We start from the raw sequence: 230,686 nt of genomic DNA, 5'->3' as shown, positions 1-230,686 counted from the left end.
AATACGTAAAACATCATGATGTGAACTTAACTTCTCAATTGCTAATTCTAGTCGCTGAATATCTAGTAAATCTGTTTTTATCATGAATGCCTGATTCCAATGCTCTGAATAGTCAAAGTTCTGATCAAAAAACCACTCTTGAATTGGTAATAAATCAAATTCACCTGATAAAATACCTTGCTCAGTAAGGTATTCTTGATGGAAGCTGTTCTGTTCCAAAAAGCTAGCAAGAGACTCAATTGTTCTATATTTAAAAATATCTCTAACACTACAATTATAGCCTATCTTCCTTAACTTTGATGAAACCTGAATGCTTAGGATAGAATCCCCACCTACTCTAAAGAAATCATCTTTAATACTAAAATGCTTAATTCCTAGTATTTCTTTCCATACATTATACATCTTATGTTCTAATTGAGTTGATGGAGCTATAATCGAAGAATTATTGTTAACATCATAAAGTGGAATTTTTTCAAGTCGCGATTTATTCAATTTACCATTCTTTGTTGTTGGTAAACTTTCAAGAAAAATAAAAAATTTAGGAATCATATACTCAGGAATATGTAAGGATAGTTTTTCTGAAATCTCGAGATTTGTATACTCAATATTAGAAACATAATATGCTACTAAAATATTCTGATCTCTCGTTTCCTGATTTTTTCTATCTATAAGTAATACAACAACTTGTAAAACTCCTGGGATTTTTAATATATTTTTTTCTATATCTTGAATTTCTACTCTATAGCCTCTAATTTTAATTTGCTTATCTCTTCTTCCTATATACTCTAAATTACCATCAAGATTCCAACGAACTAAGTCACCAGTTTGATATAAACGATTGCAAACTATATGTTTATCTTTTATGCTTAAAGTTATATTTTTATGGAAAGTTTTCATAGTTAAGGAAGTATTATTTATATATCCTCTCGCTAATCCTAATCCTCCTATATACAGTTCACCAATAATATTAATACCTACTGGTTTTAAATTTTTATCTAAGACATAAACTTGTCGATTATCAATAGGTTTACCTATAGGGACCGTACTGCACAGTTTATTATCACAATTATAAAATGTTGTAAATGTTGTTGACTCAGTTGGTCCGTAACCATTTATGACTTTCATAGGACGGTCATTGATAGAAATAATTTTTTCTATTAAAAGCTTGTTTAAAGCTTCTCCTCCAATTATTAAATATTCCAATCTTTTAAATACTGAGTTATTTTGAACAAATAAATTGTCAAAAATCATTTTTGTTAACCATAATACATTAATCTTATTTTTTTCAATGTACTTTTCTAACAGTACAGCATCACTTAATAATTCTTGTTTATTTTCTGGTATTATAAGTGTTGCCCCATTTAACAAACTACACCAAATTTCAAAAATAGCAGCATCAAATGTTACATCTGCAAATTGACCAATAACATGAGCAGATTGAATATTAATCTCTGTTTGGTTATTAGCTAATGCTATAATATTTTGGTGTTCTACCATAACTCCTTTAGGAGATCCTGTAGTACCAGATGTATAAATAATATATGCTAAACTATCTGCGCTAAAATTATTCTGATATTGATAATTACTCTTATTATCAATATTTTGATCATCTATATTTAATATATCAAAAGAAGTTATATTTTTATTTGTTTGAATAATTTCATTAGATGAAACAATTAAACATGCCTTAGAATCATTTAAAATATATTCTACTCTATCTTTTGGATCATTTATAGATAATGTTACATAAGCTGATCCTGTCATTAATATAGCTAGTTTAGCAATAATTAACTCAGCACTTGGTTTTAAAAATATAGCAATAACAGTATCCTTTTGTATAGATCGATTATATATTTTAAAATATGTATCATGTATTAAGTTAGCTAAATCTTCTGCTTGTTTTTTTAACGAAATATAACTTATTTGTTGATTTCCATATATCAAAGCTATTTTTTGATTTTGGATTTTAACTTGATCATTAAAAGTACTAATTACATCAGTCGATATACTTACTAAGTTCTGATTATCTTTTATACATAAAGTATCTTGATCAATATAGAAATTTAGCTCCGAAATAGGTTTATCAATATTTAAGACAATATTTTCTAGAAGTGATTCGAATCGTTGAAGTAGGATTTCAATACTTTGATATTTGAAAAGGCTAGTCGCATAGTTAACATTAAAGGCTATATCTTCTTGACTATCATCGATAAATATACTCAAATCAAACTTCGCTACTTTAAAGTATTTATATATATCTTGTTGCTCAAAGAGATTATTAGGCTTTTTAAGTTCCTCAGCATTTTGTAATCCAAAAGCAATTTGAAATATCGGATGTTGGCTAAAATTTTGAGGTGTATTTAAATCATTAACTAACTTTTCAAAAGGATAATCTTGATGTTTTTGTATTTCAAGTAATTTATTATATACACTTACTAAAAATGTTTTAAATGAAACATCTGGATCTAAAATATTTCTAATAGCTAGAGTATTTACAAAAAATCCTACAATATCTTCAACTCCATGATAATGTCTATTAGCTATAGGACTACCTAAAACTATATCTTGCTGATCAGTTTGCTTATATAGTAAAACATTAAAGGCACTTAGCATTAATGTATAAAATGTTACAGCTTGATTCTTAGCAAGATCACGAAGTTTATTTGATAATAATCTATTAATGGTAAAAGTAAAGTCTTTACCTTTATAATCAAAATTTTTAGGTCTAGTATAATCTAATAAAAGATTTGTTTGTTGATATCCTTTAAGCTCATCTATCCAAAAGTTTTTCTGATTTTTAAGCCTTTCTTTATTCCAGTACTGGTTTTGCCATGTTGCAAAATCAGTAAATTGAAGTTTAGAATTTTCTATAGCCGATCCTTTGCGCTCATTATAATAAAACTTAACTAAATCATCAAATATAATTTTTATTGACCATCCATCTATTGCTATATGATGTATATTTAAAATAATAAGAATATCATTAGATAGTTTTTGATTAATAACCCAAACTTTAAAAGGAGGCTCTTGTTCTAAGTTAAAGTTATAATTTACTATATCACAAATTAATTCGTCTAACTCATTATTATTAACATTATCTAATTCAACAATTGGTACGCCAACATTTTGGATTTCTTGATAATATTTACAATTATCTGACTGCTTTATTATCATTTGAAAAATTTGATGATAATTAAAAACTGATTCTATTGCTTTCTTAAATTTATTAACATTTGTTTTTTCATTCAGCTTAAGTAAGAATGGATGATTGTAAACAAATTTTTGATCTTCATACTGCTGAATAAACCATAATCTTTCTTGAGAGAATGATAAAGGCGCTGTTTTACGATTTAAAATAGGAATATTTATTTCATTATTACCAATAATATTATCAATAATATTTTGTATTGTTCTAAACAGAAAAATATCATTTAAACTAACTCGTTTACCCAATATTTCACTCATTTTATGTGATGCTTGAATCGCTAATATAGAATTTCCGCCACTTCTAAAGAAATCATTATTGATACTAATACTATTTAATTTAAGTAGTTGACACCAAATCTGACAAAGACCTGTTTCAAGCTCATTCCTTGGTTCAACATAGCTGATGTTATAGCTTGTATCTATCTCAGGTAAAGCTTTATAATTAACTTTTCCATTTGTTGTTAGAGGAATAGTCTCAACATGGATATACTTACTAGGAATCATATATTCAGGAAGTATATTTGATAAGTAAGATGCAATTTCATCACAAGGAATATATTCTTTGGCTATATAATATGCAACAATATAAGATGTGGTTCCTAGTTCTGAGGAATGTTTTTTTACTGTTACGACTACTTGATCTATATTTGTAATTTGTAATAGTTGATATTCAATTTCGCTTAATTCAATCCTATGACCATTTACTTTAACTTGAAAATCATTTCTTCCCAAATATTCGATTTCACCATTTTCTAACAATCGCACCATATCACCAGTTTTATACATTTTGGAAAAACCATTTTCAATATCTTTCTTATCAGCAAAAGGATTAGGTATAAATTTCTCAGATGTCAGCTGAGTATTACCAATATACCCCCTTGCAAGACAAGGACCACTAATAAATAGTTCTCCTGCTATTCCTTGAATACAAGGTTCTAAATTTCTATCTAATATAAATAGGCTCACATTAGGTAATGCCTTACCAATTGTAATTTTTTTTACTTTTTCTAAGTTCGCATATGTAGCCCAGATAGTTGCTTCTGTAGGACCATACATATTTAATATTCTTGCTGATGTCGTTCTATTGATTTGCTGCATCAAATGTATTGTCATAGGCTCTCCACCAACTAAAATTTTTTCTAAAGTCTTTATATTATTCTCTTCTTGAGAATTAAAAATTAGCTGTGCCAATGAGGGTGTACACTGTAAGTGTGTTACATTATGCTTTTTGATAAGTTCTAATGGTGTTATATCAGTATTCTCATTAGCAAATGCTAATTTACGTAGCGTATTTAAATACTTGAGATTATCTATTACAATATCTTCATCTATACCAAAATCAATAAGACAAGCAACCTCTGTAACACCTATACCTTTAAGCTTATCAATAAATTCAATCTTAGACTCTGGTGTTCCAAATAAACCATTTTCATAATAATATCTTTGAAAAGCAATTTCCAAAAGTTCATTTTTTTCTTCTTCATTAATATTATCTGAATCCTCATTTTTGATTTGTTTTAATAAATTAATTGAACTAGAAAGATACTGCTTAAATGGCTCCTTTACCTTTGATAATGAATACTCTTCATCATCTGAAATAAACGTATGTAACATAAGAGCAATTTTGAAATCTTTTTTATCATATCCTGAATATTCTAGTCCTTGGTAGTATAATTCTATTCTTTCACTTAATTGCTCTAAAGATTGTCCAAGTAGATGTGTTAATATGTGCGCACCTTGTTCTCCTGCTCTACGAAAAGACTCAGGGTTAAAAGCAACTGTTAACCATACTGGCAAATCTTTTTGTATTGGTCGAGGCAAGGTAGATATAAATAAAGATTCTCCATCAACTCCAGGAAACTCAACACTTTCTCCTCTCCATAATTTTTTAACAATCTCTATTTTATCTTCTAACACCTCCTTTCTATTATCAAAATTTTCTGGAGCTAATACAAAGTCATTTTTATTCCATCCTGTTGCAAATGATAATTCAACACGACCTTGAGATATATTATCAATTATAGCCCAATCTTCTGCTACTCTAATTGGATCATGTAAGGGAAGTACACAGCTTCCAGTACGTATCTTAATATTAGAAGTTATTGATGCCACAGCAGCACTAGTAATTGCTGGATTTGGATAAAGCCCTCCAAAGGTGCCAAAATGTCTTTCAGGAGTCCAAATGGCAGAAAAACTATTGTCATCGGCATATTTAGCTCCCGCTAGTAATAGTCTATACTTATTTATATCTTGATTATCACTATCAGCATTATGATTTCCAAAATAGAATAGACTAAAATCTATTCCCTTATTTTCATTTATAAGTTTATTATTTTTTCTACCATTTCTACCTATTAATGGAGCAATTATTAATTTAAACCCATTCACTAATGCACCAAAAATCTCTAGGATAGATATATCAAATGTTATATTAGTTACAGATAGCAATGTGCCTTTATTACCTAGTATATTTTCTATTCCAAATAAAAAATTAACTAGACTAGCATGTTCAATCATTACTCCTTTAGGTAAGCCTGTAGTACCAGATGTATAAATGATATAAGCAAGCTGATCACCAGAAATTTTAATATTTAAGTTTCGTGAATCCTGATAACTATAATGATGAAAATCAATATTTAAATAATCTTTTTTTTCTAAAAAGAAACTACTATTAACCGTATTGTCAATAACTACTAAGTCTATCTGGGCATCTTTTAGTATATGGTTTATTCTATCTTGAGGAAATGATGGATCCATTGGCACATATGCAGCACCAATTTTTAAGGTAGCTAGCATACTTATAACCATATCTATTCCTCGGTCTAAGCAAATACCAATTATTGGTTTACTATTACCTTTATAGTTATAAGTTTTATTTTCACAAAGTTTATCTAAAATAACTCTCGCAAGTTGATTTGATTTATAATTTAAGTCATAGTAAGTCAAGCTTTCTTCTTGATATACTATTGCTATTTTTTCAGAAGAATTTATAACTTGTTCTTCAAACATATCTACGATAGTTTTAGAAATAGGTTTATTTAGTAATGATGGGTTTAATAGTTTTATTGATTTCTTCTGACACTGACTTACTGATAAAAGTATATCTTTTAATGAACTGTATTCTTTTGAAACTACTTTCTGAAGAATATAATTAAAGTTTTCAAAAAAATCTTGTATCATACTTTCTGTATAAAAACGCTCACTAAATTCTATATGTGCAAATAGTTTTTTGCTAATTTGTGTAACTGTTATTGAAAGAGGATACTTAACTTTTAATGTTTTAAATTTATTTGTAATTGGTAGCTCATCATCGATACTGTTGGGAAGATTGTGCATTGTAAAGGCAAAATCTTGTAAAATAGTACGCTTATCTTCATCAACATGAGCTAAAACATCATCAAATGAAATAGATGATAACACTAAAATATCATTAAGATTTCTTTGGCTTAAAGAAAGAAAATTAGCAACGCTCATTTCTCTAATATTAGACTCAAATGAGAGCGGTAACGCATTTATAAAAGGCCCTACAGATTCCATTAGTTGAGGCACTCTTGTTGAGAGTGTGGTTGAAATAAAAATTCTATTTTTAGCGTATATTTTAGATAAAGTTAAAGCATAAGTAGAAATTAACAAGTTAAATTCAGTGATATTAAAATCTTTGCTAAACTCTTTAATACCTCTAATTAATTTATCATCAAACTCAAAAACCACCGATTTTCCAGATACTACATTTGCATTATTATCTAATTCTATTTTTATACTATCTTCTTCAAAAGCTAATGCTTGTCGAATTCTAGAATAATATTCAGATGGCTCACAATAAGACTTTTTAACTTGTTCATATAATACATAGTCGTAATAGTGTATATTATTATTTGATTGATCTTCTACCTCTGAAATATCTTCCTCTGATGTATATTCTTTTACTTTTTGCTTAATGATGCTTAAAGATAATACATCCTCAATAATATGATGATGCATAAAGCTAACATAAGTTTCATCTAATTTTTCACAATATCCTACTTTAAAGGAAATAAGTTGATTATTTAATAAATCTAACTTTTCTGTCTCGCATTTTTGCTTCCAGACCTCAATATCGTTAAACTGAATTTCTGAATAATCAATATTAAAACTCTTTATGGGGAAAAAAGATAACTCCATTGCATCGTTAATACAACTGCGAAGTATAGGAAAACTGGCTACAATATATTTAATAAAATGCTGTAATTGATGTAACTGCATTTTACCTTTAAAGGTAAACCATAATGGAACGTTATATGTTGAACTATCTTGAAGTTTTATTACATGAACAAAAATAGATCTCTGAAGGTCTGATAACTGATATTCAGATTCAGATAAGCATGTAAATAATTTTAATATTTCACTTTTATTCGACTCATTCAAACTCAACAAATGTTTAATTGTATCGCTACTTTGTTTAACCTCTTCGAGGAAGTTTTTTGACGCATCTCCTTTTAGACCTAAGCGATTATCTTTTAAAAAAATTTGTCCGCCAGATAACCTAATCTGATAAATTATTTTTGCTGCTTTTATTATATCCATAAAATATCCTCATCTTCACCTTCATCTATCATGCTGACTTCTTTAAAACTAAAATTCTCTACTATTTCAGCAATCGTAGGGTATTTAAATAGATCTGAAACTTGTATATTGACGTTATAGTTAGACTTCATTTCATTTATCAATTTAATGCTTGTAAAAGAATTACCCCCCAGTTTAAGAAAACTATCATGTATCCCAATCTGATCAAGTTCTAAAATATTACTCCATAATATACATAATTTTTCTTCGACATCATTACGAGGCTTAACATAAGAAGCATCTAAATTGATTGTTAAAGAAGGTAAAAGCTTGTAATCTACTTTTCCATTAGCAGTTAAAGGAATATGATCTAGCACAATATAATCATATGGTAACATATAATTAGGAAGAGAGTTTGATAGCTCTTTATTAACCAAATCTTTTAAACAAAGTTGACTAACTTTTGTTTCAGGAAGAATTTTTTGCCTTTCATCAATTTTACCAAAAGCTACTGTATAAATACCATTATCAATAGTTGTTCCAAGCATGCAACTACCGATATTATCTTCATACAAGCTTTCGCTAAGACACTGTGCAAAAATACATGATTCAACAAGAAGAGACATATTAGAGCTATTATCTTTTTTATCAGATGGTGCATCTATACTTAATAAAAGATTAGCAGATTCCATAACGTGAGTTTGATAGAAATCTCCACTTCGTGTGAAAATACTTTCTTCTTTTAGCTTAATAAGAGGAATACTATTTTCATCAACGTATGCATTTCTTGTTTTGTCGTGATCTAGTATCCTAAAATTAAACTTTGTTATTGATTGTGGAGTTTCTTCAACTGGAAATAATACTAATGAGCCTAAAAATATATTATCCTGTCTTTCATCTATGAATGAGTTTAACTCAACTTTATATGAAATCCCTAGTTTATTTAAATTTGGAATTAGTAACCCCAACATGTGTCCCATTTCAATATAAGTTAATTTAAGAGAAAAGTCGTTATATAAAGGCCTAATTGCAGGCATATGCGCCACAAAATGAAAAGCATTTTTATCTAAAAATTTATTTATTAATGATTTGTTTTCAACTCCGCATAAAGCTTTTTCTATAGGGTTATAATAATATTGTCCCGCTATAATATCTGCTATATTGCTCTCAATATTTATATAAGTTCTAACACTATAGGATGAGCCTCCAGATGGATATCTATATTTTGGAATTACTTTATCTTCTAACTTTAAGCCAGAAATTTTTGAAAGTAATTCTAATAGCTCTTGTTTGTTAATAGTATTTTTAGATCGAGAACATTGGTGACTAATATTTTTTTGCACTTCATCAATTTTATTTTCTATTTGATATTTATAAATTTTAGTATCTATAAAATTTCTGTAACTTTTGCGTAATCTAAAATCAGATTCAAGCAAATCAATATCCATAGAGTAAGTTATACCTAATTTATTATCTATACCAGATTGATTAATTCTATACTGAATTATCTGATTTTCATCGTGACTAATTTCTGATAAATGTTCTTTATTATCATTCTCTGATACTAAGTAACCAATTAAGTATGACTTATTGTTTGTTTCTTGAATTTTTACTAAAGCATTTTCAACTCCTGGTAACTTAGCTAACTTTGATGATATCTCATCCAACTCAACTCTATAACCATTTAATTTTACTTGACTATCCTTTCTTCCTTCAAAAACTATATAGCCATCTCTATGCCATTTACCAAGATCTCCCGTCTTATATAACCTTCCTAATTCTGGATGATTTATAAAGCTAGCAGCTGTTTTCTCCTGATCTTGCCAATAACCTACTGCTACCCCCTGACCTCCTATATAAATCTCCCCTATCACCCCTATAGGATTATGTTGACCTTGCTCATTAAGCACGTACATCCTCTGATTTGGCATAGCTTGTCCATATGGAATAAAATTCCAATTTGGATCTATATCGTTAACTTCATACCATATACTCCAGATACTTCCCTCTGTTGCTCCTCCTAAACTCATTACAGTTATATTAGGGCATACTTCTTTAATTTGTTTAGGAAGATTCAATGGTATCCAATCACCACTCATTAAAGTAACTTTCAATGAAGGTAATTGTTTATTACTATCTCTTACATAATCAACTAATAAACTCATTAATTGTGGTACTGTATCCCAGATAGTTACAGTATATTGTTCTATTAAATCATACCAATGACTTGGCTCCTTAGTTCTTTTCTGATCTGGAAATACTATTGTCCCTCCAGCTGCCAATAAACCAAAAATATCATATACCGATAAATCAAAGCTTAACTCTGATAACGCTAATACTTTATCTTGCTTATTAATATTAAATCTCTCATTAACTGCCAATATCGTATTTACAGCTCCTTTATGAGATATGGTTACTCCTTTAGGTTTACCTGTACTTCCTGAAGTAAATATTACATAGGCTATATCATCTAAGTCTAGTTTAGATAAGCTCTCTAGCTTAGTATCAGATTTATAGTTGATAATATCTTCAATAATTAACCAATTATATTTATCCTCTATATCACTACCCTTTATACAGCCATTAAACTCAGAGCTAGATAGTAGTACTGTATCTACATTACCCTCTGATAATACTTCATCACATCTACCCCTTGGCCAATCTACATGTAATGGTAAATATCCTGAACCGCTCTGCATTATCCCTAGTGTTACCACTACTTGTCTATGACTTTTCTCACTTAATACTCCTATTAATCTACCTACTTTACATAAACCATGATCATGTAAGTATAGACTAATAGAGTTTGCATAATCAGAAATAGTCTTATAACTATATTTACCCTCATAATCAATTACTGCTATAGAAGATAAATTACTTTCTAAACTGCTTGTAAATAACTCAACTAATGTAGCTTTTACTTCTGAACGAATATAACCATTCGCCGCTTCTATTATAGATCTATCTAATTCAGGTAAAATTAACTCTGGAAGTTTCTCTTCCCAATCTGATTCCGCTAAATATTCTATTAAATCACAGTAGGCTTTATGCATCGATGAAATTACCTCTGAATCAAATAGTTGCTCAACATAATACCAGTCAATAGAGATACCCTGTTTAGTTTCTCTAGCAATATTATCAATAATACATTGAGAAGTTTGTGCTGATTCAAAGCTTATTCCTTCAAATTTATTACCAAGGAAATTCTCTGGAAATAAATTATGTCCTATTGCACTTGTAAATACATAAGGAGCAATTAAGTCATTTGGAGATAATTTATTGTACTTTCTAATATCTCTTATTACTTCAACACCACTATAACTTTTATAATCAAGATCTTTCCATAGATCATTATGTATGTTTAATAAAGTATTTTTTAATTTATTCTTATCAGATAAAGAGAATCCAAAAAGTTCTAATGTTGTAAAATCACCAACAACTTTGTCTATATCTTTATGAAAATACTCTCGATTAAACAGAGTTAAATTTATTAAACAATCATTTTGACCAGAAAATCTAGATAAAATAAAACCGTAACAAAATAATAAGACACTTGTAGCGCTTATATTTAATTTTGTAGCTTTATCAGTCAATTTGGAAAAAATGTCTTTTGAAATTTCCCTATTAAGATTACTAAAACTAATTTTTTTAATATTATTAGGGTGATTTAATAATGGTAATTGAGGATATTTCGGTAAATTAGGTATTTTTCTAGCCCAATATTCTCTAGCATCACTGTAATACTTTGTTTGTTTAAACTCAAAATTAAAATTTATATAATCACTAAATGAAACTTCTATTTTAAGAAGTTCATGGTCATTGTAAAAACTATTTAAATCATTAAATATAATTGACAAACTATAAACATCGGTAATAATAGCATCAAAACTACAATGTAGAATATATTTATTAGAGCCATCTATACTATATTTAAAATCAAACAGAGGATATTTACCAATATCAAAAACTTGATGAGACATATTTTGTCTTATAACTTGTGTATTTTCTTTATTAAGATGAAAAACTGGCACATCAGCTATAACTGATTGAGTATTTTCATTAATATTTATTATTGTCCTTAATTGTTCATGCCTTCTAATAAGCTTATTTATTGCTAATTCAAGCTTCTGCACATTTATATCATCAAAACATAGTTCTATATAGACATGGGTTGATATATTACCTAAAGTTAGACCTTCCATTCTTCCAAATAAATATGCGTTTTGTACATCTGTAAGACTAAAAGATTTAACATCTATGTTTTTTTGTAGTTTAAAGTTGAAGGCTTTATTACTAAATTTTAGATTTTCTCTTACATGTTGAGATAATTCACCTAAGGTTCTATATTTAAATAAATCACTAGCTTTTAAAAATATTCCAAATTCATTATTTATAGAAGAGACTATTTTTGTCACTAATAATGAATTACCTCCAAGATTTAAAAAACTACTATGGCTATTTAAAGTTTCAGGCTTTATTGGTAAAGTTTTTAACCATAGATTTCCAATATATTTTTCAATATTATCATATGGGTTAAATTGAGTATAATTACTAAAGTTAGTAGTTGTATTTGATAATTTCTTTCTATCTAACTTACCATTTATTGTAAGAGGAAAACTCTCCAGTTCAACTAGTATACTCGGTACCATATACTCAGGTAATACATTTGATAATTCTTCTAGCAAACTCTCTTGTTTAAATTTACCTAATTCTTGCGGCACATAATAACCTACTAAATATTTAGATTTAGTTTCCTCATTCTCTTTTGCTAATACCGCTACTTGATTAATACCTTCTATCTTTAGTAATTGATTCTCTATCTCTCCTAACTCTATCCTATACCCACGAATCTTAACCTGAAAATCATTCCTACCTATATATTCTAAGTTACCATCAGGTAACCACCTTACTAAATCTCCCGTCTTATATAATCTCGTATAATCATTAGCTATATCTAACTCTGTCGCAAACGGATTAGATACAAATCTCTCCGCCGTCAAATCATCTCGGTTAAGATAACCTCTCGCTAACCCAGCACCTCCTATATATAATTCTCCTACCACTCCTAGCGGTACTGGATATCTATACTCATCTAATACATAAACTTTTCTATTATTAATCGGTTGCCCTATAGGACAACTTTCTATCTCTATTTCTTTTGTGATCTCATAAAATGTAGTAAATGTAGTAGACTCAGTCGGTCCATAACCATTGATAATTTTTTTAGGTTTGTTTCTTTGACTAACTAAACTATTAATTAAATTAACATCTAATGCTTCCCCTCCTATAATTAAATATCTTAGCTCAGCAAAAAGATCTTTATTTTGTATGTAAATAGAGTCAAATAACGTCTTTGTTAACCATAAAATAGAGACTTTATTTTGTCTCAAAAAATATCCTAATTCTTTACTGGATGATATTAAATGTCTTATATCTTTAGGAATTATCAATTTCGAACCCAATAGTAATGAACAGAAAATTTCAAATACTGAAGCATCAAATACTGGTGATGATAAAAAAGCAAAAACATCACTTTCACTTATATCTATATTTTTATTAAATACCAAACTATTAATACTAGAGTGCTCAATCATCACTCCCTTAGGCAACCCTGTAGTCCCTGACGTATATATCACATATGCCAAATCTGTAGCTTGGCTATATTGAGAAAGGTTTGTAGCTTTCTTACCTTGGTATACAGTTTGACTATTTTGCTCATTAATTGATATAAGTAGTATATCTGTTACTTCTTTAAATCTGTATTCTATGTGGTTTTGAGTAATGACTAGCTTAGCATTAGTATTAGATAATATATGTTTCAAACGATCTGCTGGATAATCAGGATCCATCGGTACATATACACCTCCTGATTTCATCACTCCAAGGATTCCTATCACCATATCTATCCCTCTTTCTAAACATAAAGGAATTAATGTATCTGGCTTAAGTTCTTGATTTGTAGCTCGTCTATATTGCTTTCTTATATATCTTGCTAACTGATTACTTCTTTCATTTAACTCTTTATAAGTAACTTCTTGATCTTCAAAAACTATAGCTATAGCATCAGGATTCTTAAGTACTTGCTCTTCAAACAATTCATAAACCGTCCTGTCTCTTGGATAGTCATTGTCTGTCTGATTCCAATTGTAAAATATTTGATTATATTCATCCTCTGAAAAGTTGACTTTAAACTCATCAACTAAATTTACCAAAGGATATGAATTCAATTCTAAACTTTCCTTAGACAATAATATTAAGATATCTAAGATTTTATCAATATTACTATCATCTGATAACTTAAAAACACTTTTAGATAAATTAATATAAATACCTTTGTCTAATACTAATAAAGAGCTTCCTACAGTATTAGATGAATTAGTTATCATATCTAGAAAATCTTTATATTCAAAATATATTGCGACATCTATCTTTTGATCATTTATAGATTCAAAAATTTTATGACCGAAATCTATAATCTCATTCTTTAACTCTTCATGATTTTGATAATTCTGACTAATAAATATATGTAACTCTTTCATAGTTTTTTTTAAATCCAATCTCTTTGTTGAAATCCTTTTAACGAATACTCATCTAATACTCTAGTCTTTTCTAATATGTTTAAAATATTTTTTAACATAGGATGTTCTTTAGTTAATTTAAATTCTCCATAAGTATCATCAATAGCCTCTTTTATTTCTTCTATTGATAGTCCTATTGATTTCAAAATCTGTTCATCAAAAGCAATTTGTACTTCTAAATCAAGATATAGTTCTATAAACTCTGCTAACACATTACCTATATGCTTTTTATATTCATTATTCAAATTCATCCACACATAAGAAAGTAATTTATAAAAAACTCCAGAATGACGGGTTTCATCTGTTAAATGATCTTTTATTATTTTTTGAAAATATGGATGTGTTTCTTCTTTATCAGTCATTGTTACTATTTCTTTAGTTAATGTATTTTCTGCTAAACAAACACATATAAATTCAAACACATTATGATACTTAGTATTTAACTTACTTTTTATATTACTAATCGCCTTTTCTATTTCTATTGTTTTCGGTAGTTCCAGAGGGGAAACTCCTGTTTCTTCCTTAATTTGTAATATGGCATCAAAGGCTACATATGCATGATATGCTTCATCTACCATTATCGTATATAAATTAATTTTTTGTTCATCATCAAAAGTAATACCATCTATTTTATCTGAGATAGCCTTCAGAATTACTTCATTAACAACTCTTGTTTCTATAGAAGCGATATCATTTGAGTATTTATATAATGATTGAATTAACAGAAACTCTCTTGCTTTTTCACCTTTTAATGAAATATACGGATGTATAGCCAAAGGTGCTCTTGATATTGGGTAATAGTACCCTGTTGCGGCTTTATCATATACTATTCTTGAACGGCTTCTAACTGTCGCTCTTCTTTCCCATTTTTCTTGCAACAAATTTATCATATTAAACCTCATAATCTATTTTTTATTTTTCTAATAATTGTATTAATTCTAATAAGTCTATGTTTTCTAAAATATTTCCATGATGTGCATCAACACTTATAACTTTAAGCTTTTGGGCATATAGCCCCACATTATTATCATCTAAAGATTTCATATAATTATAAAACTTGTCTTTTCCTTTATAATCAAATCAAGAATCCTCATTTAAAGCTTTGAATAAAGTTATATTCGAGTGTATCAATTTACCAGATATTTGTTGTTTTGATAACTCATTTTCTATTTCACTAACTTTAAGAAGTGTTTTTATATGAGAGTCAGTATACTTTAAACTTTTATAATATGTTAAAAGACTACACATAATATCATCATAATTTTCATTTCGGATTCTTAATAATTTATCATCATTAATTCTTGTATCAAAAAGATAAGCTCTTTACTTTGTCTAACATACTACTATTTGTAAGCAAATAGTCAACAAACAGATCAAGCTGAGAAGCAACAAAAATTAAATAATTAATTTTATACTTATAAACTTTATTAGATATTTCATAAAAGTCTATTAATTCCTTTTTTGAGAAAAGAACTAGTTTAGCCCCTGTTATTAAACCAATAAATAATTCTCTTAAAAAAGGATCAAAAATATAGTTAATCCTTGATCCTAAAACATTCTCTGGTTTTATATTAAATGTCTCAACTATACTTTGTAATTTTATTATCACCTGATAATTTGATATTAAAGCTCCCTTAGGCAATCCAGTTGCACCTGACGTATATATCACATATGCCAAATCTGTAGCTTGGCTATATTGAGAAAGGTTTGTAGCTTTCTTACCTTGGTATACAGTTTGACTATTTTGCTCATTAATTGATATAAGTAGTATATCTGTTACTTCTTTAAATCTGTATTCTATGTGGTTTTGAGTAATGACTAGCTTAGCATTAGTATTAGATAATATATGTTTCAAACGATCTGCTGGATAATCAGGATCCATCGGTACATATACACCTCCTGATTTCATCACTCCAAGGATTCCTATCACCATATCTATCCCTCTTTCTAAACATAAAGGAATTAATGTATCTGGCTTAAGTTCTTGATTTGTAGCTCGTCTATATTGCTTTCTTATATATCTTGCTAACTGATTACTTCTTTCATTTAACTCTTTATAAGTAACTTCTTGATCTTCAAAAACTATAGCTATAGCATCAGGATTCTTAAGTACTTGCTCTTCAAACAATTCATAAACCGTCCTGTCTCTTAGATAGTCATTATCCGTCTTATTCCAATCGTAAACTATTCTTTGATAATCCTCTTCTATTAATTTTTTATTCATAACTATTTATTTTTTATAAAAATTTTAAACTTGTTTTATAGTCAAATTTAATTTCATCAAAAATATTCAACACTAATGTTTCTTGAGATTTATGTGATTTTATCAAATCTAATGTACAAATATTTTTGATATCCATATATAAGCCAACACCAATGCTTTTAACTATAGATTCTTTTATATTAAATACTTCTAAAAAAAAATTTAATTTATCAATATCTGTTTCAAGCTGATCATAATAAATTATTTCTTTATCATGCATAATAACTTCTTTAAGTTCATTATGACTAATATTTTCATCTATATACTCAATATCAACACCAACTTTACATTTATCACTTACTGCTATTAATATATATTCTTTTGAGTAAGAAATACTAAAATCAATTCTTGTATTTTTTTTTAAAAATGGTTTGCCATATCTATTGATCTGTATAGTATAGTCATCAATATAATATTTACTCTTTAAATATGAATATAAAAAAGCTCTTGCTAAAAATCGCTTATTTCTATCAAAATCATTCTTATACTTTAGAATCTCTGAAATTTGTATTTCCGGTATATAAAACATGTTCTCTAAATCGAGATTATCATTAATGTTCAATAACAAAGCATCAGCATATTTAAAACTTTTCAGTTTAAAAATAAATTTAGAAAGCCTCATACAAATCATTCTTACTAATTTTCATCAAAAAAATAATTAGGTATATTATAAATAATATTCAAAGTATATATTATATTTCTTTTTCATAGTACAAAATTTCTAAATTTAATAATCCACTTCAAAAAAACAATGTTTTGATTATAAGCTGTGAAAATGCTATATGATTTCAATTTCATAGCTAATTTAAAAATAGGATCAGAAATACATAATATCTGATTTAATTCTGCTAAATCAGGTGAAGTACTAGTTTCTATGATTTCTTCATACAAGTCATTATAATAAATAGTATTCCACAAGATTTTTCTAGATTGGACTAGCAATGTAAATAAATCATCTTGATTATCTTTACAAAAAGCTAATCTATCAAGCAATTCAGATCTAGCATACTCTTTAACACTAGCAAAATCGTCTATTGCTAAATCTTTAACACTAGAATCCTGCTCTTCTATTTCATTTTCAATAGATTGTGTCTTGGCTAAATCTCTGTCTTCTTACTCTTGTCTCTGTTGCAATGCCAAAGCTTCTTGTTCTTGCTTTAGCCTTTTTTGCTCTTTTTGAGCTAATACTGTTTTCTGCTCTTGAACTCTTTTTTCATTCTCTAAAGTTTTCTTTGCATTAAGAAACCAATCATAAATTTGTAATAATGCTAAATTGTCATCATCTGTATGGTACTCATTAAACCAACTAATCAGATCTTGTTTAGCTTGATCTATTCGATCTAAATCTTTTAATTATAAATCTTGAGGATTTCTATCTCGATAATCTGCTATGAATTTCACCATCCATGTTATCAAGTTTATTCGAGATCTCTTCCTTTTCCCATACGGCATAATAGCATCTTTTTCTTGAGTCAGAATATTAGAAAATATGTATAGACCGGCAAGTAGTCCACCTACTTTATATTTCTGATATAGTGCTAATATTACATAAGTGATAATTTTAAGATGTTTACCTTGAGTAGTTAAAACACCTTACCATTTTCAATAATTAATTGCCAGTCAGGTGTTTCAGATACTACATTTTGTAACTTCTGTATTTCATTTTCAATAGCTTCAAATTCTTGACTATATTGAACTTCAGATATATCTAAAGACTCAATACTATTTGTAACATCGATTATATAATTTTCTAAAAAACCTAACATTTCTCTCTCTTAAAACTTACATTGTAAATTTTCTAAGCTTCCTAAGCTATTTATACTACCTTTACCTTTTGTAGAAATTTGATATGTCGCAAAACTCTTATTAAATTTAATAGTATAAGTATCATCTTTTTGATTGTATTCAAAATGCGATAAAAAGTTTATTAAACTCCAAGGTCCAGTATAAACATTTTTAACATCTTCTTTATTCTTATAATGCCATATTATCTGTACTGTACCATTAGTATCGTTATTTGTTGCTGGCCAGTAGAAATCTTGTTGATATTGAGGGCCATTGAAATAACCATGCTTCTTATTGTCATACATAATATCTATTCCAGATAAATCATTTGAAAGAAGTACAGGTGTTAAACCTACTGTCATATTCAATTTATCTTCAGCTGAATTATTATTATTTTTTGTTAATGCATTCAATTGAGAAATAACATTGATTTGCTTGAATAAATGTTTATCAAAAGGAAACTTCACACCATTAATTTCTTTGATGGTCAATAAACCGGATTTATCTTTTATAACAAATGGTAAAACATTATTATTTATATAATTCATCAAGTCACTAGATTTAGACATAAGCTCTTTATATTCACTTAGTCCTAGCTCATCTTTTGAGTTCGCAAAAGGATAATTTGATGCCAAATTACTTGAACAAAACTGTGAAAGCTTATTATTCCATAAATCTGTATCATAAATAGCGCCTGCATCAAACATACTATAAGTAAAACTACTTAAATAACTATCAACTAAAAATGTCATTGATGTAGGCAACTCTTTAACCATTTCTTTTAGTCCTATTAAAGAGTCCTGTTTATTTGTAGCTATCAATTCAGATACCACAAAAGCTTGCTCTTGATTTGTATTTGAATTACCACTCATTATCATGACTAATTTTTCGAGCAAACTAATCTTCTCATTCAACTGATCGACTCTATATCTATTGTTAACGAAGTTCACTAAAGATGCTATCATTTTCTTATCATTGCCATTTGTTGAAGAAACTACATCCAAAGTTAAATTAGTTTTTAACTGAGTGAATATTTGATCAAAAACAGATATATAGCTATTATTTCTACTATCATTATATTTTTGTTGAAATTTTGTCTTTCTAAATTTAATATTCTTTAACGCATGAACCTATACGGTTCATAATCATTCCAGTAAAGATCAAATATTTTTGATTTAGCTTTAGTTGCATCAAATTTAGTTTTATGATCTATTGAATCAAAAACCCACTAGTCTTTCTCAGCTATTTCTAATTCTTTTACTAAACTCTCTTTTGAATAATTTTGCCATCCATCTATAGTATAAATGTAATTAATACTTATAGATTTTTCAAATAAATTCACATACTGTAGACCACCTATTATTACTAGTCTATAATTTGCTTTTTGTTCTATATTTTTTTGTTTAAACTGCTCATATGCTCTATAAACATAAATATCGCCACCCAATACATTCTTCGCTTTCTCTATTAAAGAGTTATCTAATTTACTATGTAAAGAATCTGTTGGCAATAAAAGTAGATCATCTAAATAAACCTCTAAGGAATTTAGTGTCTCACTATCATTGCTGTATATTCTTTCAATAGCTATCTAAATTATCTTTTATAAATTTAGTATCCATGTGTTGTGTTTTATCAAACATTACATACATCATTGGCCAGGCATATAAAGTCTACATTTTCTGAGCTTTGTCAACTGTTTCATTGTCACCAATATTCGCAATATTACTTATTAAAGATTGGATATTGCTTTTAATTTCTTGCAACACATATGGTCTAAATACTTCTTTCAATTCAATATTATATTGCTCATTTAAAACTTTATCTATTGATGTAGGAAAACTAAAACCAAAATGGTGCCAGCTTGCAAATTTTGTATTTTTTAATTTCGCTAAATATGCTAACTTCTGATACGCTCCCAATAACTTGGACTATATAAAGGAGCTCCTATTATAGGTTGTAGAGTATTATTTGTATGTTTGACTTCCGCTAAATAATATGATGCTTGAGTATATCCTGTTATCCAAGACAAAACTAAACCAACAACTGTAACACCAGAGGCAGAATAAACATAATTTTTATGTTTTGATAAAAAATGAACCGTATTATCGATAAATGTCGCTTTTCTACCCTCTTTCAATATAACATCTTTCATTATATTTTTTTAAAAATAGACATCAGATCTAGCTTTATCAAAATGATGTATTTTATTTGTACTAATGGCAGTAAAATAAACACCTCTAAAATATAAACTCTTAGTGTAGTTATTTTCATAAATAGCATCAGCTAATACAGAATTTAATTTTTCGCATAGATAAGAAAAATATCTAACAAAATAAAAGGCTCTATTATTATCTATATTTGAATTCTTTTTCCTAATACTAGAGAAAACCTTTTCATTGATATTATTGATTATATTATTAAATTGATCATCCAACCAATCAAGTGGTTCTGAAACATTTGAGGATGGTAATGTTACTCCTAAGATATTATTAGTAACATCAAAACTCTTTGGATCAAAATATTCTACAAACCCAGGTAATTTATCCATATTAGTTAAAAAAACATATATAGGAATATTTCTAATACCACTGTTATATATCTTTTTTAAAATATTTTTATACTTGTTAAAGTCTCTTTCTAACTCATTTGGAGTTTCGGTAATAAGACGCTCAGCATTTATATTTAGAATTAATCCATCTAAAGGCTTAAGACGGCGATTCCTTTTTAATCAGATCTATAACATTATCAAATAAGCTTGCTTCTTCGACTCTATTCACTTCTGTTAACTTAAAGTTGATGTCTATGAAGGTTATATCTGGCGAACTATACCAATCAAAAGTAGGTTTATTTGATTTTGCACTAGTTTCACTATATTTTGAATTAAAATGAATATTACAATTTTTAACTATTGTGGTTTTTCCACTACCGGATAGTCCAAGTGTTAGAAACCATGGTGATCTATATAATCCTCGTCCCCTAAAAAATCTGATGTTCTTTGTCCGCAAATAAATAAGTTCTCTTAAAGCTTCTGAAAACTTAGACAGATAACCATTATATTCTTGATCTGCACTATTAAAATTAATCTTATAATCTTTATGCGCTTTAATTACATAAAAGGTAATAAAATACATACAAGTCAAAAATAATTTAACTACCTCGCTAGCAAAAAGATCATAGCTAGATAATTTAAAAAAAGGTAATAATATCCATATAATAATTAAAGTACTAATATGGCTTATTATCGTTTTTGAAACTAAATTTCGCTTCATTTATTTACCTCACGAGAGTTATCAATGTTATCAAACACATGTAGCTTTTTAAAAGTATCAAAACTAAACTTATCATCCAAACTACTGGTTTTTAATATGTATTCCGCTAAAATATTTTTGTCATTATATATTTTAAATATATTAACGCCCTTCTAATCATTGTAGCTAATACTTCCTTTTTCCAAAAATTTAAATAGTCTCCATTCTCCATCAAAATTTATCATATTTGTCTCATTCTCTTTTGATGTATAGCTTATAGTTACAGGAGATTTATTAATATTAGTAGTTGGCCACTCAATAATAAAACCTTCCTGAGGTCCATTAGCATAACTATATGATTTATTCGCATAATTTATAGTTAGTACCGATAAGTCTTTAGCTAAAAATTCTGGCGTCAAAAATAATTTAAAGCCTATCCCATCATTAGAAAAGAACCTATTTTCTATCATATTAAACGAATTAATCATTTCTAAAAAGTTCTTATCATATGCAAATGGCTCACCATAATACTTTTTCCAAACATACCCACTAGAATTAGAACTCTTCTCAATAAGTGATGACATATTTTCTCTTATGAATTTTTGCATAACACCATCTTTTTTAAAAAATTCAATGAAAGATTTTGTTGAACTTTCTTTGCGTGACTCTAGTCTTATTGGATATCTATCTTTTAAATAGCTATCATAATAACTTAATGGCCATTTCTGCCAACGCATATTTATTTCTTTCATTGCCATATCATTGAGAACTCAAGTCGTAATATTTACGAGTTAGGATGTCCATTTTTTTACAGGTTGTGGAGCATTATTTCACATCTCCCATAAACTTGACAGGTTTTTGAATATAGCTGAGTCCTTTTTATTTTGTACTAATAAAAATGCATCTAAATCAGGTTAGCTAGATAACGATATAACCACAAGAAAATTTTCGAATATCGCCCAATTTACTTGCTATCATAGATATAGTTCCAGAGCCTTTAGATGAATCGCCTTCACTAGCTTAAGACTTTTTATATTCTGCAAGTGACTTAATGAGTCCTCTATAACTTGAGGTTACTATATTTCTATTATTACTACTTAGTCCAACTTTACTAGATATATCTTCTACACTTATAAAATTAGTATTTTGTGTAATCTTTTTAAGCACTAATATGATCGAATTATTTTCTACAGTTAAACTATTTAGGATCTTTATAAGTGTACTAATACTCGTAGTTCTTTGGATATTAATATCATCTAATGCTTTATTCCATACTTCTAAATAATCATTCCAATACAAAATATCCATATTAGATTTTAAAGAAACTAGAGATAATTTATCAAGACTATCTTCTTCTGATAAAACCCACATACTTTTCGCAGCTTGTTTTAAGTATTCAACCTGATTTTTGAGATAAATATTATAGTAGCCTTTTTTGGTGTAAAGAGCTGGCAATTTGACCACTTTATTATCAAATACTAAGCTTGCATTTAAGTCTCCAGAATCTCCTAACAAAATATACTCTTCACTATCTATTAATGCTTTATCTTTTAACATTTGATATGCTAAAACATAGGTTGAGCTTGATCTTAAGATATTTCTAGCCTCAAATAATAAAGACTTATTTAATTTAATAGTATCTGGAAAGCTAGAAATAATAATAGCTTTTATAATTCTTCCTTATCAGAAAGATCCTGAGCCGATATTTTCTGTTTTTTCCACATAGCATGAATATTTCTAGTAAAAAAAGCTTCATTAAAATGCTCTTTATTTACTAATATTAAATATGTAGCTAACCACATATTTAAATGCTCAATTTGTTTTGAATTAGCAGTATTATCTTTAGGTATCTCTTTGATTGCTTGTCTAAGTTGCTTCTCTATATCACTCTGTAAATCTGGTAAAAACTTAATTTGTACAAGTCTTTGATATATTTTAAATATATCCGTAATAAGAGCCTTATTGTAATATAGTCCATATAATGAAAGATCATGTTCATAATTTATTTGTTTAGCAAATTCAATTGCGGCATTATTAGCACCTATATTAGAATGTAAAGCTTTGTTATATTTAGAATCTAGACTATTAAATAAATTTATGTAAGATAAAGAACTTTTAATCCAAACAAACGACAATATAAAACCGCATGATAGTAAAGCTGCAGATTTACTATAGTCTCTATACTTTAACTTTTTAATATAAGTAGTATTTTCACCAAAATTATAGACTTCTTTTAAGATAATTTTTTAAAATAGATTATCTAAGAAATATACTCTTTGATCCATTGATTTTTTTGCTTTATTTAGGCTTTGCATTCGCATAAAATCAAAGCATATATCAGAGTTTTTATAACTAACAAAATAAAAACCTCTGACTAATATTTGCTCTTGTATCTTATTATCAAAAAATCTATCTAGACTAGATTCTATAGTATCTAAGCAAAAAAGTACTTGTTTAGAGAAAGTGATAATATTAATTACTTTCTCCGTAGATTGTGTATTATCACATTTAACAATAATATTTTCATTCAGACTATCAAAAAATTCTTGGAATTTTTCTCTTATTCGTCTAAAGCTAATTGATTCACTCTCAGCTAGAGTAATTTCGAATGGATCATATTTGAACTTATCTGAAGCTACAGAAAAATAATCTTCAAATCCATATATAACTTCCATACCTGTAAAAGCAACATATACAGGTATTTAAATATAGAATTTTTTATTTATTTTTTCTAAATATTTTCTTAGCTCAAAAATTTCTGTTTGGATTTTCTTTTGATATGAGGATATAGCATCTTTTGATTCAAAAATCTTATCTAAACTAATAGCATAAATAATACAATTAATAGGATAGTGCTTATCCATTGCATAAATATGTTGAAATAGTCCATAAAAGTTTTTGAGATTAAACAACGCTATTAGTGCTTTATCTACAGATATATTCCACGATAACTCTGAACTATTAAATTTATCTACAACTGATATAGAGTCATTTGTAATACTACTCTTAGAAGTATGCCTCATAAGAGCTTCTATACATTCCTTATTATCTCCAAGAATAGTATATACCGGAGTATTAATCTTACTTATTTTTTTCTTTTCTTTAGTAATAAAGATAGTTTTTTTTAACTCTTCTCTTACCCTATAACTTGTTAAATTAAGAGCTTTAGTTTTTTTATTCTTTCTTTTTCAAGAAATACAACGAAAGATGAAAAGCTTAATAGATTTTTCTTATGTAATACATATATTAATATAACTACTATAAGAAGTAGTGTTGTGAACAGCTTAGCATTTGTGGATTTTAAAATGGAAAATCCGAATAATGAAACACCAGGTATAAATAGCCAAATCAATAATAAAATAACACAAAACACAACAAGAAATAAGAACTATCGAGTTCTTATAAACTTACTCAAAGCTAAAGGAATTTTTCTAAAAAGATTAGTCATATAGATCTATCTCCAAATACCTTGTTATTCGTTGACTATATCTTTAGAAACAGTCGCGACAAGTGGTGATGATTCATATGATGATATAAGCTGATTTTTAGTATTATCAATATCTTTCAAAACAGGTTGTTCTGCTTGATTTATAAAAAATGAAAGACCTATATATAACTAAAAGTATAGCTAAAATAACTCCAAAAAATATAGAAAAAGTATGCTTATATTTTATAGGGGCTTTAGGCTCATAATCTGTCTGCCAGTGTTTTGCGATAGAGGCATCATCATGTAAATCTCTATATTGACATATAACATCATATGATTCTCTTTTAAGCCTATCTAACATAAGCTTTCCATTTGTTTTACTAGAAAACTGTCCTTTAAATCCAAGACATAAACATATATAAATAAGCTCAAACACTTCTATATATTCAGAAATATTATCTAAGCAAAATAGTCTAATTTTAAAGAATGTTTCTCCACCCCATGACTCATTAAAATTACTACCTAACATAGATTGCTGAGACCAATGTATATTTTGCCCATATTCTGTAGCTAAAATTGCCTCATCAATAAATGCACATAAAATATACTTAGCACTTTTAAGAAGATTATCACCTATACCATCTTGCTGACACCTAATAGTAAACTTAGTCAACCCATCTGATAAAATCATTTTTAATTTATCAACACTAAAGTCTATAGAATGATTAATCACTTGATAATGTGTAGCAAAGATCTCACTAGCATGTCTCATAAGGTTATTTGAACCAAACATGTACTCCTGTTTCGAGACCTTTTGAAATAAACTCTCACTAGTTATTTCTCTAACTTGCTCTTGTTTTACTTCTCCAAAATTACGCTGCGTTACTTCATCATCATTATTGGTATACATAATAATACTTACCTCTTAGTTGCCCATAGTTGTATATCAATTTGCGAAAATTTTCTTGTTAGATATATAGACATAATCTTTGATTCATATATAGATTTCCAAAAATCTGAATTTTTGTCTAGCTCAAAATAAACATAGTCAGACATAAATGGTATTTGTTTTGGTGAAGAAGCCATTGATACTACTTTAATACCCGATAACTGTTTTGATACAACATTTGATATCTGACTTTTTGATGCTATTTTAATAATTTTCGGGAATGTAAGAGCAAGCTAATCTTTTGGCATTTCAGTTTTACATGCTATAACAAAACTCCACTCTGAAATATTTGTTAAATCAATACTCTCCACATTTGCAATATACAACGCATATTTCTCAAAATAACTAAGAGGAATTCTAATAGATCTCTCCTCAAAAACACATGCAACTGCTTTTTTTAAGTCTTCAGATAATGTAGAGAAAATTTCTGTAAGATTTTCATGTTTATATTTAATATATTCATTATATCCTTTATCTTCATGAGTAAAGGTTCGTAACTCTGAACTAAATTGTAGTAAAACTTTAAAAAGTTCTTCTGGATGCACCCTACTGCTATTATAAATATGCTCTACAATAGGAATATATCTATTTAATAGTTGTACAAACAACATTTCAATAAGACCTGCTGTCCCATATTCATCGACATTCTTAAAACGTTGCATAATCTGTTTTTTCTTTGCTGTGCTAACATAAAAACATTTTTTAAAATACTTTATAAGTCTATTACTGGCAAAAATATTTAGTAATGGTGGAATATAAGCCTTATCCAGCAATACCGTTTTATTAGAACTAACTGAACTTATTTAGCTACTGGTAATAAAATGAATTTTTGAAAATTAGAAGTATCTATAATTAAATACATATTTAATTTTAGTACAGATAACTCTATTGATTTTTCAGCGCCCATCATTGCATCACTTACAGTCTGCTTTGACATATAGTATCGCTCTGTAGTCGCACTTAGTTTAGTTTCAGAAAATAGACGTGCATTTTTGGGAATAGGTGATATTGCTAAATATACGGTTTTATTAATACAAGTTTCATCAAGTTGTAATGAGATTTCATCACCATCAACATCTGGTATATTTATTATTGTACCATCAGGTAAAATAGCCTCACATTTCGTAATTGAAATAATTCCTTGTTCTAGTTTAGCTTCATCTACTTCAATATTTTTAAGACCGTAACAGTGTCTACCACCTCTAACCAACTCTTGCTGAGCCGATTCAAAAAGAGTATCTTGTAATTGAAAGTGCTGCTGAGAAACGGTCAGTCCAGAGAACCATTCTACTCTTTTCATATATAAAACTATCCTAACTTTATTCTTTTAGTTTAACCCCATAGCTTGTTAACTTAAGCTTATAATTTTTTGGTAACCAATGACATTCTACTAGTACTTTCTAAATAGCTTTTCATTTTCTCATCTGATGATTGCTCATAAGTATCTAATAAGGATTCATAACATCCTCTACGACTTAGCTTTTGTTTTGTGTCTTTAGCAACTATTTTTCATCTAACTCAAATTGAGCCCTAGCTAATTGATAATAATAAAACTTCTCTAATGTGTAATGCTCATCCACACTAGCTTCAAATATCAAAACATCTCCAGTTGGATACTCCAAATCATGATTATGTATAGACAATAGATACTCGAATCAGCATATACTAACCATTTATCATCTTTATAATCTATCTGATAGGGTTTTGCTAATGTCTGCTTCTTGATATCACTTATTTTAAGTCTACCTAATCTCAACTTATCTATCTTTTTATCATGCTTTATACTAACTGTCCTACTCCACAATAATAACCCTTCTTTTATTTGATTATCTTTATCTGTAGGGTATTTATTATGATTATCTCCCTCTAAGACATATTTATTATTTTTGATAACTACTTTCGCTGTCTGTGATAATAGTATCTCACTATCTACATATTCCTCTATAGTAACCAAATCAAACACTCCATAATCTTCATCTATTTCATGCTAATATGATTTATATGCTATAGCTATCTCATTATCATAGTCAATATCTGTTATCACATCTGGTTTATACGGTAGTCTTGCTTGTTTCTCTGATATCTGTTTGAAATTATATCTACCTGCCATTAGTAAACCCATATAGAGCAAACTAGCTTGATATGTCTTGCCTATATCCAACCATCTATTTATATTGCTCTCTGATAAGCTCTATAAATACTTAACTCCATTATCTACTGCATCTTGATTTGCAAACTTATAGCCTGCCTTATATCCCAAGCCTTTTACTTTAGAGTCCAAATCCGAGTTTATAGCTCCCCAATTTATTAATGATGTATTACTATCTAATTTAGCCTTACTAAAATCTAGTGCTACTATATTTGGATTACTAACTACTGATTGATCTAACATACACATACTAGCTCTTACAAAGCTTATATGGATATAATCTCTACTTGATAATAATACTTGTTCTAAATCTGGACTTGTATCAAATCTATTTGCTACTTGGCGTTTACCATAGTTATATTTATATACTGAGTTTGTCTTTGATTTATTCAAATACTTTTGTTGTGAGTTAAATACTTCTCTAACCAAATTTGTAGGTACAAAATATAGCTTTGATAACTTAGGGCTATATATAACCTCACATATATAATAAACATCATCTGCAACATCATCTAGATGTTTGTATTCCGCTTGTTTGGTTTGATAATTCTGTAGCTTAAATGATGACTTACTGATATCAGCATTCATCATTAGCTTCTCACTTACATTATATTTAACATCTTCTGCTTTGACATGCTTAAATGGTGCTTTCTCTGTATGCTTTTTTGCATTCATGCCAAAACTAGCGCCTTTAACATCTAACTTCTCTGCTGAGATCTTGGCTTGATTTGATATTAATATTCTTAGTAGCTATGATAGTATGTTTACCAGAGCTAGTCTCTGTAAGTTTATTAGTACTAATAGTCGTACTATCTGCTATTATATTTTCTGTTTTATTAGCTGTCTTTGTTACTATTTTTTCTTTTTTGATTTCACTTTTAAAATCTTTTGAATGATAAGATTCTTTGGCTGTCTTTGACTGTTAGGTTAGCTTAGTATCATCTTCATAGGTTGTTGTAATATTACCCTTACTAGTCTCTCGAACTTCGTTTGATGATAGTAGTTTCTTCTTTTGAGATCCTGCATAGTCCTCTTGAACTATACTATTATCATTAACTACATTCTTTTGGACTTTGTCACTTTTATACTCTGATACACTACTTTAGCTCTTCGCTCCTGATTCATCCTTATCATCCCAATCAGCTGGGCGATTATCATATATTTTGGCCATAACTAAGTTTACATTTTTTAAAAGAATCTAACAAAAATGATAACTAAAAATAACATCAAGAGCTAGTGTTATTTTTTCAACTTTAATTCAAAATTAACTATGGTTATCAAATACACATAATCGATATCAAATTTGAAAAATCAAAACCTAATAAATTTTTCACTTCATCACTTTTTAGCAATGCTACTAAGCCTGCTTTAGTATTATCATATTTGAATATTTTTTCTATCGTAGCGTCATTTTCAGTCAGCTGAACTTTCAAAAAATCTTTTTCTAAAAAAATTTTGCACCCTTCTTTTAAACTCAGGTGATGTGCTAGACCATATTCTTATGCTTTTAATTGATTATCATTTAATGTCATATTTACAAACTCTCATCTTCTTTGATCCAACTTTGCATAGCTGTAATAAGCTCAGCAAAAATATCTGCCATTAGCAATAAATCAACTTCATGACCAACATTATCTTCTTTATTTAGATCTTTTATACCATCTAAGAATTTGATACTTTTGAACTGTAGCTTAGTATTTGCTGTCATAGCAAGCTGCTCTTTCCAAGTTATAGCTAGCTCTGTAATGTACCCTCCACTATCAATAAATGATTTGATATTATCATTCAACATCGAACTACCTTGACATGAGATATTTGCCATACTATCTCCTATAGCACTTGTTAGCTTACATTTTTCTGCTATTTCAATATCTACTGGATAAGTATCTTCGACAAGCCATTCTGTTAGAATATCTGTCTCTTCTTTGATGACAGGCTCAAACCTTGCTTCACATCTATGTAATAGATCTAAAACTTCTGTAATCTGCTTTTCTAAAACACTATCAATTATTAGATAATTATTAGTCAGATCCAAATAGCCATGAACCTTTCTAAACTTACTAAATGCTAGAGGTAGTAGCTTTTGCTCCATATCTTCTTTTATTTGTGTTTTTTCTTTTTTACTTACATATCTAGCAAGCTCTAACTCTTGAATATATTCTTGTGCTTGTTGGTTGATAACTTGAGCAGGAAGAATCTTTTCTTCAGTAAGTAAACAAAATACAGCTAAATGATTAAACTTAAAAAGGCATTGTTCATCTTTTATAAATGGATTTGTAAAACCTCTCGAAGACTTCTGAGAATTACTACAAGGAATAAATGCGAGCTTATTCATCGAATCTTCAAAAATATCTATATTAATATCAGTAATTTTGAATGCAGTAAGATTTTTAAAAAACATAAAAAACGATTAAATATAATAAAATAGTCTCAAAATAATAAAACATCTAATCATAAAGTAAAACTATTAAACTACAAATTTAAGAGTTTATATGATTTAACTATCTCAAAACTCATGACTGTTGTTGTAGTATCTGCTGGGAGATATTTGATTATGGCTATTTTGTCAAAGATGATTTTTTTAGAAAATTGATATTCCAAAAGCTTGTCATGATTAGTAGCACCATACACTAAGCTAACATGAGGATCTAAATTATACTCACTTTCTATATCTAATTTTCTTACTCTAGCAAAAAGATTATCTAGCTGTATAGTTTTTGATAACTTGAGATAATAATTCATAAAATAAGAATCTCTACCTATAGCTATACTATCAATATCTAATGAGATATTCTCATAATCAAGCTGGCTTGCCCAATACCCAAAATCTTCAACAATATTTTTAGCAAAGCTAAATAATGTTAAATGAGGTATAAATGATGGTTGCCTAGCAATATAAGAATTATAGTTGATACATCTAGCTAGAACTAAGAGATATTTCTGTGCTGGTATTAGCCAAATACTATATTTATGAGATGACACAATTATTAACTCATTCTAACAAAAATTGTAATATTTGTTATAATAGCAAATCTTTAATTATATTAATTATGAATTTCTAGGAATAAATATGTCACAAATAGTTGTTTGCGCAATGTACAAATTTGTAACACTTGAAGATTATGAAGCTATGCGCCAGCCTCTGCTTGATACTATGATAAAAAATAATGTCAAAGGTACACTACTTCTCGCTAATGAAGGTATTAATGGTACAGTAGCAGGATCTCGTGAAGGTGTAGATACTTTATTAGCATATCTAAAATCTGACTCTAGACTAGCTGATATTGACTACAAAGAGTCTTATCATCAAGAAATGCCTTTCTATCGTTCAAAAGTAAAACTTAAAAAAGAGATTGTAACTCTTGGTGTCGAAGAGATTGATCCAAATAAAGTCTGTGGAAAGTATGTAGAGCCTAAAGATTGGAATGCTCTCATATCAGATCCAGAAACTATACTTGTAGATACTCGTAATGATTATGAGATCGAAATAGGTACATTCAAAAATGCTATCAATCCAAGTACAGAGACTTTTAGAGAGTTTCCGGAATATGTCGACAAAAACTTAGACCCTAAAAAGCACAAAAAAGTAGCCATGTTTTGTACTGGCGGTATTAGATGTGAAAAATCTACATCTTTAATGAAAGCTAAAGGTTTTGATGAGGTTTATCACCTAAAAGGTGGTATCTTAAAATATCTAGAAGAAGTACCAAAAGAAGAATCCATGTGGGAAGGTGAATGTTTTGTATTTGACTCAAGAGTAGCTGTAAATCATGATCTTGAGAAAGGTAGCTATGATCAATGCTTTGCTTGTCGTATGCCTATCACCGAAGAGGACAAAAAACGCCTAGAGTATGTCAAAGGTATAAGCTGTCATCATTGTTATGATAAAGTTACAGAAGAGCAAAAAGCACGCTTTGCAGAACGTGAAAAACAATCTCAACTAGCTGCTGAAAGAGGATTTTCACATGTTGGTGATGATGCCAAAAAACTAGCAAATTTAAATAAACAACGAAAACAACAAGCAAAAGAAATAGCTCGTAAAAAAGCAAAAAGTAAAATTTGACTTCTTATACTAAACAATCAAAATTCAAATCATTTTTTTACAAGCAATTTTATACTCCTACTGTTAAAATAACATATACTTAAATATTTCTTTTAAGATATAAATTCTCAACATAAAAGGCTATAACTTCTTATGCAAGAAAAAATCACACAATTTGAGAACTTTTTAACTCAACTACAACAAAAAATCACATCTACTCTTGAGCAATCTGAGACTAGCTCGGCTAAATTCATTAGTGATAAATGGCAAAAGCCAGATACTCCTGAACAAAAACTCAAAGGCTATGGTAATTCTATGATTATAGAGGGTGGTGAAATCTTTGAAAAAGGCGTCGTTGCATTCTCTAGAGTTCACGGAGATGCTTTACCACCATCAGCTACAGTAATGAAACAAGAACTTGCTGGTAAATCATTTATTGCGACGGGTGTTTCACTAGTTATTCATCCTCGCAATCCTTTTGTGCCAACATCTCATGCTAACTTTAGAATCTTTGTTGCTGGTGCAGATACAGATAATCATATATGGTGGTTTGGTGGTGGTTTTGATTTGACTCCATATTACCCTTTTGAGGAAGATGCTATTCATTGGCACCAAACTGCAAAAAATATTTGCGATAAACATGATGCTAGCTACTATCCTAGTTTCAAAAAATGGTGTGATGAATACTTTTATCTCAAACATCGTGATGAATGTAGAGGCGTTGGAGGGTTATTTTTTGATGATTTAAATGACAAATCTTTTGATGAATGTTTCAAATTTGTGACTGATTGTGCAAATTCATACTTAGATGCTTATATACCAATAGTAGAAAAAAGAAAAAATATCGAATATTCACAAAAGCATAAAGATTTTCAACTTTACCGTCGTGGTAGATATGTCGAATTTAATCTAGTCTTCGATAGAGGTACTATATTTGGCCTTCAAAGTGGTGGACGCACAGAATCAATACTATCATCAATGCCACCTATGGCTACTTGGAAGTATAATTGGCAACCTGAGCCTGGTTCTGAAGAAGAAAAAGTATATGAATATATAAAGCCGAGAGATTGGATTAAATAGTGTTTACAACTAAAAACATATCATTTATGTAAAAATAATTATGTTACAATAAGCTCAAATTATTAGAGGTTTGTTTAGATTATGAAAATTAATTTTTGTGCGGGCCCTGCTGTTGTGCCTACATCTATAATAAAACAGTTACAACAAATGATGGTTGATTATAAAAATACAGGCGTATCTTTATTATCTATTTCACATCGTGATAAAGTTTTTGATGAAGTACATGCCTCTATTCAAAAAAATCTGAGAAGTTTACTTAACATTCCGGATAACTACCCTGTGCTTCTAATGCAAGCCGGTGCTACGGCACAATTTGCTGCTATACCTATGAATTTAGCGGATAAGTATGATAGAGCATTATATGTATGTAGTGGGCAATGGTCAGAAAAAGCTGCTCAAGAAGCTGCTAAATTTACGTCTGTAGATGCTGTGAAATATGATGATAATATTGCTCAAAGTTTCCAAGCTTACACATACGACTATATATATTACACAGATAATGAGACAGTAGATGGTTTTCAGATTAACAAACTTGCCAAATCTTGCAACACTGAGATAGTCTGCGATATGTCCTCAAGCTTTCTATCAAAGCCTATCAATATTAGTGATTACGGTTTGATATATGCTGGTGCGCAGAAAAATGCTGGTATACCTGGTTTGACTATAGTTATAGTCAAAGATTCTTTAATCAACGCCAAGGATAATATTCCAGTGGTATTTGACTATCTAGTTACCAAAAAATCAAATTCCGTTTACAACACTCCTTCTGTTATCTCATGGGTTACTTTCGAGTTGACACTAGAATATTTAATTAACAAATTTGAAAATTTGAAAAATGTAGAAACTTTTAGTAACCAAAAAGCAAATCTACTCTACTCAGCTATTGATAATTCAAAAATTTTCAAAAATGATATCAAGCTAGAATATCGTTCTAACATGAATGTCATATTCCATTTATCAAATGAGGAACTAACTGATAAATTTCTAAGTGAAGCTAGTAAAGCTGGTTTTTATGGCTTAAAAGGACATCGAAGTGTCGGTGGCTGTAGAGCTAGTCTTTATAATGCTGTTAGTCTAGAAGATGTTGAAAAATTAGTACAATTTATGCAAGGCTTTGAGAATGAACAACTCTAAGATAATAACTGTAGATGGACTAAGTGGTGTCGGTAAAGGAACATTATCAAAAAAATTAGCAAAGTACTTTGACTATAAGCTTTTGGATAGTGGCGCAATATATAGAATAGCGGCATTACACTGCTATAATGCTGGTGCTAATCTAGATAGTGAAAATGATGTTTGTAGTAAGCTTGAATCACTAGACATATCGTTTAAAGTCAAAAATGATTCTATAATAGTCCTTCTAAATAATGCTAATGTGACTAAAGCTATCCGTACCGAACAAACTGGTATGCTAGCATCAAAAACTTCTGCATATCCAAAAGTACGCCAAATGTTACATGATAAAATGCTCTCTTTTGCAACTGACGCTGGACTTGTAGCAGATGGTAGAGATATGGGTACAGTTGTTTTCCCTGATGCTAAATACAAATTCTTCTTAGATGCTAGCTCAGAAGTTAGAGCCCAAAGAAGATATGATGAGTTACTAACAAAAGGTGAAAACCCTGATTTTGCTAAAATCAAAAATGATATCGAGCAAAGAGATTTACAAGACAGAAATAGAAAAGTAGCTCCTTTGAAGCCTGCTGCTGATGCTATTTTAGTTGATACCAGCAACCTATCTATCGAAGAAGTTTTCCAAAAAGTTTTAAATCATATTAACAATCTTTAATTTCGCCACACCAACAACATAAAATATCACAACCATTAGCTCCTGAAACAACGGAGTGTTGTGAGTTAATAGGATTGATAAAAAAATCACCCTTGCTGAACTCTCCACTTTCATCACACATAGAACCCTCTATAACATATACCCATTCAACATCTGGATGACTATGTTGGCTTAATTTTGCATTTGGCTCTAATCTAATAAAATCTATTTGAAAGTTTCTTGAATCATCTTTAGCTAATAACTTTTTAGAAATTCCTGGCTTAAATACTTCAAGGTTGATATCTTTTAAATTTATTTTCATTTTTCTAACTCCACTCAAGCTACACTGCTAATAATTCTACTTTATCATAGATAAAAATAACTTTATATACTTTATCATAGATAAAAATAACTTTATATACTTTATCATAGATAAAAATAACTTTATAATTACACGATTAAAAAAGATTTTAACTAATTAAATCAATGTCTGAAATTAACTCTCTAAATAAAAAGTTAAATAAAATAATTATTGAAACAAATGGTTTATCAATATTTAACTCTCTTGAATTACTAAGTTATGGGAATCTAGATGAACATGAATCGCAATGCCTTCAAGATTTCATAAAAAAACTCAAATTATTTAATAATGATGAGCTAGATATAGAAGACTTACTAAATCACCCAATTGGTATAGCATTTTATGGCTTTTTAAAGAGTTTCCCACTTAAATATCATGAAGAACATATTCACCTAACAGGCTCTCTCTCAGCAGAGTTTATTTACCCACGCCTCAAGAAACTTTTAGATGGTAAAAATGGTAATATCTATAGCCAAAAAATAGTAAATATCTATGGCGAAAATGCACTACCAATAAACTCTGTAGAAGATGTTGAAAAACTTATAGTTTTAAAAGATGGTGAAAAATTCTCAAGATATCTAGATCTTTTATATCTTGCAAAAATTATTCTCAATACAAAACAAGATCATATAGATGCTGCTTATCACATGGCTAGTGAACTATATCATAAATATAATGTTGGAAGTATTAGGCTTAAATTCACACTATCACGCTCTACAAGTGATGAAAAAGAAGCAATTTTAAATGAGGATTTAGCAACAGAAGAGGATGTAGTTCTTGGACTTTATGAAGGCTTTGAAAAATTCAAAAAAGAATATCCAGATTTTGGTTATGTGCTTTCTCCATCATTTAGAAAAGAAGCTAATTTTTTTGATGCTACAAAGTTTAAAATAAAAAAAGAAAGTTTTGAATACCAAGTAAACTGTCTAATCGATATATTAGAAAAGTATCCATTTCTACAGAATGTAATGAAAGATATAGATACTGTTGGTGATGAAAAAAATATCTACAAAAAAGCCCATTTTGAAACATTAAAACAAGGAATTAGAAAACTGCAATATTATGGTTTTAAAATTCGCTCGCACCACGGAGAGACTTTCTATACACTAAAAAAAGGCGTTCAAGCAGTTGATAATGCTCTAAATATTTGGAATATTGATACGCTAGAGCATGGCCTATCAATAGGTATCAATCCAAACTATTACTTTCAAAGATTACTACAAAAGGTTTTAAAACTTAATCAAAACTCTCAGCCCCTTGATAACAAATCTATGGAATATCGAGAGATACAAGAAATTCATTGGAATGAAAATAACTCCTCAATTAGAGATAAAATTATAAATGGAGTAAAACTAAATTCTGATGAAATTTTAGAATTTACAAAAATAAAATTCCATACAGCTATTGAAATAGAAAGATATCAACATGATGTTCTAAATAGAATTATCAGTAAAAATATTGGCGTTGTTGGTCTTCCTTCTTCTAATCTCAAATTAACTACAGCTATTCCAGACTACAAAGACCACCCTTTCAGCTGGTGGGAGAAAAAAGGTATCAAACTAGGTATCGGTACGGATAACTACATTACTTTAGATACTAACTATATTAGAGAAATGCTGATTATTTTATTTTCTGATGCACATAGTCTAAAAATTACTAAATTGCTAATGGTGGCTTGTAAAGAAAATAGACGAGCTTACATTAGTAGCCTACTATGGAAAATGAATAAGAAATAATTTAAATAAGATACTGTATTATTAGTAATAATCTACTAAATTTTATCGTTTGTAATTAATTTATAGCTAGTGCTATTCCAAGAACTATATTATTAGAGTAATTAATATTACACTCTAAGAAATGGCTTCCTACACTATATTTTCTACTTATTGTTTGTTCTACAGAGAGCTTAGCTAACTTGAGTACTTTACGATATGCCTCTAATTTTAGGTCGTAATTTTCTAAATCATGATTATGGGCAATAGATTTTTCTAATACTTCTAGCTCTTTATAAACATTTATTAACTCGTTTTGCTTTCTGACTAATCCAACACTATCCCACATTAACCGACGTATATAAGTTATTTGTTTTGTATAATCATAATTAGATTCAACTAATTTTAACTGTTGATTGTCTTCTAGATAAGTATCTTTTATATTTATTGAAATATGTTTACTCGCTGCAAGTGCATACACAATACACTCTAATAGTGAATTGCTCGCAAGCCTATTTGCTCCGTGAAGACCAGTACAAGAAACCTCACCAACCGCATAAAGTCCATCGATATTTGTTTGAGAATATTTATCTACACCAATCCCCCCACAACTATAGTGTGCTGCTGGAGATATTGGGATTCTATCATTTGTAGGATCAATATTATTATCTAATAACTTCTGATATATGTACGGAAAATTTTCTTGCCATTGACTAGAACTCAAGTGGGTAGCATTTAGATAAATATCTCTTCCAGCTTGCATATTTATGTATATTTGTCGTGCAACAATATCTCTAGGGGCTAGATCTTGTCTTTCATGGACTGACTTCATTATTCGTAAGCCCTTCTCAGTTTCTAGTACTGCTCCACTACCACGAATAGCCTCTGATATTAATACAGGATCTCCATTTCGAGCAAAAAAACACGTTGGATGAAATTGTGTAAATTCTAAATTCTCAAGCTCACAACCAATATCATAAGCCATTATCATAGAGCTTCCAGTGCCGGCAGTTGCGTTAGTTACATATTTATATAGTCCTGAAGCACCTCCCGATGCTAATATTACTTTCTTTGAAATAAACTTAGTCACATTATGATTTACGTTATGAGTATATAAACCTATACATTTATTATCTTTTTTTATTAATTCAATAACATTATGTTCGGCATATATAGTGATATTTTTTAATCTATCAAGATTTTCGTACAACTTAGTAATAACAGCTCGACCAGTATAGTCTTTGATATGCAAAATTCTTGCTAAAGAGTGTCCTCCCTCTAAATGTAAACTATATTCACCATCTGATTTTCTATCAAACTCTACGCCATGCTCTTCTAACCACGAAATTGCAGAATTAGATTCTGTCACTACTTTTGTAATACTATCAAGATTTGCAATCTTACCACTAGCTATATATGTATCGTTTACATGTGATTGTATAGTATCTTCTTGAGAAACTATTGCTGCGATTCCACCTTGAGCATACGAGCTTGCGCTATGGCTTAATTTTTGATCAAAAATCAAAGCCACATTTAATCCATGCTCAGCTAACTCAATAGTAGCTACTATACCAGCTAATCCTCCGCCAACTACAACTACATTATGCTTTTTAGTAATCATTGTTATAATTGAACCTGCATAGATAAATCTATCGCTGTAATATGTTTAGTAATTGCTCCTACAGATATAAAATCCACACCCGTTTTAGCTATTTCGACTATAGAGTTACTATCTATATTACCTGATACTTCAAGCGCTACCTTATCTTTAGCAATTTTGACTGCTTTATTTATATCCTCAATTGAGAAATTATCTAGCATAATGATATTAGCACAAGCTTGAATCGCTTGATTTAGCTCTTCAAGATTAGTCACCTCAACTTCTATGGTTTTTGTAGGTTGTAAACGAGCAGCTTTTGAAACAGCTTTTGCAATGCCGCCAGCTGAACGGATGTGATTCTCTTTTATCAAATATGCATCAAATAAACCTATGCGATGATTAAATCCTCCGCCACATTTAACAGCATATTTTTGAGCCATACGAAAGCATGGAATAGTTTTACGCGTATCAAGAAGCTTTGTCTTATAATCAGCAATCAATTTAACTAAATTATTCGTTGCCGTAGCTGTAGCGGAGAGCATCTGAATAAAATTAAGTATTGCTCTCTCTACCGTTAAAATACTCCTAGCATTACCTCTAAGCTCAAAAATCTTCGCATCAGCAGATATTTTGTCTGCATCATCATAAAACCATATTATCTGGATATTTTTATCTACTTGATTTATGACTTCATTAGCAAACTCTTTACCACATAAGACCATATCTTCACGTGTAATACAAAATGCTGTCGTATCTACATCTTCGGCAAGCTGAGCAGTAATATCACCATCTGCAATATCTTCGACTAAAGATGCTGCTACTAATTTTTTAATAACATTCTCTGGAACACTAGTAATCTGATTAGTATTTAACATTATTTCAGACATAACACTTCCTTAGAAATTTATCATTCTTTTTAGAGGAATAAGAGCTTTTTGGCGCACTGTTTCTTCTACAAATATCTCATTATCTTGATTAATCAAACAATCTTTTAGATTCTTAAGTTGATTTAACTTCATCCATGGACATTTTGCACAGGATTGACATGTTGCACCACGACCTGCTGTAGGTGCTGGAATAAATTGTTTATGTGGTGATAACTGTTTCATCTTATAAAACACACCTGTATCAGTTGCTATGATAAACTTATAATTATCCATCTCTTTACTTGCAGCTATTAATTGAGAAGTTGATCCTACTGTATCGGCTCTTTTTATTATCTCAGCAGGTGACTCAGGATGTACCAAAACCGCAGCATCAGGATACTCAAGCATAAGATCATCAAGCGCTTGTGCTTTAAACTCCTCATGTACTATACAGCTACCATCATATAGTAGCATATCAGCATCAGTTTGTTTTATGATCCAATCTCCTAAAAATCTATCAGGCCCCCAAAGTAGTTTTTTACCTTGTTTATGCAGATGTGAACATATTTCCAAAGCATTTGATGATGTCACCGTCCAATCAGCTAGAGCTTTAATCTCTGCAGATGTATTAACATATACAACAACTTCTCTATCAGGATTAGCTTCTATAAACTTTTTAAACTCATCATTACTACAGCTTAAATCTAGCGAGCACTCCGCCTCTAAAGTTGGCATAAGAATTTTTTTCTTAGGACTTAGGATCTTAGCAGAATCTCCCATAAATCTAACACCCGCAACCACGAGAGTATCGCATTCACTTTCAAGCCCAAACTTTGCCATAGCAAGCGAATCTCCGACAAAACCATCAGTTTTTTCTGCTAATTCTTGTATTTCTGAATCAACATAATAATGTGCTACTAAGCAAGCATTATGCTGTTTCAATAACTCTTGTATTTCATGCATATATTGTTGCTTTTCAGTATCTTTTATTTTCAAACTAGATAATTCTTGTCTAGCTTGTGATATTTTGTCTTTTATAAGTTTTTGATTTAACATCCAAATGTCTCCTTAGTTATTAGCTTTGGATATTTATCTTCGAAATATTTACATAGTTGCTCTAATGATTGACTAAAATCATCATTTACGAGTTGATAATCATATTCATCTGCATGAGAGATTTCAGACTCAGCCTGACTCATTCGATAGTCTATAATCTCTTTAGAATCTGTATTTCTAGCTTCTAAACGCTTTCTCAACTCATCCATAGATGGAGGTAAAATAAATATACTCTTTGCCTTGCCTTGATATATAGATCTTGTTTGTTGGGCACCTTGCCAATCAATCTCAAGAATTATATTTTTGCCTTGCGCAAGTAATTTATCTATTTCAGATTTAGATGTACCATAGTAATTTTTGAAAACTTTTGCATATTCGATAAAACCATTAGCATCTAACATCTTTTCAAACTCTATAATTGAAACAAAATGATACTCTTTACCATTAGTTTCTCCTACTCGAGGATCTCTAGTTGTATGTGATGTTACAACAGCAAAATTTTCTTTGCCAATTTCAGTTTCTAAAAAAGCTTTTAATAGGGAGCTTTTACCGGCACCAGAAGGCGCAGAAACTATAAAAATATAGTTACTCATTTATAGAGAAAATTATTGTATAGATAGTTCGATGAATTATACAACTTTAGAGAGGTAAATAGAATAATACACAAGAAATTATTTATTTGAGAATATAAGAAGTTAATATTATTGAGCTGTAAGATTTAATTTTTTGCCCGCAACCCAAACATTTCTCAGATGACTTATAACCTTTGGAGATAAGTTAGCTGGTAAATCTACTAATGTATGATCTTTTTGGATAGATATATTACAGATATGCTTACTATCAATATTTCCTTCATTAGCTATAGCACCGACTATATTTCTTGGCTGAACATCGTTATCACGACCAACTTCAAGCTTATATGTAGTCAAATCAATATTTACAGCTCTACGAGGTTTTCTATCAGACCTATCTGATCTCTCAAATTTATCAGATCTATCAGAACGACTATTTCTATCATTACGATCGCCTCTATGCTCAAATCTATCATTTCTGCGTCCATCTCTAGAGTTGCCTCTTAAATTTCTATCTCTTTGAGGTCTATCATCTCTAGCTTGTATTTCTCTCGGGAAGAATGATTTCTTACCTTGAGCTAATAATGTAAGTACAGCTAAAAGTTCTTCTGAGTCTGAGTCTAACTCTAGCTCATCACGTATACTTGTAATAATCTCTTTATAATTATCTAGAGATTTATTTTTATCTAATGCCGAAGCTACTCGAGTTTTGAAATGATCTATTCTGCTTTGTGCTAAATCTTTTGCACTTGGCATAAATACTTCTTGCATTGGAGAGCCTGTAAATCTCTCTAAAATACGCAGAAATCTCATTTCTTTCAAAGGAACTAGAGAAATTGAAGTACCCTCACGTCCAGCCCTACCTGTACGACCGATTCTATGTACATACGTATCAGAATCATTAGGCATATCATAGTTAATTACATGACTAATACGCTCAAGATCTATACCTCTAGCAACAACATCTGTAGCTACTAAAACATCAGATTTAGCGCTTCTAAATTGGTCAACTATATATTCACGTTGAGATTGTTGCATATCTCCATTAATAGCCGCTACTCTATAACCAAGGGCTTTTAGATTATCAGCTACTTCAATAGTGCTTGTCTTAGTTTTAACAAAGATAATAACACCATCAGTTTCTTCAACTTCAAGCAATCTATCTAACGCATCTATCTTTCTAAAACCTTTAATCACTATGAACTTTTGTGTCACAGTATTTGCAGTTTTTGTTTTTGCTTTTACTTGTATCTTACAAGGATTTCTTAGATATTCTTGAATAATATCTGCTATATCAGTAGGAATAGTCGCTGAGAAAAGTAATCTTTGACACTCATCTGATACATGACTTAGAACATATCTAACGTCATCAATAAAGCCCATTCTCAGCATCTCATCAGCTTCATCTAATACTAATGCTCTTAGATTATCCAGCTGTAATGTACCTTTTTCGATATGATCCATTACACGACCAGTCGTACCAACTACAACTTTTATACCTTGCTTAAGTGCTCTTATTTGAGAACCATATTCTTGACCACCATAGATACATACAACATTTAGGTTCGGTATATTTTTAGCAAAAGCTTCAAATTGCTCTGCTACTTGTATAGCTAACTCTCTTGTCGGAGCTAGTACCAGAACTTGTGGAGCTCTATCTCTAGATTCTAAATCCATATTGTTTATTAAAGGTAATGCGAAAGCCGCTGTTTTACCTGTACCCGTTTGCGCTTGACCAAGCACATCTCTACCCGATAAGATATATGGAATAGCATACTGTTGAATTGGTGTTGGATTTTCATATCCTAATTTTATAACAGTATCTATAATATCTTGGTTCAGCCCAAGCTGACTAAAATCTTTTTTAGTTTCAGAATTCATTTTTATCCGTAAATTTTTATATGAGAAATTTATTTAATAATTTGAAAATTATGAGAAATTTAAAATTATCCGCGAGATGTAATTTCTAATAAATGATAACCAAATTGAGTTTGAACAGGACCATGAACTTTGTGAAGTTCATCGTTGAATACAACTTTATCGAACTCAGGAACCATCTGACCTTGTGAGAAAGTACCTAAATCACCGCCTCTAGCTCCAGATGGACATAGAGAATGTTTTTTAGCTGCTTCTTCAAAAGTTATTTTACCTTCAGATATATCTTTTTTAATTTGTTGACACTCAGACTCTGATTGTACTAATAAATGTCTAGCTGAAGCTTTCATAATTATAGTTCCTTATCTTTTTGATTTAACTATCAGTAATTACAAAGCTAAGAATACATTATTTGATAAAAATATACAACTTTATTAAAAAGCACTAGTGTCCTAAATCACGTAGTTTTTTACCTGAAGTAAGATTATCTTCAATCTTCTCTAAGCTAGTACCTTTTGTTTCAGGGACAAACATTTTTAAGAAGAATATAGAAGCTAAACAGAAGGCAGCATAAACCAAGAAAATAATAACATCACCAAATGCTACTTTAGTCATAATAACATTTGAATTAGCAATCACAACTCCTGCAAACGTCCAGTTAACAACAGTTGTAACAGTCATGCCTATTTCTCTAGTTTTAATAGGGAAAATCTCAGAACAAAGAGTCCATGAAACAGGCCCCCATGAGCAGGCAAAACCAAAAATATATACCAAACAAGATATAAGTAATACATACTTAATAAAATCAGCTGGATCTTGAGTATGTTTAATGAAATAGAAACAAACTGCAGAAACTATTAGTGATGACATCATTACAACAGCACCAACAGTTAAAAGTTTTTTTCTACCCCATTTTTCAACCCATTTGATAGCCGGGAATGTAGATAAGAAATTAACTAAATATACTGCTAATGCCGCTACTAATATATTAAGTCCAACATCTGATAGAAAATGTGGTGCATAATAAATCATCATATTAATACCAACTAACTGCTGGAACATTTGAATGATTACACCAACAATCAGTATTTTCCAAAAGTATTTCTTAGCTAAACTTTCTACTACAGAGCCATAATCTGTATTAAGAACTTTTTTAGTTTCTGCTATTTCAGCATCAATCTCATGAGCAGCTCTTAGTTTAGTCAGAACTTTATGAGCTTCTTGGTCTCTACTTTTGGATAATAGCCATCTTGGACTTTTTGGTAAAAAGAAACATCCAACAAACATCAAAAATGCAAAAACAGTAATAACACTAAACATCATAGATAATGAAATTTTTTCATGACCTAACCACATTACGATAATTATGTTAGTCAGAGAAATCAATAATATACCAAAAGTAATCATTAACTGGAATAATGTTGAGATCGAACCTCTTATCTTTGTAGGGGCAGTTTCAGCAAGATATAATGGCGTTGCAAAAGATGCTAAACCAACACCAAAACCAAGTAGAAATCTACAAAATGTTAGTATGTTTATTGGAGGCAAAAATGATGAAACCAAAGCGCCAACAAGAAAAGCAAATCCTGCAATCATTAGCGTGTTTTTTCTACCAAAAAATTTAGTAAAAAAACCACTACAAATAGTACCTAATATGCCTCCAGTTGCTAATATAGCATTAAAGCTACCAGCAGCCTTTGCATCCAAACCATAAAGTCTGTTAAGAGTATCACCCGCATTACCGATAAAACCCTGGTCTAAACCAAATAGCAAACCTCCCAATGCAGCTATTGTTGCTATTAGATAGACTATCTTTTTATATTCCTGATGAGCATCCATATTTCAACCTCTCTAGTTACTCAATAATTTATAAAATTAACTACCAATCTTAGCTAGACGCTTGCCAACTCTTAGATTATTTTCAATTTCTTCCAATGAAACATCTTTTGTCTCTGGTACAAAAAACTTCACAAATAGTAAGCAAACTATACAAGATATAGCAAATCCAAAAATAAACAATAAACAAAAAATTAAAGCAGTCCATTGTAGTGTTTGAGATAAAACCATTGGTTGACCATATGCAAAGTGCGCTTTAAATATAAACCCTACTACTAGGCATGATGTAATAAGTAGACTTAAACCAAAGTATAAAATAGGCTTACGTCCAAACTTATCGACATACTTAATCGCTAAGAACGTAGTCAACATATTAAGCAAACCAATTACTATTGTAGATGTTGAAGGGTTAGTAAATCCTGCTAACTTAAAAATATCAGTTGAGTAATACATAAAAGCATTCATCCCTGTAAATTGTTGAAATGCTTGTAGAGCAATACCTAGCAATACTACTTTTATAAAAAACTTTTGCTTTAGTAGAGAAAAAATACTAATACCTGTATCAGTTGTTTGTCTAATTTCTTCATGCTCTTCTAGAGCTCTAGCTTCACTTGATCTTATCTTCTTCAGAACTAATGCAGCTTCTTCATTATTACCTTTTAATACTAACCATCTAGGGCTTCTTGGTAACGTCAAGCACCCAAAAAAAATTATCACAGATGGAACTGCTAATACCGTTAATATTATTCTCCATGAACCAGTACTTTCTAATGCAGAGTTTGTCAAGAAAACCAAAAATAAACCAATAGTAATCATTAACAGATACAAAGCTATAAGTGCTCTCCTAAACTCTTTAGGTACTATCTCAGATAGATATAATGGAGCTATAAATGAAGCTATACCTACTGCTATACCTAAAATAAATCTTGATGAAATAAATACTTCATAATTAGGTGCTAAAATACACACTATTGTAAATATAGAAAATATAGCTGCTGTAATTAACAAAACTTTTCTACGACCATAATACTTTGATAAAAAGCCACTACACAACGCTCCACATGCAGCACCCAATAATAACACACTAGATACATGTCCACTTTCAGTCACACTTAAATCAAATGTTTGGGATATGAAATGTAATGAACCATTTACATAGCCAATATCCATACCAAAAAGTAAACCAGCAAGTGCTGCTATTATAGCCACACGAATGACTACAAAATTTATTTTTTTCATTCTGCATACAAACTTCCTACATTAATTTTTACTAAATATTCCAATTACTCATGATATACTATACTCAAAATACAAAACAACATTTTTTTAATTATAAATGAAGATTTCAGCTACAATCTCACAACTAAAATCCTCCCATCGTCGTAAAAGTATTTTGACTAACGAATGGGTATTAGTATCACCTCACAGATTAAATAGACCTTGGCAAGGTCAATCAGAAGAAACACAAAAAAATACATTACCTGAGTATGATGATAAGTGCTATCTTTGTCCAACTAATACTCGAGCAAATGGAGAAATAAATCCTGACTTCAAAGAAACTTTTGTATTTGAAAATGATTTCTCAGCACTTTCTAAAGAAAAAATAGACCCTAAACTTGAGATAAATGATGATTTATTCCAATTAAGTGGTGCTACAGGTATTGCTAAGGTTGTTTGTTTTTCTGCTAAACATAATCTGACAATGGCGTCAATGCAAGAAGAAGATATAACTAAAGTTGTAGATTTATGGGCAACTGAAGTCAATGAACTCAGCAAAAAATATCAGTGGGTACAAGTTTTTGAAAATAAAGGTTCAATTATGGGTTGCTCAAATCCTCATCCTCATGGACAAATTTGGGCTTGTGATTTCTTACCTACAGAAGCTCAAAAAGAGTATAAGCCGCAACAACAATATTTTGAGAAAAACAAATCTAGTATGCTAATAGATTATGCAAATAGAGAAATAAAGGAAAAAGATCGAATTGCTTATCAAAATGATGACTGGTTAATTGTTGTACCATTTTGGGCAACATGGCCATATGAGACATTGTTGTTGCCAAAATTCAAATGTGCTCATATTAATCATCTGGATAATTTGCAAAGAAAATCACTTGCTAATGCTCTAAAAGTACTATTAGTAAAATATGACAAGCTGTTTGATACTTCCTTCCCATATTCGATGGGTTGCATGGTTCAATAAATGCTACAGAGTCTGATTACTGGCAGCTTCATGCACATTTCTATCCGCCATTATTGCGTTCAGCAACAGTTAAAAAATTTATGGTTGGCTTTGAAATGCTTGGAGAATCACAAAGGGATATCGCTCCAGAGCTAGCAGCACAAGTTTTAAGAGAGCTATAATTATGATGGACTGTATCAAAGATAATTTAATCAATCATTTCGTTAAACTTTATGGTAAAAACCCTCAAGTTTTTTTCTCTCCTGCCAAAGTAAATTTAATTGGAGAACATACTGATTACAATAATGGTTATGTAATGCCATTTGCTATCAACAAAGGTACTTTTATATCTATCTCAACAAGAAGTGATGATACTGTAAACGTCTATAGTGAAAATCTTGATGAATCAACTTCTTTTAATATCAGTGAAGTACAGCAAGAAGTATCAAATACATGGCAAAATTATATAAAAGGCGTTATAAATATAATTAAACTAGATTTTTATAATGATATAAAAGGAGCAGATATTTATATTTTTAGTGATTTACCTTTTGGGGCAGGTCTTTCATCATCTGCTTCGTTAAATACTGCGTTAGCTTATGCTTATAATGAGATTTATGAACTAAACATTTCTAAACTTGAGCTTGCAAAAATTACTCAAAAAGTTGAGCATGAATATATTGGTACAAAGTGTGGAATTATGGATCAGATGGCTTGTTTATTTTCAAAACAAAATGCTGCAACAATGATTGATTGTAATGATAATCATTGTGACAACATACCTTTTGAGCTTGATAACCTATCGGTGCTAATTTGTGATACAAATATTAAACATAATCTAGCAGACTCTGCTTATAATAACCGCCGTCAAGTTTGTGAAGATATCGCTAAATTTAATAATATAAAATCCCTGCGTGAGCTAAATATAGAAAAATTAGAGCATACTAAAGCTAATTTTAACAACAAAGACTATAAACTGGCATTACATGTTTACACAGAAAATCAAAGAGTAGTAAATGCTACTAATGCAATGATAAGTAAAGATTGGGCTAATTTAGGTAAACTAATGTATCAATCTCACAACTCTTTAAAAAATGATTATAAAGTTAGTTGTAATGAACTTGATTACTTAGTCGAGCTATCTCAAAGTTTTGCTGGAGTTTATGGAGCTAGAATGACGGGTGGCGGTTTTGGAGGCTCAACCATACACCTCCTGCCGACTAACCTTTTGAAGGATTACATAGAATACTTAGAAAAAAACTATTCTAAAAAGTTTAATATAAAGCCAACTTTTTATATTTCAAAAGCTTGTAAAGGTACACATACAATTTCTTAATAAAGATCTCTAACATTATTTAGAACCTATAAATAATTATACTAAGATGCTATTCTTTTAAAGAGAAAATACATCTTACCATACTATAAATAATGCTACAAAAACTCTGGCTACTAACAATTTGTATCCTTTTAGCTTTGATTATGCTAGTGCTATTATTTGATTCAGAATCTCTTAAAGATGAAGATATATTAAATCAAAAAGAAATACTACAATGTCTTTAATTTTGATGATATAAATAGTAAAGATTTCAAACCAGCACCATTTATTGGAGTTAGCGGTGGCTGGGGACATGCCACTTCAGGTCCTTCAGCTGGAATTATATTTACAGCTGTTGGTTATAGATTTACTGAATCTTTTGGAGCTGATTTTGCCTATGCTGGAGCTATTTCAAATCTATATTCTGCTACTCAAGTTAATAGCAATTACATGGGTATTTTAAAATATTTTTATAGAATAAATAATTATTTAACTTTTAGCCCAGGAGTTGGTGCCGGACTAAGTTATAACAGTATATTAAATATAAAAAATGCCAATAACGCCCCCGAAGAATACCTTCAAAGTAATAATGATAAGACAGGTTTTGTAATTTTCCCATTTAGTCTAGGAGTTCCTATAAAATCTATTGATAATCTTAGTATGGATATTAACTATATTTATGTTAGAAACTTTAATAAAACATCTGTAAATATTGTAACAACTGACTTAATATACTCATTTTTATAAATTATAATTAAATATGATAATTTTATGTTTTAGCTAACTTCTCAACCTCTTGATAATACTTTGAATCTTTAACAAGTATATAACCTGTATCACTATTAGAGTCTGTAAGATAAACGTGTTCAAATATGTTTGATTTTGTAAGTGGCTCATTTTTTGCATTAGCAATCCCTAAGTAATAATTATAGATAACTCCCCTAGGATGTTCTTTCGATATATAAACTTTAGTTTTTGATCCACCTTTATCTTTCATCTTTTGAGAACTTAAAGAAGTTACATGAATATACATTCCTTCTATATTGTCACTATTTGTCAAATAACGTAGATAAGAATCTAGGTTGTAACTAAATTCTATAGCTTTTATTATACTTTTAGGATTTTCAGGCTGATTGTAAATATCTATAACAATATTTTCAATCTTAATCTGACCTTTATATTTATCAAACAACTCTTTTGCACTTAGGTTCCAATTATTATTCTGATTAAATATTTTATAAGCATGCTCATTCTTGTATGATAATCTCTCAACATCATGACCTTCTGACGAGTTATAACTTATACTTATACGAAAGCTTATAGTATCTAAATCGTAGTAGTTTTTTATAAAGTTATTCTCTATGAACTTATTAATCTTAGGCTTCAATATATTCTCGCCACAATTATCACTATTCACGTTGTACTTCCCATCTATACTAGGTACAGTTGGATTAGCATTTATCAGATTATTATCAAGTTGATTAGCCACAAACACAGTACATTCATTTACTTTTTTATTGGATAGCCAACCAGTACCAACATACTCTCCTAGAACTACTGATAACCCTCGATCATATGTTCTTTCAACTTTATATTGTCTATAGTATTTTTTCTCAGCATAGTTTTGAGCCATATCTTTAATTTGCCCACCAGTAGTTAGAGCAAAACTATAGCAAAAATGTATCGGAAGAAATAAAATTGAAACTGTTATTAATATCTTGTTTAATTTCATAGAAATTCAAGCTCATTTAAAATAAAATTTGTTTGATAATCATTATAACTAATTAATAGTTTAAATGTTAATTAGAATAGATAATATATATGGTGATTAGTAAAGATCAATTTATTTAGAATATACTTTTAACTTTTTCTAATAACTTGTTTTTTTCTTGTTCAGTATATGATTTAGACTGAATATTACCCCACACAGGAGCTGGCCATACAGGATCATTTTCGAAACGTCCTACTACATGAATATGCATTTGCTTAACCACATTACCTATAGTAGCTACATTTAACTTATCTACTTTATATTCGTTAACTATAAAGTTAGATATTTTATTAATAATCTTATTGATATTATATTGCTGTGAATCATCAAGCTGATACCACTCTGTTCTATCTGTAAATGGTACAACTATAAACCAAGGCACCATAGAATTATTCATTAGCAAAATTTTACAATCTAAGTGTTCACAAATTTCAAAAGTATCTGCCTCTAAACGAGAATCTAGTTTAAACATTAAATAGTTTCCTTACTTTTTCTAAATCTTGAAGCGTATCAACACCTACAGGAGTTGGTTTAGCTGATTGTTCAACAGCAATTTTATAACCATTATATAACACTCTTAGTTGTTCAAGAGCTTCATATTTTTCAATTGGTGATATTGCAAGCTCTGCATAGTGCTTCAAAAAGCCAACTCTATAGGTATATATACCTATATGCCTAAAAAATTCAGATATACTAACTTGATGATTCTCTGAGAAACCTCTTTCAAAAGGGATTGAGGCTCTACTAAAATATAAAGCATAGTTATTTTTATCAAAAACAACTTTGACATTATTTGGGTTATATATGTCTTCAGCTTCAGTAATTCTCTCACACAATGTTGAAACAACTGCTTCTGGCTTTTCAATTAATAATTGTGCTGCTTGCTCAATATTCTCAATAGGAATCAAAGGTTCATCACCTTGTACATTAACAACAATATCCTCATCAGCAAAACCCAACTTAGTAACTGCCTCAGCTATCCTATCTGTACCTGATTCATGATCCTCTCTTGTTAAGATTACTTTTGCACCAAAATTTTCTGCAACTTCTTTTATTTCTTCTAAGTCTGTAGCTATGATTATGCTTTTAAATTTTGATTTAGCTACCTGCTCATACACTCTTTGAATCATTGGCTTACCTGCAATATCTGCAAGCATCTTGCCAGGTAGGCGTGTTGATTTAAGCCTAGCAGGGATTACAACATGAATATTAGCCATATTTTTTTACCTCTTCTAGCGTTAGTTTTTTAGCTTCCTCAACTAACATTACTGGAATATTCTCACGAATTGGATAAGCTAATTTGTCAGCCTTACAAATTAAAAGCTGATTTTCTTTGTCATAATATAAACTCGAGTTACAAACTGGACAAACCAACACATTTAAAACTGAATGATCCACTATTTCACCTCTATTATAAATTCATATTTATCTACTACTTGTTCTGCTTTGACAAGTATATAATCATTTACTTTACACCATGCTGGAATATCATGCATAGTCCCAGGATCTGTACAAACTACTTTTAGTTGCTCCCCTGACTGCATAGCTTTCAAAGCATTTTGTGTTTTGATAACTGGCATTGGGCAAAGAAGTCTTTCTAAATTTAATTGTTGCATTATATATACCACTCTTTTTTAATCTCATCAGCAGGCATTGGCTTAACTACAACTTCCTTACTAGTACCATCAAGATAGTTAAACACCATTGTTACGCTTTCAGCATTTTTACCCTGTGTAAATCTACCTAAAATTTGTGCTGTAAAATCTTCATCAGCTTTTTCAAAATCACCATCAATAAGGATTAAAGGGCCTTGATGAGATGAGCCGTACACATGAGTAAACTGATTTTTATAGCCATTTAAATAATTATTCTCACCTTCTTCACGACCTATTATAAGTTTATATTCAGGTTTATAACGAATATGTCTACCTACTTTAAGAAGCATAATATCATCAAATTCATACTCTTTTGAATTACGCGCTTGCCATAAATCAACTAGTTTATCAGAGTATTGTTTATCAGTAAGAAAGCAACATCCTCCAGCAGGTGAAGCATAATCTTCTATCCCCCATTCACGCGCTATTCTCATTTGATCTTTTCTGCCTCTACCTGTTATTCCCATTAGCTTAGATCTATCAACCCAGCCTTCTCTTTCTGGTTTTGTTTCTGGTAAGTTTTTAGCACTCAAAGGTCTAAGTAATAAATCATCTACTCCTGATTGTTTTTGAACAACTGGCATTGTACTTTTACGCTGTGACATTGGTCTTTGACCTATTACTTCACCTGTAATTATAAAATCAAAGCCATTTTCCTTTGCCCATTCTTTTGCTTTACGAACCATAAAAATCTTACAATCAAGACATGGATTCATATTAGCTCCATAGCCATATTTAGGGTTCAGTAAGACATCTTTGTACTCTTCAATCACATCGATAATATGTAACTTAATTCCTAACTGCTCAGCAACATATAGTGAATTATTACGTTTTTGTTTTTCTTTATCTTGCTTACGAATTGCATGAGTATGTCCCTCAACACAAAAACCAGTAAAAAAATTTATACCTTCTACATGTATACCCTGCTCTAACATCATCTTGGTTGCAAGCATTGAATCAAGACCACCAGAGATTAGTGATACTGCTTTAATTCGTTTCTTTTCCATTATTATTTTGTCTAATTAAATCAAATATTAAATATTTGTAATAATTCTAACATATCGACATTTTATAACTATAGTTTTGTAAGATTTGTATTTTTATTTAGACTGTTTAAATTTCTGATTATAAGACTGGGCTGCATAATACCCAACTATTGATCCAAGCATTGATCCAGCAATTAAATCACTAGCAAAGTGAAAGTATTGTAGCAATTGTGTAATCACAACTAAAAATGCCAACAATGCCCAAAGCCATCTATACTTTGGAAATAAAATCCACATACTTACACTAAATGAAAATATAAATGTAGCGTGACCAGATGGAAAAGAATTATTTATATTATCAAATGTAAACCAATTGAATCCATATAAATCATTTCTAATCAAAGAAGGATTGTTCTTAAAAGTTTCCGTCCAATATCTACCAAAAATCCCCTTTAGAATATTTTTGATAAATTGTCCAATTATAATTGCATTAGCTACTAGCAAAAATTTTGTGTCAGTATCTACTACTTTTTTGAGTATAAGCTTAATTAAATAGTATATATAAAATACAAATACTAAGACTGTTATAAGTAAAATAATATCATCTGAGAAAAACTTCATAATCGTATATTGTCGAGAGTTATGTTCATATAAAAACCAAACAATTTGTCTATCAACAAAGAAGTAACAGAAGAATATTGAAAATATTCCTAAAATAACTAGTAGCAAACTTTTTTTATTCATTTTTTTTTAATTTGATAGTTTTTAAAATGCGAATATTTTACGTCATTATGTTGCTGATGTTTAGTATTTTTTTAATGAAAACATTCCCAAATCTCTTGAGCTAATTTTTTACTGATTCCTTTAACCTTTGCAATCTCATCAACAGAAGCTCTAGATAGTTCTTGCCAGCCGCCAAAATACATTATCAAAGCTTTACGGCGTTTTGGTCCAACTCCTTCTATTTCTTCAATAATTGATGATTGTCTATTGACACTTACTTTTTTACGCTGACCTTTAATCGCATGATCATGAGCAGAGTCCCTAACTTGTCGTAATAATAAAAATCCTGGATTGTGCTCATCTAATGTATATTCGGTATCATCAAAACCTTTGTAGATTTTTTCTTTACCACTTATGCGCTCAACACCTTTACCTAAACTTACAAGTTGGACTTTATCTTGAATCCCATATTTTCTAAAAACGGCTTCTGCTTGATGAATCTGTCCTTTACCACCATCTATTATCATAACATCAGGGAGGTTATTAGCTTCTAGTCCTGAACTAACTCGACGCGATACTGCTTGATGAATTGCTGCATAATCATCACTCGCTTTGATATCTTTGATATTGTATCTGCGATGAGATTTGCGATCCTCACCCTCATCTGTATATACAACACACGATGCTATAGTTGCCTCACCTTGGAAATGTGAAATATCAAAACACTCAATACGCTTAATATCTTTTTCTAACTCAAGAAATTCTTTGAGTGATTCTAAGCGTTTTTGATACTGAGATTTTGAGCTTGTATAGATATTTAATTTTTGTCGTGCATTTACCTCCGCTAATTTCAACCACTTGAGATTATCAGCAGCCGGTACAACTATCCAATTTATTGATTGACCAATTTTTTGAGAGATACTATTCATAAGATCAGTAATATCAGCAAACTCAACTTTTGATAGGATTATATTTTTTGGCCAAATATTTAGAATCTCATCACCTAAATAAAAATGAGATAAAAAAGCATGCATAATTGAGGTTTTATCCTGCCCTTTAGCATGAATACTCCAATGTCTATCTGCGATAACATCACCATTTTGAATTTGTAATAAAGCTATGCTTACATAGCTATCTTGCATATATATACCAATTACATCAAATGTTTTATCTTCTTGAATATCAACTATTTGCTGCTGTTGTAGCTTGCGTAATATCACTAATTGATCGAGATAAACTTGTGCTTTCTCATATTCCATATCCTCAGAAGCTTGATACATCTTTGCTGAGATTTCTTCTAAAACAGTGCTAAATTTACCCGCTAAGAATTTCTTTAGAATTGCTAATTGTTCATCGTATTGCTGTTGAGAAACCAAACCCACACAAGGTGCAAAACAACGCTTAATTTGATATTGCAAGCATGGTCTAACTCTAGACTTATAGTACGAGTTTTCACATTGACGGATCGGAAAGATTTTTTGTATAATGTTTAATGTATTTTTAACTGATGATATCGACACATAAGGTCCAAAGCATTGCCCTTTTTTATATGCTGATTTGCCACGATAAAAAGATACCCTAGGGAATTTATCACGAGAAATTATTAGATATGGGTAACTTTTATCATCTTTAAATAAAATATTATATTTAGGACGGTGTTGCTTAATGAGATTATTCTCTAGTAGATATGCTTCATAGTCGCTAGGGGTAATAGTTATCTCTATTCGAGCAATCTGCTCTACCATCATCAGAGTTTTACTATCTTTCGCACCCTTTGAAAAATAACTATTTACACGATTTTTGAGATTTTTTGCTTTACCAACATAGATTATTTCTCCATGCTTATCAAGCATACGATAAACACCGGAATGTGTAGTTAAGTTTGCCAAGAAACTTTTTAAATCAAAATCTTTAGAATTATCTGCAATCATCTAATTTTATTAAACAATAAATCTGTGAAAATGATAACATATACCTAGTTTAATCTACTACTTATTAATAAATACAAACTAATGTATGAAATATGTCCTTTTATAACTGATAGAATATGGGTTATTGAATATCCAGTTAAGTATTCAGGGATAAAATTTAGTTCTATAACTACACTAATAAAGCTAAATGATAATTCCATACTGATACATTCTCCATGCAAGATTGATAATAGCTTAAAAGATAAGATTTTAAAGATTGGTAACGTTAGCTGTATAATAGCTCCTGGAAACTTCCATCACTTGCATGTAAATCAGCACAAGGTGCTTTTCCTAAAGCTAGAACTTATATCTGTCAAGGTGTAAATAAAAAAACAGCCTAATCTAAAATATGATGAGATACTTACAGATAAGTCTATCTTAGAAGAATTACTACAGCAACCCATTCTGGGTAATAAAATTATGAACGAGATTGCTTTTCTTCATAAAGACACCAAAACTCTAATATTAGTTGATATTATTGAAAACATAGGTAGTAATACAAAAATATAGTCTGGGGTATAAAGATATGGGGCTAATTCTTAGAATGTGGAACAAAGCTAAACCAGCTCCAGAATACCAAATCGGCTGGAATGATAAAGAACTTGCTGCTCAATCTTTACAAAAAATTATAGATTGGGGTTTTGATAAAATTATCCTAGCTCATGGAAACTTAATCACTCAAAATGCTAAACAAATAGCTACCCAAGCATGGCGTAAACCTCTTAACAAATTAAAAAATGATAATAGATACAGATAAAAAATTAGAGAATATTGTACAAACTCTCAAAAATACTAAAGAAATAGCTGTAGATACAGAATTTTACTGGATGCGAACTATAAAAAGATTTTTTAATTGTGAAGTAAATAATATTTTTGATACTCAGCTGACCGCTTCATTTTTAGGTACTCAATCACAGATATCTCTCAAGGCTCTACTCAAAGATATACTAGATATCGAAATGGAGAAAGAGTCACAGTTCTCAGATTGGCGTAAAAGGCCGCTTTCTCAAAAGCAGTTTGACTATGCCCTAAAAGATGTTGAGCATCTTATTGAAGTCAAACATCATCTTGAAGAAAAACTTAATCAAACTGATTATAAACGGTACTTCTATGAAGAACTATTAGAAATACAAAAAACAGAATTTAACACTGTTGAGAACATTGATAATAAAATTGGTAATATTCAAAAGTTTAATGAAAAAACACAAAAAAATGCCATATTAGTAGCTCAATAGCGCGAATCTATCGCTCAACAAAAAAATATTCTAGTTAGATTTATTTTTGATAATAAAATTCTTTATGCTATAGCCCATAAAAATCCTAAGTCTTTAAACTCATTTGATTCTGAAGATCTAAAAAAAACTTAAACCTTGGATAAAAAAAAGTGTCATAACAGCTCTTAACTCTAAACATAACCTAGAGCATATAAACTTAGAGCAAAAATCTGGTGCTAAAATATCCACCGAGATAAATGACAAAATAACTAATTTTTTTGATATTGAAACAAGAAGCTTAAAATTTGATGCTTCCTTAATAGCATCAAGAAAAGATATTCGCTCAGTAGCATATAATCTTAGTATCGACCCTAACTACTCGAGTAATAAGCTATTGGTTGGAGATATGAAATAGTTGGTAAAAAATTAAAAGAGTATATACTTGATACCATAAAAAATATATAACATATTCTCTGCTATCTATTTATGAAAAATATAACTCGAGATTCTAAATTATTTCCTATAGTATTAGCGTTGTTTGCAGCCCTTACGCCACTAGCTGTCAACACTTACGCTCCTGCTATTCCACTGATAGCTAGCGACTTTGGTGTTAGCGATAGTACAGTTCTTACAACATTTGCAACATATTTTATTGGTTTTTCATTTGGTATGCTTTTTTGGGGGGCTATCTCTGATAAATATGGACGCAAAAAAGTTATTATCATCGGTAGTGTAATTTATATCATAAGTACGGTACTATGTTCATATAGTTACAACTTCAAAATGCTTGAAATAATGCGCTTAATACAAGGTCTATCTGACTCAGTAGGAGCTGTAATAGCCTTCTCAATTGCTCGTGACTGCTACAAAGGAGCCAAACTTACGAATCTTGTGACATCAATAATTATAATATTGTTAATAGCTCCCATAGTAGCTCCAATAATAGGTACTATTCTTACAAATTTAACTCACACTTGGCAAAGTACCTTTCACTTCTTAACCATATATGGTGTAGTTATGCTTCTATGTGCTTTTTTAATCGAAGAAACTCTAGAGCATAAAGATAGAAAATCTAGCCTAATAAAATTAATCCCTAGCTATTTTCAACATCTAAGCAATTCTCGCTTTATGCTTGCTACAATTGCAAGCAGCACTATTTTTGCTGCTCTTTTCATCTATATTTCATCATCAGCTTTAATATATTTAGGTAATTATGCAACAGGATCTTTATGGTACTGTATATATTATGGTTTATGCTGTATTGCCGCTATATTTGCAAACTATTTGATAAAAAGACACTCGAGTAAAGTTCAGCAACTCAAATTTTTATATTACAGTGTCGCCCTTATAACTATTAGCTGTATTGTTTCGATCATCTTTAATAGTCTAAATCTTGATAATGCCTTTTTTTATACATTAATAATGTTTGTTTTATGCGGTAATGTGGCCTTTAGCTCAACTCTTATTTATTCATTTGCAATTGACCAAATTGATCATAGTTTTGGCACAGCCAATTCGATTGTAAACTTTATCAAAAATATGATTGCTGCAAGTGGTAGTTATTTTATAAGTTTTTATCATGGCAGAGACTTAGTGATAGCATCACCAATTGCACAATTTATCTTCACATTAGCTACAGTTATACTGCTTTTTGGGATATACAAACTAAACAAAAAAGTAATCAATAGCTAGCTAAATCTCTACAGAGTAAGCCTTTTCTAGCAAGTACTCTTTCTTGACTACTTATAAGGCTTTCTCATTAGTTGACTCAAGCACTACTTCTGGAGCTACTCCATTTTGATATGCTTCTAGCCACCTCAACGCACATAGGCACCATTTATCTCCAGCTTTAAGCCCAGGAAAATCAAATAAAAGATTAGGCGTAGATAAGTCATTGCCTCTTGATGCTATATATTCCAAAAATTCTTGGGTCATAATGGCACAGACAACATGTAAGCCATGATCATGATTATCAGTGCGACAAAAACCATCTCTATAAACCCCTGTCTTAGGCTCTAAACAACATGGTTTCAATATGCCACCTAAGACATTTTTCTGTCCTGACATAAGTTCCCTAAAAAAGATTAATTATCTAAACATAATAAAACAGAAAAATAATGAAATAAATATTTTAAGATTAAAGTTTTGAAATATCAGCAACACCAATAAACATTTTATGAATAGTTACAAGTAATGCAATTCGATTATCTCTGACACTGACATCATCATCCATAACCATCACATTTTCAAAAAACTCTGCGATAACCTTATCTAAACAAGTCAAAAGTTCTAAAGCATAGTCATATTCTCTATTACCTAGATATTTATCTAGATCAGCGCTTATTTCTTCTATACTATAAGCAAGTGCTAATTCATACTCATTGCCTACTGTCTTAGCTATCTCAATATTATAAGAGTACTTTATATCTTCAGATGCGTTCTTACTAAGAATATTAGCAACACGCTTATTTGATGCTATAAGACTCTGTGCCTTATCTGAAGATATAAAACTAGTTACCGCTATTATTCTAGCAGCAAAATCTTTGATTGAATCATATTTAGTATTAATTACTGATTCAAAGATATTGACAGCAACACCTTCATCTTTGTATAGATTTTTTAGTCTGTCTAGACAGAATGATACAACTTCTGCTTTTATATCAGAGCTAAACTCTATGCTATTCACTTCTTTATAGCTATCTAATGCAATTTCAATAACCTTTTCTAAAGCTATATCAATATTTGTATCTCTTAGAATACGCAGAATACCGATTGCAGATCTTCTTAGAGCAAATGGATCTTTATTTCCTGTTGGTTTTTGACCAATTCCAAATATCCCAACTAAAGTATCTAACTTTTCTGTTAGTGCAACACAAGCTGCGATATCAGTCCTTGGTAACTCTGCACCAGAGTATTTTGGCCAATACTGCTGTTCTATAGCATCAGCAACGATATCTGTTTCACCATGCGCTTTTGCATAATACTTACCTATTATCCCTTGTAAATCAGTAAACTCAAATACCATATCAGATATCAAATCAGCCTTAGCTAATAAACCAGCTCTATAAGCTTGTTGACTATCTACATTATTTAAATCCGCTACTTTGTGTGCTGTATTAGCAATTCTTTGAGCTTTTTGATACATATTTCCAAGTTTATTTTGGAATGTAACATTCTCTAATCTAGGTAATAACTGTTCTAAAGATTTCTTCAGATCTGTATCATAGAAAAATGCCGCATCAGCTAATCTTGCGTTCATAACTTTTTGATTACCAGATGTTACAAGCTCAGGCTTCTTACTCTCAATATTTGAGATTGTAATGAAATTTGCAACCAAATTATTATCACAATCTAATAAGGCAAAACACTTTTGATGCTCTTCCATTGAAGATATCAAAGCCTCTTGTTGAACTCTTAAGAAGTCTTTATTAAAGCTACATAGCATAGCATTTGGATATTCTACAATAGCGCAAACCTCTTCTACAAGATCGTCATCTAAAACTACTTTATAGTTATTTTCTTTAGCTATTTTTTTGGCTTGTTCAATTAGCATTTGCTTACGCTGCTCCCAATCGACAAGAACTCTAGCTTCAGCTAATAACTTCTCATATCCAGAAATCTCATTGATAGATATTGCATCAGGATGATGAAATCTATGCCCATAAGTAATATTAGAAGCTTTATGTCCTAAAATCTCAATATCAACAATCTCATTACCATATAATGCTAATACCCAATGCGCAGGTCTTACAAATTCAACAACTGAATCACCCCAACGCATCATTTTTGGAATTGGGAGTTGCTTAAGTGCTTTTGTAATAATTTCTTGCAACAAGGAAGTTGTTGGTTGTCCAGATTGTGTAGTTTTATAAAAAAGTTTGTCGCCTTTTGAAGTTTCGATTCTATCTAATTGATCAAGCTCAACACCACAAGAGTTTGCGAAACCTATAGCTACCTTTGTTGGCTCACCATCTTTATAAGCAATACTAATTAGTGGACCCTGCTTCTCAACTACTATATCTTCTTGAGACTCTACTAAGTCTTTAATTATAAAAGATAATCTTCTTGGTGAAGCAAACCACTTAGCACCACCAAAACTAACCTTTGCATCTTTTAATTGAGTCTCTACACTATTTAACAAAGACTCTGCTAAGCTGCGCAACGCTTTTGGAGGTAGCTCTTCTGTACCTAATTCAAATAAAAAATCTTTTGTAACTTTGTTCATTTACAAACCTTATAGATAAATGCTTATTTTATTAATACTCTCAAAGATGCTGAAAAGTATAATTGTTATGTATATTGCGCTATATTATAACTTAATAAGTAAAAGAATTTAACTAAACATCTATGTTTATCGATACACATTGTCACTTAGATTTTGCTATTTTTGATAAAACACGAGATACAATATTACAAAATAGTGATGAGTTAGGTATCACTCACTTTATAAACCCTGCTACTCAAAGAAATAATTGGGATAATCTGGTTCAACTTAATCAACAATATAATAACGTTGCTTTTTGTTTTGGTTTACATCCAGTATTTATAGACAATCATAGTCCGTCTGATTTGGATAATTTAGAAATATATACTCAGAAGTATTCAGCCAAAATTATTGGAGAGATTGGTCTAGATAAAAGATTTAATAATTTTAATAAACAGATAGAGTTTTTCTCAGCGCAAATAGCTATTGCTAAAAATCTCAATAAACAAGTAATTATTCATGTTGTAAAATCTCATAATGAGGTATTACGAATCATTAAAGATTTAAAATTTATTAATGGTGGAATTATTCATGCTTTTAATGCAAGCGATACTATCGCACAACAGTATATAGATCTTGGCTTTAGATTAGGCATTGGAGGAATTATCTCTCACCCACAGTCAAAACTTAAACAAACTCTACAAAAAATCAACCCGAAAAATATTGTTTTAGAAACAGACTCACCTGACATGAGACTTTATGATAGTTCTAAAGATATTAATACCCCGGAGAATATACCTACAATTTTTGAATTGCTTAACGATATTTATCAACTAAATCCTGATATACTAAAACAACAAATTTATAATACTAGCTTAGAATTTATCTAAAAAATGTATATAGCCAACTTACGCTTACAAAACTTTAGAAATATTCCTTTTAAGAGTTTTGATTTTAAAAATAGTATAAATTTTATAGTTGGTAAAAATGGTTCTGGCAAAACATCTATTCTTGAATCAATATATTTTCTGTCGCATAGTAGATCATTTCGCAGCTCACAGCTTAATCGTATAATTAACCATGATAGTGATGAATTTATAGTCTATACAAAAGCTTATAACCCTGATGAAATAGTCATCTCACTATCACGTAAAAAAAATAGTAATAATATTTCAAAATTAAATAGCGAAATTCAAAAAAATCATACTGAAATAGCGCGAGTTTTGCCTATCCAATTAATGAATCCTGAAAGTTTCAATATCATAAACTCTGGTGCTCAACAAAGATGTAAAGTACTTGATTGGGGCGCTTTTTATTTTGATAAAACCTTCTTAAAAATATGGCAACAAACTAAATTTCTTATCAAACAAAGAAACTCCGCTCTTAAGCAAATCTACCCAAAAGCTTATATCAACGGGATAGATAAAAAATTATGCGAGTTTGCTGATATTCTAGATTACAAAAGACATGCTTATTTTACAAAATTAAAACCTAAAATATATGAAGTTCTGTCACAATTTAATCCAGATTTAAAACTTGATATAGATTACTTCCGTGGTTGGAACTCACACAAAAGTCTAGCGCGGGTTTTAGAAGAATCATTTGAGTCTGATAATAGATACAATGTCACTAATCATGGTCCTCATAAAGCCGATATAGTTCTGACTATAAATCATAAACCAATACAAGATATCTTCTCACGTGGACAACAGAAGCTACTGATTTGTGCAATCAAATTAGCGCAAGGAGAGATTCATAACTTAGAAAATGAAAATAAATGTATTTATCTAATAGATGATATAACATCTGAACTTGATAATACTCATACAAAAACTCTTTTTAGCTATCTTAAAAATCTAAAATCACAAGTTTTTATTACGACAACAGAAAAAAATAAAATTAACGACTTTCTTGATTTAGATAGTCATATCATCGAAATATAGGATATAAGATAATGCTTAGAATAATACTCTCACTATTTTACCCATATTAGTTTTTGCCAATAATCCAATATGTGATGGCAATACCTATGAAATTAATCAATGCCTCAAGACACAAATACAAATGTATGATAAAAAAACTAGACTCCCTCAAAGGCTCTAAATATCAAAGATTTTAAAAAATACCGTGATAATATCTGCTCAAAGATTAGCTCTACATATAGTGGAGGAACTTATGAGTCTATTAAATACGGAACTGTATAATCTCTCTTGATAGATGGTTTTTAGAAGAAGTAAAGATGTAAAATTTCCTGAAACTTTATGGAGCAGTACATAACTTATTCCAAAAACCGGCAGTGTCTTCATCCTTAGCATAATTATCACACATTGCAGAACCTTGGCCTACGCCTGCAATGAAGTCACCTTTTTCACTAACAAAACTTTCAAGAATAGATACAACCTTAGGATTAGTTTGATTTCCTAATCTCTCCGACCCATTTCTCTGAATATATACATAATCACTATCAGGCTCATTTATTATGTCATATTTATTACCATCACTAAGTGTAGTCTTTAAAGTGACTCTTTGATTATCTCCTCGGAAAGCTACTAGAAGATTACTATTATCTCCCGTTAAGCACCCTTTTTCACCATTCGGAAGAACTGAGCCTGTTGCAGCTCTTGGACTTGAATATGAAATACCCCAAACACCTCCTGTCGTTGTAGTTTCTGTCATAGGTGGATTAGATGGGGCTGAGTCATTTGAAGATGGCGTATCTTCATTATTATTTGTGGATATATCTCCATTATTAGAAACACCAGGAACCATACTACTAGGGAGATTCCCAGATGTTTTATTTATCTCAAAAGTTACAGCATCTAATAATGAAATGCCCAAAAAAGCTCTTGCTAAAATAATTGCTATTTTTTTTAAAATCACTATTTTTTTCTCCTAATTAAAAATTCATGTACTCTACTATAGATAGATCATATTGATAATACGGATCTGTAATATCAGGTATTAAAGTTGGTTCAACATAAACTTTGATATTTGCATTCTGGTCATCTATTCTTTCTCAATTTTAACAATATTGTCTTTGTTTAGTATAACAGGATCCCAAAGCTTGGAGTCCTCATCAGGAAATTTTCCAGCTTCATATATATAATGAGTAATCTCATTAATATAACTTCGAGCAGCAACATCTGCACCAGAAAGTTTTGCTCTAACTTGATAGTTTGAATACATTGGTATTGCTACTGCAGCTATAATAGCAATTATCGCAATAACAATTATTAACTCTATTAGAGAAAAACTTCTATTATTCATATGCTCCCATATAGATAAATAAAAACTCACTAAGAATAACTATTATCAATTTAGAAATATATAGAAAAAAATAATGGCACCCATTAAAAGTTAATTAGTGAAATCATACTTATACAAATAATATACTCTAGAAATCTTTATTCATTAGTCTAATCTGATAATATATATCATTAGTCTTATTATTAATTGATACAGTAATTTACAACTATGCTTAAGAAAATTATGGGCTTAATGATTCTAGCTCTTATACTTGTAGGTTGTAAAGATACCTATAAAAATAATCAATGGAACAAATTTCATAGAGATTCATCAACCAGTTCTGATATTCACTCAAAACTTGTTGAAGTTCATAATCGTGAGAGCATAGGATTCACATATTCACCTTATGGAGCAGATTTCAGAAATAGACTTAATTAGAAGATGATCTTGTTTGACAATATTGATTGGTTTGATTTTCAGAACAATAATTATTAATTTGTTCACGTACGGTTTCTTTTGAACAAAACCAACTGCTTCCACAAGGCTTATTTGTTATATCACTATCTTCTGAATCTTGCGTCTCCAAAAAAGCTGCTATTGATTTCTCAAACTCATCAATGACATTAAAGTTGGGAGGATCATAAGGTGAAAAGTCAGTATTAGTATATCTATCAATAATATCTCCTACATTACTAGAGTACCCTGCACTATTTTCTGGAAGACTAGTATAAGTCCCTAATCGACTACTAGAATCAATAAATATTCCAAAAACATTTGGATCTTCATAATAACCAGCGTTAGCATCTCCTTCACCCGAAACAATATACGTAACACCGTTTCTAGATCCCACATAGACGTCATTTGAATACTTTCTACAAATAGGGAGAAAATCACCACTCTCTCCACACTTGTAAAACCCTAGCATACTAGTTATATTTCCAAAAGTAGGTGTATCATAAAAATAATCTAAATTAGTATCTTGTTCAGATGATGATTCATTAGAATCAACTCCAGTGACTAAATTACTAGGTATATTACCAGCAGCCTTATTTATATAAAGAATCGCTGCATTTGACAAAGATATATTCAAAAAAAAATTCCAATAGTAACTTATTAGTGTTTTAGTAAACATGTCACTTCTCCTAATATTACTAAGGTTAAATTATATTGATAGTAAGGCTGCTCTATATTAGGTAATATATCTTGATCAATATATACCTTCATAACAGCATTTTGTGAATCTATTCGTTCTATACATACCTTAATAACATTATCTCTATTAAGTTCTCTACAACCCCATAATTCAGAAGCTTCATCAAGAAATATCTTTTTCCCAAAGGTATAATCTGTGACTTGATTAAGATAGATGTTTGCTATTGCATCTGTTACCGAAATTTTAGCTCTAGTCTTATAATTTGAATATATAGGTATAGCTATAGCAGCTACAATAGCAACAACGGCTATCATAACCATTAACTCCAATAACGAAAATCCAGCTTTTGTGCGCATCCAAATGATATATAGAACTATTTCGAAACTGATAATAGCAATTTTTTAATTTGAAACATGGGAATAATTGACAGTCCTTGTTAAATTTTAATTGATCTAAACTAGACTAAGTGTTGGAATTAAATATATTATGTCAATTTAAGCGTTAATAAAATATGCTAAAGTCTATGCTCGTTTACTAACCGCTACATTTGTCATATACACACCTAAGAATACTACTCCACCCAAAAGCAATGATAAGATAGAAATTGTTTCTCCATATAATACAAAACCAATCAAAATAACTAAAAATGGCATAGTATTTTGAAAAACAGCTGTCTTATAAACTCCTATTTCCTCAAGTGCTCTTAGATACCACAGATAAGCTAATACGGTTGCAAATGCCGCTATATATAGCATACTAATCCAAAACTTAATATCTGTATGAGCAAGTTCTGAAAAGTCTGATTTAAACAAACTCACTACAGCAAACATTATCATTCCAACTATAGCTCCATAAGTGTTAATCGTAATCATATTAACACCAGCTCTTACACAACATTTGCCAAATATCGCATAAGCCGAGAAACATAGGACAGCTAAGATACTTAATATTTCTCCTAGATTCATATTAATGCCCGTTGAACATTCCATAAAAGAATTACTAGAAAACATGACAACACCAATAGTACCTAGCAATGCAACCAATATACCAATCTTTGCTTGCTGATTGACTTTCATCTGAAACATATAACTAGATAAAATAGTTATCAAACATGGACTAAATGAAAATATAATAACAACAATATTTCCAGATATCAGTTTCTCTGCCCATAAGAATGCTATGTTATATAGAAATACCCCAAAGAATCCAACAGCTATAACATAAAGCCATTGCCTAAGATTTAAGCGTGGAAATAACGTTTTGGTAAAAAAATAATGAACAACAAGAAAAATAAGAGATGCCATAGCATAACGAATTAAGCCAACTAAATATATATCTACATACTCTAATGGAAGCGGAGCTATATGATACAAACTAGCCCAAAATACTAAGGCTAAGAATATTTTTACATACCCTTGCAGTAAAGAAGAATTCATGAGTTTTAGACTATCTGTTTTTTTATCAGATATTCTACTATACTCGGATCTGAAAGTGTAGATGTGTCACCTAAATTATCAAAATCATTTGCAGCTATTTTTCTCAATATTCTTCTCATAATTTTACCAGAACGAGTTTTTGGTAAATCTGGAGTAAACTGAATCACATCTGGACTCGCGACTGGACCAATTTCTTGTCTAATATAAGATACTAATGTTTTTCTGATACTATCAAGATATTCATCTCCAGCACCTTTGCCATCATGACCATCTTTTAGTATGCAATAAACATAAATCGCTTCACCTTTGATATCATGAGGCATACCAACTACAGCTGATTCTACAACACTAGAATGAGTATTCAATACAGATTCTATTTCAGCAGTTGCTATTCTATGGCCTGATACATTAATAACATCATCCATACGACCTTCTATCCAGATATAACCATCTTCATCTCTTCTAGCTGCATCACCTGAGAAATAGAAACCTTTGAAACTACTAAAATATGTTTGAATATATCTATCATGGTCACCATAAATAGTTCTAGCCATACCAGGAGTCGCAGTTCTAATACATAGAGCTCCTTTACCAACTCCTTCAATCTCTTTACCATCCGTATCTAATAAAGCTACATCAACTCCAAAGAAAGGTTTAGATGCCGATCCTGGTTTTAGTTTATGAGCACCTGGTAATGGCAGAATCATATGTCCACCAGTCTCTGTTTGCCACCAAGTATCAACAAGAGGTGCTTGATTATTTGCACCCTTCTCTACAAACCAGTTCCATACTTCTGGATTAATAGGTTCTCCAACAGATCCTAATACTATTAATGAAGTTCTATCTGAATCTTTAAGGTATTGATCGCCGGCTTTAATTAATAATCTAATCAAAGTTGGTGCTGTATATAGAGATTTCACATTATGTCTATCAACTTCTTTCCACATTCTAGAAGCATCTGGATATGTTGGAACACCTTCAAAGATTAAGGAGGTACAACCATTAGCAAGCGGACCATAAACAGCATAACTATGCCCAGTAATCCAGCCAATATCAGCTGTACACCAATATACATCATCATCTTTTAGATCAAAAGCTAATTTATGAGTCATACTTGCGTAAACAAGATAACCTCCTGAAGTATGAACAAGGCCTTTTGGAGTACCAGTTGAGCCTGAAGTATATAACATAAATAATGGAGTTTCTACATCAAAAAATTCTATCTTATGTTCATCAGAGACCTTAGCACACTCTTTCTCATAACAAAGATCTATATCGTTCCAAACCATATCCTTTGTTTTAGTTCTGCTCACAACTAATACATTCCTAACAAAGTCTAAACCAGAGATTGCTCTATCCACACTCTTTTTAAGAGGTATTCTCTTACCTGATCTGATACTCTCATCTGCTGTAATTACAAATTTACTATTTGCATTTATAATTCTCTGCTTAAGTGCCTCTGCAGAAAAGCCTCCAAATACAACTGAGTGCATAGCTCCTATACGTGCACAAGCAAGCATCGCATATATTGCTTCTGGTATCATTGGCATATATATAGTTACAACATCACCTCTTTTGACACTATTTGCCTCAAGTATATTAGCCATTTCACATACTCTGTGATAGAGATCTCTATACGTAATATTCTTAGTGTGATATGGATCATCAGCTTGCCATACAAAAGCGACCTTGTTTGCCTTGTCTATTAAATGCCTGTCAACACAGTTATAACAAACATTTAGCTCACCACCTTTGAACCATTGAATATCTACAGGATCAAAGCTACTTGCGAAAGCCTTATCAAAAGGTTTATGCCAGCTAATATAATTAGCCTGCTTCGACCAAAATGCCTCTGGATTTTCTATTGATTCTTTATACATGGCTTCATATTGCTCAGCATTAACATTAGCTTGAGCTATAAACTCTTCTGAAACTTGAAAATTTGAATATGACATATCTATTGATTTTAAAACGCAATTAAAATCATACTAGCATATTTACTAGAATTTTTGACTATGTTTATACTATCAATATTTAACAATATTTATCAAATATTGATAAATGATTATCGACTTTGAAGATATTCTTTGAATTTACTACCTAACTCTTTGTGCTGTAGAGCTATTTCATAGTTAGCGATTAAAAAGCCTAATTTACTACCACAGTCATAACGAGTACCTTTAAATTCATAAGACAGAATTTTCTCTTCTTGATCGAGTAGTTTAGCGATTGCATCAGTTAATTGAATCTCTCCACCTGCACCTTCTGAAGTTGACTCTAAACATCTGAAAATTTTGTTAGGCAATAGATATCTACCCACAACTGCATTAGTCGATGAGGCTTTTTCTGGAGCTGGTTTCTCAACTATAGCTTTGATGAGATTCTCACCATCTTTGGCTACGATACCATAAGAACTAGTTTCATCTTTTTTGACTTGCTGAGTAGCTATACATCCTCTGATATCAGTACCTTCTACAGCTTTCACCATTTGCTTAAGGGTACCAGTACCACAATCATGATTATAGATTAAATCATCCGGCAATATCACTGCAAAATCCTCGATTCCAACAAGAGGTTTTGCACATAGCACAGCATGTCCTAGCCCTAAAGCTTCTGGCTGACGAACAAAGAAAAAGCTTACATCTTTCGGAATTATGTTTTTAACTAAATCTAATAGTTCATACTTTTGCTTTTTCTCTAACGAATACTCTAATTCAAAATTTCTATCAAAATGATCTTCCAGAGATTTTTTGTTAGAACTTGTAACAAAAATAATTTCTTTACAGCCGGCTTCAATAGCTTCCTCAACAGCATATTGAATCAATGGTTTGTCTACAACAGTTAACATCTCTTTAGGACATGATTTGGTTGCTGGCAAAAATCTAGTTCCCCAACCAGCAACTGGAAAAACTACTTTTTTGATTTTCATTTAATCTCCTTGGTATCAGCTATCAGCTAAATGACAATATAAGCTTACATTAGTATTATAACCATTTACAGAGAGGTTGCTCAACATTTTAGACAATCTTTTTAGATCATTTGATCTTTTGACATATAGATCTACCAAGATTTCATTTTCAAAATAATATATAGACATTTTTTTATCTAAAATATTACTTTCGGCAATATTATTTTGAGCAAATATCGCTTTTATCTCAGATAATATCTCTATGCGAGAAGGTTCAAAATTTTCAAGCTTAATAACGCCGTTTTCATAATTTGTAACATCTACATGCACTGTAATATCCTTGATATTTTCGATATTATGATAAATATTACTTATAACAATCTCAGCGATATAATGTCCCTCAGAAGCTGTACTATACTTATCAACTAAAATATGAACATCTAGTACAATTTTACCAGCCATTTTTCTAGTTCTCAAAAAATGAAAATCTTGCACTCCTTCCGAATTAGTAATTATTTCTTTGATACTTTTACGTGTTTCAGCATCAACACCTTCATCGATAAGCTCAGCAACAGCAGAGTAACCCCACTTGACACCCATCTTAACGATCATATAGCAGACTACTAAGGCAGCGATAGCATCCATCCATGGGAAACCTAAAAAAGCGCCAATTAGACCAACTAATACAACTACTGAAGACCACATATCTGAACGACTATGCCAAGCATTCGCTCTTAGCATATCAGAATCAATTTTATTTGCAGCTCTCATAGTGTACTGATAAATAAACTCATTACCTAATATAGAGAAAATTGCTGCATATACAGTAAATCTATCTGGCGTTTCATACTCACCTACAATTAATGTAGCTAATGAGTGATAAACAATCATAAAACCTATAGATATAAGCAGACCAGAAAGCACTAATGTTGCTAATGTTTCCATTCTCTCATGTCCATAAGGATGATTATGATCCTCACCCTTATTAGCATACTTAGCAGCAAATAAAACCATAGCATCACTCAAAAGATCTGAAAATGAGTGAATTCCATCAGCAAATAACGCTGGCGATCGTCCTATGATTCCAATAAATGTCTTTGAAATAGCAAGTAATATATTTATAAACATACCTACTAGAGTAACTTTTTTGGTGATTTGATATCTAGTATCTGACATTTTCAAGCCTCTTTTATTAGATTAACTAAACAAATTTTAAGCAAGATAATAATGTGATGTATCAAGAATGTCTATTATAAATATAAAAATTATGACTAATCTTTAGTCATTACAAGTTTAAATAACAATATATGTGCAAAGATAGAAAAAATTATTGTTCCTATCCACCATGCTATAGGATAGTCCAAACTATGTACTGTTACATAATAAGCTGCAAATATAGATATTACAAACTGTAAGCTAGCCATTACTAATCCAGAATTCTAGCTCTTGCGTTTAATACCTTCTGAAATATGTGTTAAACAATTTATAATACTAAAAATTATAATCAATAATCCAAAACCAAGATTAATAAAGCTCAAAGTACCAAAAACTGCAAATGCTAACTACACCATAAGTATATTTATCCAAAATATCTTAATATCTGTAAGCTTCTCCTAACCTCGTGGCAGTCCCATAACAGTACGATTCATAAAATCTTTAAAACCGCCTGGTACATAGTGCTCTTCTGTCTGATGAAACAAATACATTGGAATGTTAATTAATCCCCAAAAATGTGGATCATATACAGAAAAATTAGCAAATAATAATACCGTAAAAAATATATCTGCCCATGGAGCTACTTTTGCCCAATTTTGATTTTTTGCTAAAAAACATATCGTCATCTAACCTTTAAATATAAGCTATACTATCGATAATATATTATCTTTTGTAAAAGTTACCATATAAATCTTCAAATATCTTAGCATTTTTGTCAAAAATAACCTTGCAATGCAAACAAATAATTGTATAATATACTCCATCAGTTCGGAGAAATGGCTGAGTGGTCGAAAGCGGCGGTCTTGAAAACCGTTGACTGTAACAGGTCCGGGGGTTCGAATCCCTCTTTCTCCGCCATATTAAAAGCTCACAGCAATGTGGGATTTTTTTATGTCCAAAGATCTTTATACTCATTATTTTTGTTTTGTATTGATCTAAGAATAAAAAAAACAGCTATTTGATTATCAACTTCAAAGGTTGTGATGGCTTTATAACTTGAACTAATAAGAATAAGATCTTCTTGCTTCTTTCTTAGCTCTACTTATAGCTGCTTTTTTAGCCATTTTTCTCTTCTGTGTTGGTTTTACGTAATGCTGTCTATCTCTAAGCTCTTGTTTGATACCCGCTTTTTCACAAGCTCTTTTGAAATTTCTTAGACTAATATCAAAAGGTTTTTTAGGGTCAACTATTATTCTGGGCATATTATCCTCTCTTAATTTTAGAATATTAAGAACTATTAGAGTTCTTTTAAGGTTAAAAATTATTATTAGCAAAATAGAAATGAAGTATCTAAAGAAGATTTAGAGGCTTTATTTTATTTATTCCCTACTAATAGTAATACAAAGCATCTACTAAAGATACATATTATAGAGACATATCTTAAATATAACTAAGATTATGCTCTTATTTCAGAGTATAATGATCATCTATTTAATAATATTGACTTAGAATGATTGATCCCAAAAGTACATTTATTAGTTTTGAAAATAATAAAATGTTAGAAATTATTTTTAATGATATAACTAATTTAGTTAAGAAAATAAGAAAATCAAAAAAAATAAGCATCGCTCAAGCTGCAGAGATGAGTATATTAAATACTGAAATTATGGAGCAGTTTATTAATTTGATAAACCATATGACAGATAGAGATTTTGATGACAATAAAGAATCATCGATGATAGAAAGTTGTTTAGATTTTCAAGATCTATGCCTATATCTAAAAGATATCGACAAATATGAAGAAGATTTTGATTTAACTAAAATACCGAGTTTTCACTAAAAAACTTTCAATTAGTGATTTGTTACTATATCATTAACAACAGTTATTTATATTGTAACTTTAATTTGACTACTACGAAACTAATAATCAGAAGTTTATTTCCAATATTCTATCCTTTATAAGTAAATCGTTAAAGTTTAAAACTAAGCCCAATGTGATTTAACTTATATAAAACAATAAAACAAAAGGAAATAAAACAATGAGACAAGGAACAGTTAAATTTTTTAATACATCTAAAGGATTTGGATTCATAGAGCCTCAAGATGGTGGTAAAGATGTATTCGTTCATATTAGTGCAGTTGAAAATGCTGGTTTAAGCTCTTTACGTGAAGGCGAAAAAGTAAGCTTTGAACTTGAAGAAAACAGAGGAAAAATGGCTGCTATTAATATCAAATCTATCTAATACCATTATCCTTATGATTTATAATTATAAGGATATTCTTTTTCTCTCTTTTGGAATGAGATTATCTTTTTATTCCTAACTAAGCCCTCTTTTATATCTGTGGCTTCTGATAATATTTTGCTCTTTGCTTTATTCTCTTTAACCAAAGTAATAGTCGATAAATAATCATTTATTACTTTGGATATAGATCGAGTAGCACTATCCCAAAGATAGTTTGATGCCTGATTGACTCCATAATAATCTATAGTCCCTACTTTAAACATAGGATTATTAAACGCAGTTACTTTAGCAAAAAAGAATCCCATACTTTCATTACAACTAAGATCTATAACCAAACATTTAGGACTTATCTTCTCAAGATCTTTTTCTTTTATAAACATAGTTGGTTTTATTAGATCTTGAGAGATTCCATTGACTATAATATCTGATTTATTAAGTAGTTCGACAAACTTCTTGCTATCAGATATATTTTTGGGTGATGTAATATATTTACATCCCTTGATTACATTCGGTAATGTTGCGATACTATAGCGTGTACATACGGTTATATCTTTATACTCTCTAGATAATAAAGCATGTATAGCTCCTCGACTTACTGATCCAAAGCCTATTACTAATATTTTCTTTTGATTACCATATCTACCATCAATACCTTTTAAACCAAGAGCATGTAACACAGCACCATAGCCTGCTAACTCATTTACCTCATGAAATACATTTTTCTTTATTTTTTCCTCATTATCACAGGAAATCATAGATTCAAAAGAAATAAGTGTTAACTTTTTATCAATAGCTAATTGTGCTATCTCCTTATCTCTAACACAATTTGTCCAGCCCCAGATTGTACCACCCTCTTTAATTTGAGCTAGATCTTTTGATGATGGAGCTAGCAATATTATATTGCCAATATTTTCCAATATTTCTTGGCGAGAAACTACTCCAGCTGTTAAGCTAGCAATTTTTTCATCAGAAATACCAAAAAATTCTCCATAACCAGCTTCAAACACGAGACTATTTCTAATATCTCTAGGTATTTTTAATAGCAGTTCTGGATTTATTGGTAGTCTTTGTTCATTTTGATCGCTTGAAGTCGCTATAACTCCATATAGTTGCTTACTCATATATAGTACCTTTTATATTTATCAACACTATAAGACCTGTAGAAATATTTCTTCGTATCAGTGTTAAAAGTTCGACAGATCAAAAAAAGCTGATAATTAAAGGTCTAGCTAATAATGAATTTTATAGAATTATTACCTAACATAATTCCACATACATACAGTTATATACTATAAAATCGCTATATAGATAAAAATAGGATGGTCAGTTTTGTTATAAGTATATAGATTCGAACTTATTATAACTTACAAATAAGGATAAAAATTTATCTAAAAATCTAAAGACAAGAATAATCGATTTATTTGTTTTTATAAGATTTTAAAACATTAACACTTCTTTTAATTAACTATGAAAAGATAGCCATTTCTTCGATGGATATCCTGGAATTTCTTTGGTCAATATAGGTACCATAAATCCTGATGAAATTTCTGAAAGCTTTTTCATAATATCTTTAGCAGTATCAACATTATAGTGTTTAGTCCCTGAGACAGTATCTAGTAAGTGTATATAGTACGGAATCACTTTAGCATTTATAAGCTTTGTACTCAAAGCATATAATACATTAGCATCATCATTTATATCTTTAAGTAATGTACTTTGATTTAGGATAATTATGCCATGCTTGTGTATTTCTTTTAAAATTTCACTAATACTATCATCTAACTCATTAGGATGATTCACATGTATCACTAATACAGTATCAAGCCTATGCTCTGAAAGAATTTTCAAAAGTTTAGTAGTCATTCGCTCTGGTAATACTATAGGTATTCTTGAATGAATCCTAAGCCTTTTAATATGAGATATTTGCTGGATATTTTCTACAAAAAATTCTAATATCTCATTGTTATTTAAAAGAGGATCTCCTCCACTTAATATAACTTCCTCGATACTTTGATCATTTGCTATATATTCAAATGCTTTTAACCAATCTTTTCTACCGGGAATATTTTCTCTATAATCAAACTCTTTGCGAAAACAATAGCGACAATGCACAGCACAGCTTGTTTGTGATATCAGCAAAACTCTACCATGATATTTGTGTAATAGTCCTGGCACTTTATTATAATTTTTTTCATCAAGTGGATCACTACTATAGGCTTGATCTATTACCTCTTCATCTACAGTTGGAAAAACTTGTTTAAGCAATGGATCATTAATATTACCTTTTTGCATCCTATCAGCAAATGATCTAGGTACTATCATTTTAAATTTCTTGGTTATATTTAATGAAACCTTGGCTTCTTCGCTATCTATTTCCAAAAACTCTAATAATTCTAAAGGTGAGTAGAAAGATTCTTTAAGGGCTTTTTTCCAGTCATTAGTAGACATCTATTTATATTTAAACTAAGATTTTTTGATCTTCGAATTCTCTCATATAACTATAGATTGTCAATTTGTTTATACTAGAAGATCTGTTCGATCAGTCTATTCAGAATGTTTTACACCTATATCTGCCAAAATTTTAGATTTAACTTTCAAAAGCTCTTTGATATAAAAATCTTTGTTTTCTGCATAACGATATTGAGGTATAAGAATAGAAATACCAAGACTACCTAAAAATGTATTTACAGCTACTGCCGTACTGACTATACCCTCTATTGTTTTACCATAATCATATTCAACACCATCTTCTCTAATCTTAGCAAGCTTATCAAATAGTTCCTTATTATTAGCAACCTCTTCACCAAAGATATCAATGATTTCTTCATCTGAATATAGTGCTAATAAAGCCCTGCCAGAGGCTGTATAATAAATTGGTTTTTCAAGTACACCTATTCTTGGAATTACTTGTAGCTCTCTATTTGCTATGAAACGGTGCATTATAATAAGATCTGTATTATTAGATTGTGTCAGGACAACTGTTTCGCGTATTTTTTCACTAAGCTTTCTTAATGAATTTTGTGTCAAAGAAACAATATCTGCATAAGATGATGAAGCTAACTTAAAAATACCAGATCCAAGTAAAATCTTACCAACACCTTCACTTCTTGTAAATCCTTCAGCTTCAAGGGCAGCAACTATCCTTTGGACTGTAGATCGTGGCAAATCAACTTTCTTTGCTATATTCCCCAAGCTCATCCCACCAGGCTCATCACTAATACTTTGTAGTACATTGATAGCTCTACTAATCACTTGGATTTTTTTTTCATTACTCATAAAAAGTTAATAATTTCAAAGGTTTAACAATATTTTGACTAATAATAACTTTTTTATATGAAATTACCAAAACATTATTGTGTCATTTAACGATACAGTGTATCATATAATTGTTTTCAGAAAAGTTACATAAATATTTATCCCCACAAACAACATTTAAAAAAAGTCTCATCCAGATAAGGAGCTTTATATGCCTGTAATTACTTTTGATGGTTTACTAATCTCTCCAATAATATTATTTTTGGCTATTGCAGCAATATTGACTATCACTACAAATCTAGCAATACCAAAAATCATACACGACTATATAGATCTTAAATTGTCTTGGTTTAACCTTGCATTATTTATTTGTTATTTAGGCTTAAGCATGCTGCTAATAGGAAACTAAAATGCCAAATAAAAAAACCAAAACCACTATAAGTGTTATTATAATTTGCGTGGCATTATTTTCTCTATATTCAATCTGGAGATATTATTTATATTCACCGTGGACAAGAGATGGTCGAATTAGAGCCAACATTATCACTATTGCACCAGATGTTTCTGGGTTTGTAACCAAAATATATGTATCTGATAACCAAAGAGTAAAAAAAGGACAATTAATCTTCACTATAGATAGAGATAGATATGCAGCAACTCTAGATGAAAAAGAAGCTGAGCTTAAGCATGCTATAATGCTATGGGAGCTAGCTGATCGCCAATATCAACGTAGAGAACAACTTGGCAAAGATGGTTCAATAAGCCTTGATACACTTGATGAATATCATATGCAAGTGAAACTAAAAAAAGCCGATCTTGAAAAAGCAAAAGCTGAAGCTAGACTTGCAAAGATTAATCTAGACAGAACAAGTGTCTATGCCCCAGCTGACGGCACTATAAACAATATTGAGCTACGACAAGGAAACTATGTTGTAGCAGCAAAACCAGTAATGTCTTTAGTTGAAGCTAATTCTTTCTATGTAACTGGATATTTTGAAGAAACCAAACGACCTAACATTAAAATTGGCGATAAAGCAAGTATTGAATTAATGAGTGGTGGAGAGCTACTACATGGACATGTAATAAGTATCGGTAAAGCAGTAGCTGATAACAATACAGATGTAAACAGTCAACTATTACCTAAAGTACAGCAGACCTACGATTGGGTGAGATTATCTAAGCGAATACCTGTTGATATAGCTCTAGATGTGATACCTAAAAGTGTCAACTTAATATCCGGTATTAACGCAACGGTAACAATACAATGATACAAAAGATATTAGATGAGCTACCAACAATTATAAATAAAGAAAATGCCATCTATACAATTAAGGCCTGTATATCTTTGACTATGGCTCTCTATATCTCTATGAGTCTAAACTTAGATAAGCCAATGTGGGCTATGATTTCTACACTATTTTTACAAACTCGTCCAGAAACTGGTTTTATTATTGAAAAAGCTCTTTTATTAATAGTTGTATCTTTTATTGGAGTGTTTGTTGGCTTTTTGATAGTTACATTTTTTTTGCCTTTTCCTATATTAGCGCTGATAGCTCTATGTACACTTATATCTATATCGATATTCTTCTCTGCCAATATGTCTCACCCAAACTTTATCTATGCTTTAGCTCTAGCAAATGTTACTTGCATAATTATTGTTTTTTACTCTATCGCCAATCCTATGCTCACTACTGAAGAGACTATTTTTCATACTGGATTCTCTCGCGTAACTGAAATATCTATTGGCTGTATTTGCTCATGTTTTGTAAATTACTATATATTCCCAGTTAAAGTTCAAAAAACATTGAAAAATGACTCTCATAAAGTACTTAACCTTACTACTGCATATATACAAGAAATGTTTTCCACACAGGATTTTATAAATAATCAAAAGTATAATTTAAAAGTTGAAGGAATTCTTAATAGCCTTGTAGCTCTTGATAATGACTTAAGTGCTGCAAAATATGAAAACCTAGATAAGAGTAGTTATCTTATATTTTCAAATGCTGTAGTCGAGCTAATAGAAGCCGTACACTCATTAAGAAAAAGTTTAGCCAAAACAAAAAATAATCCTACCTTACAAAATCACTTAAAAACAATCGCTAGTAGTTTAAATAATATTGATAGTTTAAATGATAATCTTAAAATCATCACCGACAATCAAAAATTAACTAAAGTCATAACAAAACTTATCAATCTAATATCTAGTTATAAAAACTTAGAACCTGTAAGTAATGAAAATAATATCGCATATAGCTTCATAAGATACACCAATCCAATTGTCACACTAATCGCTACGGCTAGGACTATAAGCCTACTCTTAATTATGTACTATATATGGGTTAGTACAGACGGTAACTCAAGCTTGCTGATGATGATTATTTTGCCTTGTGTATTATCGCAACTTTTTATATCAGCTCCTAGTCCTACTGATGCAATTGGAAAAAACATCATAGGTATAATAATATCTATACCAATAAGCATCTTTATAACTTTAAATTTACTCTCACAAGCTGTCGGGTATTTTGAGATATTAATTTTAATTTTATTAATCGTCTTATTTATTCCTATAGTCACGCTTAACGTCCCCAAATTGCAAATGTATAGTCTTGGATTTTATTTAGGGTTTGTATCTATGGTTCAGCCAAGTAATAATATGAGTTTTGAAATCACTTCATCATTTACTATAGCTATGAGCTCAATTATTGGATGCACTGGTCTTTGGTTAGCATTTAAACTATTTCCACTTACTCCTTATACTCTAAGTAGAAAAGTTGCTATTAAATCTATAATCAAAGATACACAAAAACTCAAAAAGCATGAAATTTCAAAAGAATATTATCAAGCAAGCTTAATCAAAAAGATTCTTAGTGTATATAGAAATAGAAAAGATGATCAATCATCAGAAAAGGATATTGAGTTTGCTTTACAAAGTCTTACAAAATGTTACTAATTCATATTAACTATCTGAAGATTTTATACAGATAAATTACACTTATAGCCACTATACTTACGGATATTTATTACACCTGTATCAAATATTAGATACTGGCCTTTGATGCCTATAAGCTTTGTATCAATTATCGGATCTTTATCTAAGTTAAATGATTTGATTTTTGTAGGATACTCAAGCACAGGGTAATTTATAGTTTGAATATTACCCTCTACAGCTTCTACACTATTATCACTATATTTAGCTTTAATTTGAGATATTTTTTCACTAGATTTTTCAATCAGTTCGTCTCTTAAACTCGCAAAATCAACTCCAGAATCTGGTTCTCCTTGAAGCATTTTTCGCCAGTTGGTTTTATCTGAGATATGCTCTTTAGTAGCGACTTCAACTAAGCCTGATATTAATCTAGTCTCTGCAGCAAAGATCGGTATCGCTTGACTTGCACCTTGATCTATCCAACGTGATGGAATATTTTTAAGCTTTGTAATGCCTACCTTAATATCACCTGTATTTGATAGATATACAATGTGGGTTTTCATACAGTTTTCTTCGCCCCAATTAGAATCTCTACATGTCCCTGCTGCAAAATGACATAATTCAGGCTTAACGATACAAATATCACACTCTGGTAGCTTTCTCATACACATAAAGCAGTAGCCTTGAGAATAGCTTTTTTTAGTTTTAATGCCACAAGATACGCAGTTTATTTCATTTAGAAATTCAATTTTTAAATTCTTTCCGATCAAATCATTTATACAGATACCATCTAACTCATAACAAGCATTATTATCGCTATCTAATAATGTTTTCATTTTATGTAAATTTATAGTTTTATTCATCGATACTTTTTTATAGTCTTAAGTTGTCTTTTAGGATAGCAGACTTTAAAACTAGTTAAAATGCTAGTTATTATTAGATATAATCAAATTAGTCAAATTAACTGTCTTCTGATATGAGTGTAAGATTAGATAAATGGTTATGGGCTGCTAGATTCTACAAAACTAGAGCTCTTGCAAAAAAAGCTATCGAAGGTGGCAAAGTACACTTTCAAGGACAAAAAACAAAAGTTAGCAAAACTGTAAATATTGGTGATGAATATCAAATTCAACAGTCATATATTAAAAAAACAATAATTGTTGAAGCTCTCGATGAAGTTAGAAAATCAGCTACTGAAGCTCAAAAACTCTATACAGAAACACAACAAAGTATCAAAAAAAGAGAAAAAGAAACAATCATTAGAAAAACTGCTAACTTATTAAGTCCAGAAAAGCCTACAAAAAAACAGCGTAGGCAGATAATTGATTTTAAAAGGAATGATTAGTCAGCAGCTAGACATAATTAAATCAAACAGTTAATACTATAGACGAGGAGTTCTTATCCAATAAATCAAATGCAGAGGCATTAAGTTCTGGAAAGTAAAACCTTTATCACCAGCAAATCCACAGTAAGTCACACTTCTTGCTATCACCACATCATCTGATAATGAATTAGCGATTGCTAATATATACTTTTGATTCCCTGCTTTTTGTGTACCACATGTTTGATAAACTGCTAATTTACCTATTTTACTAATATCCTATTCCATTAATAAAATTAAATTGAAGATTGTGAATTATAATATTCTACATAAGAAAATCTTATGGTTTAATCATAGTTATATTTGAATTAATTTTCATATCTAAGTTCTCAACAAATTTCAATTATAAATCATAATTTGGAAAATGACCTTTCTTATAAATTAAAATAGTACGTTCAAAAGTCATTACTACTTCATTGCGTTGATTCACTCCACTAGTTAGTACTGTTACTATACCTTGAGTAGGCCTTGATTTGGATTCACGCTTACTAAGGATTTTTGACTCGGCATAAAGCGTATCTCCTTCAAAAACTGGTTTAATAAGCTTAACTTTATCCCAGCCCAAGTTAGCTACTACACGTTTACTAACAGTATTAACCGTCATACCTGTAACGATAGCCAAGGTCAAAGTACTATCAACCAACGGCTCTTTCCATTCTGTACTACCACTATAATGAGCATCAAAATGTAATGGGGCCGTGTTCATGGTTAACAAAGTCATCCAGATGTTATCATTACGTGTTATTGTCCTACCAGGACGGTGTTCTATAACCATACCTATATCAAAATCTTCATAGTAAAAACCAAAATCCTCTCTGTAATGGTTGTCTCCGAGCTCTTGGTACAATTTTACTTGCATAACTATCTCCTTAAGTTAATTCCTCATACAAACTTACAATAGTTTGTGATTTTTTATAAACTGGTATATCAATCATTTTTCCTTTATATTGACAAACTTCACCTTTAGAATTTTCGAATGTTTCAACTATTTTTTTTGCCTCAAAATATGCTGTATCACTTGGCTTGAACTTATAGTTTATTACTGTGACCTGCTTGGGATGTATAGCTGCCTTTCCTGTAAAACCAATATTTTGAGCATATATTAGGCTATTTACTAATCCCTTGTCATCATTAAAATCAAAGAAAGGTGAGTCATAGCATGCTAGTTTTTTTATAGCAGCAGCTTGAACTAACCGCATTCTTGCTAACATCAAGTCTTCTGCTTTACCTTCACTACCAATATCTAAAGCATAGTCTGCTGCTCCAAACATAAGTGCCGATATATTTTTGCTAGCATGTACAATTTGATTAACAACAGAAATACCTTCAGCTGTTTCAATTAACGCAATCAATGGTAAATTTGGATAATTTGATAGTATCTCACTTATCAGATTTAGCTCTACCGCAGACTCTGTCTTAGGACACAATAATGCATCTATATGTATGTTACTTTGCGCCAAAGCTAACATATCTGCTAACCCTTCTATAGTACTAATATGATTTATTCTAATAACATGAATCAAATTTTTAATCGTGCAATCTTTTAAATAGTTTATTACCTGATCCCTAGCAAATAATTTATCCTTTGAAGCAACTGAATCTTCAAGATCAAATATCACTCCGCTAGCGTTCGCAGTATGAGCCTTTGCAAAAAGTTCAACCTTATTACCTGGTGTAAACAATAATGATGGTTTTTGTTTAAAATTCATAACATTCTCCACTAAATACAATTAATTTCTTTTGCCTTTCGCATTAACTCCTCTCGAAAATCTGGATGAGCTATACTAATTAATGCTTTAGTCCGTTCAGAAGTAGACAGTCCTGCTAATTTACAGTGACCATACTCAGTTACAATATAATCAATATCTAGCCTTGTATCTGTTGTCATTGAAGTTAATCGAGGAACTATCCTAGATAACTTACCTCCAGTAGCTGTTGAACTATTAGCTAAAATAGAGATCCCTCCTTCAGATAGATGAGCACCACGAATAAAATCAAGTTACCCCCGCTCTAGAAAATTGATGACCAATATACTCTGAGTTTACTTGTCCAAAAAAATCAATTTCAACAAAAGAATTTATCGAGACCATATTTGGATTTTTCCCAATAATTTCTGGCTTATTTACATATGATACAGGCATGCAAGCCATAGAAAGGTTGTCATCGATAAAATCATAAACACTACGGTCTCCAATAGCAAAAGTAAAAACACTCACATGACGATTGATTCTCTTTTTGCTATTAGTAACCACACCGTTTTTTATCAAATCAATCAACCTAGATGTTATTACCTCAGTGTGTATACCTAAGTCCTTATCATTTACTATATGTTCTGCCACAGCATTAGGGACTCTACCAATGCCAATTTGAATAGTCGCTCCATCACAAATCATCGGAGCAATAATTTGACCAATTTTATGATCAACTTCTGTTAATGGATGTGATTTTTCTTCTAATAATGGTACTGTATTTTCAATAATAGCATCTACTTCTGAAATATGGAGCAGGCTTTCGCCTGCTGTACGCGGCATATTTTCATTAACCTCTACAATTAATTTTTTGGCATGACGCGAAAGCTCTATTGCATAATCACCATTAGTACCAAAGTTGAAATAACCATGTTTATCCATAGGTGCAACAGTGACTAAAAAAGTATCGAGATCAATCAATTTACTAATTGTTTCAGGATAACGAGAAAAAGAAATAGGAACAAAATTGATAAGTTTTTTCCCTTTTTTAAAACCAGCAACTACTAACTTCGCCTCCTCTTTAGTTAGCATTGAAGAGTAAGGGTGTACCACATCAAGTAAATCTTCTTGGAACAAGGTTTCCAGTGCTTTTCCACCAGAGCGCATATAGTAAACCCTCAAATCTTTAATATTTCCGTGTCTAGCACGCTTCGCAACTGCTTCTATCAACGCAGGAGGAGTTGCTACTCTCATCCCGATAGAAATTGAGCCAACTTCAGGTATTAGTAAAACAGCCTCTTCGGCACTCATCAGTTTCTCTTTATACAGACCTTCAATATTCATGATTATCCTCATATTATCTATTTTCTTTAAACTTCTTCTATTTAAAAGCTTAAAAAGTCAGTCCTCACTACACTAGTGTGTGTAAATTTAAATAAAACGTCAACCAACAATTTAGCAAAAAGTTAACAATAAACTATTATTTGTTATCCTAACAATTTATTTAGATTTAGATGCTGGATTATATTTGAGTGCATTATATTAGTTTAGATAAGTACATATATCAACTCATAACTAATTAATCATTAAATTATTAAAAATCAGCCCATTCCTATAACGATTATCTTTATATTGATAATGATGTGTACTTAGAAAACTTTGGTTTTGAGTTAAAAGTACCTATCAAAAAAGTACTTTATTTCTTTACAAAATTCTTTGCCTTCTGGAATATCTGGACTAGCTAAATATTGACTATGAGACATCGCTTCAAAAACATGTAATTGCGCATCAACTCCACAACTTCTAAGTTTTCTATGAGTTTTTATGGTAGCACTTAATAGCATATCTCTTGTACCAGTGGCTAATATGCTTGGTGGAAAATTACTAATAAGGAGATATCCTAATATTTTTAACATCTAATCCATCAGCATACATTTTAGCTATTTTACCCATATATTCATCATACGAAACTAATACATTATCAACCCACTCATTAACATTAACTGAGTCTGTATCACGAGATAGATCTGCTGCTGGACTACCCAAGAACAAAACAGCTGGTTTAACAAGATTTTCTTCTTTAGCCCTATGAATGAATGCCATAATCAAAACAGCTCCGGCAGAACTACCTGCCATAGCAATATTACTAGCATCTTTGTCTTTTGTGATATTTTTCCATACACTCACGAGATCATTCAAACCATGTGGATAAGGATAGTCTGGAAGCTGTCTATAATCTACACACAAAACTTCACATCCAAAAGTAGATGCAAGAAGTACTGATTCTAATGTTGATGCAACTCCTGGATAATTTATATATCCTCCATCATGAACTCCAATAATCAGGATATCTTTATAATCCTTATTAATGACTGCTGGCTTAACTTTATAACAATTAACACCAGCTATACTCATGTTCTCAATAGATATATTATTCTGCTTAGCTAGATTCAATGAAATTTTAGCAATTTCATCATTATGTTAAACACTATTATCTCTAGGTTGAGCATCTATAGTTTTTCTGAGCTCTTCACTTATATCTGCAGGTGTATTTAGATATTTTTCGGGTATATACTTAAGTTTTGACGCTAAACTTTTTGAATAATAAGATCTTAAATATTGTTCTTTATTTGCATAAAAATAAAAAATTACACCCACTGGTTTTACTATTATAGTTAAATACGATTAATTACTAAATTTTTCTATCATCTTAAGCACAACATAAATTATTGCACTGATTATTACTGATATAAAACATACTTTAATAGCTATAGGAAATAGATGAATAAAAACAGTAATAATAGTTACTATGATTAAAACCCCTACAAATATTGATAAAAATTTATCCATTTTAAACAACCCCTTATTTTATAATAACTTTTGCAAATTTACGTTTACCAACTTGGAAAACATTTTCTGTACCTTTACCAAAAATAGCTTTGTTATCATCAGTCTTTTCACCATCAATTTTAACAGCTCCCTGCTTAATCATACGGATAGCTTCTGACGTACTCGCTACCAATCCTGCCTCTTTTAACAAGTTTGCTATTGGCAACTCTTGATTTAATTCTACAACATTTATGTCATCAGGTATCTGATTTTTTTGGAATCTTTGGATAAAATCCTGATGAGCACTTTCAGCATCTTCTTTAGAGTGAAATCTCTCAATTAGCTCTTTTGCCAACTCTATTTTAATGTCACGTGGGTTAGTACCATTAACAACATCCTGCTTTAAGTTAGCTATAGTATCTAAGGATTTAAAACTAAGTAACTCGTAATATCTCCACATCAGTTCATCTGAAATTGACATCACCTTACCAAACATATCATTAGGAGTCTCTTCAATACCTATATAGTTTTGGCTAGATTTTGACATCTTTTTGACACCATCTAAACCTTCAAGAAGTGGCATCGTTATGATAACTTGTGGTTCCTGACCTTGTTGTTTTTGTAGCTCTCTACCCATCAACAAGTTAAATTTCTGATCCGTGCCACCAAGCTCGATATCAGTATTCATAGCTACAGAATCATAGCCTTGTACTAATGGATATAAAAACTCATGTATTGAGATAGACTGACCTCCTTTGTATCTTTTTGAGAAATCATCTCTTTCAAGCATTCTAGCGACTGTTGATTTAGATGCTAGTTTAATCATATCACTCGCAGACATTTTATCAAACCAATCGCCATTACGACGAATGACTGTTTTTTCTTTATCTAAGATTTTAAAAACTTGTTTAGTATATGTTTCAGCATTTGCAGCAACTTCTTCTGCAGTCAATGGAGGTCTTGTCGCATTTTTACCAGTAGGATCGCCTATCTGAGCTGTGAAATCACCTATCAAAAAGTGAATTTCATGTCCTAAGTCTTGTAATTGTTTTAATTTGTTAATAACAACTGTATGACCAAGATGGATATCAGGAGCTGTTGGATCACAGCCAAATTTGACTACTAAAGGTCTATTTTTTTCTAGTTTTTTAACTAATTCTTCTTCGATTAGGACTTCATCAGCCCCTCTTTTGATTATTTCTAAAGTCTGTTGTATAGTCGACATTATATTTTGTATATAAAAATTTCTTTCAATAAAGCAAAATTATAGCACAAAACTCTTTTATAGAACCAATAAAACCTTATACTTACTACAAAGTAAAAACATTTAATATCCTATGCATATATATATATCACAAAGTAATGATATTTATTTCAATTTAGCTTTTGAAAACTGGTTGTTTCTAAAAAAACTTCATCATGAAAAGATTTTATTTTTATGGCAAAACTCTCCATGTGTTGTTATTGGTAGAGCTCAAAACCCATGGCTTGAGTGTAACCTTGAAGCAATGAATAACGATAATATACCAATGGTTCGCCGCCAAAGTGGTGGCGGAACTGTTTATCATGACTATGGTAATCTTAACTACACTATCATTAGTACAAAAAAAGAGCATGACATCAAAGCAAACCTTGACCTAGTATGCAATACTATCAAAAAACTAGGTATAGATGTATATGCCAATGAAAGAAATGATATTGTTGTTGATCATAATGGTCATACCTACAAAGTATCAGGCTGCGCTTTTCGAGAGAAAAAAGATCGTGCTTTCCATCATGGTACACTGCTCATCAATGCTAATACAAAAAAACTCTATGACTACCTTCATCAACCAATAGATAAATCTTTAGATACAAAAGGAGTGAAATCTCATCGCTCAAAAGTAATCAATCTATATGAAATAAAACATGATATACGAACTCAAGATCTCACGAGATCTTTTATTAAAGGCTTCAGAAGTATTGATTTAAGCCTAATAAATGAAGAAACACCATTAGGAAATAGAGAGCTTATAGACAAAGAAATAGAAACATTAAAAGAATGGAAATGGCGCTTTGGAAAAACTCTACCATTTACTAAAACATACACAAAAGGTAGTGAAGAAATCAAAATCAAGATTGATGCTGGTATTGTTACAGAGATTAATAATGTTTATAAAAATACAAATTTAGCTGATAGAAATATCCGTTTTGAAAATAACTATAATTTTGATTTTTTTAAGAAAATTCTTACAGAATAAATTTTATTTAGAGTTTGTTGAGAAGAATGTTGCAACACTAATTGCAAAAATAAAAGGCAAAATAAAAGCATCAACAACTGTCACAACAATATTTTGAATAGACATCTCTAATGAACTCGTCTCTAAGCCAAAATTTTTCAATAAATATATTAACCCAAAAGTTACTAATGGTTTAATTATCATAAGAGCTAATATTGTGATAGATATTCTAAACATGTAAAAAAAGTTACTTCTTATTATACTAAAGTTATTAGATATAGACTCAAAAACACCCTTTTGTGCTAGTAATACAGCAGGCATAACTGTCAAGAAAAATATTATTCCTAGAAAAATACCTATATATTGTAGAAACATCGTAAATAATGTCATAGCAATCATCGAAAGCAAAAATGCTCCTAGAAACACGAATATCCTTTTTGAAAATATCTGTAGAGCTATTTTTAACGCATCTGATACTTTTATTTCATGCTTAACCACAATACCTTGCAATATTATTATCATTGCATAAACAAATATAGTAGCTACGACAATCAACAAAAATATACTCGCTAGTATATTTCCTGATGGTAATTGTGAAATATCAGCTTCGTTACCACTTTGAATATAATCTGCCATGCCGTGATTCATTAGATATACAAAACAAAACTCAGATATAAATGACAGCATAAAAGCTAATACAAAAGTTATTTTAAAAGCTCTCTTGTATATATTTGTAGCTATTGAAATCGTTTCTCTAAAATTTAAATTATTCATCATAATGCTCTAGTAAAAAATAAAACAAGCTAAAATATAACATAAAATTTACTATTTTTGTCTCAGAAAAACCAATAAGCTCTTTAAATCTGAAAAAAATATAATAAATCGCTTGTAAAACTTTATATCAATACCATTTAAGTAATATTACATAGATTATTTTAACAAACCTAATAAAGGATTTGATTATGGAAGCAATGAAAGGAACTACCATCCTATGCGTTAGAAAAGGTGATAAAGTAGTAATCGGTGGCGATGGTCAAGCTACACTAGGATATACAATAGCAAAAGAAAATATCATAAAAGTTAGAAAATTAAATGGTGGTAAAGTTCTCACAGGTTTTGCAGGCTCTACTGCAGATGCATTTACACTATTCGAAAAATTTGAACAAAAATTAGAATTTTATCAAGGTAATCTTGAAAGAGCTGCTGTTGAAATGGTACGTGAATGGCGTTTAGATAGAATGCTGAGTAAGTTAGAAGCTATGATTATAGTCGCAGATGAGAAACTATCTCTTCTAATATCGGGAGCTGGAGATGTTATGGCTGCTGATAAGAACGATATTATTTCTATTGGTTCTGGATCAACTTATGCTCGATCTGCAGCAACAGCACTTGTAGAAAACACAGATCTCTCTGCTGAAGAAATAGTTAGAAAAAGTCTTACAATAGCTGCAGACACTTGTATATACACAAATCATAATTTCACTATAGAAAGTTTAGACAACAAAAAAGGATAGTTATACGATGACTCAAGTAATGACTCCAAAAACAATAGTACATGAATTAGAAAGACATATTATAGGTCAAAATGATGCTAAAAAAGCAGTTGCTATCGCTCTACGTAATAGATGGCGTAGAATGCGGCTTGATGACGAGATGCGTCAAGAAGTAACTCCTAAAAACATCCTAATGATAGGACCTACTGGTGTAGGTAAAACAGAGATTGCTCGTAGACTAGCAAAATTAGCAGATGCGCCTTTTATCAAAGTTGAAGCCACTAAATTTACAGAGGTTGGTTATGTAGGTAAAGATGTTGAGTCTATAATCCGCGATCTAGTAGAAACTGCTGTTAAAATGAAGCGTGAAGAAGCTAAGCAAAAAGTTACAGAAAAAGCTGCTGTATTAGCAGAGGACAGAATATTAGATGTTCTTATACCTCCTGCTAGAGCTTCTGAGTCAAAAGTAGGATTTGCGAATGAGCCTTCTGAAGATGCTCACTCTAAAAAAGAAAAAGAAAATAAAACTCGTGAGATTTTTAGAAAAAAAATCCAAAATGGCGAGTTAAATGATAAAGAGATCGAGATCGAGGTATCTGTAGCCCCTAAAAGTATAGGTGTAATGGGTCATCCAAGCATGGAAGATATGACAAATCAGCTTCAAGATCTGTTCTCTAGTTTAAGTAGCGATAAGAAAAAAACAAAGAAAATGAGAATCAAAGATGCTATTAAACTGGTCAAAGATGAAGAAGCTGCAAAACTTATCAATGAAGAAGATATTAAGGCTAGAGCTCTTGAGTCTGTTGAGCAAAATGGTATCGTATTCTTAGATGAAATTGATAAAGTCTGTAAAAAATCTGGAACTTCAGGTGCTGATGTATCTAGAGAAGGTGTTCAGCGTGACTTACTACCATTAGTAGAAGGCTCTACTGTCTCGACTAAATACGGTATGATAAAGACTGATCATATCCTGTTTATAGCATCAGGTGCATTCCATGTTGCTAAACCATCTGACTTAATCCCAGAGCTTCAAGGTAGATTACCAATTAGAGTAGAACTAAAATCTCTTGAGATAGAAGACTTTGTTAGAATACTAAAAGAGCCTGATTGTTCTATACTTAAGCAATATATTGCCTTAATGAAAACTGAGAGTGTAGAACTAAGCTTTGAAGAAGATGCTATCAGAAAGATTGCTGAAATTTCTTTTCAAGTAAACGAAGAAGTTGAAAATATAGGTGCTAGAAGACTTCATACTGTTATGGAAAGACTTCTAGAAGAAATTTCTTTTGATGCTCCAGACTTAGAAAATAAATCTATAAATATAACCATAAATTACATAGATGAAAAACTAAGTGGATTAGTCAAAAATAAAAATTTAAGTCAGTATATTCTATAATCCTTTATCAAATTTGCTATTTTAGCTACTCTTTAGAAAAAAACATCTATAAAATAAATTTTATTATCTACGTTGACTCTAATAATTTAATGGGTGTTACTCTAATTAAAAAAGCCTCTAGACTACTATTTAATAACACAGCTATTTTCAACAGTAAGTTTTGCTGTTCTTTACTCAACATTAGTTTTATTTATAACTCAAGCTTTAGGATTCACAGTTACAAAAGTAAGTGCTGTAATAGGTGTTTTTGTTGCATTTAACTATGGTTTACATATTTTAGGTGGATATATTGGTGGTCTATTAATTAGCTATCGAGTTTTATTTTTAATAGGTATGGTCTTACAGATAATCGCTTGTATATTTTTATCGTTCCCAAGCACCGAATATCTATATATAGCTCTAGCTCTATTTCTAACAGGATGCGGTCTAAATGTCCCATGTATTAACATGATGTTAACTCAGCAATTTGAAAATGATGATACTTCTCGCGAAACTGCGTTCTTTTGGAACTATGCTGGAATGAATGTCGGTTTTTATTGGCTTTACGGTAGCAGGTATATATCAAGCTGAACATAGTTATAACATACTTTTTCTTATTACTACTATTACAAACATAATCGCTTTTTTACTTGTAATTACTAGCTGGAAAACTGTAGCGGATAGAACTACCCCTCTTGTCAGAAAAATTAAAAACTCTGGAACAAAAATCTTATACAAAAATAGTATATAGTGATTCTAATTTTCATGACTATAGCCATTTATAGTTGTAGCTTTACAATATCATCTTAATACAAACTATATTGCACTAGCTATCGGAATTGCTCTGTTAGCAATGTTTATCCCTATAGCAAGATCACAAGATACGAAAGAACAAAAAGAAAAAGTATATGCTTATATTATTTAGCAACTTTCGGATTAGTATTTTGGTCTGCTTATCAGCTTGCACCGATGGCTCTAACGGTATTTACAGAAGCTAATGTTGACAAGTATATTTTTAGCTTCATAATTCAGACTCAATGGTTTCAAAATGTAAATACTGTAGTAATAGCCGTGGGCGGTGTATTATTACCTAGCCTTCTTATAATTATTCGTCGAAAATTTATATTCTCATTCCCTATGCAGTTTTGTTTTAGCATCCTATTTATAGGAATTGGCTTTTAAATGCTAGTGATAGGAATTTTCTCAGCGAACAAATTTGGACAAACTGCTGCTATATGGTTAATTTTAAGTTATATATTTCAGTCCATAGGAGAGCTTTTAATCTCCCCAACAGGATATGCCATAATTGGTAAGCTTACCAGTCCTCGACTACAAGGCTTAATGATGGGATCTTGAATGGTTGTTACAGGAAGTGCATCTGGAGTTATAGCAAGTTTACTATCAATATTAGTTGCTTCACCAGATATCAATGCTACACCACTGGAAACAAATCATAATTATCTAACTCTATTTGCGGGCTTAGCTATCATTGCTGGTATAGCAGCATTTATCATGTATGTACTAATACCTAGAATTAGAAGACTTGCTCACATATAGTTATATATTCGCTGTATTTTCAACAAACCATACATTATAATCTAATTATCCTTTTAGTTATTTTAATATCATCAATCTGTGACTATTAAAGAAAAGTACTCTAAATATATCCCTCTTTTTATATCTGTAACAATGACTCTAAATGGTTTTATTACCATTTTAGCAGTTGCTGCACCAGTAATTAACAAAATATTCTCTGTCAATTTAGATGCAAATATTCCTTCAGATCTATACGATTTCGGTATGAAGTACAATACCAGATTAGGAATATTTTTACCCTTGATCTTAGGGTATTTGATGATAATCATAGCCCGTGGTATTTATAATCGTAAAAGAACTTTTTGGTTTTTAGCTGTTATCTTTATTAGCTTGTCAATTATTGGAGATTATGTCCAAGATAAACATATATCTTATGATGTTGCATTTTTCACTCATGTTTTAGAAATTTTATTACTCATATATTTTAGAAAAACATTTGATAAGAAAAACTCTAATAGAATAACTTTCTACCAGTTCGTATTACTCATTTCATTTTTCTTAGCAATTGGATATAGTGTTACTGGACTATACTATCTAAAAGATGAATTTGATGGCATTAAGAATATTTCTGACGCGCTATATTTCACAATAGTCACATTTAGTACAGTTGGATATGGAGACATACACCCTCTAACAGAAGAAGCCAAGCTTTTCACTGTATCTATTATGATTATGGGGATAGGATTATTTGCAACTATTATAACGGTAATGGCTGGTAGTGTTATTAATAGAATCACAGAAAAGTTTAAACAAAAAGATGGAGCTGCTTTAATGAAAGACCATATTGTAATTTGTGGATATACAGAAATTACTAAGTGCTTAATAAAAGATTATTTTAAATCACATATTGATAATATTATTGTTATTGAAAAAAATTATTATCAGAAATTTATTAATACTGATGTAGAACAAGAAAAACATTTTATAGATGCAGAGTCATATGATTATGATGCACTTAAAAAAGCCAGTATAACTAAAGCTAAAAGTATATTTATACTTAATGAAAAAGATTCAGATAATATTTTAACACTTCTTTCAATCAAAGAAGTTTTAAAAACATCAGAACAACCAACAGATAATATAAAAATATCCATCAAACTTGACAAAGATGAAAGCATTAATATTGCAAATAATATCGGTGTAGATCAAATAGTATCTCCAACTAAGAAAATTGCTGAAATGCTAATAAAATATGAATAATTTCATCAAAAATAATTAACATAGCCTTAGACTATGTTATTATTTCGAAAATATGTGTACCAATTTTTCCAAAAAATATATTGTGGAGTAAAACCATGGAATATAATTACGACATTATCATTATAGGTAGTGGTCCTGGTGGCGAAGGTGCTGCCATGAAAGCGACTAGAAATGGTCAAAAAGTAGCAATCATCGAAAATGATGCCATTGGTGGAAGTTGTAATAACTGGGGAACAATTCCGAGTAAGACTCTTAGACAACTATCACGTGAAGTTTGGTATAACAAAAAAAACTTTGATTTCCCTGATATGCTAGATAATGCATTTGAAGTAGTTCTAAAACAAAGAGAAATTAAAAAAAACCGTTTTGCCAATAATGAAATTGACGTATTTTATGGTTTTGCAAGTTTCTTAGATAAAAATAAAATTAAAATTTCACGTAAAAATGGTTCTACAGAGATCATAACGGCTAAAAAGTTTATACTAGCGACAGGATCTCGCCCTTATCAGCCTGATGATATAGACTTTACTCACCCTAGAATTTTAGATAGTGACAAGCTTCTTGAACTAAAAGATAAAAATATTAGATCAATAACTATATATGGTGCTGGTGTAATTGGCTGTGAGTATGCATCTATATTGGGCACTCTCGATATTCAAGTAAATCTTATCAATACTAGAGACAAATTGATGTCATTCCTTGATGATGAGATTATAGAAACTTTAACAAACCACTTTACTGTTAACCAAAAAATCAACCTAATGCATAACGAAACTTATAAAAGTATCAAAGCCAAAGGCGATAAAGTAATTACAACATTGAATTCAGGTCGAATTATAGAGTCTGACTATGTGCTATTCGCTCTTGGGCGTGCCTGTAATACTAACGGTCTAAATCTTGATAAGATTGGAGTTAAATATAGTCCGCAAAGAGGTCTTGTGAATGTAAATGATAACTACCAAACTACTCAGCCTAACATCTATGCTGTTGGCGATGTTATTGGTTTCCCTTCGCTTGCATCATCTGCTTTTAACCAAGGTAGATTTGCTGCTACACATATTATTGATGGATCATGTAATGATAAGTTAGTTGAAGATATCCCAACTGGCATTTATACAAGACCTGAAATAAGCTGTATTGGTAAAACCGAAGAACAGTTAACGGCAGAAAATATTCCTTATGAAAGTGGTAGAGCTTATTTCAAAGATCTTGCTCGTGCACAGATTTCAGGAAGTGAAACTGGTATGCTAAAAATACTATTCCATAAAGAAACTTTTGAAATCCTAGGTATTCACTGCTTTGGTCATAGAGTATCTGAAATTATCCATATTGGTCAAGCAATTAAATCTATGCCAGGCAAACACAACACGATCAGATATTTCTTGAACACTACATTTAACTACCCTACTATGGCAGAAGCGTACCGTATTGCTGCTATTGATGGTGTTAATAAGCTTAAACCAAAAAATAAACAATGTGTGCCTGAACATAAATAAATATGTACTACGATATATATATAATTTTTCTATTTATATTTCTTTTTGGCGCAGCTGTTGGTAGTTTTCTAAACGTTATAATATATAGAGTACCTAATAAAATATTTGCTGATGAGAAAATCATATCTCGAGAAATACTTGAACTACCCAAGCAAGAATCTAGTCAGAATTTTAGCCTAACAGCGCCCTCAAGATGTCCAAAATGTAAAAATAAACTCAAATATCGTCATAATATACCTATTTTAGGTTGGTTTATTCTAAAAGATAAATGTTATTTTTGTAAAGAAAGTATCTCTTTTGAATACCCTTTAATAGAGTTTATTACTGCTGTAGTATTTATAACTATATTTTATATATTTAGATTTACTATTCAGGCAGTAGCTATGGCTGGTCTAAGCACATTTTTTATTCCTTTATTTTTTATAGATGCAAAATATCAGATACTTCCAGATTCACTTACTCTACCATTAGTATGGATAGGTATTATTCTTAACTACTATAATGTATTTAGTACACTAGATCAGTCAGTTTGGGGAGCAATTATCGGATATCTATCACTATGGAGTGTATTTTGGATATACAAAATTCTCACTGGCAAAGAAGGATTGGGCTACGGAGATTTTAAGCTATTAGCTGCAATTGGTGCATGGTTTGGATATACTGTGCTTCTTTATACAATATTTGCTAGCTGCATATTTGGAATTTTAATTGCTATAGGTATAAATCTTATTGCAAAACGTACAAATGTAATACCTTTTGGTCCAGCTATTATTTTAGCAACATTTTTTTACCTACTAACTAAAGATAATCTTTATATATGGTATAATCACGTTATGTTTATTCAATATTAGTCATGTTAAATGCAAAAGAAATCTTTCGCAGTCCTTTCGATATTTATATTATTTTTATTGGTTATTATATACTTTTTTAGTACTGCAAATCTTAGTAAATCATCTTTTAATAATCAACAAGGTCTATATCTTGTTAAACAAGCGTTTCCACAATATAAAGTAATAAAAACTTTTGATACAGGTATACATCTACAAGCTTACATCCTTGAAGATAAAAAGGATACAACTAAACGAACAGTAACTTTCACGAGCGAAGATGGTGATGTCATCGTTAATGGGGAGCTTTTAGCATGGGATAGAAATCAAAACAAGCTAACAAGTCTAAATCAGATATATGCTAATTACTTTACATCATCTCCACAAGCAAGTGATCTTTATTTAGATATAAAGAAATATGCTACATATATTCAACAAGGTAGCAACGATGCTCCACATAAGTTTTATGCAATCATTGATCCTAACTGTCGTTACTGTGCAAGCCTATTTGATGCCTCTCAGCCTTCTATCAAATCTGGTGATTTAGCAGTCCGTTGGATTCCTATAGGTAGTTTACAAAATAGTCCTGATGTTGTTAGAAGTATTTTCAACTCAAAAGATCCTCTTCAAGCTTTGATAGAATATCACAATACTAAAAAGTACGATGAAAGCTTAACAAAACCGAATGAAAAAGCCGAAAACAATATGAGATTATCTTCGGATATAAGTGGCTTCCCAACTATTATATACAAAACTCCAGAAGGTGCTCTTAAAATATCAGGTGGAAATAAACTTCCACTTACTGAAGCAAAAATTGCTGAGAAAGATAATATCAAAAAAGTTAACGAATTCTTACTACTAACATCAAATAGTTTCTAACTCTATATATGAATAAAATAATAATTTTAATACTGACTATATTTATCTCAAGCATTGGTTTCTCTGCTAGTACTGCAAACATTGAAATATCTAACCGTTTACATAATTTAGAAAAACAATGCGGTGGTAAAATAGGTGTCTACACGATTAATAGAAATTATAATAGTAATTTTTCGCATAACCAAAGCTTCTATTTCCCAATTTGTAGTACTTACAAATTTCTTGTTGTTGGTGCTATACTCAAGCAGAGTATGACTGATAACAACTTGCTCAATGAAGAAGTAAAAATCTCAGCAAATCAAATTATTGGCTACTCGCCAGTGACAAAAAAACATCTAAATCAAACAATGACAGTGAGTGAGCTTAGCAAAGCAGCAATTCAAAGTGATAATACTGCGACAAACCTATTGATAGAAAAGCTAGGTGGTTTAAATAATCTTAATACATTTATACTCTCATTACATGATCATGCAACAAAAATAGCCGGTTTAGAACCTGTAGCTAATCAAGTTAGTCTTACAACTAACCAAAATAAAACTACTCCCAAAATAATGGCTAAAGATATTAATAAACTTGCTTTTAGTAATAGTATTCTTAACAAAAAGCATCGACTATTATTTAAGAAATGGCTTTTAGAGAGTGACTCTGGCAATAATCGTATAGCTGCAGAAATTCCTGATGAATGGGAAATTGGTAATAAAACTGGTACTTGTGCTTATGGGTCCACAAATGATGTTGCTATTATCTGGCCTGATGATGATAAAGCTATAATTATGGCTATTTTTTATACTCAATCACAAAAAGATGCTAAACCAAATAATAAAATCATAAGAGAAGTAACTAAAATACTTTTGGATAAATTAGAACAACAAAACACGAACAAAGATGCCTAAAATAAAAATGATTGTTGGCCTAGGAAATATAGGCAAAGAATATGAAAATACACGCCATAATGTTGGTGAGTGGTTTATATCGAAGATTGCTAAAGACAATAATGAAAACTTTAGTCTAAATTCTAAACTTAATTACAATATTGCTAAAGTAAATATCAATTACAATAACATAATATTGGTATTTCCAACAACATTTATGAACAATAGTGGCTTAGCTGTTAGCAAAGTTGCTAATTTCTATAAAATTGAGCCTGAAGAAATACTAGTAGTACATGATGAGCTAGATATAGATTCTGGAGAAATTCGTCTAAAAAAAGGTGGTGGACACGGTGGTCATAATGGCTTAAGAAGTATCCATCAACACCTTGGGACAAATGATTATTTACGCCTAAAAATTGGTATCGGACATCCTGGACATAAATCAAAAGTATCAAATTATGTACTATCAAATCCTTCTGTAGCTCAGAAAAATGATATAGATAATGCTATTGATAATGGTATATGTGTTTTAGATGATATAATAAACTACAAATTAGAGCCTGCAATGCAGAGGCTTCATACAAAATAATATTATAAGGAATAAAATAATGAGATTTAAATGTGGTATCGTAGGTTTACCAAATGTTGGTAAATCAACTCTATTTAATGCTCTTACAGAAGCTGGTATTGAAGTAGCTAACTACCCTTTTTGTACGATTGATCCAAATGTAGGGATCGTTTCTGTTCCAGATCAAAGACTTAATGAGTTAGCAAAAATTGTTAAGCCAGAAAGAATACTTCCTACAACTATAGAGTTTGTTGACATTGCTGGTCTTGTTGCAGGTGCAAGCAAAGGTGAAGGTCTTGGAAACAAATTCCTAGCAAATATTCGTGAAACAGATGCTATTGCACATGTCGTCAGATGTTTTGAGGATGATAATATTATTCATGTAAGTGGAAAGGTTGATCCTATTGAAGATATTAACACTATCAATATGGAACTAATATTAGCTGACATTGAATCTTGTGATAAAGCAGTTCAAAGATTCGCTAAAATGAAAAAATCTGGTGATAAAGAAGCTTTAGCTAAAGCAGATTTTTATACCAAACTAAAAGAGCATTTAGAATCAGAAAAACCAGCTAGAACATTTCAGCTAACAGATGATGAAGCTAAGTGGCTTAAGCAAACTCCTCTACTAACTAGCAAACCTGTATTGTATATTGCAAATATTACTGAAGATGGTTTTGAAAATAATCCATTATTAGATAAGGTTATAGAGTATGCTAAAGCTGCAAATTCAAATGTTGTTCCTGTTTGTGCTGCTATGGAGCAAGAAATCTCTCAGCTTGAGCCAGATGAGAAGCTAGAATTTTTAGCTGATATGGGACTTACTGAGACTGGTCTTGATAGAGTTATCAAAGCTGGTTACGCTCTTTTGAATCTTCATACATACCTAACTGCAGGTGTTAAAGAAGTCCGAGCTTGGACAATCCCTGTAGGTGCTACAGCACCCCGAGCCGCCGGTGTAATTCACACTGACTTTGAGAGAGGATTTATCCGAGCTGAAGTCATCTCGTATGATGATTATATTCAGTATAATGGCGAAAAAGGTGCAAAAGAAGCCGGAAAAGCTCGTCTTGAAGGAAAAGAATATATCATGAAAGATGGTGATGTAGTAAACTTCAGATTTAATGTATAGCCAAATCTAAAATGTCCAAGAATATAATTTATAACTGTCTAATTTGGTTATCAGTGATTAGTATAGCTGGTTGTAATACTTCTTTTACCTATCCAAATTATGAACCTAGTGGAACATACTATAATCCAGACTATGACAAAGATGATCTGATTCATGGTTACTTTCAGCAAAGTGTTGAACAGATGGAAACTAGTCCATATACATATCAAGGTCAGTACTATGAAGAAACTGGCCTTACTCAACCAAGTCCTTTTATGCAGAATATAAACTGGAATAGAATGAACGTTTAATAACAAAAGTCTATTTTATATTTCTGTACTAATAGTAGTTAATTTTATAGAAACTATTTTGTTATCTCTAATATTCGTTATTTCAAGTAAGATATTATTATACTTTATACAACAAGGTCCCTGTGGTAAGTTCTCAATTTCTTCTATTATAAGGCCTGACAAAGTTTTAGCATCTCCACTTTCAAACTCTATCCCTATGTGACGATTTATTTCTCTTAGCGTTGCACCGCCACCTATTAGATAACTATTTTCATCAAGTTTGCGAATATTATTATTCATATCAAATCTATCAGAGAATTCTCCAACAATTTCTTCCATAATATCTTCTATTGTCACTGTGCCATAGACATCACCATATTCATCAACCACAATAGCAAATCGTTTACTTTTGTATTGAAAATTAACCAACTGAGTCTGTAAAGAAACTGTCTCTGGTATGAAATACGCTTCATAAGCAATTTTACGTAAACTTGCTTTTGTTATTTGTGATCTCTTAGTTGATATAAGTAAATTTGTTATCTCTTTAAGCTTTATAACTCCAATAACATTATTAACTCCATTCTCACATAAAATAATATTCAAAGATCTCATTTTTGCTATTCTAGCTAAAATCTTATCTACAGAATTATTAAGATCTATATATTCTATTTTATTAAAATGAGTCATAACTTCTTGAACTAAAACTTTATCAAGCTCTAAGACACCTATTAACATATTTTTATTTTTAGCACCAAGTTTTGCATTTGACTCATTTACAACAGTCTGTATTTCTTCCTTATCTAAAGACTCATTATTTACAGGCTCAATCTTTATACCAAAAATTTTTAAAGTTATTTTTGAAACCATACTAAGAAAAACTACTGCAGGATATAGCAATATCATTATTACTTTTAGAGGTAATGAAAATGGAAAAGCTAATCTTTGTGGATAGACTGCTGCAAAAGACTTTGGAATTATCTCTCCAAATACTAAAACTAAAATTGTGACAACTATTGTTGCTATCAATAAACCAATATCACCAAAATGATCTTCTGAATATGATGAAATGACTGTACCGGCAAATATATTTGCAAACGTATTACCTATAAGTATCGCAACCAATAGTCTCTCGGGATTACAAACTAAAGATAAACTTCTTTTTGCTGCTCGATGATTTTTTTTTGCTAAATGTTTAAGTTTATATTTATTCAAAGTCATCATAGCTGTTTCTGAGCTTGAAAAAAAAGCTGAAATGCCAATAAGAATAAATAAAATAATAACTACAGTATAAGTACTCATTTAATAAATAATAATGAAGATAATGCGAAATCTTATTTTAACATAAGAACTTTGATAATAAAAAAATATAATCAGAAATGATTTATTGAGAGAGGTATTACACTCTCATGAAGTCAGCGTGAACAAGCTTAACTTTATACGGATGTCTTTGTAGTGCTTTGATGATTACTTTTTCTTCTTGACCATCAATCTCTAAAGTGATCTCACTTGAGAAGAATGCTTTGTCTTCTGTAGAGTGTAAAACTTTATCGTGATCTAATACTATAGATACTGCTTCCTTGTCACCACCATATATAACAGCTGGGATTTTACCAGCTCTTCTTAGACGGCGGCTCGCACCAGATCCTGAATCTTCTCTTTTAACTGCTTTCAAAATAAAATTTGTCATTGTTAAATTTCCTTTATTTTTGTTTAAACTGAATTTATTAATCTATGCGACCCTAGATTAACCGTGCTATTATAGTCAGCTATAACTATAAATTCAAGGTATTAATCAACTAAACCATCTATTCTAAAGATATCACTCACAGATTCTTCGCCATTAGTCTTCTCTACAATTTGTGCAAGTAAGGGAGCTAAGGTAATAACTTTAATTTTATTACAAGCTTCAGCATGTGGTTTTAGAGGAATAGAGTCTGTAACTATAAACTCTTCAATAGCTGAATTTTCGATATTTTTGATAGCATCACCAGATAATAGAGGATGTACACAAAACGCAGAAACTTTAGCTGCCCCACCCTTTTCAACTAGAGCTTTTGCTGCTTGACACATTGTCCCACCAGTATCCATGATATCATCAACTAATATACAATGCTTACCTTCAACATCACCAATTATATTCATAACTTCCGCTACATTTGGTCTAGGTCTTCTTTTGTCTACAACGGCAATCTCAACACCCAAATTCTTGGCTACAGATCTAGCTCTCACTACTCCACCCATATCCGGAGAAACAATTTTTATATTCTCATATTTTTCAATATTTTTACGCACATGCTCTAAAAATATCTTTGTTGCAAATGCATTATCAAATGGAATGTCGAAGAAACCCTGAATCTGTTCAGCATGAATATCAACTGATAAAATTCTATCTAAACCAACCGCCTGAAGGATATTTGCAACAACTTTTGCAGATATTGGCACCCTTGCTGATTTTGATCGTCTATCTTGTCTAGCATATCCAAAATATGGTAGAACTGCAGTTACTCTTTCAGCTGATGATCTTTTTAAAGCATCAATTAGAAGTATCAACTCCATCAAGTTATCAGATGGTGGACATGTAGACTGAATGACAAAAACATCCTTACCACGAACATTTTCATTCAATACAACATGTATCTCACCATCTTTAAACCTATCAACAGTAGCATTACCAAGAGTTGCTCCTAATTCCTTTGCTACTTCACAAGCAAGCTTTTTAGAAGCATTACCACTAAAAATCATCAAATCTTCAGACATACCTATACAACCTTTTAAAATTCACACACCTTACGCTCATCAATTTTAATGTTTTTTAGAAACTTTAAAAGCCTAAAAATAAGTTTTTATCTATTATTTTTAGTATTTGCTGTATATTACCCTGTCTTTTGAATTAAGATTTTGTCTTTGTTATACTACCTGTACCTTTTAAAATCAAATAGTTCCTAAATCTATATTAACTTTATGAAATTCAAAATTTTTGATAATACCTTTCAAGCTGGAGAAATGGCAACTTTGGCAATGCCATTACCAAGCCAATACTCATGTGCACCAATGTATTTACCTATTAAAATTCTCAACGGTGTAAAAGAAGGTCTATGTATTCTAATTTTTGGCATGGTTAGTGGTGATGAGTTTAATGGTATTGAAATCATCAACTCTATACTAGAAAAAACAAACCCAAAAGATTACATGGAACAATAATTGCTATTCCTGTATTAAATGTTTTTGGTCTAGTACACGCCATAAAACATAGTCAAACACTCGAACAAGCTTTCCCTGGTGATGAATCTGGTTCATACATCCATCGCTATACATATAGAATAACTCAAGAGATAATCAAAAAAACTGATTATTCCGTACAAATTAAAACAGGCGCATTAAATCATGAAATATTACCTCAAGTGTATTTCAATGCTGAAGATGAAGAATCTATCAAAATGGCTAGAGCCTTTCAAGCTCCTGTTATTACTGCTGTAAATATGAGTCGATCAAGTATACGTAAGATTCACCAAGACTTAGATATACCATTCATCTGCGATGAAGCAGGTGAAGCTAATAAATTTGATGAAGAGGCTATAAATGTTGGTGTAGCAGGTATTCAAAATGTAATGCGCAAAATTGATATATTAAAAAGATCAAGATTTTGTTCAATAGGTTAAACCTCTTATCTTAGAAGACACTGAATGGACAATATCAGATAAACCTGGAATCTTAAGAACAGAAATTGAGCTTGGTACAAGGGTCAAAGAAGGTGAGAGAATAGGTAAACTAATAGATCCATTCGGCAACGATGATAGTGTTAATCTAAGATCTCCGATTGATGGAATTATCTTAGGCATTAACAACTACCCTATGATTAAAGAAGGTGACTTAGTATTCAAAGTATCACCTTTTCAAGATGATGAAAAAGCAGAAGCAAAAATAGAAAATTGGGAAAAATAACAAAAGAAATTTTTAGTGATGAATAATAGATTATCTTTTTTGGTAATCACTATATGGCTGACTTGTGCTGTATTTTTTATGTACGAGTTTTTATTAAGAACTATCTTAGGCACATTCAAGCATTAGATAATATCTGATCTTGATTTGAGCATACTAACTTTTAGTATTCTTAGCTCTACCGCTTATTAGCTTACATATGGAATCATGCAAATTCCAGTAGGTATTATTACTGACAAACTTGGCCTAAAAAAAGCTCTAACTTTAGCCATATTAGTATGTGTATTAGGAGTTGGATTATTTGGTCTATCAAATAGTTTTGCTGCAGCTCTAGTATATAAAATTATGATAGGTTTCGGTGCTTCTTTTGGCTTTTTATGTTTATTAATTGCTGTATATGACTGGCTACCACACAAACATATTGGTTTATTTATCGGTCTTTCACAGTTTATTGGTGTTCTCGGACCAATGCTTGCGCAGGTCCTCTAGAGTCTTTGTCGCAAGCTGGTGGTATAGACTGGCGCTATGTATTTATTATATTAGCAATAATAGGTGTTGTTCTAGCTGGAATAACTATAGTTATAGTAAAAAACAATGATCAATCTAGTGAATCAGGTAAAAATAGATTTATTATTCTAAATACCCCAACATCAATAATGAAAGAGATTCAAAGTATATTTTCCAATAAAAAAATTTGGTTAATTGCAGTTTTCTCAGCTACTACTTACTTAGCAATAGAATATCTTTATGAAAATGCTACTAAAAGCTTCTTATCCTTAAATGGCTTTGATGCTAAATTCCGTTCTTATTTGATTACCTTAGCATGGTTAGGGTATGGTATTGGCTGTCCTAGTCTTGGTGCAATATCTGATCGCATAAAAAGAAGAAAGCCCGTTATGATTTTTGCTATCTGTTTAACTTTTGTTTCATTAGCTACAATTATTTTCTTTCCAATAAATCAAGCAATATTATATTTATCATTTATTTGCTTAGGCTTAGGAGCTAGTGGACAAAGTATTGGATTTGCCATTATCTCTGAGCAATCTAGTTCTGGATGTAGAGCAGCAGCATTAGGGGTTAATAACTTTCTTATTATGCTATCAGTAGGAGTTGGTTCACCGATTATTAATGAGGTTTTTGATTTATTTTCTAATCAAGGCAAAAATCCATCTATAACAAGCTATCAAACTAGTTTAAGTTTATTGTTGGTATTTACTGCCTTAGGGTGTGTTAATAAGTATATTTTTTTATCAAAGAAACATTCTGTAGATCCAAAAAAGAAGTGATTTTTGTAGATGTGAAATAAAGTATTTTTTAAAACTTACTTAACTTATCTAAACTAATCTCACGCATTCTATATTTTTCTATGACTAATGAGAATATTATTAAAGTACTTATAAATAAAGGTACTATTAAATATAAAAAGCTCTATCAAAAACATTCATATCTACTCGACCAGTCAATGGACCTCTATTTAGATATACACTAATATAGCTGATTAAATATTGAAATATCGCTCAACCATATTAACAATAGCTAATGCGGTAGCTTTAATTTGTGCCGGAAGTATCTCTTCTACTACTGAAAATGCCAAAAGCATACTCGAAACCGAAAATCCTATTATAAAAAATATAATATATAAGTAACTAACTGTAATAGAACTTGCAAACATAATTACAGATGAAAATGCTAATAAAGTAATTAAATTACAGATTAGCATCCATATTCTCTTTTCACCAAATAGACTAACAATAAAACCATGTGATGGTCCCCCAACTGCTATACCTACGAATATCATTACACTTATTTGTGCTGCTGTGTGTTGTGATAGATCATAAGCTTGCTCTAAAAATAAAACATCATAAAGCTCTGAAAACGAATTAACAACAATGCCAACCATTAATCCTGCATAAATTGCTAATAACCATAACTTCTTATTTAGAAGCAATTTTAAACTTTGACCAAAGCTCAAATACTTAAAATTATTAGTAGGATTTTTAATATTTATCGATGATTTCAAAAAAATAATAATTATTAAACTCCAAAAAATACCAAAATAACCTATTAAGGCTAAAGCTGATTGTCAACCATGAAGGATCACTAAATGATTTAGTAATACTTGACCAAATATTCCTCCAAGTACTCCTATCGTATTAGTCAGTCCTACAGCGATAGGAAATACCCTCTCGGGTAAAATATCAGCAGCCACTTTTAGCGTTCCTATAAAAGCTACCGCTGAACCTACAGCAATCAAAACCCTACCTATTAGCATTGTATCTAAGCTTGGATCATATACAAATAGTAAAATCCCAAAACTCATAACTAAACACAATATTGATAACATTACCTAGAGCCAAACCTATCTAGCATCATACTAGCTGGAACTTGGGATATTGCATAAATAGGAAAATATATACTCATTACATAAGCTATATCCTCTATGCCTACTCCCGTATCCATAGATATTGGTTTGATTAAAACACTTGGTGCAGTATGTTGAAAATAGTCTAAACCATAGAAGATCGTAGCCACGATCCAGATACCCCACCCTATTAATAGACTATATCTCTGAGTCCTCATCAGTCAATACATATTAGTAGCTAACCATATTTATAGGATATAGAAAAAACCTTTTTTTACGATCAAATATCATTAAGTTTAGGTCTAATTACTTTGATTTTGTAAATAGTAATATTATAAATATTCGAATGAGGTGTATTTATATATATTTTGCAACCAAAATAATTATAAATTTTATGCTTATTTTAAATTCAAAAATTTATAAATAAACCATATACTTTATTTATAAATTTAATATCTTTGGGATACTTCTATGACAACATATAACGAACTAATATTTAATAGCGTTTCTACTCTTGTTATCTCAGTAATTATTGTCATTATAGCTATCTTGTCATTTCACATACTGAAAAAAAGAAAAACAACGATAAAACAAATTAATAAGTTAAAATCTCGAATAATATATATCAGCATAATAATCTTTTTTTAATAATAATAAAAATATGGCTTGGTGGGATTACTAACTTATTTACAATGTTGCGCTTAGTAGCTGCCGGTTTAATAATAGTAAATAAAGAAACTGTAATGAATCTTGTTGGCTGGATCATTATCAATTGGAGAAGCTTATTTTCTGAAGGAGATTATATCCAGATTTAAGGACAATATGGTTATATTACGGAAGTAAAGTTATTTTATTTAGAATGTATGAAACAACTGAACATGGACATAGAAAGACAACTGGAAAGCTTCTAAAATTCGCAAACTCAATAGTTATCACTAGCATTATCTCGACATTTACTAGCGATGAAAATATTATGTTACATAAAGTTCCTTTCCTGCTAAATACAGAACAAAATGTGCTAAAAATAAGAGATAATTTAGACTCTAAAATTAGAAAATAATTGCAAATAAATACTCATTCGATGAAGACTTCTCAAAAGTAGTATTCTTAGTAAGAATAAACTCAAACAATGTGGAGTATATAATTTTGCCTCAAATGTTGAGATAAAAACTGTAGCAGACAAAGAAAATATCGTAAATTTACAGGCTTATTTTTATTGTTATATAGATGATAAAAAAGAAATAGAACAGCAATATATTCAAGAGCTAATCAAAGAAGTTAAAGCTAAGCTTTCTTCCTAATAAACTTTTTGATATATAAATTAATAGTACTAATCCATAATGGACTAAACAATAATGACAATGATATCAATGTTATACAATATTGATACATAGTATCTGATAGAATTCCTGAAACATATCCCATAGAAATCAATACAAAACTGAATTCTCCAATTTGAGATAACATTGCGCCACCTATCAATGCTTCATCAGTTCTTTGACGTAATGCCTTAAAAATAAGTGCATTTATTGTCGTATTTAAGACATAGGTTAGTAGTAACAATGAGATGAATAAAGATATATGATTCCAAAATAGATTAAGATCAATCAACATACCTATAGAAATAAAAAAGAGCGCCATAAAAATTGTTTTGACAGTAGAAAGGCTGTGGCCAACCCACTCTGTTTCTTCGACAGTAGATACAATCATTCCCCCAATAAAGGCCCCTAATGCTGAGGATAGCTCTAAAGACTCAGTTAGCCCAGCCATACCAAAACAGATAACTAAAGCGGCAAAAACTCTCATTTCCTCATCTTTGCCTAATACAGATATAAATGGTATTTTTATATTTTTCTTTACGGCCATAATAGCAGCAATTGATATAACTAAAATACCTCCTACAACCTGTATCAATATCTGACTAACTGATGGCTCTTCTCCACCAATAATTCTTATAATAATAAGCATTGGTACTACTGCTAAATCTTGAATTAAAAGTACACCAAGTACATTTTGACCTAAACGTGTCTTCATACTGCCATTATCATTCAATAATTTAAGTACAACCGCTGTACTACTTAGACTAATCACAGCACCAAATAGCAATATCTTAGCTATACTCCAATCTAAAACATAACCAATCATAGATACAATAAAGCTAGTTACTAGCATCTGTAGCATTGTACCTATAGTAGGAACCTTCCAGTTTTCAGCAAACTTTCTAGGTGATACTTCCATGCCTGCAAAGAATAATAACAGTATTACACCAATTTCTCCTAACCTAGCTAAATTCTCATGGTCTCGAATTAGTTTTAGCCCATAAGGGCCTAACAAAATACCAGTTAAAAGATAAGCAACCACATATGGCTGTTTTAGTTTTTTGAGAACAATAGTGACAATTAACACACCTAGCATCACTACGACAAAAAGAGGGAAAAGAGGCTCGCTATGCATACTCAAAAATTCTATGATATATTATGATAATGATACTTTATAAACCCAATAAATTACACAACAATAATTAATTTTTTCTAAATTAGTCATTTAAAATAAATAGCTATCTTGTTTTATATTCTTATATTACAACTCTAAATTTTCCAAATAAGATTCTTTTGAAAAAATTACTTTACAAACTCATTATTATGAAATAAAATACGCGAAATTAGATACATATATTTTATTTCATATTTAAGAGAGGAGAAAAATATGACTAAACAAGATATTAGATAATGCACTAGCTAAGCGGGAGGATGGTCTTCTGAAGATTTCTAGAACTTATAGAGAAGGAGGAGACTATAAGAATCTAGCTCACAATTTTATCAAAAATATGAGCCTATTATAATAGTGAGGTTCTTTTCAAACCTACTCTTACTTCCAAGCAAATGTTTAGAGGTGGCTTAGATGGTGCAATATCTTATTTTGTGGCTGGCAATAACAAATATCCTGAAGATAACGGTTTTGCAATTGGCCCATGGGCAGAATTAGAGTTTGAAAACACTGGTTATATTATCGAAGATAATATAGGTATTGTCATGAGTAACAAGCACTTGACCCAAACTGATGGTACAACAAACTGATGGTACAAAAGTAATAACTAACTATATATGGGATTCAAGCCAAATGCCAAAGGTGAAATGCAAATCGTGCTACATTATTCATCTTTATCGTATTCTCCAGTATAATTAACTAATAAATAATACAAAGTATAGATAATGGCTACTAAAAAACCTCAAAGTTGGACTTTTCTAACAAATCATTCACATGTGTTATGTCTCATTAATAGTAACCTAAACATAACTATTAGAGATATGGCTACCAAGGTTGAGACCACTGAAAGAGCAGTCCTAAATTACTCAGTGACCTGACCGAGACAGCCTATTTAACAGTGAAAAAAGTAGGTAGAAATAACCATTACAGTATTAATAAAGACAAAAACCTTCGCCATCCTATCGAAAATCATTGTACTATTGATGATTTTCTGAAGCCTTTATCAAAAAAAACTTCTTAATATTATTTAACGTCGCTTATACTACTTGGAAAATATCTTTGCAAAATGTAATGCAAAATTCCCATTAGAGCATGAGCATAAATATATATCTCAACGGGATCAACAAGTGTTTTATGCATAGATTTTAAACTATCAATATATGATGACTGATAATTCCAAGCCGTAAACCAAAAAAATCCTGTAACCCAAGCCAAAGTCAAAGCTAATAAACCTAAACCTCGGACTATGGCAGCAATGCTACCACTACGAGCATTAGGTAATTTAAATTTTCTCAACTCTAATATATCTTCTCTTAGCACTGAGAAATCACCATACAAATATGGAAAATAGTATCTTAAACCTCTTTTGTCTAATGACATAATAAGCAATAGTACACTTAAAACTGCTAACCCTAATCCACTAAGCATATGAATATATGCCCATGCATTAAGTCCATATTTAGTATGCACAAAATTACTATTTATAATCTGAAATAAAACAGCAATACCTACTACAATATGTAAAATACGATAATTTTTGTCTTGTGATTGTCCTAAATATTCCCAAAACGACTTTATAAAAGAATATGTTTTGTTGCAAAGATTCATATTTTACTCATTATCACCCATAGCATTTTCAACTAAATTATTATCAAGCTCTTTTTTAGGTTTTATATTTGATATTACTTTTAACTTTTCAACTTGACCGATTAAATTTCCACGACCTGTTTTTAGTTTACTAAAAGCATTCTCATAAGACTTATTAGCATCATTTATAGATTTACCAACTTTTTCTAGATCATCTACAAAGCCGACAAATTTCTTATATAGCTCTTCAGCCCTACTATAGATATCTGTAATACTCTGAGCTTGCTTCTCATAACGCCAAGTATTCTCAACTGCTCGTAATGCTACTAGTAAAGTTGTAGGACTAACTAAGATTATCTTTTGCTTAAATGCTTCATCATAAAGATTAGTATCATTATCAAGAGCTAAAAGCAAAGCGCCCTCTACTGGTATAAACATAAATATAAAATCTAATGAATTTATACCTTTTAAATTCTCATAGCTTTTATTTGCAAGACCTTTTATATGCTCACGAATAGATCTTATATGAGCTTTTAGATGAGCTTGTTTTTGCTCTTCATCTGCCGCCATATAATCATTGTATGCAAATAGTGAAGTTTTAGCATCTATGATAATATCTCTACTATCAGGTAATTTGACAACCACATCAGGACGATATGCTTTGCCTTCATCATCTACAGTATGTTTTTCTCTGAAATATTCAAAGCCTTCGCGAAGACCTGATTTCTCAAGGACATTCTCAAGCACCATCTCACCCCAGATACCTTGCTGCTTGGTACTACTTCTAAGAGCATTTGTGAGATTATGAGCCTCAGCAGTCATTTTTTGGTTTAACTCTTTAAGAGTTTTTAACTCATTTTGTAAAGCTCCTCTAGCGGTAGACTCTTTATCATAAACATCTTCTACTTTCTGCTTAAAATCTTTAAGCTGCTCACGTACAGGATTTAGAACACTATTTAAGCTTTCTTGATTACGCTCATTAAGCTTTTTTGAATTATCTTCAAAGATTTTACTGGCTAAATTCTCAAACTCAGTTTTTAGTTTAGCCTCACTATTTTGTAATAACTCTAACTTATCTTTCATAGCGGCATTTTGTTCTTTAAGCTGAGTTTCAAGCATTGATACGTGAGACCTATAGTTTTTTATTTCTTCGATATAGCGATAAGACTTTTCTCTCTCTTCTTCAAGCTCTTGTTTAAGCTCATCTACACGAAGATTATTATCTTGTTTTAACTCTAAATTCTTTTGCTTCTCTTGATCTAAAAGTGTATCAAAAGTTAATTCTTTACTACGCAAAGATAATAATTCTTGCTGTACTGAATTTTTATAATCTTCAAATTGAGTCTGAATATACTTTGTTTCTATAGATTTTTTATTAAGTATAAAAAACAGCACTATGCCACAAATGACTAATAGCACTATCAATGCTATAGCTAATATCATTTTAAAAATTCCTTAGATTATTTATTTTTTGATCTTATAGACCCTTGAAGAGCCTTGCGAATTGCTTCTGCAGCTGTTTTTGATTCTCCAATAGTACCACGAATCATTTTTTCTGCATCTTTTTGTTTATAGCCAAGAACTAAAAGTGCATCTACTGACTCACTAAAGATTGATTTTGAAATAACCGCTGGTGTTTGAGCTTGTTGAGAATTATTAGTATTTACAGATACTGAAGCATCAGATGACTGACTATAAATCTCATTTGCCATTTTTAATAATTTATCATAAATCTCAACAACTAAACGCTCAGCTGTTTTTTTGCCAATACCCGGTACAGTAGCTAACAACCCATAATCTTTATTCTCGATACAATGTAAAAGTGTTGTCGAATCCATACCTGATAATATTGCAATAGCTGTCCTAGCACCTATTCCACTTACTTTTATTAATTCTTGAAAGACTTTTTTATCAACCTTTGTTTTAAAACCATATAATTGCTGGGCATCTTCACGAACAACAAAATGTGTATACAAACTAATTTGACTGTTAATTTCACCTAATGAGTAAAATGTAGTCATTGGAACAAAAACTTCATAACCTAAGCCATTAACATCTATAAGCAAAGCTGTAGGATCTTTTTCAATTAAAGTACCTTTAATAAAACTAATCATCACCTATATCCTAGCACTTTTGAATTGTAGCTAGTTTCAAGCTAACCATGAGCGCAACTAAAAATGCAACTGGAAGAATCATAAGTGCAACAGAAATATCTAAATCAAAACTATTCACTAAAATTCCAACAATAAGAGGAACAACAAATCCAGAAAGCATAACAACAGTATTATTTATACCAAAAAATATAGACTTTGGCTTTTCTGCTCTATAATTAGCAATTACTGTAAATGATAATGTTTGACCAGCAGCAGCACAACCTATCAAAAATAATATTATCATACTCATTGTATGGCTCAAATCCATGAATAATAACGCACAAACACAAACAAAACCTAATAAAGACACAACAAACAACATATTAACTTTATTTTTAAATTTATCATATAAAAATCCAAAAAATGGACTACCGATACCTAAACCTAACCATAAAAAAGCTACAGAATATGATGCTTGTGTTGCAGTAAAGCCCTTAGTCTCTAATAAACTCACACCCCATATCGCCCCTAAAGTAGGTATAGAGCAATAAATAAAGAAAGCATAAAAATATATAGTAATTAAATTCTTATTTAAAAGGTTGCCTTTAATTTCACTATTTACTTCTTGTTTACTCAGAGTTTCCGCAGCTTTAGCACCCTCTTTAACAAATATTAATATTAAAGCTGCTAAAAAAATTCCTACAATAGCAGATATTAATATTACTAATCTCCAGCTATCTAAATAGCTAACAAAAAATAATAATGGTCCACCAGCTAAGATTGAACCGAGAGTCCCTAATATCTGAGTAGATCCTGATAAAATCCCCATATACCTTACAGGGAACCACTGAGTTGAAATTATTAGCAATCCCAAGAAACCAAATGCAGCACCAATCCCCATCAAACATCTAGCAAAAATCGCGACATATATACTTGACGTTAAAGAAAATAATAAAGCTCCTAAGGCACAAGCAATAGTTGCAAAAAATAGTGATTTTTTTATACCGTATTTATCAAATATAAAACCCACAGGAACTTGTAACGCTGAATAACAAAGATAAAAAGCTCCACCAAATAATGAGAAGCTAAATGCTGTCGCTTGAAAACTATCGACAATCTCTTGGTGTAATGAATTTGGCAATACTCTTAAGAAAAACTCATAAAAGAAAAATGTTGCGCCAATAAGCCAAACTGTACAAGCTTGAAGATAATATCTAGTTCCCATAACTTGATAAGCGAAATTTTTATGTTAAAACTATTATAGATTTACATTTAGCTTTAGACAAACAGTTTTACTAGATTTATCTAATTCTTTTTTGAGATACTCGACTTGCTCCAGCAATTCTAGCTAAAGACTTACTACTATGATAATGACATATTGCTATAGCTAAAGCATCTGCGGCATCTTCAGGCGGCTTTTTGCTTAAGCCTAGTATTGATTGTACCATATGTTGAACTTGAGACTTAGCAGCTCCACCGGTCCCTACTACGGCTTGCTTGATTTGTTTGGCTGAATACTCTGATACTTCAAGACTATTAATAGCAAGTGTACACATCGCTACTCCTCGAGCTTGTCCAAGCTTAAGCGCTGCACCGGGATTCTGGAACATAAAGATCTGTTCTATAGCTGATTCAGTAGGAGCATAAGTATTTACAACTTCTGTAATACCATCAGCTATTTGCTTAAGTCTTCTAGCTGTACCCGTTTCTGTAATCCTGATACAACCACTTGCTACATAATATACCTTATTATCTTGAATCTTTATGACTCCAAAGCCTGTAATTCTAGAACCAGGGTCTATTCCTAAGATTACCATTTATACACTTTTTAAATTAAATAGACTTATAAAAATTTTATTATAGATAATTTTCAATAGATAGAGGCTTTTGAATATTACACATAATATTCAAATCAACAAGTCGCAATCCGACATTACATAAAAAATATGAAAAAACTATCCTAGTTGCTCCATTAACTCTTGCGTGAAGTTAACATTAGAATATACATTCTGTACATCATAAAGATCTTCTAATCTATCAATCAAATTCATAACCTTCTCAGCAATTTCGATATCAAGCTCAGCTTTTGTTTCTGCATCAAAAGTTACTTCAGCATTATCAGAGTTAAATCCTTTTACGATCAATGCCTCTTGCACATCAGAAAAATCATGAGGTGTTGTGAAGACATCTATACTACCGTCTTCATGAGTAATAATATCTTCTGCGCCAGCTTCAAGAGCTACTTCCATAAGAACATCCTCATCAAAACCTGGAGCAAATGAAATAATACCTTTTTTAGTAAACATATAAGCAACCGAACCATCAGTACCTAAGTTACCACCACTTTTTGTAAAGGCATGACGAACTTCTCCTACAGTACGATTACGATTATCAGTCATACAATCTACTATTATAGCAACTCCGCCCGGTCCATAACCTTCATAGCGAACTTCTTCAACATTAGCACTATCATCACCACCTGCACCTTTAAGGATAGCTCTCTCAACAGTATCTTTACTCATGTTATTAGCAAAAGCCGTTGCTATGGCTGCTCTCAAACGTGGATTTGCATCTTTATCTCCACCCCCTAGCCTTGCAGCAACAGTTATTTCTCTAATAAGCTTTGTAAAGATTTTTCCTCTTTTAGCATCTTCTCTAGCTTTTTTATGCTTAATATTAGCCCATTTACTATGACCTGCCATTTTTACACCTACTTTATTTATATATAACTAACTACTTTTTCTACTAATTTATCAATACCCTGAGATACTTCTAAAATATTTTTAGCACACATATATGCTGGAGTTGACACAACTTTTACAGATTCATCAACGCATATATTAGTCGCATCCATCAGAATAGCTTCTGCACCTTTTTTCTCTAGGATAGCTGATGTATTCTCATCTGTACCAACGGTTGCTTTTGTACCCTCTGGATAAACCAAAGGAATCATCAATGGTGCGATACATATATACCCAGCAGGTTTATCTGCCAAATAAAAAGCTCGTGCGAAAGTCAACACATCTTGATTCATCTGATAACTTTCGTCACCAACAAATGCAAAATCCATAATATTTTTGGCAGCTCCAAAACCACCCGGAAAAATGATTGCATCATACTCATCACTGTCTGCATCAGCTATATCGATAACATTACCTCTAGTGATACGTGCAGATTCTTCTAAAATATTGCGAGGAGATGCTTTGCTATCAACACCTTGATGAAGATGATTGATAACATGTTTTTGGTTTTTATTAAGTGCAACTCCTTGCCATTCTACACCTTGCTTTTCTAATGCTAGTATTGTTAAAACAGTCTCTTGTATCTCTGAACCCTCTAGATAACCACATCCAGATAATACTACAGCTATTTTTGCCATTTTAAATTCACCTTTATGTTTTATTATTTTATAAATCTAGATTATTTCTTTTGAAAACTCTATCTGCTCTATAGCTTGATCTAACCATAGGGCCAGATGCTACTTCTAAAAATCCTTTTTCAAGTCCAATTCTACGATATTCTTCAAATTGCTGTGGTGTAACAAATCTTTCTACACTCAGATGATGTTTAGTAGGCTGCATATACTGACCAAGAGTTATTATACCTACACCTACACTACGTGCATCATCCATAGTCTTATATATTTCTTCATCAGTCTCACCAAGGCCTACCATAATACTAGTTTTAGTCAGAATATTAGGAGATTTTTGTTTAACATATCTCAAAAACTCCAGTGTCTGCCAATATCCAGCTCTTGAATCACGCACAGGATGTGTCAAACGCTCTACAGTCTCAATATTCTGAGCTATTACATCAACTTTTGTATTAATAATTTTATCAACATTTTCTTTAATTCCAGCAAAATCAGGAGTCAATGCCTCAACCTTTATGTTCTCATCAAGATTTTTGATAGCAGTAATTGTAGCTGCATAATGTCCTGCTCCACCATCTTCTAAATCATCACGATCTACAGATGTTAGCACGACATATTCAAGATTCATAAGCTTGACACTTTCGGCTGTATTTTGAGGTTCTTCTTTATCTAACCATCCTTTTGGATTACCGGTGTCTACTGAGCAAAATTTGCAAGCTCTAGTGCACACAGCGCCCATCAACATAATCGTAGCTGTTCCATGAGACCAACACTCGTTAATATTTGGACACTTTGCTTCTTCACAAACTGTAGAGAGTCGATTTTTTTTAGTTATTGATTTAACTTTCAAATATTCTTTTGAATCTTGTTTTTTTACTTTTAACCATTCTGGTTTGCGTATATGTACAGAGTTTTCTTTTTTGTTTCTAATACCATCTTTGACAGCATGAAAACCATGGTCTGTAGTGTACTTTTTACCACTTTCAACTTTTACCTTTATATTAGATATTTCTTTCATACAATTATTAGAGCATTTGCTTGATCTATAATTTTTACTACATTATAAAAGATAAACTCCTATTTATAAATATTTACTTTCAGATTATATGTTTTATAGAAATCATTACTTACAATCATATAGAAAAAATCGACTTATATAATTTGCAGATGATTCCAAAAACATTTAAACTTTAACAGAACGATAAAAAAATAAGGAAAATACTATGCTATCACAAAAATTACTTAACGCTTTAAATGATCAATTTAATTATGAATTAGAGTCTGCTAATCTTTATCTAGCTATGGCTGGTTACACGTCAGATATTGGTTTAGGTGGCTTCACTAATTGGTTTATGGCTCAGTATGAAGAAGAACTTTTCCATGCAAAAAAAATAATGAAATTTATCTATGATAAAAATGGTCGTATTGAGGTTAAATCTGTTGCTGCACCACAAAATAACTTTGATTCATTACTTGAAGCTTTTGAAGCGACTCTTGAGCATGAACAAGAAGTTACTACTAGATTTTATAACCTAATGGATATAGCACTAGAAGAAAGAGAACATGCTACTAAGAGTTTCCTACAATGGTTTATAGATGAGCAAGTTGAAGAGGAAGCTACTGTCGGTGACATGATCAATAAGATCAAAATTGTTAAAGATAGTGGCTTATATTTGCTAGATCAAGAAGCTGCTAAAAGAAGCTTTAATGCTCCTAATTTAGGTTAATACTTTATACAAATTCTATATTTTTTCTTCTCATAAATCTTATCAAACAATATGCGAGTATAAGCACAAACACTCCTACAAACATAACACTAACAACTTGGTTTAATAATCCTGTAATAGAATTTGCCATAGATGAAGATATATACCATGCACCCATTGCAAAACCTATTGTTTTACTATCACAGTATATTCCTATCATACTCAGTCCAATTGCACTTACAAACAACTCTGATATCGAGATTAATACATACGATAAGGTAGTATAATTACCACTAATTACACCATCATTTGCTACAGAGAATCCATAATACATTATAAATAACCCCATAGCAGCCAACAAAACTCCAACAGCAAACTGGTAAGGTATATAAAATCTTGGTAAAAGTGGATATATCTTATAAGTAACATACCACCAAATATTATCAAAACTGGATTAACCATCTGATAGCTCGCAGGATTTACACTAAACCCGAACATCAAAAGATCTGTGTTATTCTTTGCAGCCATGACAAGAGTAGATTCCATTTAATTATAGATAACAAAAAATACTACTACTACGACTATTAATATCAAACCAACTATTTGCTTAATACGTACATCATCTTTTAAGAAAAATATTGTCCTAAATAAAAATAGTAATAAACAGAACATGCTTATGCCTGCCACAACAACATTTGCATAATCTGGATAGCGATAACAAATTACTGTAAAAACATATACTATAGCCAGATATCCTAAAACAACTTTTTTAGCCATATTTGTCATTGGCTTTTTATCAATTTCGTCAACGACATTGTCATAAATTTTATATCTAATAAGAAAAGTTTGCTATCACTATTAACTTACCAATAAAAACCACACTTAATACTGCTAAAGCACCAAATTGGTATCCAATTAATGAAGGAGCTACTAAATAAGCTAGTAAACTACCCAAGTTAATAGATATATAAAACATTGCCATGCCACTTTTTGCATGCACAGGATCTTTGCTATAAATTTTTGATACCATAGCTGATGCTGTTCCTAACTGCAAAGAGCCACATACAGGAACCAAAGCAAATACAAAAATAAAAAACTCATTACTGAAATGCACCATAAAGCCACTTAAAAATACAGCTAAGTATGCAAAAGCAAGTAACAAACTCCCCAAAAATATAGATCTTCTCAAACCAAGATATCTATCTGCAATATATCCACCAAACATAATGATTGCATAATTCATCGCCTTATAAATACCTTGAAATGAATAAGCATGGCTTTCTGAGAAACCAATACCATAATCTAGTACTGTTTTTGTTAGGTATAAAATTAAAATAGCATTAAAACTATAGGTAGCAAATTGCCCCAGAATGTAATTGTAGCAATTGTAAAGCTTTGCTTTGTTTTTAGATCTTTAAACATAGGTATTCCGAAAGAAAATAAGCTTTATACTAATGTCTTTTATAAAAAAATAAAAATAAAAATTTGGCATTTTTTTACTTCCTATTATTTCCTAACATAATCTCTGACTAGCTAAACAAGTTTACCTCTTTCTAAGAGATGCTATAATATCTAAAAGTTTTATAATATCAAAAAACTATGAAAATATATCTTTACCATCACTGCCCGTATTGTATAAAAGTTAGACTAGTGGCGGATCTAAGCAAATTAGACTATGAGATGATAATCTTAGCAAATGATGATGAGAAATCTCATATAGACAGAATTGGTTCTAAGCAGGTTCCTTTCTTAGAGAAAGATGGCGGAACATTTATAAAAGAAAGTGACGAAATCTGTAAGTTTATAGCAAAAACTCAAAATTTTGAGATAGCAGAATCAACGATTGATGGCTCTGTTAAAGACTATGTCACTAAATTAGCAGAACATTATCGTAGAATAGTATATCCTCGTATTCCTCATCATCCTCGTAATGAATGTGATTTCTCAACACAAAGTGCTAAAGATTATTTTATAAATAAAAAATCTCAATATATTGGTGATTTTGATACTCTGCTTAGAAATCCTCCCTACGACTCAATTATAGCGATAAATAAAATTCTTAGAGAAATAGCTCCCTTTGTTAAAACTCCTTTCATCAATGGTGATAACTTCTCTTGGGATGATATAAATATTTTTCCAGTATTTTTCATACTTACTATGGCTAGGGATTTGCTTGAGATTCCTGATAATATTAACCGTTACATAAAAAATATCGAAACCAAAACAAATATAGAACTATATTAAGATGATTATATCCATAGAAGCAATTGATAAAATACTACCTCAGACACAATGCCAGAAATGTACTTATGATGACTGTTATAGTTATGCTAAAGCTATTACAAATGGCGAAAATCACAACAAGTGTATAACTGGTGGAGAAAAGACTTTAAAAGAGTTATCAAAACTTTTAAATAAACCTGAAATACCACTAGATAGCTCACTTGGAGAATACAAACCTCGTGCTGTAGCAAAGATTGATGAGTCGATGTGTATTGGTTGTGAAAAATGCTTACTTGCGTGCCCAGTGGATGCTATTGTAGGCTCAAAAAAACTCATGCACACTATAATTAAATCAGAATGTACTGGTTGTGAACTTTGTATTGAACCATGTCCGATGGATTGTATATCTCTAGTTAAATTGGCTGCTGATATGCAACCAATAAATCTAAATCAGAGTGAATATATTCAGCAAAAAAATCATTGCCGAGACAGATATGAGTATCACAAACATAGAGTAAGCCAAAAAAAAGCTAAGCAAAGAGCTGTTTATAAGAATATTGCTACTGCTCAAGAAATAGATAAAAAATCTTATATTGCAGCTTCATTAGCAAAATATAAAAATAGAAAAAAGTCTACACCAAATAATGAATAGACAGAAGAGAATCCAAATTTTTGAAACTTGGAAAAAAAATAACCCTAATCCAACAACTGAGCTTGAGTATAGTTCTAACTTTGAACTATTGATTGCAGTTATTCTATCGGCTCAAGCCACTGATGTCAGTGTGAATAAGGCTACTCAAATTTTATATAAAATTGCCAATACTCCTGAAACAATATATGTCCTTGGAGAACAAAAGTTAGCCCAATATATTAAATCTATTGGGTTATATGAAACTAAAGCAAAAAATGTGATCGCAACGTGTAAAGATTTAATCGAAAAATTTGATAGCCAAGTGCCTGATAACTTCGATGACCTAATATCTCTAGCAGGTGTTGGTAGAAAAACTGCAAATGTAGTTCTTAACACTGTATTTAATCAACCAACTATGGCTGTTGATACTCATATTTTTAGACTTGCTAATCGTATACCATTAGCAAAAGGTAAAAATGTCAATGAAGTTGAAAAAAAACTCTTACGTGTAATTCCTAAAGAGTATCTTCAAGATGCACATCACTGGATAATACTACATGGTAGATATATATGCACAGCTCAAAAACCTAAATGTCGTAATTGTATAATTTTTCAGTACTGTGAATTTAAGGATAAGGAAAAATATTTATGATTTTCTCTCATGATAGATATCAACTTCGCAAGCTTTTTATAGATAGCTGGAATAAGTTTCTAAATAAACAATCGCTAACAGCTATTGAGGAGCAAATATCTAGAATTATAGAGCTACATCCTGAATACCATAAGCAAATTACTATTGAAAACATTGATAAAGATTATTCGCCTGAGATGGGACAAATAAATCCTTTTTTGCATATTAGCCTTCATTTAGCAATTATTGAACAAGTACAAACTAATCGCCCTATCGGGATAAATACCATGTATCCGCAACTACTTAGTAAATATAATAATGATGAGCATAAAGTACATCATCTTATGATAGACTATCTAGCAGAGGAAATGTGGCTATCACAGAAATATAACACTCTACCAGATGAGCAAAATTATTTAACAAAATTACAAGAGTTAGTGCTTAGATAATGAGAAATGTTAAAAAAATATCTAAAGTAAATATTCATTTTAAGCAACCTAAAGGCCTACATATTATAGCTTTTATAACATTTTGCTTATGCTTATGTATTGGACCTTTTATGACTATTTTAAATAGTTACGGTGATATTGATTTATTTTATAATAGAAATGATTATCTCTTTGTAATCTTTTTTGCTGGAATTTTTGGTTGTATCAGTAATTATCTTTTCGGTTCAACCAAATCAATAGTTCATGGACTACAACTCATAACTATCGCTATGATTCTGTCATTTATACACAATATTGTACTATTTAGTTGCTCTGTATTATGGATTGGTGTAGCAATAGTTATTGTTAATCTTCTATTTAATTTAAGTGCTTTTTATCTAAAAACAGATTTACGTAGAATGTATGGCTTTATAGGTGTCTACTCTAGTGCTTTACTTGGCATTGCGATAGGTATTATCACTTATATTACAATCTTCAAAGACATGTATAGTTTCAAGATATTCTACCTATTTATAACAATATTTTTACTGGTATTTTTCCTAAAAAATAGTTACAAACTTAACACTTCTTTAACAAATCAAACAGAACGAATCGATATTAGCTTTTATGGGGTATTATTAATTTTCTTTATTTTTTCATTTATATTATTTTATTTGCTACAAAATCTTAATGTCTTTAGTAGCCTAAACTTGGTTATCTTACCAATATCTTTGATTTATCTGCATATTCTCACTATTTCAAATAATAAAGAAAGTGGTATAAATCTTCTAAAATATGTATATTTCAGTTTAGGTCTTCTTGCAGTGAATAAAATCTTTTATCTTAGTTTCCTTAGATATGAAAATGTTGTGAATCCAAAATATCTTAATTCACCTTTAAGCACATCATTATTTCTACTAGCTGGATATTTTATATGTATAATCATATATTTCGGATGGAGATTTAAACTAATAACCTTACACATAGAATCAATTACGAAATCCCATCTTATAAAAACTATGTTATACATAGAAACTTTTAGAGTTTTTATTTTAATGATAGCTATTTTTACCAACAATACTCTTTTTTGCAATTTAGCTTTGATTGTTGGCACAATATTATCTTTAGTTTTAAATATTTTTATTGTCCCTATATATTTTTCACTAGGTAAAATACTTGCTGGTGGTAAAAATGAAGTTATCACAACTAGCCTACTATATCTAATATTTTCTTCTTTGATATTTGTGTCTTTCCTATATGATATTTCTATTACTTTATAAATAATTTTCTTGTAATTTTAGCTTCGCACCCATATTTAAGAATATACAATTATGCTATAATCGTAGCTGATTAAATTTTATTCATATATAAAACATTTAAAAAAGGAGAAAAAATGAATAACTTTGAAAACAATACTCGTGTAATAGATTCTCTATCACAAGAGTCTGCTCTAAGAGCTAACAGAGTTCTTAGAAATACATACTGGTTACTGTCAATGACACTACTATTTAGTGCTTTGATGGCATTCGTTGCTATGAGTTCAGGTGCTGCAGTATTAAACCCTATACTGATGCTTGTAGTTTATATTGGTCTATTGTTTGGTATCAATGCTACTAAAAACTCTCCTATGGGAATAGTTTTAACGTTTGCATTGACTGGGCTATTAGGCTATTCACTAGGTCCAATTCTAAATTTATATATTCATCAGTTCTCAAATGGTGCTGAGCTTATAATGATGGCTTTTGGTACTACAGGTCTAATTTTCTTAGGTCTATCTGCGGTTGCTATGAGCCCTGCTAAAAACTTTAATAGGGTTGGAACATTCTGTGCTATAGGCGCTATTGTTGCAATAGTTGCTCTAGTGCTTAATATCTTCTTACAGATACCAGCTTTAGGTTTCGTGATCTCATTAGTGTTTGCTTTTATCTCTGGTGGATTTATCTTATGGCAAACAAATGCTATCGTAAGAGGTGAAGAAACTAACTATATCTTAGCAACTGTTAACATATATGTTTCTCTATTTAATATCTTCGTAACTCTATTACAAATCTTTGGTGCTGTAGCTGGCGATAGAGACTAATTTATATTATTATTTATTCTAATAATTTCTAATCTACTAAATTTTAATGCTCAACAATCAAATATCTGCAAAAGATACTATTGTGTCTAATGCTTATAGTTCTTCTTTTAGCATTTTGTTTAACGAATATCTTAAACAAAATTGCGACTTTAATCTAATAGTTGCTGAAGACTCTCAACAAGCATATAGAGTTTATGATGAATTAAAGTATCTAAATAAAGACTCAAAAATAGAAGTATTCTATTTTCCTAACTTAGAAATACTACCTTATGATAGATTTTCTGCAGCAATAGACATTATCTCAAGAAGACAAGAAATATTGCATAAACTTACACAGAATCCTAAAAACACTCTAGTAATAACAAGTATTTCAAATACATTAAGAAAACTTCCTCCTGCCAAGTTTATCAAAGAACATAGTTTCATACTTAAGACAGGCGATAGCTTAGACATAACTAAACAAAAAGTATTACTAACCGAAGCTGGATATACTTTAGTAAACAATGTTTTTGAAAAAGGTGAATTTAGTATCCGTGGTAGTATTATCGATATTTTTCCAGTTGGATCAAAAGTAGCTTTTAGAATTGATCTTTTTGATGATGAAGTTGATACAATCAAAGAGTTAGATATAGAAACTCAACGCTCTGGCAAAGAAATAAAATCTATAAATATTATGCCTTCACATGAGCTGATTTATAATTCACAAAATACTTCTTTAGCATTAGAAAAACTCAAAATACTATGTGGAGATCAAACACAGAACTCAACTATTGCAACATATATAAAAAATAATGAATACTTTAGTGGTATTGAGTTCTATTTACCATTATTTTACTCTGAACTTATTAGTCTATTTGACTACTTACCAAAGTCTGCAAATATCCATCTTATTGATAATATTAGCAACTCAATTGAAGCATTCTCAGAAGAGGTTAAATATAGATATAATGAGTTAAAACATGATATTGATAGACCTGTTTTACCATATCAAGAACTTTTTTATTCACAAAAAGAAGTCAAAGATCTGTATGAAAAACATCAACATATCAAATGGTACCAACAACCAAAATCTAAGTCTAAAACTTTAAATATAGATCATCTAGAAAAAATCTCAGCAAACTATAAATTAGCTAATCCTTTTAGGGATTTACAAAAATTAATAGATAGCTCTAATTTTGATAAAGTTATATTTTCAACTGATTCGAATGGACGTGGTGAGATACTTTTAGAGCATTTGAATAAGTTACAGTTAAATATAATAATTGCAAAAAGTTTTGACGATGCTCTTAAAATAAAAGATAAATTTTGCTTAATTATCTCACCTTTTCAAGAAGGTGTAATAATTGATAAGAAAATCATATTAATTACTGAATCAGATCTTTTTCCTGAGCATATTCAAAATTCTTCTAAAATATCAGAATATGATCATCACCCTACTATTGACCTTAAAGATCTGACAGATCTAAAACACGGAATACATGTAGTCCATATTGATCATGGTATTGGCAGATACGAAGGCTTAGAAAGTATTGAATTAAATGGTAAAAAAGATGAGTTTATACTTCTAAGATATGCAAATGATGCAAAAATTTATGTGCCAATCACTTCATTAAATCTAATTTCTATTTATAACTCTTCTATTACTGAAAAAATAACATTAAATAAACTTAGTTCAGATAAATGGAAAAAGCAAAAAGAAAAGACTATCAAAAAGATTATCGATGTTGCTGCAAATCTCTTAGAGATATATGCAAAAAGAGAGATGCGACAAGGATTCAGCAATTCTTTAGATGAAGAAGAATATCTACGATTCTGTGCAGATTTTCCATATGAAGAGACTCCTGATCAACTCTTAGCGATAAACGATGTCTTTAAAGATATGATATCTGCTAAGCCAATGGACAGACTTATTTGTGGTGATGTTGGTTTTGGAAAAACAGAAATTGCGATGCGAGCAGCATTTCTAGCAACTCAAAATCAAAAACAAGTAGCAATTTTAGTACCTACAACTATTTTAGCTCAACAACACTACAATAGTTTTAAAGACAGGTTTGCTAATACTGATGTAAATATAGAGGTTATAACTCGTTCAAAAACAGCAAAAGCACAAGAAGAGCTCTTTGATAATCTCAAAAAAGGTACAGTTGATATAATAATTGGTACACATAAGCTTATATCCTCAAAAATCTACTTTAATAACTTAGGCTTATTAATTATTGATGAAGAGCATCGCTTCGGTGTCGCGCAAAAAGAAAAATTAAAAGCCCTTAAAGCTGAAATAGATATTCTGACAATGTCAGCAACTCCTATTCCACGTAGTTTAAGCATGGCATTCTCAGCACTTCGTGATCTATCAATTATTGCATCTCCCCCTGCTAAACGTTTATCTGTAAAAACATTTGTTAAGGAATATGATAATAATATAATCCGTGAAGCTGTAAGTCGTGAAACCATTCGTGGTGGACAAATTTTCTATCTTTATAATAAGATTGACACTATTCAAAAGAAAAAAGAAATTCTCCAAGAACTATTCCCTCGGTTGAGAATAGCTATTGCTCATGGTCAGATGAGTGAAAAAGAAATTCAAAAGATAATGTTTGACTTTAAACATAATAAATATCATATATTACTTTGTACCACAATTATTGAAACTGGTATTGATATTCCAAATGCTAATACTTTAATTATCGAAGATGCTAATAATCTAGGTTTAGCACAACTACATCAATTAAGAGGTAGAGTTGGACGCTCCCACCATCAAGCTTACGCATATATGCTAATTCCTAGTGAAAGTAGTATTACAAAAGATGCTATAAAAAGATTAGAGGCAATTGGTAGCACTGATTCACTTGGAGGTGGCTTTACACTAGCAAACCATGATTTAGAAATTCGTGGAGCTGGAGAGATTCTTGGACAAGAACAAAGTGGTAATATTGATGGTATAGGTCTAAATCTATATATGGATCTCTTAGATAAAACGATTGCTAATCTTAAAGCTGGAAAGGAGCTGAATATTGAAGATGTCATTAACTTAACAGTTTGTGAAGTTGAACTTAATATTCCAACACTAATTCCTGACTACTATATTAGTGATGTAAATACTAGGTTAAACATTTATAAACGAATTTCAAAAGCCGATCATAAAGAATTAGTAAATATAAAAATTGAACTTATTGATCGTTTTGGTAGGCTACCTGTTGAAGTGTTATATCTTTTAAAAGTTGCTCACATAAAAATTGATGCTATAAGTTTAGGTATTGGACAAATAAAGATGTTTGCTACATCTGGTAAGATTAACTTTGCTAATATATCTAAATTCGAGCCTCAAAAGCTAATAAAGCTAATTCAAGCTCAACCTACTGACTTTAGAATCACAAAAGAACAAGATTTACTTATTACAAAAAGCACAAAAACTCCTGAACAAAGAATAGTGTTTATAGAGAGTTTTTTGAAAAACATAGCCTAATAATCAAAGGATTATACCTATTACAAATTCACAGTAAATTTATATAGATAGATATTAGAGATAATAGTTTTATGATTTAATTATTTATTAGGACGAAGAGATCTAACTGTTTTACCAGCTTGCCATACTTCTTTTTGGCTAAGTTCTTCAAGCTCTTTTTCTAGATCTTTACAGTAATCAGCATGACTGTTTTTATCAATAGTACGTTGTGCTTCATTACCATTTTTTACTTCATTATATAGCTCGGCAAACACACCTTTAGTAGAATCTCTAAATTTAGGAGCCCAATCTAAAGCACTGCTTTGAGCTGTAGTAGAACAGTTTGCAAACATCCAGTCCATACCATTTTCAGCAACTAAAGGCACTAAGCTTTGTGTTAACTCTTCAACCGTTTCATTGAAAGCTTCACTTGGAGAGTGTCCATTTGCACGTAAGACTTCATATTGAGCTTCAATAATTCCAGCAAGAGCACCCATAAGAACACCTCTCTCACCAGTTAAATCACTATAAACTTCTTTTTCAAAAGTAGTTTCAAATAAATAACCAGAACCTACACCTATACCATAAGCTAAAGTTCTTTTTTCAGCATTACCTGTAGCATCTTGATAGATTGCGATGCTTGAGTTGATACCTTTCTTAGCCAAGAATAATCTTCTAACACTAGTACCAGAACCTTTTGGTGCTACTAAAGCAACACCAACATCTGCTGGTGGAATAATGCTAGTTTTCTCATTGTAAGTCACACCAAAACCATGAGAGAACATTAATAAATCACCTGACTTAAGGTTCTCTTTAATAGTATTCCAAGAAACAATCTGACCAGCATCTGATAATAAGTTAACAACAATTGTACCTTTAGCAGTAGCTTCAGCAATGTTAAATAAAGATTTACCAGCAACCCAACCATCTTCGATAGCTTTATCCCATGATTTAGAGTTTTCTCTTTGCCCAATTATTACATTAAAACCATTATCTCTTAAATTAAGAGCTTGTGCCGGTCCCTTGTACTCCATAACCAATAATTGCGATAGTCTCGTCTTTTAGAGTTTCTAAAGCTTTCTCTAAAGTAAATTCTTGTTGTGTTACAACTGTTTCTTCTACACTACCAAATTTCATTTTTGCCATTTATTATATTCTCCTAAGTTTTAATATTAAGCTACTTTTCTTTGACTAACTGTTTTTACGTTTTGAGGAATTTCACTTATTACAGTTCCTTGCATAGGTAAACAGTTTGTAATATTAATATCTATTACTTCAATCACATTTGCCAGTTTTTTTACGATTTTTTCTATCTTATCTTGCGTACTATGTACTACAAGATTGAAATGAGAAATACCTTTATTTGCTGTCTCAAATACTGTTAACTGTTCTATATTTACACGATTACGTGATAAAACAGAAGAAATTCTTTGTAACACACAAAGAGTATTTTCCGTATTCATTGTTATAAAATATATATTTTCACTCATAGCTCTACTCCTCTCTACCTAGCTTTGTGTTACTAATCGATTCTCCAGCTGGAACCATAGGAAAAACATTTTCCTGGTTTTCTACCATTACCTCAAGCAAATAAGAACTGTCTGAATTAAGAAATCTTTCTATAGCATCTTTTAGATCTTTTAGATCTTTTCTTTCTTTTACTCTTTCAGCTTGTATTCCATATGCTTCTGCTACTTTCACAAAGTCTGGTGATGATATTTTTGTATAAGAGTATCTACTCTCAAAAAATAACTCCTGCCACTGACGAACCATACCTAAGAATGAATTATTCAAAATTAGAATTTTTACATTAATTCCTTCTTGATTAAGCACTGCTAGTTCTTGTATATTCATCTGAAAACCGCCATCACCTATTACAGCAACTACAGTTCTACTATCCTTAACGCCCATCTTTGCTCCAATTGCTGATGGTAAAGCAAACCCCATAGTTCCTAAACCGCCAGAACTAATATGAGAATTAGTCTCTAAAAACTGATAGTATCTAGCAGCAATCATTTGATGTTGACCAACATCTGAAACTATTACAGCACGTCCTTCTGTAGCTTTAGATAAAAGACTTATTACTTCAGCCATTTTCAATTCACCCTCAGTCGGCATAGTTTCATCTTTTATTACTGCGTTTATTTCTTTTTGATGCTCAGATGCAAACTCCTTATGCCATTCATTATGAGAATTATTAGCTATATATGGTAATAAACAATTTAGTGCCTCTTTCGCATCAGCATTGATACCAATATCAGCTTTAACATTTTTATTAATTTCAGAAGGGTCAATTTCTATATGGATAATTTTCGCATTTGGTAAATAATGATTCAAATCACCAGTTACTCTATCATCAAATCTCATACCTACAGCAATTACTACATCAGCTTCATTATAAAGAACATTTGCTGCATAATTACCATGCATACCTAGCATACCTTTATACAGCTCATGATTATAAGGAAATGCTGACAAACCTAATAAAGTACTCACAACAGGTATATTTGCCTTCTCAGCCAACTTTAATACTGCTTCTTCTGCTCTAGAAAGCATAACTCCATGACCTGTAATTAAAATAGGCTTTTTAGCAGTATTGATATATTCTGATGCTTTTAGGATATCGTCCATATTTATTGTCGGCTTGTGTAACCATTTACCTAGCTTATTGCCAACAGCTTCTTTGTACTCCATCATACCGACTTGAGCATCTTTTGTAATATCAATAAGCACAGCACCTGGTCTGCCATTTGATGCTATTTAAAATGCTTTTTTGAATATCTTTGGTATTTCATTAGGATCAGTTATTTGATAGTTCCATTTTGTTGCTGCTACAGACATACCTATAATATCCGCTTCTTGGAATGCATCTGTACCCAATAATGGACTAAAAACTTGGCCTGTAATACAAACAAGAGGAACAGAATCAATCTGAGCATCAGCAATTCCAGTAATAAGATTTGTTGCTCCTGGACCTGAAGTCGCTATTGCTACGCCGACTTTTTCAGTAGCTCTAGCATAGTCTACAGCAGCATGCACAGCACCTTGTTCATGTCTAACTAAAATGTGATAAACTTTATCCCTTGACTCATGCAAGGCATCGTATGTAGGCATAATAGCACCACCAGGATACCCAAATACACAATCAACACCCTGAGCTTCCAATGATTTCACGATGGCTTGAGAGCCTGTTATTTTCATACTTAAGCACTCTCCTTTATTCAATATTTTTAACACTTAACAACATTTAGAAATACTATTAGTTTCCTAAATGTTAAATCATTATAGACATAGACTTGAAATTTTTAAATAGAAAAAGTATATTCAGTAGTTTTCTACAAATTTTTAATCTAAATCTGTAACACAACCAGTCGAAGCTGATGAAACTGTTTTTATATATTTCTTGAGAGTCCCTCTACTTGCCTTTTGTGTAGGCGCTTGCCACTTAGCTCTTCTTTGAACTATCTCTTGGTCTGATATATCAACATTTATAACGTTATTAATTACATCAATAGTAATTTTATCGCTATTTTCTAGTAATGCTAACATACCACCCTCATATGCTTCTGGAGCAATATGCCCAACAATAAACCCATGCGAACCACCCGAAAAACGACCATCTGTGATTAAAGCGACATCTTGACCTAAGCCGGCACCCATTATGAATGATGTTGGTTTAAGCATCTCTGGCATACCAGGACCACCCTTAGGACCTTCATAACGAATAACTATTACATCACCTTTTTTAACTTTTCCTTCTTCTACTGCAGCAACCATTTCTTCTTCCGAATCAAAAACATTCGCAGCTCCTTCAAAAACTTAGCCTTCCTTACCTGTAATCTTAGCTACAGATCCTTCAGGTGCGACATTGCCTTTTAAAATTTGTAAATGACCAGTTTTTTTAATAGGATTATCTAGCTTGTGTATGATTGTATTATCTTCTGGAAGATCAGCAACATTCTCAAGATTTTCTGCTAAAGTCTTACCGGTTACAGTCAAACAATCACCATGCAACATACCAGCTTTTAATAGCATTTTCATCACTGCTGGAGTCCCACCTATAGCATGCAAATTAGCCATTACATATTTACCACTAGGTTTAAAGTCTGTTAATACTGGTGTTTTATTAGCTATTTCTTGGAAATCATCAATATTTAAATCAACATCTACTGAACTTGCCATAGCCAACAGATGAAGCACTGTATTAGTAGAGCCTCCCATTACAGTGATAAGGACCATAGCATTTTCAAAAGCTTTGCGAGTCATAATATCTCTTGGCTTAATATCAAGTTCTAATAAGTTTCTAATTGTCTCTCCGGCTTTGTCACACTCTTGTACTTTCTCAATAGAAGTTGCTGGCGTTAATGAGCTAAATGGCAAACTCATACCTAAAGCTTCTATAGCACATGCCATAGTATTTGCAGTATACATACCACCACATGCTCCTGCTCCTGGACATGCTTTTTTGATTGTCTCTTGACGTTCCTGTTCTGAGATCTGACCAGATAAACATGCTCCATAACTCTGAAATGCTGTAACGATATCAATTGGCTTACCACGCATAACGCCTGCTTGGATAGTACCTCCATAGATCACAAATCCTGGTCTATTAAGTCTACCTAAAGCCATCATACATCCAGGCATATTCTTATCGCAACCAGGTATAGATACTAATCCATCATACCAATGTGCAGACATTACAGTCTCAATCGAATCTGCGATAAGGTCTCTAGACTGTAGAGAATAACTCATGCCATCAGTACCCATAGAAATACCTTCACTAACCCCAATAGTATTAAACCTCATACCTTTGAGGTTCTCTTTTTCAACACTATTTTTGACAAACTGTGCAAGCTGGTTTAGATGCATATTACAAGTATTTCCCTCATACCATACACTAGCAATACCTATTTGTGGCTTGTGCATATCATTATCATTCATAGCTGTGCCATACAACATTGCTTGTGATGCACCTTGGGATTTATCTTCTGTTAGTCTTTTACTATATTTGTTTAATACTTTTGTCATAATTTTTACCTTTCAAAAAAATCTTATGCATACGCGATATTATATGCATCTATAAATGCTTCAACAGAAGCTTGAATTATATCTGGAGAAACTGCTTTACCAATACTTTTAATACCTTCTTTTTCTAAACTCATCTCTACATAAACAACAGCATCAGCACCTTGTCCACGTATTTTCACTTTATAGTCAGTTAGCTATAGCTAATATCACTAGGACATGCTCTACACAAAGCATTTAAAACGGCATCTACTGGCCCAACACCTGAACTTGATGCAAAATATAATTGATCTGCGACTTTGACAGTAACTTCAACTACAGATTTTTGATCTAGTTCTACATTTACTTTAAATGACTTAACATCTAATATATCTTTACTGATAGCATCTGCCATCTCAGTAGCATCTTGGATAATATCTTGTATATCTGATACATTAATTGATTTACCCTTAACTAAGAATCTCTCAATTAGCTCTCTAACCTTAGTTAAGAAGTTCTCATCATAATTTGCTCCAAATAACTTACCAAGAGTTTTTTTAACTTCTTCAAGAGTTGGTACTTCATCAAATATCACCTCATTTTGCTCTATGAATAACATCGTCTTATTATCAAAGAAATGACTATTATAAAGTCTGTCAAAATCAGCCTCTGCTGGATATATAATTGATGGCTGAATAGCAGATTTTAGCACTACTGCAGGATCTTTTAGACCTTCTCCAGATAGTACACATACTACTGTGCTTCCTTTTTGAAGCTTACCTTCTTCATATTTTTTGAGTAAATGTGCAATAGTTGACGCTGATGCTAATTCCACAAATAATCCTTCTTTAGTCGACAATAGATATTGTGCTTCTAACATCTTCATATCTATGGCCGCGGTAGATTCTCAACCTGTGCTATATATAGCAGCTATAGCTTTATCACCATCAATAGGATACGGCACAGCTATTGCTGTTGCTATTGTATTAGCTGTTTTTAGAGGTTGATTCTATTTTGATTCTTTTGATATGCTCTAGCTAAGGTATCTGCCTCAGTAGACTGAACACCAGTAAGCTTAGGCAAAGAATTGATAAATCCTAACTCTTTATACTCACAAAAACCTTTATAATAAGCAGTCATGTTTGTACCACAACCTATAGGTATTGTAACCTCATCTGGCACTTGGAATAATAACTGATCAATAAGTTCAAATGCCGCTGTCTTTTGACCTTCAACTCTAAATGCATAATCCCCAGCCAAGAAAAAATCTTTTGATTTTGCAATATCATAAGCTAATTTTGCAGCCTCATTAGAACTACCTTTAACTTGAACTATTTTACCACCATAGGACATTACCTGAGCTAATTTAGAAGTCGCGACACCTTCTGGCACAATAATAAAACAAGGCATCTTTGCAGCCGCTGCATAACAAGCACTTGAAGCAGCCATATTACCTGTAGATGCTAGCACTATCCCTTTAGCACCAAGCTCTTTTGCAACTGTTATATCAACTGCAGATCCTCTATCTTTGAATGAGCCAGTAGGATTTTTACCTTCGACTTTAAAATATAGATTAATTCCTAACTCTTTACCAATAATTTTACTCTTAAGCAATGGTGTAGCTGCCTCTCTTAAAGATACAAAGCTTGATGGATCTTTTATCGACATAAATGGTATATATTTAGATAAACATGGTGATGCTTGAGTGAAATAATCTTTGTTGATTTTCTTACTAATTTCATCAATATTCATCTGGATCTCCCAAGGCTCATTCTCCCCAGCAAACACAAAACTATCTAAAGAAACTTCTTCTTTGGTGTAAAAGTTTAATATTTTATATATTCTTTAGAATTACCTCATATATTTATAAAAGATTTTAGATCTACTTTATACTAAAGTATTTTAACTTAGAATTGAATATTCTATATAGGCTATTTTAATTATATTATGTAACTATTGCTAAACTATGTATGATAAGAATATTTTGGATATTACTGATACCATATATCAAGTCTTTCTTTTAACTTATCTAAGCCCATTTTACTTAATGAAGAAAATAACTGATATGAAATTTTATCTGTACGGATAAAAGTTTTTAAAAAACTTTCTATCATTTTATTCGCTTGCGCTCTTTCTTTATTGTTAAGCTTATCTGCTTTTGTTAAAAGAATATGTAAATTTAAATCAAAAGATATCGCCATTTCAATCATCAAAGAATCAAACTCTTTTAATTCATGTCGAGAATCTACTAAAAGCACAATTCCTTCCAGACATTTACGAGATGTCAAATAGTTCTCCATCTCACTTTGCCATTGTTTTTTGATGGCTTCAGAAACTTTTGCATAACCATAACCTGGTAAATCAACTAAACGCTTATTATCTCCCAAATCAAATAAGTTAATTAATTGAGTTCTACCAGGAGTTTTACTTACCCTAGCAAGACCTTTTTGGTCTGTAAGAGCATTAAGCGCACTCGACTTACCCGCATTTGAACGTCCAGCAAAGGCAACTTCTACTCCTGTATCTTCAGGAAGTTGAGAAACTTTTGCTGCACTCATTATATATTTTGCTTTAGTGTAGTTCATAATTTATACTCTAATTTTATTTTTTCGAAAAGACCATGACATGCTGTATCTATCATCAAAAAGACCTTTTCAAAATTACTTTCATAATATGGATCTGGTACATCAGTTAGTTCGATCGTAGGAGCATACTGCAACATCCTTGATACTTTTGAAAAGTTTGCCTTTGGAAACATTTCTCTCATAGTATCAATATTTTCTTGATCCATCGCAACAATATAATCATACTCTACAAAATCAGGCTCTTCTAATTGCTGAGAAACTTGATCTGAAAGATCACAATCATATTTTTTAGCCATTTCTACAGAACGTAAATCAGCCCCATGCCCCTCATGTCCCCACATACGTGAACTTGTACCACAAGATGCAACATGTATATGATTTTCTAAGCCATTTTGTTTGACAATATCTCTAAAAACTCCATGAGCTGTTGGTGATCTACAAATATTACCTTTGCATACAAAAAGCACTTTCACTTTAGTCATTTTTATTTTGCTTCCTTCATATCTTCAGCAAGCTTACTATCTGGCTCTAATTTAAAACCCTGGAAAAACTTACTATCTGGTTTTAGCATAAATACAACTTCATTTTTACCATTAAAGCTTTCTTTATAAGAGTTCATACTCTTTAAGAATTCATATAATGGAACAGATTTTGAGTAAGCTTCTGTGAAAATTTTAGCAGCTTTTGCATCAGCTTCCGCTCTTATAATCTTAGATTCTTTCTCAGCCTCGGCCATTGTTACAGTAACTTTAGCATCTGCTGCTGCATTAATTTTTTCAGCTAACTGTTTACCTTCTGCTCTAATTGATGCAGCAACTTTCTGACGTGAAGATCTCATTCTTTGATAAATAGAGTCTGTAACAGTATCTGGTAGATCAATCTGCTTAACTCTTATATCTATGACATCAACACCAATTTGTTTAGCTTGCTTTTGGACACTATTTGTCAAAGCAATCATTAACTTATCACGATTATTATTAATTAAGCTTTGAATATCATTATTACCAACCTCAGCTCTTAAAGAAGATTCTAAGAATTGTTTCAATAGAGTTTCCGCTCGTTCTACACTTCCACTTGTACTAGTATAGAATGTTGAAATATTGTTATTACTTATCTTCCAAACTACATACGCGTTAATCAAAACATCCTTTTGCTCTTTAGTCACAACACAAGCTGAATCTGCTTCTAATACTCTATTACGCATATCATAAGTTTTAACTGTATCAACAAATGGAATCTTGACATGTAAGCCTGGCTCATACTCAACTGCTTTACCATTTTTATCTTTTACTAGTTCACCTAGTCTTAAGATAACTGCCTCTGATCCTTGCTTAACAATAAATTTAGTACTTAACACCACAACAGATATAACTATTACAAGTACTAAGAATATTTTTAGAATTTTACTCATCTTAGCTACCTCCTTGAATGTTTGGTAATAATGCTTGCTTTTGAGCATTATCTAAACCATAAAAAATATTTTTTGCACCATCACCATCTATCAAGAAGATCTTATTGTGCTGTAGTACATTAGAGATAGTATTAAAGTACATTTGGTTCATGACTATATCAGGAGATTTTTTATATATTGGCAATAACTGTTCAAACTGAGCAACTTCACCTTGTGCTTCTAAAACAACTTTTTGCTTATAAGCATTTGCTTGGTCAACAATTCTTTGAGCTTTACCTTGAGCAACTGGTACAACTCTGTTAGCATAAGCTTCAGCTTCATTTTGCTCCCTCTCACGATCTTCACGAGCTTTGATTACATCATCAAATGCACTCTTAACAGCTTCTGGAGCCTGAGCTGGCTGCATAATCACTTCACTTATATATATACCAGTATTATAAGACTGCAATAGTGCCTCCATCTCTTTACGAACTTGTTGTGTAATTACAGCTCTATTAGTAGTCAATATCTGCTCTAGTTTATTTTCACCAACAACCTGTCTAACCGAACTTTCTAGAGCTTGTTGTAATAACTGTGTTGTATTAACATTTGCAAATAAGTATTTTTCTAGGTCTACAATACGGTATTGAACTGTAAAAGAGATATGAACAATATTTTCTTCTGATGTAAGCATATCACGCTTTAACGATGTAGTTTTAAGCTCTTGGACATTTTCCTTATATACCTTATCAATACCAATAGGATGCCAATGTAGACCAGGTTCTACCATTTTAGAAAATTTACCCAATCTAAGTACAGCAGCTTGTTCAGCTGGTTGCACTACATAAAAACCAAAACCAACCCAAGCTACAATCAATAGTGCTATAACTATAGATGCAATTTTAGCCACAGGAGGTTTATCAAACATTGGTTTATTTTTATTAGCATTTTTTGAATAAATACTCTCATTATCATCATCGTTCTTTTTTGACTTTTTGCCAAAGAACTTTTTAATCATTTCTTCTAAATCTGGTGGTCCTTTCTCAGAGTTTTTACTCCAAAACCACTTCTGTTTTAGCCTTTTTATCATAAGTAATAATTCCTATAATTTTTAATTCAAAATAATGTTGAATATTTTTTACCATAACTATTATATATAAATTTTCCTATATTTTTTGCACTATCTACAAATAAATGCTAAATGCATAGTAAAGCTGTATTGAATAACTATCAATATAACTCTAAAATCTATATTAGAGACAGATTTCCTAGGAATATGAAAATGAAAAAAATTGCAATAAATGGTACTGGTATAGCAGGTACGACCTTAGCATGGTGGTTAAGAAAATATGGATTTCAGCCTACTCTTTTTGAAAAAGCTCTAGAATTTAGAACTGGTGGATATTTAGTGGACTTTTGGGGTCCTGCTTGTGAAATAATGAAAAAAATAGGGCTTCTTGAGCAACTTAAAGCAAAGTCATATCAAATTAAAAATATTCACTGTTTTGATGAAAATGGTAGAAGATCTTCTAAAATAAACGTTTCTTCATTAATTACTGATAATTATGATGACTTCCTAAGTATCAAGAGTGGAGACTATCGCAGAAACTATTTATAAAGCGTGTAAAGGTATAGATGTTAGATTTGGTACATCTATCAAAAAATAGATGAAAAAGATAAAGTTATAACTGCTCATCTTAGTGATGGAACTAAAGAAGACTTTGATTTAGTTATAGGTGCTGATGGCTTAAATTCTCATATACGTAGCATCACTTTTAATAAATCAAAATATCAAGAATATGACTTAGATAAATATGTCGCGGCTCTTTCTCTCAAAAATTACAATAATTATGAGAAATATACCTATGCTCTAAGTGTGGATGAAAAACAACAAGTAGCTAGAGTGTGTCTAGACCAGGATGAAACTTTAATTATGTTTACATTAGATGCTGACCTTGTAAAACAATTCCCAGTAACTTTAGAACAAAAAAAGAGTTACTACAAAAATCTTTCAGTGATTTTGGCTTGGAAACTCCCGATATTCTTAATAAGTTAGATAGTGTAGAAGAAATTTATTTTGATAAAGTCAGTCAAATACGCATGGATACTTGGCATAAAGGCAGAGTTGCTCTTGTTGGAGACTCTGCTGCTTGCCCATCTATATTAATGGGGCTTGGAAGTATATTTGCAATCGTTGAGGCTTATGTATTAGCTGGTGAACTTCATAAAGCAAAAGGTGATCATAATATCGCTTTTGATAAGTGGCAACATAGACTAAAAGATATAATAGCTAGAAAACAAAAAGTCGGGATTACTAACTTATCTGTGGCTGCTTCAGATGAAATAGTTAAAAAATATTTATCTACTATTACGATTAAAATATTATCAACTCCTGTTATCTCTAGATTCATTGGTGCTGGAATATTTAAGGATCCAATTGTAGTTCCTGAGTATAAATAAGATTGAAACTATTTAACAAAGAACTCTTCTAAATCTAAATCAAATTCTCTTTTAAATCTTTCAAAATCATCTTCTGAAATCTTTATTTTAAGCAGATAGTTGCCATCTTCAGAAATATCTTCAGCATCAACAGCTCCAAGCTCATACATCATAGCTCTAACTTTTGAATATGTAGGTGGTAATTCTAAAGTTTCACTAACCCATGATTTATTAAAAAATGTAGCCAACGCATGATAAAACTCTTCAATACCATCCCCAGTCTGAGCAGACAGATACACTCTGCCAACCACACTTGAGTCTGAATCATCCATAGGAACGAATCCAGCAGAAGCATTCTCAATTTTATCGATTTTATTATATACACAGATCATCTCTTTATCTACAATACCTATTTCTTTTAGAACTTTTTCTACTTGCTCAATATAACTTTTATAATCCTCATCTGCATAATCTATCACATGAACTAGAAGGTCTGACTCTATAGCTTCTTCTAAAGTTGCATGGAATGCTTCTACTAAATCATGAGGTAAGTTCTTAATAAATCCTACTGTATCTGAAAAAATAACTTCACCTAGTTTAGGTACAATTACTTTACGCAAAGTAGGATCAAGTGTTGCAAAGAGCTGATCTTTAGCTAAAACATCTGCTTTTGTTATTTTGTTAAATAGCGTTGATTTACCAGCATTGGTATAACCAACAAATGATATTGTCGGAATATTATTTTTCTTTCGTGACGATCTACTTAAATCACGATGATGTTTTACTTTTTCCAACTTCTGAGTAATTTGTTTAATTCTTTGCCTAATTAAACGTCTATCGATCTCAAGCTGTGTTTCACCTGGTCCACCACGTACACCAATACCTCCCTTTTGTCTTTCTAAATGCGTCCAACCTTTGACTAGACGTGTTGACTGATAGTTTAGTTGCGCTAATTCAACTTGAAGTTTACCTTCATGAGTTTTTGCTCGAAGTGAGAATATTTCAAGAATTAGTCTCGTTCTATCCATAATCTTACACTCAAGAAATTTCTCAATATTTCTCTCTTGAGATGGGCTTAATGGATGATTAAACACAACAAGATCAGCTTCTAACTCATCACGTTTATTTTTGATCATCTCCATTTTACCCATACCACAAAAATATTTGATATCAGGTTCTGGATGATTGAAATCTAAACTTTCCAACACAACTTTATTTGCTGCTAAAACCAAACCTTCAAGTTCAGTTAAATCAGCATTTAGTTCACGGCAATATTTAAAATTTATATTTACAAGCAAGCATTTACTACCTGCTTCATAAGATTCGAAAAATTCCATTTACATTACTCCGAATGGAATTATTAAAGAAAAAAGAATAGAGATTATTATTCGTCTATGTTTTCTTGATTTTCTTGAACTTCAAGCTCATCAGAATGAATATCATCTACATTCTCATCTTGATCATCGTTTGCATTTTGATGATACGGATTAAAAGAGCTATAAACCATTCTAACACTCTTAGCTGGTACTATAGTAGAAATAGCATGCTTATAAACCATTTGGTTTACAGTATTTCTAAGTACGATACAGAATTGGTCAAAAGCTTCTACTTGACCTTGTAGTTTGATCCCATTTACTAGATATACAGATACGCTAACTTTTTCTTTTCTTAAAGCGTTTAAGAACGGGTCTTGTAAAGATGATATTCTTGACATTGTCTCACTTCCTTTTAATTATTTTGTTATAGTTATTATTTTATCAAGTTTAACAATTAAACTTCGCGATATATTCTAACAATATTTATATCTATCAGCAAATTTTATTTATAGTCAAAATATTCTAAAATCTGTTGTTCTTTATTTTGGTTTTCAACCTCAACTAAATTAATCTCACCTTGCCAATTACGAATCCATGTAAGTTGACGCTTTGCAAGTTGGCGAGTGACTACAATTCCTTTTTTAACAAACTCCTCATAGCTAATATCTCCATCTAAATATTCCCATGCCTGACGATAACCAGTACTTCTGATGGCTGTAGTTTCTTTAGTAAGCTTAGGATTTTTGCGTAAGCTTTGAACTTCATCTAGAAATCCTCGATCAAGCATCTGTTTAAATCTCAATTCAATATTATTGTGCAGAATTGACCTGTCATTAGGCACCAAAGCACATGGTTTTAATTGCTCTTCTAACCTACCAACTTTAGATGTCTTAACAAGTTCAGAATATTTTTTACCAGTTATCATAATTACTTCTAAAGCACGAAATATTCTTTGCTGATCATTGGGGTTAATTTTCTTAGTAGATTCTTGATCCATTTTATTTAACTGCTGATGAAGATACTGTAAACCTTTTGCTTTTCTTTCTAATTCTAAAGTTTGTCTTATCTCTGGTTGAGATTCAGGCAAAGATGATAAACCTTCTATCAAACCTTTGAAATAAAGCATCGTCCCGCCTACGAGCAAAACCTCTTTTCCTCTACTCCAAATCTCTTTTTTAATCTTATTAACATTTGTTATAAAATCAGCAACCGAGAAACTTTCTGTCGGCTCAATTATATCTATTAAATGATGTTTAATACCGCCTTGCTCATCCAAAGTTGGCTTAGCTGTACCAATGTTCATGCCTTTATAGACAAGTGATGAATCAACACTGATTATTTCAGCATTAATTTTATTTGCAATAGATATTGATAAAGAAGTTTTACCAGATGCTGTTGGCCCAGCAAGACCATAGATTATTTTATTCATTTAGATATTTTTGTAATTAACTTTAACCGGAACTTCTTGCTTAACTACTTGTAAATAGAAGTTTAACTCTTCTTCCTTAACCGCATTTAATACCTGACTAGGTAACTTAGCATTTTTACTATCAAGAGGTGCAACCTTAATAACTTTATATATGTATATATTACCATTATCTGCTTGATAGCTATGATACTGGTTATTAGTATTAAACATTACATAATCATTAAATTCTTTACTAAATGACTTCGAGTTACTATCAATAGTTGCTCGTTTGAAACTGATACTTACTTTTTTATCACTAACCAAGCCATCAAGTAATTTTTGCGATTTTTCTATAGCTAATTGTTGGGATTTTTGTGCAACAAAAGCTTTAGATACTTTATCTTTAACATCTGCTAGTTTTTGTTGACTTGCTTGCTGAGATTTATCTACTTGATATACTAGAGGCTCATCGTCAGCTACTGAAATACTTCCATACTTATCAGTATTTGCAAAAAACTGAGCATTAGTAAGCGCGGATATTGTTGATTCATCATTATTTACAATACTAGCTGTTTTAGCCTTACCTAAAGTCCTTTCTAATTCGGCAAATTTCACGCTGCCAATATTTTGAGTATAGCTATTAAACTGCTCTAAAGCTCTTATATTTTGAATTATTTTTTGAATCGATGCTTTGGTATTATCATCAAAATCTTTGAATAATTCTCTGTGAGTTTCATAATACTCTTGTAACTCATCGTTATTGATATTATTTTTACTTATAAAGTCTTCTTTATTAATTATGAAATAACTAATATTTTTCTGAGCCGGATTTATATAATCATTTTTATGAGCATTATAATAACTTTCTAAATCTTGCTGACTAGGCTTAACCTGGGATTGAAAATCTACTGGAGATATTTTTAAATATTCTATTTTCTTATTAACCAAATAAATACTTGCTAACAGTTTCTTCTCATAGTCAGTTGTAATTACTGTATCAGCTATAGCTTTAGGAATCATTGTTGCTTGAATATTTTGACTTAGAATCTGTTCTAGTCTATCCATACCTCGAATATATTCAACAACCTGCTTTAGTTTATCTGCAGAAAATTTACCATCTTTATCAAAGAACATTAGATTTGTAAATATAGCGGATTGTAAAGCCAACTTAGACACAACAATATTATGGCGTTGTGCATCTGTAAGAATCAAATATTGATTTATCATCTGATCTAAAACAGCTCTCTTTTGTGATTCAGTTGTAGCATTTTGAGCATACTGCTGAAACTGTTGCAGACCTATCTCATTATCGCCTACTTTAGCTACATAAGATCTACTTGAGCCAATATTTGTGAAAAAAAATGTCATACCAGATATGACAAATATAAAACTTATAGAAATAATGATAATCCATGTGAATGGACCTTTGAGCCTATCATTGAAAGACTGTAACATTTTATCAACCTTAAATAATTACTGCTTTATTAAACTATAGATATTATAGATAAAAAAAAGGCATACCGTTAAGCATGCCTTTCAAAAAATCACTTTTTTTGCAATTTTTTTATTATTTTACAGCGTCTTTAAGACCTTTACCTGCTTTAAAGCTTGGAACTTTAGAGGCTGCGATCTTAATCATCTCACCTGTTTTAGGATTTCTACCTTCTCTAGCACTTCTTTCTTTTACTTGAAAAGTTCCAAAACCTACTAGAGTAACGCTATCGCCGTTTTTTAAAGCTTTAGTTACAGCAGCAATAGTAGCATCTAGAGTGTTGCTCGCAACTTCTTTAGTAACATCTGCTTCTTTAGCTATAGCACTTACTAATTCACTCTTATTCATGTCTTAAACTCCTTTATTTATACATAATCGACAAGTGTCACTTAAGTTTATAACACTAAAAATGTAGTGTTTCAATACTTTAACATCAAAAAACTCTCTCTAAAACCTCTTTTATGTTGTTTACAGGTGTAATTTCGAGTTTTTCTAGTATTTCTTTATCAACATCAGCTAAGTTTTTTACATTCTGTTTAGGAATCAAAACCTCTTTAATTCCCCCTCTTAATGCAGCTAAAAGTTTCTCTTTAAGACCTCCTATAGCTAAGACATCTCCACGTAAAGTAACCTCTCCAGTCATTGCAATATCATTTCTAACAGGCTTGTTTGTATATACAGAGACTAAAGCTGTAGTCATTGCTATACCAGCACTTGGACCATCCTTTGGTGTAGCACCTTCAGGAACGTGTATGTGTATATCTTTTTTCTCATAGAAATCATCTTCTAACTTATAGTCTTTTGATATCGAACGTACAACACTAAAAGCAGCATCAATAGATTCTTTCATCACATCACCAAGACTGCCGGTATATTTGACTTTGCCTTTACCAGGCATTACCAGAGCTTCTATAGTTAATAGCTCCCCACCAACAGATGTCCATGCTAAACCTGTGACTTGACCAACCTTAGGTTTAGCATTTTTGATACCATAATCAAACTGGTACACACCAAGATAATCCTCAAGGTTTTTCTGAGTAATCGAAACTTTGCCATGCTCAGGATCTTTAAGAAGATTTTTAACAGCCTTACGACACACTCCGTCTATTTTTTGCTGTAAATTTCTTACACCAGCTTCTCTTGTATAGTATCGAATAATATCAAGCGTTGCTTTAGGTGTGAAATTAATCTCATTTTTTGTTAAGCCATTATTTTCTAATGCTTTTGGTACTAGATATTGTTTAGCAATCGCTTGCTTTTCAATTTCCGTGTAACCTGATAAATGGATAATTTCTAATCTATCGCGTAATGCAGGATCTATATCAAGCGAGTTTGCTGTAGCAACGAACATTACTTTAGATAAATCATAATCAATTTCTAAATAGTGATCATTAAATGTACTATTTTGTTCTGGATCAAGTACTTCTAATAACGCTGCTGATGGATCCCCTCTAAAATCTGAAGAAATCTTATCTATCTCATCAAGTAAGAAAAGAGGATTCTCAGTTTTGGATTTGATTATCTTTTGGATAATTTGACCAGGCATAGAACCGATATACGTACGACGATGACCTCTAATCTCTGATTCATCACGTACACCACCTAAAGCCATACGCACATACTCACGCCCCGTTGCTCTAGCAATAGACTGTCCGATAGATGTCTTACCAACTCCCGGAGGTCCTACTAAACAAAGAATAGGAGCTTTTGTATTTGTATCTCTTTTAATCTGAACAGCTAAATGCTCAAGTATTCTTTCTTTAACCTTCTTGATACCATAATGATCTTTCTCTAGAACTTTTTCAGCTAAATTAATATCTTTTTTAACCTTCGCTCTTTTACCCCATGGTAACGAAAGTATAGTCTCAATATAGTTTCTAGATACAGCAGATTCAGATGAAGAAGGAGGCATTGTTTTAAGCTTCTTAAGCTCTTTTAAGCACTTCTCTTTAGCTTCTTTTGACATCTTAGTAGCTTCTATTCTACTCTTAAGCGCCGTTACTTCTGACTCTTCATCAGCTTCGCCAAGTTCTTTGTAAATAGCTTTTACTTGTTCATTTAGATAATATTCACGTTGATTTTTATCTACTTGAGACTTAACTCTATCTTTAATCTTAACCTCTAATTCAAGAATTTCTAACTCTTCATACAAACAAGATAAAAGTAATAGCGCTTTATTTTTGATATCTGTAGCTTCTAGAATCTTTTGTTTTTTGGCAATCTCAGTATTTAGAATAGTTGAGATCTCGTATATAAACTTATGAGGCTCTTCTGTATTTATAAGCGTAGCTAAAGACTCTTTTGATACTTTGCCACTGATATCAACAAATTTTTTAAGTGAATCAGTTATTGATAACAAAATCGCTTTTAGTTCTTTATCAATCTGACTTGGATCATAATTATCATCAATATGAAGACTATCTAAATTTGCATAGATACAACCATCAATACTTTCATACTTAGCGACTAATCTCTTAGCTATACCTTCAACTATGATTTTTAAACTACCATCAGGAAGTTTCATAATTTGAACAACTTTAGCTAAAGTACCAATATCATAGATATTATCTACAACATCACCAGAGCTAGAACCATTCTTTTGCGTAGCTAATAAAATACAATTATTATAACTATTAGATGCCTGCTTGACAGCTTCTATGGACTTCTTACGACCTACATTTAGAGGTAAAGTCATCGAAGGATATATAACCACATCTCTTAAAGGAATAACAGGAACGACATTTAGGACTTCTGACATAAACTTACATTCTCCTGTAGATTTTTTAGATTATCTCTTTTAATTGTTTTTGCTGTTGTGCTTTTGTTACAAGAATTGGCTCTTCTTGCGCTAATATGACTTTATCATTGATGATTACTTTATCAATATCATCCAATGATGGCACATGGAACATCACTTCAAGAAGCACGTTTTCAAGAATTGTTCTTAAACCTCTAGCACCTGTCTTTTTAGCTATTGCTTTTTTAGCTATCTGAATAAGAGATTCATCACTAAATTCAATAGCTACATCATCAAACTTAAACAGCTTCACATATTGTTTGATTAAAGCATTTTTAGGTTCTGTAAGAATTTTGACCAAATCTTCTTCTTTAAGCTCATTAAGAACTGTAACAATTGGCAAACGCCCAATAAGCTCAGGAATAAGACCGAATCTAGTCAAATCTTCACTCTCTACTTTCCGCATTAATTTTTCAGTATTTAAGCTATTTTTTTGCTGGATAACATCGGCATTAAATCCAATACTAACTTTATCCATTCTATGTTTAACAACTTTTTCGATACCAGCAAAAGCCCCACCACAAATAAATAATATATCTGAGGTATCAACCTGAATCATATCTTGATTAGGATGTTTTCTACCGCCTTTAGGAGGCACAGATGACACTGTACCTTCTATAAGCTTTAGAAGTGCTTGTTGAACACCTTCACCTGATACATCACGAGTTATCGATGCACTTTCGGACTTACGTGCGATCTTATCTATCTCATCAATATAGATAATACCTTTTTGAGCTTTAGCAACATCAAAATCAGCATTTTGTAACAAGCGAACAATGACATTTTCAACATCATCACCAACATAACCAGCTTCTGTAAGAGTAGTCGCATCCGCTATAGCAAAAGGAACATTCAAAAGCTTTGCTAATGTTTGAGCAAATAATGTTTTACCAGAACCTGTAGGACCTATCAATAGTACATTACTTTTCTTAAGCTCTGTATCATCCTTTGTAGTATTTGAAGTAATTCTTTTGTAGTGATTATATACAGCGACTGATAGTACTTTTTTAGCATTATCTTGACCAATAATATAATTATCTAGATATTTTTTGATTTCAATTGGCTTAGATAACTTCTCAAATGATACATCTTCTGCAGAAGTCCCCGTCGCACTATGGATTTTATCTGCACATTTACTTACACATTTATTACAGATATTACCGTCTCTACCAGAAATAATATTTTTGACTTCTTGTTGTGATTTACCACAAAAAGAACAGTATAGAATTTTAGCCATCTTATTAAATTAGACTTCCTTTAATTATTTAATAATTGCTTCACGAGACTCAATTACATGATCGATAAGACCATATTCTTTTGCTTCATCAGCCATCATAAAATTATCTCTATCAGTATCTCTCACGATAGTTTCTAAATCCTGCCCAGTATGATGAGCTAGAACTTTATTTAATCTATCTTTGATACGCAGAATATTTTTTGCATGAATTTCTATATCAGAAGCTTGACCTCTGAAACCACCTAGTGGTTGGTGAATCATGATTTGTGAACTTGGTAAGCTATATCTTTTACTTTTTGCACCACCTGCTAATAGTAGTGATCCCATACTTGCAGCCAAACCGATACAAATAGTATTCACATCTGGTTTGATAAACTGCATAGTATCGTACACGCCCATACCAGCTGTAACCATACCACCTGGAGAATTAATATAGAAATATATATCTTTATCAGGATCCTCTGACTCCAAAAAAAGCAGCTGTGCAATCACTAGATTAGCTGAATGATCATTTACCTCACCATTTAAAAAAACTATACGCTCTTTTAATAGTCTTGAATAAATATCAAAAGCTCTCTCACCACCAGCTGTTTTCTCAATGACAGTAGGAACTAAGTTATTAGTTATCATTTATAACCTCTCTTTATAAGCTAGTTTAGAAACCAGCTTGTTGAGCTTGTATATTTTCTTTAATAACTTCGAAGAAATCTTCTTGTTTTTCAGTTACTTGAGCTTGAGACAATACCCACTCAGTTAACTTATTTTCAATAACTAAAGCTTTTAAGTTAGAAATCTCTTTTTCATTCTTTTTGATTTGCTCTTTAGTTTTTTCTGGCTCTTCATAAGCTTGAACTAATTCATCTAATAAGCTCTCAACTTCAGCATCTTTAGCCTTGAATTCTTGAGACTTCATTACGCTGTCTAGAACTAAACTAGTGTCAACTTTTTGCTTAGCATTAGCTTCAAACAGGTTATCAGGTAATTGATTAACATCAAAGTTTTGACCACCTCCCATTTGTCTAACTAAGTTTTGCTTAGCAGCATCAATTTCTCTTTTGATTAGAGCTTTTGGAGTTTCAAACTCAGCGATTTCTCTTAAACCTTTGAATACTTGGTCTTTTACTTTTCTTTGTAAGATGAACTTAAGCTCGCGTTGCATATTTTTTTTGATTTCATTTTCAAAAGTATCTACACCACCTTTAACACCAAACTTCTTAACAAACTCATCATCAACTTCTGGTAATTGAGCTCCTTGAATCTTCTTAATAGTGATATCAAAAGTAGCTTCTTTGCCGGCTAAATCTTTGTTTTGATACTCTTCTGGAAAAGTAACAGTGATAGTTTTTTGCTCATCTTTGTTCATGCCAATGATACCATCTTCAAAACCTGGGATCATTTGACCAGAACCAATCACTAATTCCTGATCATTAGCTGAGCCACCTTCGAACACTTCGCCATCTCTCTTACCAACAAAGTCAATCACTACCTTATCATCTTTTTGAACAGCTCTTTCTACTTCTGCGAATGTAGCTAACTGCTTTCTAAGATTTTCAATCATTTGCTTAACTTCTTTGTCAGTTAGCTCAACAACTGGCTTTTGAACTTCAATTTTTTCAAAACCAGTTACTTCGAATTCTGGAAAAAGTTCAAGATTAGCAACAAACTTAAGAGGCTCACGTTTTTTATTTTCTTTTAATTCTACTTCGATACCAGCAACAGCTAATTTCTCGTCTTGAATAGCTTTTGAGTATTTTTGAGGAATCAAGTCAGAGATTACTTCCATACGGATTTGCTCACCATACTTCTTCTCAACCATACCTGCAGGTACTTTACCAGGTCTGAAACCATCCATCTTGATAGTTTTTGCTGTTTTGTTAATTTCTTTTGTAACGATACTATCAACTTCATTAGCTGGTACTTCGATCAATAGTGAACAATGGATACCTTCTTTCTTCTCTACAGTAACTTGCATCATTAAGTTTTCCTTTTATTTATTTAACGATTTTCTAGTAGCAAATTTTAACTATCATCTATTAGATTGTCTATATGTTTATTATTAAATATATGACAAGCCAAAGCATTTGTTGTAAAATCTAGCTATTTTCTACAAATTTAAGCGACTTATGGTAACTGTAATTATAAGTATTTGTTTATTAATATCACCTTTTATAATAGCCTTTTTACACTCTAGCATTATATATAGTAAACATCATGAAAATATCTATGCTAACTACTTTATTGTTTTCAATATAAGTCCATATGCTTGTATCAACAGTTTTACATATTTAGTAGATGGGGATAGTATTAGTAAATTTCAAGGATGGATTTATACTCCTGCTGTTTTTCAGATAGGAATTTTTGAATTAGCCATCTTTTTATTCTCAATTCTAGCACTATTTAAAAATAGAGAATTCAAAGCAGCTTGTTTAATATTCTTTGCTATTTATACATTATTAGATGCTCTTACGCTATTTAGTGGTCAGATTTATAGCCAATACATTGAAGCTGTGTTCTTTATTAATATTACAACAGCTATAATAGCCTATATTTTGTATAAAATACTTTCAATCTCATTTTATTAGTTTATCTATCTCAGCAGTATTTCGTTTGATTTACAACTACCCCGACCTGCTTCGCAGCCCACCCCTTCGACACTCGAAGGGGAATAACTCAAATTTTAGCTAAAAACCAATTCCCATTCAAAATATTTAAGGAGTGGCAGTCGCTATATGACGAGGTAGTATTTTTATAGGAGCAAACCCTCATTTTTAAATTAGGGTCGAAATTGATTGATCCTAAGATATTAATTTTTAATTTATAAGATTTCTCTAATTGTAATAAAGCTTTTACCTGTTTGATGAGCATGCTTTTTTTTCTTATGCAATAAATCCCTAAAGTCTATCTTATTATCCAATACATAATATAAATCTTCCCCACTCATAAGAATTATATTTTGATTATTAGCCTTTTTAATTGCATTTTCAGTAAACCCTTCAATAGATAGTAATATACCCAATGTATTTTCTAATTTAGACTCGACTTTACTTATAAAATAGAATAACACTGTCATGATTAACAGGGGTTTTATAAAATTTAGTTTCTAATAAAAACTCTTGAGATTCAAAACAAAATACACCATCAATCTGTTCCCCTTCACGCTTATATGATGCTCTAGGATCTAAATCAAATAGTTTATTAATATCAAATAATATCTTTTCTAATGTATAACCTCTTTTTTGTGGCTCTTGAGAAAGAGAGTTTGTATAAACCTGCTTTATTCTATTTAATTCTTCTATGAAAAATTTCTTACTATTTAGCCTTAATTGATAATTTTCTTTAGCTTTTTTCTATTTTCTTCAGAAATTTTATATTCAAAGAAACTCTGAGACTTTGCTTTTAATAGCTCTATATTTCTTTTAACTTCTATAATTTATTCTTGCCTTTCATTCCTTTCTAACTCAGAAAAATCACTCCCATCACACAAACACTCTATAATACATAAAATTTCATCAAAATATTTCTTTTGGTTATTAGTCACAATATATCAATATATCAATATATAGAGATACTATTTCTCTTTTAGTTGGTGAAATAAAATATTTGTATCATTGGTTACACTTCTTATAAACTCCTCTAGACTCTTTTTGAACCAAAAAACATTGCTCAAAGCATTTTTTATTATTCTAATAACTTCTAGTGAAAATTTTTTGCTACTTATATCACCCACCTATAAATCTCCCTTTGCAACTGCAAATAGCCTTCTTTTAATTGTTCCATGCCACCAAAATCATTAGCAAGTTCCGAAACTATCCCAAATTGAAGGGGTAATCCAACCACTATCTTTAATAACTTTCGGGGTTATTAGTTTTGCTTTAGTATCCGCTTCAGAATATGATATTCAAAAGATTTTTAATCACATATATTTTATATAATATGATTAATAATAAGATTTTTCTATAAGAAAGAAGAATTACAATGAACAAGATTGAGTTTGACAATATCTAGACTTAATGGCTTCAATAGCTTCAGCATAAGTAGCATCCATCTCTTCTCTAGAGCCTACACCACCACCAATTTCAAATAATTTACCATCACTCACACCATAGATAGCTGCATGAATAGTGAATTTCAAACCTTTTGCCCAAGCATTCTTAACAACTGTAGTTTTACAAAGATTTAAAGCTTGGTGAATTGCGTTTAACTCACACATCATATCAACTTTTTTCTTCATATATTCTTCTTCATTACCTTTATAGCAAGCTAGAGCTTCTTCAATAAATTCTTTACTCTGTTCTTTAACTTCATGGATAGATGTTAACCAGTTATCAATCAAACCATAGCTCTTATCTTTAACAACAGTCTCAACACCACCACATGCATAGTGACCACATACTATGATTTTTTTGACTTTTAAAACCTCTACCGCGTACTGCAACACCGACAAACAATTTAAATCTGTAAGTGAAACAACATTTGCAACATTACGATGTACAAAAACATCACCAGAAACCAAACCACAAACTTGGTTAGCAGGTACACGACTATCAGAACAACCTATCCAAAAATATTCTGGAGATTGGCCTTTTGATAAAGTTTCAAAAAACTCAGGATTAGTTTTTTTGATTTGTTCAGCCCATGCTCTGTTGCCTTTTATTAATTCAGAAATATTGCTCATTATTAGTCCCCCCCCTTACTTATAAGTGAATTTTTTTCATGTATTAATATACTATATTAACATCATAAAATAAACAAGTTTTTATGAACGCTATAGCAACGTTACTTCACCATGCAAAGAAGTATCAAAAGCTCCCTTGATCTCTTGTAGAGAAATATTAGATTGACCTAACAAATAAAAAAGCTTAGCACATGCCGCTTCATCAGTCATATCATAACCTGAAATCACACCAACATCAATCAACCCTCTTGCAACTTTATATGTAGCCATTTTGACACCACCATACAAACACTGCGTACAATTAACTATAACAACACCCTTATTACTAGCCTTCTTGAGAGTCGCATAAATTTCTGGATCATTCATTATATTACCAGAACCATAAGTTTTGAGAATTAATCCCTGTAATGGTTGCTCAACAATAGCAGATAGCATATCACTATTCATACCAGGATAAACTTGTAATATTGCAACTTTAGGAATTGTAAATGTATCTAATTTTGGTATATTAAATGACTTTTGTCTTTGCCATAATCTTTTATGCTTGACTACGATATCTATACCAACTTTTGCTAGAGTAGGATAATTCGGTGATCCAAAAGCATCAAAATCTGTCGCTGATACTTTCGTAGTTCTATTACCACGCATTAACTTTTGATTAAAATAGACACAAACTTCTTTGATATCATCATTACATGCAAAAATTAGACTATTAAGGATATTTGATATAGCATCTGACCTAATTTTAGAGATTGGTATTTGCGAGCCTGTAACAATAACTGGCTTATCAATTTCACCCAAGATGAAAGATAATACCGATGCCGTATAAGCAAGAGTGTCTGTACCATGCAAAATCACAAAACCGTCATAACTAGCATAATTACTCAATATATCTTGTGCTAGCGAAATCCATCTTTTTGGATCAATGTTTGATGAATCAATAAGATCACTATACTCTTTAATCTCGAACTCTAGCATATCATAATGATAAAAATCTCTAATTCCAGCTATGGTTTTTGTTAGATAGCCCAGTTCAACATCATAGCCTTGTTCAGTACTAATCATCCCTATAGTACCACCAGTATATAAAACCAGAATTTTTTTATTAGAGTAATTATTCATATTTATTTTCCTGTCAATTCAGCGATTGCTTTATTTGCCAACTCATCAGCCTTTTCATTACCTTGATTACCACTATGACCCTTTACCCAGCTCCAAGTTACATTGTGCTTGACTGTCAAACTATCTAACTCTTGCCAAAGATATTTATTTTTGACTTCTTTTTTGGCTGCTGTCTTCCAATCATTAGCCTTCCAATTTGCTAACCACTGATTAATGCCATTTTGGAGATATTTAGAATCTGTATAGATCGTTATATCGCATTTTCTTTTCAGAGCTTGTAGAGTTTTGATTGCTGCCATTAGCTCCATTCGATTATTTGTTGTATCTTTTTCGGCACCATAAATCTCTTTATCAACACCGTTATAACTCAAGATAGCTCCCCAACCGCCCATACCTGGATTACCTTTACATGCTCCATCTGTATAAGCAATTACATTATTTTTCTTTGTGAAAATTCCCATATACTTCCTTAGCACAACCACCACTGTATATTTTAGCCACTTCTGACTTTGTAGGTTCTTTAATTAGCTCTCCGACACTAAGCGGATCAATGGAGAAGTAATTATCCTTTTTAAAAACCACTACAAAATATTTACTAAAAATTCTTTTGAACATATTTACTATAAAGTTACCAGTATAGTTTATGAACCTAACTCTCTTGCTAATAAAACCATTTGAGATAAATCTTGATAATAGACTATATAGGCTAATATTGCCTGAACAAGCGACAATAACCTCACCATCATCTGCTAGACAGAAATGAAGCTGATTGAATATTACTTTCATTAAAGCTGGACAATTTATAAAACTCTCATCCAATATGATAAGATCAAAAAACTTATGCTCAAAAGGCCAAGCCTCTACATCAAATACACACCCTAGCGGAGGCTCATTTTTTAGATAGCCGGAACAAGCCACGAGCTTTAGAACATTTATCTTATAAAAATAGTTTTGCTCCTTAGGTGTGATAATAAGAGCCTTCTTATACCATCTTTGACTTAAATATCTGGTGATAATACGCTCTTTATTTGTCATCACGAACCTACTAAGCTTCTCATTCTATCAAAATAGTTAGGACATGTTTTGCTAACCGCCCCTGCATTATTTATTACAACACCATCATATTTTAATCCTAACAATGCTAACGACATAGCGATACGATGATCATTATGACTATCAACTTCAGCTGGTTTAAATTTGCTTCTTGCCGGAGATATTAAGATACTATTTTGGGTTGTCTCAACATAGATGCCAAGTTTTGTAAGTCCTTCTGCTATAGCATCAACACGATCTGACTCCTGTCCTCTAGTATGACTAAGTCCTGAAATATGAGTATCAGAATTTGCAAAGCATGCAATAGCAGCAAGTGTCATAAAGGTATCAGAAAAATTACGCATATTAACTTCAATACCACTTAAACTATCTGTACCTACAACTTCTATACCATCATCAAAGTAATTAACCTGACATCCTATTTTCTCTAGCACTTCTAAAAATTTAATATCGCCTTGCTTAGATTTTTGCGTTACATTCATAACCTTAATAGCTGAGCCAGTAATAGCAGCAAACGCCCAAAAATACGATGCAGTCGAAACATCAGGCTCAACAACATATTTATCTGGAGAAACATAACTAGAGTTATTTACACTATAAATACTTCCATTAATATTTACATTTATACCAAACTCAGCCATTACTTTAGCTGTCATCTCTAAATATGGTTGCTTATGATCTGTGACAGAGTTTAGTTGCAAGCCATTAGTCATAAATGGAGCTGCCATAAGCAAACCTGATGCAAACTGAGAACTCTTAGCACCATCTACTTCGATATTACCACCATTTAATAACTTCGCTTCAATTGTAAGAGGCATAGCATGCTCTTTTTGATGATAGAATGCTGACATACCTAGCTTTTTAAGTGGTATTAACTGATCTGCTAAAGGTCTATCCATCATTCTTTGCTTTGCGTATACATAGTACTGACCTGTAGCTTGTACAGCTAACATAGGGATTATAAATCTTGTCAAAGTACCTGACTCATTACAAAATATTTTTGCATTTGAGTTTACAAATTTTCCACTACATCCTTGTATAACCAAAGCTTTAGATTCTTGACTATGCTCTAGTTGACAGCCTAGCTCTTTTAATGCACCAACACATGATAGTACATCAGCACTATTGGGTAAATTTGTAAATGTTGTTTGACCTTGTGCCATAGCGGCAATTATCAAAGATCTATTAGATATACTCTTTGAACCATCTAAATAAACTGAGGGTTTTATTTTTGATTTTACCTTAGGTATAAAATCTTTCATTAATCAAATAAATAAAAACAATATTGATAATTATATTAACATAAGTGCTACTATTTTTTTGAATAATTAATAGTCAAAAAAACTAAAAACCTAAGACCTATTTTTTATAGCTTTTCTAAGCTTAATGAGTGCTTCTTCTTCGATTTGACGCACTCTTTCGGCAGAAATATTATACTTAGCAGCTAGATCTTGTAGAGTTGCTTTTGTATCAAGCAAATAGCGCGACATAATAATATCTTTAGTACGTGTATCAAAACCACTTATCACATCTTTTACTATTGCTTTGAAATTATCATAATAATCTTGTTGAACTATTTGATGTTCTATATCTGAAGATTTATCTTCCAAATACAAACTTTGTTGATTAGACTGCCCACCCTCATCATCAGTATATGGTAAATCAAGACTTGCATCTCCTTGACACATTCTCTTTTCCATCTCGATAACTGTTTCTTCTTTGACACCTAGCTCTTCTACTAATTGCTTGATATCTTCTGAGCTTAACCAACCAATCTTATCTTTACTACTTCTAAGATTAAAAAATAACTTACGCTGAGCTTTTGTAGTAGCTACTTTAACAATCTTCCAATTTTTAAGGACATAATCATGCATTTCTGCTTTAATCCAATGTACTGCAAATGATACCAGTCTGACACCTTGATCTGGATCAAACTTACTCACAGCCTTCATTAGACCAATATTACCCTCTTGGATAAGATCTGCTATCGATAAGCCATAACCTGAAAAATTACGCGCAATTTTGGTAACAAAACGAAGATGCGATAAAACAAGTTGCTGAGCTGCATCTAAATCTTTTTGATATTTATATCGTCTAGCAAGTTCCAGCTCTTCTTCGACAGAAAGTATAGGTAATGAATTTACAAAGTTAAGATAAGAACTAAGGTTATTATCAGATACAACTGGTAATGATTTGCCTTTTGCAACTGGTAATAATTTTTTTGTGGTCATATAGCTCCCATAAGACAAGAATATACTATCGGTAGTAATATGCCTGCTTCAACTGATTAATTTGGGCTTGTTGTTGCTCTATAATTTTAGCAAATTCTTGCTGTTGTTGAGTCATCATCGCATATAATTGGGCAATTTTTTGATCTTGAATAACCATATATTCCTCTAATCTTTTAACTGCATTTTTCTTCCGCATTATTTTAGCAACCTTTTGTTGAGCTTGTTTTAACTGCTCTAAACTAATCCATCCAGTATCTCCATTGTCTTTATTAACAACTTCACACCAGTTATTTTGCTTACAGTAAAAAATATTATAGTTATCTTGATTATTTAAACCAATTTGTCCTTTAACTTCAGAAGACTGATCGTCTTTAGCATATATATCTACAAGCTTTTCTGACTGCTGTGAAACTTCCGCAGTTTTTGGAGTTTCTGCAGGTTCACTCTTTGACATTGCAAAGCCTGATGATAGTCCTAAAGATATAGCTAATGAAGCTAAAACTATTTTTTTCATTTATTAATCCTTTTTTAAATTTATCTCTTAAATTATACACTATTTAGCTATATAACTAACATTAATAAATATTAAAGTATTGGCATATCTTCTTTTGATACTTGCTTAGGAAGTAAAGATTCTCTGTTTAAACCTAGCGCTACAGCCACAACACCCGCAACATATACAGATGAGTATGTACCAACTACAATACCTAATATTAAAGCTAATGAGAAGTTATGCACTGAGCTACCACCAAATAGATAAAGCACAACCACAACCAACATCGTTAATCCAGAAGTTAAAATTGTTCTAGACAAGGTATCATTAATACTTTTATTAACTACTTCAGCTACATTAGCGTTACGCATTTTTCTAAAGTTTTCACGCACTCTATCATATATCACAACAGTATCATTTAGTGAGTAACCTATCACTGCTAATATTGCTGCTAAAACAGTCAAATCAAACTCTAATTGAAATGCTGCAAAGATACCTAGAATCACAATTGGGTCATGTATCAACGCAACACATGCACTAATACCGAACTTCATCTCAAATCTAGCACTGATGTATATCAAAATACATACCATTGCAATTATGATAGCCAAAACACCATTACTAGCTAACTCTTTACCTACTTGTGGACCTATATAATTGACACTCAAAACTTTAGCATCAAGAGAGTTCTCAACCTGTTGTTTAAGATACTGCTGGGCACTATCTAAACTACTAGTTTTTGAATTAACCTCATCTGGTGTAAATTTAATAAGATAGTTATTATTTTCGCCAAAAGTTGTAACTGTAGTATGTTCAAAACCAGCTTTTTCTAACTTTTCAGATATTGTTGCTGAGTTTTGTACACTAGTTGCTTGAATTTGTACCTGATAACCACCTGTAAAATCTAAACCTAGATTTAGTCCTTTTGTGAATATGAAAAATAATGACACAACAATCATTAAAACAGAGAAAGCTGTTGTATATTTTTTTATTCCTAAGAAGTCTATATTTATTTTTTGTTTAAAAAATTCCATTATAAATCCAACCTAAAATTATATACCTATAGAAATTTTTTCTAATTTCTTTCTCTTACCATACACAAAGTTTGTCATTGCTCTAGAGACAGTTACTGATGTAAACATAGATGTTACAATACCAATCATTAGAGTTATAGCAAAACCTTTGACTGCACCACTACCTATGAAGAACAAAATAATAGCAACAATCAAAGTTGTAATATTTGAATCGACAATAGTTGTAAATGCTTTTTCGTAGCCAATATGAATCGCGCTTTGACGTGGCATACCAGCTCTAATTTCTTCTCTGATTCTCTCAAATATAAGTACGTTACCGTCTATTGACATACCCAAGTTTAGTACAATACCTGCTATGCCTGGTAATGTAAGTGTAGCACCTGGTATGATTGACATCACAGCAACAATCAATACTAAGTTCATTACAAGAGCTATATTAGCTATAACACCAAAGACTCTATAATAAACTAAGATAAAGACTATAACAGCAATCAGAGCTACCACAATAGATAACATACCTTTTTCGATATTATCTTTACCTAAACTTGGACCAATTTGTGTTTCTTGTACTATATGTACTGGCACTTGTAGCGCACCTGCTTTAATCATCAGCGCAAGATTATTTGCTTCTTTTTGATTTAATCCTGTAATTTGGAACTGAGAGCCAAGAGCTGACTGAATTGTAGCAACGTTGATTAGCTTTTCAGTCTTATTTACTACATTTTTCTCTTTACCATCTTTATCTTTAACTTTTTCATAAGTTGTATTAACAAGCATTACACCCATTGGGTTACCAATATTATTGCCCGTTATTTGTCTAAAGTTGCTTGCTGCACTTCTATCGAGCTCAACCACAACAATCGGAGTACCCGTCTGATGATCGATAGAAGGACTTGCGCCAATAATATCAACTCCTCCTACTACAGGCGCTCCTCTTAAACTATAGTAACTTTGATAGCCTCTACCATTATCTAAAGCATAAACCTTATAACCCTGCTCTTCTGCAGCTAACCTATCCGTAACAGGACTAACCAAATAAAAACTAGCTGTGGATGTACCACCTAGAATTTGCTTAGCTTGAGTTGCATCTTGCATACCTGGTATTTCAATTACTACACGATTATCACCAGCCTGAGCCACAGATGCTTCTGCAACACCTAAAGCATTAATACGATTACGCATAACTGTCACAACTTGTGATATAGCATCTTGTCTAAGTTGTAAAATTTTTGCACTATTATAAGATATAAATGTCGTATTATCTTTTACACTGTAGATTATATTAGGATCTTGAGTTTTTCTAAATTCATTATTCAAATATTGTTTTAGCTGATCAACGCCTGCTGAGTTTGCTAAAGTAACGGAAATAAAACCATTATCTATATAGTCTTGTAGAACTTTTACTATCGATTTCTCTTCAGCTTTTGTAGAACTGACAATATTTATATTATTATCTTTCGCAGCACTAAGAATTGTATTTAAAGAATTATCTAACTGAGCATTAATCGCAGTATTTGTATCAGCTTCTAACATCAAATACATACCACCACGTAAATCTAATCCTAAATTCATAGGGTTAGCGCCTAGCGCAGATAACCAACTTGGAGAATTCGAAAGCATATTCATAGCTATAATATACTGATCTCCTAGACTTTCTTTGAGAGCTTTTTTAGCTTTTAGCTGCTCTTCTACATCTTTGAAGATAATCGCAACATTACTTTTATCATCCGATAGTTCAGCTCTTTGATATACAATTTTGTCAGCATTAAGAGTATCTTCAATACTTTTGATAAGTTGTGTACTTACATTACCATCTTTCTGAGAAATCTGTAAAGCTGGACTTTTACCAAACACATTTGGTAAGGCATAGAAAAGTGCTAGAGCTAATACAATCACTATCAAAAGATTCTTCCATAAAGGAAATTGATTTATAGGCAGGCCTCTGTTATTACTCATTGAAAATTCCTTTACTAAAAAGAAAAAAATTAAAAGACTTTATAGAAATTTAGCTTATTAAGCTTTAGTAGCACCTTTAGGTAGAATATTAGCTACTGCGTTTCTTTGAATTTTAACAACAACATTTTCTGCAATTTCTAAATCTACAGAAGACTCATCAATTTTAGCAATTTTCCCTATCATACCGCCGTTTGTGACAACTTCATCACCTTTTGAAAGCTCAGATAACATTTTACGTAGTTCTTTATTTTTTTTCTGTTGTGGTCTAATTAATAAGAACCAAAATATCGCAAAAAATACTACAAGCATTAAAATTGAACTTAGTGGACTACTAGCTGCTTGCTCAGCACCTTCTGCAAATGAAGTTGATGCAAATAATACAATTGCAGATAATGATAATAATAACTTTCTCATTTTTTCTCCCGAAAATTTTTAATTTTTAAACGTAGGAATTTTACATTAGTAGTAGTACTTAATCAATTAAAGACTAATAATAAGATTAGAATTAGAATTAGTATTTTATTAGAAAGTTGGATATTCTAATTTGTGGTTTTATACAATATTATAATTACTAAATTTTTTAATCGCTGTTGCTAATGAAGCTTTAGCCCAATTAAGTGACGTAATTAGAGATGGCAAATAATATCTTTGCTCATCAAAAACAATAACATTTATACTTTCAGGTAACAGCTCTACATTAACTAGCTGACCATCCGCTGTTATATAACCACAAGCTGTCATCTGTGCTAAAGCTCTTTTATATGCCAAGCAACCTTGTTAAAATATTTATCCTTATTAAATTTTTGTGAATATTTATCATATAAATTCATCATTGCTAAAGCTAACATACTATCAAAAAACCATAGTGCTTAAGAATCTTTAAACCTTCCTTTAGCTCTTTTGCAAATTATTCTACGCTGAAGGCGTCATCTGTTAAGCTTTCTTTTGCTGTACTATCATCTTCAAACCAAAAATTACCAGATTGATAACTATCACCTTTGTAACGTATCACTCCATAATTATGCACAAGACCTTCTACTAAAGCTAAACTTTTTTGATACTCAGCAAACTCTAGACCATCGCTAAAATATGGTGTGAAAATATGCAATATTGCAGCATCACTTTCACAGTAACAAATATCATCAGAATTATAAAGTGGCGACTCTCTACGCTAGCTATCTGAGTTTTAACTTTATCGATACCTAAGTTACTTAACTGTTGTAAATCTATCGATAGTTTAAGGTCTTTATTATCTAAAGTACTTTTCCATTGCTTAGCAGCATTCGCCACCAAAGAAATACTACTTGTATTTACCCTATCGATTTCCTCTCAAGCCCCTGCATCAGCATATTCGTAATATTTTATTAATTCTAAAAAGCCAAAAAACCGCTCTAAAAACAGTAATAATTCCGAATCATTCACATAGAATATCTGCTTTTGATAAGCATCATTTAAAGCTAATAAAAAAAGTCCATGCGCATCCATCTGTTTATGGTTCCATACTTGTGGCTCACCATTTACCATCACATCATCATAACAATCACTAGAGCTATCAAAACGAATATGAGGAACAGCCATTTTATCTGTTGCTAATTTTGGATTTGCAATAATTTCTTCAAAACGCTTCTGTTGCGCAGGCGAATTATAATATTCATAAGACTTATTAATCAGAATTTTAGCATCATTTTCTTTAAACCCACTAAAGTAATAATATACCCAAATTACATCACGCACCCATACAGCATCATAGTTTGTAGCATCATCATTAGTATCTCTTTCTGCTGCTTTAGGAAAACCTGTTTTAGTTAGATCTATATCAAAAGCATTATCATACTTATCCAGTATGATTTTTGCTTGAGCTGATGTAAGTTTATTTTCAAGGATAGGCTTCAAATTCTCGTTCATATAATTAATACTACCACCCTTTGGTATTTGTATATTTTTGTATACATATTTAGAGCTCTGAATAAATTTTTGTATCTAATCTATGTTAGACATAGAAATCCTCCACTATTTGACAACTTTCAAATTATGCACAATCACTACCAAAGTGGCCAACACCAATAACATTACGGGTCCGACCAACATTGCAGGCTCGCGCCCTAATAGGTTACAAAGCATACCTGATAAAGACGTCCCTAATGAAATACCTATTGCACCGACAGTTACTAAGAATGATGTTGCTCCACTTGATACATGAGGAAGCTTATCCATTGCATAACCAAGAACGGATGGATATATACATGAGTCACTAAGTCCTAATATAGCCATCAAAATTACAACAAAATTAATAATTGGATATATACAACCCATTTTATCAAGTAAATTTTTAACTACTAAAGTTGCTCCATCTTTACCTCCACCTGTATTACTAAACATCATATTTAGTGCATAAGCTCCTGAATTATATATTTCAGGATAAGCAGAATCTTTTAATATAAAATAATTTCTGGTAGTATTTAGATCTACATTTTCTCCCCTCAAAATTTTAGCACCATCAGATTGATAATTTGTATTATATTCTTGTGAAGATAGCTTTTGAACTATCTGCAAATACTTCAATCTTTTATCTAAACTTAGATGGCTATTCTCATAATTAAATTGGACAGCTGTAGCCGCTAAAAAAGGAGTAAGACGGTCCCTTTAGAGCCATAAATTGTTACTTTAATTCCATCCGGCACCCTTGTTTTATTGAAGCCTTCAAAAGCATGACTTAGAAACATCAATATGGATAATCCTCCTTATATACTTTCCCTAAAAAATTTATTGATAGCTATAAATAGGTTCACTTCAAGAGATCTGATATGTCATTTTCATAAAGAAAATAACAATTTTGAATTCCAGCAAAACTACTTTAAACAAAAAGAATATAACAGCAAAACTAAAAAATTATATTTAGGTGTAGAAATAAAGTTTTATGGATTGTAAGAAAAAGACTTATATAAAAATTTGAAAGAGTTTTAATTATCTATAATCATCAACTTTCAAATTTGTTGAATACCTAGACATTCTAGAACCTTGATGAAAAGTATTCACTTTTTCAACATTTTGTTTGTTATAGTAAGCCTGAAGATATAACAAATTCTCAGTATCATTGAACGAATACGAAAAGCTGAATAACGAAAATGAGATTATCGCTCCAACAAAGAAAGAAGTTATTTTATTCATATTATTTACTCTCTATATGAAATACAGTGTATTATATCATGGTACAGCAAAAAAGGGAGTAAGTTTAATTACCAAAACACTCTCCCTTTAATAAATTATCTACGCATACAATTCTAGCAATTTTATTTAGATTTGACAAACTTGCTTCATGCGTTTCTTGACTGCTAGCATTACAGGCATCTGCCACAACCATGACTCTATAGTCACGATCATGTAATTCCCTAGCAGTAGACTCTACCACATAACTGGTTGATACTCCACAAATAATAACATCTTGAACATTATTTGCTCGCAAAACAACTTCAAGATTAGTACCATATAGTGCACTGACGCGATGTTTTGTTATTATGATATCATGCTCTTGAACATCCATACTTGGATGAAAATCTGTTGCCCAAGTACCTAACTGAAAAACACCATATTCCGGAACTTGCTTAAACATAGGAGAAACTTTTGAACACTCTTTATAATCTTTACTAAAACCAACCTTAACATGAGCAATCATAATATTATTTTCTCTTGCCCATGTAATTAATTGATTTGCTTTTTCCATAGTTTTATCATCTTTAACTCTCTTAGCGTTATGAGCTCCAAAAACGCCTTTCTCATCGACTATCTCATTTATAAAGTCTGCAACAATCACGATTTTATTTTTCATTTCTTTTCCTCTTATTATTTTCTTATTAAAGACAGTATGCTCGAAACACACACCATCAAAATTCCTATCATCTCCATATAACCTATAGAGCTATCATAAAACACAACTTCTAATAGTGCCGCAACTATTACTGAAAAATACATAGCTGGAGCTATTAGTGAAGGATCTTTAGTATACTTAAAGGCTTTTACTCTAAAAATCTGTGAACTAATACCAAATATAATTATAGCTACTGATACCCAAATGGATACAGGCTTCATTGACACCTCATTTAAGCTAGATATAGCAGATATGTTAAATGGCAACAATAACAATAAAAATATTCCTATATATGTATATATCCAAAGATTTATAATAAATACATCTTCTTTTTTGCTCGCATTGTATAAAACAACTTGAGATGCTGCATTTAAAACTCCCGCAAAAATAGCGCAAAGACTACATGTATTAACATTACCTTCTCTAACACCTAGTATAAGATAAATTCCCAAAAAGCTAATAATAATATAAATAAAATTAAAGTAACTAACACTCTGCTTATAAAACAAAAACCTAATAACTGGAATAAATAATAGACTAGTATTAAATAGTAAAATGGTAATTAATAATGAGCTATTACTTAAACTTATAAAGAAAAATATTTGTGCAAATAGACTAAACACCTCCCTAATAAATATTGAACACCAAGCGAAAGGAGCAACTCTTGAAAAGGAAGAAATACTTACAACCCATCACATAAAGTATGCCTCCACCAACAAATAAAACTAACATGGTTAAGTAGACCCCATCTATTTGTATTAGATACTTACGTGCAAATGAGCCAAGAGCTATAAAAGCTGCAGAACAGCTATTTATGACTCACTCTGCCGTGAGCCAATCTATAAAAAAATTAGAAAACCATCTTAATAAAAAACTATTTATCACGGATAAACGAAATCTAGTTATTACTGACTTAGCCAAAGAGTACTACACAATGATAGACCCTCTAATATCAGAAATTTACAATGAACAGTGGTTCTAAAAAAACAACGTGCTAAAAAATTATCGATAAACTGTATGACTACACTTTGTGCAAATTGGCTAATCCCAAAACTAGATAATTTAATAGATTCAATAGTAAATACAGAGATACAACTCGTCAGTCTAGGCAGAAAAGTAAATTTTGATTATGATGATATAGATATAAGCATAGAGTATGGTATTGACAGTGATTTTAGTAATAAAAACAAATTCAAACTAGCAGATGGTGAGCTAATACTAGTTTGCAATAATAAGCACTTTGGTAAAAGCCTCTCAGAAATAATATTAGAACAAAAGCTAATCTATGTTGATGATAAAATTCGCATTGATGATTATCAACTCTGGGCACAGCACAACAACATCTCAAAAAAGCCTAATAAAGACATCTTCTTTAAAAACTCTCTTCAAGCAATTCAGGCTTGCTTTTCAGGTATTGGTTTTTTTGTTACAGATAGACTTTTAATTCAAGAGCACATCAAAAATGGTTTCCTGTATGTACCACCTCAGCAAGAATACACAACCGGAAAGTCATATTATCTTTTAGCTAGAGATTCTGAAACAACTAATTTTTATATTATCAAAAAATTATTAAGCTCTTATTTTTGACTCTATGTTTATAATGCTACATAAAATTTTCTATAAAACTTAACCTTTATAATTCTCCAAAAACTCCTTCCTAAACTCTTCAAACTTACCCTCTTCTAGAGCTTGGCGAATATTTTTCATAAGATTTTGATAATAAGTTAGATTATGAATAGTATTTAATCTTGAACCTAATATCTCTTGAGTTTTGTCAAGATGATGCAAATAGCTACGGCTAAAATTCTTACAAGTATAACAATCACAATTTGAATCTAATGGAGAGGTGTCCTCTTTATGCTTAGCATTTCTGATACGAATAACTCCTTCAGATGTAAACATATGACTATTGCGAGCGTTTCGTGACGGCATTACACAATCAAACATATCAACACCACGATAAACAGCTTCTACTAAATCCTTTGGCGTACCAACACCCATCAGGTATCTTGGCTTATCTTCTGGCATCTGATGAGCTGTATGATCAAGTATTCTAATCATATCTTCTTTAGGCTCACCCACAGATAATCCACCTATTGCAAAACCATCGAAATCTATTTCTTTTAAAGCTTTTAGCGACTCATCACGTAAATGCTCATACATTCCACCCTGAATAATTCCAAATAATGCAGATGGATTATCTCCATGAGCATCTTTTGATCTTTTTGCCCAACGCATAGATAGTTCCATAGAGTCTTTTGCTTCTTTTTCAGTAGCTGGATATGGTGTGCACTCATCAAAACACATTACAATATCAGAGCCAAGATCTCTTTGGACTTGCATTGATATCTCAGGAGATAAAAAAACTTTTGAACCGTTTATCGGTGATTTAAATGTAACGCCTTCTTCTGTAAGTTTACGCATTTTACCCAAACTAAAGACTTGAAATCCCCCAGAGTCTGTAAGTATAGGTTTATCCCAACCGTTGAAATCATGTAAAGTACCATGTTTTTTGATAATTTCAGTACCTGGACGTAACCATAAATGAAACGTATTACCCAAGATAATATCGGCATCCATTTCTTTTAACTCAACTGGAGATAATGATTTAACAGCTCCATAAGTCCCTACTGGCATAAATGCAGGAGTTTGAATATCTCCTCTTGGGAAGCTTATTTTTCCTCTTCTAGCTTTGCCTTCTTTTTTGATCAAGTCGAACTTCATTACAGTCATAAAATTTAACCTTTTGAAACAGAAATTAATGAATAAGTTATTTTAAGCTTCTAATCCTATAACAAAGTTATAAAAATAGCTAGCGAAGATATTGTCTAGATAGTATTATCTCTTATAGTAACTCAAATAGTTTTAAAATCATCAAGGAAAACAATGAACTTTTTAAATTTTAGCATACTAGTGTTTGCTTATCTTTTAGGCTCAATTAATAGTGCAATTATTGTCTGTTATATATTTAGACTACCCTCTCCAAGAAGCGTTGGCTCTGGCAACCCAGGAACTACAAATGTTCTAAGAATAGGTGGGAAGGCTCCAGCGATCATCACCCTTGCTTTTGATATACTAAAAGGTCTAGTGCCTGTAGTTTTAGCTAAAGTATTAACTGGTAATGAATTTATAACTGCATGTACTGCATTATATGCAATTCTCGGTCATATATTCCCAATATTTTTTGGCTTCAAAGGTGGCAAAGGTGTTGCAACTTTAATAGGTACACTATTTGGATTTAGCTGGATTTTAGGTTTAATATTTGTCATTACTTGGCTATGTATTGCTGTAATTACTCGCTATTCATCTTTATCAGCATTAATAGCTACTGTTATAGCAAGTTTTTCAGTAATATTTACCTCAGATTTACAAGTGGTAACGCCATTTTTAATAATTGCAATAATCATACTTATTAAACACAGAGGAAATATTCAAAGATTAATCAATGGTCAAGAAAGTAAAATTGGTGATAAAGCAAAGGCTAAAAATGATTCAAATTTAAAATTTAAAAAAAGAGTACAGATCAAATAATACTAGCAATCTCGTGCTTGACAATATAAATCTTGATATTAAGCAAGGCGAGATATTTGGTATAATCGGTCATAGTGGTGCAGGCAAAAGCTCACTTTTAAGATGCTTAAATCTTCTAGAGCAACCTACTGATGGTTCAATATTTCATTGCTGATGAGAATATTACAAAGAAGAATCCAAAACAGCTTAGAGAATTTCGCAAAAAAGTTTCAATGATATTTCAGCATTTAATACAGATGAAGTTAAACAATTAGCTGAAAAACTTTATCCAAATGGTGCAGCAATACCTGCTTGGTAATTATTTCTTTCATTTATTAATTTATAATCATAATTTTATATGTTTTAATGTATTCAAACGGTAAAACTTACTATTCTAAAAATTGACAAGTATAAATAAGCAAATTGGTAGTATTTTCTTAATTATAGGTACCTCTTTGGGTGGAGGCATCTTAGCCATTCCTATGATTCTTTCAAGCTTTGGAGTTGTTATTGGTTGCATCATAATGTTTTTGATGTGGCTCTTAATGACATATTCAACATTAGCTGTTGCAGAAGCGTGCCTACATTTTGAAAGTGGTATTAGTTACCTAGGTCTTGCTCATAAGCTCTTTAAAAGACCTGGTATCATTCTGGTTTATATATGTGCTTTTGGAATACTTTACGGAATGCTAGCAGCATATATCTCAGCTATAGGCTCATCTTTTGAAAGTCTACTAGATATAAATTATATTATTATAGAGATTAGCTTTGTTATACTTTTTGGTGGATTTATATTAAAAGGTACAGGGCCTGCTGAATGGCTTAATAGAGTTTTTCTTACCATAAAGCTTATTATCATATTATTTACAATATTATTACTTTTCAAGACTATAAGTATCTCTAAGCTAGATATCTATAGTTTTGGCACTCTAAAAGAGGTTACAGTCACTTTACCAATACTTGCCACAACATTCTCAGCTCATATAATTGTTCCTAGCGTTGTCAACTATGTTGGACCACATCCAAAAGATATTAGAAGAATTATTATAGTTGCATCTCTAATAATATTGGTAATATATGTGTGCTGGATAGTATCAATATTGGGCAATATAGCTATTTATGGTGATAAAAATAGCTTTGCAGAAGTCTTAAAATCTCTTAGCTCCGAAGATAGTGTAACTCAGCTTATTTATATTCTTAAAGTTAATATTCAGTCTTCTCAAGTTATAACTTTAGTTTATACCTTTATTACAATTTCTGTGACAACTGCTTTTATAACTCTATCATTAGCATTAAAAGATCTAATACTTGATAGATTTAAAATGAACAACCTATCGACACTAAGCAAAAACATTCTTCTAAGCTTTCTACTTTTCATGTTACCTATAATCCTAAACTATTATTTTAAAAAGCTTTTTTTAATAGCACTATCTGTTGTTGGACTATTTTCTCTAATAATGCTTGTTTCATGTCCACTAAATATGGTTAGAATACTTCGTAACCGTAATTTTGAAATAATTTACAAATCGATGAAAAATAGCAAGCTTAACAACTTTGCTCTAGCTATTGCTATCATCATCGTCATATTCCAAGTTATTGATTATATTCTTTAAATATTCTCTTTAAGCAAAGAAAAATATAAAATATAAGTAGTTATTTGATCACAAAACTATAAGGTATATATATGCAACACACATCAGGTTTTTTAGATTTAGTAAACGATGCAAAAAGTAGAATTCAAGAATGTACAGTTGATGACATCAACGAAATGAATGAGACAGAAACTCTCGACGGCTTACTGATCGATACACGTGAAGAGTCAGAATTTGCAAATGGATACATCCCTAATGCGATTCATATTAGTAAAGGAATTATCGAAAGTGCTATCGAGTCAGCAGTTCCTAACAAAAATCAAAAAATGTATTTTTATTGTGGTGGTGGTTTTAGATCTGCTATCGTAGCTGATAAATTACGTGAAATGGGTTATAAAAATATAATTTCTGTTGATGGCGGTTGGAGAGCATGGAATGCTAAAGGCTATCCCACTAAGTCACCTAATCAAGCTAGACCTCATGAGTTCTTAAAGCTTGTGAGTAATGCTAAATCAGATATCAAAGAATGCTCTGTAACGGACTTATACGATAAGATAAACTCTAATGAGCTAGATGGTGTGATTTTTGATGTTAGAGAAGATTCTGAGTTCAATAGATTCCATATCCAAGGTGCTACCCATCTTAGCAAAGGACAAATAGAAGTTAAAATTGAAAATCTTATACCTAATAAAGACCAAAAAATATATCTATACTGTGACAGTGGCTTCAGATCTGCATTAGCAGCTAAAAGCATACAAAGTATGGGTTATACAAATGTTATATCTGTAGAAGGTGGAATCAATGCATGGTTAAACAATAACTTCCCTGTAACACAAGATTAGGAATTATATAATGTCATTTAGAATTGGCCATGGTTATGACGTACACAAGTTCACATCCTCAAAGAAAAATATTATTATTGGTGGAGTCGAGATTCCATATGAAATGGGACTAGAAGCTCATTCTGATGGTGATGTATTAATTCATGCTCTTTGTGATGCTATTTTAGGCGCATTAGGTCTTAGAGATATAGGTAAACATTTTCCAGATACTGATATGGAGTATAAAAATACTGATAGTACATTTTTCTTAGCCGAAATAAAAAAAATGCTTGATGATAAAGAATACTCTATAAGTAATATTGATTGTACTATCATTGCACAAGCACCTAAAATGCTTCCTCATATAGAAAAAATGAAAGCTCGCTTGGCAAGTGTGCTTGAAATACAAATTAATCAAATAAACATAAAGGCAACGACTACTGAACAGTTAGGATTTATAGGTAGGAAAGAAGGCATCGCGACACATGTTGTTTGTCTACTAAATAGATAGTTATTTATCAGCTAAATTTTCAAGGTACTTTGCAACCTCTTCTAACTCTGCCTGACAACAAAAAATACCTATATCACTATCTTCAAGCATATCTAATATATATTTAACTCCTATTAGCTCTCCATGTGAAATATAAGTTTTTGAGATATCAAAACCTTTGCTTTCTAAATCATCACGGATCAAAGTAGGCAACTCAAGAGGTTTAGCCCCTCTAAGATACTTTTCAGTTTCTTTAATAACCACAAAGTCTATACCATGTTTGATAATGATATCATTAATACCAGAGATTAAATATTTACGATCTCCTGTAGTTCCTATCATTAGATACTTCTTACCACCCTTATCATAAGCTTTTATCATATTTAATAAAGCTTCCATACCAGCCTCGTTATGGGCGTAGTCAAGAACAGCAACTTTATTATCAAATTCAAAGATATTTGCACGACCTCTGTTAACTTTAGGGTCACTCTTAAAACTTTTAAGAGCTGCTCTGATATCATCTAAGCTAATACCTAATTTAAAAGATAAAGCTATGGCAATCATAGCATTTTCAATATTATGCTTAGCAAAACCTTTAATTGTTAAGGGAGCATCTACTACTGAAAGAATTTGCTTTTTAGAAGTTTTATCAATCCATGTAAAAGTATCATTCTCTACTACACAAGCATAGTCCGCCTTTAATAAATAGTAATCCATATCGTGTTGATCAGGATTCTGCGTAACAACTATTTTAGCGCAACTTAATTTATCAAATTGCTGTTTCATATATGAATTATCTAAGTTAATTACAGCATGAGAATCTTTACCCATTGTTCGAAATACAATAGCTTTTGCTTCTGCTAGTTCTGCAACTGTTTCAATCCCATCTTCACCTAGATGATCTGCAGAAACATTCGTAACTGCTGCTGCATTTACATAAGTCTCTATCAAGCCTCTCTTTAGAAGACCTCCACGAGCAGACTCAAGCAAAGCAACTTCTACCTTTTTGTTTGTCAAAACAAATTGATGACCTATTGGACCAGAATAGTCTCCCTCATCTATCAACTCATCATTAACTTTAACCCAATCTGTAGATGTGTAACCAGTAAGCTTACCTGCCATACGACAGATATAATCAGTCAATCTAACTGTAGTGGTCTTACCATTAGTACCTGTTACAATTACAGCTGGAATATCATAAACTTTTGACCAATCAACATCTTCAATTTTATCGTTGTCTAGATCAAACTCATAACAACCTGTACCAGAACCAACAAAAGCTTTATTTTTATCTCTAAAAGCATTAAAACCTTTAGATTTAGCTAAATCATAAAGCTTCCTGTATGTAAGATTCTTATCTTCCTCTATTAGAGGCATAAGTTTTTGTTTTGCTTCTTCAAGAGTTTTAAAAGAGCCCTTCTCAAACCTTTCTCTCACAGAAAGCCAAATAAAGTCAATGACATCACATGTTGGCATAGTAATATCTACAGGTGCAATCATCGCATAACGAACACCATTATTAAAAAATTTATGTGTTAATTCTATATGCGTCCAACCAAGAGCTGGAAGTATCCTTTCTGCCTCTTGGTAGAAAAGTTTTGTCAATTCATCACGATGATCTATAAGCGGCACATCTAAGACTGTTCCAGTTTCTTTAAAAAACAGATTAGGTCCAACAAGTCTACGTGAATAACCTTCAAGAATCATACAAAGGCCCATTAAATAATAAAAACCAAACAATTAGTCATTATCTTCTTCATCGAAAATAACTCTAACACCACTTTCATCAGCTATAACCCCAGCTTTAATAACCTCAGAAATCTCTAACGATAAACTGGGATCCTGAGCTATTACTGAAGCGGAGAACATCTCCTTTTTCTCTTCCTTATGCTCTTTGTTATCATCTGTATTATCTTTATTAAAATAAATAATCTGTTTCCAAGTTCTCTTAAGCTTATCAGCAAATATAACAACTAGTTCTCCATCTTGTGCCATACCAAGAGCATGATCTACAGCTTTTTGCTCACTTTGAATAGTTTCAATTCTAGAAGCATCAACACCTGCATCAATCAATCCATCTCTAAGCATTCTAGGAATTTCACCATCTGCTCTTCCACGAGTATCATCATCACCTTTACATATAAAATAATCATAATAAGGCGCAGCTTTTTTTGCTATCTCATAAACATCTTGATCTCGTCTGTCACCAGGTGATGCTAACACGCATATTTTTTTACCAGAAAATTCAATATTATCAATCATTTGACTCACAAGTTTGATTGCTGCTGGGTTATGTCCATAATCCATCAATACTTTAAATGGATGTTCTTCAAACCAGTTCATACGCCCAGGTGCTTGATAGAATGATGTAACAAATGTTCTTAGACCATCTCTAATATCGTCTAAGCTCATACCCATACTATAGGATATAGCTATTGCAAACATAGCATTTTGAACATTGTGAATCGCTTTACCTTCCATAGTAGCAGGAATTAAGTGAGTCCATAAAACAGGCATATGAACATGATTATCAAAAATCGTAATCATATCTCCATTTACACCCTTTTCAATAATACAAGCCTTACCACCAGCACGTATATGTTGCTTAACTAAAGCATGCTCTGGATTCATCGTCACATATAGAATATATTTTGCAGTTACTTTAGCTGACATTTTAAGTACATTCGGATCATCAGCATTTAACACCGCCACATCTTTCGCAGCTTGAGGGACTATACTCTTAATTTTAGCCAAGTCCTCTAACGTATTAACTCCTTTAAGACCTAAATGATCAGAAGCAATATTCAAACATGCTCCTACATTACAGTAGTCATACCCCATACCACTTCTTAATAGTCCACCTCGAGCTGTCTCTAAGATTGCCATTTCTACTGACGGATCTTTTAAAACCATCTGTGCAGAAGTTGGACCTGTAGTATCCCCAGCAACTGTCAATTTACCATTGATATATACACCATCAGTAGTTGTTAAGCCTACTATTTTACCTGCGTTCTTCCACATATGTGCAACCATGCGCGAAGTTGTTGTCTTACCATTTGTTCCCGTAATAGCAGCTATTGGAATTCTAGCATTACCATACTCTTTAGGAATTAGCATATCAATAACTGCTCCGGCTACATCTCTTGGTTTACCTTCACTCGGAGCTACGTGCATTCTAAATCCTGGAGCCGCATTACACTCACAAATAGCACCACCAATATCATGATATGATTGAGAAATATCATCTATTAAGAAATCAACTCCTCCAACATCAAGTCCGATAGCCTTTATAGCTCTTTCAGCCATATCTTTATTATCTGGATGAACAATATCTGTTACATCAATAGCTGTTCCACCTGTTGAAAGATTAGCTGTAGATCTCAAATAGAATATCTCTCCTTCTTTAAGGACAGTATTTTCATCATATCCAGCTGCCTTCAATAAAGTCTTAGCTTGATAGTCTAATTCTAATTTTGTTAAAACCTTCTCATGCCCAACACCTCTACGTGGATCTTCGTTGACAATATCAACTAATTCTTTGGTATTGTGCTTTCCATCCCCCACAACATGTCCAGGTACTCTTTTTGCAACCGCAACAAGCTTACCATCAACCACCAACATTCTATGGTCAAAACCTGTAGCAAACTGCTCTACTAAAACATATCTAGATACTTTACTCGCTTCAACAAAAGCTTCTTTAATCTCTTGCATTGTTTTTAAGTTGATTGATATGCCACGACCATGATTACCATCTAGAGGCTTAACAACTAATGGAAAACCTAGAATTTTGGCAGCTCTTAAAGCACCCTTTTCTGTAGTTACCATCCTTTGCTTAGGCATTGGAAGCCCTAAACCTTCTAATATTGTATTAGTCTGATTTTTATCACATGATAAATCAACTGCAATACTCGTTGTTTTACCTGTTATTGTTGCTCGAATTCTTTGCTGATATTTACCATAACCAAATTGCACTAATGATTGATCATTTAGTCTAAGATATGGGATATCTCTTTTCTTAGCAGCTTCAATCAATGATGCTGTACTTGGCCCAAACTCTTTGCTTTGAGCAAATTTAATAAACCTAACTTTTTCATACTCAAAATCAAAATCTTCATTCTTATGCTCTACTTGGCTTTTAAGCTCTTCTGGCAATAAGGACACTAATAAATCTCTAGCTAATTCCATAGCTCTTAGACCAACATCTTTCTGCTTATATTCATAGACCATATTATAGTGACCTGCTTCGCCCGTCGATCTTGTGCGACCATAAGTTACATCACTACCAGCCATATCCTGAAGCTCAAGTATCGCATGCTCCCAAATATGACCCATCCAAGTTCCATCATCCTCTCTTAATCTACGGATAAAGCCGCCTTTTTCTCTATAAGAGCAACCATGCTCTTCTAATTCTGGTAAACTATCCACAAGTCGATTTATAAAATCCTCACCAATCTTTGCAGATGGCCAGTTTTCAAGCACGCCTAAATCAATTTCATGCTTTATAACAGGAAAGTTTGCATAGATATTAGGTCCTACATAAACATTAGTAGATAATATTTTCATTTAAGACTCCTTAGATATTCAATCTTGTATATAGATAATATATACTTCACAAATCATGATACATAAAAATCATGTTCAAGAATAGCGGATTTAAATAAATCTAATAAAAAATCATAAGGAAGAATATGATATATGACTTTGGCTTTATAGCTATTGGTGATGAGATTGTTGATGGCGATATAGTTAACACAAACTCAAGTAACTTTGCTAAATATCTAGTAAATAATGGATTTGAAATAGGATTTCATATCAGTTGCAAAGATAGTTATGAAGATATTATTTCTAGCATTGATTTTCTAAAATCCAATCATAAGAATATTATTACCATCGGTGGTTTAGGACCAACTGAAGATGATTTAACCACAGAATCCATAGCTAAATACTTCAAAAAAGATATGTTCTTAGATGACTCATCGTGGCATAAATTAGAAAAAAGAATGCTTACAAAATATGGTAAAGTCACTTTAGGAACCCAAAAACAGGCTATGTTTCCTAATGATGCTCAAGTTATAATAAATCAAAATGGCACAGCTAATGGATTTAGATTAAAGTTTGATTCTGATAGATTTATATTTGCTTTCCCAGGACCTCCTAAAGAGTGTATACCAATGCTTGAAGCTTTAAATCTGACAAATAAATCAAAAAATAGAAAAATAATTCGTAAACGATGGAATATTTACAGTATAGGTGAAAGTTTGCTCGCTGAAAAACTTGAAACTATAAAAGAAAAATATTCATTTGTTACTTTCAAATATAGAATTGCTGAAGGATTTATAGAGCTAAAATATTTTTATCCTGAAAGCTGTCCTTATAGTGAAGATATTATTACAGATGTGGAGAACCTTCTAACAGAACATTTAAATGCTAAGATTTAACTGTTCTTTCTTATCAATAAATATAGCATCGATCTGCCATTCAAGTAATTGTTTAATCTCATCATCCTTATAAACAGAATAAACAAAAAATTTACCAAATTTACGTTTCAAATATTTAACTCTTAAGTCGGTTAAGCAACTATAATTTATTATAATCGCTATATATTTGTTTTTAACAAAGTTTCTATAAAGCTTACCATCAATATATTCAAAATCCCTAACCCAGTTGGTGGTATAAAAAAGTTTACCTTGAGTAAAATCTTTATGTCTTCTCAACTCTCTCATCACCACTTTTGAGAAACTCGACAATAAAATTTTTGATTTCATAGTTGGATAATGCTCAAGAAGTTCAATAACCTTAGCGACTAAAGTCTTTTGGTAGTTTATATTTTCATTACTTACTTTAATTTCAAGATTCAAAAAAGCATTATTATGTTCTGCCCATTCAAGATACTCCTTCAAAGTTAATACCTTTGCCTTTGATTTGACTACAGGATGAATAAGTTCTATAACGTTTAGTTCAGACCATGACATATTTGTAACATTTTCAGAAATACTAGAAAATCTTTGTGGAGTATCATCATGAAATAAAAATAATTCTCCATCAGAACTCATTTGCACATCTGTTTCAAACCATTTAAAACCTGCTTTCTTGGCAATTTGAAAAGCTTCCATTGTATTCTCAACAGCATCACTATTAGCACCTCTATGAGAAATATATTTATCTATATGCATATATTGAAAAAAGATTATTAGACTTCGATTCGAATTATACATTAAAAAGCATTATTAAAATAATTCCTTTTTATTAATTTATATTAAATATTTTGTTTTTTAATAATTATCTTAATCATGATATAATTTTTGTTAATTTTGTGATTTATTTTAGTATAAATGATTGACAGTCCGTATATTAATAAGAAGCTGGCTTCTTTATTACTACTCCGAAAACTTATAACAAGACAACAGCTTGAAGAAATAAGCTTAGATAAGTCACTTGCTAAACAAGACTTTTTAGATTATTTAATAGATCACTAACTGATTGATAGCAGATCATTTATGATTGAGTCAGCAACTTTACTGCGCTTACAATACATTGACTTAACTGCTATAAACATAAATTTTTACCTCAAGATTATTTTGATACTGACTTTTGTAATCAGAACAAATGCTTACCTTTATTTAAAAGGAAAAAAGCGTCTATGTAGCGATTGCGAACCCTATTGATATTCAAAAAATATTAAAAAAACTTCGTAGTAAATATGATTACTCCTTTACTCCAGTAGTTGGAGAAATAAACCTCATTCGAGAGAAAATTGAAGAATATGATCAATATCTAAAACTTGAAGAACAAATAAATGCTGGAGCTGAACTTGATATTGATTTTGTTGATGAGGGTGAGCGTGAAGGTGATTCAATAATAGGAAGTGGCGAAGATAAAGAGGCTCCTATTATTAGATTTATTAATAATACTATTGTTGATGCTATACAGAAAGGTGCGTCAGATATACACTTTGAACCATACGAAAAAAACTTTCGCATAAGATATAGAATAGACGGCTTACTAATAGAAACTTTTAATACTAAAAAAAATCTTGGTCCAAAAGTCATTTCAAGATTAAAGATTATGTCTAGTTTAGATATTGTCGAGAAAATGATTCTTCAGGATGGTAAGTTTAAAATCTCTCTTTCACGAGAAAAGGCTATTGATTTTCGTGTTTGTACATGTCCAATAAGTTTTGGTGAAAAAGTTGCTCTTCGTATCCTTGACTCTAGCTCAACTCAAATACCAATCGAACAACTAGGTTTTTCAGAAGCCCAAAAAGAGACATATCTGAAATATATTAAACAACCACAGGGCATGGTGCTGATTACAGGTCCAACAGGTTCTGGTAAAACAGTTACTTTGTACACAGGTATTAACATTCTTAACAAACCTGAAAAAACATTTCTACAGCCGAAGATCCGGTTGAGCTTTTTGTAAAAGGTATTAACCAAGTTAATGTCAATAATAAACAAGGATTAACATTTGCCGGAGCTCTTTAATCATTCTTACGTCAAGATCCAGATATAATCATGGTTGGTGAGATCAGGGATATTGAAACAGGGTCTATTGCAATTAAGGCATCGCAAACAGGTCACTTAGTTATGTCAACTCTGCATACTAATAGTGCTCCAGAAACACTAAATAGATTGGTAGATATGGGATTACCTAGATATAATATTGCCTCCTCTGTAACATTAATTATTGCTCAGCATCTAACTAGAAAGCTTTGTCCAAAATGTAAACTAGAAGATACAGAAACTGAATTTAAACTACTTGTTGAGGATAGTGGTCTTAACGATGAGATTCTAATGAAAACTTTTGCCACTACTCTTGAAAAAGTAAAAAATTCAAAAATATATAAGCCTAATCCCAAAGGTTGTCTAAGATGCTTTAAAGGATATAAAGGAAGACTTGGTTTATATGAGGTCATGCCTGTTTCTAGAGAAATTGCTAGAATGATATTAGAAGATAAAAATACTATGGGTCTAGCAGCACAAGCACAAAAAGAAGGTATTGCTACAGTAAGACAATCCGCACTTGTAAGAGTTTCAGAAGGATTAACATCTATGGAAGAAGCTTACAGAGTAAGTTAAAGGAATAAATATGCTATTTTGAAATAAAAACAAGAATAAAATAACCATTATATCTTGGAGTTACAAAGCGAAACTAAAAAATGGTAAAACAATAAAAGGATTTATTGATGCTGATACCAAGGAAAAAGCAGAAATTCAAATAAGACAGAAAGGTTATTCAGATATAAAAGTAAAAAAACAGCCTAAAGACTTATTTCCTAAAAGATATCTTACAGAGATATTACAGAAATGACTCGTCAATTAGCTACAATGACTAAAGCTGGTATACCAATCATTAAATCTTTTGAAGTATTCATAATGGGGATTCGCAAACACCCACGCTTAAAAATACTTACTATTCAAATTAAACAAGCAATTGAAGGTGTGAGTCATTTTCAAAAGCATTAAGTAATTTCCCAAAAATATTTGATAAGTTATATATAGGACTTATAACTGCTGGTGAAGAATCTGGTAACTTAGATCTTATGCTTAACAAAATTGCAGATCAACGTGAAGCTTTAGAAAGTATAAAAAAGAAAGTTAAAAAAGCTTTATTATACCCTATTGTTGTATGTGTTATTGCAGCAGGTGTAACAGGAATACTTTTGACTTTTGACTTTTGCCGTCCCGGCATTCTCAGCCATGTTTATAAACTCAGGTAAACCACTCCCTGCCATTACTCAAATTACGGTAGATGCTTCTAATTTTATGTAAGATTCATGGTGGAAGATTATTCTTGCAATATTTGTATCAATATCAATATTTAAATCTTTAAAATTCAGATTCCCAAAGATACAAATTGCCCAAGATCATTTTATGCTTAAAATACCAATAATTGGTGAAGTTATTTTCAAGTCTGCACTAGCAAGATTTGCTAGCACCTTAGAAATTACCGTCCAATCAGGTATGAGTTTAACAAGAGCATTAGACATGGTTTCATTAGCTACTGGTAATGCAAAATATGGCCAAGCAGCTATAAATATCAAGAAAAGTATTAGTGAAGGAGCATCATTTAAAGAAGCTATAGTTGAAACTAGAAGTTTCCCATTCTTAGTAGAACAGATGATAGCAGTTGGTGAAGAATCTGGCGCACTAGAAACTATGCTTGGAAATTTAAATAGAGTATACCAAGAAGAAGTAGATACACTTGTAGGAAGCTTAAGCTCTATGCTAGAGCCACTAATTATGATTGTGTTAGGTGGCGTAGTTGGTTTCCTTGTAGTAAGTATGTATATGCCAATGTTCCAAATGGGTGATGCCATAGGATAATGCTAGATTATTAATATACAATGATTTTATAATAATGGTGTATTTAATTAGTGTCCATATTAAAACTTTTCAATAGACTTAATAAAACTTTTGTGTGTAAGATTGTGGTAAATTTAATAAATTATCCACAACAAAAGATTATATAAACTTTTGATCTATTTTTATCTAATTATAAATTTATCATTTTATTCTTTTATATTCTCAAAAGAGAAATATATTAGTATAACGACTACGACAAATTAAACTTATACATTATATGAATAACTATCCAATTCTTAAACCAGCTAGTTTTTAATAGAAATATAATTAGTTTATATAATTAGTTTATTTTAGCTACTAACAATTAAAACCAAAAAAATGGTAAAGTGTGTAGGAATAAGAAAAAGATTAAATAAAAAAATATATAAAATTAAGCTTCTTGCTTCAGTGGAGCAGAAACGCTAGCTTGTACACGTTGGTTACGAGCATCAGATTTATGAATACCATCTAAAGTATTTTCATAGCCAAATCCTTTAGTAATAATTTTATCATTATCTAAACCTAACTGCTTCATATAGTCAGCAACAGCCGCTGCTCTTCTCTCAGAAAGTTTCTGATTATAAATCTCGAACTCACTTCCAGTTGCTCCTTGAGAAGCATAACCTTTAACTGTTACAGTTTTAATATCACTATTTTTTACAAAATTAACAAATGATGTTACTGCTTCTTTACCCTTAGAGTTCAAGTTAGCGCTATCATAAGCAAACTTAGTATCTAAATAAACTGTTACATCATTACCATTTACAGTATAGCAAGCAACACCTTCTTTAGTTAAGTTGAAGTTACCTTCACACTGTTTAATACCTTGAGGCAAAACATACTTAGACTCATCGATTGTTAGCATAGCAGTAGTTTCTGCTGCTGTAGTAGCTCCATTATCTTGAATATTACCAGTATCATTAGTAGTATCATCTTTACCACCAAAGAACCAAGTAATACCTCCACCAATCATGTTAGTACCTGCTCTACCCTGAGCACCAGACATACCACTTGGAGCCATTGTCTGAATATATCTATAATCAGCACTCACCTGAACATCTCTAGAAAGTTCAAATTTAAGACCTCCACCAACATCCCATGCACCAGTAGCTTGACCAGCTAAATTAGCCCAACCAGCACCGCCTGCAGCATATGGAGTAACCATTGTGCTATTACTGAAATTTATAACGCCTTCACCCAAACCAGCAAATACTCTACCAACTAATTGGTTATATTGAACTGCAAAGTACTTATTAATGTTATAACCAACTATCATATTTGCGCCAGCTCCTGAAGGAGAGTTAGGTGTACCAGCAAGACCGTTAGCATCAACACCAAAGTACCACTGACCAGTTCTATCTTGTGGACCCCAAGTATTATTTTTGTTAGCTAAAGAGCTATAAGTGTTAGCAAAAGGAGCAATAAAAGAATTAGTTGAACTATTTTGAGTTGCTGTTGCACTTGTATCTACTGACATATCCATATTATCAGAACCCGCAGCAAATGAAAACGTAGCTGTACTAAATAGTACTGACGTAGCGATAACAATATTCTTTAATTTCATCAAAAGCTCCTTTTAAAACTCTTTATTTATTGAATAGTAAATTATAAGACTAAAGCATTATACAAAATTAGAATACAGTTTCCAAGTTTTTTTAATTTTTATGAAGCTAATATTTTATATTTTGCCAATAACTGTTGCTGAGTTTCGACATGATTTGGATCCGTAATTATACACCTTATTGGGCATACTTTTGTACATTGAGATTCTTCAAAATGTCCTACACACTCCGTACATTTATCTGGATTAATTTCATAATATTCTTCGCCTTGTGATATTGCCTCATTAGGACACTCTGGTTCACATATATCACAATTTATACAATCATCAGTAATTAATAGCGTCATACTAATCCTTCGAATATTTTAATTTTATTCTATTAAATACACACTCAGGAACAAACTCACCTACTCTTTGATAATTATGAATAGCAACCGCTCTAACTAAAGTAGACGATATACAAGAAAACTTCTCACTAGGAGTTAGAAATATAGTTTGAATATAACTATTGAGCTTATTATTCATACTCGACATTTGAAACTCATAATCAAAGTCAGAAACTGCTCTTAATCCTCTTACAATCGCACAAGCACTATGTTTTACGGCTGTATCAACAAGAAGCCCTTCAAAGCTAACGACTTTGACTCTATTATTATCTTTAAAAACTTCTTTAATCATTAACTCTCTTGTATGTAAATCAAAAAGAGTTTTTTTACCATATGCTGTAGATACTGCAACCACTATCTCATCAAAGATATTCAACGCTCTATCAACTAAATCAACATGACCATTTGTTATAGGATCAAATGTCCCAGGATAAATTACTATTTTTGCCATAATTTACTTAAAATAATCCTAGCTCTAGTTTAGCTTCCTCTGTCATCAGCTCTGAGTTCCATGGTGGATCAAAAACCATAACAACATCAACCTTATCAACATTAGGTAGCATTGCCACACGTTTTTCAACATCAGTCATTAATACAGGACCCATACCACAACCAGGAGCTGTAAGAGTCATATCTATGATCACATGAAAATTACCATTCTCTAACTTTCGAGTAACAACATTATAAATCAAGCCTAAATCAACAATATTCACAGGAATCTCCGGATCATAAACTGTTCTCATCTGATCCCAAACAGCATCCATATTTATATGATCTCCAGGTTTTATATCGTAATTATCTACTGGATATTTAACTATCTGTTTACCAATTGCATCAGCATCTTTACCATCTAAATGAAGTAAGTTACCGTTAACATTTAATGTAAAACTACCACCCTTATCTTGAGTTACCAAAACTTCTTGACCAGGCATAAGTTCAATTTCGTTACCAAATGGTACTGCTACAACTTTTACTTGCCTTCTAACTATAGTTACATCTGTTGTTTTCATTATATAATTCCCTAAACTATAAAACTTTCGCCACAACCACAGCGAGCAGATTCATTTGGATTAGTATATTCTAACTTATACAATCCAAAGTCATGTTTAACATAATCAATTATTAAACCATTTAAAAAACTCATAGATTTATTCGATACAAAAAATCTCAACCCTTGCTGATCTACTGCTGTTGTATCAGCAGGCTGCTGTGTAACAAAATCAATATCATAAGCTAAACCAAAACATCCTATCAGTTTTGTGCCTACATATATTCCAATATTATTAGAATCCTTAGCTAAGTGTTTTTCGAAATGTTTAGCTGCTGCCACAGTAACTTCTAAAATACTATTATTAGGATCAAAAACTTCAACCATACCAACCTAATCCTTTTAATTATTTGACTATTTTAATTGAGATATTACTTTTTTCAATGCTTTAATAAATAAGTCTACTTCATCAATAGTATTATACATACCAAATGACTTACGCACTGTTGATGTAGCACCCATTCTGTATAGTAGAGGATGTGCACAGTGTTTACCTGTCCTAACACACATCCCTTTGATTGCCAACAGCTCTCCTATATCTCCGGCATTACAACCATCAACTACAAATGTTATAACACCTGCCTTATTTGGCGCTTCACCTATTATTCTTAAACCATCAATTTTTTTTAATTCATTTGTTGCATATTCTAATAGTTTTTTTTCATGACTTGCGATATTTTCCATACCAACTGAATTAACATAATCTATGGCTTCACCAAAACCTATAGAACCAACTATGTCAGGTGTTCCTGCTTCGAATTTATACGGCGGTAATGCAAATGTTGTTTTATCGATTGTTACATCATTAACCATATCTCCACCATAATTATACGGAGGCATTTTCTCTAACAATTCGTATTTACCATACAAGACTCCTACTCCAGTTGGACCATATAATTTATGACTAGAGAATACAAAGAAATCACAGTTTAGATCTTGAACATCAACCTTTGAGTGTATTACTGCTTGCGCCCCATCAACAACTATCAATGTCTTTGGATTAATTTTTTTGACTTCTTGTATTATCTTTTTGACAGGATTAATAGTTCCTAATACATTTGAACATAATGTCAGTGCTATAACTTTAGTTTTGTTTGTAACTAGAGATAAAAGATTCTGTACATTAAGTTCACCGTTATCTTCAACTTTTGCAACTTTAAAAACTAACTGTTTCTCTTCACAAAGTATTTGCCATGGTACAAAATTAGCATGATGCTCCATTTCAGTAACAATAATATCATCACCACTAGAAACCATAGACTTACCAATAGAGCTCGCCAATAAATTGATTGATTCAGTAGTTCCTTTAGTTAATACAATTTCATCTGCTGATTTAGCATTTATAAAATGTTGAACTTTTACACGCACATTTTCATACTTATCGCTTGCTTTTTGACTTAGCTCATAAACACCTCTATGAACATTTGCATAATTAAATTTATATGCATCTGCCACAGCATCAATAACTATTTGTGGCTTCTGAGCTGAAGCCCCAGTATCAAAAAAAACAACTGGTTTATCGTTGATAGTTTGACTAAGAAATGGAAAATCTTCTCGAATTTTTTTCACATCATACATATTGTATTTGCCCAATTAGATATATAACTCGAATAAATTATACTAAATTAGTATAATTTTGTCAGTAAATGATACTTTTTTGATCTAAGAAAAATAATTAAAATTAATTAACATACAGGAACATTAGTAGCCAAACCGCCTAAAGATGTCTCCTTATATTTACTAGACATATCTAAGCCTGTTTCATACATAACTTTGATAACATAATCTAATCCAACAAAACGCTTCTCACCAGTATCTAAATGAGCAAGCTTTGCAGCATTTATAGCCTGCACTGCTCCCATTGCATTACGCTCTATACATGGTATCTGTACTAAACCACCAATAGGATCACAAGTTAATCCTAGATTATGTTCCATACCTATTTCAGCTGCTGATTCGATTGACTCAATGTCACCACCAAGCAGTGCACAATAACCAGCAGCAGCCATCGAACAAGCGACTCCAACTTCACCTTGACATCCAACTTCTGCAGCAGATATTGATGCTCCTGATTTATATAAAATGCCTATAGCAGCACATACAAGTAAATACTTATTAACCACTTCTTTAAGTTCTTGTTGATTAATAATCTCATGAGTCTGTAAATAATACTTCAATACAGCAGGAATCACTCCAGCAGCTCCATTTGTTGGTGCAGTAACCACCCGTTCACCACAAGCATTTTGCTCATTCACAGCAATTGCAAAAGCATTCAAATAATTAAAATCGGTATTAACAATATTTTGCTCTTTAAGTTTTCTTATCATACTTGGGGCTCTTTTTCTAACTTTAAGTCCTCCTGGAAGTATTGCTTCTGGACAAGTTAAACCTTTTTCTATAGATGTATCCATAACTTGCCAAATTTCAGCTAATTTATTTAGTGAGTACTCTTCTCCATAAGCTGTTTTTTCATTCTCAAACATTATCTCATCAATAGACATATTCTCTTTATAACAAATATCTTTTAATTCCGCCATATCTGTGAATCTATAAGGTTTATTACATTCTATTTCTGTAGGAACCTCATCTTTTCTTATTTGTTTTTTATCAACAATAAAACCTCCGCCTATAGAAAAGTATTCCTTTTCACAAAGAAGATCCTCATCATTGAATAATGAAAAACGCATTCCATTAGAATATTCTGGAAGAAATTCATTATAGTGAAATATTAAATCTTTATCATAATCAAACTTAATTTCAAACTTTTGAGCTAGATTAAGTTTTTTTTGCTCTAAGCAGGTTTCATAAAGTTTTTTTGCTAATTCAATATCCACTGATTCAGGCAAAAAGCCCATAAGCCCTAAAACAACTGCATAATCTGTTTTGTGACCTTTACCTGTAAGAGCTAGTGAGCCAAACAAATCAATCTGGACTCTAGTAGTTTCAGGTAACTTATCTTTATACAAATCCATAAAATCGCATCCAGCTCTCATAGGGCCTATAGTGTGAGATGAAGATGGCCCAACACCAATAGAAAAAAGCTCAAAAGTACTTTCCATAAAACTCCTCCAGAAAGCTGAAATAAAACAATAAAACCACTTAAATTATATCTTATTTTAATCTTTTTTCTCTAACTTTCCAATCAGGCATATAGCATGAAATATAGTTATAAAATTCTTTTGAATGATTTGGATGCGTTAAATGAGCTATTTCATGTAATACCACATATTCTATAGCTTCTATATCTCTTAATATAAGGTTAAAGTTTAGATTAATTGTCTTTTTGATATAATTACATGATCCCCAACGAGTCTTTGTTTTTTTAATAGTTACTCTGTTGATTTCTTGATTAGTGATTTTTAAATACTTTGCCACTAGATTATTGAAAATAATATCTGCCTGATCTCTATAAAACTCTTCTAGCAGTTGTAATTTAAACTCTCTATTACTGATAACACTAGGATTTAACAGAAATTCAATATAATCATCATAATAATTAACTACATTATGCTTTGATTGAATAACTCGGATAGGATACTCTCTACCTAAAAAATAAATAAGATCACCATCATTCAAACTATAATTATAGTAGTCAAATCTTTGATTGTTCTGCAATCTTTGAGTTTGTTTATCTATCCATGCTTTCTTTGTTTTCAATAACTCTAAAATTTCTTTTTTTGTAATACCTTTTGGTGAAACTACCGTAATTAAACCATCTTTGCTCAAAGAGATTTTAAGATTTTTAACATTTTTATAGACTATATCAACTTTATATGACATCAATTATTCTACTACTATATTTTGCCAACCTTGAGCAATATCTGCACTATTTTTTGACCAATAATCCGCTATCATATCTCTTATCGTAATATTACTGTCTTTATAATTTTTAATATTATCAAATACAAAACCATCACCACCTGTAGTTAAAAAATCAATCGTTGCAAGCTTATATGTTTGCTTTTCATTTAATAGTTTACCATCTATTAAGACATCTTTTATATTACCAGCGCTATCCAATGAAACTTTCAATCCTGCAAGCACTCCTACTTGTTTATCTCCAAGTGACTGTATACTATGCTCAATAAGCTTAAGCAAATCACTGCCTTTGATATCTAATGTAACAACCATATTATCAAAAGGTATTGTTTCATAGATCATTCCATAAGTAATATCACCTTGAGGTAGAGATCTTCTAACACCATGTGAATTAACGAGCGCTAAATCAGAAGCTGTTTGACCCTTGATGATATTTGCTAGTGTATATGTTAAGGGAATATTATAATAACCATCTTGAGCTTCATCTGACAACTCTCTAGGGGCATTAGTTATGACCTTATCAAGCTCGGCTTTGACAGAGTTATTATACTTAGCTAGTATATTGTTAACATCCTTATTTGGCTCAAGATTTTTTGTTGCTTGTGCTAAATTAATAACCTCTAGAGTTACCTTGCATACATCTGATGTGTGGCAATCATAGTGCAAGACACTTATATCCTTACCTTGACTCTCTCCTTGCTCTACTACAACGCCATTTTTAATACCATTAACAAATTTATGGCTATGTCCAGTCAATACAGCTGAAATACCATCAACGCCATTTACTACTGCATATATCTCTGACTCATCGCCTAAATCAGCCCTCTTTGTGAAAAAGACTTCAGAGTTTTGTTGATCAGCAGGAATATGTGTAAGTAAAACTATCGTATCCGGTTTTGGGAGATTATGCATATTATAGTTACTTATATATTTAACCCATTTGTTAGCACTTGTAACAGGATCTGTGAATTTAAGATTAGAAATATTTTTCTCTGCTGTAGTTTTAGCGGTTTCTAGAGTCGCTAATCCTATAAAGTATATTGTTTTACCACTAGGCAATGTTTCATAACCAAATGGCTTAATATAAGCCAAAGAATCCTGACTTGTATATTTTCTATAAAAATAATCGAATAGCGAGTCATCTTTATAACTAATGTTTGCAGCTAAAAATCTGATACCATTCTTTTCATACCAATGCTTAAACCACTTTTGACCATAATCAAAATCATGATTACCTACAGCAGAGTACTTAACTCCCATATAATCAAAGAAATCATTGACAACATTACCATGTGAGATATTTGATATGCCAGTACCTTGATAATTATCTCCTGCTGCTACAACTACTAAGTTCGGATGTGTTTTTTTGTAATCACCAATAAAACTAGCTATCTTTGCTGCTCCAACCATGTCTTTATTGGGCTCAACTTGACCATGAAAGTCATTTAAAGATAAAACTGTTATATCATCTTGAGTATATCCAAAAACAACACTAAAAAAAATTATTATAAAACTAAATATTTTTTTCATAATTATTTCCATTAATTATAATGATAACTCTTGTATGAACCTAAAACTTTTAAGAAAGTGCTCTTCTTAAGTACTTCTAATAAAGCTTTCTGAACATTTTCATCATCCTCAGATCCCTCAATATCTATAAAAAACAGATAATTCCAAGCTCTATTTCTTGATAGTCTAGACTCTATTTTTGTAAGATTAATATTATGTTTACCAAATACATTCAAAGTATTTACAAGTGCATTTGACTTATCTTCAACAGAAAAAATTAATGTTGTTTTATATTTATTGTTATCCGAGTCGAGCTGGATATCATCATATCCCATTAATAAGAAACGTGTATAATTAAAGTGCTCGTCTTCAAACTCCTCTTGGAAAATCTTTAATCCGTATGTTTTTGCAGCAAGTTCCCCAGCTATTGCTAAATGTTCTTTTATATTTTTTTCAAAAATATACTTTGCCGCTCCTGCAGTATCAACAAATGCTTCTGGAACAAGCTTTAATTTATTAAGACTTGTTGAGCATTGTGATAGTGCTTGCGGATGAGATATTACACTTTTGACATCAGAAAACTGAACCCCTTCTAATCCCATTAAGCAATGCTTAATTTTTAATACTACTTCAGCTTTTACTTTTAAATTACTTTTGATTAACTCATCATTAGCAGGTACAACAGATCCTGCTAATGAGTTTTCAACAGGGATCATGACAAAATTTGACTTACCAGTTATTGTGTATTCAATAGCTTCAGAAAATGAGAAACATGGAATAGTCTGAAAATCTTTGATATTTTGTTGATTTAAAAAACTAGTTATTGCCTGCTCAGAGTAAGCTCCATGCTCACCCTGAAAAGATACTTTAATCATAATATGTTATTAATAAGCTTGTCTAAACAATATAATACATTATGAAATAATAAGATAGAAATATTTATTTAGATATAATTATCATCACTGACCACTTTTTTGATTCCTTCTTGCATATCTTCCGCTGGTAAGCATAGATTTTTTGCAATAGTAACAACAATAAAACTGATCACAAGAATTATTGCTGAACTCCAGTATAAATCAAAATCTCCAGTTCCCCCAAATGAACTAAAGTATGAAACTAATGTTACTAAAACTATATATATCCAGAACCATATAGATTCTCTAAGATTCCAATGAATCTCTTCTGACCTATCCTTTCTAAAAGTTCTATAAACACCAAGCATAACCAAAGCAATAATTAAAGCAATACCCGCCTTTGAAACTATTGCCCAACCACTCCATAAAAATACTAAAGTAGCTGCAAACATACCTAAAGTTGATAATAAATAAGCACCTTTAAGCCTAAATGGTCTATGCATATCAGGTAAATGATGTCTAAGTGCCATAGTAGATGTTGGACCAGTAATATATGTAAGAGCTATCAAAGATGTTAAGAAAGTAGCCATTTCCTTCCAACCAGGAAATGGTGCAAACATAACTAAAGCTATCAAGAAATTAAGACCAATAGCATAAATTGGTTTTTGCATAATTGGACTTAACTTTCCTAAAATACTTGGTAGATAACCATTATGTACCATTGCACCTAACGACTTCATTGCAATACTAAAGTAAATTAAACCAGCCATAAGTGGGAAAACTATAGCTCCGAAGTACAATGGATACATAACCCACTTAACTCCAAAACTCTGAGCCATCACAGCAAATGGTCCAAAACCAGATGAAGTAGCCCCTGGCATGACAACACCTTGCCAATCATTGTTATGCACAAATTTTGACATCACCAATAAATAAGCCGCCTGCAAAAATAGAAAAATAACCAAACAAATCAAAACGGCTCCGACCGTTGCTACTGGAATTGATTTCTTAGGATTTTTTGTACTACCTGCTAATTCTACAATAGTTTTAAAACCAGTAAACGCGTAGGCAATACCACCAACCGAAACTGCAGCCAATACACCATTAAAGCCAAATGGCATAAATGATAACTCTTCAGCCTTTACATCCTTTAAAGCTGGTAATGAAAAACAAAAAATAATAAATACAATAGATATGAATATTGGTACAGCAACTTTAAACAAAGTAACAATATTATTAATTTTTGCTAACCATTTAAGTGAATAAAAATTAATAACACAGAATCCTAAAAGAAAGATTATCGCTAAAGGTAATCCAGCCATCGACAAAGCACCATCTCTACTAGCATCGATAAGCGAAGGATAAAATACGGCTAAATATTGAATAACGGCTTGAACTTCTATTGGTGCCAAAACTAAGTATGATATCCAAGTAATCCATGCAAACATATAGCTTGTCATAGTTCCATGTGTAATATGAGGAATACGAGAGGTAGATCCCTCAACAGGTACAATTGAACAAACCTCAGCAAATACTAAAGCTATAAAGACCATTAAAATAGCACCAACTATCCAAGAAAGAATAGATCCTGGCCCAGCTTCTTGAGAAGTATACTGAGCTGCGAACATCCATCCTGATCCCATAATAGCACCAACACCCATAGCTACTAAGCTAAGGGTGGAAAGACTTTTCTTTTCCATGTTATCCTTTAATTTAAAATTATTAATGTAATTATGAGTTTACTGTGAATGACCTTCCTTGTAAATACTTTAGCTATTATATAACCTCTCTTATAATTCTATCATTTAGCGTACTCATGATGTCATACTCAATGATGTTGACTTGTTTAGCCATTAAAAAAGCACTGTTCCTATTGCGTGGAATATCAGATATTAACTCTACAACATCTCCAACTTTAACATTATGCTCATTATGACCTAATGAGACTGTCAAACCGTCCATACTCATTCTACCAGCAATTGGATACATTACATTATCAATATTAACAAAACCTCGATCTCCAAGTTCTCTTGGAAATCCATCACCATAACCAATAGGGATCACTGCAACTTTTTCGCCATCGAAACCTCTGTATATCATAGAATAGCCCACTCCATCACTCTCTTCTAATTCAATTATCTTAACTACTTTTGATAATAACCTTGCGATAGGTTTTATTTCTCTAATTGATCTTTCAACATAAAACTCTGGAAGAAAACCATAAATAAGGATTCCAGGCCTAACCATATCGTAACAAATTTCTTTGTCACCGAGAAAGCCATAAGAATTCGATAGATGACAAATTATGTCTTGAGATAACTCTTTAGCATAATCAACAATTTCTGAAAATCTTTTTTTCTGCTTAACATTAGTTGGATGATCTCTATTATCAGCACATGCCAAATGGCTATATACACCCTCAAGTATAATCCATTTAGAATCATAAACTCTCTTTATAGTTCTACAAACATCATTGCAACAAACACCCATATGGTTCATGCCAGTATTTACATTAACATGAACATATATCTTTTTATTAAGCTCTTTTGCTATTTGCTCTAACTTTTCAATATCATCATGATCCTGAATACTAACTCTAATATTTTCAGAGACCATTTTTTCAAGATACTCATAGTATATTACTCCAAATACTAGCACGGGCTTTTTAGTAATAGCAGTAACTCTAAAAGCCTCTAAAGAGTTAGCCACTGCAAAAAAATCAACTAAATCATGCGTATTTTCTACTATCTCTTCAATACCATGTCCATAAGCATTTGCCTTAATAGGAAAACATATCTTAGCGTTGCCAACATACTCTCGAATAATCTTAATGTTATTTCTCAAAGTTTGTTTACTAACTTTTAGAATATTCATAAATTTACCACATTATTTATAAATTACATTATTAATTTTATTTTTTAAAACTAGAAGTGAACAAGCTACAACTATAGTAACTATAGCTATCCACATAAACAAATTCTCATATCCCAAATAGCTATTAATTTTAGCTTGACCAACTAGTAGAGCGCTTTTAGAGTTGGCTAAATCTTTACTAGCATAAAGCGAAGCCACGTATGCACCAAGCTTGATCCCAACAGCCCAAGTTAAGAACCACATTCCCATACAAAAGCCTCTTACCTTAGTAGGAACAAGTTGAGTTATCAAAGATAAACCAACAGCTGTTGCCATAATCTCAGCCCATGAAAAAAATACCCCAACGGCTACTACTTCCCACCAAAATGACACTTTTGAAGAAGGATTATTAAATATGCACACAAAGTACAAGAACGCATAACATATACCAGCAAATAATAAACATAAAGCAAACTTGCTAGTTGATCTTAATCTATCACCTATCTTGTTAAAATATATAGCAAGAATTGGAGAGAAAATTAAAATTCCTGACGTATTTAAAAGCCCAGGTACAGTTTGTGAATTTAGCTTAATACCTAAAACATTCAAATCTACATGATGAACATTAAATAAGAAAAATGACGTTGTTTTTTGAGCATAGGTCATAAAAAATATTGTTGCGTAAAATATAAATACTAATAAAAGTAACATTTTCAAACGATACTCTTTATTCTGCTGAAAAGTAATATTTATAAAATAACCAACAATCATAACTACTGCTAAAACCAGCACGATGATAATTAGAATACTAAAATAAAGTAATCCAGTAACTACTGATACAAAAAATATTATACCTATTATAGCTAAAACTAACTGCTGAAAACTAAGTGTTTTTTTACCAACTGGCGCAGCTATTGTTGAAAATAATTTCTTATTCATAAATATATTGCCAAGAGCTAATAACACTCCACAAGCGCACACCCCTAAAGCAATTCCATAATGTCTATTTTCTAAACCGCATGAATCTGCACTACTTAAATAAGGTATTAAAATAGCACCTAATAATGCCCCAATATTGTTAGCCATATTAAAATAAGTATATATAGAATCTAACTTTGCTGGATCTCCTGCATATAATCTAGACACACTGTTTAAAGTCATTGGCACAAATAAACATGCTCCAACAATAATCATTGCCAATCCAATATAAATCGAAAAATTCATTAGCATATCACTGGTTGCTAATAATGAATAACCTAATAGTAAACAGATACCACCAGCTATTAAGGTTCTTCTAACACCTAAAGCTTTATCAGAAATAAAGCCCCCTAATGAGCTTAAAACATAACAAAGAGCAGTAAAAGAACCTGCAAATATTGAAGCATACGACTCTGTAAGATTTAACTTATTTATGCAAAAGAATATTAAGATATAAAAGAAACCAAAAAAACTGAACCTTTCAAATAATTGCAATAAAAACAGTGAAATAAAATATTTCGTTCTGTGTTTTGCTTCTATATGCTGCACTTACATATCCTCCTCATATTAGCGGCAAGCCGTTTTAAAGCTATTTGAACTAGTCAAACAGCAAATCGTGTTAAATTATTATTCTTTAAAGTACTACTTACTTAGTAGAAAAGTAGGTGAGTAGATTAAAAATCAAGCTCAAATGATTCTTGCATATTTTTAATAAAATTATCAAGTTTAAGACTAACCAAAAAGTTCTGCAGTCTTCGCCCACAACTGCCGTCAGCAATATTAATTAGAAAGCTAAACACTACCAAGTCTACTAATGATAGCTTAGAATTGAAGAAATACTCTTTTTCACCCAAATAATCTGCTATAGCCTTTAAATCACGCTCAGCTTTTGAATAAATTTCATTATTGGTTAGGTTTGTAACACCAGCAGCCTTTAATTGGCGCAGAATATTTCTCTTTGCAACAGGATAAACTATACTTGCCATGGCCTTTGGTAGTTTAGTGGATTCTAGAAAATCCTTCCTCCATGTATAATTACCTTTATCAGCCCAACGACTATATACTCCAACCCAATACAAGCTATCCTCACATAGTCTTATAAATGCTGTAGATATGGCTTTTTGCTCAGAATTTAGATGCTCATCCAAATTATTATGATTTTGCTTATCCAACATTTCGATAATGAGATTGCTATCAGCAAATTTCTTCCCCATAGTCTCTATATATGGTATCTTACCTGTTGGTGACTTATTAAACTCCAAACTAAAATGATTCTGATAACTTAAATCTGTGGCTTTTAAATATAATTCAAGTTTTAAACAAAAAGGACTACAGCTATAATTTCTGCCTTTTAACCTTGGTAATTGGTGTAAATGAATAATCATAATTTTCCTTCTTCATCAAAGTTTATAATTTATGTACTGATGATCGTGATTGAGAATCCTCAAATTGTTCAGATACTATATTTTCTCGAACAACATCAGCCTTCTCAAATTCTGATATAACAATATCATCAAGCCTACCGTTTCTAATTACTATATATCCTCTAAATCTGTCATCAGATGATGAACTGTTATAGTCGAATGAATATACTCTATAAAAAAACTAAACGCCTATTTTCAAGCTAACATCCATTTTACGTAAACAAACAGTTTCATCTAGCAACTCTAAATCATATTTTGCCGTTGAACGTTGAGCAACATCTACAGCATATTCCTTATTTTTCATAAAATTACGCCATAAAAAGAAACATAATCCTAAAAAAATAATCGTATACAAAGCTAACGATATATAACTACCTTGAAAATATCTTGTAAAATATCATTATATGTTAAAATCTACTCGTTAAAAACATACTTTTTGATCGCTTTGAAAATTTTAAAATACTTCTATGGTTCTTTTTTTGTAACTCTTATGGTTATCGGTATTGCTATATTTATTTATCCAACTACTCCATTAGAAACAATATACTCCGTATTAATTTTGGCTATACTTGAAATTTCTCTTAGTTTTGACAATGCTGTCATAAATGCAAAAATTCTTGGACAAATGCCACAAAAATGGCAAAAAATCTTTATTTACTTAGGTTTACCAATTGCAGTTTTTGGTATGCGTTTATTATTCCCAATTCTATTGGTAAGTGTCACAAGTGGTATTAACTTTGCTAACGTAATTACACTTGCTCTAAACAATCCTCAACAGTATCAAAATATATTAGAGCATTCGATGCCTTATATCTGTAGTTTTGGTGGTAGTTTCTTACTTATGGTTTTTCTGAACTTTTTTCTCAGTGAAAATGAAGGTCATCATTGGATACCTATAGTTGAAAACAATAGGGTTACAAGAAAAATACGTGATTATAATGGTGGATATATTCTATTTGCAATTTTTATTGGTTTAATAATCATCTATGATGCAGAACCTGATTATCAAGGCGGTTTAGCAATTGCTTACTTTTTGGGCATAGTTGTACATGAAAGCATTGGTATGCTTAACTCCATATTTGATACATCACATATAGATAGCTCGACAGTTGCTCGCAACGGCATAATGGGATTTATTTACCTTGAAATAATAGATGCATCATTTAGTTTTGATGGTGTAATTGGTGCATTCGCTATTACAGCAAACATTATCATAATTATGATCGGTCTTGGTATTGGTGCAATGTTTGTAAGATCACTGACCATACTATTTGTAGAAAAGAAAACTCTGGCAAAATATATATATTTAGAACATGGTGCTCACTACGCTATTGGTTTTTTAGCAGCTGTACTATTACTAAAGATATTCATTCATATTCCAGAATGGTTTAGTGGCTCTATGGGAATACTAGTATTGTTTATAGCATTTATTCACTCAGTAGTATCTGCCAAAAAGTTAGAAAAACAATAGCTCTAAATCACCTACATTTCTAGCTATATATTTAGATAATTGTGAAACTTTTTCTCTTTCAACATGTTCAAAATACGCTATGAACTTATTAGCATAACCGCTTTCATATAACTGATAATCTGTATAACCATCACCAATAGCTATAATTTCACCATTTATCAAATCTTTGACTTTATCAAAAGCACTTAACTTTGAATCACATGATCCATTAGAGTTATCCAGAGTCTTAAAGCTTCCATCTTCATTCCAAACAATATCTACTGCAAATATATTGTCTCGTGGAATATGCAAATAATCTGTAAATGGCTCGATACTCTCAGTTAATCCACCACTAAAAATCCATATCTGATAACCTTTATTTCTAAGTGTTTCGATTATTTTTTTGATACCATTTGTCAATAAATCAGGACAATACTTGTCTGCAAAATCTTTGATACTTTGCTTTGTTAGACTTGCAATAGCTAATCTTCTTTCAAGAGATTCTCTAAAACAAATGTCTCCTTGCATACCTAAATTGGTAATATGCTCAATTTCTTTTAGCTTTGAAAGAATTTGTTTTAATAATGGCTCTAAGATCAACTCTAATGATTCTTTTTTAATCAATATTGAATCAAAATCAAAAATTACATTTTTCATAAAATACTACTTTAAGTATACCCCATGCAGAGCTGGTGGAATTAAGATTGGCAAATATGTTTTATATACTAAACTTAAATCAGTTGCATTTAAATAGACAATATAACTAAGTTTCTTGTCCGTATCGACAACATTTACAAATATAAGACCATCATCTTCAGTTTGAGCTTGTGGATTAGCTATAAATATAGGTTCTGAGACAAAATTATTTCCAAAGCAGTATTCAAAAATATCATTATTTGATAAATCTATTTTTATTATGCTATTAAAAAATTCTCCTTGAGTTGTACGCTTAGCAAGATAAACATAACGATAGTTTTTTACTAGAAATTTCTCATTAATCCTTGGAAACTCTACATTAAGAGTAGTAACCATTTTTCTGTCTATAGAATTACAATTAACATCAACAATAATTCGTGTAAATTGCGTCTTTAATTTACAATCACCCTCTTCAATATTTTTAAAATAGTATTTCTTATATGGTTCAAGATTATCGATATACTCAATAAAGTCTAAATATATCTTATTATTTTCTTCAAAAGCATTAACACTATGAAGAAAAACTATACTTGAAATATCCGACATGCTCACTTTATGTGTTTTTCGATTGATAAGCACTAATTTACACTTTGCATTTAGATCATGCGAGATCACCTCTGAAATAGGGTTAGTCAAAAAATCAAGTGGATTTGCTCTTAATGGACCTAAATATAAAACAACATAGTTCTCTGTAAGAAATAGCATATGGTTATATATAAATTGATTATCATAGAACTCATATATTTTTATTCTTTCTGAAGAATTTTTAGCAATTTTATAAATAGTATATTTACATTTTTTTGATATATCGACGACAAAGTTAAACTGCTCTTTTGTTATAGGATCGAATTAAGGATGCGTACAGCTAAACTGTCCTTTGATTTTATCACCAAATCTAAATTCGTTTAATGTTTATAGATCATCTTTATCAAACTCAATCATAGTAGTTACTTCACTAGTTACCAATAAACTATCTTTCACTTTTAGGATATTTACATTACAACTTGGTTTTTCTACCTTAATTCCTAATAGAGTTTTGATTAATGATTTTAGTCTAGCAAATTTTATAAGGCGCAACTGTACCAAACTCATCGAACTTCATACGTCCTTTAGTGGTAGCTAGATATTGCTCAGATCGTAAGTATTTATTTGAAAAATAAATTTCCTTATCATTACATCCAAAGCTATACAGCATAGCTAATCCATCAAACCAATGATACAATTTAATATTTCCATATTCAAACTTAGCTGGTCCGACTCTCAAAAGCTTTCCATCAAACCAATCAGGTAAATTTGATATTTCAGGTTTCAATATATAATCTAGTAAATTCTTCATCTACATTAACAAAAACCGATGATAATTTGTCCATATTTAACTACCAAATATAATGCCACTATTTACATTATACTTATTATTGTTAGTCAGTTTAACAAAACGATAAAGATACAATAATATAAATAATAGTTATTAATTCTAATATTTACTTTTTTTCTATATAAAAATTGCTTATTATTAAGAATCTTAACTAATTTATATAGAACTAAAGATGCAAAAATCTTCAAAAAAACCTTTGGTTTCTATAAAGAACCTTTCGAAGCAGTTTGATGATGGTCATTTAGCTGTTGACTCTGTTAATCTTGATGTTTATCCAAAAGCGTTTTTTTCTTTGCTAGGCGGATCAGGAAGTGGTAAAAGTACTCTTCTTAGAATGCTAGCGGGCTTTGAAAGACCTACTGATGGCAAGATAATTATTGATGGTGTAGATATGTCTAATACTCCACCATACAAAAGACCTGTTAATATGATGTTTCAATCATACGCTCTTTTTCCGCATATGAATGTTAAACAAAATATTATGTTTGGTTTAAAGCAAGAGAAATCTCTAAAAAAAGAAGAAATAGAAAAAGCTACTGATGCTGCTCTAAAAATCATAAAAATGGATCATCTTGCTAAAAGAAAACCACATCAATTATCCGGTGGACAACGTCAGCGTGTAGCTCTAGCAAGATGTTTAGCAAAAAGACCTAAATTGATTCTCCTAGATGAACCGTTATCCGCGCTAGATAAAAACTTGCGTGATCAAATGCAGTTTGAACTTGTAGATATTCAAGAACAGACAGGTAGCACATTTATAATGGTAACTCATGATCAAGAAGAAGCTATGACAATGTCTACTCGAATAGGTATCATGACTGATGGCTGGTTAGAACAAGTAAGCACTCCTTCTGAAATTTATGAGTTCCCTAAAAGTCGATTTGTAGCTAATTTTATTGGTAAAAGTACAATTTTTGAAGGTCGCGTAGAAGCAGTAAGTAGAACTCGAAGTATTATAACTTCAGAGCAAGCTGGTACTAATTTTGTATTAAGAAGAAATATAGAAGCTATTGAAGATCAAGAAATCTGGGTTGGATTACGTCCTGAAAAAATAGTTATAAGTAAAGACAAACCAGAAGATTATAACCCTAACAAACCTGTGAATTGTATTAAAGGTATTGTTGAAGATATCGCTTATATGGGAGGGTTATCTACTTACCATGTTAGGACTGCTAATGGCAATATTATTAAGTCTACTGACTTCAATATTGAGAGAAATGCAGATCATCCTTCTTGGGATGATGAAGTATATCTCACTTGGGAATCAGAAAATATTATGGTGTTATATTCATAATGCAAAACTTAGAGAAAAGCTTTAGACATACTTTAGTGTACTTAGTTCCTTTTGTATGGTTTATGGTATTTTTGCTTATACCATTCTTATTTGTTATAGGTATCAGTTTTACTTTACCAGCAGATGGTACTCCACCAGTTACTTCTTTGATGCAATTCAAAGACTCAACTGTAAACTTTACCCTATATCTGAATAATTATATTGAATTAATTCATTACAATCTTATATTTATATCATTACTTAAATCTTTTAAGGTTGCCTTCATAACTACTGCCTTATGTATCTTAATTGGCTACCCTATGGCTTTAGCACTATCTAGAGCTAAAAAAAACACTCAAATCTTCTTCTTAGTCTTGATTATTATTCCATACTGGACTTCATTTTTACTTAGAACTTACGCTTGGGTAACATTACTAGGCAATCATGCTCTTAATCAATTCCTAATGGATCTAGGTCTATCAAGTATGGCTTTGTTATATAATGATTTTTCAATGTATCTAGGTATGGTTTATTGTTATTTACCATTTTTGATATTACCACTTTATAGCACATTGATAAAAATTGATCCTAGTATATATGATGCAGCGGAAGACCTAGGTTCTAAACCAATAAACTCGTTCTTTAAGATAACTCTGCCATTATCTATGCCTGGCCTGATTGCCGGTAGCTTGTTAATATTTATTCCGGCTATTGGTGAAGTAGTAGTACCACAGATCATGGGTGGGATGAATTCATTAATGATAGGAAATGTTATTTGGGAAGAGTTCTTCACATCTAACAACTGGGGTATGTCTGCTGCAATATCTGTAGTACTAATAGTCGTACTAGTATTACCTATTCTGTGGATGCAACGTATACAAGCTAAGAGAACTTTTGTTTAGGAGGTATAAGCAATGAGAAAATTTTCATTTAGTAGCATAATGCTTGTATTTGGCTTGGTATTTTTATACATACCTCTAGTAATCCTAGTAGTTTTCTCATTTAGTGACTCTCAGATTATAAACTTATGGGGTGGCTTTACTTTTGACTGGTATCATGAAGTAATTAATGATGAAGATATTATAAATGCCACTTTTACTAGCCTAAAGATAGCAACAATAACATCAATTATTGCAACAATACTTGGAACTATAGTAGCCTACGCTATGGCTAGATTTAAATTTTTTAGATCGAGAAGTTTTTTATATGGTCTTGTAGCAACTCCTCTTGTTTTGCCTGATATCATTCTTGGTGTAGCTCTATTACTAATGTTCTCGACATTACAACATCTTATCGGTTGGCCTCATGAGAGAGGAACTACTACGGTAGTTATAGCCCATGTAACAATGTGTACAGCTTATGTTGCCATAGTAATGCAATCACGTATAGCTAGTGTAGATATATCATTAGAAGAAGCTGCTCTAGATCTAGGTGCTGGCCCTATAGAGACTTTCTTTAAAATAACTTTACCTCAACTTATACCCGCATTGTTTACATCAGCATTACTTACATTTACATTATCTATTGATGATTTAGTTGTCACAGAGTTTGTAGCTGGTAGTGATAACCCTACTCTACCAATGTATATTTACTCAACTGTCAAAAATGGTCCTACTCCTGAAATAAATGCTCTAGCGACAATTATGATAGCAATTATTATAATAGGCGTATTACTTGGTATGTTTATTTCTGCTAAATTCCAAAAAAGACAAGGCTAAAGCACTTACTCAAAAATCATAAGTACAATTGAAAGTATAAGCAATAACCCTAAAATTAAGTTAAATACTCTTAAATGATTTTCATTATTTAAAATTCTTTTGACTGAGCTACCTCCAAATAACCAAAATCCAGTACATAGAAATGAAACTATCATATAAATAATTGTATAATAAGTACTTGAGGCAACAAGCTCATATCTGTACTAACAACCGTGTAAGTAGATACAACTCCAATTGCCATAATCCAAGCTTTAGGATTTATCCACTGAAATAATGCTGCTTGAGTAAAATAACGGCTCACTGCTTTTTTCATCATCAAAATTAGATGATAGAATTATCTTAAAAGCTAACCACAACATATAAACACCTCCTACAACTTTTATCACTGTATGTAGTGTTGGATGATTTATAAAAATTGACTCTAAGCCAAGTCCTATAATTAAAACCATAAAAGGAAAGCCAAGACAAACTCCTAAATAATGAGATAATGTCTTTCTCACACCAAATCTGATCGATGATATCAACAACATCATATTATTTGGTCCAGGTGTAATAGTCGATGATATACAAAATAAAAACAAAGGTACGTAGAAACTCATATAATTAACTTTAAGTTTTAAAGTAAAGATTATCTAGAAAATAATTAATTATGATATCTTTTTCAGCAAATACTCATTATGAAATTATGATATTTTCAAAAAAATGTAGATATAGATAAATATAGATTATTCGTTGATTGAAACGAATTTACGATTTAAAGCACCACCAACATGGAACTTAACAGTACCATCTTTAAGAGCAAATAAAGTGTGATCTTTACTACAACCAACATTCACACCAGGATGAGTCTTAGTACCTCTTTGACGCAAGATAATTGTACCTGCTTTAACAAACTCACCGCCATATCTTTTAACACCTAAATACTTAGGGTTTGAATCTCTTCCGTTTCTAGTACTACCACCAGCTTTCTTATGAGCCATTTGTATACTCCTTAAATATTCTTAATAAAATTATAAACTAATAGATGAAACTTTTACCGCTGTAAAATACTGACGGTGACCTTGCTGCTTCATGCTGTGCTTACGACGACGGAACTTCATTATCTTAACTTTTTTGTTACGACCTTGTTCTACAACTTCGCCTACAACTTTAGCACCTTCTACAATAGGAGCGCCTATTTTAACTTCTCCTTCCGCTGTTTGACCCATCAAAACTGTATCAAATTCAACTTTCTTGCCAATTCCAAGATCGAATTTCTCAAGCTTAACAACTTCGCCTTCTTTAACCTTGTATTGCTTACCGCCATTTTTAATTATCGCGTACATTTATTACTCCATTTATTAGATTTTAAATCCTCAGAACTGCCTACAATCAATAGACTTCTGACTTTTTGTTATTATTCCATAGTATCTAGTTACAAAACTAGACACCATATTATAACAAAAAACTCAAAAATCACAAGCCTGATTCTATTGCGACTATGTATGAAATACTTTCTGCTCAGAGAAAGTGGTTATAAACTTTTAATTTTATAAATGTACTTTTTATATATCTCTAGTATAGCACCAACAATTAACCAGATGATCATTGACTAGCCCAGCAGCCTGCATATAAGCATAAATAATAGTTGGACCAACAAAACTCATTCCCTTTTTCTTAAGATCTTTTGAAATTTTCTCACTGATAGTAGTTGATATCGGAACTTGACCATGAGATCTCCAGCTATTTTTAATCTGCTTAAAATTAACAAATTTCCATAGATAATCACTAAAGCTACCAAACTCTTTTTGAATTTGAAGAACTACTTGAGCATTTTTTCTAGTAGAGTAAATTTTCAATTTATTACGGATAATATTTGGATTGTCTCGGAGAACTTCAAGTTCAGAATCTAACATACTTGAAACTTTGATAAGATCAAAATTATAAAAAGCATCATGATAACCTTGACGCTTTTTTAAAATAGTTTCCCAATTAAAACCTGCTTGAGCTCCTTCTAATATCAAAAGCTCAAAAAGCTCCCTATCATCATATTTAGGAACACCCCATTCATTATCATGATAACTTGCATAGAGTTCTTGATTAGGTTTATTACCAAAGCAACGATTTTTAGAATTCATAAGAAAGCCCTACATTAATTATTATGATCATTTTTGAAATACTTGTGAGAAAATAATTTATTGAGTTATCGTTAAATTAAGAAGAATAATTACTCAACCTTACCATGACATTGTTTATATTTCTTACCCGAACCGCAAGGACATAGATCATTTCTTTTTATTTTTGGACCTTCTCTCTTAACTTGCTGAACTTTCGGTGCTTCTTCTTGCTCTTTATCATCTTCTGATTGGCTATTATCAATAACACTTTCATGCTCAGCTTTGATTTCACTCATAGACTCTTTCCACTCTTCTTGAGCTCTTTGAGTTTCTTCTTCTGTAGCAATTCTTATCTTAGCAAGTGAAGATATAACCTCATACTTAAAGTTATCTAGCATAGTTGAAAACAACTCAAAAGCTTCTTTCTTATACTCATTTTTTGGATCTTTTTGAGCATAACCACGTAAATTTATACTATTACGTAGATGATCAATTGAGCTTAAATGCTCACGCCAGTGACTATCTAATGACTGTAGTAATGAGAACTTCTCAAATTGTCTAACTGCACCAACTTCTAAGTTTTTAGTTTTCTCAGCAAACTCAAACTCTATAGCCTCTCTTACAAGCTTCTTAAGATCTTCTTCTCCTAGACTATCATCTTCTTCATAAAGCTTTTGTAAGTCAATCTCTATCATAAAATCAGACTTAAGTGCTTTTTCTAGAACCTCAAGATCCCATAGCTCATGCATAGAGCCCGCAGGCACATAGTCATGAAATAACTGTTCCGCTACATCTATACGAATATCGGTAAGAATTTCACTAACATCATCAGAATCTAAAAATGCTTGTCTTTGCTCATAAATAACTTTACGCTGAGTATTCACAACATTATCATACTCTAGTAAGTTTTTACGGATATCAAAATGATAACTCTCAACTTTACCTTGAGCTTTTGATATAACTTTTGACATAAAACCAAAAGCTAATGATTCACCACCTTTTAGACCTTTCTTAACTCTTTCAGCCATACTTTGAGAAGCAAAAATCCTCAAAAGATTATCATCCATTGATAGATAGAACTTACTCTCACCTGGATCACCTTGTCGAGCAGCACGACCTCTTAACTGATTATCAATCCTACGTGAATCATGTCTTTCTGAACCAATAATGCATAATCCACCTGCATTTTTGACAACCTCGTTACGCTTAACCCATTCTGCCTTAATTTGGACAACCTCCTCTGGTGTAGGATCCTCAAGCTGTGCAATTTCAACTTCCAAATTACCACCTAAGATAATATCAGTACCTCGACCTGCCATATTCGTTGCGATCGTTACATTACCTGGATAACCTGCCATGGCGATAATACTAGCTTCTTTCTCATGCTGTTTAGCATTTAATACATTGTGTCTAATTTTCTTTTTCTTCAGTAAAGTTGATAGAACTTCAGATGCTTCAATAGATGCAGTACCAACTAACACTGGTTGACCTTTAGATATTCTTTGTTTGATATCCTCAACGATAGCATCGAACTTCTCTCTTACACTACCATAGATTTCATCATGATGATCTTTTCTAATTAATGGTTTATTAGTAGGAATGATTATTACTTCTAATCCATAAATAGAATGAAGCTCAAAAGCTTCGGTATCTGCCGTACCAGTCATACCTGCAATTTTGTTATATAGCTTAAAGAAATTCTGGAATGTAATAGATGCCATTGTCTGATTTTCAGCATTGATTTTGACACCCTCTTTAGCTTCTATCGCTTGATGCAAACCATCTGACCATCTACGCCCTGGCATTGCTCTACCAGTACTTTCATCGATAATAACAATTTCTTGATCACGCACAATATAATCAATATTAAGCTGATACAACGAATGAGCTATCAAACATGCATTTAAATAGTGCATTTTTGTAATATTATGTGGACTATACAAATTATCATCTTCTTCAAGGATACCCTCTTTTTTAAGCATACTTTCAATTTTTGCATAACCTTTTTCAGTTAAATATGCTTTTTTAGATTTCTCATCAACATAAAAATCTTTTTGCTCTTGATCCTCTTCTAACTCTTCCTTTTCTTGCTTTTCTAGAAATGGAACCAATCTATTGAAAAGATTATACATCTCCGAACTATCATCAGATGCCCCAGATATAATAAGAGGAGTCCTAGCTTCATCAATTAAAATTGAATCAACCTCATCTATAATTACATAGTTACGACTTCTTTGGACTTGCTGTTCTTTATCATAAGCCATATTATCTCTAAGATAGTCAAAACCAAACTCATTGTTTGTTCCATATGTAATATCACAATCATAAGATTCTCTTCGTTGCTCAGGATTTAGATCAGCTACTATCACACCTACTGATAATCCTAGGAATTCATAAATATCACTCATTAATTCTGCATCACGCTTTGCAAGGTAATCATTAACTGTAATCACATGCACCCCATTACCAGTCAAAGCGTTTAGATATGCTGGTAATGTTGCAACTAAAGTTTTACCTTCACCTGTTCTCATCTCAGCTACTTTGCCTTGGTGAAGTACTATACCGCCAATAAGCTGCACATCATAATGACGCATATTTTTGGTACGCTTGCCAGCTTCCCTAACTGTAGCAAACGCCTCTGGAAGAAGATTATCTAACGCTTCACCTTTTGCTACTCTATCTTTATATTCTTGAGTTTTTGCTTTTAACTCTTGATCGCTAAATTTCTCAAACTCAGACTCTAAAGAGTTAATTTTTTGGACTGTTTTAGAAACTTTTTTGATGAATCTATCGTTGCGACTACCTATAATTTTCTGTACTAAATTTAACATTGTTAACTAACCAAATACTTAATAGTTTTAAATAAAAATAATAACCTAAATGTACATTATATAGAGTTTATAAGAAATTTAAATTAAGATAGATACATTAATTGTACGAATTTAGACCATATACCTGTCATAATGAGATATTTTAAGCTAAAGCTGTCTATGTTAATAACATTAAGTCTATTAACATCTTGTTGCTCCACAAATACTCAAAAGAAATATGATATTAGAACAAACACTGATATCCAACAGGTGCAAAAGACTAGCTATAAGCCATCTAAAATAGAAGATACAAATATAGAATCCATTCCACAATGGTTTATAGCAAATCAAGCAAACACAGATGAAGTTTTATATAGTTTTGGTTCAGGCAGAACCTCAAAAAAAGCAACTCAAAATGCTCTAGCAGATATGATCCAAAGACTTCATGTCACTGTGTCAACAACAACAAGTTTCACTAATATTTCTAACAACAATAAGGTATCTCAAAAACTTATCCAAGAGATCTCGACTTCTTCTGCAGATGTTACAATCCCAAATTATCAAGTAATAAATCAATCACAAACAAATAATACATTCTACATAGAAATTCAAATAAATAAATCGCAGACTATAAATGACTTAAAAGATTTAATTAGTAGTAATATCAAACAAGCAAGTCAACTACTCTCCACTACATATAACAAAAGCTCTATTTATAGATTTAATATTACGCAACAAGCAGATAAAAATATCAAAATAATAAAATCAAGCCTAAGAGCACTAGTAGTGTTATCTCCTAGTATTGATATCAATGACTACATGGAAGCTCTAAATCATATAGATAATGAACTTTTAAATGTTAAGCGAACTATACAAATATATATTGATAAACAAAATAGTGGCTTCTTTTATAGCTCTTTAGAAAAATATTTACAAGTAAATAACTATATAATCACAGATAATAAAAATTCTGCAAATATCAGTATATCTCTAAAATTAAAAGACTACGACAACCAATTAATTAACAATCGTTACTGTATCAATACAACTATTGAGCTACAAATAACTGATAATTTATCTAGCCAATTAGCTCCTAAACAATATATGATAAAGTCTTGTTCAAGTAAAGGAAGAGAATCGGCTATAGACAATGCTATTGAAATATTCTATTCTCAACTAAGTAATACTACAAAAATATACTAGATTATTATGAGCATAAAAATTATTCCAGAAAAAATTGCTAATATAGATTCACACAGAACTAGAAAAAAAGTTACTGAATCAACTTATGCTAGCAAAGATTTAATAGCAAAAGCTGTTAATCTAAATACCACTATAGAAGTAGCAAATAGACAATTACACAAAATAAACCTACCATACATAAAGGATACTCAACTAGTCTTCTACTCTCCAACTAAGATAATAGTACAAAGTGATAAAGAAATACTAAAATCAAAAATAAAAGAATTACATAGCCAGTTTATCACAAAATTAAACCAAACAACTCTATTTTCAAGAGTTGAAAAAATAGAGCTTATCGTAGACTATTCAAACCATCAAACAAAAAAAGCTGATAAAAACCTACCTAATGAAAAAGCAAAGAAAGCATTAGAAAAAATAAAACTAGAAATTAATAAATCAAAAGAATAAATATACTATTTTTCAGTAATAGTACCTAAAGCAACTTCCATCATGTTAGTGAAAGATTGCTCTCTTTGTTGAGCAGTAGTTGATTCACCTGTTATAAAGCTGTCAGATATCGTTACAACTGCAGATGCATTTTTACCCAACTCATTTGCTGTTGCAAATAAAGCAGCAGTCTCCATCTCAACTAAATCACAACCATACTTCTTGATAATCTTTTTGTAATCATCAGAATTCTTTCTATAAAAAACGTCGGTACAATGTGCTTTTGCTTTTTTAAGTTCTATATTTTGTCTTTTTGCCGACTCTTCAAGATCATTATTAAGTTCTTCTGAAGACTTAACATCGCGTGCCTTATCACCAGTTACAATTTCAACAAAATCAGATTCACAGTAACTTTCTTCTACAAGTACTACATCATAGACTTTGAGCTCTTCTTTATATGAACCAGCTGAGCCAATACGAATGATATTATCAACATCATAATATTTAAAAAGCTCATAAGCATAAATGCCCATGCTCGCCATACCCATACCAGAACCCATAACACTTACTTTTTTACCTTTGTAAGTACCTGTATAACCAAACATATTTCTGACAGCATTAACTCTTGTAACATTTTCTAAATAGTTATCTGCGATATATTTAGCTCTTAGCGGATCGCCTGGCATAATTACAGTTTTTGCAAATTCTTCTTTCCTTAATGTTTCTATATGAGGAGTAGGTAATGACATATCTGTTCCTTTTATCTTAATTTTGCTGAAGATATATTAGCATAAATTCCACAAAAATCTTAATTTTATAGCTTTTAATATGATTAACTTTAATTAAAGTATTAACTTTAGAATTATTATTAATAGATATTAGATTTTGTCATGAATATTTTTAAAATTAAAATATGAGTTTTTAGAAAAAGTCTGAAGTCTCTATATTTAAAGATCATTTTTAGGACTAGCTTCATCAGAAGTATCAGGAATATCTTCATCTGGTACAGTAGGAGCTATGACCTTTGCAGCTTCAGCATTTAGTTTGTAACTATCTCCGTATTCACCTGGCTCACGTACATCACGGCGCGCCATTAAATCATCTACCTGCAATGCGTCTATAGTTTCATATTTCATAAGAGCATCTGCCATAGCATGAAGTATATCCGCATTATCTTCTAATAACTTCTTAGCCTTATTATAACTCTTATCAATCAACTTGCGTACTTCTGTATCTACTTCACGGATAGTAGAATCTGACATCTTGACAGATTTACCACCACTTCCACCAAAAGGTCCCTCATCTTCAACATCATACAAGACTGTTCCCATAGTGTCTGATAAGCCCCAACGTGCTACATAGTTACGCGCAATATCAGTGGCAACTTGAATATCATTAGACGCTCCTGTAGTAACATGGTCATAACCAAATATAAGCTCTTCAGCGATTCTACCACCAAATATACTGCATAAACGTCCATGTAGAATAAGCCTACTTTGACTAACAGTATCACCCTCTGGCATATACATAGTCACACCAAGAGCTCTGCCTCTAGGTATAATACTTACCTTATATACTGGATCATGTTCAGGCATCAACTTACCAATGATAGCATGGCCTGCTTCATGATATGCAGTAAGCTTCTTCTCTTTCTCAGTCATAGCCATACTTCTTCTTTCTGAGCCCATCAAGATTTTATCTTTAGCCTTTTCAAAATCTGCCATGCTAATATTATCTTTAGACTCTCTTGCAGCAAATAGTGCTGCTTCGTTTACAAGGTTAGCAAGCTCAGCACCAGAAAATCCAGGTGTACCACGCGCTATCCAGTCAGCTCTAACATCATCGCCTAGAGCTACTTTTTTCATATGAACTTTAAGTATAGCTTCACGGCCTTTAACCGTTGGCAAACCTACATTTACTTGTCTATCAAACCTACCAGGTCTTAATAATGCTTTATCTAAAACATCCGGTCTGTTAGTCGCAGCAATAACTATAACGCCTTCATTATCAGCAAAACCATCCATTTCAACAAGCATTTGGTTTAAAGTCTGTTCGCGCTCATCATTGCCACCACCCATACCTGAGCCACGATGACGTCCTACAGCATCTATCTCATCAATAAATACTAGACAAGGTGCTTTTTTCTTGGCTTGATCAAACATATCGCGTACACGAGATGCACCGACACCAACAAACATCTCTACAAAGTCAGAGCCTGAAATCGAGAAAAATGGTACCTTAGCTTCACCAGCTATAGCTCTTGCTAGAAGTGTCTTACCCGTTCCAGGAGGTCCAACCATTAAGACACCTTTTGGAATTTTACCACCAATTTTTTCATATTTTTTTGGCTCACGTAAGAAATCAACAATCTCAGCTACTTCCTCTTTAGCCTCATCGACACCAGCTACATCTTCCAAAGTTACTTTGATTTCATCTTCGCCTAAAAGTTTAGCTTTACTCTTACCTACAGAGAAAGGACCACCTTTACTACCTCCACCAGCTTTCATCATCATATAGATGAAGAAGCCAAAGATTAGTAACATAGGCAACCAATTCAGTAAGAATGCTAAAAATATATTTGGCTTCTCAGGTGCTTTTGCTTTAATAACAGCTTTGCTATCCTCTAACTTATTGACTAAACTACCATCAAGTAGCGGAGCATAAGTCACAAAGCTTTCGCCATCTTCTGTCTTACCAGTAATAGTTCTACCATCCACGTCTACTACACTAATCTTATTATCTTTAAGCTTTGTTACAAATGAGGAGTAGTTAATACTTTTAGATGAGCTATTCGTATCATTAATAACATTGAAAAGCAGTAGCATCCCACCAATGATTAAAATCCAAAAAATAATATTTTTAAGCATATTATTTTTATTATCATTATTTTGTGCCATATATTTATTTTACCTTTTTCTTCCTTATGAAGTTTTAATACTAAAATCCACCTAATACTATAGTAAAAAATTCCATTATTAGCTAGTCGTTTTGCCAAATAATTGTATAAATATCAATATGATATTGAGCAATATAAATATATACTAATCTATTCATGGTACTTAATTGTTGTCAAAACGAAAGCAATTCTTAAAATTATAATGGATAGAAATAAAATAATAGCCTATGCAATTGGTATAGTTTTTCTCATAGAGTTAATTGATAGTTCTGCACTTAATACTGCTCTACTCAAATAGCAAATGATTTTCAAGTAAATGCGTTAACTCTTAAGGTAGCTGTAACTGTTTATCTGTTAGCTCTGGGGCTATTTATCCCTGCATCTGGTTAGATCTCAGATAAAATAGACTGTAAAAAGCGTCTAATCATCTCTTTAATAGGATTTATTATTTCTTCTGTAGCTTGTGGACTATCAACAAATATTATTAGTCTGGTAATATTTAGAGCCTTTCAAGGAGCCTTTGGAGCATTTACTGCGCCAGCTGCTCGTTTGGCCATGGTTAGAATATTCAAAAATGATCGATTGACAGCGATGTCAATAGTTGCAGTTATTGCTACATTAGGACCTGTTATTGACCTTTAGTTGGAGGTGCGATGACAACTTATATTGGCTGGAGAATGATATTCTTTATTAACTTTCCTATTGTGCTAATTTGTATAATACTAATAGGCATCTACTTACCTAATATTTCAGTAGCAAAAATTAGAAAGTTTGATTTTAAAGGTTTTCTAATTCTTGGAGTATCAATAGCTTTATTAATGTTCTTTATCGATCTTATGATTGATGCAAGCATACTTCCAAATATTAAATGGTTAATACTTTTATTACTATAATCTTATTTGTAGTATATCTTCGACATGCAATACGATTAGGTGATAATGCCGTTATTAATCTCAACATTTTCAAAAACAACTGCTTTAAATATCTTACTATTATAAGCTCTACGACTCGCTTACTGATAATGAGTATGTTTTTCCTTCTACCATTATATTTACAGACAAAACAACACTTTTCTGCTTTTGAATCAGGTCTAGCATTAATGTTTTTTATAATGCCAGCATGGTATGTTAAAAAAGTAGTAAAAAAAGTACTAATAAGCTTACATTTTTATAAGTTTTTTGTGATAACTCTTACAACAATGGCTTTTACATATTTAAGCCTAGGAATAGTCTTTATTGACTTTAACTTTTTTGCATTCTCAGTTTTACTTATAATAATAGATATTTGTTTTGGAATGTTTACTATAGTTTGTAATGCAGAAATTTATAACTCTATTGAAAATGATGAGCACATGAGTCCTGCGACAATTGTTAATAGTTCAATAATTCAATTAACAAATGCATTTGCCATATCATGGGCGAGTGTAGTTTTAGCAATGCTTTCCGGGATTAAAAATATAAGCTTTGATTCTATTATATCTTCTTCTGCTTTTGCATGGGTTCAGGTTATATATTTTTTAGGCTTATTAGCTATCTTAGCTTATGTGATACTTTGTAAACCCAATAACTTAAATAAAGTGTCAACATCTTAATCAAAGTAAATTATTTAAATACTTCCCTGTATAAGATTTTTTGCATTTAACAATATCCTCAGGCGTTCCGTCAAATATTATCTGCCCACCTTTGCTTCCACCTTCAGGACCTAAATCTACTATCCAGTCAGCCATTTTGATAACATCAAGATTATGCTCGATAATTACTACTGTATTACCTCTATCACGTAAGTCCATAATTACTTTTAGAAGTTGATCAATATCATAGAAGTGTAGCCCAGTTGTTGGTTCATCTAAAATATATAAAGTCTTTCCTGTTGAGCGTTTTGAGAGCTCTTTAGCTAGCTTAACTCTTTGAGCTTCTCCACCAGATAAAGTAGTCGCACTTTGGCCTAACTTAATATAAGATAATCCCACGTTCATCAAAGCTTCTAATTTAGTTTTGATACTCGGAACAGCATCATAAAGCTCTAGAGCCTCCTCCACAGTCATTTCTAATACTTCGTATATATTTTTTCCTTTGTACTGTACGGCAAGAGTTTCACGATTATATCGCTTTCCTTCGCAAACATCACAAGCTACGTATACATCAGCTAAAAAGTGCATTTCAACTTTTATAACACCATCACCTTGACAAGCTTCGCACCTACCACCACGTACATTAAAACTAAATCTGCCAGCACTATAACCCCTTGATCTTGATTCTGCAGTAGCTGCGAATAGCTCTCTTATAGGAGTAAAAACACCTGTATATGTAGCTGGATTAGAACGAGGGGTACGCCCTATTGGTGACTGATCGATATCAATAACCTTGTCTAAGTGGTTAAAATCTTTGTGCGATTTATATTCCATAGGTACAAGCGTACTTCTGTTTAGTAATCTAGATGCCAAAGGAAATAGTGTCCTATTTATCAAAGTTGATTTACCAGAACCGGATACCCCTGTTACACAAGTTAAAGCTCCTACTGGAATTTTTAAATTATCACCTTGTAAATTATTTCCAATAGCGCCATTTATTTCAATATAACGATTTTTACTAGCTTTTAGTCTAGTTTTTGGAACTTCTATTTTCTTGCGACCACTCAAATAATCAGCAGTCAAAGATTTTTTATTTTTAATAATCGTTTGATAATTTCCAGATGCTACTACTTCGCCACCATGAACACCAGCCATTGGTCCCATATCAATAATATAATCTGCTTGTTTAATTGCATCTTCATCATGTTCAACAACGATAACTGTATTACCTAAATCCTTGAGGTTATGTAACGCGTCTAAAAGACGTTGATTATCTCTTTGATGAAGTCCAATAGACGGCTCATCCAATATATACATAACTCCTACTAGACCAGCGCCAATTTGGCTAGCAAGTCTAATGCGTTGTGCTTCACCACCTGAAAGAGTATCAGCCTGTCTTGCTAAGCTTAAATATTCTAGGCCAACATTTGCTAAAAATTCGACTCTTAATCTAATCTCTTTAAGTAAATTCTCTGCAATAACTTTTTGCTGACCGACAAACTCTAATTCATCAAGCCATTTTAATAAATCATCTATAGACAAAGCACATACATCTGCTATATTTTTATCATCTATAAATATATTTCTAGCATATTCATTAATTCTAGCACCATTACAAGACTTACATTTGAGATTACTCATAAGCTCATACAGGTCTTTTTTGACTATATCAGAGTCAGACTCATAGTATCTACGCTCAAAATGAGGTATAACTCCCTCAAATAGCTTGACTCTAGTTTGCCTACCACCTCTAATTGAATCAACAGTCATATTAATAGCCTCATCACCTGAACCATATAAAATTACTTCTTGAATCTTTTTAGATAATTTTTCAAAAGGTTCTTCTAATGAGAACTTATAATGCTCTGCTAAAGATTCCAATTGTGAGTAATAATACTGATTTGTCTTATTCCACTTAACAATTGCTCCATGTTTAAGTGAAATTGCTGGATCTATTATTACTTTTTTCTCATCAAAAAATTCTTTGACTCCTAGACCATCGCAACTACTACAAGCTCCTAACGGACTATTGAATGAAAAAACTCTTGGTGATAACTCTTTGAGAGCATAATCACACAACGGACAGGCATGCTTAGATGAGAATAAAATATCATCAGCAGTTTCGTTAGTCATATCTACTAATTTGACGATACCATTACCAAGATCTAAAGCAGTTTCTATAGACTCTGCAATTCGTTGCTCATTATCTTTTTTAGGCTTAAACCTATCAACCACAACTTCTATGTTATGCTTCTTGTAGCGATCTAACTCTGGATAGTCTTCATCTAAATTAAAAAACTCTCCATTTATACGTACACGAATATACCCCTGTGCTAATATCTTATCTAACAGAGTATGATGAGTACCTTTCTTTTGAGAAATAATTAGAGCTAATATCATTAAGCGTGTATTTTCATCAAACTCTAGGATTTTATCAACCATCTGACTGATTGTCTGTGCTTTAAGTTCTATTTGATGAACTGGACATTTAGCCGTTCCTGCCCTAGCAAAAAATACCCTTAAATAATCATATATCTCAGTAACTGTACCGACGGTAGATCTCGGATTATGAGATGTTGTTTTTTGATCAATTGAAATAGCAGGAGATAGGCCTTCTATATGCTCAACATCTGGCTTATCCATCATCGATAAAAACTGTCTAGCATAGGAGGATAACGACTCAACATAACGTCTTTGTCCTTCTGCATATAGCGTATCAAATGCTAGTGATGATTTACCAGAACCACTTAATCCTGTAATAACAGTAAGCTTATCTCTAGGTATTTCAACATCGATATTTTTTAGATTATGGGTTTTTGCACCCTGGATGATAATTTTTTTCATAAAGAATTTTTTAGAGGAATATCCATTGGGTTTAAGATTATTTATATTCTACTTCTACAATTTCGTATGTAACTTTACCTTTAGGAGTATCTAAGATAATCTCATCACCAACTTCTTTTTTAATTAAAGCACGAGCTAATGGCGCTACAACAGATATCTTATGATTATCTATATCAGCCTCATCCTCACCTACTATTTGGTATGTAGTTTCTTCTTCTGTATCAACATTAATAACTGTGACAGTAGCTCCAAAAATGACCATACCATTAGCTTGAAGTTTTGTTACATCAATAACCTGAGCGTTAGATAATTTTGATTCTATATCTTTAATCCTGCCCTCAATAATACCTTGTCTCTCTCTAGCAGCATGATATTCAGCATTCTCTTTTAGATCCCCATGATCACGAGCTTCTGCTATAGCTTCAATAATCGCAGGCCTTTCAGTTTTCTTTAATCTACTCAACTCTGCTCTTAATGCTTGTTCTCCTGCTGGAGTCATAGGCACTCTACCATTTGTCATTATTTATTTTCTCCTTTTAATAACACACAAATTAAATTATTCACAAGTATACGCACCACCGCCCTCTCTTGTAGGACTGTCAGTATAAACTACTCTGCCAGCTAAGTTAATAACTAATGCTGCTTGGTACTTATTATTTCTATCACAATATGTGACGTTACCATTACCTGTAGCCATAAATCCATTAAATTGATATCCTTATAAAACTAGAATTACCTGCTAAATTAACATAGATATTCCCCCATTATCTTGAGGAAGATTAGCTAATATTATCGGTATTTCCATTGTATAATTCTATACCATCTGCTCTTTCAAAAGCTACTATTGGACCATCATTCCATGAAGTTGAATTTAAACAAGAAAAACTATTTTTATCTAACTTACCTGTTCCGTCAAAACTATCTGAATTAGCAGCACAAACAATAATAGTCTTACCATCCGAACGAGCTTTGATAACAGCATATTCCATAAGTTTTTGTAAATTAGTTAATCTAGTTTCGGCAAATGTTTTATAGTAAAAAGAAAAGGAACTAATTGCTGCCATCATCAATATAGTATAATGACAATAACGACCATTGTGTCAACTAAAGAAAAGCCTTTTTTCTTACTAATCATCATTATTTATTTTTTACCTTCGCTATGAGCCACTTAGTTGACTCATCTAAGTTTTGATACTCCTTTGAAGAGTCATCACTGATTGCCTTTAAAATATTTTTACCCAGTTTTTTACCAAGCTCAACACCCCATTGATCATAACTATTGATATCCCATAACACTCCTTGAACAAATATCTTGTGTTCATACAAGGCTATAAGTGCTCCTAGAGTATATGGACTCAACTCATCTAATAAAATTGTCGTACTCGGTCTATCTCCTGTAATCACGTTGTGAGGTGCTAACTGTTTTGCTTGAACCTCACTCAAACCAGAATTTAAGAGCTCATTATAAACCATATCATAAGATTGTCCAAACATTAGCGCTTGTGACTGAGCAAAACAATTAGCCAGTAAAGCCAGTTGATGATTATCATAACTATGATGACTTGTCGCTACAGCAATAAAATCAACTGGAATAAAAACATTACCTTGATGTAAAAGCTGATGAAAAGCATGTTGTCCATTCGTTCCAACACCACCCCAAAGGACAACACCTGTTTGATAATCAACACCCTCACCTGCAAGATTTACTGATTTACCATTACTTTCCATATCGGCCTGTTGAAGATAGTCGACAAAATAACAAAGTCTCTCATCATAAGGAAGTAAAGCTTGTGATTGACTGTGATAAGCACAAGAGTAGTAGCTTGCTAATAGCCCCATAATAACTGGAATATTTTTATCAAACTCGGTTTCTTTAAAGTGCTTATCGATAGAATAAGCACCTGCTAAAAGTTTCTCAAAATTATCATAGCCAACTGCAAAAGCTATCGACATCCCTATTGATGACCATAATGAATAGCGACCACCAACCCAATCCCACATTTTGTAGCAATGTTCAAGATTTATACCAAACTCTTCTACTTTATCTAATTTACTAGATATGGCAACAAAATGGTTAGCTACAGCTTTTTCATCTTCATAATGATCAAGTAACCACTCTCTAGCTGAAATAGAATTTAGCAGAGTCTCCTCTGTTGAAAATGATTTAGAGGCCACAATAAATAAGGTTGTCTCAGGATCAATAACATGCAAAGCTTGTAGCAATGAATCAGCATCAACATTTGAAACAAAATGTACTTTTAATCCAGTACAATGATAAGGTTGTAATGCTCTGACAACCATCTTAGGTCCAAGATCTGAACCACCAATTCCAATATTCACAATATCCGTAACTCTTTTACCTGAAAAACCTTTCCACTCTCCTGATGTTACTTTTTCAACAAGAGCTTTTACACGTTGTTTTTCTTCATTTACCTCTTTACGAATATCTTGTCCATCTATAACTAATGGAGAATTAGACAAATCGCGTAATGCAGTATGTAAAACCGATCGATTCTCGGTAGAGTTAATTTTTTCTCCTGCAAACATCTGCTGGATTTTATTTTTAAGATTAGATTTACTACCTGACTCCAAAAGAGTTTTCAATATACTGTCATTTACAAGATTTTTTGAATAATCAAAATATATATTCTCAAACTTTAAAGATAATTTCTTAACTCTGTGATTATCTGTAGCAAACTCATGTGATAAGCTTACTTTCTGTTCTTTTAGCTCTTTATTAGAATCATTACAAAATAGCATTTAATCTATCCTTATATTTTGCATGCGATATAAACAATAAAATATCCCCACTTGAATAAGATATCTCAACCTTATCTTCTATGGCATAATTTCTTGCACCTGTACCGGTATCTATACTCAAGCTTGCTCCGCTTAAAGGATACCTAAGACCATTATAATATATATTTTCTGCATATCCAAAAGGCATAACTGAAAACATCTTACCCAATACACTACTGACAATATATTTTTTAGGTATAAAGAAGTATCTAGAATATATATCTATAAACTCAATCTCTATATTTTGTATATAGTTTTTAGCAATAGTAATATTACATAAGAAATGATCCATTTCTCCTTCTGATGCACCAAACACATAGATTTTTGAACCACCTAGAGATATTATATATTCTAGTGATTTTTCGAAATCAGTAGAATATTGATCCTTATCAATGAGAAATAGTTCATCATTTAAAACAGCAAACGAATCAAAGTCGCCTATAACTTTTTTGACTTTTGAATTTAAATACTTAGATTTATTGATCTTTTCGTAGGCACCATCTGCACAAAATATATCAAGATCATTAAAACTGCTCTGAATATACTTTTCACAAAAAAATAAATCAATACTACCATTTAAGAACAGTATAGCTTGTGACATTGTTTTTATATTTAGAAAATAATAGTAAATTATAACTTACTATGACAATAATCAAGAAATTTTAAGACTGATAATTAGGTGGCTCTTTTGTAATTGTTACATCATGGACATGTGATTCCTTCAAACCAGCTCCCGTAATTTGAACAAATGTAGGTTCTGTACGCATTGTTTGGATATCTTTTGAACCAGTATATCCCATACTAGATCTTAAGCCTCCTATTAACTGGTGAATAACTGCAGCTAGATGACCCTTGTAAGGTACTCTACCTTCGACACCCTCCGGAACAAACTTCTTAGCATCAGTATTACCTTGGAAGTATCTATCAGAAGAACCCAGCTCCATGGCGCCTAGTGACCCCATACCACGATATGACTTATAAGAACGTCCCTGAAAAAGTTCAACCTCACCAGGCGACTCTTCAGTACCACCAAAAAGACCACCAATCATAACTACTGATGCTCCAGCAACTATAGCCTTTGCTATATCTCCAGAAAATTTGATACCGCCATCAGCAATAACTGGGACTCCTGTGCCTTCTAAAGCTTCAGCAACATTTGATATCGCTGTAATCTGTGGCACACCCACACCTGCAACTATTCTTGTAGTACATATTGAACCAGGACCTATACCTACTTTCACAGCATCAGCACCAGCTTTAACAAGATCTTTTGCAGCTTCTGCTGTAGCAATATTACCACCTACAACCTCAATATTTGGATAGTTATCCTTGACCCATCTAACCATATCAAGCACGCCTTGAGAATGACCATGCGCAGTATCAACCACAATTATATCAACACCTTCAGCAGCTAATGCAGCAACACGCTCTTTTGTATCTACAGCAGTACCAACAGCAGCACCAACTCTTAGACGACCGGGCGAATCCTTGCAAGCATTAGGCTTATTTTGTGATCTTTCGATATCTTTTGTTGTTATCAAACCAACTAGCTCACCTTGTTCATTAACTACAAGCAACTTCTCTATTTTATGTTCATGAAGTTTTTTCTTGATTGCTCCTTGAGAAGCATCCTCTGCTACTGTTACTAACTGATCTCTAGGCGTCATTATAGAACTTACTAGTTCATCTAAGTCTTTAGCAAATCTAAAATCACGCTTAGTAACAATACCAATAATTATATTATTATCATCAACGACTGGAAAACCAGAAAAGTTATGCTCTTTCGCAAGCTGCATAACTTCTTTGATTGAACTTTCTTGCTTTATAGTAATTGGATCAATTACCATTCCGTTTTCAAATCTTTTTACTTTTTTAACTTCTTGAGCTTGAGCTTGTATAGACATATTTTTATGAATAATACCAATGCCACCTTCTTGAGCTATAGCTATAGCAAGACGAGACTCAGTAACAGTATCCATAGCTGCAGAAACTAAAGGAATATTCAATTGAATATTTCTAGTAATATTTGTCTTCAAATCTACTTGATGTGGAAGTACGTTTGAATATCTAGGCGAAAGCAACACATCATCAAAAGTGATTGCTTGTTGAGTAATTCTTAACATTTTTAATCTCCGTAATTAAAATCTAAAAGAGGTGATATTTAATTACAGAAATATTATATCATATTAGAAAAAATATGCTAGAGATAGATAAGCTAATAATCTACTATTTAGCCTGAGATAAAAGATAATGTACTAGTAATGGCACTGGTCTACCTGTTGCTTTACAGCTAGCAAAATCTCCCATTGCAGACCCTGCGATATCAAGATGAGCCCATTCATAGTCTTCTGTAAATTTTGATAAGAATAATCCAGCAACTATAGATCCAGCTGATCTATCACGACCACAATTATCCATATCAGCAACTTTACTTTCTAATTTCTTAAGGTATGGTTTATGTAAAGGTAATCTCCACACCAAATCATTAGAGGCATCAGCAGCTTGCTGAAGACTATTAGCTAACTTATCACTATTTGCAAACAATCCAGAAAAAGCATCACCTAAAGATATAATCATAGCACCAGTTAGAGTTGCCATATTGACAACTGCTTTTGGATTATATTTACCGATATAAGTTAATGTATCACAAAGCACCAAACGGCCTTCCGCATCTGTGTTGCTTACTTCTACTGTTATACCCTTCATACTCTTAAGTACATCACCAGGTCTATAAGACCTAGCATCTACAGCATTTTCTGCTAATCCCATAACTCCAACTACATTTATAGGAAGGTTTATCATCGCTAAAGCTTTCATTGTACCCATAACAGCTGCAGCACCACCCATATCCATTTTCATAGAGTCCATCCCAGCTGCTGGTTTAATACAAATACCGCCATTATCAAAGACTAAACCTTTACCAACCAGTACTATAGGCGCTTTATTTTCGTCTCCTCCATTATACTCCATACAAACAGTATAATTAGACATATCAGATCCACGACCTACAGCTAGAGCACAACCCATACCAAGCTCTGCCATTGCATCTTGATCTAGATAGTTAAGATTAAATGTTTCATACTTAGATGTTAAATCTCTAGCTTCATTTAACATATAGTCAGTATTACAGATATTAGCAGGAAGATTTTGTAAGTCTTTAGCATAGTTTTGGCCACATGCAATCGCCGAACCAATCTTAGCAGACTCTTCAAGATCTTGATTACCTGAATACACCAACTCAATAGCTTCTAATGAGAAATTTTCCTTTTTAGATTTTAGCTGATCGAAAACATAAGTTTCAGAAATAAACGCTCTAACAGTGTCTAATGCAAATTGCTTCACGTTAGCATTATCAAATATATAATCTATGTTTACAGAAACTTCTTTTATATTGAGTTTTTTAAGTTGCTCAGCCGCCTTAGCAATAACCTTATCATATTCTGATGCTATAAAATCTTGTCTAAGACCAAGACCTAAAAGAATCACAACCTTATCACCATGTAGCAAAGGAAGAACCTCACCAGACTCTGCTTTAAAAACTTTTTTATCTAATAAAGATTTAGAATTCGGGCATTTTGTTTCGGCAATTAATTTCTTGAGATTTTCTTCAGCAACGATTAATACCTCAGCAGACAAAGTCGACTGACTATTTACAACGATTTTCATTAGATATCCTATATTACTTGTAACACAATTTTATAACATAATATCAAAAAAGAATATTTCTCGCATTAAAATTTAAAAGCTAGTTATTCTTATCTACTGACTTTTGCTTGTAAAAAATATAGAATTGCAGTTAGCATAATTATTATATACACAGTGACATACATTGATTCTTGAAAAATATTACAATAAAGACATAGTTAATACCTTTACATCGATTACATTATTCATAATATCTATTGTATCGGCTAACTTACTTATTCGACTTTTTCAACAAGCATACTCGCAAGGTTTAGGCATTGACTCAATTATAAAGTTTGTGATACTAACAATACCTGGAAACGTAAGTCTTGTAGCTCCTATTGCAATATTTCTCGCTATTGTGATTTGTTTTGGTAAATACTTTGCGAATAATGAAATGTTTGTAACTCTAGCAGGTGGAGTTACATGGATGCAAATTGTTAAAAATACCATGAAACCTGTGTATGCTCTGACAATCATTACATTTTTGACCGTAATGTATATTAACCCCTTATCTAAGCAAACTCAGGATATTTATCAAGCTTCGCTAACAGCAAAAGCTCTTTTGTCCTCAATAACCGATGACAAAATAATTAAAACTACTGATGGAAAAGTTATATATATAAAAAGCAAATCAGGTAACACCCTTAAAGATGTCTTTTTGTATATGGCTACGGATAATAGTGATGAATACAAAGTAGTAACTGCACCTGTCGCAGAAGTTATAACAGATAAGGACGCTGCATATGTAGACTTCCATGATGCTCACATATACACAAAAGAACCCAAAACATACGAACACACTTATAACACGGCTAAAAATGCTATCTATACTATTTTTGACACTTCTGATCGTGATTATAATCATGATAAAGTTGATAGACTATATATGCACACTCTTATAGAAAACTTTACTGACAAAGATGATGGTACAGTCTCTCGCGGAGAGTTCTTTGGGCGCATTAACAACTCGATTTCTGTCATAGTAGCATCACTACTAGCACTTGCGCTTTGCCGACTAAGACCAAGACAGAACAAATATGCTAAACTACTACCCTCTGTTATTGTTCTAGCAGTGTATTTGTGTAGCAACATGTTTGTGAACACACTAATGACTGGCGGTAAATTACCAGTTTGGATAGGACTTTGGCTTTCTCATATCTTTTTTATAATTTATGCTATTAGAACAATCAAAAAAGATAATGGATCTTCTAAGAAGGAAAAATAAATGTTTTTAAACCGTATTGATCGCTACATATTCAAAACAGTATTTAGTAGCTTTCTTATTGTAAGTTTAATTTTCTGTATCTTGTTTTTTATTTTTACTTATCTAGCACAGGTAAGTAACAATGATACAGGCGCAAGCAATATAGAACTTATTATATTAACCATATACCAATTACCAGGCATTTTATACACACTACTTCCAGCTTGTGCTATGGTTGGTGCTCTAATGGGACTTAGCTTACTTGCTAACAACTCCGAGATTATAGTATTAAGATCTTTTGGTCGCTCTACAGCTCAAATCGCAAAGGGAGTTGTATTAGTTGGCATTATAGGTTCTATAGTCACTATGGTTTTTGGTGGGTATATTGCCCCAGTTTTACAAAAACTTGCTGATTCAAATACCGTGGCATATAACACTCATGATTTATGGCTAAAAACTCCTGATGGCTTCATGAATATCTCAAATATCGATCCAAATGAAGGAAAAGCATACGGCATAAGAAAATTTATAACTAAAGATAACCAAGTACAGGAAGTTAGATATGCTGAAAAAGCTGAATATGTGAACGATGCTACAGCGAATGTATTTGATGTCAGTGTTGTTACACTTCCTAACAAATACGCTAAACATATTAGTGTTAAGGGAGATGTTTATAAAGCTATCTGGTCTAACCCCATACCAATATCTGTAGCTAAAGTTATCACTATCAACGATAATGATTATCTAAATTTCACTCAGTTGACTAGATATATGTTATCTAATAGCCAAGCCAAAGATTCAATATCACTAAAATTTTGGCAAGAGATTTTCCAACCATTAGCATTAATGGTATTAATACTACTTTCTGTACCATTAAGTATCGGATCAACCAGATCATCGACACTAATACTTAAATTACTCTTAGGTGCATTTTTTGGTTTTGCATTTTTTATTATTAACCAAATATTTGGTCCAATTGCATTAATTCTACACCTACCAACTATACTTGGTGCTGCAGGTCCTACGGTTATTGCATTGATATTACTAATTTATCTATTTATAAAATCTAAAGAAACATAAGAAATTTATATGAGCATCGATAAATACTCCCTTGATAATGATCTTAATATATACATAAAAAAAGACTCTAGAGCACCTGTTGCTCTCGCTCAAATTTGGTATAAAGTAGGATCAACATACGAACCTACTAAACTAACCGGCATATCTCATATGCTTGAACACATGATGTTCAAAGGTACTGATAAATATACTAAAGATGAGCTAAACAGTATAGTTGGAAATAATGGTGGTGTGCAAAATGCATTCACAGGATTTGACTATACTGCTTATTATCAGTTTTGGCATAAAAAAAATCTAGAACTAAGCCTATCTATTGAATCATCAAGAATGTCAAACTTACTATTTGATGAAAATGAATTTATTCCAGAGAGAAAAGTTGTACTTGAAGAAAGAAATCTACGCGTAGATGATAAAGCATTTAGTTATGCTTTTGAACAATTTATGAAACTTGCATATCAAAATAACTCTCGACATACTCCAATAATTGGCTGGCGTGAAGATATTGAAAACTATACACTTAATGATCTAAAAAAATGGTATCAACAAAACTATGCTCCAAACAATGCTAGTATTGTTCTTGTAGGTGATATTGATAAATCATCTGCTATACCCATGATAAAAGATTACTTTGGTGGTATTCCAAAATCTAAATTGATTAATATAGAAAAAGAGCAAAGCTTAATAAATATTGGCTATAGGCATTCAAAAGTACAAAAATCACCAAATGATACCGATGCTACGATATTAGGATACATAACACCCTCGCTAACAACTGATTATCATGATAATGATCCTTTTGCTTTAATGATCCTAAATACTATTATTGGTAGTGCTGATGCATCAATATTACAACAGCAATTAGTCAGAAATGAAAATCTTTGTTGTCATATAGATAGTGAATACTCGCCTTTTACAAAGGGTGAAGATATTTTCACGATCACAGCCATAGCGAACCATGATCAAAACTTAGATAAGATTCAGAATAAAATAGAAAACTGTATTAATAAACTCAAAAATGATGGCGTAACTCAAGAGCAACTAAATAGAGCAAAAGTAACCATAAAAGCTGATAAAGTGTTTGCTATGGATTCACTTGAAACTCAAGCAAATTTGATAGGCTCTCTTGCTAGTATAAATCTAGATGTTGACTACTATAAATATCTTGAAAAACTCTATGATGTCTCAATTAACGACGTTAATCGCGTACTTAATAGATATTTTGACAAAAACAACCTTACATCTCTTCACTTATTAAAGGATTAGAAACTATGGTCCATAAATTTGATATAGATAATACAACAGTATATTTCCAAGAATCTCCTAGTCTACCAATGGTTGATATTCAGCTTAACTTTAGAGCTGGGTCAGCATTTGATAGCAATCTAAATGGCTTGACTGATTTAGCAGTAGGAATGTTCGCCACAAAAACTCAAAAATCTAGTGAACAAGAACTTATAAATAAAATAACAGATAATGGAATATCTATACACTCAGAAACTACTAAAGAGTTTTTTAATATAAAAATTCGTCTTTTAAATGACCGTAATATTATTAATAACACTATTAATATACTACAAGAAATTTTCACAATTCCTGACTTTGATGCTGATATATTAGAAAGAGAAAAGATTCAGACTCTTACTCATATTGATTATTTATATCAACAGCCTAACTACCTAGCTTCACTTGAATTTTCAAAGCATATTTTTGCAAATAATCCTTATAGCAAGCCAACAATTGGCTACAAAGAAACTATTAAAAAAATATCAAAAAAAGATATTGAAGATTTCTTTAGTGAAAATATTTGTGCAAACAATGCCAATATATGTATAGTTGGTGCTATTGATAAAATACAGGCTGAAGATATTTCTCAGAGCCTAGTTAGTTTTTTACCAAAAGGTAAAAAAAATACGCAAAAATTTGCTCAACAAAAAAACAACTCTCAAATAATTAAAAATAAGTTCTCAAGTAAACAAACTGCTATACTAACAGGTCATCAATTGTTACTTGATATTAATGATCCATTATATTTTCCACTAAAACTAGGAAATGAAATACTTGGTAGTGACGGTTTAAACTCTCTGCTTTTCAATAAAGTTCGTGAAGAGCTTGGATTAGTTTATAATATCTCAAGCACTGCTAACATTAATCCTGATTATGGTAGCTTTGTGATATCTGCTCAAACAAGTAATCCAAATCTTGCTTTAGAAACTATAGATAGTGTCTACAGTAATTTCATCAATTCTACTATAGATGAACAAACTCTAACAAACTCTAAAAAGCATATTGAAGGAACACATTTACTAAGCTGTGTAAAAAATAGTTCTAAATTAAATATATTATCTTCAATTGCAAATAAAAATCTACCTTTAGATTTTTTTGATACCTATGTTGAGCATATTAATAATGTTACTGCTACACAAATTCACAATGCTTACCAATCTATACAAGAAAATAACATAATCACTGTAATGGTTGGAGATATCGAATAAGTGAAGACAAATACTATTCGTATAATATCTGGAAAATACAAAAATCGAAGACTAAAATTCCCCAATGTGAATGGCTTACGTCCAACTTCTGATCAGCTTAAAGAAACTATCTTTAATTGGTTAGCTCCATATATACATGATAGCATTTGCATAGATGCTTTTGCTGGCAGTGGTAGCCTAGGTATAGAAAGTATATCAAGAGGCGCTTCAAAAGCCATATTTTATGAACTTAATTTTAAAGCTATGCAACAAATCAAAGAAAATATTAATACATTAGAAATACAGAATTATGAAATATATAAAACTGATAGCATAAATGCTCTTGCAAGTTTTGACGCCAACAATTCTAAGCTAATTATATTTTTAGATCCTCTATTTAATAAAAATATTATTCCCAAAGCTCTAGAGTCGATATTTAAAAATCATAATATCCCTAATGAAACATTATTATATGTAGAAACTGAAAAAACTGCTGAATATAACCTTGATGGTTTCGATATATTAAAAGAAAAAACAACTTCAAATATTTCTGCAAAACTAATAATAAAAAATGATTTAAATTCTAAAAATAATCTCTAAAATATAGCCAACTCTAGCTTTTGGAAATAATTATGTACCACGTTGGAATATCAGGCCCTTTTATTTTTACTATTATGTTCCTAATAGGCATAATTGCTGAAAGCATGACCGGAGTAATCTCATCATCTCGAAGAAACATGGATGCTTTTGGAGTAGTTGCAATCGCATTAACAACGGCTCTAGGTGGTGGTGTAGTTAGAGATTTGCTACTCGGTAATCTACCAGTAACCATTATGCTCCATCCTCACTATATTGTGATATGTTTATGTTTCTCTATTATTGCTATTTTTACACAAAAGTATATAAATAAGTTTTATAAAATATTTTTGATCTTAGACTCAATTGGTCTTATTGCATTTGCATATATAGGTAGTAGTATAGCGTACCAAATTTGCATAGAAGTATTTCATATGAAGTTCTTTAGTGTTTTTATAGTTGGAATTGTTATTGCTATAATTAATGGTGTAGCTGGTGGTATTATGAGAGATATGATCTGTAATGATATCCCTGTTGCCTTTAAAGCGGAACTATACGCATCTGTAGTAGCGGTCGTTGGAGGTATGAACATTATCTTTATATATTTGGATGTGAATTTATATATTAGTGCTGCAATAATTATCGGATTGGGATTAACTATAAGAGTCATGTCGATAGTATATAAATGGAAATTACCCATTATCTAATAATAAATTTCTAATCTATACTATATAACCTACTACTTTTAGATGATTTCAGCTATATAACTAAATACCACTATGAAATCTAAACTCTGAATCTGAAGATAATATAAGATTCTTTTCTATTTCACCTATTCTTTTGATATCTTTGCCAATATCTGTAGAAGAATATTTTTCTGCAAAATGTAGATATATCGTAAAATGTCTTTTTTCTGACTCTAATAATCCATTATAAAACTTCTGTAACTCAGAATCTAAATACGGAGCAACTTTTGCAAATCTTTCACAAGAACGAGCTTCTATATATGCTCCAATAATCAAAGCATTGATAAAGCGCCCTTCTTTATCTGTCCTAGCAGCTTTGATTAATTGACTAGCATATCTAGATGCTGATATAGCTTTGTATTGTATGTCCCGCTTTTTCATAATACGCATCACTTGTTCAAAGTGTACTAACTCTTCTCTAGCGATCTTAGACATTCTTGTTACTAGTTCATATTTATCTGGATGTCTATATATGTATGTCATAGCTGAAGATGCTGCTTTCATCTCACAGTGAGCATGATCTATCAGCATTAATTCTATATTAGCTAATGCTTTCTGTATCCATTGATCAGGTGTTTCACATAACAAAAAATTCTCAATAGTTGCAAAATCTGCATACTGCTGCTTCATAATAGCTTATAAATTTATTTTTTGAAGTATTATAAAAAAATTACTTAATATATTCTATTTAAAATTATTAAGAGTAGAATGTTTATATGAGTAAATCTGAATATTTAGGGTTATGAGTAATATAAATATAGCTAATAAACGCGTAGCAAAAGATGAAGTGCTTTATCATATAGGGTTAAGTGAAGAGATGATAGATAGTGCAGAAATCGCAATTCTTCCTGGAGATCCTAAAAGATCCGAACCTTTAGCAAAAATGCTAGATAAAAATGCTAAATTTCTTGCTACTAATAGAGAATATACATCTTATTTAGCCAAAGTAGCTGATAGAAATACTATTGTCATATCAACTGGTATGGGTGGGCCTTCAACAGCAATATGTATTGAAGAGTTAGCTATGATAGGAATCAAAAAACTGATACGTGTGGGAACATGTGGTGCTATTCAAGAGAATATTGATTTTGGCGATTTGATATTAACCACTGCATCTGTTCGTTTAGATGGCACCTCATATCATTATGCTCCGATAGAGTATCCTGCGGTTGCTGACTTTAAGTTAAATAGTTCTTTATACAACTCAGCAAAATCATTAAATATAGATATTCATTGTGGAATAACAGGATCTTCAGATACTTTTTATCCGGGTCAAGAAAGAAGAGATAGCTATAGTGGTTATGTAAGAAAACATTTTAGAGAATCTCTAGATGAATGGAGAAAATTAAATGTTCTTAATCTAGAAATGGAGTCTTCTGCTTTGCTTACAGTATGCGCTACTTTTGGCTTGCAAGCCAGCTGTATATGTACAGTTATAGCAAAGAGAACAACCTCAGAATCAGTCAATAAAAGCAGATATGATAAAGGTATGCAGAATATAATGTCAATTATAAAACACTCGATTGAAAATAATTTCGAAAACTAAGGAAAAATAAATACTAATGAGCAATGATATTAACAACAAACTAATTGATGCAGCCATACAAGCAGCTGAGAATGCTTATACTCCATATTCTAAGTTTAATGTTGGTGCTACACTATTAATGAAAGATGGTTCTATTTTAAAGGGTGCTAATGTAGAAAATGCTTCTTATGGACTATGCAACTGTGCTGAAAGAACAGTATTATTCTACGCTTACGCCCAAGGTTATCGTAAAGAAGATATCAAAAAACTTGCGGTAGTTGCAGACACTCCAGAAGGAGTTTCGCCATGTGGTGCTTGCCGACAAGTTATGTCAGAACTTTTGGATCTTGAGTGTCCAATCATATTATCAAATATCAGAAAAACAGATATAAAAGAAACAAATATTAAAGAACTTCTTCCATATATGTTTTCTTTCTAAAAATTATTAGCAACAAGCAAAATTAACAGCATAAACATAAGCAATGTATAATAAATATGCTTTTATAAGAATAAATAATGGTGGGTAGTACAGGATTCGAACCTGTGACCAATTAGTTAAAAGCCAACTGCTCTACCGACTGAGCTAACTACCCATAATTACAAAATAAAATCTCTTTAATTTTGTATTGAAATGATTAATCTAATGGTGGGTAGTACAGGATTCGAACCTGTGACCAATTGGTTAAAAGCCAACTGCTCTACCGACTGAGCTAACTACCCAAATGATGCAGTTTATTATACTGACTAGATTTTTTGTGTCAACACTTTCTGCTGTTTTTTTCTATTTAATTCCAAAATTTCTATAGGGTGTTTGATTGTATGGCCTTCCATACGCTTTACTTGACATCTACATGAAAATCCTGTTACGATTACAGACCTAATTCCACTTTCTTTAATTTTGTCTTTCCAGCTTAAATTATAAATGTGCTTTGATGTATCGATATGCTTAGTCTCATGACCAAAGCTACCAGACATACCACAACAACCAACTTTAGCAATTTTAGTTTCTACCCCAAAATGCTTAAATATTTTTTGCCATTGCTCTATCGAAACAGCTGATAATGATTTTTCTGTACAGTGATTAAATAAATTAAACTCTTTATCTAACATTTTGCGCATAGTCGGTAAAGTATCAAGTTTCGTTGTTAACCACTCTTGTATTAGTTTAACTTTGAATCTTACCTTATCACCACAGATCTTTTTGTATTCATCTCTATAAACAAGAGTCATTGCAGGATCGACACCAATCATTTCGACTTTTGTTTCTGCTATTTGGTTGTATAGCTTAGTAGCTTTCATAGCCTGTTTTTTAAAGTACTTGAGGAAACCTTTGACATGTGATGGCTTACCATTGACTTTAAATGGAGCAAAATACACCCTAAAGCATAAAGCCGTTAAAAAGTCATATAATGTCAAAACTATATGAGTATCATATAAAGATGTAAATATATCTTGAACGATACAAACAGTTTTTTTCTTTTGCTCTGTAGACAGACTTCTCATTTCTTCGATATTAAACTCTGGAGCACCTCTTTTTTTAAGCTCTGATCTTAGATTTAATGAATTAATAATGGGAGTATCCGCAAAACCAACTAAGTTAGTCAACCCAGCTCTGACAAATTGAGTATTAAAAATATCATTATATATTTTTGGCATATATAAATTGATACTCAGCAATGATTCACTAAATTTAACAAAATAATCTAAGCCAGGACGTTTATATTTAGAATGATAATGATATAAAAATTGTGATTTCATCGTAGGAATATCAACTTTTATTGGACATCCAGATACACAAGCCTTACACCCTAAACACTTATCTAGTGAGTCATATACTTGATGTGAGAAATCATCTGGATATTCTTCTAACTTATCAAAACCAGTGTTATAAACTTTATCTTTTGTTGAGTATCCTGCTGCTAAAAGTTGATTAAGCCACTCACGTAATATAGCCGATCTTCCTTTTGGTGAATATAACCAATTTCTACTAGCTTTAGCTGATGGACATATTACAGTATCTAAATTATAGTTTAGACATTGTGAATTACCATTACAGTTATATGCTCCAGAGAACTGTTCGCGTATCTCTTTAGGCACTTGCTCATCTAAATAACCTCTGAATGGCCTATCTACTTTTACAAGCTTATCTTTACTACCTGTTGGAACAGTAATCTTACCAGGATTAAGTTGATTATGTGGATCAAATACTTTTTTGATATATACTAATGAATCATACAGCTCTTGACCAAAATACTCCTTGATATACTCACTTCTATAGCCATGACCATGCTCACCACATAAAACTCCACCATACTTCTTAACAAGATCACTGACTTTTTGAGTAATTTGTTTGATCTTTTGAGAGTCTTCAGCTGAAGACATATCTAGCGCTGGTCGTACATGCAGACAACCTACATCAACATGGCCAAACATTCCGTATTTAACACCATAAGAGTTTAGTAATACTGTTAACTCTTTGATATAGACTGCTAATTTTTCAGGAGCCACTGTCGTATCTTCAATAAAAGGTATTGGTTTACGATCTCCTTTCATAGCACCAAGTAGACCCGCACCTTTTTTTCTCAACTCCCAAAGACTATCCATATCTGTTTGACTTTCTGTGAAGTGAAACACTACTTGCTTTTCTAACAGCTTTCTTTCTAGACGCGAAGTCACATTATCTAACTCATGTTGACTATCAGCAATAAATTCAACTAAATTTACTGCTGCCACATTTGTAGAATTACCACCCTTTTCAAGCATATACTTTATTTTGTGATAAACCTCATCACCCTTTGCAATTTCAATAATATTATTATCTATAGTCTCTATAGCAGATGGGTTAGATGATAATAAATCTCTAGCAGCTCTCAATGCGCCATCAAAACTACTATATGAAATTGCAAATAGTGCTTTAAATTTAGGTTTTTTAGTTAGTTTAAGTTTCAGCTCAGTAACAAATGCTAATGTTCCTTCTGAACCTGATATTAAATAACTTAAACTGACCGTATTATCTTTTTTATTATAAGTTTTAGCTAAATTATATCCTATCAGATAACGGCTTAATTTAGGAAACTTCTCCTCGATTAGCTCATACTTATCTATAATTTGCTCAACAACCGTTGAGTATATATTTTTCTCAATATCATTTAACTTATTTTCATTAAGATCACATAACTTAATTTTTTTAGTAGATAATTTCTGCCCATTTACTAAAGTACACTCTAGTTCTAAGACATGAGCACTTGTGCGCCCATATATTCTAGAACCTTTACCACATGCATCAGTATTTACTATACCACCTAAAGTTGCTCTATTACTTGGTGATAAGTTCGGTGCAAAGAAATATTCCGAGTCAGCTAATGTATCATTTAACTGATCAAGTACAACACCTGGCTCTACTTTGACATATTCATTATCAAAATCTACCTCTAGAATATTATTCATGTATCGACTAGTATCAACAATAACACCAGCACACAATGAATGTCCAGATGTACCTGTGCCACCGCCACGAGGTGAGAATTTAAGCTCTTGATATTCTTTTTTGCTTGCTAATACAAAGATTCTTTTTACATCACTTTTATTACATGGAAAAACAACAAGCTCAGGAACAACAAAATATACACTATTATCCATTGATGACGATATTCTTGAAGCATAGTCAGAATGTATATCACCCTCAAATCCTTTTCCTCTTAGCTCCTCAGTAAAAGCATTAATCAAAGCATTTAGCGCATTTGTCTTATTTAAGACTGGCAGTTTACTTGTTTGCATATATAAAAAATGACCCTAGTTAATAAAAAACAGATAAGATTCTTTTAAATTATATAAGAAAATTAAGTTCACATAAATAATATTAGAAAAATACATAAAAGATAAAAACAT

Annotated in this window: 212 protein-coding genes, 3 tRNA genes and 23 pseudogenes (1 of these 238 cut by a window edge); 73 read left to right on the top strand and 165 right to left on the bottom strand. The window is 31.4% G+C overall.

Annotation, left to right across the window (positions count from 1 at the left end; translation table 11 throughout):
- The 30 genes and pseudogenes from FNO12_RS04485 to FNO12_RS04355 form a co-directional block, all read right to left on the bottom strand.
- Positions 1-7,770, bottom strand: a pseudogene (locus tag FNO12_RS04485) (amino acid adenylation domain-containing protein); its annotated part reaches 969 nt to the left of the window's first position; the annotation flags it as partial.
- Positions 7,761-14,306 (bottom strand): non-ribosomal peptide synthetase, encoded by a 6,546-nt coding sequence (locus tag FNO12_RS04480; RefSeq protein WP_048349407.1) that lies wholly within the window; start codon positions 14,304-14,306, stop codon positions 7,761-7,763. The gene FNO12_RS04480 and the pseudogene FNO12_RS04485, both read right to left, overlap by 10 nt.
- On the bottom strand, positions 14,297-15,217 hold the full coding sequence (locus FNO12_RS04475; RefSeq protein ID WP_041257385.1) for a diiron oxygenase: 921 nt from the start codon (positions 15,215-15,217) through the stop codon (positions 14,297-14,299). Before FNO12_RS04475 ends, FNO12_RS04480 begins: the two co-directional genes overlap by 10 nt.
- A gap of 22 nt (positions 15,218-15,239) precedes the next feature.
- Positions 15,240-15,371: a hypothetical protein gene (locus tag FNO12_RS10470; protein WP_257280027.1), complete on the bottom strand. Its 132-nt coding sequence runs from the start codon at positions 15,369-15,371 to the stop codon at positions 15,240-15,242.
- A gap of 36 nt (positions 15,372-15,407) precedes the next feature.
- The gene (locus tag FNO12_RS09805) at positions 15,408-15,575 is read right to left on the bottom strand and encodes a hypothetical protein (protein WP_014715396.1); all 168 of its coding nucleotides are present in this window, start codon (positions 15,573-15,575) and stop codon (positions 15,408-15,410) included.
- Positions 15,576-15,633: 58 nt separating this feature from the next.
- Complete coding sequence (locus tag FNO12_RS04470) at positions 15,634-16,551, bottom strand: AMP-binding protein (RefSeq protein ID WP_048349406.1); 918 nt, start codon at positions 16,549-16,551, stop codon at positions 15,634-15,636.
- Between the two features lie 13 nt (positions 16,552-16,564).
- On the bottom strand, positions 16,565-17,212 hold the full coding sequence (locus FNO12_RS04465) for a 4'-phosphopantetheinyl transferase family protein (protein ID WP_014715394.1): 648 nt from the start codon (positions 17,210-17,212) through the stop codon (positions 16,565-16,567).
- 83 nt (positions 17,213-17,295) lie between these two features.
- Positions 17,296-17,583: a hypothetical protein gene (locus tag FNO12_RS04460; protein ID WP_014715393.1), complete on the bottom strand. Its 288-nt coding sequence runs from the start codon at positions 17,581-17,583 to the stop codon at positions 17,296-17,298.
- Between the two features lie 360 nt (positions 17,584-17,943).
- On the bottom strand, positions 17,944-18,135 hold the full coding sequence (locus FNO12_RS11745; protein ID WP_367888648.1) for a hypothetical protein: 192 nt from the start codon (positions 18,133-18,135) through the stop codon (positions 17,944-17,946).
- Between the two features lie 38 nt (positions 18,136-18,173).
- Entirely contained in the window at positions 18,174-18,356 is a 183-nt protein-coding gene (locus tag FNO12_RS04455; protein ID WP_014715392.1) for a hypothetical protein, read from the bottom strand.
- A 9-nt stretch (positions 18,357-18,365) separates the two neighbouring features.
- The gene (locus tag FNO12_RS04450; protein WP_030005587.1) at positions 18,366-19,379 is read right to left on the bottom strand and encodes a type VI secretion IcmF C-terminal domain-containing protein; all 1,014 of its coding nucleotides are present in this window, start codon (positions 19,377-19,379) and stop codon (positions 18,366-18,368) included.
- 224 nt (positions 19,380-19,603) lie between these two features.
- The gene (locus FNO12_RS04445; protein ID WP_014715390.1) at positions 19,604-19,885 is read right to left on the bottom strand and encodes an ImcF-related family protein; all 282 of its coding nucleotides are present in this window, start codon (positions 19,883-19,885) and stop codon (positions 19,604-19,606) included.
- Positions 19,886-20,045: 160 nt separating this feature from the next.
- Positions 20,046-20,294 (bottom strand): hypothetical protein, encoded by a 249-nt coding sequence (locus FNO12_RS04440; RefSeq protein ID WP_014715389.1) that lies wholly within the window; start codon positions 20,292-20,294, stop codon positions 20,046-20,048.
- On the bottom strand, positions 20,273-20,527 hold the full coding sequence (locus tag FNO12_RS04435) for a hypothetical protein (protein WP_030005586.1): 255 nt from the start codon (positions 20,525-20,527) through the stop codon (positions 20,273-20,275). Before FNO12_RS04435 ends, FNO12_RS04440 begins: the two co-directional genes overlap by 22 nt.
- 9 nt (positions 20,528-20,536) lie before the next feature.
- Positions 20,537-21,055: a type VI secretion protein IcmF/TssM N-terminal domain-containing protein gene (locus FNO12_RS04430; RefSeq protein ID WP_231138843.1), complete on the bottom strand. Its 519-nt coding sequence runs from the start codon at positions 21,053-21,055 to the stop codon at positions 20,537-20,539.
- A 25-nt stretch (positions 21,056-21,080) separates the two neighbouring features.
- Entirely contained in the window at positions 21,081-21,644 is a 564-nt protein-coding gene (locus FNO12_RS04425) for a hypothetical protein (RefSeq protein WP_014715386.1), read from the bottom strand.
- Positions 21,645-21,796: 152 nt separating this feature from the next.
- Positions 21,797-22,375: a type VI secretion IcmF C-terminal domain-containing protein gene (locus FNO12_RS04420; protein ID WP_157776480.1), complete on the bottom strand. Its 579-nt coding sequence runs from the start codon at positions 22,373-22,375 to the stop codon at positions 21,797-21,799.
- 268 nt (positions 22,376-22,643) lie between these two features.
- Positions 22,644-23,219 (bottom strand): ImcF-related family protein, encoded by a 576-nt coding sequence (locus FNO12_RS04415; RefSeq protein WP_250637404.1) that lies wholly within the window; start codon positions 23,217-23,219, stop codon positions 22,644-22,646.
- A gap of 71 nt (positions 23,220-23,290) precedes the next feature.
- Complete coding sequence (locus FNO12_RS04410; RefSeq protein ID WP_014715383.1) at positions 23,291-23,758, bottom strand: ImcF-related family protein; 468 nt, start codon at positions 23,756-23,758, stop codon at positions 23,291-23,293.
- A 111-nt stretch (positions 23,759-23,869) separates the two neighbouring features.
- Positions 23,870-24,298 carry a type VI secretion protein IcmF/TssM N-terminal domain-containing protein gene (locus tag FNO12_RS04405; RefSeq protein WP_014715382.1) on the bottom strand — a complete coding sequence of 143 codons (429 nt, stop codon included), beginning with the start codon at positions 24,296-24,298 and terminating at the stop codon, positions 23,870-23,872.
- A gap of 27 nt (positions 24,299-24,325) precedes the next feature.
- Positions 24,326-24,646, bottom strand: coding sequence for a hypothetical protein (locus FNO12_RS04400; protein ID WP_014715381.1), 321 nt, complete (start codon positions 24,644-24,646; stop codon positions 24,326-24,328).
- A gap of 531 nt (positions 24,647-25,177) precedes the next feature.
- Positions 25,178-25,960, bottom strand: coding sequence for a type IVB secretion system protein IcmH/DotU (gene icmH, locus FNO12_RS04395; RefSeq protein ID WP_014715379.1), 783 nt, complete (start codon positions 25,958-25,960; stop codon positions 25,178-25,180).
- 8 nt (positions 25,961-25,968) lie between these two features.
- Positions 25,969-26,772, bottom strand: a pseudogene (gene tssK / locus FNO12_RS04385) (type VI secretion system baseplate subunit TssK).
- 26 nt (positions 26,773-26,798) lie between these two features.
- Positions 26,799-27,299, bottom strand: coding sequence for a type VI secretion system baseplate subunit TssK (gene tssK / locus FNO12_RS04380; protein ID WP_014715376.1), 501 nt, complete (start codon positions 27,297-27,299; stop codon positions 26,799-26,801).
- 294 nt (positions 27,300-27,593) lie between these two features.
- Positions 27,594-27,953 carry a hypothetical protein gene (locus FNO12_RS04375; RefSeq protein WP_048349212.1) on the bottom strand — a complete coding sequence of 120 codons (360 nt, stop codon included), beginning with the start codon at positions 27,951-27,953 and terminating at the stop codon, positions 27,594-27,596.
- Between the two features lie 33 nt (positions 27,954-27,986).
- Complete coding sequence (locus FNO12_RS10465; protein WP_257391683.1) at positions 27,987-28,121, bottom strand: hypothetical protein; 135 nt, start codon at positions 28,119-28,121, stop codon at positions 27,987-27,989.
- Positions 28,122-28,190: 69 nt separating this feature from the next.
- Complete coding sequence (locus FNO12_RS04370; RefSeq protein ID WP_014715374.1) at positions 28,191-28,823, bottom strand: hypothetical protein; 633 nt, start codon at positions 28,821-28,823, stop codon at positions 28,191-28,193.
- Between the two features lie 602 nt (positions 28,824-29,425).
- Positions 29,426-29,626 carry a hypothetical protein gene (locus tag FNO12_RS10460; RefSeq protein ID WP_231138842.1) on the bottom strand — a complete coding sequence of 67 codons (201 nt, stop codon included), beginning with the start codon at positions 29,624-29,626 and terminating at the stop codon, positions 29,426-29,428.
- Positions 29,627-29,682: 56 nt separating this feature from the next.
- On the bottom strand, positions 29,683-30,549 hold the full coding sequence (rdgC, locus tag FNO12_RS04360) for a recombination-associated protein RdgC (RefSeq protein ID WP_014715373.1): 867 nt from the start codon (positions 30,547-30,549) through the stop codon (positions 29,683-29,685).
- A 71-nt stretch (positions 30,550-30,620) separates the two neighbouring features.
- Entirely contained in the window at positions 30,621-31,130 is a 510-nt protein-coding gene (locus FNO12_RS04355) for a hypothetical protein (RefSeq protein ID WP_014715372.1), read from the bottom strand.
- An 88-nt stretch (positions 31,131-31,218) separates the two neighbouring features.
- On the opposite strand from FNO12_RS04355, the gene trhO reads away from it, so the two are divergent.
- The 4 genes from trhO to cmk all read left to right on the top strand — a co-directional run bounded on the left by trhO (position 31,219) and on the right by cmk (position 35,059).
- Positions 31,219-32,211 carry an oxygen-dependent tRNA uridine(34) hydroxylase TrhO gene (trhO, locus tag FNO12_RS04350; protein ID WP_014715371.1) on the top strand — a complete coding sequence of 331 codons (993 nt, stop codon included), beginning with the start codon at positions 31,219-31,221 and terminating at the stop codon, positions 32,209-32,211.
- A 132-nt stretch (positions 32,212-32,343) separates the two neighbouring features.
- Positions 32,344-33,270, top strand: coding sequence for an oxygen-dependent coproporphyrinogen oxidase (hemF, locus tag FNO12_RS04345; RefSeq protein WP_014715370.1), 927 nt, complete (start codon positions 32,344-32,346; stop codon positions 33,268-33,270).
- 81 nt (positions 33,271-33,351) lie between these two features.
- Entirely contained in the window at positions 33,352-34,404 is a 1,053-nt protein-coding gene (serC, locus tag FNO12_RS04340) for a 3-phosphoserine/phosphohydroxythreonine transaminase (RefSeq protein WP_014715369.1), read from the top strand.
- The gene (cmk, locus tag FNO12_RS04335) at positions 34,391-35,059 is read left to right on the top strand and encodes a (d)CMP kinase (RefSeq protein WP_014715368.1); all 669 of its coding nucleotides are present in this window, start codon (positions 34,391-34,393) and stop codon (positions 35,057-35,059) included. The genes serC and cmk overlap by 14 nt, the downstream gene beginning before the upstream one ends.
- Here cmk and FNO12_RS04330 read toward each other — a convergent pair.
- On the bottom strand, positions 35,046-35,360 hold the full coding sequence (locus FNO12_RS04330) for a cupin domain-containing protein (RefSeq protein WP_014715367.1): 315 nt from the start codon (positions 35,358-35,360) through the stop codon (positions 35,046-35,048). The genes cmk and FNO12_RS04330 overlap by 14 nt on opposite strands.
- A gap of 164 nt (positions 35,361-35,524) precedes the next feature.
- Between FNO12_RS04330 and FNO12_RS04325 the strand changes: the two genes are divergently transcribed.
- Complete coding sequence (locus tag FNO12_RS04325) at positions 35,525-37,135, top strand: amidohydrolase family protein (RefSeq protein WP_030005580.1); 1,611 nt, start codon at positions 35,525-35,527, stop codon at positions 37,133-37,135.
- A 55-nt stretch (positions 37,136-37,190) separates the two neighbouring features.
- On the opposite strand, the gene nadB is transcribed toward FNO12_RS04325, so the two are convergent.
- From nadB to FNO12_RS04285, 8 genes are all read right to left on the bottom strand, one after another.
- Positions 37,191-38,732 carry an L-aspartate oxidase gene (nadB, locus tag FNO12_RS04320; protein ID WP_014715366.1) on the bottom strand — a complete coding sequence of 514 codons (1,542 nt, stop codon included), beginning with the start codon at positions 38,730-38,732 and terminating at the stop codon, positions 37,191-37,193.
- A 2-nt stretch (positions 38,733-38,734) separates the two neighbouring features.
- Positions 38,735-39,598 carry a carboxylating nicotinate-nucleotide diphosphorylase gene (gene nadC / locus FNO12_RS04315; RefSeq protein ID WP_014715365.1) on the bottom strand — a complete coding sequence of 288 codons (864 nt, stop codon included), beginning with the start codon at positions 39,596-39,598 and terminating at the stop codon, positions 38,735-38,737.
- 9 nt (positions 39,599-39,607) lie between these two features.
- Entirely contained in the window at positions 39,608-40,633 is a 1,026-nt protein-coding gene (gene nadA / locus FNO12_RS04310) for a quinolinate synthase NadA (protein WP_014715364.1), read from the bottom strand.
- The gene (gene gmk / locus FNO12_RS04305; protein WP_014715363.1) at positions 40,627-41,226 is read right to left on the bottom strand and encodes a guanylate kinase; all 600 of its coding nucleotides are present in this window, start codon (positions 41,224-41,226) and stop codon (positions 40,627-40,629) included. Before gmk ends, nadA begins: the two co-directional genes overlap by 7 nt.
- Positions 41,227-41,334: 108 nt before the next feature.
- On the bottom strand, positions 41,335-43,086 hold the full coding sequence (locus FNO12_RS04300) for a DEAD/DEAH box helicase (RefSeq protein WP_014715362.1): 1,752 nt from the start codon (positions 43,084-43,086) through the stop codon (positions 41,335-41,337).
- Positions 43,087-43,151: 65 nt separating this feature from the next.
- Entirely contained in the window at positions 43,152-43,430 is a 279-nt protein-coding gene (locus FNO12_RS04295; protein WP_004287850.1) for a peptidylprolyl isomerase, read from the bottom strand.
- A gap of 94 nt (positions 43,431-43,524) precedes the next feature.
- On the bottom strand, positions 43,525-44,919 hold the full coding sequence (locus tag FNO12_RS04290; RefSeq protein WP_030005579.1) for a sugar porter family MFS transporter: 1,395 nt from the start codon (positions 44,917-44,919) through the stop codon (positions 43,525-43,527).
- Between the two features lie 36 nt (positions 44,920-44,955).
- Positions 44,956-46,155 (bottom strand): sugar porter family MFS transporter, encoded by a 1,200-nt coding sequence (locus FNO12_RS04285; protein WP_014715361.1) that lies wholly within the window; start codon positions 46,153-46,155, stop codon positions 44,956-44,958.
- Positions 46,156-46,252: 97 nt separating this feature from the next.
- On the opposite strand from FNO12_RS04285, the pseudogene FNO12_RS04280 reads away from it, so the two are divergent.
- From FNO12_RS04280 to FNO12_RS10455, 3 genes and pseudogenes are all read left to right on the top strand, one after another.
- Positions 46,253-47,277 (top strand): annotated as a pseudogene (locus tag FNO12_RS04280) (UDP-glucose--hexose-1-phosphate uridylyltransferase).
- A 2-nt stretch (positions 47,278-47,279) separates the two neighbouring features.
- On the top strand, positions 47,280-48,431 hold the full coding sequence (galK, locus tag FNO12_RS04275; RefSeq protein WP_030005578.1) for a galactokinase: 1,152 nt from the start codon (positions 47,280-47,282) through the stop codon (positions 48,429-48,431).
- Positions 48,432-48,860: 429 nt separating this feature from the next.
- Positions 48,861-49,157: a hypothetical protein gene (locus FNO12_RS10455; protein WP_014715360.1), complete on the top strand. Its 297-nt coding sequence runs from the start codon at positions 48,861-48,863 to the stop codon at positions 49,155-49,157.
- 22 nt (positions 49,158-49,179) lie between these two features.
- Here the strand turns inward: FNO12_RS10455 and FNO12_RS04265 are convergent, their stop codons facing one another.
- The 8 genes from FNO12_RS04265 to uvrC all read right to left on the bottom strand — a co-directional run bounded on the left by FNO12_RS04265 (position 49,180) and on the right by uvrC (position 55,476).
- The gene (locus FNO12_RS04265) at positions 49,180-50,142 is read right to left on the bottom strand and encodes a hypothetical protein (RefSeq protein ID WP_014715359.1); all 963 of its coding nucleotides are present in this window, start codon (positions 50,140-50,142) and stop codon (positions 49,180-49,182) included.
- Between the two features lie 115 nt (positions 50,143-50,257).
- Positions 50,258-50,653 carry an HIT domain-containing protein gene (locus FNO12_RS04260; RefSeq protein WP_014715358.1) on the bottom strand — a complete coding sequence of 132 codons (396 nt, stop codon included), beginning with the start codon at positions 50,651-50,653 and terminating at the stop codon, positions 50,258-50,260.
- Positions 50,646-51,398, bottom strand: coding sequence for a 3-deoxy-manno-octulosonate cytidylyltransferase (kdsB, locus tag FNO12_RS04255; RefSeq protein WP_014715357.1), 753 nt, complete (start codon positions 51,396-51,398; stop codon positions 50,646-50,648). Before kdsB ends, FNO12_RS04260 begins: the two co-directional genes overlap by 8 nt.
- Positions 51,391-51,579, bottom strand: coding sequence for a Trm112 family protein (locus FNO12_RS04250; protein ID WP_014715356.1), 189 nt, complete (start codon positions 51,577-51,579; stop codon positions 51,391-51,393). The genes kdsB and FNO12_RS04250 overlap by 8 nt, the downstream gene beginning before the upstream one ends.
- Positions 51,579-51,797, bottom strand: coding sequence for a sulfurtransferase TusA family protein (locus FNO12_RS04245; RefSeq protein ID WP_014715355.1), 219 nt, complete (start codon positions 51,795-51,797; stop codon positions 51,579-51,581). Before FNO12_RS04245 ends, FNO12_RS04250 begins: the two co-directional genes overlap by 1 nt.
- Entirely contained in the window at positions 51,797-52,843 is a 1,047-nt protein-coding gene (locus FNO12_RS04240) for a tRNA (5-methylaminomethyl-2-thiouridylate)-methyltransferase (RefSeq protein ID WP_014715354.1), read from the bottom strand. The genes FNO12_RS04245 and FNO12_RS04240 overlap by 1 nt, the downstream gene beginning before the upstream one ends.
- A gap of 93 nt (positions 52,844-52,936) precedes the next feature.
- A complete protein-coding gene (locus tag FNO12_RS04235; protein ID WP_014715353.1) occupies positions 52,937-53,566 on the bottom strand; it encodes a phosphatase PAP2 family protein in 630 nt (209 codons plus the stop codon).
- A 71-nt stretch (positions 53,567-53,637) separates the two neighbouring features.
- Complete coding sequence (uvrC, locus tag FNO12_RS04230; protein ID WP_014715352.1) at positions 53,638-55,476, bottom strand: excinuclease ABC subunit UvrC; 1,839 nt, start codon at positions 55,474-55,476, stop codon at positions 53,638-53,640.
- Between the two features lie 565 nt (positions 55,477-56,041).
- On the opposite strand from uvrC, the gene FNO12_RS04220 reads away from it, so the two are divergent.
- From FNO12_RS04220 to FNO12_RS04210, 3 genes and pseudogenes are all read left to right on the top strand, one after another.
- A complete protein-coding gene (locus FNO12_RS04220) occupies positions 56,042-56,272 on the top strand; it encodes a hypothetical protein (protein ID WP_041257377.1) in 231 nt (76 codons plus the stop codon).
- A pseudogene (locus FNO12_RS04215) lies at positions 56,253-57,194 on the top strand (HRDC domain-containing protein). The gene FNO12_RS04220 and the pseudogene FNO12_RS04215 overlap by 20 nt, the downstream one beginning before the upstream one ends.
- Positions 57,195-57,215: 21 nt before the next feature.
- Positions 57,216-58,421: a multidrug effflux MFS transporter gene (locus tag FNO12_RS04210; RefSeq protein WP_014715349.1), complete on the top strand. Its 1,206-nt coding sequence runs from the start codon at positions 57,216-57,218 to the stop codon at positions 58,419-58,421.
- A gap of 51 nt (positions 58,422-58,472) precedes the next feature.
- Here the strand turns inward: FNO12_RS04210 and FNO12_RS04205 are convergent, their stop codons facing one another.
- Positions 58,473-58,796 (bottom strand): DUF2237 family protein, encoded by a 324-nt coding sequence (locus FNO12_RS04205; RefSeq protein WP_030005576.1) that lies wholly within the window; start codon positions 58,794-58,796, stop codon positions 58,473-58,475.
- Between the two features lie 70 nt (positions 58,797-58,866).
- Positions 58,867-60,954 (bottom strand): glycine--tRNA ligase subunit beta, encoded by a 2,088-nt coding sequence (gene glyS / locus FNO12_RS04200; protein ID WP_014715347.1) that lies wholly within the window; start codon positions 60,952-60,954, stop codon positions 58,867-58,869.
- 122 nt (positions 60,955-61,076) lie between these two features.
- Between glyS and FNO12_RS04195 the strand changes: the two genes are divergently transcribed.
- Together FNO12_RS04195 and recF are read left to right on the top strand one after the other, a co-directional pair.
- A complete protein-coding gene (locus tag FNO12_RS04195; protein WP_014715346.1) occupies positions 61,077-61,823 on the top strand; it encodes a TatD family hydrolase in 747 nt (248 codons plus the stop codon).
- 3 nt (positions 61,824-61,826) lie between these two features.
- Positions 61,827-62,876, top strand: coding sequence for a DNA replication/repair protein RecF (recF, locus tag FNO12_RS04190; protein WP_014715345.1), 1,050 nt, complete (start codon positions 61,827-61,829; stop codon positions 62,874-62,876).
- Between the two features lie 316 nt (positions 62,877-63,192).
- On the opposite strand, the gene FNO12_RS04180 is transcribed toward recF, so the two are convergent.
- Positions 63,193-63,813 carry a hypothetical protein gene (locus tag FNO12_RS04180; protein ID WP_014715344.1) on the bottom strand — a complete coding sequence of 207 codons (621 nt, stop codon included), beginning with the start codon at positions 63,811-63,813 and terminating at the stop codon, positions 63,193-63,195.
- A gap of 16 nt (positions 63,814-63,829) precedes the next feature.
- Positions 63,830-64,200: pseudogene (locus tag FNO12_RS04175) on the bottom strand (prepilin-type N-terminal cleavage/methylation domain-containing protein).
- Positions 64,201-64,407: 207 nt separating this feature from the next.
- Between FNO12_RS04175 and FNO12_RS04170 the strand changes: the two are divergent.
- A complete protein-coding gene (locus tag FNO12_RS04170; protein ID WP_014715342.1) occupies positions 64,408-64,617 on the top strand; it encodes a hypothetical protein in 210 nt (69 codons plus the stop codon).
- Here the strand turns inward: FNO12_RS04170 and FNO12_RS04165 are convergent.
- The 7 genes and pseudogenes from FNO12_RS04165 to FNO12_RS04135 all read right to left on the bottom strand — a co-directional run bounded on the left by FNO12_RS04165 (position 64,610) and on the right by FNO12_RS04135 (position 71,517).
- Positions 64,610-65,311, bottom strand: coding sequence for a hypothetical protein (locus tag FNO12_RS04165; protein WP_014715341.1), 702 nt, complete (start codon positions 65,309-65,311; stop codon positions 64,610-64,612). The genes FNO12_RS04170 and FNO12_RS04165 overlap by 8 nt on opposite strands.
- Positions 65,293-65,688 carry a prepilin-type N-terminal cleavage/methylation domain-containing protein gene (locus FNO12_RS04160; RefSeq protein WP_048349211.1) on the bottom strand — a complete coding sequence of 132 codons (396 nt, stop codon included), beginning with the start codon at positions 65,686-65,688 and terminating at the stop codon, positions 65,293-65,295. The genes FNO12_RS04165 and FNO12_RS04160 overlap by 19 nt, the downstream gene beginning before the upstream one ends.
- Positions 65,689-65,853: 165 nt before the next feature.
- On the bottom strand, positions 65,854-66,768 hold the full coding sequence (locus FNO12_RS04155; RefSeq protein WP_014715339.1) for a DMT family transporter: 915 nt from the start codon (positions 66,766-66,768) through the stop codon (positions 65,854-65,856).
- 5 nt (positions 66,769-66,773) lie between these two features.
- Positions 66,774-68,723, bottom strand: coding sequence for an acetate--CoA ligase (gene acs / locus FNO12_RS04150; protein WP_014715338.1), 1,950 nt, complete (start codon positions 68,721-68,723; stop codon positions 66,774-66,776).
- A 110-nt stretch (positions 68,724-68,833) separates the two neighbouring features.
- On the bottom strand, positions 68,834-69,697 hold the full coding sequence (gene galU, locus FNO12_RS04145; protein WP_014715337.1) for a UTP--glucose-1-phosphate uridylyltransferase GalU: 864 nt from the start codon (positions 69,695-69,697) through the stop codon (positions 68,834-68,836).
- 15 nt (positions 69,698-69,712) lie between these two features.
- The gene (locus FNO12_RS04140) at positions 69,713-70,852 is read right to left on the bottom strand and encodes a cation diffusion facilitator family transporter (protein ID WP_014715336.1); all 1,140 of its coding nucleotides are present in this window, start codon (positions 70,850-70,852) and stop codon (positions 69,713-69,715) included.
- A 95-nt stretch (positions 70,853-70,947) separates the two neighbouring features.
- Positions 70,948-71,517, bottom strand: a pseudogene (locus FNO12_RS04135) (HXXEE domain-containing protein).
- Positions 71,518-71,661: 144 nt separating this feature from the next.
- Here FNO12_RS04135 and FNO12_RS04130 point away from each other — a divergent pair.
- Positions 71,662-71,749 (top strand) — tRNA-Ser (locus FNO12_RS04130).
- A gap of 143 nt (positions 71,750-71,892) precedes the next feature.
- Here FNO12_RS04130 and rpsU read toward each other — a convergent pair.
- Positions 71,893-72,093, bottom strand: coding sequence for a 30S ribosomal protein S21 (gene rpsU, locus FNO12_RS04125; RefSeq protein WP_014715333.1), 201 nt, complete (start codon positions 72,091-72,093; stop codon positions 71,893-71,895).
- Positions 72,094-72,341: 248 nt separating this feature from the next.
- Between rpsU and FNO12_RS04120 the strand changes: the two genes are divergently transcribed.
- Both FNO12_RS04120 and FNO12_RS04115 read left to right on the top strand, forming a co-directional pair.
- Entirely contained in the window at positions 72,342-72,671 is a 330-nt protein-coding gene (locus FNO12_RS04120) for a hypothetical protein (protein ID WP_014715332.1), read from the top strand.
- A 199-nt stretch (positions 72,672-72,870) separates the two neighbouring features.
- The gene (locus FNO12_RS04115; protein WP_014715331.1) at positions 72,871-73,074 is read left to right on the top strand and encodes a cold-shock protein; all 204 of its coding nucleotides are present in this window, start codon (positions 72,871-72,873) and stop codon (positions 73,072-73,074) included.
- Between the two features lie 11 nt (positions 73,075-73,085).
- Here FNO12_RS04115 and FNO12_RS04110 read toward each other — a convergent pair whose 3' ends face one another.
- The 3 genes from FNO12_RS04110 to FNO12_RS04100 all read right to left on the bottom strand — a co-directional run bounded on the left by FNO12_RS04110 (position 73,086) and on the right by FNO12_RS04100 (position 76,350).
- Entirely contained in the window at positions 73,086-74,195 is a 1,110-nt protein-coding gene (locus tag FNO12_RS04110; RefSeq protein ID WP_014715330.1) for a N(5)-(carboxyethyl)ornithine synthase, read from the bottom strand.
- Between the two features lie 340 nt (positions 74,196-74,535).
- Entirely contained in the window at positions 74,536-75,522 is a 987-nt protein-coding gene (epmB, locus tag FNO12_RS04105) for an EF-P beta-lysylation protein EpmB (RefSeq protein WP_014715329.1), read from the bottom strand.
- Between the two features lie 96 nt (positions 75,523-75,618).
- The gene (locus tag FNO12_RS04100) at positions 75,619-76,350 is read right to left on the bottom strand and encodes an IclR family transcriptional regulator (RefSeq protein WP_014715328.1); all 732 of its coding nucleotides are present in this window, start codon (positions 76,348-76,350) and stop codon (positions 75,619-75,621) included.
- Between the two features lie 190 nt (positions 76,351-76,540).
- Here FNO12_RS04100 and FNO12_RS04095 point away from each other — a divergent pair, with 190 nt between their 5' ends.
- Genes FNO12_RS04095 through FNO12_RS04085 form a run of 3 tightly spaced genes read left to right on the top strand, consistent with a single transcriptional unit; the run spans position 76,541 to position 79,282 of the window.
- On the top strand, positions 76,541-76,738 hold the full coding sequence (locus FNO12_RS04095) for a hypothetical protein (RefSeq protein WP_004287616.1): 198 nt from the start codon (positions 76,541-76,543) through the stop codon (positions 76,736-76,738).
- Position 76,739: 1 nt separating this feature from the next.
- Complete coding sequence (locus tag FNO12_RS04090; RefSeq protein ID WP_014715327.1) at positions 76,740-77,597, top strand: efflux RND transporter periplasmic adaptor subunit; 858 nt, start codon at positions 76,740-76,742, stop codon at positions 77,595-77,597.
- The gene (locus FNO12_RS04085) at positions 77,594-79,282 is read left to right on the top strand and encodes an FUSC family protein (RefSeq protein ID WP_014715326.1); all 1,689 of its coding nucleotides are present in this window, start codon (positions 77,594-77,596) and stop codon (positions 79,280-79,282) included. The genes FNO12_RS04090 and FNO12_RS04085 overlap by 4 nt, the downstream gene beginning before the upstream one ends.
- A 23-nt stretch (positions 79,283-79,305) precedes the next feature.
- Here the strand turns inward: FNO12_RS04085 and FNO12_RS04080 are convergent, their stop codons facing one another.
- Positions 79,306-80,121 (bottom strand): DUF2797 domain-containing protein, encoded by an 816-nt coding sequence (locus FNO12_RS04080; protein ID WP_014715325.1) that lies wholly within the window; start codon positions 80,119-80,121, stop codon positions 79,306-79,308.
- A 113-nt stretch (positions 80,122-80,234) separates the two neighbouring features.
- Between FNO12_RS04080 and FNO12_RS04075 the strand changes: the two genes are divergently transcribed.
- Entirely contained in the window at positions 80,235-80,603 is a 369-nt protein-coding gene (locus FNO12_RS04075) for an RNA-binding S4 domain-containing protein (RefSeq protein ID WP_014715324.1), read from the top strand.
- Positions 80,604-80,982: 379 nt separating this feature from the next.
- On the opposite strand, the gene FNO12_RS04065 is transcribed toward FNO12_RS04075, so the two are convergent.
- The 9 genes from FNO12_RS04065 to tyrS all read right to left on the bottom strand — a co-directional run bounded on the left by FNO12_RS04065 (position 80,983) and on the right by tyrS (position 86,381).
- Entirely contained in the window at positions 80,983-81,498 is a 516-nt protein-coding gene (locus FNO12_RS04065) for a MaoC/PaaZ C-terminal domain-containing protein (RefSeq protein ID WP_014715323.1), read from the bottom strand.
- A gap of 10 nt (positions 81,499-81,508) precedes the next feature.
- A complete protein-coding gene (locus FNO12_RS04060; RefSeq protein ID WP_014715322.1) occupies positions 81,509-82,348 on the bottom strand; it encodes an HpcH/HpaI aldolase/citrate lyase family protein in 840 nt (279 codons plus the stop codon).
- Positions 82,349-82,359: 11 nt separating this feature from the next.
- Entirely contained in the window at positions 82,360-82,593 is a 234-nt protein-coding gene (locus FNO12_RS09800) for an acetyl-CoA hydrolase/transferase C-terminal domain-containing protein (protein ID WP_250637403.1), read from the bottom strand.
- Positions 82,594-82,633: 40 nt separating this feature from the next.
- Positions 82,634-83,671 carry an acetyl-CoA hydrolase/transferase family protein gene (locus FNO12_RS04055; RefSeq protein ID WP_196762102.1) on the bottom strand — a complete coding sequence of 346 codons (1,038 nt, stop codon included), beginning with the start codon at positions 83,669-83,671 and terminating at the stop codon, positions 82,634-82,636.
- 326 nt (positions 83,672-83,997) lie between these two features.
- On the bottom strand, positions 83,998-84,243 hold the full coding sequence (locus tag FNO12_RS04050; protein WP_014715319.1) for an alpha/beta hydrolase: 246 nt from the start codon (positions 84,241-84,243) through the stop codon (positions 83,998-84,000).
- Entirely contained in the window at positions 84,212-84,781 is a 570-nt protein-coding gene (locus FNO12_RS04045) for an alpha/beta hydrolase fold domain-containing protein (RefSeq protein WP_014715318.1), read from the bottom strand. The genes FNO12_RS04050 and FNO12_RS04045 overlap by 32 nt, the downstream gene beginning before the upstream one ends.
- Positions 84,782-84,808: 27 nt before the next feature.
- The gene (locus FNO12_RS09535) at positions 84,809-84,985 is read right to left on the bottom strand and encodes a hypothetical protein (protein ID WP_014715317.1); all 177 of its coding nucleotides are present in this window, start codon (positions 84,983-84,985) and stop codon (positions 84,809-84,811) included.
- A 27-nt stretch (positions 84,986-85,012) separates the two neighbouring features.
- Entirely contained in the window at positions 85,013-85,177 is a 165-nt protein-coding gene (locus tag FNO12_RS09635; protein ID WP_014715316.1) for a hypothetical protein, read from the bottom strand.
- 13 nt (positions 85,178-85,190) lie between these two features.
- The gene (gene tyrS / locus FNO12_RS04040) at positions 85,191-86,381 is read right to left on the bottom strand and encodes a tyrosine--tRNA ligase (protein WP_014715315.1); all 1,191 of its coding nucleotides are present in this window, start codon (positions 86,379-86,381) and stop codon (positions 85,191-85,193) included.
- 112 nt (positions 86,382-86,493) lie between these two features.
- Between tyrS and FNO12_RS04035 the strand changes: the two genes are divergently transcribed.
- Positions 86,494-87,396, top strand: coding sequence for a lipoyl protein ligase domain-containing protein (locus FNO12_RS04035; protein WP_014715314.1), 903 nt, complete (start codon positions 86,494-86,496; stop codon positions 87,394-87,396).
- A 3-nt stretch (positions 87,397-87,399) separates the two neighbouring features.
- On the opposite strand, the gene FNO12_RS04030 is transcribed toward FNO12_RS04035, so the two are convergent.
- Positions 87,400-88,149 carry a hypothetical protein gene (locus FNO12_RS04030; RefSeq protein ID WP_014715313.1) on the bottom strand — a complete coding sequence of 250 codons (750 nt, stop codon included), beginning with the start codon at positions 88,147-88,149 and terminating at the stop codon, positions 87,400-87,402.
- Positions 88,150-88,337: 188 nt separating this feature from the next.
- Here FNO12_RS04030 and hslV point away from each other — a divergent pair, with 188 nt between their 5' ends.
- The 11 genes and pseudogenes from hslV (at position 88,338) to FNO12_RS03975 (ending at position 99,103) form a co-directional block, all read left to right on the top strand.
- Positions 88,338-88,889: an ATP-dependent protease subunit HslV gene (gene hslV, locus FNO12_RS04025; protein ID WP_014715312.1), complete on the top strand. Its 552-nt coding sequence runs from the start codon at positions 88,338-88,340 to the stop codon at positions 88,887-88,889.
- A 7-nt stretch (positions 88,890-88,896) separates the two neighbouring features.
- Positions 88,897-90,264, top strand: a complete 1,368-nt coding sequence (gene hslU, locus FNO12_RS04020) for an ATP-dependent protease ATPase subunit HslU (RefSeq protein WP_014715311.1) — start codon at positions 88,897-88,899, stop codon at positions 90,262-90,264.
- A gap of 89 nt (positions 90,265-90,353) precedes the next feature.
- Positions 90,354-91,800: pseudogene (locus FNO12_RS11505) on the top strand (peptide MFS transporter).
- 78 nt (positions 91,801-91,878) lie between these two features.
- The gene (locus FNO12_RS04010; RefSeq protein WP_014715310.1) at positions 91,879-93,039 is read left to right on the top strand and encodes an ion channel; all 1,161 of its coding nucleotides are present in this window, start codon (positions 91,879-91,881) and stop codon (positions 93,037-93,039) included.
- Positions 93,040-93,134: 95 nt separating this feature from the next.
- Complete coding sequence (gene sthA / locus FNO12_RS04005) at positions 93,135-94,535, top strand: Si-specific NAD(P)(+) transhydrogenase (protein ID WP_030003438.1); 1,401 nt, start codon at positions 93,135-93,137, stop codon at positions 94,533-94,535.
- A gap of 2 nt (positions 94,536-94,537) precedes the next feature.
- The gene (locus FNO12_RS04000) at positions 94,538-95,386 is read left to right on the top strand and encodes a prepilin peptidase (protein WP_014715308.1); all 849 of its coding nucleotides are present in this window, start codon (positions 94,538-94,540) and stop codon (positions 95,384-95,386) included.
- Between the two features lie 9 nt (positions 95,387-95,395).
- Positions 95,396-96,241 (top strand): DsbC family protein, encoded by an 846-nt coding sequence (locus tag FNO12_RS03995; RefSeq protein ID WP_014715307.1) that lies wholly within the window; start codon positions 95,396-95,398, stop codon positions 96,239-96,241.
- An 8-nt stretch (positions 96,242-96,249) separates the two neighbouring features.
- On the top strand, positions 96,250-97,134 hold the full coding sequence (bla, locus tag FNO12_RS03990) for a class A beta-lactamase (RefSeq protein WP_030003437.1): 885 nt from the start codon (positions 96,250-96,252) through the stop codon (positions 97,132-97,134).
- On the top strand, positions 97,127-97,702 hold the full coding sequence (gene pth / locus FNO12_RS03985) for an aminoacyl-tRNA hydrolase (protein ID WP_014715305.1): 576 nt from the start codon (positions 97,127-97,129) through the stop codon (positions 97,700-97,702). Before bla ends, pth begins: the two co-directional genes overlap by 8 nt.
- 19 nt (positions 97,703-97,721) lie before the next feature.
- Positions 97,722-98,813, top strand: coding sequence for a redox-regulated ATPase YchF (gene ychF / locus FNO12_RS03980; protein WP_014715304.1), 1,092 nt, complete (start codon positions 97,722-97,724; stop codon positions 98,811-98,813).
- Between the two features lie 11 nt (positions 98,814-98,824).
- A complete protein-coding gene (locus FNO12_RS03975; protein WP_014715303.1) occupies positions 98,825-99,103 on the top strand; it encodes a hypothetical protein in 279 nt (92 codons plus the stop codon).
- A gap of 15 nt (positions 99,104-99,118) precedes the next feature.
- On the opposite strand, the gene FNO12_RS03970 is transcribed toward FNO12_RS03975, so the two are convergent.
- The 3 genes from FNO12_RS03970 to FNO12_RS03960 all read right to left on the bottom strand — a co-directional run bounded on the left by FNO12_RS03970 (position 99,119) and on the right by FNO12_RS03960 (position 101,839).
- On the bottom strand, positions 99,119-100,381 hold the full coding sequence (locus FNO12_RS03970) for an HlyC/CorC family transporter (protein ID WP_014715302.1): 1,263 nt from the start codon (positions 100,379-100,381) through the stop codon (positions 99,119-99,121).
- Between the two features lie 97 nt (positions 100,382-100,478).
- A complete protein-coding gene (rplY, locus tag FNO12_RS03965; protein ID WP_014715301.1) occupies positions 100,479-100,769 on the bottom strand; it encodes a 50S ribosomal protein L25 in 291 nt (96 codons plus the stop codon).
- Between the two features lie 101 nt (positions 100,770-100,870).
- A complete protein-coding gene (locus FNO12_RS03960) occupies positions 100,871-101,839 on the bottom strand; it encodes a ribose-phosphate pyrophosphokinase (RefSeq protein WP_014715300.1) in 969 nt (322 codons plus the stop codon).
- Between the two features lie 204 nt (positions 101,840-102,043).
- Between FNO12_RS03960 and FNO12_RS03955 the strand changes: the two are divergent.
- The 3 genes and pseudogenes from FNO12_RS03955 (at position 102,044) to FNO12_RS11735 (ending at position 104,307) form a co-directional block, all read left to right on the top strand.
- A pseudogene (locus tag FNO12_RS03955) lies at positions 102,044-103,050 on the top strand (succinylglutamate desuccinylase/aspartoacylase family protein).
- A gap of 178 nt (positions 103,051-103,228) precedes the next feature.
- Positions 103,229-103,510, top strand: coding sequence for an MFS transporter (locus FNO12_RS11740; protein WP_014715299.1), 282 nt, complete (start codon positions 103,229-103,231; stop codon positions 103,508-103,510).
- A gap of 5 nt (positions 103,511-103,515) precedes the next feature.
- Positions 103,516-104,307: an MFS transporter gene (locus FNO12_RS11735; RefSeq protein WP_014715298.1), complete on the top strand. Its 792-nt coding sequence runs from the start codon at positions 103,516-103,518 to the stop codon at positions 104,305-104,307.
- Positions 104,308-104,335: 28 nt separating this feature from the next.
- Here the strand turns inward: FNO12_RS11735 and FNO12_RS03940 are convergent.
- A pseudogene (locus FNO12_RS03940) lies at positions 104,336-105,601 on the bottom strand (MFS transporter).
- Between the two features lie 641 nt (positions 105,602-106,242).
- On the opposite strand from FNO12_RS03940, the gene FNO12_RS10420 reads away from it, so the two are divergent.
- Complete coding sequence (locus FNO12_RS10420; protein WP_030003431.1) at positions 106,243-106,443, top strand: hypothetical protein; 201 nt, start codon at positions 106,243-106,245, stop codon at positions 106,441-106,443.
- Positions 106,444-106,667: 224 nt separating this feature from the next.
- Here FNO12_RS10420 and FNO12_RS03930 read toward each other — a convergent pair whose 3' ends face one another.
- Positions 106,668-107,837 carry a cation:proton antiporter gene (locus FNO12_RS03930; RefSeq protein WP_014715297.1) on the bottom strand — a complete coding sequence of 390 codons (1,170 nt, stop codon included), beginning with the start codon at positions 107,835-107,837 and terminating at the stop codon, positions 106,668-106,670.
- Between the two features lie 428 nt (positions 107,838-108,265).
- On the opposite strand from FNO12_RS03930, the gene FNO12_RS10415 reads away from it, so the two are divergent.
- Positions 108,266-108,460, top strand: a complete 195-nt coding sequence (locus FNO12_RS10415; RefSeq protein WP_014715296.1) for a metal-independent carbonic anhydrase family protein — start codon at positions 108,266-108,268, stop codon at positions 108,458-108,460.
- 135 nt (positions 108,461-108,595) lie between these two features.
- Positions 108,596-108,891: pseudogene (locus tag FNO12_RS09795) on the top strand (ArsR family transcriptional regulator).
- 2 nt (positions 108,892-108,893) lie between these two features.
- Here FNO12_RS09795 and FNO12_RS03915 read toward each other — a convergent pair.
- The 8 genes from FNO12_RS03915 to lipA all read right to left on the bottom strand — a co-directional run bounded on the left by FNO12_RS03915 (position 108,894) and on the right by lipA (position 115,941).
- On the bottom strand, positions 108,894-109,478 hold the full coding sequence (locus FNO12_RS03915) for a cytochrome b/b6 domain-containing protein (RefSeq protein WP_030003430.1): 585 nt from the start codon (positions 109,476-109,478) through the stop codon (positions 108,894-108,896).
- Between the two features lie 3 nt (positions 109,479-109,481).
- The gene (locus tag FNO12_RS03910; protein ID WP_014715293.1) at positions 109,482-110,900 is read right to left on the bottom strand and encodes a DNA recombination protein RmuC; all 1,419 of its coding nucleotides are present in this window, start codon (positions 110,898-110,900) and stop codon (positions 109,482-109,484) included.
- Positions 110,901-110,917: 17 nt separating this feature from the next.
- A complete protein-coding gene (ruvA, locus tag FNO12_RS03905) occupies positions 110,918-111,571 on the bottom strand; it encodes a Holliday junction branch migration protein RuvA (protein WP_041257373.1) in 654 nt (217 codons plus the stop codon).
- A 10-nt stretch (positions 111,572-111,581) separates the two neighbouring features.
- Positions 111,582-112,775, bottom strand: a complete 1,194-nt coding sequence (locus FNO12_RS03900) for an MFS transporter (protein WP_014715291.1) — start codon at positions 112,773-112,775, stop codon at positions 111,582-111,584.
- Between the two features lie 76 nt (positions 112,776-112,851).
- The gene (gene ruvC / locus FNO12_RS03895; protein WP_014715290.1) at positions 112,852-113,367 is read right to left on the bottom strand and encodes a crossover junction endodeoxyribonuclease RuvC; all 516 of its coding nucleotides are present in this window, start codon (positions 113,365-113,367) and stop codon (positions 112,852-112,854) included.
- A 138-nt stretch (positions 113,368-113,505) separates the two neighbouring features.
- Complete coding sequence (locus FNO12_RS03890) at positions 113,506-114,252, bottom strand: YebC/PmpR family DNA-binding transcriptional regulator (protein ID WP_014715289.1); 747 nt, start codon at positions 114,250-114,252, stop codon at positions 113,506-113,508.
- Positions 114,253-114,269: 17 nt separating this feature from the next.
- Positions 114,270-114,929 carry an isoprenoid biosynthesis glyoxalase ElbB gene (elbB, locus tag FNO12_RS03885; RefSeq protein WP_014715288.1) on the bottom strand — a complete coding sequence of 220 codons (660 nt, stop codon included), beginning with the start codon at positions 114,927-114,929 and terminating at the stop codon, positions 114,270-114,272.
- A 28-nt stretch (positions 114,930-114,957) separates the two neighbouring features.
- Positions 114,958-115,941, bottom strand: a complete 984-nt coding sequence (gene lipA / locus FNO12_RS03880; RefSeq protein WP_014715287.1) for a lipoyl synthase — start codon at positions 115,939-115,941, stop codon at positions 114,958-114,960.
- Between the two features lie 205 nt (positions 115,942-116,146).
- Between lipA and FNO12_RS03875 the strand changes: the two genes are divergently transcribed.
- Positions 116,147-116,650: a ferritin gene (locus FNO12_RS03875; RefSeq protein WP_014715286.1), complete on the top strand. Its 504-nt coding sequence runs from the start codon at positions 116,147-116,149 to the stop codon at positions 116,648-116,650.
- 4 nt (positions 116,651-116,654) lie between these two features.
- Here the strand turns inward: FNO12_RS03875 and FNO12_RS03870 are convergent.
- Positions 116,655-118,121, bottom strand: a pseudogene (locus FNO12_RS03870) (peptide MFS transporter).
- 107 nt (positions 118,122-118,228) lie between these two features.
- On the opposite strand from FNO12_RS03870, the gene grxB reads away from it, so the two are divergent.
- The 7 genes from grxB to mfd all read left to right on the top strand — a co-directional run bounded on the left by grxB (position 118,229) and on the right by mfd (position 126,088).
- Positions 118,229-118,873 carry a glutaredoxin 2 gene (gene grxB, locus FNO12_RS03865; protein WP_014715285.1) on the top strand — a complete coding sequence of 215 codons (645 nt, stop codon included), beginning with the start codon at positions 118,229-118,231 and terminating at the stop codon, positions 118,871-118,873.
- 1 nt (position 118,874) lies between these two features.
- On the top strand, positions 118,875-119,504 hold the full coding sequence (locus tag FNO12_RS03860; RefSeq protein ID WP_014715284.1) for an RnfABCDGE type electron transport complex subunit B: 630 nt from the start codon (positions 118,875-118,877) through the stop codon (positions 119,502-119,504).
- The gene (nth, locus tag FNO12_RS03855) at positions 119,497-120,135 is read left to right on the top strand and encodes an endonuclease III (RefSeq protein ID WP_014715283.1); all 639 of its coding nucleotides are present in this window, start codon (positions 119,497-119,499) and stop codon (positions 120,133-120,135) included. Before FNO12_RS03860 ends, nth begins: the two co-directional genes overlap by 8 nt.
- Positions 120,132-120,563, top strand: coding sequence for a DUF1841 family protein (locus tag FNO12_RS03850; RefSeq protein WP_014715282.1), 432 nt, complete (start codon positions 120,132-120,134; stop codon positions 120,561-120,563). Before nth ends, FNO12_RS03850 begins: the two co-directional genes overlap by 4 nt.
- The gene (locus FNO12_RS03845) at positions 120,563-121,822 is read left to right on the top strand and encodes a hypothetical protein (protein WP_014715281.1); all 1,260 of its coding nucleotides are present in this window, start codon (positions 120,563-120,565) and stop codon (positions 121,820-121,822) included. Before FNO12_RS03850 ends, FNO12_RS03845 begins: the two co-directional genes overlap by 1 nt.
- A gap of 113 nt (positions 121,823-121,935) precedes the next feature.
- Complete coding sequence (locus FNO12_RS03840; protein WP_014715280.1) at positions 121,936-122,622, top strand: Bax inhibitor-1/YccA family protein; 687 nt, start codon at positions 121,936-121,938, stop codon at positions 122,620-122,622.
- Between the two features lie 46 nt (positions 122,623-122,668).
- The gene (gene mfd / locus FNO12_RS03835; RefSeq protein WP_030003425.1) at positions 122,669-126,088 is read left to right on the top strand and encodes a transcription-repair coupling factor; all 3,420 of its coding nucleotides are present in this window, start codon (positions 122,669-122,671) and stop codon (positions 126,086-126,088) included.
- A gap of 80 nt (positions 126,089-126,168) precedes the next feature.
- Here the strand turns inward: mfd and ilvC are convergent.
- The 11 genes and pseudogenes from ilvC to hflK all read right to left on the bottom strand — a co-directional run bounded on the left by ilvC (position 126,169) and on the right by hflK (position 136,136).
- Positions 126,169-127,213 (bottom strand): annotated as a pseudogene (ilvC, locus tag FNO12_RS03830) (ketol-acid reductoisomerase).
- A gap of 26 nt (positions 127,214-127,239) precedes the next feature.
- Positions 127,240-127,557, bottom strand: a complete 318-nt coding sequence (locus tag FNO12_RS03825; RefSeq protein WP_014715279.1) for an acetolactate synthase small subunit — start codon at positions 127,555-127,557, stop codon at positions 127,240-127,242.
- Between the two features lie 4 nt (positions 127,558-127,561).
- Positions 127,562-129,268, bottom strand: a pseudogene (ilvB, locus tag FNO12_RS03820) (biosynthetic-type acetolactate synthase large subunit).
- Positions 129,269-129,412: 144 nt separating this feature from the next.
- Positions 129,413-131,095, bottom strand: a pseudogene (ilvD, locus tag FNO12_RS03815) (dihydroxy-acid dehydratase).
- Between the two features lie 23 nt (positions 131,096-131,118).
- Entirely contained in the window at positions 131,119-131,229 is a 111-nt protein-coding gene (locus FNO12_RS03810) for an alpha-isopropylmalate synthase regulatory domain-containing protein (RefSeq protein WP_003029121.1), read from the bottom strand.
- Positions 131,230-131,285: 56 nt separating this feature from the next.
- On the bottom strand, positions 131,286-131,690 hold the full coding sequence (locus tag FNO12_RS11495) for an alpha-isopropylmalate synthase regulatory domain-containing protein (RefSeq protein WP_174805281.1): 405 nt from the start codon (positions 131,688-131,690) through the stop codon (positions 131,286-131,288).
- 377 nt (positions 131,691-132,067) lie between these two features.
- Positions 132,068-132,823 (bottom strand): pyridoxal-phosphate dependent enzyme, encoded by a 756-nt coding sequence (locus tag FNO12_RS03800; protein WP_231138829.1) that lies wholly within the window; start codon positions 132,821-132,823, stop codon positions 132,068-132,070.
- Positions 132,824-133,062: 239 nt separating this feature from the next.
- On the bottom strand, positions 133,063-133,656 hold the full coding sequence (yihA, locus tag FNO12_RS03795; RefSeq protein WP_014715274.1) for a ribosome biogenesis GTP-binding protein YihA/YsxC: 594 nt from the start codon (positions 133,654-133,656) through the stop codon (positions 133,063-133,065).
- Positions 133,653-134,138, bottom strand: a complete 486-nt coding sequence (locus FNO12_RS03790; protein WP_014715273.1) for a low molecular weight protein-tyrosine-phosphatase — start codon at positions 134,136-134,138, stop codon at positions 133,653-133,655. Before FNO12_RS03790 ends, yihA begins: the two co-directional genes overlap by 4 nt.
- Before the next feature lie 2 nt (positions 134,139-134,140).
- The gene (hflC, locus tag FNO12_RS03785; protein ID WP_014715272.1) at positions 134,141-135,067 is read right to left on the bottom strand and encodes a protease modulator HflC; all 927 of its coding nucleotides are present in this window, start codon (positions 135,065-135,067) and stop codon (positions 134,141-134,143) included.
- Position 135,068: 1 nt separating this feature from the next.
- A complete protein-coding gene (hflK, locus tag FNO12_RS03780) occupies positions 135,069-136,136 on the bottom strand; it encodes an FtsH protease activity modulator HflK (protein WP_014715271.1) in 1,068 nt (355 codons plus the stop codon).
- A 192-nt stretch (positions 136,137-136,328) separates the two neighbouring features.
- On the opposite strand from hflK, the pseudogene FNO12_RS03775 reads away from it, so the two are divergent.
- Positions 136,329-137,506: pseudogene (locus tag FNO12_RS03775) on the top strand (FAD-binding domain).
- Positions 137,507-137,514: 8 nt separating this feature from the next.
- Here FNO12_RS03775 and hflX read toward each other — a convergent pair.
- The 9 genes from hflX to tig form a co-directional block, all read right to left on the bottom strand.
- Positions 137,515-138,822, bottom strand: coding sequence for a ribosome rescue GTPase HflX (gene hflX / locus FNO12_RS03765; protein ID WP_014715268.1), 1,308 nt, complete (start codon positions 138,820-138,822; stop codon positions 137,515-137,517).
- Between the two features lie 47 nt (positions 138,823-138,869).
- Positions 138,870-139,199, bottom strand: coding sequence for an RNA chaperone Hfq (hfq, locus tag FNO12_RS03760; RefSeq protein ID WP_014715267.1), 330 nt, complete (start codon positions 139,197-139,199; stop codon positions 138,870-138,872).
- A gap of 104 nt (positions 139,200-139,303) precedes the next feature.
- The gene (gene miaA / locus FNO12_RS03755; RefSeq protein ID WP_014715266.1) at positions 139,304-140,230 is read right to left on the bottom strand and encodes a tRNA (adenosine(37)-N6)-dimethylallyltransferase MiaA; all 927 of its coding nucleotides are present in this window, start codon (positions 140,228-140,230) and stop codon (positions 139,304-139,306) included.
- The gene (locus tag FNO12_RS03750) at positions 140,231-141,664 is read right to left on the bottom strand and encodes a peptidylprolyl isomerase (RefSeq protein WP_014715265.1); all 1,434 of its coding nucleotides are present in this window, start codon (positions 141,662-141,664) and stop codon (positions 140,231-140,233) included.
- Between the two features lie 112 nt (positions 141,665-141,776).
- The gene (locus FNO12_RS03745) at positions 141,777-142,049 is read right to left on the bottom strand and encodes an HU family DNA-binding protein (RefSeq protein ID WP_014715264.1); all 273 of its coding nucleotides are present in this window, start codon (positions 142,047-142,049) and stop codon (positions 141,777-141,779) included.
- Between the two features lie 85 nt (positions 142,050-142,134).
- A complete protein-coding gene (lon, locus tag FNO12_RS03740) occupies positions 142,135-144,459 on the bottom strand; it encodes an endopeptidase La (RefSeq protein ID WP_014715263.1) in 2,325 nt (774 codons plus the stop codon).
- Between the two features lie 25 nt (positions 144,460-144,484).
- Positions 144,485-145,735: an ATP-dependent Clp protease ATP-binding subunit ClpX gene (gene clpX / locus FNO12_RS03735; protein ID WP_014715262.1), complete on the bottom strand. Its 1,251-nt coding sequence runs from the start codon at positions 145,733-145,735 to the stop codon at positions 144,485-144,487.
- A gap of 24 nt (positions 145,736-145,759) precedes the next feature.
- A complete protein-coding gene (gene clpP / locus FNO12_RS03730) occupies positions 145,760-146,365 on the bottom strand; it encodes an ATP-dependent Clp endopeptidase proteolytic subunit ClpP (protein WP_014715261.1) in 606 nt (201 codons plus the stop codon).
- 25 nt (positions 146,366-146,390) lie between these two features.
- On the bottom strand, positions 146,391-147,707 hold the full coding sequence (gene tig, locus FNO12_RS03725) for a trigger factor (RefSeq protein ID WP_041265076.1): 1,317 nt from the start codon (positions 147,705-147,707) through the stop codon (positions 146,391-146,393).
- Positions 147,708-147,858: 151 nt separating this feature from the next.
- On the opposite strand from tig, the gene FNO12_RS03720 reads away from it, so the two are divergent.
- Entirely contained in the window at positions 147,859-148,317 is a 459-nt protein-coding gene (locus FNO12_RS03720) for a DUF6790 family protein (RefSeq protein WP_014715260.1), read from the top strand.
- Positions 148,318-148,550: 233 nt separating this feature from the next.
- Here FNO12_RS03720 and FNO12_RS03715 read toward each other — a convergent pair whose 3' ends face one another.
- From FNO12_RS03715 to FNO12_RS03635, 18 genes and pseudogenes are all read right to left on the bottom strand, one after another.
- Complete coding sequence (locus tag FNO12_RS03715) at positions 148,551-148,805, bottom strand: hypothetical protein (protein WP_030003422.1); 255 nt, start codon at positions 148,803-148,805, stop codon at positions 148,551-148,553.
- Between the two features lie 900 nt (positions 148,806-149,705).
- Positions 149,706-150,410 carry a carbonic anhydrase gene (locus FNO12_RS03710; protein ID WP_014715258.1) on the bottom strand — a complete coding sequence of 235 codons (705 nt, stop codon included), beginning with the start codon at positions 150,408-150,410 and terminating at the stop codon, positions 149,706-149,708.
- 90 nt (positions 150,411-150,500) lie between these two features.
- Positions 150,501-151,532 (bottom strand): asparaginase, encoded by a 1,032-nt coding sequence (ansA, locus tag FNO12_RS03705; protein WP_014715257.1) that lies wholly within the window; start codon positions 151,530-151,532, stop codon positions 150,501-150,503.
- Positions 151,533-151,534: 2 nt separating this feature from the next.
- Entirely contained in the window at positions 151,535-151,993 is a 459-nt protein-coding gene (gene rnhA, locus FNO12_RS03700; RefSeq protein ID WP_014715256.1) for a ribonuclease HI, read from the bottom strand.
- Positions 151,968-152,567, bottom strand: a complete 600-nt coding sequence (locus FNO12_RS03695; protein WP_014715255.1) for a hypothetical protein — start codon at positions 152,565-152,567, stop codon at positions 151,968-151,970. The genes rnhA and FNO12_RS03695 overlap by 26 nt, the downstream gene beginning before the upstream one ends.
- Positions 152,567-153,847, bottom strand: coding sequence for a 3-phosphoshikimate 1-carboxyvinyltransferase (aroA, locus tag FNO12_RS03690; RefSeq protein ID WP_014715254.1), 1,281 nt, complete (start codon positions 153,845-153,847; stop codon positions 152,567-152,569). The genes FNO12_RS03695 and aroA overlap by 1 nt, the downstream gene beginning before the upstream one ends.
- A gap of 90 nt (positions 153,848-153,937) precedes the next feature.
- A complete protein-coding gene (gene rpoH, locus FNO12_RS03685) occupies positions 153,938-154,816 on the bottom strand; it encodes an RNA polymerase sigma factor RpoH (protein WP_014715253.1) in 879 nt (292 codons plus the stop codon).
- 25 nt (positions 154,817-154,841) lie between these two features.
- Positions 154,842-155,330: a hypothetical protein gene (locus tag FNO12_RS03680; RefSeq protein WP_014715252.1), complete on the bottom strand. Its 489-nt coding sequence runs from the start codon at positions 155,328-155,330 to the stop codon at positions 154,842-154,844.
- A 71-nt stretch (positions 155,331-155,401) separates the two neighbouring features.
- Positions 155,402-156,343, bottom strand: coding sequence for a protein translocase subunit SecF (gene secF, locus FNO12_RS03675; protein ID WP_014715251.1), 942 nt, complete (start codon positions 156,341-156,343; stop codon positions 155,402-155,404).
- An 18-nt stretch (positions 156,344-156,361) separates the two neighbouring features.
- Positions 156,362-158,299: a protein translocase subunit SecD gene (secD, locus tag FNO12_RS03670; protein WP_014715250.1), complete on the bottom strand. Its 1,938-nt coding sequence runs from the start codon at positions 158,297-158,299 to the stop codon at positions 156,362-156,364.
- Between the two features lie 57 nt (positions 158,300-158,356).
- Entirely contained in the window at positions 158,357-158,713 is a 357-nt protein-coding gene (gene yajC / locus FNO12_RS03665) for a preprotein translocase subunit YajC (protein WP_014715249.1), read from the bottom strand.
- 138 nt (positions 158,714-158,851) lie between these two features.
- Positions 158,852-159,067: a hypothetical protein gene (locus tag FNO12_RS10400; protein ID WP_231138828.1), complete on the bottom strand. Its 216-nt coding sequence runs from the start codon at positions 159,065-159,067 to the stop codon at positions 158,852-158,854.
- 139 nt (positions 159,068-159,206) lie between these two features.
- Entirely contained in the window at positions 159,207-159,407 is a 201-nt protein-coding gene (locus tag FNO12_RS10395; protein WP_231138827.1) for a hypothetical protein, read from the bottom strand.
- 221 nt (positions 159,408-159,628) lie between these two features.
- Complete coding sequence (locus FNO12_RS10390; RefSeq protein ID WP_231138826.1) at positions 159,629-160,204, bottom strand: hypothetical protein; 576 nt, start codon at positions 160,202-160,204, stop codon at positions 159,629-159,631.
- 105 nt (positions 160,205-160,309) lie between these two features.
- Positions 160,310-160,852, bottom strand: coding sequence for an MFS transporter (locus FNO12_RS10385; protein WP_014715248.1), 543 nt, complete (start codon positions 160,850-160,852; stop codon positions 160,310-160,312).
- A gap of 411 nt (positions 160,853-161,263) precedes the next feature.
- Positions 161,264-161,467 carry a hypothetical protein gene (locus tag FNO12_RS03645; RefSeq protein WP_014715247.1) on the bottom strand — a complete coding sequence of 68 codons (204 nt, stop codon included), beginning with the start codon at positions 161,465-161,467 and terminating at the stop codon, positions 161,264-161,266.
- Between the two features lie 64 nt (positions 161,468-161,531).
- Positions 161,532-162,125, bottom strand: a complete 594-nt coding sequence (locus FNO12_RS03640) for a cysteine hydrolase family protein (protein ID WP_014715246.1) — start codon at positions 162,123-162,125, stop codon at positions 161,532-161,534.
- A 14-nt stretch (positions 162,126-162,139) separates the two neighbouring features.
- Positions 162,140-162,980, bottom strand: a pseudogene (locus tag FNO12_RS03635) (DMT family transporter).
- Between FNO12_RS03635 and FNO12_RS03630 the strand changes: the two are divergent.
- Positions 162,979-163,751 (top strand): annotated as a pseudogene (locus tag FNO12_RS03630) (LysR substrate-binding domain-containing protein). The pseudogenes FNO12_RS03635 and FNO12_RS03630 overlap by 2 nt on opposite strands.
- 39 nt (positions 163,752-163,790) lie before the next feature.
- Here FNO12_RS03630 and tgt read toward each other — a convergent pair.
- Positions 163,791-164,897, bottom strand: a complete 1,107-nt coding sequence (tgt, locus tag FNO12_RS03625) for a tRNA guanosine(34) transglycosylase Tgt (RefSeq protein ID WP_014715245.1) — start codon at positions 164,895-164,897, stop codon at positions 163,791-163,793.
- A gap of 153 nt (positions 164,898-165,050) precedes the next feature.
- On the opposite strand from tgt, the gene plsY reads away from it, so the two are divergent.
- From plsY to ispF, 5 genes and pseudogenes are all read left to right on the top strand, one after another.
- On the top strand, positions 165,051-165,695 hold the full coding sequence (gene plsY / locus FNO12_RS03620) for a glycerol-3-phosphate 1-O-acyltransferase PlsY (RefSeq protein ID WP_014715244.1): 645 nt from the start codon (positions 165,051-165,053) through the stop codon (positions 165,693-165,695).
- Between the two features lie 13 nt (positions 165,696-165,708).
- A pseudogene (locus tag FNO12_RS11730) lies at positions 165,709-165,832 on the top strand (ATP-binding cassette domain-containing protein); the annotation flags it as partial.
- A gap of 243 nt (positions 165,833-166,075) precedes the next feature.
- Positions 166,076-167,287: an aromatic amino acid transport family protein gene (locus FNO12_RS03610; RefSeq protein ID WP_014715243.1), complete on the top strand. Its 1,212-nt coding sequence runs from the start codon at positions 166,076-166,078 to the stop codon at positions 167,285-167,287.
- 71 nt (positions 167,288-167,358) lie between these two features.
- Positions 167,359-168,108 carry a rhodanese-like domain-containing protein gene (locus FNO12_RS03605; RefSeq protein ID WP_014715242.1) on the top strand — a complete coding sequence of 250 codons (750 nt, stop codon included), beginning with the start codon at positions 167,359-167,361 and terminating at the stop codon, positions 168,106-168,108.
- Between the two features lie 10 nt (positions 168,109-168,118).
- Positions 168,119-168,598: a 2-C-methyl-D-erythritol 2,4-cyclodiphosphate synthase gene (ispF, locus tag FNO12_RS03600; RefSeq protein ID WP_014715241.1), complete on the top strand. Its 480-nt coding sequence runs from the start codon at positions 168,119-168,121 to the stop codon at positions 168,596-168,598.
- Here ispF and FNO12_RS03595 read toward each other — a convergent pair whose 3' ends face one another.
- Together FNO12_RS03595 and cphA are read right to left on the bottom strand one after the other, a co-directional pair.
- Entirely contained in the window at positions 168,599-170,284 is a 1,686-nt protein-coding gene (locus FNO12_RS03595; protein ID WP_014715240.1) for a Mur ligase family protein, read from the bottom strand. It abuts the gene before it with no gap.
- A 33-nt stretch (positions 170,285-170,317) separates the two neighbouring features.
- Positions 170,318-173,140: a cyanophycin synthetase gene (cphA, locus tag FNO12_RS03590; protein ID WP_014715239.1), complete on the bottom strand. Its 2,823-nt coding sequence runs from the start codon at positions 173,138-173,140 to the stop codon at positions 170,318-170,320.
- 125 nt (positions 173,141-173,265) lie between these two features.
- Here cphA and FNO12_RS03585 point away from each other — a divergent pair, with 125 nt between their 5' ends.
- Positions 173,266-174,015: a competence/damage-inducible protein A gene (locus FNO12_RS03585; RefSeq protein WP_014715238.1), complete on the top strand. Its 750-nt coding sequence runs from the start codon at positions 173,266-173,268 to the stop codon at positions 174,013-174,015.
- Here the strand turns inward: FNO12_RS03585 and FNO12_RS03580 are convergent.
- On the bottom strand, positions 173,998-174,750 hold the full coding sequence (locus FNO12_RS03580) for a glycerophosphodiester phosphodiesterase family protein (RefSeq protein ID WP_014715237.1): 753 nt from the start codon (positions 174,748-174,750) through the stop codon (positions 173,998-174,000). The genes FNO12_RS03585 and FNO12_RS03580 overlap by 18 nt on opposite strands.
- 159 nt (positions 174,751-174,909) lie before the next feature.
- Here FNO12_RS03580 and FNO12_RS03575 point away from each other — a divergent pair.
- Positions 174,910-176,655, top strand: a pseudogene (locus tag FNO12_RS03575) (ATPase, T2SS/T4P/T4SS family).
- A gap of 40 nt (positions 176,656-176,695) precedes the next feature.
- A pseudogene (locus FNO12_RS03570) lies at positions 176,696-177,903 on the top strand (type II secretion system F family protein).
- Positions 177,904-178,312: 409 nt separating this feature from the next.
- Here the strand turns inward: FNO12_RS03570 and FNO12_RS03565 are convergent.
- From FNO12_RS03565 to FNO12_RS11725, 15 genes and pseudogenes are all read right to left on the bottom strand, one after another.
- Positions 178,313-179,485, bottom strand: coding sequence for an OmpA family protein (locus FNO12_RS03565; protein ID WP_014715233.1), 1,173 nt, complete (start codon positions 179,483-179,485; stop codon positions 178,313-178,315).
- A gap of 98 nt (positions 179,486-179,583) precedes the next feature.
- A complete protein-coding gene (locus FNO12_RS03560) occupies positions 179,584-179,829 on the bottom strand; it encodes a YfhL family 4Fe-4S dicluster ferredoxin (protein ID WP_014715232.1) in 246 nt (81 codons plus the stop codon).
- A 1-nt stretch (position 179,830) separates the two neighbouring features.
- On the bottom strand, positions 179,831-180,319 hold the full coding sequence (coaD, locus tag FNO12_RS03555) for a pantetheine-phosphate adenylyltransferase (protein ID WP_014715231.1): 489 nt from the start codon (positions 180,317-180,319) through the stop codon (positions 179,831-179,833).
- A 7-nt stretch (positions 180,320-180,326) separates the two neighbouring features.
- The gene (sufT, locus tag FNO12_RS03550) at positions 180,327-180,878 is read right to left on the bottom strand and encodes a putative Fe-S cluster assembly protein SufT (RefSeq protein ID WP_014715230.1); all 552 of its coding nucleotides are present in this window, start codon (positions 180,876-180,878) and stop codon (positions 180,327-180,329) included.
- Positions 180,879-180,889: 11 nt separating this feature from the next.
- Positions 180,890-181,243, bottom strand: a complete 354-nt coding sequence (locus FNO12_RS03545) for a HesB/IscA family protein (RefSeq protein ID WP_014715229.1) — start codon at positions 181,241-181,243, stop codon at positions 180,890-180,892.
- A 27-nt stretch (positions 181,244-181,270) separates the two neighbouring features.
- A complete protein-coding gene (locus FNO12_RS03540) occupies positions 181,271-182,494 on the bottom strand; it encodes an aminotransferase class V-fold PLP-dependent enzyme (protein WP_014715228.1) in 1,224 nt (407 codons plus the stop codon).
- A 107-nt stretch (positions 182,495-182,601) separates the two neighbouring features.
- Complete coding sequence (locus tag FNO12_RS03535) at positions 182,602-183,975, bottom strand: L-serine ammonia-lyase (RefSeq protein ID WP_014715227.1); 1,374 nt, start codon at positions 183,973-183,975, stop codon at positions 182,602-182,604.
- Between the two features lie 52 nt (positions 183,976-184,027).
- Entirely contained in the window at positions 184,028-184,696 is a 669-nt protein-coding gene (locus FNO12_RS03530; protein WP_014715226.1) for a M48 family metallopeptidase, read from the bottom strand.
- A 3-nt stretch (positions 184,697-184,699) separates the two neighbouring features.
- A complete protein-coding gene (locus FNO12_RS03525; RefSeq protein ID WP_231138825.1) occupies positions 184,700-186,265 on the bottom strand; it encodes a bifunctional metallophosphatase/5'-nucleotidase in 1,566 nt (521 codons plus the stop codon).
- Positions 186,266-186,276: 11 nt separating this feature from the next.
- Positions 186,277-187,119, bottom strand: coding sequence for a prephenate dehydratase (pheA, locus tag FNO12_RS03520; protein WP_014715224.1), 843 nt, complete (start codon positions 187,117-187,119; stop codon positions 186,277-186,279).
- A 68-nt stretch (positions 187,120-187,187) separates the two neighbouring features.
- The gene (locus FNO12_RS03515) at positions 187,188-188,798 is read right to left on the bottom strand and encodes an APC family permease (RefSeq protein WP_014715223.1); all 1,611 of its coding nucleotides are present in this window, start codon (positions 188,796-188,798) and stop codon (positions 187,188-187,190) included.
- Positions 188,799-188,874: 76 nt separating this feature from the next.
- Positions 188,875-189,972 (bottom strand): alanine racemase, encoded by a 1,098-nt coding sequence (gene alr / locus FNO12_RS03510; protein ID WP_014715222.1) that lies wholly within the window; start codon positions 189,970-189,972, stop codon positions 188,875-188,877.
- A gap of 12 nt (positions 189,973-189,984) precedes the next feature.
- The gene (locus FNO12_RS03505; RefSeq protein WP_014715221.1) at positions 189,985-191,478 is read right to left on the bottom strand and encodes a peptide MFS transporter; all 1,494 of its coding nucleotides are present in this window, start codon (positions 191,476-191,478) and stop codon (positions 189,985-189,987) included.
- A 125-nt stretch (positions 191,479-191,603) separates the two neighbouring features.
- Positions 191,604-192,311, bottom strand: coding sequence for a glutathione S-transferase family protein (locus tag FNO12_RS03500; RefSeq protein ID WP_094888845.1), 708 nt, complete (start codon positions 192,309-192,311; stop codon positions 191,604-191,606).
- A pseudogene (locus tag FNO12_RS11725) lies at positions 192,311-192,720 on the bottom strand (DUF3301 domain-containing protein). Before FNO12_RS11725 ends, FNO12_RS03500 begins: the two are co-directional and overlap by 1 nt.
- A 78-nt stretch (positions 192,721-192,798) precedes the next feature.
- Between FNO12_RS11725 and FNO12_RS03490 the strand changes: the two are divergent.
- Entirely contained in the window at positions 192,799-193,824 is a 1,026-nt protein-coding gene (locus FNO12_RS03490) for a DUF475 domain-containing protein (RefSeq protein ID WP_014715219.1), read from the top strand.
- Here the strand turns inward: FNO12_RS03490 and FNO12_RS03485 are convergent.
- From FNO12_RS03485 to FNO12_RS10370, 3 genes are all read right to left on the bottom strand, one after another.
- Positions 193,810-194,460 carry an HAD-IB family phosphatase gene (locus FNO12_RS03485; RefSeq protein ID WP_014715218.1) on the bottom strand — a complete coding sequence of 217 codons (651 nt, stop codon included), beginning with the start codon at positions 194,458-194,460 and terminating at the stop codon, positions 193,810-193,812. The genes FNO12_RS03490 and FNO12_RS03485 overlap by 15 nt on opposite strands.
- Positions 194,461-194,466: 6 nt before the next feature.
- Positions 194,467-195,306 (bottom strand): carotenoid oxygenase family protein, encoded by an 840-nt coding sequence (locus FNO12_RS10375; protein WP_231138840.1) that lies wholly within the window; start codon positions 195,304-195,306, stop codon positions 194,467-194,469.
- 247 nt (positions 195,307-195,553) lie between these two features.
- Positions 195,554-195,835 carry a carotenoid oxygenase family protein gene (locus tag FNO12_RS10370; protein ID WP_041257363.1) on the bottom strand — a complete coding sequence of 94 codons (282 nt, stop codon included), beginning with the start codon at positions 195,833-195,835 and terminating at the stop codon, positions 195,554-195,556.
- A 211-nt stretch (positions 195,836-196,046) separates the two neighbouring features.
- Between FNO12_RS10370 and FNO12_RS03475 the strand changes: the two genes are divergently transcribed.
- From FNO12_RS03475 to FNO12_RS03465, 3 genes are read left to right on the top strand one after another with little or no spacing between them, the layout of a single operon-like run.
- The gene (locus tag FNO12_RS03475; protein WP_014715217.1) at positions 196,047-197,168 is read left to right on the top strand and encodes an ABC transporter ATP-binding protein; all 1,122 of its coding nucleotides are present in this window, start codon (positions 196,047-196,049) and stop codon (positions 197,166-197,168) included.
- The gene (locus FNO12_RS03470) at positions 197,168-198,049 is read left to right on the top strand and encodes an ABC transporter permease (protein WP_014715216.1); all 882 of its coding nucleotides are present in this window, start codon (positions 197,168-197,170) and stop codon (positions 198,047-198,049) included. Before FNO12_RS03475 ends, FNO12_RS03470 begins: the two co-directional genes overlap by 1 nt.
- Before the next feature lie 12 nt (positions 198,050-198,061).
- Positions 198,062-198,865 carry an ABC transporter permease gene (locus FNO12_RS03465; protein ID WP_014715215.1) on the top strand — a complete coding sequence of 268 codons (804 nt, stop codon included), beginning with the start codon at positions 198,062-198,064 and terminating at the stop codon, positions 198,863-198,865.
- 251 nt (positions 198,866-199,116) lie between these two features.
- On the opposite strand, the gene FNO12_RS10365 is transcribed toward FNO12_RS03465, so the two are convergent.
- The 5 genes from FNO12_RS10365 to secA form a co-directional block, all read right to left on the bottom strand.
- A complete protein-coding gene (locus FNO12_RS10365) occupies positions 199,117-199,464 on the bottom strand; it encodes a LysE family translocator (RefSeq protein ID WP_231138823.1) in 348 nt (115 codons plus the stop codon).
- A 126-nt stretch (positions 199,465-199,590) separates the two neighbouring features.
- A complete protein-coding gene (gene rpmA, locus FNO12_RS03455) occupies positions 199,591-199,845 on the bottom strand; it encodes a 50S ribosomal protein L27 (protein WP_014715214.1) in 255 nt (84 codons plus the stop codon).
- A gap of 30 nt (positions 199,846-199,875) precedes the next feature.
- Positions 199,876-200,190 carry a 50S ribosomal protein L21 gene (rplU, locus tag FNO12_RS03450; RefSeq protein WP_030003411.1) on the bottom strand — a complete coding sequence of 105 codons (315 nt, stop codon included), beginning with the start codon at positions 200,188-200,190 and terminating at the stop codon, positions 199,876-199,878.
- Positions 200,191-200,409: 219 nt separating this feature from the next.
- The gene (locus FNO12_RS03440; RefSeq protein ID WP_014715211.1) at positions 200,410-200,982 is read right to left on the bottom strand and encodes a DNA-3-methyladenine glycosylase I; all 573 of its coding nucleotides are present in this window, start codon (positions 200,980-200,982) and stop codon (positions 200,410-200,412) included.
- A gap of 89 nt (positions 200,983-201,071) precedes the next feature.
- Entirely contained in the window at positions 201,072-203,792 is a 2,721-nt protein-coding gene (secA, locus tag FNO12_RS03435; protein ID WP_014715210.1) for a preprotein translocase subunit SecA, read from the bottom strand.
- 132 nt (positions 203,793-203,924) lie between these two features.
- On the opposite strand from secA, the gene FNO12_RS03430 reads away from it, so the two are divergent.
- Both FNO12_RS03430 and FNO12_RS03425 read left to right on the top strand, forming a co-directional pair.
- Entirely contained in the window at positions 203,925-204,974 is a 1,050-nt protein-coding gene (locus tag FNO12_RS03430) for an LPP20 family lipoprotein (protein ID WP_041257361.1), read from the top strand.
- 6 nt (positions 204,975-204,980) lie between these two features.
- Positions 204,981-205,421 carry a hypothetical protein gene (locus FNO12_RS03425; protein ID WP_014715208.1) on the top strand — a complete coding sequence of 147 codons (441 nt, stop codon included), beginning with the start codon at positions 204,981-204,983 and terminating at the stop codon, positions 205,419-205,421.
- 5 nt (positions 205,422-205,426) lie between these two features.
- On the opposite strand, the gene deoD is transcribed toward FNO12_RS03425, so the two are convergent.
- Together deoD and ftsH are read right to left on the bottom strand one after the other, a co-directional pair.
- Positions 205,427-206,149 (bottom strand): purine-nucleoside phosphorylase, encoded by a 723-nt coding sequence (gene deoD / locus FNO12_RS03420; RefSeq protein ID WP_014715207.1) that lies wholly within the window; start codon positions 206,147-206,149, stop codon positions 205,427-205,429.
- 198 nt (positions 206,150-206,347) lie between these two features.
- Positions 206,348-208,297: an ATP-dependent zinc metalloprotease FtsH gene (gene ftsH / locus FNO12_RS03415; RefSeq protein WP_014715206.1), complete on the bottom strand. Its 1,950-nt coding sequence runs from the start codon at positions 208,295-208,297 to the stop codon at positions 206,348-206,350.
- Positions 208,298-208,498: 201 nt separating this feature from the next.
- On the opposite strand from ftsH, the pseudogene FNO12_RS11490 reads away from it, so the two are divergent.
- Positions 208,499-209,887: pseudogene (locus tag FNO12_RS11490) on the top strand (MFS transporter).
- Here the strand turns inward: FNO12_RS11490 and uvrA are convergent.
- The 7 genes and pseudogenes from uvrA to FNO12_RS03375 form a co-directional block, all read right to left on the bottom strand.
- Complete coding sequence (gene uvrA / locus FNO12_RS03405) at positions 209,888-212,710, bottom strand: excinuclease ABC subunit UvrA (protein ID WP_014715205.1); 2,823 nt, start codon at positions 212,708-212,710, stop codon at positions 209,888-209,890.
- A 37-nt stretch (positions 212,711-212,747) separates the two neighbouring features.
- Positions 212,748-213,230, bottom strand: a complete 483-nt coding sequence (greA, locus tag FNO12_RS03400) for a transcription elongation factor GreA (protein WP_014715204.1) — start codon at positions 213,228-213,230, stop codon at positions 212,748-212,750.
- Positions 213,231-213,266: 36 nt separating this feature from the next.
- Positions 213,267-213,848 (bottom strand): annotated as a pseudogene (locus tag FNO12_RS03395) (GspH/FimT family pseudopilin).
- On the bottom strand, positions 213,848-215,470 hold the full coding sequence (gene pgi, locus FNO12_RS03390) for a glucose-6-phosphate isomerase (RefSeq protein WP_014715202.1): 1,623 nt from the start codon (positions 215,468-215,470) through the stop codon (positions 213,848-213,850). The pseudogene FNO12_RS03395 and the gene pgi overlap by 1 nt, the downstream one beginning before the upstream one ends.
- Positions 215,457-216,110 (bottom strand): thiamine diphosphokinase, encoded by a 654-nt coding sequence (locus FNO12_RS03385; protein WP_014715201.1) that lies wholly within the window; start codon positions 216,108-216,110, stop codon positions 215,457-215,459. Before FNO12_RS03385 ends, pgi begins: the two co-directional genes overlap by 14 nt.
- A gap of 61 nt (positions 216,111-216,171) precedes the next feature.
- Positions 216,172-217,632, bottom strand: a complete 1,461-nt coding sequence (gene guaB, locus FNO12_RS03380) for an IMP dehydrogenase (protein ID WP_014715200.1) — start codon at positions 217,630-217,632, stop codon at positions 216,172-216,174.
- Between the two features lie 103 nt (positions 217,633-217,735).
- Positions 217,736-219,175 carry a leucyl aminopeptidase gene (locus tag FNO12_RS03375; RefSeq protein WP_014715199.1) on the bottom strand — a complete coding sequence of 480 codons (1,440 nt, stop codon included), beginning with the start codon at positions 219,173-219,175 and terminating at the stop codon, positions 217,736-217,738.
- A 163-nt stretch (positions 219,176-219,338) separates the two neighbouring features.
- Here FNO12_RS03375 and lptF point away from each other — a divergent pair, with 163 nt between their 5' ends.
- Genes lptF through FNO12_RS03345 form a run of 6 tightly spaced genes read left to right on the top strand, consistent with a single transcriptional unit; the run spans position 219,339 to position 225,234 of the window.
- Complete coding sequence (gene lptF, locus FNO12_RS03370) at positions 219,339-220,421, top strand: LPS export ABC transporter permease LptF (RefSeq protein WP_014715198.1); 1,083 nt, start codon at positions 219,339-219,341, stop codon at positions 220,419-220,421.
- A complete protein-coding gene (gene lptG, locus FNO12_RS03365) occupies positions 220,422-221,480 on the top strand; it encodes an LPS export ABC transporter permease LptG (protein ID WP_014715197.1) in 1,059 nt (352 codons plus the stop codon).
- 9 nt (positions 221,481-221,489) lie between these two features.
- Positions 221,490-222,743, top strand: a complete 1,254-nt coding sequence (locus FNO12_RS03360; RefSeq protein ID WP_014715196.1) for a M16 family metallopeptidase — start codon at positions 221,490-221,492, stop codon at positions 222,741-222,743.
- 5 nt (positions 222,744-222,748) lie between these two features.
- Entirely contained in the window at positions 222,749-223,972 is a 1,224-nt protein-coding gene (locus tag FNO12_RS03355) for a M16 family metallopeptidase (RefSeq protein WP_014715195.1), read from the top strand.
- Positions 223,973-224,551, top strand: coding sequence for a 16S rRNA (guanine(966)-N(2))-methyltransferase RsmD (gene rsmD, locus FNO12_RS03350; protein WP_014715194.1), 579 nt, complete (start codon positions 223,973-223,975; stop codon positions 224,549-224,551).
- A 32-nt stretch (positions 224,552-224,583) separates the two neighbouring features.
- Positions 224,584-225,234, top strand: coding sequence for a trimeric intracellular cation channel family protein (locus FNO12_RS03345; protein ID WP_014715193.1), 651 nt, complete (start codon positions 224,584-224,586; stop codon positions 225,232-225,234).
- Between the two features lie 60 nt (positions 225,235-225,294).
- On the opposite strand, the gene FNO12_RS03340 is transcribed toward FNO12_RS03345, so the two are convergent.
- Positions 225,295-225,906: a MiaE family protein gene (locus tag FNO12_RS03340; RefSeq protein ID WP_174805282.1), complete on the bottom strand. Its 612-nt coding sequence runs from the start codon at positions 225,904-225,906 to the stop codon at positions 225,295-225,297.
- Positions 225,907-226,015: 109 nt separating this feature from the next.
- Between FNO12_RS03340 and udp the strand changes: the two genes are divergently transcribed.
- Positions 226,016-226,819 (top strand): uridine phosphorylase, encoded by an 804-nt coding sequence (gene udp, locus FNO12_RS03335; RefSeq protein WP_014715191.1) that lies wholly within the window; start codon positions 226,016-226,018, stop codon positions 226,817-226,819.
- Between the two features lie 16 nt (positions 226,820-226,835).
- The gene (locus FNO12_RS03330) at positions 226,836-227,237 is read left to right on the top strand and encodes a cytidine deaminase (RefSeq protein ID WP_014715190.1); all 402 of its coding nucleotides are present in this window, start codon (positions 226,836-226,838) and stop codon (positions 227,235-227,237) included.
- A 78-nt stretch (positions 227,238-227,315) separates the two neighbouring features.
- On the opposite strand, the gene FNO12_RS03325 is transcribed toward FNO12_RS03330, so the two are convergent.
- The 3 genes from FNO12_RS03325 to FNO12_RS03315 form a co-directional block, all read right to left on the bottom strand.
- A tRNA-Lys gene (locus tag FNO12_RS03325) sits at positions 227,316-227,391 on the bottom strand.
- 51 nt (positions 227,392-227,442) lie between these two features.
- Positions 227,443-227,518: transfer RNA gene (locus FNO12_RS03320), tRNA-Lys, on the bottom strand.
- Between the two features lie 24 nt (positions 227,519-227,542).
- Positions 227,543-230,575 carry an FAD-binding and (Fe-S)-binding domain-containing protein gene (locus FNO12_RS03315; RefSeq protein WP_014715189.1) on the bottom strand — a complete coding sequence of 1,011 codons (3,033 nt, stop codon included), beginning with the start codon at positions 230,573-230,575 and terminating at the stop codon, positions 227,543-227,545.
- Between the last annotated feature and the right edge of the window lie 111 nt (positions 230,576-230,686).

This window comes from Francisella orientalis FNO12 (genome assembly GCF_001042525.2).
In the GTDB taxonomy this organism is placed as follows: Bacteria; Pseudomonadota; Gammaproteobacteria; order Francisellales; family Francisellaceae; genus Francisella; species Francisella orientalis.
Note: the sequence above shows the minus strand (reverse complement) of the source record. Positions and strands in the feature narration are given on the sequence as shown.

What these genes read in the sequence shown, in the direction of transcription:
- FNO12_RS04475 (WP_041257385.1), bottom strand. Translation starts at nt 15,217, where the DNA reads ATGATAAATTTGTTGCAAGAAAAATGGGAAAGAAGAGCGACAGTTAGA.
- FNO12_RS10470 (WP_257280027.1), bottom strand. Translation starts at nt 15,371, where the DNA reads ATGAAATCTTTAGATGATAATAATGTGGGGCTATATGCCCAAAAGCTT.
- FNO12_RS09805 (WP_014715396.1), bottom strand. Translation starts at nt 15,575, where the DNA reads ATGTGTAGTCTTTTAACATATTATAAAAGTTTAAAGTATACTGACTCT.
- FNO12_RS04470 (WP_048349406.1), bottom strand. Translation starts at nt 16,551, where the DNA reads ATGAATAAAAAATTAATAGAAGAGGATTATCAAAGAATAGTTTACGAT.
- FNO12_RS04465 (WP_014715394.1), bottom strand. Translation starts at nt 17,212, where the DNA reads ATGAGGCTTTCTAAATTTATTTTTAAACTGAAAAGTTTTAAATATGCT.
- FNO12_RS04455 (WP_014715392.1), bottom strand. Translation starts at nt 18,356, where the DNA reads ATGTTAGGTTTTTTAGAAAATTATATAATCGATGTTACAAATAGTATT.
- FNO12_RS04435 (WP_030005586.1), bottom strand. Translation starts at nt 20,527, where the DNA reads ATGAAAGATGTTATATTGAAAGAGGGTAGAAAAGCGACATTTATCGAT.
- FNO12_RS04425 (WP_014715386.1), bottom strand. Translation starts at nt 21,644, where the DNA reads ATGAAGCGAAATTTAGTTTCAAAAACGATAATAAGCCATATTAGTACT.
- FNO12_RS04420 (WP_157776480.1), bottom strand. Translation starts at nt 22,375, where the DNA reads ATGAAAGAAATAAATATGCGTTGGCAGAAATGGCCATTAAGTTATTAT.
- FNO12_RS04405 (WP_014715382.1), bottom strand. Translation starts at nt 24,298, where the DNA reads ATGGAAGTTATATATGGATTTGAAGATTATTTTTCTGTAGCTTCAGAT.
- FNO12_RS04400 (WP_014715381.1), bottom strand. Translation starts at nt 24,646, where the DNA reads ATGAGGCATACTTCTAAGAGTAGTATTACAAATGACTCTATATCAGTT.
- icmH (WP_014715379.1), bottom strand. Translation starts at nt 25,960, where the DNA reads ATGTATACCAATAATGATGATGAAGTAACGCAGCGTAATTTTGGAGAA.
- tssK (WP_014715376.1), bottom strand. Translation starts at nt 27,299, where the DNA reads ATGAAAAGAGTAGAATGGTTCTCTGGACTGACCGTTTCTCAGCAGCAC.
- FNO12_RS10465 (WP_257391683.1), bottom strand. Translation starts at nt 28,121, where the DNA reads ATGGGTTTACTAATGGCAGGTAGATATAATTTCAAACAGATATCAGAG.
- FNO12_RS04370 (WP_014715374.1), bottom strand. Translation starts at nt 28,823, where the DNA reads ATGAATGCAAAAAAGCATACAGAGAAAGCACCATTTAAGCATGTCAAA.
- rdgC (WP_014715373.1), bottom strand. Translation starts at nt 30,549, where the DNA reads ATGTTTTTTAAAAATCTTACTGCATTCAAAATTACTGATATTAATATA.
- trhO (WP_014715371.1), top strand. Translation starts at nt 31,219, where the DNA reads ATGTCACAAATAGTTGTTTGCGCAATGTACAAATTTGTAACACTTGAA.
- hemF (WP_014715370.1), top strand. Translation starts at nt 32,344, where the DNA reads ATGCAAGAAAAAATCACACAATTTGAGAACTTTTTAACTCAACTACAA.
- serC (WP_014715369.1), top strand. Translation starts at nt 33,352, where the DNA reads ATGAAAATTAATTTTTGTGCGGGCCCTGCTGTTGTGCCTACATCTATA.
- cmk (WP_014715368.1), top strand. Translation starts at nt 34,391, where the DNA reads ATGAACAACTCTAAGATAATAACTGTAGATGGACTAAGTGGTGTCGGT.
- FNO12_RS04330 (WP_014715367.1), bottom strand. Translation starts at nt 35,360, where the DNA reads ATGAAAATAAATTTAAAAGATATCAACCTTGAAGTATTTAAGCCAGGA.
- FNO12_RS04325 (WP_030005580.1), top strand. Translation starts at nt 35,525, where the DNA reads ATGTCTGAAATTAACTCTCTAAATAAAAAGTTAAATAAAATAATTATT.
- nadB (WP_014715366.1), bottom strand. Translation starts at nt 38,732, where the DNA reads ATGATTACTAAAAAGCATAATGTAGTTGTAGTTGGCGGAGGATTAGCT.
- nadC (WP_014715365.1), bottom strand. Translation starts at nt 39,598, where the DNA reads ATGTCTGAAATAATGTTAAATACTAATCAGATTACTAGTGTTCCAGAG.
- nadA (WP_014715364.1), bottom strand. Translation starts at nt 40,633, where the DNA reads ATGTTAAATCAAAAACTTATAAAAGACAAAATATCACAAGCTAGACAA.
- gmk (WP_014715363.1), bottom strand. Translation starts at nt 41,226, where the DNA reads ATGAGTAACTATATTTTTATAGTTTCTGCGCCTTCTGGTGCCGGTAAA.
- FNO12_RS04300 (WP_014715362.1), bottom strand. Translation starts at nt 43,086, where the DNA reads ATGAATTCTGAAACTAAAAAAGATTTTAGTCAGCTTGGGCTGAACCAA.
- FNO12_RS04295 (WP_004287850.1), bottom strand. Translation starts at nt 43,430, where the DNA reads ATGAAAGCTTCAGCTAGACATTTATTAGTACAATCAGAGTCTGAGTGT.
- FNO12_RS04290 (WP_030005579.1), bottom strand. Translation starts at nt 44,919, where the DNA reads ATGGATGCTCATCAGGAATATAAAAAGATAGTCTATCTAATAGCAACA.
- FNO12_RS04285 (WP_014715361.1), bottom strand. Translation starts at nt 46,155, where the DNA reads ATGAAAAAAATAAATTTTGTAGTCATTCGTGTGGCTATAATAGCAGCA.
- galK (WP_030005578.1), top strand. Translation starts at nt 47,280, where the DNA reads ATGATGGACTGTATCAAAGATAATTTAATCAATCATTTCGTTAAACTT.
- FNO12_RS10455 (WP_014715360.1), top strand. Translation starts at nt 48,861, where the DNA reads ATGGGTATTTTAAAATATTTTTATAGAATAAATAATTATTTAACTTTT.
- FNO12_RS04265 (WP_014715359.1), bottom strand. Translation starts at nt 50,142, where the DNA reads ATGAAATTAAACAAGATATTAATAACAGTTTCAATTTTATTTCTTCCG.
- FNO12_RS04260 (WP_014715358.1), bottom strand. Translation starts at nt 50,653, where the DNA reads ATGTTTAAACTAGATTCTCGTTTAGAGGCAGATACTTTTGAAATTTGT.
- kdsB (WP_014715357.1), bottom strand. Translation starts at nt 51,398, where the DNA reads ATGGCTAATATTCATGTTGTAATCCCTGCTAGGCTTAAATCAACACGC.
- FNO12_RS04245 (WP_014715355.1), bottom strand. Translation starts at nt 51,797, where the DNA reads ATGCAACAATTAAATTTAGAAAGACTTCTTTGCCCAATGCCAGTTATC.
- FNO12_RS04240 (WP_014715354.1), bottom strand. Translation starts at nt 52,843, where the DNA reads ATGGAAAAGAAACGAATTAAAGCAGTATCACTAATCTCTGGTGGTCTT.
- FNO12_RS04235 (WP_014715353.1), bottom strand. Translation starts at nt 53,566, where the DNA reads ATGAATAAAAAAAGTTTGCTACTAGTTATTTTAGGAATATTTTCAATA.
- uvrC (WP_014715352.1), bottom strand. Translation starts at nt 55,476, where the DNA reads ATGATTGCAGATAATTCTAAAGATTTTGATTTAAAAAGTTTCTTGGCA.
- FNO12_RS04220 (WP_041257377.1), top strand. Translation starts at nt 56,042, where the DNA reads ATGGGGCTAATTCTTAGAATGTGGAACAAAGCTAAACCAGCTCCAGAA.
- FNO12_RS04210 (WP_014715349.1), top strand. Translation starts at nt 57,216, where the DNA reads ATGAAAAATATAACTCGAGATTCTAAATTATTTCCTATAGTATTAGCG.
- FNO12_RS04205 (WP_030005576.1), bottom strand. Translation starts at nt 58,796, where the DNA reads ATGTCAGGACAGAAAAATGTCTTAGGTGGCATATTGAAACCATGTTGT.
- glyS (WP_014715347.1), bottom strand. Translation starts at nt 60,954, where the DNA reads ATGAACAAAGTTACAAAAGATTTTTTATTTGAATTAGGTACAGAAGAG.
- FNO12_RS04195 (WP_014715346.1), top strand. Translation starts at nt 61,077, where the DNA reads ATGTTTATCGATACACATTGTCACTTAGATTTTGCTATTTTTGATAAA.
- recF (WP_014715345.1), top strand. Translation starts at nt 61,827, where the DNA reads ATGTATATAGCCAACTTACGCTTACAAAACTTTAGAAATATTCCTTTT.
- FNO12_RS04170 (WP_014715342.1), top strand. Translation starts at nt 64,408, where the DNA reads ATGCTTAAGAAAATTATGGGCTTAATGATTCTAGCTCTTATACTTGTA.
- FNO12_RS04165 (WP_014715341.1), bottom strand. Translation starts at nt 65,311, where the DNA reads ATGTTTACTAAAACACTAATAAGTTACTATTGGAATTTTTTTTTGAAT.
- FNO12_RS04160 (WP_048349211.1), bottom strand. Translation starts at nt 65,688, where the DNA reads ATGCGCACAAAAGCTGGATTTTCGTTATTGGAGTTAATGGTTATGATA.
- FNO12_RS04155 (WP_014715339.1), bottom strand. Translation starts at nt 66,768, where the DNA reads ATGAATTCTTCTTTACTGCAAGGGTATGTAAAAATATTCTTAGCCTTA.
- acs (WP_014715338.1), bottom strand. Translation starts at nt 68,723, where the DNA reads ATGTCATATTCAAATTTTCAAGTTTCAGAAGAGTTTATAGCTCAAGCT.
- galU (WP_014715337.1), bottom strand. Translation starts at nt 69,697, where the DNA reads ATGAAAATCAAAAAAGTAGTTTTTCCAGTTGCTGGTTGGGGAACTAGA.
- FNO12_RS04140 (WP_014715336.1), bottom strand. Translation starts at nt 70,852, where the DNA reads ATGTCAGATACTAGATATCAAATCACCAAAAAAGTTACTCTAGTAGGT.
- rpsU (WP_014715333.1), bottom strand. Translation starts at nt 72,093, where the DNA reads ATGCCCAGAATAATAGTTGACCCTAAAAAACCTTTTGATATTAGTCTA.
- FNO12_RS04120 (WP_014715332.1), top strand. Translation starts at nt 72,342, where the DNA reads ATGATTGATCCCAAAAGTACATTTATTAGTTTTGAAAATAATAAAATG.
- FNO12_RS04115 (WP_014715331.1), top strand. Translation starts at nt 72,871, where the DNA reads ATGAGACAAGGAACAGTTAAATTTTTTAATACATCTAAAGGATTTGGA.
- FNO12_RS04110 (WP_014715330.1), bottom strand. Translation starts at nt 74,195, where the DNA reads ATGAGTAAGCAACTATATGGAGTTATAGCGACTTCAAGCGATCAAAAT.
- epmB (WP_014715329.1), bottom strand. Translation starts at nt 75,522, where the DNA reads ATGTCTACTAATGACTGGAAAAAAGCCCTTAAAGAATCTTTCTACTCA.
- FNO12_RS04100 (WP_014715328.1), bottom strand. Translation starts at nt 76,350, where the DNA reads ATGAGTAATGAAAAAAAAATCCAAGTGATTAGTAGAGCTATCAATGTA.
- FNO12_RS04095 (WP_004287616.1), top strand. Translation starts at nt 76,541, where the DNA reads ATGCCTGTAATTACTTTTGATGGTTTACTAATCTCTCCAATAATATTA.
- FNO12_RS04090 (WP_014715327.1), top strand. Translation starts at nt 76,740, where the DNA reads ATGCCAAATAAAAAAACCAAAACCACTATAAGTGTTATTATAATTTGC.
- FNO12_RS04085 (WP_014715326.1), top strand. Translation starts at nt 77,594, where the DNA reads ATGATACAAAAGATATTAGATGAGCTACCAACAATTATAAATAAAGAA.
- FNO12_RS04080 (WP_014715325.1), bottom strand. Translation starts at nt 80,121, where the DNA reads ATGAATAAAACTATAAATTTACATAAAATGAAAACATTATTAGATAGC.
- FNO12_RS04075 (WP_014715324.1), top strand. Translation starts at nt 80,235, where the DNA reads ATGAGTGTAAGATTAGATAAATGGTTATGGGCTGCTAGATTCTACAAA.
- FNO12_RS04065 (WP_014715323.1), bottom strand. Translation starts at nt 81,498, where the DNA reads ATGCAAGTAAAATTGTACCAAGAGCTCGGAGACAACCATTACAGAGAG.
- FNO12_RS04060 (WP_014715322.1), bottom strand. Translation starts at nt 82,348, where the DNA reads ATGAATTTTAAACAAAAACCATCATTATTGTTTACACCAGGTAATAAG.
- FNO12_RS04055 (WP_196762102.1), bottom strand. Translation starts at nt 83,671, where the DNA reads ATGAATATTGAAGGTCTGTATAAAGAGAAACTGATGAGTGCCGAAGAG.
- FNO12_RS04050 (WP_014715319.1), bottom strand. Translation starts at nt 84,243, where the DNA reads ATGTTAAAAATATTAGGATATCTCCTTATTAGTAATTTTCCACCAAGC.
- FNO12_RS09635 (WP_014715316.1), bottom strand. Translation starts at nt 85,177, where the DNA reads ATGGATAAATTTTTATCAATATTTGTAGGGGTTTTAATCATAGTAACT.
- tyrS (WP_014715315.1), bottom strand. Translation starts at nt 86,381, where the DNA reads ATGTCGACTATACAACAGACTTTAGAAATAATCAAAAGAGGGGCTGAT.
- FNO12_RS04035 (WP_014715314.1), top strand. Translation starts at nt 86,494, where the DNA reads ATGCATATATATATATCACAAAGTAATGATATTTATTTCAATTTAGCT.
- FNO12_RS04030 (WP_014715313.1), bottom strand. Translation starts at nt 88,149, where the DNA reads ATGAATAATTTAAATTTTAGAGAAACGATTTCAATAGCTACAAATATA.
- hslV (WP_014715312.1), top strand. Translation starts at nt 88,338, where the DNA reads ATGGAAGCAATGAAAGGAACTACCATCCTATGCGTTAGAAAAGGTGAT.
- hslU (WP_014715311.1), top strand. Translation starts at nt 88,897, where the DNA reads ATGACTCAAGTAATGACTCCAAAAACAATAGTACATGAATTAGAAAGA.
- sthA (WP_030003438.1), top strand. Translation starts at nt 93,135, where the DNA reads ATGGAATATAATTACGACATTATCATTATAGGTAGTGGTCCTGGTGGC.
- FNO12_RS04000 (WP_014715308.1), top strand. Translation starts at nt 94,538, where the DNA reads ATGTACTACGATATATATATAATTTTTCTATTTATATTTCTTTTTGGC.
- FNO12_RS03995 (WP_014715307.1), top strand. Translation starts at nt 95,396, where the DNA reads ATGCAAAAGAAATCTTTCGCAGTCCTTTCGATATTTATATTATTTTTA.
- bla (WP_030003437.1), top strand. Translation starts at nt 96,250, where the DNA reads ATGAATAAAATAATAATTTTAATACTGACTATATTTATCTCAAGCATT.
- pth (WP_014715305.1), top strand. Translation starts at nt 97,127, where the DNA reads ATGCCTAAAATAAAAATGATTGTTGGCCTAGGAAATATAGGCAAAGAA.
- ychF (WP_014715304.1), top strand. Translation starts at nt 97,722, where the DNA reads ATGAGATTTAAATGTGGTATCGTAGGTTTACCAAATGTTGGTAAATCA.
- FNO12_RS03975 (WP_014715303.1), top strand. Translation starts at nt 98,825, where the DNA reads ATGTCCAAGAATATAATTTATAACTGTCTAATTTGGTTATCAGTGATT.
- FNO12_RS03970 (WP_014715302.1), bottom strand. Translation starts at nt 100,381, where the DNA reads ATGAGTACTTATACTGTAGTTATTATTTTATTTATTCTTATTGGCATT.
- rplY (WP_014715301.1), bottom strand. Translation starts at nt 100,769, where the DNA reads ATGACAAATTTTATTTTGAAAGCAGTTAAAAGAGAAGATTCAGGATCT.
- FNO12_RS03960 (WP_014715300.1), bottom strand. Translation starts at nt 101,839, where the DNA reads ATGTCTGAAGATTTGATGATTTTTAGTGGTAATGCTTCTAAAAAGCTT.
- FNO12_RS11740 (WP_014715299.1), top strand. Translation starts at nt 103,229, where the DNA reads ATGCAAATTCCAGTAGGTATTATTACTGACAAACTTGGCCTAAAAAAA.
- FNO12_RS10420 (WP_030003431.1), top strand. Translation starts at nt 106,243, where the DNA reads ATGTATGAAACAACTGAACATGGACATAGAAAGACAACTGGAAAGCTT.
- FNO12_RS03930 (WP_014715297.1), bottom strand. Translation starts at nt 107,837, where the DNA reads ATGCATAGCGAGCCTCTTTTCCCTCTTTTTGTCGTAGTGATGCTAGGT.
- FNO12_RS10415 (WP_014715296.1), top strand. Translation starts at nt 108,266, where the DNA reads ATGTTTAGAGGTGGCTTAGATGGTGCAATATCTTATTTTGTGGCTGGC.
- FNO12_RS03915 (WP_030003430.1), bottom strand. Translation starts at nt 109,478, where the DNA reads ATGAATCTTTGCAACAAAACATATTCTTTTATAAAGTCGTTTTGGGAA.
- FNO12_RS03910 (WP_014715293.1), bottom strand. Translation starts at nt 110,900, where the DNA reads ATGATATTAGCTATAGCATTGATAGTGCTATTAGTCATTTGTGGCATA.
- ruvA (WP_041257373.1), bottom strand. Translation starts at nt 111,571, where the DNA reads ATGATTAGTTTTATTAAAGGTACTTTAATTGAAAAAGATCCTACAGCT.
- FNO12_RS03900 (WP_014715291.1), bottom strand. Translation starts at nt 112,775, where the DNA reads ATGGGAACTAGATATTATCTTCAAGCTTGTACAGTTTGGCTTATTGGC.
- ruvC (WP_014715290.1), bottom strand. Translation starts at nt 113,367, where the DNA reads ATGGTAATCTTAGGAATAGACCCTGGTTCTAGAATTACAGGCTTTGGA.
- FNO12_RS03890 (WP_014715289.1), bottom strand. Translation starts at nt 114,252, where the DNA reads ATGGCAGGTCATAGTAAATGGGCTAATATTAAGCATAAAAAAGCTAGA.
- elbB (WP_014715288.1), bottom strand. Translation starts at nt 114,929, where the DNA reads ATGGCAAAAATAGCTGTAGTATTATCTGGATGTGGTTATCTAGAGGGT.
- lipA (WP_014715287.1), bottom strand. Translation starts at nt 115,941, where the DNA reads ATGAAAGAAATATCTAATATAAAGGTAAAAGTTGAAAGTGGTAAAAAG.
- FNO12_RS03875 (WP_014715286.1), top strand. Translation starts at nt 116,147, where the DNA reads ATGCTATCACAAAAATTACTTAACGCTTTAAATGATCAATTTAATTAT.
- grxB (WP_014715285.1), top strand. Translation starts at nt 118,229, where the DNA reads ATGAAAATATATCTTTACCATCACTGCCCGTATTGTATAAAAGTTAGA.
- FNO12_RS03860 (WP_014715284.1), top strand. Translation starts at nt 118,875, where the DNA reads ATGATTATATCCATAGAAGCAATTGATAAAATACTACCTCAGACACAA.
- nth (WP_014715283.1), top strand. Translation starts at nt 119,497, where the DNA reads ATGAATAGACAGAAGAGAATCCAAATTTTTGAAACTTGGAAAAAAAAT.
- FNO12_RS03850 (WP_014715282.1), top strand. Translation starts at nt 120,132, where the DNA reads ATGATTTTCTCTCATGATAGATATCAACTTCGCAAGCTTTTTATAGAT.
- FNO12_RS03845 (WP_014715281.1), top strand. Translation starts at nt 120,563, where the DNA reads ATGAGAAATGTTAAAAAAATATCTAAAGTAAATATTCATTTTAAGCAA.
- FNO12_RS03840 (WP_014715280.1), top strand. Translation starts at nt 121,936, where the DNA reads ATGAATAACTTTGAAAACAATACTCGTGTAATAGATTCTCTATCACAA.
- mfd (WP_030003425.1), top strand. Translation starts at nt 122,669, where the DNA reads ATGCTCAACAATCAAATATCTGCAAAAGATACTATTGTGTCTAATGCT.
- FNO12_RS03825 (WP_014715279.1), bottom strand. Translation starts at nt 127,557, where the DNA reads ATGAGTGAAAATATATATTTTATAACAATGAATACGGAAAATACTCTT.
- FNO12_RS03810 (WP_003029121.1), bottom strand. Translation starts at nt 131,229, where the DNA reads ATGAGTTTAGAAAAAGAAGGTATTAAAAGTATTGGTAAAGCAGTTTCT.
- FNO12_RS11495 (WP_174805281.1), bottom strand. Translation starts at nt 131,690, where the DNA reads ATGTTATTCATAGAGCAAAATGAGGTGATATTTGATGAAGTACCAACT.
- FNO12_RS03800 (WP_231138829.1), bottom strand. Translation starts at nt 132,823, where the DNA reads ATGAATATTGATGAAATTAGTAAGAAAATCAACAAAGATTATTTCACT.
- yihA (WP_014715274.1), bottom strand. Translation starts at nt 133,656, where the DNA reads ATGAACTACACTAAAGCAAAATATATAATGAGTGCAGCAAAAGTTTCT.
- FNO12_RS03790 (WP_014715273.1), bottom strand. Translation starts at nt 134,138, where the DNA reads ATGACTAAAGTGAAAGTGCTTTTTGTATGCAAAGGTAATATTTGTAGA.
- hflC (WP_014715272.1), bottom strand. Translation starts at nt 135,067, where the DNA reads ATGAGTAAAATTCTAAAAATATTCTTAGTACTTGTAATAGTTATATCT.
- hflK (WP_014715271.1), bottom strand. Translation starts at nt 136,136, where the DNA reads ATGATAAAAAGGCTAAAACAGAAGTGGTTTTGGAGTAAAAACTCTGAG.
- hflX (WP_014715268.1), bottom strand. Translation starts at nt 138,822, where the DNA reads ATGGAATTTTTCGAATCTTATGAAGCAGGTAGTAAATGCTTGCTTGTA.
- hfq (WP_014715267.1), bottom strand. Translation starts at nt 139,199, where the DNA reads ATGTCAAGAATATCATCTTTACAAGACCCGTTCTTAAACGCTTTAAGA.
- miaA (WP_014715266.1), bottom strand. Translation starts at nt 140,230, where the DNA reads ATGAATAAAATAATCTATGGTCTTGCTGGGCCAACAGCATCTGGTAAA.
- FNO12_RS03750 (WP_014715265.1), bottom strand. Translation starts at nt 141,664, where the DNA reads ATGTTACAGTCTTTCAATGATAGGCTCAAAGGTCCATTCACATGGATT.
- FNO12_RS03745 (WP_014715264.1), bottom strand. Translation starts at nt 142,049, where the DNA reads ATGAATAAGAGTGAATTAGTAAGTGCTATAGCTAAAGAAGCAGATGTT.
- lon (WP_014715263.1), bottom strand. Translation starts at nt 144,459, where the DNA reads ATGTCAGAAGTCCTAAATGTCGTTCCTGTTATTCCTTTAAGAGATGTG.
- clpX (WP_014715262.1), bottom strand. Translation starts at nt 145,735, where the DNA reads ATGGCTAAAATTCTATACTGTTCTTTTTGTGGTAAATCACAACAAGAA.
- clpP (WP_014715261.1), bottom strand. Translation starts at nt 146,365, where the DNA reads ATGATAACTAATAACTTAGTTCCTACTGTCATTGAGAAAACAGCTGGT.
- tig (WP_041265076.1), bottom strand. Translation starts at nt 147,707, where the DNA reads ATGCAAGTTACTGTAGAGAAGAAAGAAGGTATCCATTGTTCACTATTG.
- FNO12_RS03720 (WP_014715260.1), top strand. Translation starts at nt 147,859, where the DNA reads ATGGTAACTGTAATTATAAGTATTTGTTTATTAATATCACCTTTTATA.
- FNO12_RS03715 (WP_030003422.1), bottom strand. Translation starts at nt 148,805, where the DNA reads ATGACAGTGTTATTCTATTTTATAAGTAAAGTCGAGTCTAAATTAGAA.
- FNO12_RS03710 (WP_014715258.1), bottom strand. Translation starts at nt 150,410, where the DNA reads ATGAGCAATATTTCTGAATTAATAAAAGGCAACAGAGCATGGGCTGAA.
- ansA (WP_014715257.1), bottom strand. Translation starts at nt 151,532, where the DNA reads ATGAATAATTACTCTAATAAAAAAATTCTGGTTTTATATACTGGTGGT.
- rnhA (WP_014715256.1), bottom strand. Translation starts at nt 151,993, where the DNA reads ATGGGAATTTTCACAAAGAAAAATAATGTAATTGCTTATACAGATGGA.
- FNO12_RS03695 (WP_014715255.1), bottom strand. Translation starts at nt 152,567, where the DNA reads ATGACAAATAAAGAGCGTATTATCACCAGATATTTAAGTCAAAGATGG.
- aroA (WP_014715254.1), bottom strand. Translation starts at nt 153,847, where the DNA reads ATGAAAGATTTTATACCTAAGGTAAAATCAAAAATAAAACCCTCAGTT.
- rpoH (WP_014715253.1), bottom strand. Translation starts at nt 154,816, where the DNA reads ATGACCACAAAAAAATTATTACCAGTTGCAAAAGGCAAATCATTACCA.
- FNO12_RS03680 (WP_014715252.1), bottom strand. Translation starts at nt 155,330, where the DNA reads ATGAAAAAAATAGTTTTAGCTTCATTAGCTATATCTTTAGGACTATCA.
- secF (WP_014715251.1), bottom strand. Translation starts at nt 156,343, where the DNA reads ATGGAATTTTTTAAACAAAAAATAAATATAGACTTCTTAGGAATAAAA.
- secD (WP_014715250.1), bottom strand. Translation starts at nt 158,299, where the DNA reads ATGAGTAATAACAGAGGCCTGCCTATAAATCAATTTCCTTTATGGAAG.
- yajC (WP_014715249.1), bottom strand. Translation starts at nt 158,713, where the DNA reads ATGAGAAAGTTATTATTATCATTATCTGCAATTGTATTATTTGCATCA.
- FNO12_RS10390 (WP_231138826.1), bottom strand. Translation starts at nt 160,204, where the DNA reads ATGAACGAGAATTTGAAGCCTATCCTTGAAAATAAACTTACATCAGCT.
- FNO12_RS03645 (WP_014715247.1), bottom strand. Translation starts at nt 161,467, where the DNA reads ATGAATAAAATAACTTCTTTCTTTGTTGGAGCGATAATCTCATTTTCG.
- FNO12_RS03640 (WP_014715246.1), bottom strand. Translation starts at nt 162,125, where the DNA reads ATGAAAAATAAAATCGTGATTGTTGCAGACTTTATAAATGAGATAGTC.
- tgt (WP_014715245.1), bottom strand. Translation starts at nt 164,897, where the DNA reads ATGACTGTAATGAAGTTCGACTTGATCAAAAAAGAAGGCAAAGCTAGA.
- plsY (WP_014715244.1), top strand. Translation starts at nt 165,051, where the DNA reads ATGAACTTTTTAAATTTTAGCATACTAGTGTTTGCTTATCTTTTAGGC.
- FNO12_RS03605 (WP_014715242.1), top strand. Translation starts at nt 167,359, where the DNA reads ATGCAACACACATCAGGTTTTTTAGATTTAGTAAACGATGCAAAAAGT.
- ispF (WP_014715241.1), top strand. Translation starts at nt 168,119, where the DNA reads ATGTCATTTAGAATTGGCCATGGTTATGACGTACACAAGTTCACATCC.
- FNO12_RS03595 (WP_014715240.1), bottom strand. Translation starts at nt 170,284, where the DNA reads ATGATTCTTGAAGGTTATTCACGTAGACTTGTTGGACCTAATCTGTTT.
- cphA (WP_014715239.1), bottom strand. Translation starts at nt 173,140, where the DNA reads ATGAAAATATTATCTACTAATGTTTATGTAGGACCTAATATCTATGCA.
- FNO12_RS03585 (WP_014715238.1), top strand. Translation starts at nt 173,266, where the DNA reads ATGATATATGACTTTGGCTTTATAGCTATTGGTGATGAGATTGTTGAT.
- FNO12_RS03580 (WP_014715237.1), bottom strand. Translation starts at nt 174,750, where the DNA reads ATGCATATAGATAAATATATTTCTCATAGAGGTGCTAATAGTGATGCT.
- FNO12_RS03565 (WP_014715233.1), bottom strand. Translation starts at nt 179,485, where the DNA reads ATGAAATTAAAGAATATTGTTATCGCTACGTCAGTACTATTTAGTACA.
- FNO12_RS03560 (WP_014715232.1), bottom strand. Translation starts at nt 179,829, where the DNA reads ATGACGCTATTAATTACTGATGATTGTATAAATTGTGATATATGTGAA.
- coaD (WP_014715231.1), bottom strand. Translation starts at nt 180,319, where the DNA reads ATGGCAAAAATAGTAATTTATCCTGGGACATTTGATCCTATAACAAAT.
- sufT (WP_014715230.1), bottom strand. Translation starts at nt 180,878, where the DNA reads ATGAAAACAACAGATGTAACTATAGTTAGAAGGCAAGTAAAAGTTGTA.
- FNO12_RS03545 (WP_014715229.1), bottom strand. Translation starts at nt 181,243, where the DNA reads ATGGTTGAAGTTTTTGATCCTAATAATAGTATTTTAGAAGTTACTGTG.
- FNO12_RS03540 (WP_014715228.1), bottom strand. Translation starts at nt 182,494, where the DNA reads ATGTATGATGTGAAAAAAATTCGAGAAGATTTTCCATTTCTTAGTCAA.
- FNO12_RS03535 (WP_014715227.1), bottom strand. Translation starts at nt 183,975, where the DNA reads ATGGAAAGTACTTTTGAGCTTTTTTCTATTGGTGTTGGGCCATCTTCA.
- FNO12_RS03530 (WP_014715226.1), bottom strand. Translation starts at nt 184,696, where the DNA reads ATGTCATATAAAGTTGATATAGTCTATAAAAATGTTAAAAATCTTAAA.
- FNO12_RS03525 (WP_231138825.1), bottom strand. Translation starts at nt 186,265, where the DNA reads ATGAAAAAAATATTTAGTTTTATAATAATTTTTTTTAGTGTTGTTTTT.
- pheA (WP_014715224.1), bottom strand. Translation starts at nt 187,119, where the DNA reads ATGATTAAAGTATCTTTTCAGGGTGAGCATGGAGCTTACTCTGAGCAG.
- FNO12_RS03515 (WP_014715223.1), bottom strand. Translation starts at nt 188,798, where the DNA reads ATGGAAAAGAAAAGTCTTTCCACCCTTAGCTTAGTAGCTATGGGTGTT.
- alr (WP_014715222.1), bottom strand. Translation starts at nt 189,972, where the DNA reads ATGAATATTCTAAAAGTTAGTAAACAAACTTTGAGAAATAACATTAAG.
- FNO12_RS03485 (WP_014715218.1), bottom strand. Translation starts at nt 194,460, where the DNA reads ATGAAAAATGTAATTTTTGATTTTGATTCAATATTGATTAAAAAAGAA.
- FNO12_RS10370 (WP_041257363.1), bottom strand. Translation starts at nt 195,835, where the DNA reads ATGAAGAATTTACTAGATTATATATTGAAACCTGAAATATCAAATTTA.
- FNO12_RS03475 (WP_014715217.1), top strand. Translation starts at nt 196,047, where the DNA reads ATGCAAAAATCTTCAAAAAAACCTTTGGTTTCTATAAAGAACCTTTCG.
- FNO12_RS03470 (WP_014715216.1), top strand. Translation starts at nt 197,168, where the DNA reads ATGCAAAACTTAGAGAAAAGCTTTAGACATACTTTAGTGTACTTAGTT.
- FNO12_RS03465 (WP_014715215.1), top strand. Translation starts at nt 198,062, where the DNA reads ATGAGAAAATTTTCATTTAGTAGCATAATGCTTGTATTTGGCTTGGTA.
- FNO12_RS10365 (WP_231138823.1), bottom strand. Translation starts at nt 199,464, where the DNA reads ATGAGTTTCTACGTACCTTTGTTTTTATTTTGTATATCATCGACTATT.
- rpmA (WP_014715214.1), bottom strand. Translation starts at nt 199,845, where the DNA reads ATGGCTCATAAGAAAGCTGGTGGTAGTACTAGAAACGGAAGAGATTCA.
- rplU (WP_030003411.1), bottom strand. Translation starts at nt 200,190, where the DNA reads ATGTACGCGATAATTAAAAATGGCGGTAAGCAATACAAGGTTAAAGAA.
- FNO12_RS03440 (WP_014715211.1), bottom strand. Translation starts at nt 200,982, where the DNA reads ATGAATTCTAAAAATCGTTGCTTTGGTAATAAACCTAATCAAGAACTC.
- secA (WP_014715210.1), bottom strand. Translation starts at nt 203,792, where the DNA reads ATGTTAAATTTAGTACAGAAAATTATAGGTAGTCGCAACGATAGATTC.
- FNO12_RS03430 (WP_041257361.1), top strand. Translation starts at nt 203,925, where the DNA reads ATGAGATATTTTAAGCTAAAGCTGTCTATGTTAATAACATTAAGTCTA.
- FNO12_RS03425 (WP_014715208.1), top strand. Translation starts at nt 204,981, where the DNA reads ATGAGCATAAAAATTATTCCAGAAAAAATTGCTAATATAGATTCACAC.
- deoD (WP_014715207.1), bottom strand. Translation starts at nt 206,149, where the DNA reads ATGTCATTACCTACTCCTCATATAGAAACATTAAGGAAAGAAGAATTT.
- ftsH (WP_014715206.1), bottom strand. Translation starts at nt 208,297, where the DNA reads ATGGCACAAAATAATGATAATAAAAATAATATGCTTAAAAATATTATT.
- uvrA (WP_014715205.1), bottom strand. Translation starts at nt 212,710, where the DNA reads ATGAAAAAAATTATCATCCAGGGTGCAAAAACCCATAATCTAAAAAAT.
- greA (WP_014715204.1), bottom strand. Translation starts at nt 213,230, where the DNA reads ATGACAAATGGTAGAGTGCCTATGACTCCAGCAGGAGAACAAGCATTA.
- pgi (WP_014715202.1), bottom strand. Translation starts at nt 215,470, where the DNA reads ATGCTATTTTGTAATGATTCTAATAAAGAGCTAAAAGAACAGAAAGTA.
- FNO12_RS03385 (WP_014715201.1), bottom strand. Translation starts at nt 216,110, where the DNA reads ATGTCACAAGCTATACTGTTCTTAAATGGTAGTATTGATTTATTTTTT.
- guaB (WP_014715200.1), bottom strand. Translation starts at nt 217,632, where the DNA reads ATGTTAAGAATTACTCAACAAGCAATCACTTTTGATGATGTGTTGCTT.
- FNO12_RS03375 (WP_014715199.1), bottom strand. Translation starts at nt 219,175, where the DNA reads ATGAAAATCGTTGTAAATAGTCAGTCGACTTTGTCTGCTGAGGTATTA.
- lptG (WP_014715197.1), top strand. Translation starts at nt 220,422, where the DNA reads ATGTTTTTAAACCGTATTGATCGCTACATATTCAAAACAGTATTTAGT.
- FNO12_RS03360 (WP_014715196.1), top strand. Translation starts at nt 221,490, where the DNA reads ATGAGCATCGATAAATACTCCCTTGATAATGATCTTAATATATACATA.
- FNO12_RS03355 (WP_014715195.1), top strand. Translation starts at nt 222,749, where the DNA reads ATGGTCCATAAATTTGATATAGATAATACAACAGTATATTTCCAAGAA.
- FNO12_RS03345 (WP_014715193.1), top strand. Translation starts at nt 224,584, where the DNA reads ATGTACCACGTTGGAATATCAGGCCCTTTTATTTTTACTATTATGTTC.
- udp (WP_014715191.1), top strand. Translation starts at nt 226,016, where the DNA reads ATGAGTAATATAAATATAGCTAATAAACGCGTAGCAAAAGATGAAGTG.
- FNO12_RS03330 (WP_014715190.1), top strand. Translation starts at nt 226,836, where the DNA reads ATGAGCAATGATATTAACAACAAACTAATTGATGCAGCCATACAAGCA.
- FNO12_RS03315 (WP_014715189.1), bottom strand. Translation starts at nt 230,575, where the DNA reads ATGCAAACAAGTAAACTGCCAGTCTTAAATAAGACAAATGCGCTAAAT.